The 161,601-nt window shown below is 73.2% G+C and carries 145 protein-coding genes, 1 tRNA gene and 1 pseudogene (1 of these 147 cut by a window edge); 82 read left to right on the forward strand and 65 right to left on the reverse strand.

Annotated features, from left to right (window positions below; all coding sequences use genetic code 11):
* Positions 1 to 2,084: the start of a type I polyketide synthase gene (locus IH80_RS0102355; protein WP_063757237.1), read on the reverse strand. The gene continues 4,882 nt to the left of window position 1, outside the view; the window shows 2,084 of its 6,966 coding nt (coding positions 1–2,084); it begins with the start codon at positions 2,082 to 2,084; its stop codon lies beyond the left edge, outside the window.
* Positions 2,085 to 2,548: 464 nt separating this feature from the next.
* Between IH80_RS0102355 and IH80_RS0102360 the strand changes: the two genes are divergently transcribed.
* Together IH80_RS0102360 and IH80_RS0102365 are read left to right on the forward strand one after the other, a co-directional pair.
* Positions 2,549 to 3,442 (forward strand): LysR family transcriptional regulator, encoded by an 894-nt coding sequence (locus IH80_RS0102360; protein WP_030957229.1) that lies wholly within the window; start codon positions 2,549 to 2,551, stop codon positions 3,440 to 3,442.
* A 131-nt stretch (positions 3,443 to 3,573) separates the two neighbouring features.
* Positions 3,574 to 4,851 carry a cytochrome P450 family protein gene (locus IH80_RS0102365; RefSeq protein ID WP_030957230.1) on the forward strand — a complete coding sequence of 426 codons (1,278 nt, stop codon included), beginning with the start codon at positions 3,574 to 3,576 and terminating at the stop codon, positions 4,849 to 4,851.
* Positions 4,852 to 4,914: 63 nt separating this feature from the next.
* Here IH80_RS0102365 and IH80_RS0102370 read toward each other — a convergent pair whose 3' ends face one another.
* The 7 genes from IH80_RS0102370 to IH80_RS0102400 all read right to left on the reverse strand — a co-directional run bounded on the left by IH80_RS0102370 (position 4,915) and on the right by IH80_RS0102400 (position 14,879).
* The gene (locus IH80_RS0102370) at positions 4,915 to 6,093 is read right to left on the reverse strand and encodes a serine hydrolase domain-containing protein (RefSeq protein WP_051808674.1); all 1,179 of its coding nucleotides are present in this window, start codon (positions 6,091 to 6,093) and stop codon (positions 4,915 to 4,917) included.
* A 190-nt stretch (positions 6,094 to 6,283) separates the two neighbouring features.
* On the reverse strand, positions 6,284 to 7,873 hold the full coding sequence (locus tag IH80_RS0102375) for a molybdopterin-dependent oxidoreductase (RefSeq protein WP_051808676.1): 1,590 nt from the start codon (positions 7,871 to 7,873) through the stop codon (positions 6,284 to 6,286).
* Positions 7,874 to 7,933: 60 nt separating this feature from the next.
* Positions 7,934 to 9,121, reverse strand: coding sequence for an oxygenase MpaB family protein (locus tag IH80_RS0102380; protein WP_051808678.1), 1,188 nt, complete (start codon positions 9,119 to 9,121; stop codon positions 7,934 to 7,936).
* A gap of 139 nt (positions 9,122 to 9,260) precedes the next feature.
* Complete coding sequence (locus IH80_RS0102385; protein ID WP_030957237.1) at positions 9,261 to 10,295, reverse strand: polyprenyl synthetase family protein; 1,035 nt, start codon at positions 10,293 to 10,295, stop codon at positions 9,261 to 9,263.
* Positions 10,288 to 10,632, reverse strand: a complete 345-nt coding sequence (locus IH80_RS0102390; RefSeq protein ID WP_051808680.1) for a hypothetical protein — start codon at positions 10,630 to 10,632, stop codon at positions 10,288 to 10,290. Before IH80_RS0102390 ends, IH80_RS0102385 begins: the two co-directional genes overlap by 8 nt.
* Before the next feature lie 236 nt (positions 10,633 to 10,868).
* Positions 10,869 to 13,157 (reverse strand): alpha-N-acetylglucosaminidase, encoded by a 2,289-nt coding sequence (locus IH80_RS0102395; protein WP_051808682.1) that lies wholly within the window; start codon positions 13,155 to 13,157, stop codon positions 10,869 to 10,871.
* Between the two features lie 33 nt (positions 13,158 to 13,190).
* Entirely contained in the window at positions 13,191 to 14,879 is a 1,689-nt protein-coding gene (locus tag IH80_RS0102400; RefSeq protein ID WP_234432089.1) for a ricin-type beta-trefoil lectin domain protein, read from the reverse strand.
* Between the two features lie 156 nt (positions 14,880 to 15,035).
* Between IH80_RS0102400 and IH80_RS0102405 the strand changes: the two genes are divergently transcribed.
* Entirely contained in the window at positions 15,036 to 15,677 is a 642-nt protein-coding gene (locus IH80_RS0102405; protein WP_030957243.1) for a TetR/AcrR family transcriptional regulator, read from the forward strand.
* Between the two features lie 40 nt (positions 15,678 to 15,717).
* A complete protein-coding gene (locus IH80_RS0102410) occupies positions 15,718 to 16,704 on the forward strand; it encodes a serine/threonine dehydratase (RefSeq protein WP_107056735.1) in 987 nt (328 codons plus the stop codon).
* 107 nt (positions 16,705 to 16,811) lie between these two features.
* On the opposite strand, the gene IH80_RS47075 is transcribed toward IH80_RS0102410, so the two are convergent.
* A complete protein-coding gene (locus IH80_RS47075) occupies positions 16,812 to 16,967 on the reverse strand; it encodes a universal stress protein (RefSeq protein ID WP_324609381.1) in 156 nt (51 codons plus the stop codon).
* A gap of 169 nt (positions 16,968 to 17,136) precedes the next feature.
* On the opposite strand from IH80_RS47075, the gene IH80_RS0102415 reads away from it, so the two are divergent.
* A complete protein-coding gene (locus IH80_RS0102415; protein WP_030957247.1) occupies positions 17,137 to 17,502 on the forward strand; it encodes a hypothetical protein in 366 nt (121 codons plus the stop codon).
* 36 nt (positions 17,503 to 17,538) lie between these two features.
* Here the strand turns inward: IH80_RS0102415 and IH80_RS38750 are convergent, their stop codons facing one another.
* Positions 17,539 to 18,615, reverse strand: a complete 1,077-nt coding sequence (locus IH80_RS38750; RefSeq protein ID WP_051808684.1) for an AraC family transcriptional regulator — start codon at positions 18,613 to 18,615, stop codon at positions 17,539 to 17,541.
* A 272-nt stretch (positions 18,616 to 18,887) separates the two neighbouring features.
* Here IH80_RS38750 and IH80_RS0102425 point away from each other — a divergent pair, with 272 nt between their 5' ends.
* Positions 18,888 to 20,279 carry a serine hydrolase domain-containing protein gene (locus tag IH80_RS0102425; RefSeq protein ID WP_030957251.1) on the forward strand — a complete coding sequence of 464 codons (1,392 nt, stop codon included), beginning with the start codon at positions 18,888 to 18,890 and terminating at the stop codon, positions 20,277 to 20,279.
* Between the two features lie 3 nt (positions 20,280 to 20,282).
* Here IH80_RS0102425 and IH80_RS0102430 read toward each other — a convergent pair whose 3' ends face one another.
* Together IH80_RS0102430 and IH80_RS0102435 are read right to left on the reverse strand one after the other, a co-directional pair.
* The gene (locus IH80_RS0102430; RefSeq protein ID WP_051808685.1) at positions 20,283 to 22,112 is read right to left on the reverse strand and encodes a hypothetical protein; all 1,830 of its coding nucleotides are present in this window, start codon (positions 22,110 to 22,112) and stop codon (positions 20,283 to 20,285) included.
* Positions 22,112 to 22,187: transfer RNA gene (locus tag IH80_RS0102435), tRNA-Cys, on the reverse strand. The genes IH80_RS0102430 and IH80_RS0102435 overlap by 1 nt, the downstream gene beginning before the upstream one ends.
* Before the next feature lie 382 nt (positions 22,188 to 22,569).
* Here IH80_RS0102435 and IH80_RS0102440 point away from each other — a divergent pair.
* From IH80_RS0102440 to IH80_RS0102455, 4 genes are all read left to right on the forward strand, one after another.
* Entirely contained in the window at positions 22,570 to 23,907 is a 1,338-nt protein-coding gene (locus tag IH80_RS0102440; RefSeq protein WP_234432090.1) for an ABC transporter substrate-binding protein, read from the forward strand.
* Positions 23,904 to 24,899 carry a carbohydrate ABC transporter permease gene (locus IH80_RS0102445; RefSeq protein WP_030957255.1) on the forward strand — a complete coding sequence of 332 codons (996 nt, stop codon included), beginning with the start codon at positions 23,904 to 23,906 and terminating at the stop codon, positions 24,897 to 24,899. The genes IH80_RS0102440 and IH80_RS0102445 overlap by 4 nt, the downstream gene beginning before the upstream one ends.
* Complete coding sequence (locus IH80_RS0102450) at positions 24,896 to 25,792, forward strand: carbohydrate ABC transporter permease (protein ID WP_234432091.1); 897 nt, start codon at positions 24,896 to 24,898, stop codon at positions 25,790 to 25,792. The genes IH80_RS0102445 and IH80_RS0102450 overlap by 4 nt, the downstream gene beginning before the upstream one ends.
* A gap of 131 nt (positions 25,793 to 25,923) precedes the next feature.
* The gene (locus IH80_RS0102455; protein WP_030957260.1) at positions 25,924 to 28,947 is read left to right on the forward strand and encodes an alpha-mannosidase; all 3,024 of its coding nucleotides are present in this window, start codon (positions 25,924 to 25,926) and stop codon (positions 28,945 to 28,947) included.
* A 114-nt stretch (positions 28,948 to 29,061) separates the two neighbouring features.
* Here IH80_RS0102455 and IH80_RS0102460 read toward each other — a convergent pair whose 3' ends face one another.
* Positions 29,062 to 29,805 (reverse strand): alpha/beta fold hydrolase, encoded by a 744-nt coding sequence (locus IH80_RS0102460; RefSeq protein ID WP_051808687.1) that lies wholly within the window; start codon positions 29,803 to 29,805, stop codon positions 29,062 to 29,064.
* A gap of 166 nt (positions 29,806 to 29,971) precedes the next feature.
* On the opposite strand from IH80_RS0102460, the gene IH80_RS0102465 reads away from it, so the two are divergent.
* From IH80_RS0102465 to IH80_RS0102475, 3 genes are all read left to right on the forward strand, one after another.
* Complete coding sequence (locus IH80_RS0102465; protein WP_030957262.1) at positions 29,972 to 32,005, forward strand: FAD-dependent oxidoreductase; 2,034 nt, start codon at positions 29,972 to 29,974, stop codon at positions 32,003 to 32,005.
* 46 nt (positions 32,006 to 32,051) lie between these two features.
* Positions 32,052 to 32,465, forward strand: a complete 414-nt coding sequence (locus IH80_RS0102470) for a PaaI family thioesterase (protein ID WP_030957263.1) — start codon at positions 32,052 to 32,054, stop codon at positions 32,463 to 32,465.
* Positions 32,466 to 32,563: 98 nt separating this feature from the next.
* A complete protein-coding gene (locus IH80_RS0102475) occupies positions 32,564 to 33,016 on the forward strand; it encodes an SRPBCC family protein (RefSeq protein WP_030957265.1) in 453 nt (150 codons plus the stop codon).
* Positions 33,017 to 33,030: 14 nt separating this feature from the next.
* Here IH80_RS0102475 and IH80_RS0102480 read toward each other — a convergent pair whose 3' ends face one another.
* From IH80_RS0102480 to IH80_RS0102500, 5 genes are all read right to left on the reverse strand, one after another.
* On the reverse strand, positions 33,031 to 34,602 hold the full coding sequence (locus IH80_RS0102480) for an alpha/beta fold hydrolase (protein ID WP_037878640.1): 1,572 nt from the start codon (positions 34,600 to 34,602) through the stop codon (positions 33,031 to 33,033).
* A gap of 155 nt (positions 34,603 to 34,757) precedes the next feature.
* Positions 34,758 to 35,339 carry a hypothetical protein gene (locus IH80_RS40575; RefSeq protein ID WP_051808688.1) on the reverse strand — a complete coding sequence of 194 codons (582 nt, stop codon included), beginning with the start codon at positions 35,337 to 35,339 and terminating at the stop codon, positions 34,758 to 34,760.
* 145 nt (positions 35,340 to 35,484) lie between these two features.
* Positions 35,485 to 36,495, reverse strand: a complete 1,011-nt coding sequence (locus tag IH80_RS0102490) for an SCO0930 family lipoprotein (RefSeq protein ID WP_030957271.1) — start codon at positions 36,493 to 36,495, stop codon at positions 35,485 to 35,487.
* Between the two features lie 137 nt (positions 36,496 to 36,632).
* On the reverse strand, positions 36,633 to 38,051 hold the full coding sequence (locus IH80_RS0102495) for an NADH-quinone oxidoreductase subunit NuoF family protein (RefSeq protein WP_234432092.1): 1,419 nt from the start codon (positions 38,049 to 38,051) through the stop codon (positions 36,633 to 36,635).
* A gap of 29 nt (positions 38,052 to 38,080) precedes the next feature.
* Positions 38,081 to 38,965 carry a hypothetical protein gene (locus IH80_RS0102500; protein ID WP_063757238.1) on the reverse strand — a complete coding sequence of 295 codons (885 nt, stop codon included), beginning with the start codon at positions 38,963 to 38,965 and terminating at the stop codon, positions 38,081 to 38,083.
* A 765-nt stretch (positions 38,966 to 39,730) separates the two neighbouring features.
* On the opposite strand from IH80_RS0102500, the gene IH80_RS0102505 reads away from it, so the two are divergent.
* On the forward strand, positions 39,731 to 40,846 hold the full coding sequence (locus tag IH80_RS0102505; RefSeq protein ID WP_420708750.1) for a PucR family transcriptional regulator: 1,116 nt from the start codon (positions 39,731 to 39,733) through the stop codon (positions 40,844 to 40,846).
* A 542-nt stretch (positions 40,847 to 41,388) separates the two neighbouring features.
* On the opposite strand, the gene IH80_RS0102510 is transcribed toward IH80_RS0102505, so the two are convergent.
* From IH80_RS0102510 to IH80_RS0102520, 3 genes are all read right to left on the reverse strand, one after another.
* Entirely contained in the window at positions 41,389 to 42,771 is a 1,383-nt protein-coding gene (locus IH80_RS0102510) for a DUF1996 domain-containing protein (RefSeq protein ID WP_030957277.1), read from the reverse strand.
* A gap of 9 nt (positions 42,772 to 42,780) precedes the next feature.
* Positions 42,781 to 43,422, reverse strand: a complete 642-nt coding sequence (locus tag IH80_RS0102515; RefSeq protein WP_051808690.1) for a DUF4142 domain-containing protein — start codon at positions 43,420 to 43,422, stop codon at positions 42,781 to 42,783.
* Between the two features lie 398 nt (positions 43,423 to 43,820).
* A complete protein-coding gene (locus tag IH80_RS0102520) occupies positions 43,821 to 44,816 on the reverse strand; it encodes a helix-turn-helix transcriptional regulator (RefSeq protein WP_030957281.1) in 996 nt (331 codons plus the stop codon).
* A gap of 143 nt (positions 44,817 to 44,959) precedes the next feature.
* Between IH80_RS0102520 and IH80_RS0102525 the strand changes: the two genes are divergently transcribed.
* Complete coding sequence (locus IH80_RS0102525; protein ID WP_030957283.1) at positions 44,960 to 45,361, forward strand: RidA family protein; 402 nt, start codon at positions 44,960 to 44,962, stop codon at positions 45,359 to 45,361.
* A gap of 86 nt (positions 45,362 to 45,447) precedes the next feature.
* On the opposite strand, the gene IH80_RS0102530 is transcribed toward IH80_RS0102525, so the two are convergent.
* The gene (locus IH80_RS0102530; protein ID WP_051808692.1) at positions 45,448 to 46,146 is read right to left on the reverse strand and encodes a sigma-70 family RNA polymerase sigma factor; all 699 of its coding nucleotides are present in this window, start codon (positions 46,144 to 46,146) and stop codon (positions 45,448 to 45,450) included.
* A gap of 237 nt (positions 46,147 to 46,383) precedes the next feature.
* Positions 46,384 to 47,046 carry a hypothetical protein gene (locus IH80_RS0102535; protein ID WP_030957285.1) on the reverse strand — a complete coding sequence of 221 codons (663 nt, stop codon included), beginning with the start codon at positions 47,044 to 47,046 and terminating at the stop codon, positions 46,384 to 46,386.
* A gap of 245 nt (positions 47,047 to 47,291) precedes the next feature.
* Between IH80_RS0102535 and IH80_RS0102540 the strand changes: the two genes are divergently transcribed.
* The 3 genes from IH80_RS0102540 to IH80_RS0102550 all read left to right on the forward strand — a co-directional run bounded on the left by IH80_RS0102540 (position 47,292) and on the right by IH80_RS0102550 (position 50,254).
* A complete protein-coding gene (locus IH80_RS0102540) occupies positions 47,292 to 48,506 on the forward strand; it encodes an MFS transporter (protein ID WP_030957287.1) in 1,215 nt (404 codons plus the stop codon).
* Positions 48,503 to 49,585 (forward strand): sugar ABC transporter permease, encoded by a 1,083-nt coding sequence (locus tag IH80_RS0102545; protein WP_324609382.1) that lies wholly within the window; start codon positions 48,503 to 48,505, stop codon positions 49,583 to 49,585. The genes IH80_RS0102540 and IH80_RS0102545 overlap by 4 nt, the downstream gene beginning before the upstream one ends.
* Positions 49,586 to 49,675: 90 nt before the next feature.
* On the forward strand, positions 49,676 to 50,254 hold the full coding sequence (locus IH80_RS0102550) for a hypothetical protein (protein WP_158943257.1): 579 nt from the start codon (positions 49,676 to 49,678) through the stop codon (positions 50,252 to 50,254).
* A 55-nt stretch (positions 50,255 to 50,309) separates the two neighbouring features.
* Here IH80_RS0102550 and IH80_RS0102555 read toward each other — a convergent pair whose 3' ends face one another.
* Positions 50,310 to 51,452 carry an acyl-CoA dehydrogenase family protein gene (locus IH80_RS0102555; RefSeq protein ID WP_051808722.1) on the reverse strand — a complete coding sequence of 381 codons (1,143 nt, stop codon included), beginning with the start codon at positions 51,450 to 51,452 and terminating at the stop codon, positions 50,310 to 50,312.
* A 289-nt stretch (positions 51,453 to 51,741) separates the two neighbouring features.
* On the opposite strand from IH80_RS0102555, the gene IH80_RS0102560 reads away from it, so the two are divergent.
* Together IH80_RS0102560 and IH80_RS0102565 are read left to right on the forward strand one after the other, a co-directional pair.
* Positions 51,742 to 53,571, forward strand: coding sequence for a CoA transferase (locus IH80_RS0102560; RefSeq protein WP_030957294.1), 1,830 nt, complete (start codon positions 51,742 to 51,744; stop codon positions 53,569 to 53,571).
* Positions 53,568 to 55,226: an AMP-binding protein gene (locus IH80_RS0102565; protein WP_030957295.1), complete on the forward strand. Its 1,659-nt coding sequence runs from the start codon at positions 53,568 to 53,570 to the stop codon at positions 55,224 to 55,226. The genes IH80_RS0102560 and IH80_RS0102565 overlap by 4 nt, the downstream gene beginning before the upstream one ends.
* Positions 55,227 to 55,533: 307 nt before the next feature.
* On the opposite strand, the gene IH80_RS0102570 is transcribed toward IH80_RS0102565, so the two are convergent.
* Genes IH80_RS0102570 through IH80_RS0102580 form a run of 3 tightly spaced genes read right to left on the reverse strand, consistent with a single transcriptional unit; the run spans position 55,534 to position 57,799 of the window.
* Entirely contained in the window at positions 55,534 to 56,340 is an 807-nt protein-coding gene (locus IH80_RS0102570) for a metal ABC transporter solute-binding protein, Zn/Mn family (RefSeq protein ID WP_030957297.1), read from the reverse strand.
* Complete coding sequence (locus IH80_RS0102575) at positions 56,298 to 57,167, reverse strand: metal ABC transporter permease (protein WP_030957299.1); 870 nt, start codon at positions 57,165 to 57,167, stop codon at positions 56,298 to 56,300. Before IH80_RS0102575 ends, IH80_RS0102570 begins: the two co-directional genes overlap by 43 nt.
* Positions 57,164 to 57,799 (reverse strand): metal ABC transporter ATP-binding protein, encoded by a 636-nt coding sequence (locus IH80_RS0102580; RefSeq protein WP_030957300.1) that lies wholly within the window; start codon positions 57,797 to 57,799, stop codon positions 57,164 to 57,166. The genes IH80_RS0102575 and IH80_RS0102580 overlap by 4 nt, the downstream gene beginning before the upstream one ends.
* A gap of 267 nt (positions 57,800 to 58,066) precedes the next feature.
* On the opposite strand from IH80_RS0102580, the gene IH80_RS0102585 reads away from it, so the two are divergent.
* Positions 58,067 to 59,503 (forward strand): tyrosinase family protein, encoded by a 1,437-nt coding sequence (locus IH80_RS0102585; RefSeq protein ID WP_030957301.1) that lies wholly within the window; start codon positions 58,067 to 58,069, stop codon positions 59,501 to 59,503.
* Entirely contained in the window at positions 59,503 to 60,321 is an 819-nt protein-coding gene (locus tag IH80_RS0102590; protein ID WP_051808694.1) for a DUF2182 domain-containing protein, read from the forward strand. The genes IH80_RS0102585 and IH80_RS0102590 overlap by 1 nt, the downstream gene beginning before the upstream one ends.
* 6 nt (positions 60,322 to 60,327) lie before the next feature.
* Here IH80_RS0102590 and IH80_RS0102595 read toward each other — a convergent pair whose 3' ends face one another.
* The 5 genes from IH80_RS0102595 to IH80_RS0102615 all read right to left on the reverse strand — a co-directional run bounded on the left by IH80_RS0102595 (position 60,328) and on the right by IH80_RS0102615 (position 63,310).
* Positions 60,328 to 60,744: a VOC family protein gene (locus tag IH80_RS0102595; protein WP_030957304.1), complete on the reverse strand. Its 417-nt coding sequence runs from the start codon at positions 60,742 to 60,744 to the stop codon at positions 60,328 to 60,330.
* 81 nt (positions 60,745 to 60,825) lie between these two features.
* Complete coding sequence (locus IH80_RS0102600) at positions 60,826 to 61,482, reverse strand: DUF2278 family protein (RefSeq protein WP_030957306.1); 657 nt, start codon at positions 61,480 to 61,482, stop codon at positions 60,826 to 60,828.
* 392 nt (positions 61,483 to 61,874) lie between these two features.
* Positions 61,875 to 62,204 (reverse strand): hypothetical protein, encoded by a 330-nt coding sequence (locus tag IH80_RS0102605; RefSeq protein WP_030957308.1) that lies wholly within the window; start codon positions 62,202 to 62,204, stop codon positions 61,875 to 61,877.
* A gap of 73 nt (positions 62,205 to 62,277) precedes the next feature.
* Complete coding sequence (locus IH80_RS0102610; RefSeq protein ID WP_030957309.1) at positions 62,278 to 62,736, reverse strand: GNAT family N-acetyltransferase; 459 nt, start codon at positions 62,734 to 62,736, stop codon at positions 62,278 to 62,280.
* A 157-nt stretch (positions 62,737 to 62,893) separates the two neighbouring features.
* Positions 62,894 to 63,310 carry a VOC family protein gene (locus tag IH80_RS0102615; RefSeq protein WP_030957310.1) on the reverse strand — a complete coding sequence of 139 codons (417 nt, stop codon included), beginning with the start codon at positions 63,308 to 63,310 and terminating at the stop codon, positions 62,894 to 62,896.
* A gap of 193 nt (positions 63,311 to 63,503) precedes the next feature.
* Between IH80_RS0102615 and IH80_RS0102620 the strand changes: the two genes are divergently transcribed.
* The 3 genes from IH80_RS0102620 (at position 63,504) to IH80_RS41405 (ending at position 65,360) form a co-directional block, all read left to right on the forward strand.
* On the forward strand, positions 63,504 to 64,163 hold the full coding sequence (locus tag IH80_RS0102620; protein ID WP_030957311.1) for a DUF4232 domain-containing protein: 660 nt from the start codon (positions 63,504 to 63,506) through the stop codon (positions 64,161 to 64,163).
* A gap of 112 nt (positions 64,164 to 64,275) precedes the next feature.
* Positions 64,276 to 64,551 carry an isoamylase early set domain-containing protein gene (locus tag IH80_RS0102625; RefSeq protein WP_030957312.1) on the forward strand — a complete coding sequence of 92 codons (276 nt, stop codon included), beginning with the start codon at positions 64,276 to 64,278 and terminating at the stop codon, positions 64,549 to 64,551.
* Positions 64,552 to 64,769: 218 nt separating this feature from the next.
* Positions 64,770 to 65,360: a DUF5133 domain-containing protein gene (locus IH80_RS41405; RefSeq protein WP_037878645.1), complete on the forward strand. Its 591-nt coding sequence runs from the start codon at positions 64,770 to 64,772 to the stop codon at positions 65,358 to 65,360.
* Here IH80_RS41405 and IH80_RS0102635 read toward each other — a convergent pair.
* Positions 65,294 to 66,310, reverse strand: coding sequence for a nucleoside hydrolase (locus tag IH80_RS0102635; RefSeq protein WP_063757239.1), 1,017 nt, complete (start codon positions 66,308 to 66,310; stop codon positions 65,294 to 65,296). The genes IH80_RS41405 and IH80_RS0102635 overlap by 67 nt on opposite strands.
* 209 nt (positions 66,311 to 66,519) lie before the next feature.
* Between IH80_RS0102635 and IH80_RS0102640 the strand changes: the two genes are divergently transcribed.
* The 3 genes from IH80_RS0102640 to IH80_RS0102650 all read left to right on the forward strand — a co-directional run bounded on the left by IH80_RS0102640 (position 66,520) and on the right by IH80_RS0102650 (position 69,292).
* Positions 66,520 to 67,299 (forward strand): VOC family protein, encoded by a 780-nt coding sequence (locus IH80_RS0102640; protein WP_030957315.1) that lies wholly within the window; start codon positions 66,520 to 66,522, stop codon positions 67,297 to 67,299.
* A 182-nt stretch (positions 67,300 to 67,481) separates the two neighbouring features.
* The gene (locus IH80_RS0102645; protein ID WP_037878711.1) at positions 67,482 to 68,480 is read left to right on the forward strand and encodes a daunorubicin resistance protein DrrA family ABC transporter ATP-binding protein; all 999 of its coding nucleotides are present in this window, start codon (positions 67,482 to 67,484) and stop codon (positions 68,478 to 68,480) included.
* Positions 68,477 to 69,292 carry an ABC transporter permease gene (locus IH80_RS0102650; RefSeq protein WP_030957317.1) on the forward strand — a complete coding sequence of 272 codons (816 nt, stop codon included), beginning with the start codon at positions 68,477 to 68,479 and terminating at the stop codon, positions 69,290 to 69,292. Before IH80_RS0102645 ends, IH80_RS0102650 begins: the two co-directional genes overlap by 4 nt.
* 35 nt (positions 69,293 to 69,327) lie before the next feature.
* On the opposite strand, the gene IH80_RS0102655 is transcribed toward IH80_RS0102650, so the two are convergent.
* The 7 genes from IH80_RS0102655 to IH80_RS45245 all read right to left on the reverse strand — a co-directional run bounded on the left by IH80_RS0102655 (position 69,328) and on the right by IH80_RS45245 (position 75,031).
* Entirely contained in the window at positions 69,328 to 70,125 is a 798-nt protein-coding gene (locus IH80_RS0102655) for a VOC family protein (RefSeq protein WP_030957318.1), read from the reverse strand.
* Between the two features lie 22 nt (positions 70,126 to 70,147).
* Entirely contained in the window at positions 70,148 to 70,897 is a 750-nt protein-coding gene (locus tag IH80_RS0102660) for a hypothetical protein (RefSeq protein ID WP_158943259.1), read from the reverse strand.
* A 161-nt stretch (positions 70,898 to 71,058) separates the two neighbouring features.
* Positions 71,059 to 72,021 (reverse strand): Gfo/Idh/MocA family protein, encoded by a 963-nt coding sequence (locus IH80_RS0102665; RefSeq protein WP_030957320.1) that lies wholly within the window; start codon positions 72,019 to 72,021, stop codon positions 71,059 to 71,061.
* A gap of 47 nt (positions 72,022 to 72,068) precedes the next feature.
* Positions 72,069 to 73,178 carry a DegT/DnrJ/EryC1/StrS family aminotransferase gene (locus tag IH80_RS0102670; RefSeq protein ID WP_030957322.1) on the reverse strand — a complete coding sequence of 370 codons (1,110 nt, stop codon included), beginning with the start codon at positions 73,176 to 73,178 and terminating at the stop codon, positions 72,069 to 72,071.
* 48 nt (positions 73,179 to 73,226) lie between these two features.
* Positions 73,227 to 73,937, reverse strand: coding sequence for a class I SAM-dependent methyltransferase (locus IH80_RS0102675; protein WP_030957324.1), 711 nt, complete (start codon positions 73,935 to 73,937; stop codon positions 73,227 to 73,229).
* 56 nt (positions 73,938 to 73,993) lie between these two features.
* Positions 73,994 to 74,773 carry a cyclase family protein gene (locus IH80_RS0102680; protein WP_030957326.1) on the reverse strand — a complete coding sequence of 260 codons (780 nt, stop codon included), beginning with the start codon at positions 74,771 to 74,773 and terminating at the stop codon, positions 73,994 to 73,996.
* 9 nt (positions 74,774 to 74,782) lie between these two features.
* Positions 74,783 to 75,031, reverse strand: a complete 249-nt coding sequence (locus tag IH80_RS45245; RefSeq protein ID WP_199819204.1) for a hypothetical protein — start codon at positions 75,029 to 75,031, stop codon at positions 74,783 to 74,785.
* Between IH80_RS45245 and IH80_RS0102685 the strand changes: the two genes are divergently transcribed.
* The 3 genes from IH80_RS0102685 to IH80_RS0102695 all read left to right on the forward strand — a co-directional run bounded on the left by IH80_RS0102685 (position 75,032) and on the right by IH80_RS0102695 (position 76,736).
* Complete coding sequence (locus tag IH80_RS0102685; RefSeq protein WP_234432093.1) at positions 75,032 to 75,400, forward strand: nuclear transport factor 2 family protein; 369 nt, start codon at positions 75,032 to 75,034, stop codon at positions 75,398 to 75,400.
* A gap of 58 nt (positions 75,401 to 75,458) precedes the next feature.
* Entirely contained in the window at positions 75,459 to 76,397 is a 939-nt protein-coding gene (locus tag IH80_RS0102690) for an NAD-dependent epimerase/dehydratase family protein (RefSeq protein WP_199819199.1), read from the forward strand.
* A gap of 81 nt (positions 76,398 to 76,478) precedes the next feature.
* Positions 76,479 to 76,736: a phosphopantetheine-binding protein gene (locus IH80_RS0102695; RefSeq protein ID WP_030957330.1), complete on the forward strand. Its 258-nt coding sequence runs from the start codon at positions 76,479 to 76,481 to the stop codon at positions 76,734 to 76,736.
* A 37-nt stretch (positions 76,737 to 76,773) separates the two neighbouring features.
* Here the strand turns inward: IH80_RS0102695 and IH80_RS0102700 are convergent, their stop codons facing one another.
* Positions 76,774 to 77,493 (reverse strand): class I SAM-dependent DNA methyltransferase, encoded by a 720-nt coding sequence (locus IH80_RS0102700; RefSeq protein WP_030957332.1) that lies wholly within the window; start codon positions 77,491 to 77,493, stop codon positions 76,774 to 76,776.
* 231 nt (positions 77,494 to 77,724) lie between these two features.
* Between IH80_RS0102700 and IH80_RS0102705 the strand changes: the two genes are divergently transcribed.
* The 4 genes from IH80_RS0102705 (at position 77,725) to IH80_RS0102720 (ending at position 83,311) form a co-directional block, all read left to right on the forward strand.
* The gene (locus IH80_RS0102705) at positions 77,725 to 78,933 is read left to right on the forward strand and encodes an aromatic ring-hydroxylating oxygenase subunit alpha (RefSeq protein WP_078906285.1); all 1,209 of its coding nucleotides are present in this window, start codon (positions 77,725 to 77,727) and stop codon (positions 78,931 to 78,933) included.
* A 113-nt stretch (positions 78,934 to 79,046) separates the two neighbouring features.
* Positions 79,047 to 80,264 carry a class I SAM-dependent methyltransferase gene (locus tag IH80_RS0102710; protein WP_030957336.1) on the forward strand — a complete coding sequence of 406 codons (1,218 nt, stop codon included), beginning with the start codon at positions 79,047 to 79,049 and terminating at the stop codon, positions 80,262 to 80,264.
* Between the two features lie 51 nt (positions 80,265 to 80,315).
* Positions 80,316 to 81,680 carry an activator-dependent family glycosyltransferase gene (locus IH80_RS0102715; protein WP_030957338.1) on the forward strand — a complete coding sequence of 455 codons (1,365 nt, stop codon included), beginning with the start codon at positions 80,316 to 80,318 and terminating at the stop codon, positions 81,678 to 81,680.
* A complete protein-coding gene (locus tag IH80_RS0102720) occupies positions 81,677 to 83,311 on the forward strand; it encodes an FAD-binding oxidoreductase (protein WP_030957340.1) in 1,635 nt (544 codons plus the stop codon). The genes IH80_RS0102715 and IH80_RS0102720 overlap by 4 nt, the downstream gene beginning before the upstream one ends.
* 39 nt (positions 83,312 to 83,350) lie before the next feature.
* Here the strand turns inward: IH80_RS0102720 and IH80_RS0102725 are convergent, their stop codons facing one another.
* Positions 83,351 to 84,469 (reverse strand): nucleotide disphospho-sugar-binding domain-containing protein, encoded by a 1,119-nt coding sequence (locus tag IH80_RS0102725; protein WP_030957341.1) that lies wholly within the window; start codon positions 84,467 to 84,469, stop codon positions 83,351 to 83,353.
* A gap of 161 nt (positions 84,470 to 84,630) precedes the next feature.
* Between IH80_RS0102725 and IH80_RS0102730 the strand changes: the two genes are divergently transcribed.
* The 4 genes from IH80_RS0102730 to IH80_RS0102745 all read left to right on the forward strand — a co-directional run bounded on the left by IH80_RS0102730 (position 84,631) and on the right by IH80_RS0102745 (position 88,640).
* A complete protein-coding gene (locus IH80_RS0102730; protein ID WP_030957343.1) occupies positions 84,631 to 85,410 on the forward strand; it encodes an NAD-dependent epimerase/dehydratase family protein in 780 nt (259 codons plus the stop codon).
* On the forward strand, positions 85,407 to 86,612 hold the full coding sequence (locus IH80_RS0102735) for an acyl-CoA dehydrogenase family protein (protein WP_030957345.1): 1,206 nt from the start codon (positions 85,407 to 85,409) through the stop codon (positions 86,610 to 86,612). The genes IH80_RS0102730 and IH80_RS0102735 overlap by 4 nt, the downstream gene beginning before the upstream one ends.
* Positions 86,609 to 87,670, forward strand: coding sequence for a methyltransferase (locus IH80_RS0102740; RefSeq protein ID WP_030957347.1), 1,062 nt, complete (start codon positions 86,609 to 86,611; stop codon positions 87,668 to 87,670). The genes IH80_RS0102735 and IH80_RS0102740 overlap by 4 nt, the downstream gene beginning before the upstream one ends.
* Positions 87,671 to 87,746: 76 nt before the next feature.
* Entirely contained in the window at positions 87,747 to 88,640 is an 894-nt protein-coding gene (locus tag IH80_RS0102745) for an alpha/beta fold hydrolase (protein WP_030957349.1), read from the forward strand.
* A gap of 54 nt (positions 88,641 to 88,694) precedes the next feature.
* On the opposite strand, the gene IH80_RS0102750 is transcribed toward IH80_RS0102745, so the two are convergent.
* Positions 88,695 to 89,315, reverse strand: a complete 621-nt coding sequence (locus IH80_RS0102750; RefSeq protein WP_030957350.1) for a DSBA oxidoreductase — start codon at positions 89,313 to 89,315, stop codon at positions 88,695 to 88,697.
* A 41-nt stretch (positions 89,316 to 89,356) separates the two neighbouring features.
* Positions 89,357 to 89,791 carry an ester cyclase gene (locus tag IH80_RS0102755; RefSeq protein WP_030957351.1) on the reverse strand — a complete coding sequence of 145 codons (435 nt, stop codon included), beginning with the start codon at positions 89,789 to 89,791 and terminating at the stop codon, positions 89,357 to 89,359.
* Between the two features lie 249 nt (positions 89,792 to 90,040).
* Between IH80_RS0102755 and IH80_RS0102760 the strand changes: the two genes are divergently transcribed.
* The 11 genes from IH80_RS0102760 (at position 90,041) to IH80_RS47305 (ending at position 100,475) form a co-directional block, all read left to right on the forward strand.
* Positions 90,041 to 90,391, forward strand: a complete 351-nt coding sequence (locus IH80_RS0102760; RefSeq protein WP_030957352.1) for an antibiotic biosynthesis monooxygenase family protein — start codon at positions 90,041 to 90,043, stop codon at positions 90,389 to 90,391.
* Positions 90,391 to 91,671, forward strand: a complete 1,281-nt coding sequence (locus IH80_RS0102765) for a beta-ketoacyl-[acyl-carrier-protein] synthase family protein (protein WP_030957354.1) — start codon at positions 90,391 to 90,393, stop codon at positions 91,669 to 91,671. Before IH80_RS0102760 ends, IH80_RS0102765 begins: the two co-directional genes overlap by 1 nt.
* The gene (locus IH80_RS0102770; RefSeq protein WP_030957356.1) at positions 91,668 to 92,888 is read left to right on the forward strand and encodes a ketosynthase chain-length factor; all 1,221 of its coding nucleotides are present in this window, start codon (positions 91,668 to 91,670) and stop codon (positions 92,886 to 92,888) included. The genes IH80_RS0102765 and IH80_RS0102770 overlap by 4 nt, the downstream gene beginning before the upstream one ends.
* A gap of 14 nt (positions 92,889 to 92,902) precedes the next feature.
* Positions 92,903 to 93,688, forward strand: a complete 786-nt coding sequence (locus tag IH80_RS0102775) for an SDR family NAD(P)-dependent oxidoreductase (protein ID WP_030957358.1) — start codon at positions 92,903 to 92,905, stop codon at positions 93,686 to 93,688.
* A gap of 32 nt (positions 93,689 to 93,720) precedes the next feature.
* Positions 93,721 to 94,674, forward strand: a complete 954-nt coding sequence (locus tag IH80_RS0102780; RefSeq protein WP_030957360.1) for an aromatase/cyclase — start codon at positions 93,721 to 93,723, stop codon at positions 94,672 to 94,674.
* Positions 94,674 to 96,011 (forward strand): activator-dependent family glycosyltransferase, encoded by a 1,338-nt coding sequence (locus IH80_RS0102785; protein WP_030957361.1) that lies wholly within the window; start codon positions 94,674 to 94,676, stop codon positions 96,009 to 96,011. Before IH80_RS0102780 ends, IH80_RS0102785 begins: the two co-directional genes overlap by 1 nt.
* On the forward strand, positions 96,004 to 96,795 hold the full coding sequence (locus tag IH80_RS0102790) for an SDR family NAD(P)-dependent oxidoreductase (RefSeq protein WP_051808697.1): 792 nt from the start codon (positions 96,004 to 96,006) through the stop codon (positions 96,793 to 96,795). Before IH80_RS0102785 ends, IH80_RS0102790 begins: the two co-directional genes overlap by 8 nt.
* A 64-nt stretch (positions 96,796 to 96,859) precedes the next feature.
* On the forward strand, positions 96,860 to 98,146 hold the full coding sequence (locus IH80_RS0102795) for a P450-derived glycosyltransferase activator (RefSeq protein WP_030957364.1): 1,287 nt from the start codon (positions 96,860 to 96,862) through the stop codon (positions 98,144 to 98,146).
* Between the two features lie 202 nt (positions 98,147 to 98,348).
* Positions 98,349 to 99,233, forward strand: a complete 885-nt coding sequence (locus IH80_RS0102800) for an ABC transporter ATP-binding protein (protein WP_107056739.1) — start codon at positions 98,349 to 98,351, stop codon at positions 99,231 to 99,233.
* Positions 99,230 to 100,084 (forward strand): ABC transporter permease, encoded by an 855-nt coding sequence (locus IH80_RS0102805; RefSeq protein WP_030957368.1) that lies wholly within the window; start codon positions 99,230 to 99,232, stop codon positions 100,082 to 100,084. The genes IH80_RS0102800 and IH80_RS0102805 overlap by 4 nt, the downstream gene beginning before the upstream one ends.
* On the forward strand, positions 100,077 to 100,475 hold the full coding sequence (locus IH80_RS47305) for a helix-turn-helix transcriptional regulator (RefSeq protein WP_030957370.1): 399 nt from the start codon (positions 100,077 to 100,079) through the stop codon (positions 100,473 to 100,475). Before IH80_RS0102805 ends, IH80_RS47305 begins: the two co-directional genes overlap by 8 nt.
* Before the next feature lie 57 nt (positions 100,476 to 100,532).
* Here the strand turns inward: IH80_RS47305 and IH80_RS0102815 are convergent, their stop codons facing one another.
* On the reverse strand, positions 100,533 to 101,819 hold the full coding sequence (locus IH80_RS0102815; RefSeq protein ID WP_030957371.1) for an activator-dependent family glycosyltransferase: 1,287 nt from the start codon (positions 101,817 to 101,819) through the stop codon (positions 100,533 to 100,535).
* Between the two features lie 167 nt (positions 101,820 to 101,986).
* Here IH80_RS0102815 and rdmE point away from each other — a divergent pair, with 167 nt between their 5' ends.
* The 6 genes from rdmE to IH80_RS0102845 all read left to right on the forward strand — a co-directional run bounded on the left by rdmE (position 101,987) and on the right by IH80_RS0102845 (position 109,120).
* Entirely contained in the window at positions 101,987 to 103,594 is a 1,608-nt protein-coding gene (gene rdmE, locus IH80_RS0102820; protein ID WP_030957372.1) for an aklavinone 12-hydroxylase RdmE, read from the forward strand.
* Between the two features lie 47 nt (positions 103,595 to 103,641).
* The gene (locus IH80_RS0102825) at positions 103,642 to 104,439 is read left to right on the forward strand and encodes a phytanoyl-CoA dioxygenase family protein (protein ID WP_030957374.1); all 798 of its coding nucleotides are present in this window, start codon (positions 103,642 to 103,644) and stop codon (positions 104,437 to 104,439) included.
* Between the two features lie 41 nt (positions 104,440 to 104,480).
* Positions 104,481 to 105,659, forward strand: coding sequence for a P450-derived glycosyltransferase activator (locus IH80_RS0102830; protein ID WP_051808699.1), 1,179 nt, complete (start codon positions 104,481 to 104,483; stop codon positions 105,657 to 105,659).
* 27 nt (positions 105,660 to 105,686) lie between these two features.
* Positions 105,687 to 106,970 (forward strand): activator-dependent family glycosyltransferase, encoded by a 1,284-nt coding sequence (locus IH80_RS0102835; RefSeq protein WP_030957378.1) that lies wholly within the window; start codon positions 105,687 to 105,689, stop codon positions 106,968 to 106,970.
* Positions 106,971 to 107,047: 77 nt separating this feature from the next.
* Entirely contained in the window at positions 107,048 to 107,857 is an 810-nt protein-coding gene (locus IH80_RS0102840; RefSeq protein ID WP_030957379.1) for an FkbM family methyltransferase, read from the forward strand.
* Positions 107,858 to 107,878: 21 nt separating this feature from the next.
* Entirely contained in the window at positions 107,879 to 109,120 is a 1,242-nt protein-coding gene (locus IH80_RS0102845) for a DUF418 domain-containing protein (protein ID WP_051808700.1), read from the forward strand.
* Here IH80_RS0102845 and IH80_RS0102850 read toward each other — a convergent pair.
* Complete coding sequence (locus IH80_RS0102850) at positions 109,098 to 109,958, reverse strand: class I SAM-dependent methyltransferase (protein WP_030957381.1); 861 nt, start codon at positions 109,956 to 109,958, stop codon at positions 109,098 to 109,100. The two genes, IH80_RS0102845 and IH80_RS0102850, sit on opposite strands and share 23 nt — an antisense overlap.
* 276 nt (positions 109,959 to 110,234) lie before the next feature.
* Here IH80_RS0102850 and IH80_RS0102855 point away from each other — a divergent pair, with 276 nt between their 5' ends.
* Positions 110,235 to 110,855 carry a dTDP-4-dehydrorhamnose 3,5-epimerase family protein gene (locus IH80_RS0102855; RefSeq protein ID WP_030957384.1) on the forward strand — a complete coding sequence of 207 codons (621 nt, stop codon included), beginning with the start codon at positions 110,235 to 110,237 and terminating at the stop codon, positions 110,853 to 110,855.
* 88 nt (positions 110,856 to 110,943) lie between these two features.
* Here the strand turns inward: IH80_RS0102855 and IH80_RS0102860 are convergent, their stop codons facing one another.
* On the reverse strand, positions 110,944 to 112,416 hold the full coding sequence (locus IH80_RS0102860; protein ID WP_234432094.1) for an NDP-hexose 2,3-dehydratase family protein: 1,473 nt from the start codon (positions 112,414 to 112,416) through the stop codon (positions 110,944 to 110,946).
* Between the two features lie 744 nt (positions 112,417 to 113,160).
* On the opposite strand from IH80_RS0102860, the gene IH80_RS0102865 reads away from it, so the two are divergent.
* The gene (locus IH80_RS0102865) at positions 113,161 to 115,221 is read left to right on the forward strand and encodes an AfsR/SARP family transcriptional regulator (RefSeq protein ID WP_386395592.1); all 2,061 of its coding nucleotides are present in this window, start codon (positions 113,161 to 113,163) and stop codon (positions 115,219 to 115,221) included.
* A gap of 35 nt (positions 115,222 to 115,256) precedes the next feature.
* Here IH80_RS0102865 and IH80_RS0102870 read toward each other — a convergent pair whose 3' ends face one another.
* From IH80_RS0102870 to IH80_RS0102880, 3 genes are all read right to left on the reverse strand, one after another.
* Positions 115,257 to 116,402 carry an ABC transporter substrate-binding protein gene (locus tag IH80_RS0102870; protein ID WP_030957390.1) on the reverse strand — a complete coding sequence of 382 codons (1,146 nt, stop codon included), beginning with the start codon at positions 116,400 to 116,402 and terminating at the stop codon, positions 115,257 to 115,259.
* Positions 116,403 to 116,524: 122 nt separating this feature from the next.
* Complete coding sequence (locus IH80_RS0102875; RefSeq protein ID WP_078906287.1) at positions 116,525 to 119,371, reverse strand: SpoIIE family protein phosphatase; 2,847 nt, start codon at positions 119,369 to 119,371, stop codon at positions 116,525 to 116,527.
* 221 nt (positions 119,372 to 119,592) lie between these two features.
* Complete coding sequence (locus tag IH80_RS0102880; RefSeq protein WP_078906288.1) at positions 119,593 to 120,657, reverse strand: helix-turn-helix transcriptional regulator; 1,065 nt, start codon at positions 120,655 to 120,657, stop codon at positions 119,593 to 119,595.
* 62 nt (positions 120,658 to 120,719) lie between these two features.
* On the opposite strand from IH80_RS0102880, the gene IH80_RS0102885 reads away from it, so the two are divergent.
* Entirely contained in the window at positions 120,720 to 121,925 is a 1,206-nt protein-coding gene (locus tag IH80_RS0102885) for an epoxide hydrolase family protein (protein WP_078906289.1), read from the forward strand.
* A 48-nt stretch (positions 121,926 to 121,973) separates the two neighbouring features.
* Here IH80_RS0102885 and IH80_RS0102890 read toward each other — a convergent pair whose 3' ends face one another.
* Complete coding sequence (locus IH80_RS0102890) at positions 121,974 to 122,864, reverse strand: PaaX family transcriptional regulator C-terminal domain-containing protein (protein ID WP_030957396.1); 891 nt, start codon at positions 122,862 to 122,864, stop codon at positions 121,974 to 121,976.
* Positions 122,861 to 123,490, reverse strand: a complete 630-nt coding sequence (locus IH80_RS0102895; protein ID WP_030957398.1) for a GNAT family N-acetyltransferase — start codon at positions 123,488 to 123,490, stop codon at positions 122,861 to 122,863. Before IH80_RS0102895 ends, IH80_RS0102890 begins: the two co-directional genes overlap by 4 nt.
* Positions 123,491 to 123,583: 93 nt before the next feature.
* On the opposite strand from IH80_RS0102895, the gene IH80_RS0102900 reads away from it, so the two are divergent.
* A complete protein-coding gene (locus tag IH80_RS0102900; protein WP_030957400.1) occupies positions 123,584 to 124,654 on the forward strand; it encodes an alpha/beta hydrolase family protein in 1,071 nt (356 codons plus the stop codon).
* A gap of 260 nt (positions 124,655 to 124,914) precedes the next feature.
* Here IH80_RS0102900 and IH80_RS0102905 read toward each other — a convergent pair whose 3' ends face one another.
* Complete coding sequence (locus tag IH80_RS0102905; protein WP_030957402.1) at positions 124,915 to 125,310, reverse strand: hypothetical protein; 396 nt, start codon at positions 125,308 to 125,310, stop codon at positions 124,915 to 124,917.
* Between the two features lie 89 nt (positions 125,311 to 125,399).
* On the reverse strand, positions 125,400 to 125,909 hold the full coding sequence (locus IH80_RS0102910) for a VOC family protein (RefSeq protein ID WP_051808702.1): 510 nt from the start codon (positions 125,907 to 125,909) through the stop codon (positions 125,400 to 125,402).
* 97 nt (positions 125,910 to 126,006) lie between these two features.
* Between IH80_RS0102910 and IH80_RS0102915 the strand changes: the two genes are divergently transcribed.
* The 5 genes from IH80_RS0102915 to IH80_RS0102935 all read left to right on the forward strand — a co-directional run bounded on the left by IH80_RS0102915 (position 126,007) and on the right by IH80_RS0102935 (position 128,786).
* On the forward strand, positions 126,007 to 126,588 hold the full coding sequence (locus IH80_RS0102915; RefSeq protein WP_030957404.1) for a TetR/AcrR family transcriptional regulator: 582 nt from the start codon (positions 126,007 to 126,009) through the stop codon (positions 126,586 to 126,588).
* Between the two features lie 49 nt (positions 126,589 to 126,637).
* Complete coding sequence (locus tag IH80_RS0102920) at positions 126,638 to 127,228, forward strand: EcsC family protein (RefSeq protein WP_234432101.1); 591 nt, start codon at positions 126,638 to 126,640, stop codon at positions 127,226 to 127,228.
* 116 nt (positions 127,229 to 127,344) lie between these two features.
* Positions 127,345 to 127,767 carry an aspartate 1-decarboxylase gene (gene panD, locus IH80_RS0102925; RefSeq protein ID WP_030957407.1) on the forward strand — a complete coding sequence of 141 codons (423 nt, stop codon included), beginning with the start codon at positions 127,345 to 127,347 and terminating at the stop codon, positions 127,765 to 127,767.
* A gap of 21 nt (positions 127,768 to 127,788) precedes the next feature.
* On the forward strand, positions 127,789 to 128,148 hold the full coding sequence (locus tag IH80_RS0102930; RefSeq protein WP_030957408.1) for a GNAT family N-acetyltransferase: 360 nt from the start codon (positions 127,789 to 127,791) through the stop codon (positions 128,146 to 128,148).
* Positions 128,142 to 128,786 (forward strand): aspartate/glutamate racemase family protein, encoded by a 645-nt coding sequence (locus IH80_RS0102935; protein WP_030957409.1) that lies wholly within the window; start codon positions 128,142 to 128,144, stop codon positions 128,784 to 128,786. Before IH80_RS0102930 ends, IH80_RS0102935 begins: the two co-directional genes overlap by 7 nt.
* Before the next feature lie 237 nt (positions 128,787 to 129,023).
* Here the strand turns inward: IH80_RS0102935 and gndA are convergent, their stop codons facing one another.
* On the reverse strand, positions 129,024 to 130,469 hold the full coding sequence (gene gndA, locus IH80_RS0102940; RefSeq protein WP_030957411.1) for an NADP-dependent phosphogluconate dehydrogenase: 1,446 nt from the start codon (positions 130,467 to 130,469) through the stop codon (positions 129,024 to 129,026).
* Positions 130,470 to 130,653: 184 nt separating this feature from the next.
* On the opposite strand from gndA, the gene IH80_RS0102945 reads away from it, so the two are divergent.
* Positions 130,654 to 131,967: a transglycosylase family protein gene (locus IH80_RS0102945; protein ID WP_030957413.1), complete on the forward strand. Its 1,314-nt coding sequence runs from the start codon at positions 130,654 to 130,656 to the stop codon at positions 131,965 to 131,967.
* A 174-nt stretch (positions 131,968 to 132,141) separates the two neighbouring features.
* On the opposite strand, the pseudogene IH80_RS45250 reads toward IH80_RS0102945, so the two are convergent.
* Positions 132,142 to 132,876, reverse strand: a pseudogene (locus IH80_RS45250) (DMT family transporter); the annotation flags it as partial.
* A 291-nt stretch (positions 132,877 to 133,167) separates the two neighbouring features.
* Between IH80_RS45250 and IH80_RS0102960 the strand changes: the two are divergent.
* On the forward strand, positions 133,168 to 134,655 hold the full coding sequence (locus IH80_RS0102960) for an SDR family NAD(P)-dependent oxidoreductase (protein WP_030957418.1): 1,488 nt from the start codon (positions 133,168 to 133,170) through the stop codon (positions 134,653 to 134,655).
* A 17-nt stretch (positions 134,656 to 134,672) separates the two neighbouring features.
* On the opposite strand, the gene IH80_RS0102965 is transcribed toward IH80_RS0102960, so the two are convergent.
* Entirely contained in the window at positions 134,673 to 135,116 is a 444-nt protein-coding gene (locus IH80_RS0102965) for a hypothetical protein (protein WP_234432096.1), read from the reverse strand.
* 341 nt (positions 135,117 to 135,457) lie between these two features.
* Between IH80_RS0102965 and IH80_RS44520 the strand changes: the two genes are divergently transcribed.
* A complete protein-coding gene (locus IH80_RS44520) occupies positions 135,458 to 135,631 on the forward strand; it encodes a hypothetical protein (protein ID WP_158943263.1) in 174 nt (57 codons plus the stop codon).
* A gap of 179 nt (positions 135,632 to 135,810) precedes the next feature.
* On the forward strand, positions 135,811 to 136,794 hold the full coding sequence (locus tag IH80_RS0102975; protein WP_030957421.1) for an NAD-dependent epimerase/dehydratase family protein: 984 nt from the start codon (positions 135,811 to 135,813) through the stop codon (positions 136,792 to 136,794).
* Here IH80_RS0102975 and IH80_RS0102980 read toward each other — a convergent pair.
* Positions 136,780 to 138,219 carry a lipase maturation factor family protein gene (locus IH80_RS0102980; protein WP_030957422.1) on the reverse strand — a complete coding sequence of 480 codons (1,440 nt, stop codon included), beginning with the start codon at positions 138,217 to 138,219 and terminating at the stop codon, positions 136,780 to 136,782. The two genes, IH80_RS0102975 and IH80_RS0102980, sit on opposite strands and share 15 nt — an antisense overlap.
* 266 nt (positions 138,220 to 138,485) lie before the next feature.
* Here IH80_RS0102980 and IH80_RS43495 point away from each other — a divergent pair, with 266 nt between their 5' ends.
* The 5 genes from IH80_RS43495 to IH80_RS0103005 all read left to right on the forward strand — a co-directional run bounded on the left by IH80_RS43495 (position 138,486) and on the right by IH80_RS0103005 (position 144,438).
* Complete coding sequence (locus IH80_RS43495) at positions 138,486 to 139,745, forward strand: DUF6777 domain-containing protein (RefSeq protein WP_051808706.1); 1,260 nt, start codon at positions 138,486 to 138,488, stop codon at positions 139,743 to 139,745.
* Positions 139,746 to 139,752: 7 nt separating this feature from the next.
* Positions 139,753 to 141,816, forward strand: coding sequence for a SpoIIE family protein phosphatase (locus tag IH80_RS0102990; RefSeq protein WP_030957425.1), 2,064 nt, complete (start codon positions 139,753 to 139,755; stop codon positions 141,814 to 141,816).
* Between the two features lie 74 nt (positions 141,817 to 141,890).
* Positions 141,891 to 143,144: a hypothetical protein gene (locus IH80_RS0102995; protein ID WP_030957427.1), complete on the forward strand. Its 1,254-nt coding sequence runs from the start codon at positions 141,891 to 141,893 to the stop codon at positions 143,142 to 143,144.
* A 20-nt stretch (positions 143,145 to 143,164) separates the two neighbouring features.
* Positions 143,165 to 144,025, forward strand: coding sequence for an Fpg/Nei family DNA glycosylase (locus tag IH80_RS0103000; protein WP_030957428.1), 861 nt, complete (start codon positions 143,165 to 143,167; stop codon positions 144,023 to 144,025).
* Between the two features lie 26 nt (positions 144,026 to 144,051).
* Entirely contained in the window at positions 144,052 to 144,438 is a 387-nt protein-coding gene (locus IH80_RS0103005) for a hypothetical protein (protein WP_030957429.1), read from the forward strand.
* A 15-nt stretch (positions 144,439 to 144,453) separates the two neighbouring features.
* On the opposite strand, the gene IH80_RS0103010 is transcribed toward IH80_RS0103005, so the two are convergent.
* Positions 144,454 to 144,918 (reverse strand): hypothetical protein, encoded by a 465-nt coding sequence (locus IH80_RS0103010; protein WP_051808726.1) that lies wholly within the window; start codon positions 144,916 to 144,918, stop codon positions 144,454 to 144,456.
* A gap of 228 nt (positions 144,919 to 145,146) precedes the next feature.
* On the reverse strand, positions 145,147 to 145,686 hold the full coding sequence (locus IH80_RS0103015) for a sigma-70 family RNA polymerase sigma factor (RefSeq protein WP_030957433.1): 540 nt from the start codon (positions 145,684 to 145,686) through the stop codon (positions 145,147 to 145,149).
* 305 nt (positions 145,687 to 145,991) lie between these two features.
* Between IH80_RS0103015 and IH80_RS0103020 the strand changes: the two genes are divergently transcribed.
* Positions 145,992 to 147,188: a CapA family protein gene (locus IH80_RS0103020; protein ID WP_030957435.1), complete on the forward strand. Its 1,197-nt coding sequence runs from the start codon at positions 145,992 to 145,994 to the stop codon at positions 147,186 to 147,188.
* 195 nt (positions 147,189 to 147,383) lie between these two features.
* Here the strand turns inward: IH80_RS0103020 and IH80_RS0103025 are convergent, their stop codons facing one another.
* A complete protein-coding gene (locus IH80_RS0103025) occupies positions 147,384 to 147,845 on the reverse strand; it encodes a universal stress protein (RefSeq protein ID WP_030957436.1) in 462 nt (153 codons plus the stop codon).
* 83 nt (positions 147,846 to 147,928) lie between these two features.
* Here IH80_RS0103025 and lysX point away from each other — a divergent pair, with 83 nt between their 5' ends.
* Both lysX and IH80_RS0103035 read left to right on the forward strand, forming a co-directional pair.
* Positions 147,929 to 151,231, forward strand: coding sequence for a bifunctional lysylphosphatidylglycerol synthetase/lysine--tRNA ligase LysX (gene lysX, locus IH80_RS0103030; RefSeq protein ID WP_030957437.1), 3,303 nt, complete (start codon positions 147,929 to 147,931; stop codon positions 151,229 to 151,231).
* Positions 151,232 to 151,342: 111 nt separating this feature from the next.
* Positions 151,343 to 152,239, forward strand: coding sequence for a polysaccharide deacetylase family protein (locus IH80_RS0103035; protein ID WP_030957440.1), 897 nt, complete (start codon positions 151,343 to 151,345; stop codon positions 152,237 to 152,239).
* 40 nt (positions 152,240 to 152,279) lie between these two features.
* Here IH80_RS0103035 and IH80_RS0103040 read toward each other — a convergent pair whose 3' ends face one another.
* Complete coding sequence (locus IH80_RS0103040) at positions 152,280 to 152,942, reverse strand: class F sortase (RefSeq protein ID WP_030957441.1); 663 nt, start codon at positions 152,940 to 152,942, stop codon at positions 152,280 to 152,282.
* A gap of 512 nt (positions 152,943 to 153,454) precedes the next feature.
* Between IH80_RS0103040 and IH80_RS0103045 the strand changes: the two genes are divergently transcribed.
* Positions 153,455 to 153,835 carry a hypothetical protein gene (locus IH80_RS0103045; protein ID WP_386395542.1) on the forward strand — a complete coding sequence of 127 codons (381 nt, stop codon included), beginning with the start codon at positions 153,455 to 153,457 and terminating at the stop codon, positions 153,833 to 153,835.
* A 102-nt stretch (positions 153,836 to 153,937) separates the two neighbouring features.
* On the opposite strand, the gene IH80_RS0103050 is transcribed toward IH80_RS0103045, so the two are convergent.
* Together IH80_RS0103050 and IH80_RS0103055 are read right to left on the reverse strand one after the other, a co-directional pair.
* Positions 153,938 to 154,588: a hypothetical protein gene (locus IH80_RS0103050; RefSeq protein WP_030957446.1), complete on the reverse strand. Its 651-nt coding sequence runs from the start codon at positions 154,586 to 154,588 to the stop codon at positions 153,938 to 153,940.
* A 183-nt stretch (positions 154,589 to 154,771) separates the two neighbouring features.
* Complete coding sequence (locus IH80_RS0103055) at positions 154,772 to 155,542, reverse strand: DUF4239 domain-containing protein (protein ID WP_030957448.1); 771 nt, start codon at positions 155,540 to 155,542, stop codon at positions 154,772 to 154,774.
* Between the two features lie 113 nt (positions 155,543 to 155,655).
* Here IH80_RS0103055 and IH80_RS0103065 point away from each other — a divergent pair, with 113 nt between their 5' ends.
* The 3 genes from IH80_RS0103065 (at position 155,656) to IH80_RS0103075 (ending at position 159,663) form a co-directional block, all read left to right on the forward strand.
* The gene (locus IH80_RS0103065; protein ID WP_158943265.1) at positions 155,656 to 156,015 is read left to right on the forward strand and encodes a hypothetical protein; all 360 of its coding nucleotides are present in this window, start codon (positions 155,656 to 155,658) and stop codon (positions 156,013 to 156,015) included.
* Positions 156,016 to 156,592: 577 nt separating this feature from the next.
* A complete protein-coding gene (locus IH80_RS0103070) occupies positions 156,593 to 157,423 on the forward strand; it encodes an SAM-dependent methyltransferase (RefSeq protein WP_030957450.1) in 831 nt (276 codons plus the stop codon).
* A 98-nt stretch (positions 157,424 to 157,521) separates the two neighbouring features.
* Positions 157,522 to 159,663 carry a putative bifunctional diguanylate cyclase/phosphodiesterase gene (locus tag IH80_RS0103075; RefSeq protein ID WP_037878742.1) on the forward strand — a complete coding sequence of 714 codons (2,142 nt, stop codon included), beginning with the start codon at positions 157,522 to 157,524 and terminating at the stop codon, positions 159,661 to 159,663.
* A 95-nt stretch (positions 159,664 to 159,758) separates the two neighbouring features.
* Here IH80_RS0103075 and IH80_RS0103080 read toward each other — a convergent pair whose 3' ends face one another.
* On the reverse strand, positions 159,759 to 160,838 hold the full coding sequence (locus tag IH80_RS0103080; RefSeq protein WP_030957454.1) for an FAD-dependent monooxygenase: 1,080 nt from the start codon (positions 160,836 to 160,838) through the stop codon (positions 159,759 to 159,761).
* A gap of 105 nt (positions 160,839 to 160,943) precedes the next feature.
* On the opposite strand from IH80_RS0103080, the gene IH80_RS0103085 reads away from it, so the two are divergent.
* Positions 160,944 to 161,597, forward strand: a complete 654-nt coding sequence (locus IH80_RS0103085; RefSeq protein WP_030957457.1) for a TetR/AcrR family transcriptional regulator — start codon at positions 160,944 to 160,946, stop codon at positions 161,595 to 161,597.
* Positions 161,598 to 161,601 lie beyond the last annotated feature (4 nt).

The raw sequence follows: 161,601 nt of genomic DNA on the forward strand, positions 1-161,601 counted from the left end.
AGGTCGGGCGCGCCCGGGTACGCGCATGCCATGCCCACGATGGCGATGTCGAGGGGGTCGGCCGTGACCTCCGGCGTGCCGCCGCCGGCCGTCAGCTCCTCGGCCCGCCGCTCCAGCCACGCGGTGGCGCCGTTGGTGACCTGCTCGTGCAGGGCCGCGACCGTGGTGGTCCGCGTGCGCAGGGTCGCGGCCTGGCCGAGCATGAACAGCCCGTCCGCCGCCTGCCCCTCCTCGGGGACGGGCTCCGGCGGGCCCCCGCCGGGCGGCCGCCGCAGGCCCTTGCTCGCGATCCGCAGCCGTCCCAGGTTCAGCCGCTCAAGCTCCTCCCACATCTCCCGCGGTTCGACGCCGCTGTCGGCGAGCCGCTGCCGGGTCGCCTCGAAGGTCGCGGCGTACGGGGTGGACGCGCAGCGGGTGGCGTGTCCCGGCGCGGTGTGCAGCAGGACGGTGTCCGCGCACTCCAGCGCCGCGCGCTGGAAGCCCGGCAGAACCGCGCCCCCCGTCACGGCCTCCTCCGTGAACAGGTACGCGGTGCCCATCAGCACCCCGACGCGCGCGCCGCGCGCGGCCAGCGGAGCCGTGGCCGCGGCCGCCATCGCGGCGGACCGCTCGTCGTGGATCCCGCCCGCGAACAGCAGGTCCAGGGAGGCCGGGTCGGGGCAGGAGCGCAGCAGCAGCTCGATCTGCTCCTCCCAGAGGGGGAACGAGGCGCGCGGCCCGACGTGCCCCCCGCACTCCAGGCCCTCGAAGACGAACCGGCGTGCCCCTTGCGCGAGATACCGCTCCAGCAGGCCCGGTGAGGGCACGTGCAGGTGGGTGCGGATCCCGGCCGCCTCCAGCGGGGCCGCCTGCGCCGGGGTGCCGCCCGCGATGATCGCGTACGGGGGACGGGCCCCGGTCACGGCCGCCAGCTGTTGCCTGCGCAGCTCGGGCGGGGCGAAGCCGAGCAGACCCACGCCCCACGGGAGGTCCCCGAGCCGCTCGGAGGTCTCGGCGAGGAGCCGGCGTACCTCGGGTCCTTCCATGACGGCCAGCGCGAGGTGGGGCACCCCGCCCGCGGCGGCCACCGCCTCGGCGAAGGCGGCCCGGTCGCTCACCCGGGTCATCGGTCCCTGCGTGACGGACAGCGGCCGCCGGAGCGGCTCGGCCCGTACGGCGTCCGCCAGGTGCCCGGTGACGGCTTCCCGTACGGCCCGCAGGACGCCGCCGGTGGTCCGGTGGCGGGCGGCCAGCCGGGCGGCGCACGCCCCGTCCTGGCCGACGGGCAGGAGCTGGCTGCGCAGGTCCCGGGCGCCGAGCAGGGTGGGCACCGGTCCCTCGGGCAGGGGCAGGCCGGGCCGGGCGAACACCCGGTGTCCGTGGACGACACGGGTCTGCGAGCCGTCCATCGTCCGGAGTGCGGACGCCACTTCGGACGGCAGGTCCTCCTCGACCTCGACGGTCAGGGCCAGTTGTGCGTCGAGCAGCACCCCGGCGGCACCGCCAGCGACGGCCGCGGCCGCCGTGTGCGGCCCGATCCCCCCGCAGACCAGTACCGGCAGGGCGATCGCAGGGTCCCCGAGGAGCTGCTGGAGCAGCACGAAGGTGGTGCTCCCGCCCACCCGGCCGCCGGCCTCGTGTCCCTTGGCGACGAGGGCGTGCACCCCGGCGGCCACCGCGGTGGCCGCCTCCGCGGGGCCGGTGACCTCGGCCCACACCCTGGGCCGCCCCGCCGCCGCGGCCCAGGCGGCAACCGTGCGAGGGGTGAGCGAGCCGGGGTCGGCGAGCAGCACCGTGTCCACCCCGGGCGGAAGGTCCCCCGGCCCGAGCGGACAGCCGGTGGGGACCCGCACGCCGTACCGGCCCGCGCCCGCGCCCGTACCCGCGCCCGTGTCGGGACCGGTGCCGCGGCAGGCCGGGGCGAGCCGGCGGTCCAGCTCGGCGAGCGCGCGGCGGGCGGCGTCCGCGTCCCGTCCGAGATCGAGCAGCCCGAGGGCCCCGGCACGGTCGGCGGCGGTCACGATCCCCGGACGGGGCTCCTCGAAGGGGCTCACCGCGACGACGAGGTCGCGGAGGGCGGGCGACTGTGGGGGATGGGGGATCACGAGCGCTCCTCTTCCAGTGCTGTGTGACATGCCGCAAGGCAGGACGGAAGAACGGGAGGACGGGCGGGCCGGCGGACGGCGGGCGGGCTGCGGGCGGCGCAGCCGGGGGACGCGGCGGGCTTGAACGATGGTCAAACACCCGGACGCCGCGATGCATCGTGCGGGGGCCGCTGTGCACTGTCAACAGCCGTGCGGAACAAGGCGCTACGCATTATCGGCACCCCGGAGCCTCCCCGAGCGCCCCGCCGATGGCGCCACGACCCACCCCCGCCGCGGCGCTGACCTGCGGGGATCGCCGCCCCGCCGGGAAGGGCCGGCCGCACGGGCCGGCGTACGGCACGCCTCCGGGCATGCCGCACCGGTATGCCTGACGACCGACCGGGCATGAACGTCACGTCAATGACGGCCGGTTGTTCACCGGACGCGCCCTTACAGGTACGGCCCCGCGCGGTTACCGTCCGGTCATGACCCCCACCCTCGCGCAGCTCCGGTACCTCGTCGCCGTCGCGGACTGCCGGTCCATCACCGCTGCCGCGGCCTCGGTCTTCGTCGCCCAGTCCGCCCTGTCCCGGGCCGTCCAGGCCATGGAACGGGACCTGGGCGTCGAGCTCCTCGCCCGCCGGGGAAGGGGGGTGGACCTCACACCGGAGGGGGCCCGGGTCGTCCGGCTGGCCCGCACCGTGCTCAACGCGGTGGAGGCCATCGACGACATCGGCATCGCGCACGGCAAGGACACCGGGGCGGTGCTCACCCTCGTCAGCACACCCACCCTCGCCCTGGACCTGGCCGCCGACCTGATCGTCGCCTTCACCGAACGCCACCCCAACGTCGACGTACGGCTCCAGCAGCACAGCAGCCGGGAGGCGCTGGTCGAGGCGCTGACCCGGGGGCGGTCGGAGCTGGCCCTGGTCGACCTGCCCATCGACAAGGAACTCTCCACCCACTTCATCCAGGAACGCGAGGTCGTCCTGATCTCGCCGGCCGGATCCCGGCTGCCCGACCCGGTGCCGTTCCGCGTCCTCGACGGGCTGCCGATGGTGCTTCCCACCCCCGGGACGGGCCGGCGCACCGAGATGGAAGCCATGTTCAGCTGCCTCGGGGTACGGCCCGTGCCCTCCCTCGAAGTCGACGAACGCCTCGCCTGGGTGACGGGTGTGACGGACGGACGGGGATCGCTCATCTGGTACCGGGACGTGGTGTCCAGGGCGTTCGGGAGCCGTGCGGAGATCCGCTCCTTCACCCCGCCCCTGCTGCGCCCGGTGGGCATCGCCCACGCCCGGCGGCCGCTGAGCCGCGCCGCCCGGGCGTTCATCGCACAGGCCGGGCACAAGGCCCCGGTCCGGGAGCCCGTGCGCTGACGCCGCCGTGCGCCCCACGGCGCCGCCATCGCCCCGACCCCGACCCGGGACGTGACGGGCACGGGCTTGTCAACCAGGCCCCCGGGTCCCACTGTTGACCGAGTTTCGTCCATCAGATCAGGAGATCCGGCTTGTCGTCGCACACCGCACCCGTCCCGCACACCCCGGCCGGCCCGGACAACCCGTACGTGATCGACCCCGCCGGCGGCTGCCCCCACGCCCTCAACGCCCGGCTGCGCGCCGAGCAGGGCGCGGTCGCACAGGTCGTGCTCCCCGGCGGGGTGCCCGGAGCGGTCGTCCTCGGCCACGACGCGCTGAAGGAGTTCCTCGCCCACCCCGAAGTGGCCAAGGACGCCCGGCACTTCCCCGGTCTGCACGACGGAAGCATCCCCCGCGACTGGCCGCTGCGGGCCTTCGCCAACGCCCAGGGCATGCACACCGCCGACGAGGAGGACCACCGCCGGCTGAGGGCCCTGGTCGGCAAGGCCTTCACGGCCCGCCAGGTGGAACGCCTGCGCCCGCGCGTCGAGGAACTCACCGCCGAACTCCTCGCCGGCCTCGACCGGGCCGCGGCAGGATCCCCCGACGGGGTCGCCGACCTGCGCGAGCACGTCGCCCTCCCGCTCCCGATGAGCGTCATCTGCGAGCTGCTCGGCGTCGACCCCGAGCACCGGGGACGCCTGCACCACCTGTCCCACAAGGTGATCATCGCGACCGACACCACCCCGGCCGAGGCGATGGCGGCCGTGCGCGAGCTCGTCGAACTGATGGGCACGATCGCCGCGACCCGGCGGGCGGCCCCCGGCGAGGACCTCACCAGTGCCCTGATCGCCGCCCGCGAGGACGACGGCGACCGCCTCAGCGAGGCCGAACTCATCGGCACCATGCGCCTGATGCTCGTCGCGGGCCACGAGACCACCCTCAACCTCATCAGCAACGCCGTCCGCGCCCTGTGCACGCACCGGGACCAGCTGGCCCTCGTCCTGGAGGGGAAGGCGACCTGGTCGGACGTCGTGGACGAGACGCTGCGCTGGGACGGCCCCGTCAGCTGGTTCCCCTTCCGTTACCCCACCCGTGACCTGACCGTCGACGGCACCGTCATCGCGCAGGGCACCCCGGTCCTCGCCGGTTACACCGCGGCCGGCCGGGACGAGGGCTTCCACGGCCCGGACGCCGACCGCTTCGACATCACCCGTCCCACCGCCTCCCGCAGCCTCTCCTTCGGGCACGGGGCCCACTACTGCGTGGGGGCCCCGCTCGCCCGCCTGGAGGCCACCACCGCCCTGGAGCGGCTGTTCACCCGCTTCCCCGACCTCGACCTCGCCACCCCGGAGGCCGAACTCCCGCATCAGCGCAGCTTCATCGGCAACAGCGTCGAGACCCTGCCGGTCCGCCTGCGCCGCCCCTGACCCCCGCTCCGCCCCCACCCCGCGACGCCCGCCGGGACCCGGTCCCGGCGGGCGGTCCCTCCGTCAGCCCAGGGTGAGCGGCCGCTCCGGCGCCAGGTGGGCGGCGATCGCCTGGAGCACGTTCGAGCTGGCGTTCTGGATGGTGCTGCCGAGGCCCTGGGTCGCCACCGTCGCGATGGCGAGCTTCCGGGACGGCAGGTAGGCGACCGTGCCCGCGTAGCCCGCGAACGACGGGTTCTGGACGATCCAGGTGTTCTCCACCGGCAGACCCAGGGCGAACCACGCGTTCCCCTTGATCTTGACGACCGGAGTCACCTGGAGCCTGTGCGACTCGGGCGTCAGCAGCTTCCCCTGGCCGATCGCCGTGAAGGACTTCGCCATGTCCTCCAGCGTCGCGGTCATCACCGCCCCCTCCGCCACCGTCCACGACGGATCCCAGTAGGTGGAGTCCTCGAACACGCCCCGCTCGTTGTCGAAGCCGTGCAGTACCGGCGCGGGGATCTCGGCCCTGGACGAGACGGCGGTGTGGGTCAGGCCCATCGGCTCGAGGACGTTCTCGCGCATCACTTCGCCCAGGGGCCGCTGCTCCACCCGGGAGATGATGTCGCCCAGGAGCACCCAGTTGGCGTGCGAGTAGGCGAATCCCGAACCGGGCGGCCGGGCCATGGGCCGGGAGACAGCGATCCGCACCAGCTCCTCCCCGGTCCAGTGCCGGAAGGGGTCCTTGTAGAGGGCGGCGATGAAGGCCTTGTCCGTGACGTAGTCCGCGTACCCGGAGGAGGCGGACGCCAGCATCTTCAGCGTGATCGCGTCGGCGTGCGGGAGGTCCGGGCGCCAGCGCGAGAGCTTGTCGTCGAGCGTGACCCTGCCCTCCTCGACCAGCTTGAGCAGCTCGGTCGTCATGTAGGGGATCGCCACCGAGCCGATGCGGAACCGCATGTCCGTCGTCGCGGGGAAGCCCGTCATCGTCTCCCCGGCCGCGGCGGCCGTGACGCGTTCGCCGTCGACCCACACCCCGGCCATCGCCGCGGTGAGCTCGTACTTCGCCAGAGCGTCCGCGACCTGCCGCGCGGTGAACTCCTCCGTGTCACCCGGCAGGCACGTGCCGCCCTTCGAGATCTGGCCCGCCGGGCACTGCCGGGCGGCGTTCCCGGCGTCCGCGGACGGATAGCCGCCCGCGAGCGTGGAGCCCAGCAGCAGGGCGCCCAGACAGGTGAGGGCGAAGGTCCTGGAGTGTCGCACGGCGTGCCTCCCTGCGGATCGGAAGGCGAAGTCACCCGCCTCGCGAGTGCAGGCCTCGTCCCGGCAGGCTAACCAGCGCCCCCACCCGTCGCACGCCGGAGGCGTTCCACGGGTGACGCGGACGACGGAACCGCGCGTACGCCGCCCGCCCGCCGCTGCCGCGGCCCCGGGGCCGGAGCGGCGCCGGGGCTCAGCCCAGCGCCCGGACGTTCACCCGCACCGTGTGCCACCCCGTCGCCCCGTCCGGCACGGTGCCGCGGCGGACCCCCGTCTGGACGGTGGCCGAACCGTCCGTGGCGCGGACCTCCAGCGTGTGCGGTCCGGCGGTCGCCTCCCAGTGCCACACCCACTGCCGCCACGTGTCCACGCCGTCCGCGTCACCGAGCCGCGCCTCCTGCCACGGGCCGCCGTCCACCCGTACCTCCACCCGCCGGATCCCCCGGTGCTGCGCCCACGCCACCCCCGCCACGGCCACCCGGCGCGGACGCAGGGCCGCGTACGGGCGCGGTGTGTCGATCCTCGACTGGGTCTTGACGGGAGCCTGCTGCGCCCAGGACCTGCGCACCCAGTAGGCGTCGTACGCGGCGAAGGTCGTCAGCCGCAGCTCGGCGAGCCACTTGCAGGCGGAGACGTAGCCGTACAGCCCCGGTACGACCATCCGGACGGGGAAGCCGTGCGCGAAGGGGAGCGGTTCACCGTTCATGCCGACGGCCAGCAGAGCCGCCCGGCCGTCCATGACCGTCTCGACCGGGGTGCCCAGCGTCATGCCGTCGACGGACCGGGCCACGAGCTGGTCGGCCGGGCCGCCCAGGGACGGCGGCCGCACCCCGGCCTCGCGGAGCAGGTCCGCCAGCGGTACTCCGAGCCAGCGGGCGTTGCCCGCGTACGGGCCCCCGACCTCGTTCGACACGCAGGTCAGGGTGATGTCGTGCTCGACCAGCGGGCGGGCGAGCAGCTCCCGCAGGCCGAGGGTGAGGGGCCGCGGCACGCCCTCGCCGTGGATGCGCAGCCGCCAGGTCCCTGCGTCCACACGGGGCACGACCAGGGCGGTGTCCACCCGGTAGAAGTCGTGGACGGGGGTGAGGAAGGGGGAGAGCCCGGGCACCCGCAGGTCCGCGCCGGACGGTACCGGCGGCGCGGGGACGGCGGGCCGGGGGAGGACGAGACGGGCCCGGGAGGCGGTCGCTCCGGACGAGCCGTGGGCGCCCAGGCGCCGCCCGCCGAGACCGGCGGCGGACGACACCGCCAGGACGCCGACGACCAGCCGGCCGAATCCGCGCCGGTCCATCGCCCAGGCACCCCCGGGCGGCGACCCGGCGGGCCGGGGCCGCGCGGCCGCCGTCACCAGCAGCCCCAGCACCGCGGCCGCGGTCAGGCCGCCGGCCAGGGACGGCAGCGCGTCCTGCCAGGACGCCTCCGGCCGGCTGAGCGCGGCCACCGCCCCCAGCAGCCCGAAACCGCCCGCGACCGCGATCCCCGCGGGAGGGCGGCGTACGGCGAGCAGCCCGGCCCCGGCGGCGACCGCGGCCAGCACCACGACGATGCCGAGCGTCAGCACCGCCTTGTCGGCGGTGCCGAACAGGCCGATGGCCCACTCCCGGACGGCCACCGGTGTCACGTCGACGGCCGCCGCGCCGACGGCGGTCACCGGGGAGGACTCGGGCCGGACCGCAGCCGTGACCAGCTCCGCCACAGCGAGCCCGGCGAACGCGGCGACGACTCCGCAGCCGACGCCCACCGCCCGCCGCGGCCTCCCGGAACCGCTCGGGTCTGCCCTCACACCGCCAGTGTGCCCCGCGCCCCCGGGCGGTGCGCCGTCGCCACGGGGGCGCGGCACGGGTCAGTGCACGGGCGCCGGCGGCACCCAGCGCCCGGTGCGCGGCGGCTTCACCCCGTAGTCGCTCTTCAGCTCCGCGGGGATGGCGTGGTGCATCACCCGGCCCCGGGTGAGGGAGGCCAGCTCGAAGCCGGAGAGCAGCGAGCCCGCCTTGTCGAGCGCCCACTCCGCGTACGGGCTGCTGTCCTCGATCGTCTCCAGCAGCCCCAGGAACACCGGCACCGCCTTGGCCGCCGTGTCCCAGGCGGTGCGCGGGATCTCCAGCCAGTCGCCGATGGTGTCGCCGACGAGGAACCGGACGGTTGCCGGGACCATCGGGTCGAAGAAGGTGCCCGGGACCACGTCCTCGTACATGCGCATCAGCTGGGCGTTGAGGCGGACGCCCTCGGGGGAGGGGCCGAGGTTGCGCAGGAGGTACAGGTCGCAGTAGTCGCGGGCCTCGGTGAGGCTCTCCGGAACGGCCGACATGTCGCAGCCGAGCATGGCGCCCACGACGCGCCAGGCGTAGAAGTAGGCCTCGGCGCCTTCCTCGCTCATGTGGATGCCGAGCCGGTGCATGGCGTCGAGGACCAGCAGCGAGAAACAGATCTGGCCTCCGATCATGTCCTCCTGGCAGATGGGCACTCCGTCCTTCTCGACGTCCCAGTGGCCGCCGTGGCGCAGGTGGTGGCGGACCGCCGCGTGCAGCAGCCGCACCTTCTGCGCGGCGGGGATGAACTTGCTTCCTTCGGCGAAGGAGTTGGTCTGCATGAGGTAGGTGACGAACTGCCCGGTGTTGGCCATCCGCCGGGAGGGGTACGCCATGGAGTGCGTCGAGGCGAGCAGCCGGGAGAGCCGGGGGACGGCGTAGGTCGCGGGCATGGCCGCGAAGGACAGGCCGGTGTTGATGTGGGCCGCGTTGTCCATGAAGAACAGCCTGGCCTGTTCCATCACGTCCCAGTCCACCCAGCTCGGGGGCATGGACGTCGCCTCGAAGTAGGCGCGTGCGGAGGCCGGGAGCTGCTCGGGGAGCTTGTCACCGGTGGTGGTGAAGAACCGCATGAGGGTGTTGAGGTCGCCGACCTCCCCGCGGCGGAACATCTCGGCGACGGTCTCGTCGGCGAGCGGATCACCCTGCGTGCTCAGGGCGTCGAGGGCGGCGTGGTCGTACCGGGCGCGCGGGGGTGCGGTCGTGGTGGCGTTGGTGTTCACGGCGGTCGTCCTTGTCGTGTCTTCGGGTGCGGGGCGGCCGAGCCGGGGCCGGGCGGGCCGGGGCGGCTGCCGCGGCGGCGGGGTGTGCGGAGGGAGGGCGCCCGGAGGGTGCCGGAGGCGGATGGGGCGGCAGGGGCGGTTACAGGGAGCGGTCGGCGGCCGTCGCGGCCAGCCCGCTCAGCGCGGACCGGGCCTCCGTGGGCATCGCGGCGAGGTCCAGGGCGGCCTCGGCCCGGCCGATGCGTTCACGGATCATGTCCTCGACCTGCTGCCTGGCCCCGCACCGCTCCATCAGCCGGCGGACCGAGGAGGCCTCCTCCTCGCCCAGCTCCGGGTTCCCGACCAGCTTCGCCAGCAGCCGGCGGTCGTCGGGCCCGGACGCCGCCACGGTCAGCGCGAGCAGCGCCGTGGGCTTGGCGTCCCGCAGGTCGTCCAGGTTCGACTTGCCGGTCCGTGCGGGGTCGCCGAAGGTCCCCAGCAGGTCGTCGCGCAGCTGGAAGGCCTCGCCGAGCGGGAGGCCGTAGCCGGAGAAGGCGTCCAGCAGGGCGCGGGACCCGCCGCCGAGGGTGGCACCCAGGTGCAGCGGCCGCTCCACCGTGTACTTGGCCGTCTTGAAGCGGGCGACCTCCAGCGACTCCGCCACCAGCGGAGTCCGGTCGGCTGTCGCCTCGGTGCGCAGCACCTCCAGGAACTCGCCCGCCATCGTCTCGCGGAGCAGGGTGGACCACAGGGGGACGGTCCGGGCCAGGTAGGCCCCGGGCAGCCCGCAGGAGGTGAAGACGTGCCCGGCGTACCCCATCAGCAGGTCGCCGAGGATCATGGCGAGGGCGGTGGAGCGCTGCCCGTTCGCGGCGAAGGCGGCGTGCGCCGTGAGCTGCCCGTGCCGCATCCGGCTGTCGTCGATGATGTCGTCGTGGGTGCAGGCCGCCGCGTGGACGAGTTCCATCGCGGCCGCGGCCCGGATCACCCCCTCGCAGTCCGGCTGACCCGCCGCCCGCCACCCCCAGTACAGGAACGCGGCCCGGATCCGCTTGCCGCACGCCAGGGACCGGCGTAACTGCTCCGAGAGCGGGCTGAGTTCCGCGTGCAGACCGAGCAGGGCCCGCTCCTCCTCGTCGGCCAGCCGGACCAGCACCTCGTCGATGCGCTCCTTGAAGCCGGTGTGGTCATGCACAGGGCCGGCCCTCGGACGTGTTCTGTGCCGCGGCGCGCCGGGCCATGGTCTCCAGGTAGTTCTCTTCGCCCATGCCCGCCCGGCGGGTGGCGAGTTCGCCGCGCTTGCGCAGCTCCACCACGCCGTCGGTGAGCAGTTCGCGCAGGTCGGCCCGGCGCAGCGCGTCCTGTGCGCGGTCGGCGGTCTGCCGCAGCTGGTCCAGGGCCAGGTCGGCCACACCTGCGGCGAGCAGCGTCAGCAGTTCCAGGGACGCGGCGGCGGAGCCGGCCCCCGAGGGCCGCTCCTGCCGCTCCTGTTCCCGCTGGTAGGGGGGCTGGTCGTGTTCGGTCTGGGACATGCTCGGTGCACTCCTGGTCGCGTCGCGCCGCGTGGCATCGGAAGGGGCGGCCACCGGATCGCTCCGGTGGCCGCCCCTGGTCTCTTCCGGGCCAGTCAACCCAGTGCCGTGCCCGCGCGGCCAACCGCAGCCGGTGATCTCCCCCGCACGAGCGCCGACTTTCCACCGCGAGGGTGATCGTCGCCGCGAGGGGCGGTCCCCGCCGGCACCGGTGGTGTAGGCCGTCCGTGCCCCGGTCAGCCGGCGGGTGCCGCCGGGAGGGCCGCCGCGACCGCCGTGGCCAGCCGGTACGGGTCCCCGCTCGGCCGGTCCGGGTGCCGGGTGGTCCGCCGGGCCCACTCCTCCTCGAAGGCGTGCCAGTCGATCTCCCGCGGGGCGGCCCCGCGGACCAGCGCCTCGTCCAGCGCGGCGAAGTGGGCGTTCCACCGCCGGGCGTACAACTCCGAGACCAGGCCGCTCCACTCGCGGTTCGCGTAATCGTGCAGGAAGCCACCCTCGCTGGTGCTGCGCCCGCCCCACACGCTCAGCAGCGAGCGCGCGTCGTACTCGTACCGGTCCTGCTCGGCCCGGTCGGCGCCCCAGGACCGGGCCCGCGCCAGCCAAGTGCCGAGGAGGAAGTTCGGGTCGGCTCCGGTCACCTGGTCCAACAGCCGGATCCCGTCCTGCCATTCGGCCGTCAGCGCGCGGAACCGGGTCAGGTCCTTCGCCTCGTAGGCCGCCTTGATCTTCGGCAGGAGTACCCGCGAGTGGTTGGCGAGGGCCTGCCGGGCCGTGTCCACCAGGTCGAAGCGGTAGGCGCTGGAGCCGCGCAGCGCCGGATCCACCTCCAGGAGGTGGTCCAGGGCCCGGCGCACCGAACCGGCTGAATAGCGCATGGACTTGGGGCTCCAGTACGCGGCCCCCACCGCGGACAGGCTGGGCCGGGCACTGAACAGGCTGTCCTGGGACTCCGACCACAGCCCCGAGGAGGTGCTGTACGGCCCCTTGCGGAGTTCCTCCCAGGCCGCGGCCGCCGCGGCGTCGGGCCGGCCGTAGCGGCGGGCCGCGAAACCGGCGAACCACGCGCGCTGGTCGATCGGCCCGGGATCCCAGGCGAGGTCGGTGAAGAGGTCGAACGCCGCCGGGTTGGTCCCGGTGGCCTCCGGCAGGTAGGCGATGCCCGCAAGCGCGCTGTTGCCCTTGGCGCGCCAGGGGCCGAAGCGTTCGAGCCACACCGAGGTGTTCGCGCCGATCGTCGTGTGTCCGCCGAAGTTGTAGATGGTGCCCATCGCGTACGGGGTGCCGCCCCAGCGGGCTTCGCGGTCCAGCCGGTTGTACCGGTCGGACAGTCCGTCCAGGATCAGCAGCTTCGAGGTGTCCACGCCGGCCAGCAGCTCCGCGGTCGGGTCGTCCTGCCAGCCCAGTACGGCCCACAGCGCGCCGGGGTGGGCGGAGTGCAGGGCGTCCTGGATGGCGCCCGCCGCCGCGCCGACGTCGACGGTGCCGGTCTGCCCGCCCTCGTGCAGCGGGCTCATCCGGTACATCGTGCTGTCCCCGAACACCGCGCGCTGCTCCGCGTAGTAGGCGGCGGCCAGCTTCGCGAAGACCGGCGAGGCGGGATCCAGCCAGTCGGGGCGGTCGAAGCCCGCCCAGTCGCCCTGCGCGACCGTGGCCGCCCCCGCGTTGCGGGTGGCGAAGCCGGGCGGCACGGTGCCGAAATAGCCGGGCAGCACCGGCGTCATGCCGAGCCCGCGCAACTGGTCGGCGATCCGTCCGCCCAGCTCGGCGCGTTCGCGCATCAGCCGTTCGGACACCGGGCCGCCGAAGCCGCTGAGGTTCTGCAGCAGCCACCAGCTCTGGTGACCGGGGCCGGGGACCCACTGCCGCAGCTCCTCGGCGGAGTAGCCGAACCGCTGGAGCGCCCGGTAGTACGGGTACTCCGCCCCGACCTGCACGAACACCTCGTTGATGCCGTGCAGGGCGAGCAGGTCGATCTGCCGCTGGTGCTCCTCGAAGGTGCGGTAGGGGCCCGAGTACCCGTCGTCGGTGTCGTTCAGCGCATACCGGTGCGGGACCTGCGCGCTGCGCGTGACCGGTGCCGGTACGGCCGGCAGCCGGGCGGGCAGCATGCCGATGCTGTCACCGGGCCAGCCGATGTCGGCCCCGGCGACGTGCTGGAGGTACCAGCCGACGCCCGTGAGCAGGGTGGCTCCGGTGCTGCCGCGCACGGTGATCGCGCCGGAGGTCCCGGACACCGTGAAGGTGTCGGCCCCCGCGGCCGGGTCGGGCACCAGGGTGAACTGCCCGGCGTGCCGCGGGAGCAGCCGTTGCAGGGCGGCCCGCGCGGGTGCGGTGTCGAAGGTCGCGGCGGCGCGGGGGGCGCGGCTGTCCGCGGACGTCCCTTCCAGGGGCCGTACGGCGGCGGGTGCGGGCGGGCCCGCGCCCGGGGCGGTGGCCCCGGGGGCGGGCCCCGCGCAGATCACGGCCAGCAGCGCGGCGAGGGCGGCCGGGCGGGTGGCGGGCAGGCGGCGCCCGCGGCGTGGCATCGGGGTCGGGTTCCTCATCCGTTCACTCCGGCCTCAGACCGGCAGGGACCAGGCCTGGTCGACCCGGTGGTCGCCGCACGGGCTCAGCCGGAGCCGCTCCGCCGGGGCGTCGGGGGTGGCGGCCGCGGCGGGTGCGGTCAGGCAGAGGCCGCTGACCTCCTCGACGAGGGCGCCGTCCCGGCGGTGGGACCAGCTCTGGCCGGGCTGCTCGCTGCGTCGCGGCGCACAGTCGGCCAGTTCGACGAGGCCGTCCTCGCCCGCCGAGAGGCATTCGCCGGCGAGCCGCAGGCGGGAGTCGTCGCCGAGGAACCACCGCTGGTCGGGGGCTCCGGTGCAGGCGGCCATCACGACGGCGCCGACCCCGCTGGTGTTCGCGCCGTCCGCGCACCGGGCGCCGTCACCGACGATCTGCCCGGTCGGCACGGCCTCGGCGCAGCCGCGCGGGCTCAGCCGCCACACGGCGGTGTCGTGGCCGGCCAGCTTGCCGGTCAGCGCGTCGGAGACCTCGGAGCGCGCACCGCTCCACAGGTCCTGGGCGTCGGCCGTGCACGCGTTCAGGCCGATCTCGTCGAGCGGGACCCTGATGTCGCGGGTGTTCGCCGAGCGGTTGAGGACGGCCACCGCCCGGTCGCCGTTCGCGAGGGGGCGGACCAGGATCTCGAAGGTGGCGTTGGAGGAGACCACGGCGCCCTGACGGCCCATCGGATCCTGGTCCAGCGCGATCATCCGGGTGTTGCCGAGGGCGGCGAGTCCCGCCGGGGTCAGCTTCGAGACGTCGGAGGACAGGATGAAGGGGGCCGCCATCATGGCCCAGAGGGCCACCTGGCTGCGGCTCTCGGCGGCCGTGAGGCCGGGGGCGCCGGCGAGGAGGAAGTCGGGGTCGTTCCAGTTGCCGGGGCCCGCGTACCGCCCGAGCCAGCGGTTGTAGCCGTAGTTGCCCAGCACCGAACTCCACCGCGAAGTGGCGGGCGCGGCCGGGTTGTAGACCTTGATGTCCTTGCCCTCGCGCCACAGCTGGCCGGTCTCGCCGACCCAGCCGAGCACCTTGTGCCAGTCGGAGCCGCCCCACTCGCCCTGCTGGAAGTAGGCGGGTGCGGAGGCCGACAGGACCATGTCCCGGCCGCTCTCGCGCAGGGCCTTCGCGACGGCGTTGTAGGCGTCCCGGTAGGCCTGCTCCTTGGTGCGGCCCTCCGGCACCCACAGGTTGCAGCCGTCCATCTTGACGTAGTCCACCTTCCAGGAGGCGAACTGCCGTGCGTCCCGGGCGTAGTGGTCGGCGCCGCCGCCCTGGGGGGCGCCGCTGCCGGGGTACTTCTCGCAGGTGAGGGAGCCGGCGTCCTGGTAGATGCCGAACTTCAGGCCCTTGGCGTGCAGGTACTCCCCCAGCCAGGCCATGCCGTGCGGGAACTTCGCGGTGTCGACCACCAGATTGCCCTGCGCGTCCCGGCTCCTGGTCATCCAGCAGTCGTCGACGGTCACCGTGTCGTAGCCCTTGGCGGCGAGCCCCGTCGAGACGAGCGCGTCGGCGTTGGCGACCACCTTGGCCTCGTCGATGTCGCACATGTAGTGCGCCCAGTTGTTCCAGCCCATCGGAGGGGTGAGCGCGAGCGGGGTGTCCGAGGTCGCCCGGGGCTCGGCCGCCACCGGGGCGGGGGAGAGCGCGAGGGCGAACAGGGCGGCCGCGGTCAGACAGGGGAGCGTTGCGCGCAGGCGAGGCGGCACGGGGTCTCCTTGACGTGGGGACAGTCGTGCGCCCAGTGCAGCGAGGTGACTACTCAGTGTCAACGCAAGTCGCTGGTTGTCGGCCGATGACCAGCAATATGGCTGCAACTGCTGTCACACGAAAGAGAAGATACGCCGTATGATACGATGTATCTCATGCCGAGGAGATCAGAGGCCCTGGACCGCGCCACCCCGGGGGCCATCGCCGTCGCCGCCCTGCGGATCCTCGATGAGGAGGGGCCGCAGAGCCTGAGCTTCCGCACCCTCGCCGACCGGCTCGACGTCTCGCACGCCACCGTCCAGCGCCGCTGCGTGGACCTCGCCGGACTCCTCGACCTGTGCACCGAGCACCTGGCCGCGCAGCTCCCCGAGATCCCCACCGGCACCGACTGGGCCGCGGCAACCGAGCAGCGGTTCCGTGCGCTGTACCGGCTGCTCACCGCCCACCCGGGGCTGCTCGTGCTGCGCGGCGGCCGGCCCTGGCTCGGCCGGCAGCTGCTGGCCCGGCTGGTCGAGCCGGCCCTCGCCGACAGTGTGGCCGCGGGAATGACCGTCGCCGAGGCGATCGCCGCGTACCGCCGCATGTACCTGCTCACCCTGGGCTGCGCGGCCTTCGTGGACCACCGGGATCCGGCCAGTGCCACTGCCGCCTCGCGCGCCGCCCTGGCCGCGCTGGATCCCGAGGAGTTCCCCGTGCTGTCCGGCGGCATGCCCGACGTACTGCCGGTGCTGACGGACCACGAGGTGTACCACGGCGCCCTGCGCCAGCTGATCGAGGCCGCCCGGCCCGCCACCTGATCGAGGCCGCCCGGCCCGCCACCTGATGGGGAGACCGACCATGCAGCACCCGCCGTACCCGACGCACCCGCAGCGTGCGCAGCGCCCGCACCCGGCGCAGCAGCTCGACTACGCCGCCGTGCGCGCCGCCGCCGCGCGGATCGCCGGGGGCGTACGGCCCGTCACGGTGGCGCCCGCCGCCGACGGCGTCTGGTACGCGCTGGAATACCTCCAGCACACCGGCACCTTCAAGGCGCGCGGCGCCCGCAACTTCCTCGCCGCCCACCACGAGGCCGACGCCCTTCCGGCCGCGGGCGTCACCATCGCCTCCGGCGGCAACGCCGGGCTCGCCTGCGCCTGGGCCGCCCGCGCACTGTCCGTGCCCGCGACGGTCTTCCTGCCCGCCAACGCCCCGCGCGTGAAGGTGGAACGGCTGCGCGGCTACGGGGCCGACGTCCGGCTCGTCGGCGACCGGTACGCCGAAGCGCTCGCCGCCTGCCGTGAGTTCGCCGCCGAGAGCGGGGCGCTGAGCAGCCACGCGTACGACCATCCGCTCATCGCGGCCGGCGCCGGGACCCTGCTCGACGAGATCCGCGACCGCCTGCCCGGGCTGGACACCGTGATCCTCGCGGTGGGTGGCGGCGGCCTGTTCGCGGGAGTGGCCACCGCCGCGCGCGAACACGGCGTACGGGTCGTCGCGGTCGAACCGGAGAACTGCCGGGCCCTGAACGCGGCCCTGGAGGCGGGCCGGCCCGTCGACGTGAGCGTGGACTCGGTGGCCGCCGACTCCCTGGGGGCCACCCGGGTCTCGGCCGACGCGCTGGCGGCCGCGCAGGAGAAGAACGTGACCTCGGTCCTCGTCCCCGACGAGGCGATCACCGCGGCGCGCCGTGCTGTCTGGGAGGAGCACCGGATCGTGGTCGAGGCGGGAGCGGCCACCGCCCTGGCGGCCCTGCGCGAAGCCGCGGAACCGATGGGGGAGCGCGTCGCCGTCGTCCTGTGCGGGGCCAACACGGACCCCCGTGACCTGACGGAGCCGACGGCCTGAGGCCGCCGGACGCCGGACGCCGGACGCCGGCCGCCGGACGCCGGACGCCGGCCGCCGGACGCCGGGCGCCGGGCGCCGGGCGTCAGGCGCCGTTCCCGCTGGCGCCCTCAGCCTCGTCCGCGACGTCGCTCTCGCGGGCGATCACCACCGTGCCGGCGGAGTAACCGCGCGACCGGCCCGCTCACCGACCCCGGCAACGCGCCCTCGAAGCCGCCGTACCCGCGGGTCCCGACCACCGTCAGGTCCGCCTCCTCGGCCGCCACCGCCCCCTGCTCGGCCGACCGGGCGTACGCGGAACACCGGGCCGACCCCGAACGACGATCGTTGCGGCGGGTGACGACTTTCGAGGACAGCCCGCGACCCCCGTGCCCTGCGAGGGTGTGAACGTCCAGGCGAACACCGCCGGACGCGAACCGACTTGGAGGAACGGGCGTGGCTCAGCGCAAGGGTTGTCTGATCGGCTGCGGCGTGGCGCTGGTGCTGGGCATAGGCGTCGTCGCCGCGGTGATCTTCGGCATGGGGAAGATCGTCGACATGGCGGACAAGACCCTGCTCGACCCCGCGGTCTACGAGGGCGTGAAGACCGGCGACGCGGAGAGCGACGTCCGCGCGAAGCTCCCGTCGGGTGAGAGCTTCGTCAAGAGCGCCCTGAAGGAGGGCGGACCGGTCGAGCCCGAAGGCAGCACCTGCGCCTGGTACATCTCCACCGACGACACCGACCTGGGCACGGAGACGGTGCTGCGCTTCTGCTTCAAGGACGGCAAGCTCGCGGAGAAGACCAAGTACCCCATGAAGTAGCCGTTTCGGCAGCCGGGGCGCGGGCCGCGGGTGGCGTCAGCCGCCCGGGGCGGCAGGCGTCCCGAGCCCGGCCGCGGTCCGGATGTCGCCGGCCGCGGTCCGGATGTCGCGGGGTGCCCGCCCGTCCCAGCGCCGCACCGCCCGGCGCAGCGCGCGCATGTCGCTGTAGCCGACCCGGGCGGCGATCACCTGGAGCGGCAGATCGGTGGTGCGCAGCAGTTCCATGGTCCGCTCCTGGCGCACGGACTCGACCTCCTCGCGCCAGGTCGTGCCGAGTTCCCGCAGGCGTCGTTGCAGGGTGCGCGGGCTCATCGCCAGCCGTCCCGCCACGTGCTCCAGGTTCACGGTGTCCTCCCGGAAGGCGCCGGTGAGGACCATCCGGAAGCTGTCCTGCCAGAGCATCACCGGCTGGGCGGCCGCCAGCGTCAGCCGGGCCTGGTGCGCCAGCAGGAGGTCCAGCCCCGGCTGTGCCTTGGGCAATGGCGCCCGGACGTCGTCGTCGTGGAAGGTGATCGAGTTGTACGGCGCCTCGAAGTCGACGCGGGTGGTGCCGAAGAACTCCGCCAGCCGCCGGTACCCGCCGGGCGCGCCGTGCGTCACGGAGATGCGCAGCGGGACGAGGGGACGCGCGGTGGCGGCACGCGCCCGGGTCAGGAACATCGCCAGCGCGAACCAGTCGATCGCCTCCACCACGTCCGGCCCCCAACTCCCGGTCGCGTGCCGGACGGTGAGGCTGCGTCCGTCCTCCTCGACGAGCAGCTTCTCGTTGGCCGGGTCGCCGATGACGGCGCTGTACTCCACCACCTGCTTCAGGGAATCCCGGAGGCTGGGGCCGCTGGTGATCAGGTAGTCCCACAGGCCGAACGTGCCGATCGGCGCCTCGGCGGTGAGCAGCGCGCCGACCGCGGTGCCCGGCTCGGTGAGCGTCAGCTCCTCCCACACGGCCAGCGCCGACGGGGTGGAGACCCGGGCCAGGTCGTTGCCCAGTACCTCGGGGCCGAGGTCGTGGAACCGGGCGAACCGGCCCATGTCCCCGCCCGACCGGCGCAGGGCGTCGACGATGAACCGCGCGAGGTGCACGGAGACGGTGCCGTGGGCGTGGGGAGGCTGCATAGAACGAGTGACGTTACCAGCCGGTCGGGTGAACCTCCCCGCGCCGGGAGCGGCTTGGCGCCCGGACGCCCCTCCGCGGCATGCACCGCGCCCTCCCGGCGCGCCACCGTTCCCCTGGTGGCGCCGACGGTTCCCTCGCTGACGCGTGAAGGCCCTTATGGACGTCCTCGGCACCGGCCTACGGTGGCGGCGATCACGGGTATGCGGATCGGCGACCGCCTGCGCTCACGTGCCGTGATCCGTACGAGACCACCAAAGTCGAAGGATCCGACGTGACGTTCTCCCCTGCCCACTGGCAGAGCCGCCTCGACGCGTTGCGCGCCGCCCACCACGTTCCCGGCGCCGTCCTCGCGGTCTTCGCCGACGGGCGGATCCACGAGCTCGCCAGCGGCCTGCTGCACCGCGGAACAGGGGTGGAGGCCACCACGGACTCGGTGTTCCAACTGGGCTCCATAGCCAAGGTCTACACGGCCACGCTGGTCATGCAGCTCGTCGACAGCGGCCGGCTGGACCTGGACACGCCCGTTGCCGCGCTACTCCCCGAGTTCTCCCCGGCCGGTGGCGCCCGCGGTGCGGACAAGGAGATCACCGTACGCCGGCTCCTCAGCCACACCAGCGGTCTCACCGGTGACTTCACCCACGACAGCGGGCGCGGCGACGACTGCCTGGCCGCCTACGTCCGGGCGGCCCGGAACGTGGCGCTCGACTGCCCGCCCGGCACGGCCGTCTCCTACAGCAACGTCGGCTACGCCATCCTCGGCCGCATCGTCGAGGTCGTCACCGGACGGACCTGGGACCAGGTGCTGAAGGAGCGGATCGTCGCCCCCCTGGGCCTGACCCACACCATGACCCTGCCCGAGGAGGCGCTGGCCTTCCGTACGGCGATGGGCCACGTACCGGGCGACGGGCCCGACCCCGAACCGGCGCCGGCCTGGGACATGCTGCCCCGTTCGGCAGGACCGTACGGGCGCGTCCTGGCCAGCGCCGCCGACGTGCTGCGCCTGGCCAAGATGCACCTGGACGGCGGCGCCACCGCGGACGGCACCCAGGTCCTGGGCGCCCGCGCCGTCGCGGCGATGCAGCGCTGGGAGGTCGACCTCCCCGACAGGTGGACGGTGAGCGCGGACGGCTGGGGGCTGGGCTGGTCCCTCTACGACTGGAACGGCGTCCCCGGGTACGGCCACGACGGCGCCGCCCTCGGCCAGTACGGCTTCCTGCGGGTCGTTCCCGGCGCCGACGTCGTCGTCGTCCTCCTCACCAACGGCGGAGGAGCCCGCCACCTGTACGCCGACCTGTTCCGTGAGCTCCTCGCGGACCTCGCCGAGGTCCGCATGCCCCCGCCCTTCGCGCCGCCCGTACACCCGCCGGCCGTCGACATGACCCCGCTGCTCGGGACCTACCGCCGCGAGGGAGTCGTCATCACGGTCAGCGCCCCCGACGGCACCCCGCACCTGCGCTACGAGTTCGCCGACGGCATGGGGGACTTCTCACCGCCCCTGGAGAGCGACCTCACCCCGCTCAGCGCGACGGTCTTCGCTGCGGCCGGCGCGGCGGGCACGGCCTTCGGCGAGGCCTGGACCCCGGTCGTCTTCGCCGCCCTCGTCGACGGCACCCCCTGCTGCTACATCAACATGCGCTGCGCTCCCCGGACGACCTCGCGCTGACTGCTACGGGACGGCGAGGCGGAGACGGGCGAGCGGCCCGGCGACCCTTTCGGCGGCGCGGGCCGGCAGCCGGGCGGCCCGGTCGTCGATCCAGGCCAGTACCCGGGCCTGCTCGTCCGCGGCGCACAGCGAGAGGTGGAACACCAGCTGCCGCCAGGCGGTCGCGACGCCCCGGTCCGTCGCGCCCCTGCGTGCCGCAGCGCTGAAGGCGCCCCGGGCCAGGTCGTCCCAGCCGGCCCGCGGGGAGATGCCCACGTCCCGGACCAGCGTGGCGAGAGGGGACGCGGTGAGAACGCGGGCCTGCTCCATGACCGCCGGGTCGGTGGCCGGCGACAGCCCCGGCTGCCCGGCGCGCGCGGCGCACAACCGGGAGAAGCCGTGCCGGTCACCGGCCACGACCAGTTCCCGCACGGCCGCGTAGTCGATGCCGTGATAGCGCTCGTACACCGTGCCGTGCAGCAACTCGGCGGCGGCCTGGGCGGCCGAGAGCAGCTCGGGCGTGGCCATCCCGCTGTACGCGTCGGCGAACGGCTCCGCCGCGAGCCGTACGGGCAGCTCGGCCTGCCGGACGAGCTCGGCGAGTACCCGTACGAGCAGGTTGGACGGCCCCGAGCCGGGAAAGGCCCGCACACAGACCTCGGCGAGCATCCGCAGGGTCCAACGGGCCTGCTCCACCGGGTCGTCCCCCCACGGAGCGACCGCGCGGACCCATGGCGACCCGTTGATCCGAGCATGGTGTTCCCGGCTCCACCACAGCGGGTAGCGGTGCGAGGGGGCGCCGAAGAGGGCCGCCATCAGCCGACGGAGGGACTCGTCGGCGTATCCGCGTGCGGTGTGCCCGGGGATCAGCCGGGCCGCGAGCTCGGCCAGTACCTCGGCGGAGGGAACCGTCCCGCGCTCCAGCAGGGTCTCCAGCGGCGCGCTGGACGTCGCCGCCACCGTGGCGCGGATCGAGGCGGGGACGGCCGTGCCGGCGGGCAGGCCGGTGTGCTTCGCCTCCTCGGCGGTCACCGGACCGGTCAGGGCTTCCGCATCCGTCGTCCCCCGGCTCACGTCCAGAGGGGCGAGCCGGTGCAGGGCGAGCGCGGCCAGTTCGTGGTGTGCGGGCAGGGCCGCCTGCCGGGCCTGTTCCCGCCGCAGCCGGGTGTGCCGGGCAGATCCCGGCCGGCCGCGTTTGGCGACCATCGAGGCGACGGCGTGGCGCACCCGGCCGGCGAGGCCGGGCGACAGGTCACGTCCGGCCACGGTCTCCTCGAGCCCCAGGCGCAGCACCGCCGCGTTCGACTTCGGGTTCAGGTGCCCGGTGCAACGGGTGTGCGCCGCCGCCAGCTCCCGGTACCGCACGAGGAGTGCCGCGCCCTCCTCCCGGGTCACGGAGGCCGGATCGGTCTCGACGCGCAGCCAGTGGCCGAGCAGTGCGTCCTCGAAGGGCCGCCAGACGGTGAGCGCCTCGCGCTGCGCCTCGACGGCGGGACGCGGCCCGCGGCGCGCGAGCGCAGCGGCCGCCTCGCCGACGGTCAGCCGGTGCACGGCGTCGGGAGCGGGGACGGGCCGCTCGGCGGGATACGGCGCGAACCGCACCTCGGAGGCGAAGGGCCGCAGTTCCTCGACGAGCGCGGCCGCGGCGTCGCCCGCCCCCGCACGCCGTAGCCACGCGACGCACAGCAGCGCGGCATGCTCCGGCGCACGGATCTCGTACCGCCCGCTGTCCAGCAGCGACTCCAGCCGGGCGAGGCCGTCGTCGGTGAGGAAGTGGGCGAAGAGCTCCGCGCTGGAGAGGCCCGCGGAGGGGAGCCCGACGGCGGGCGGGTGCTGTCCGTTGTTCTCGTTCATGGCCGGCGTGGCAGGTTCTGCCCCTGCGCCCTCCGACTGTGCAGGTCGGTGCTCTGGCTGCTGAGCTACACGCCGTTCGAAGCCGAACGTAGACGGTCGAACGGCGGTCGTACAAGTCGCCCCCCGGACCGGGCCGGAAAGGATGTTCCGTCGGGGTGGAGGTAAAGCGCATTAGTGCCGCTCCGGGGAAAGGGGCGACAAGGAGTCAACATCGACGTGCGTGCCGCGCGGTCGTCGCCTCGGTGGCGACGGGGGAAAGCTTTGTACTAAAGCGCATCAGTCAAGGTCGGCGGCGTGGGGTCGAGGCCCGTTGGTATTTCCCGGGCGTTGCCGTGCGATTCGGCACCCATCCGTCATCGGCCAGCTCCGAATCGGCGTCATTGACGCGGACTTGCTTTCCCGTAACGGTGGGCACCGCCTCCGGCGACGAGGCCGGACTTCTGTGGAGGCGGCGACGATGACCCGTTCGAAGGCGACCCGTAAGGCCCTTGTCGTGCTGGTGTCCGGCGCCCTCCTGGCGGCCGCCGCGTGCGGTCTCGGCGGCGCCGGTGCCGGGGACGCCGAGGAGGCGGAGAGAACGGGCAGGGTGGCCGGCGAGATCACCTTCCGGACCCTGCAGCTGAAGCCCGTCTTCACCGGTTACGTACAGGCCGTCATCGACGCCTTCGAGAAGGAACACCCCGAGGTGAAGGTCCACTGGGAGGACGTGCCGGGCGACGGCTACAACGAGAAGCTGGTCGCCGACGCCCAGGCAGGTGCCCTCCCGGACGTGGTCAACCTCTCCACCGACTCCTTCCAGCTCCTCGGCGACCGGGGCATGCTCGCCGACGTCGCGAAGCTCGACGGGGACTCGGCCGGGGAGTACGTACCCGGCGCCTGGGAGCAGTTCAAGCTGCCCGGCAAGGGTGACAGCGTCTACGCCTACCCCTGGTACGTGACCCCGGAGATCCTCACCTACAACAGGGAGCTCTTCGAAAGGTCCGGCCTGGACCCGGCCGCTCCGCCCACCAGCGTGGAGCAGTTCTTCGACTACGCCGAGCAGATCGCCGCCAGGTCCGGCGGCCAGTACGCGGCCTTCATGGCCGACCCCAAGGGGCGGCTGCCCGGTGACTGGCAGAAGATGGGCGTCCCCGTCCTCAACGCCGGGAAGGACCGGTTCACCTTCGACACGGACAAGGCCGTCGAATGGGTGGAACGCATGAAGGACCTGTACGACAAGGGCGCCATGCCCAAGGAGTCCCTGCTGAAGTCCGACGACATCAACCAGCTCTACGGCGGCGGCAAACTGGTCTTCGGCCCCGGCTCCCCGGGATTCGTCAAGGACATCAAGCAGAACGCCCCGCAGGTCTACGCCAAGACCCGCGTGGCGGGAGCCGTCACCGGCCGGCTCGGGCACATCGGCATCTACGCCCAGTCGCTCGGCATCAGGAAGGACACCAAGCACCTGGACGCGGCCGCCGCGTTCGCGAAATGGGTCACCAACGGCCCCAACCAGGTGGAGTTCTCCAGGAAGGCCACCATCTACCCCTCCAACGCCCGCGGCCTCGCGGACCCCTTCTTCTCCGACAGGGGTGACGGCAGCGACGCCGAGACACTCGCCCGTGCGGTCGGCGCCGACCAGCTGAAGACCGCCGCCCTCGACGCCAACACCCCGGTGCAGTGGACCAACCAGGTCGGGGACACCGTCGTACGCGAGGTCCAGAAGGCCATCAAGGGCGAGCAGGACGCCCGGACGGCGGTGAAGAAGGCCGAGGAAGCGGCGAACAGGCTCCTCGCCGACGCGGCCCGCGGATGACCGCCGTCGGCGCAGGCCGGCCCGCCGCCACCGCCCGCCCGTCCGCGCACCCGCCCGCGCCGCCGGACGGGCGCCGTCGCAGGGCGGCGCTGCGCGCCATGGAGGCCGACAGGGGGCTGCCCCACCGCGCCTGGTGGACCCCGTACCTCTTCCTCGCCCCCGGCCTGGTGATGGTGGTGCTGTTCAGCCTCTGGCCGTTCGTCAACACCGTCATCCTCTCCTTCACCGACGCCCGGATCCTGCGCGGCGGCGGCTTCGTCGGCCTCGACAACTACCGGCGCGCCCTCGCCGACCCCGACTTCTGGGTCGCGACCGGCAACAGCGTGCTCTACCTCCTGGTCGTCGTCCCCTGCCTGGTGCTCCTGCCGCTGGCCCTCGCCGTCCTCGTCCGGGCGAAGGTCCCCGGCATCGGCTTCTTCCGTTCCGCCTTCTACACCCCGGTGATCGCCTCCGCCGTGGTCGTCGGGCTGATCTGGCAGTGGGTCCTGCGCAGTGACGGCCTCGTCAACACCGTGTTCCGGCGGCTCCACCTGGTCTCCGAGCCGGTCCCGTTCCTGACGGACAGCACGATGCTGCTGGTCTCCGCGATGATCGTGACCGTGTGGAAGGGCCTCGGCTACTACATGGTCTTCTACCTCGCGGCCCTCGGAAACGTCCCCGCCTCCCTCCACGAGGCCGCCGCGATCGACGGCGCAGGGCCCGTCCGCCGCTTCTTCAGCATCACCGTCCCCCAGGTGAAGCCGATGATGCTGCTGGTCGGAACCCTCTCCGCCATCTCGGCCCTGCGCGTCTTCACCGAGATCTACATCCTCGGCGGGGAGAGCGGCGGGCCCGGCGGCGGCGCCCGCACGCTGCCCTTCCTCATCCGCCAGGTGGGCCTCGGCTTCGCCGGTGAGACCGGATACGCCTCCGCCATCTCGATCCTGCTGTTCCTCCTCACGCTGGGGTTCAGCCTGCTGGGCCGCCGCCTGACGAAGGGGGACGGGGGATGAGCACGACACCGCCCGGCGGAGCCGACCGGGTCGAGCGCGCCGAGCGTGCCGACCGGCCCGACCGCACCGGTCGCGCGCGCCGCCGGCTCGGCCTGGCCGCCCGGTACGGCACGCTGCTGCTCATGCTCGTGGTCATGCTGGGCCCGATCGTCTGGCAGTTCCTGACGTCGATCCGCGGCCGCACCGAGAACGTGTACGACGGCGTGCTGCCCACGCAGCCCACCCTCGACAACTACGTCCGGGTCGCGGAGTCCTTCCCGCTGCTGCAGTACGTCGGCAACACCCTCGTCGTCGCGGTCCTCGCGATCACCTCGAACATGCTGTTCGCCGCGATGGGCGGGTACGCCCTCTCCCGGGCCGCCTGGAAGGGGCGCGAGGTGGTCTTCACCGTCCTCGTCGCGACCCTGATGTTCCCCTTCGAGTCCGTGATGATCTCGATGTTCCTCACGGTCCGCGGGATGGGCCTGGTCGACACCCTCATCGGCGTGTGGCTGCCCGGAGCGGTCTCCGTGCTCAACATCATGATCATGAGGGCGGCCTTCCTCGCCGTGCCCAAGGAGGTCGAGGAGGCCGCCGTCCTCGACGGGGCGGGCGAGTGGACCCGCTTCACCCGGGTCTTCGTGCCCTCCGCCAAGGGTGCCCTGGCCGTCGTCTGCATCACCAGCTTCATGGGCGCCTGGGACGACTTCCTGTGGCCGCTGCTGGTCCTCACCGACAGCGACCACTACACCCTCCAGCTGGGCCTCAAGACCCTGGCCGGCGCCACCACCGTCAACGACCAGCGGCTCATCGCCGCCGGCGCGATGGCCGCGCTCCTGCCGATGATGCTCCTCTTCTTCGCCCTCCAGCGCTTCTTCTTCAGGGGCGTGGGCGAGGGGGCCGTCAAGATCTGAGCCGGACCGTCCGGCGAACCGACCCGCACGCCCCCGTACCGACCCGCAGGCCCCCGTACCGACCCGCTGGCACTCCGCACCGACCCGCAGGCCCCCGTACCGACCGACCACCACCTCCGGGAGCAGCTGTCATGCATGACGACCGCAGCATCACCGAACACCGCCTCCGCCGGGTGCTCCACGAGCGCATCAAGCCCGCCGTCCACTCCAGCCCGCTCCCGCTGACCGTCGAGCGCTGGGACGCCCCGGGCGAGCCCGTCCCCGTCGCCGAGGGCCTGGCGGCGCCCTACGAGCCCTGCGCGCCCGGCGATCCGTGGGGACCGGCCTGGGGCACCACCTGGTTCAAGGTCACCGGAACCGTCCCCGCCGGGTGGGCCGGACGGACCGTGGAGGCCGTCCTCGACCTCGGCTTCGACCGGATGATGCCCGGCTTCCAGTGCGAGGGCCTGGTCCACCGGGCCGACGGCGGCGAGATCAAGGCCCTCAACCCGTACAACGACTGGGTGCGCGTGGCCGACCGCGCCGAGGGCGGCGAGCGGATCGAATGGTACGTCGAGGCCGCCTCCAACCCCGTCCTGGTCGACCACCGCCCCACCTACGAGGGCGACGCGCGCACCAGCGGCGACCAGCCCCTCTACCGCCTCGCCCGGATGGACCTCACCCTCTTCGAGACCGAGGTCTGGGAACTGGTCCAGGACCTCGAAGTGCTCTACGAGCTGATGACGCAGCTCGCCACCGAGGACGCCCGCCGGTACGAGATCCTGCGCGCCCTCGGCGCCGCCCTGGACTCGGTCGACCTCACCGACGTGCCCGGCACGGCGCCCGCCGCACGCGCCCGCCTCGCCGGGGTCCTCGCCGCCCCCGCCAACGCCTCCGCGCACCGCATCAGCGCGGTCGGCCACGCACACATCGACTCGGCGTGGCTGTGGCCGCTGCGCGAGACGGTGCGCAAGGTCGCCCGCACCACGTCCAACATGGTCAACCTCATGGACGACCACCCCGAGTTCGTCTTCGCCATGTCGCAGGCGCAGCAGCTCGACTGGATCAAGACCCACCGGCCCGAGCTCTTCGAGCGGGTCAAGAAGAAGGTCGCGGACGGACAGTTCGTGCCGGTCGGCGGCATGTGGGTGGAGTCCGACACCAACATGGTCGGCGGGGAGGCGATGGCCCGCCAGTTCCTCTACGGCAAGAAGTTCTTCCTCGACGAGTTCGGCATCGACACGCACAACGTCTGGCTGCCCGACTCCTTCGGCTACACCGCCGCCATGCCGCAGATCGTCAGGCTCTCCGGCTCCCGTTGGTTCCTGACCCAGAAGATCTGCTGGTCGCAGGTGAACACCTTCCCCCACCACACCTTCTGGTGGGAGGGCATCGACGGCACCCGCATCTTCACGCACTTCCCGCCCGTGGACACCTACAACTCCGACCTCGGCGGCGCCCAGATGGCACATGCCGCCCGCAACTACCGTGAGAAGGGCCGTGGTTCACGTTCGCTGGCTCCCTTCGGCTGGGGAGACGGCGGCGGCGGCCCCACCCGTGAGCACCTCGCGCGCGCCCGCCGCCAGCGCGACCTCGAAGGCTCCCCGCGCATCGAGATCGAGCGGCCCGACGCCTTCTTCGAGAAGGCCCGCGCCGAGTACGAGGACGCCCCCGTCTGGGCCGGCGAGCTCTACCTGGAGCTGCACCGCGGCACCTACACCTCCCAGGCCAGGACCAAACAGGGCAACCGGCGCAGCGAATCGCTGCTGCGCGAGGCCGAGCTGTGGGCGGCGACCGCCGCCGTGCGGGTGGCGGGGTACGCGTACCCGTACGAGGACCTGGAGCGGATCTGGAAGACGGTGCTGCTCCACCAGTTCCACGACATCCTGCCGGGGTCCTCCATCGCCTGGGTGCACCGCGAGGCCCGCGAGACGTACGGGCAGGTGGCCGGGGAACTCCGGGGGATCACCCTCGCCGCGCAGCAGGCGCTGGCGGGGGAGGGCGCCGAGGAACTGGTCTTCAACTGTGCCCCGTACGCCCGCCGCGGCGTCCCGGCGGGCGGTGCGGCCCGCCCGGCGCAGCCGCCGGAGCCCGTCACGGTGGAGGAGCGGCACGGGGGCGGGCACGTCCTGGCCAACGGCCGGCTGCTGGTGGAGGTGGACGGCCGCGGCCTGATCGTCTCCGTCTACGACCTGGAGGCGCGCCGCGAGTCCGTCGCCCCGGGGGCCGCCGCGAACCTGCTCCAGATCCACCCCGACTTCCCCAACATGTGGGACGCCTGGGACGTGGACGAGTTCTACCGCAACAACGTCACCGACCTCGTCGGGCTGGACGCTCTGGAGGTCGCCGAGAGCGGGCCCCGGTCGGCGACGGTCCGGGTGACCCGGTCGTTCGGGAGGTCCAGGGCGGTCCAGCAGATCACCCTGCGGGCCGGGGCCAAGACGGTCGACATCGTCACGGACGTCGACTGGCACGAGACGGAGAAATTCCTCAAGGCGGCCTTCCCGCTGGACGTGAAGGCCGAACGGACCGCGTCCGAGACCCAGTTCGGGCACGTGTTCCGGGCCACCCACACCAACACCTCCTGGGAGGCGGCCAAGTTCGAGATCTGCGCCCACCGCTGGATCCATGCGGAGGAGCCCGGCTGGGGGGTCGCCCTGCTCAACGACTCCACGTACGGGCACGACGTGACCCGCGACGTACGGGCCGACGGCGGCCAGACCACCACCGTACGGCTCTCCCTGCTGAGGGCCCCGCGCTACCCGGACCCGGAGACCGACCAGGGCTCCCACACCCTGCGCTTCTCGCTGGCGCCCGGCGCGGGCATCGGGGACGCGGTCCGCGAGGGCCACGCCCTGAACCTGCCCGAGCGCAGCCTCACCGGCGCCGGCCCGGTCGCCCCGCTGCTGGCGGTCGACGAGGACGCGGTGGTGGTCGAGGCGGTCAAACTCGCCGAGGACCGCAGTGGTGACGTGGTCGTCCGGCTCTACGAGTCCCGCGGCGGCCGTGCCCGTGCCACCCTCACGGCGGGTTTCCCGGTCGCGGAGGCCGTCGAGAGCGACCTGCTGGAGCGGCCCCTCGCGGGCACGGCCGTCGCCGCCCCTGCGGCGGACGGCACGGTCGCCCTGACCCTGCGCCCCTTCCAGATCCTCACGGTCCGCCTCCGCCGCGCCTGACGGCCGCCCGCCGGACCGCGCCGCTCCGGACCGGTCGCCGTCGAGGTCCCCGCGGCCCGAGGTGGGCCATGGGGATCTGACCTGCCAGCAGGGGGTGGGCGCCGAGCAGGTCCATCAGCCCCAGTGCCACGCGCAGCCGGCCGGCGAGGCCGAGGTCCTCGTCGTCGAAGACGAGCCAGCCCATCCGGTCGCTGACGTCGACGGCGGTGAGGGGGCCGGCCGGGGGGTCGGCGTCCCACCACGCCGACTCCCCGGTCTGGGTGACTCCGGACCCGGCCAGCCAGCGGCGGCGACTTCGCTGTCGGGCACCTCGTCGAGGAAGGCCTCGACGGCCGCCGCGAAGGCCGCCGGCGCGGCCCGGTGGACCGGCCGCCCGTCCGCCGGGATCGCCAGCATGCGCGCGTCCGGGACCTGGCCGGCCGCATCCACGGCGCCGTTCACCACCAGGGTCGGGGCCGTGATCCGCCCGGGCGCGGCGGGTGGTTCGCGGGGGAGGGCGGGAGGCAGCTCCGCCAGGACGAGCCGGACCACGCGGTGCGGTGCGGCCTGTGCGACCAGGAGGGCCACGAGGCCGCCCGTCGAGTGCCCGATCAGGTCCACCCGGTCGAGCCCCGGGGTGTCCAGGAAGCCGAGCAGGTCGTCGCGCATCAGCGGTGCCGGCCGGTCGCCCCCGGTGGGCCCGCCCAGGTCCGGGGCGTAGACCCGGCGTCCGCGTGCCAGTGCGTCCCGTACCGGTGCCCAGTCGTCTGCCGTGCCCTGCGGCGCGGTCAGCAGGACCAGCGGGTCCCCGCCGTCGGGGCCGGCCGCACGGTACGCCGGCCCGGCGCCGTCCGGAGTCGGGGTGAGGTGGTCCGCCATCCGGCCGAGCCTACGGCGTGAACTCCGCCACAGGCGTGGGGGGCCGGGCCCAAGGGGGCGGGGAAACACGGGCCGGTGACCCCCGCCCCGGTTTTGCACCTAGTTGCAAAACGGGCCCGCCCTCGCTAGAACAGGTTCATCACCCCCGTGCGAGGAGGCACACCCGATGAGTCCGCAGAGTTCCCAGAGCCGGTACCCGCACCTGCTGAGCCCCCTGGACCTCGGCTTCACCACCCTGCCGAACCGCGTGATCATGGGGTCGATGCACACCGGCCTGGAGGAGCATCAGGGCGGCTTCGAGCGCCTCGCCGCTTTCTACGCCGAACGCGCCCGCGGCGGCGCCGGCCTGATCGTCACCGGCGGCATAGCCCCCAACGACGCCGGCCGCCCCTTCGAGGGGGGATCCCGCCTCACCACCGAGGAGGAGGCCGCCGAGCACCGGGTGATCACCGACGCCGTGCACGCCGAGGGCGGGAAGATCGCGATGCAGATCCTCCACTTCGGCCGCTACGCCTACCACAAGGACCTGGTCGCGCCCAGCGCCATCCAGGCCCCCATCAGCCCCTTCGTCCCGAACGAGCTCTCCGGCGCCGAGGTCGAGCAAACGGTGGAGGACTTCGTCCGGGCCGCCCGGCTCGCCAAGCTCGCCGGCTACGACGGCGTCGAGATCATGGGCTCGGAGGGCTACCTGATCAACGAGTTCATCGCCGCCGCGACGAACAAGCGCACCGACCGCTGGGGCGGCGCCTACGAGAACCGGGTCCGCTTCCCGCTGGAGATCGTCCGCCGCACCCGCGAGGCCGTCGGCGAGGACTTCATCCTCGTCTACCGCCTCTCCATGCTCGACCTGATCCCCGGCGGCTCCACCCTCGAGGAGGTGGTCCACCTCGCCAAGGAGATCGAGGCGGCCGGCGCCACCATCATCAACACCGGGATCGGCTGGCACGAGGCCCGCATCCCCACCATCGCCACCTCCGTACCGCGCGGCGCCTACACCTGGGTCACGAAGCGGCTGATGGGCGCGGTCTCCGTCCCGCTCGTCACCAGCAACCGCATCAACACCCCGGAGATCGCCGAGGAACTGCTCGCCGACGGCCGTGCCGACCTCGTCTCCCTGGCCCGCCCCTTCCTGGCCGACGCCGACTTCGTCGCCAAGGCCGCGGCCGGCCGCCCCGAGACCATCAACACCTGCATCGGTTGCAACCAGGCCTGCCTCGACCACACCTTCAGCGGCAAGATCACCAGCTGCCTGGTGAACCCGCGGGCCTGCCACGAGACCGAGCTCGTGCTCTCGCCCACGAAGCTGAAGAAGCGCGTCGCGGTCGTCGGCGCCGGCCCGGCCGGCCTCGCCTGCGCGGTCTCCGCCGCCGAACGCGGCCACGCCGTCACCCTCTTCGAGACCTCCGGCCACATCGGCGGCCAGCTCGACATCGCCCGCCGCATCCCGGGCAAGGAGGAGTTCGAGGAGACCATCCGCTACTTCGGCACCCAGCTCGCCGCCCACGACATCGACGTGCGGCTGGACACCCGCGCCGACGTGGAGACCCTCCAGGGCTACGACGAGGTCGTCGTCGCCACCGGCGTCACCCCCCGCACCCCCGACATCGAGGGCGTGGACCGCGCCAACGTGGTCAGCTACCTCGACGTCCTGCGCGACGGCGCCCCCGTCGGCGAGCGCGTCGCCGTCGTCGGCGCCGGCGGCATCGGCTTCGACGTCGCCGAATACCTCACCGACAGCGGTGAGGGAGCCTCCCAGGACCCGGACGTCTACTTCCGCCACTGGGGCGTCGACACCGCGTACGCCGGCCCCGGCGGGCTCACCGCACCCGAGCGCCCTGCGCCGCCGCGCCAGGTCCACCTGCTCCAGCGCAAGGACACCAAGGTCGGCGCCGGCCTGGGCACCACCACCGGCTGGATCCACCGCGCCGAGCTCAAGCACCGCGGTGTCGTCTCCGTCGCCGGTGCCGCGTACGACCGCATCGACGACGAGGGCCTGCACATCACCGTCGGCGGCGAGCAGCGCCTCGTACCCGCGGACACGGTCGTCCTGTGCACCGGCCAGGAACCGCGCCGGGACCTCTACGAGGCCCTGCGCGCGGCCGGCGTCGAGGCCCACCTGATCGGCGGTGCCGACGTGGCGGCCGAGCTCGACGCCAAGCGGGCCATCCGCCAGGGCACGGAGCTCGCCGCGAAGCTCTGACCGAAAGGGGATTGTGGCGGTCCGGCCGGGCCGCCACAATCTCCCGGTGACGTTCTCTCCCGCAGACGCAGACAAGATCCTCGCCGACAACTTCGCGCCCTGGGTGCTCGCCCTCGGACTCACCGTCCAGGAGACCGGCGAGCGGCACGCCATCCTGCGGCTGCCGTGGTCCGCAGGCCTCGCGCGGGACGGCGGCGGCCTCTCCGGGCAGGCCATGATGGCCGCCGCGGACACCGCCACCGTCATCGCGATCTCCGCCGCGCGCGGCGGGTACGGCCCGATGACCACCGTCCAGCAGTCCACGAGCTTCCAGCGGCCGGTCGTCGACGCCGACGTGCTCGTCCACGTACGGGTCACCAAGCTCGGCAAGCGCATGGCCTTCGCCGACATCACCCTGACCCCCGAGGGCGCCGACGAGCCGGCCGCCACCGCCTCCACGGTCTACGCCCTGCTCGGCTGACCCCCGCCCGTACGCGCCGCCGGTTGCCCCGACGCTCGGCGGGCGCGTCCGCCGGGGCTCTGGGAACATGGCTCGGGTAGTCGCACCGAGGAGCGGACATGTCCGGACAGTTCGAGGCGAGCGTCGAGATCGACCGACCGGTCGAGCAGGTCTTCGCCTACCTCGCCGACGGACGCAACGACCCCGACTTCAGTCCGCGCGTCCAGCAGATCACCAAGACCCCCGACGGCCCCACCGTGCTCGGCACCGTCTTCCGCAGCACGGTCAAGGACGCCGCGATGAAGACGGCCCGCGAGTTCCGCATCACCGGCTTCGACCCGCCCTACCTGATCCGCTGGACCGAGCAGAGCCGCAACCTGGTCACCGCGGAGGGCGGCTACGACCTCGAGCCCCTGCCCGGCGGGCGTACCCGGGTCCGGATCTTCAACACGCTGGAGGGCCACGGCCTCGGAAAGCTCCTCGTCGGCATCGCGGCGAGCGCGGCACGCAAGGACGCCCCCGACTTCGGCCGCCGTATCAAGGCGGCCGCGGAGGCGTCCCTCACGAGCTGAGCCCCGGTGCCGGGTCAGAACCGCCCGGGAACCCCGGGCAGGGGCAGCGGCTTGGCCGGAGCGGCTCCGCGGCCCTCGGCGGTGGCCCCCGCCGGGTTCTGGCAGGTCACGTCCTGGGCGGGCAGCCTGCCCGTGGCCAGGTACTCGTTGACCGGGGCATTGGCGCAGGAGGCGGTGTCGAAGAGGTACACGCCGTGGCCCTCACCGCCGGCCGCCAGCACCATCCGCGAGCCCTTGAGCGCACGGTGCAGGCCCTGGCCGCTGGTGAGCGGGGTCTGCGAGTCCCACTCGTTCTGCACCGTCAGCACGTTCGCCTTCTTGTGCATCGGCGTGGCCGCCTCCACCGGCCGGTCCCAGAAGGCGCACGGCTTGATGTTGGACGCGAAGTCCCCGTACAGCGGGTACTTCACCTTGTCCTTGGCCGCGTCCCGCTCGTACTGCTCGGTGTAGCGGGGCCAGCTGCCGGTGTCCCCGCAGGCCACGGCCCAGAAGACGGCCGTGCTGTTGTCCGTGGGGGGCGGCTCGGCCGTCCGGCCCAGCAACTGCAGCTTCAGCTCCTTCAGGTCCGTGCCCGCCGGCTGCGGCCTGCCCTCGGCGGCGGCCTTCAGGGCCGAGACCAGCGGTGTGGCCTGCGCCGGGTAGAAGAACACGGCGCGCGCGGCCCGGATCATGTCTCCGTCGACCTTCATGCCCTCGAAGTCGATGGGCTCCCGGTCGGCGCGCTCCACGAGCCCCCAGAACGTGTCGGAAACGGCCTTGGGGGTGTCGCCCAGCCCGTACTCGGCCGACCGCTGCGCCGCCCACTGCGTCCACCGCGCGAAGGCGGGCTCGGCCTCGGTGGCCCACACCTGGATCATCCCGCGCCAGATCCGCTGCGGGTCCACGCCGCTGTCGAGCACGAAGCGGTCGGTGCGCTCCGGGTACATCTGCGAGTACACCGCGCCCAGGTAGGTGCCGTACGAGTAGCCCAGGTAGGACATCTTCCGCTCGCCGAGGACCGCGCGGATCGTGTCCATGTCGCGGGCCGTGTTGCGGGTGGTGATGTGCGGCAGCACGTCACCGGCCTTCTCGCGGCACTTGTCGGCGACCGTACGGGCCCACGTGACGTCGGAGGGGAAGGTCTCCGGGCGGTAGGCGCGTTCGAAGGCCTGCTCGGCATCGTTCAGCCCGCAGGTGATGGGGCTGCTGGCACCGACCCCGCGCGGGTCGAAGCCGATCAGGTCGTAGCCGTCCCGGACGTCCTTGGGCATCAGCCCGTGCATCAGCACGGGCAGGTCGAGTCCCGAACCGCCGGGCCCGCCGGGGTTCAGCAGCAGGACGCCGTGCCGCTTGGCGGGGTTCTCGCTCTTCATCCTGGATATCGCGATGTCGATCGTGCGCCCGTCGGGACGCCGGTAGTCGAGCGGGACCTTCAGCGTGGCGCACTCGTAGGAGGCCGGCTGTTCGGGGTCGCACCGCTGCCAGGCGGGCTTCTGGCGCAGATGGTCGGCCGCGGGAGCCGCGGCGGCCTGCGTCGAGGTCAGCAGGGGCACGGTGGTGGCGACGAGTCCGGCGGCGAGCAGCGGTGCGAGGCGTTTCAGGCGCAAGGAGCTGATCCTTTCGGTGAAGTCGCGTACGAGTCCACCTTGTTGCACGCGCCGCCCCGGCCGAATCATCCCGGAGGGCAGTGCCGTGTGCTCCTCACGAATGAGCCGATATCAGGACACTGGCCGACACGCCGTCGCCGGGGAGCCCGCCCGACTCAGCTGCCTGCAGGGGGAGCCGAGTGGCCGGAGTGCTCGGAGGAGCCGGCGGGCGCGGAGGGTGCCGTCTCCCCGGCCGGTGCCGGGCTCCCGGAGGGCGCCGCCCCGCCGGAGGGCGCGGCGTGCCCGGAGGGGGCCGTGTGCCCGGACGAGGGGCCGTCGTGCGCGGTGCCGGTCTCCACGGAGCCGCCCAGCCGTCCGCGGAGCGCGTTCAGGGCGTCCGCGGACTGGGTGGTGACGACCCAGCGGTCGCCGACCAGATAGACCCCGCCGTAGGCTCGGGCCTCGTCCAGCCAGGCGCTCAGCCCCTTCTGGGCGGCGAAGGTGACCATGCGATAGGCGCCCTGGTCCGTCTGGCAGCCGCCCTGCCGCAACTCGTCGGCCTCCATGCTCACTTCGGCCGTACAGCCGATGGCCGTCGCGATCTCCTCGATCGAGGTCGCGGGCTCGGCGGCCTCCCCGGTGGCGGGCGTGGCCGCATGCCCGGCGCATCCTCCGCACAGCAGCACGGTGACGCACGCCGCGGCGACGGCCGCGAGTGACGGGCGGATCCGGAGGGCGGGGCGGGCGGTGGACGGCATCGGGACCTCACGGGCTGATCGGGGAAAAGGGGTCGTGGTGCCCGGGAGGGGAGGGGCCCGGGCACCACGCGTTTCGTGGGTGTTGTGCTGTTCTGCTGTGTGGTGCTGTGCGCTGCGTAGAGCCCTTGGCGTGGGCTCCGCGGCCTCAGCCGGTGGTCGTCACCTTCTTGCCCTTGTCGGAGACCGCGAACCAGACGCCCTTGTTGCCCTGTCCGTTGATGTCACCCGGTTCCTTGTCACCGGTGAAGGTGTACAGCGGCCAGCAGTCGATCGTCAGCTGTTCGGTTCCGTCGGGCCGCTTGAACGTGCCCACCAATTCGGCGGGAATTCCCTTCACCAATTCCTTGTCGACGGCCTTGGCGGGCTTCCACGTGTTCAGGCAGGCATCGAGGCAATTGGTCTTCATCGGCCAGGCGCTGTCCTTGTCGAACCGGTAGAGCGTGCGGCCCTCCGCGTCCGTGAGGATGGCGCCGAGCTTCGTGTCCCGGTTGACGCCGATCGGGTCGGCCTGCGCCTTGCCCTGCCCGCCGCCCTCGCCCGCACCGGCACCCGCGCCGCCGCCCGCACTCGGGTCGGCGCCGGACCCGGAGCCCGCGTTGTTGCCGGCCTTGGCCGGCTTGCCGTCGGGCGCCAGCACGTGCCAGGTCCCGCCGACGCCCTCGCCGAGGGTGTCGCCCGCCTTGGTGTCCTTCGCGTAGCGGTACACCGGCCATCCCGCCAGGGTCAGCTGCTTGGTGCCGTCCGCCCGTTCGACCGATCCGAGCAGGCTCTTGTCGATGCCCTCCCCGGCCGACGCGTCGTCCGCGGAAACCGCCGGCCAGGCCGTGGCGCAGTCGCCCTCACAGTTGGACTTCGGGGGCTTCGGCGTGTCCTTGTCGAAGCGGTAGAGCGTGAATCCCGCGCTGTCGGTGACCGTGTTTCCCAGCTCCGTGGTGGCCTTCACCTTGAGCTCTCCGGCGGGGCCGGACTTCACGGCGTCGGCCGCCGGGACGGCGCCCGCTCCGCCCCCGTACCCGTCGTAGCCGGACCCCGCCTGTTTGCTGTCGCCCACCGGCTGGACCGAATCGCTCTTTCCCGCGGAATTGTCGCCGCTTCCGCACGCGGCGGTCAGCATCAAAACCGCGACGGCCGACCCGGCGAATACTCCACGACGCATTTTCTTCACGATCTCTCCTTCAGGTCAGGATTCGCGTTCTCGTGCCTTGGGTAATTTCTACGGGGCCGGTGGCGGAGAATGCCGATCTCCTTGAGAATTTGTCAGATCGCGCCAACATTGAACCCGGGGGAGTTGGTTCAGTCCTGGATGCGCAGCGCGAGGGCGGGGCAGCGGCGCACCGCGCGCTGCGCCTTCTGCCGCAGTTGCGCGGGCACGGGCATGGACGCCTGGGACGGGTATCCGTCCGCGTCGAGCCGTACGACGTCCGGGAGGATGTCCACGCACAGCCCGTGGCCCCTGCACAACGTCCAGTCCACCAGGAGGCGTTCCTCCGGGGTCTCGTCCTTCGGCAGGGGCAGCGCCCCCACCACCCGTCGGCCGCAGCCGCTGCCGAGGGCGTGGTCGCGGAACTCGTCCGGGAACGCCGCGAGCGCCGACGCCACGAAGGCCGCGGTGCCGTCCGGATGGCTGCACGCGCCGCGGCGCCGCACCACCTTCATCCGGGCTTCGATGGTTTCCAGCGCGCTTCTGCCGCCGCCCCTGACCGCGTCCTCCACCACGTCGGCCAGTGCGGGCAGTCCCCGGAAACAGGGGCCGCACTGACCGGCCGTCTCGTCCGCCATCCACCGGGTCACCTTCGCCACCTCGCCGGCCGGGCAGGTGTCGTGCGGCAGGGGCAGGACCGCTCCCGCCCCCAGCACCGCGTCGAAGGCCGCGAGGGATCCCCGGGACAGGTCGGCGATGCGCGCGGATCCCGGATCCAGCCATTTGCCGTGGTAGCCGCCCACCAGCACACCCTGGCCGGGGTCGAGGCCGCACAGCTCCAGCACGTACGCCAGCGAGGTCCCCAGGGGTGCCTCGACGACCGTGGAGCCGGCGATGGTCAGCATCACGGTGCCGGGCTCGGACGGCAGGCCGACGGACCGGTAGTCCAGTGCGCCGAGGCGTGCCGCCACGGCGAGCTGGGCGTATGTCTCGGTGTTGGAGAACAGGGTGGGCATGCCGCCCAGACCCCGCTCGCTGGTCCGGATCTTCTGCCCCGAAGGCAGCGTCGGCCCCCCGTTCAGGCCGTTGACCATGGAGGTGCTCTCCCCGGTCACGAACCGTTCGGGCAGGGCCTGCACCCGCACTTGGCGGCCCGCCGGGCCGCGTTCCGCGACGGCCGCGCGCAGCGACTGCTCCACGTCGGGCCGGGTGACGCCGATGACGACGTCGTCGGCACCGACCGCGGCGGCGGCCAGCAGGGCTCCGTCGAGCACCAGGTGCGGGACGTGCAGCAGCAGCGCCTTGTCCTTGAGGCAACTGGGCTCGCCCTCACTGGCGTTCACGACGACCGCGGTCCCCGTGTCGCGCCCCTCGCTCGCGCGCATGACGGCGCGCAGCTTCCTGGCGAAGGGGAACCCGGCCCCGCCGCGCCCGCGCAGGTCGATGTTCTCGGCGAGGTCGACGAGCTCGTCCGGCCGGTAGCGCGGCAGTTGGCCGTGCGTGGTCAGATGGGCGACGCGGTCGAGCCGGGGGGACTGGTCGAGTCCGGCCAGCAGTCTGGGAGCGCCCACGCAGCCGAGGCTGGGGCGCGGGAAGCCGCTCACAGCCGCCACTCACGAGTGGCGAACTGGTCGCCGTCCATGCCCGCGGCGGTGCCCATGCCCAGGCCGGCGTCCATGTAGGAGCCGGCCGGGTCGGCCGCGTACACGGCCTTGAGAGCGGGTTGGTCGTCCATGGGTGGCGCGGCCGGTCCGGTGAATTTCTCCCGGCCGGCGGCCGCCCGGCTGCCGGCCGCCCGGGCGCGCGACTCCCGCCGCTGCCGGGGCACGGCCGCCACGACGGGCGGTTGCGGAACGTTCGTCGGACCGGGGGCACCGGACGCCGACTCGTCCATCCTGGCCTTGAGCCGGAACGCGAGCATGCCGGCGACACCGAGCAGGCACAGGGCGTACGACACGGTGACGTAGAGGTCGGCGGCGCGTCCCGCCTTCAGTCCGTGGACCAGTGAGGCGCCCCACGCCGGATAGGCGGCGAAGTGCAGGGCACGCCACCACAGGGACCGGCCGTTGGTGGCGAACACGCTGCGGACCGCGCCGGAGACCGCGACCGCGACGAAGAGGTACCCGGCGAGACTGCCGAGCCCGATCAGCACGGGCTGTCCGACATCCGTGAACGGCACCGCCGCCGCGGAGGCGGTCGTCCGCTGCTCGGCGACCTTGACCCATATGTGGAGGGCCAGGAAGCCGAGCCCGGACACGGCCAGGCCGCGGTGCACGCCCTGGGCCAGCAGCCGGTGACCCGACTTCAGCAACAGCCGGTCGGTGGAGATCAGTCCCCACAGGACGGTTGAGGTGAGCGAGACGAGCGAGAGGACGCCCGCCCCGAAGTCGAGGAAGTCCCAGAGTTGCGAGAAGGCGCCCGCGCGGGCGGCCACGGTGATGGAGAGGATGGCCGCGCCGACGGCGCTGAGCGCACCCGGACTCATCCGTCCGGGCGTCGGCAGCAGGGAGGGCCGCCGGACGGCCCTCCGTCCTGCGGCCGGAGCCGATGCCGCGTGTCGGCTCTTACGGCGCGCCCTGTGCGGGCGAGGCATGTGCGGCTGGGGCAAGGGCATCCAGGTCTCCTGTGCGCCTGGGCTCCGAGCGCTCCACCTCGCGCTCGGCACCCAGGGGGTCGTTGTCGTCTGTGCCCGGCCGCGCTGTGAAACTCCGCGCCGGCCGAGGGAACTTGGGGCCGGAGTGCAGCAGCATCGTGGAGCGTCACATCAGCTCCACAGGATTTATCGAAACGTGATAATTTCTCGCAGCGCGTCTCCGGCGCATCGAACAACACCGGAAGATTCCCCTCCAGCGGAGGTTGCGACAGGCCACCGCACCCGCCCGTCACCTACGCGTCCCGGACGGCAAAAAGAAGGCAAAGTCCCGGGACCGTGGGTGGTCGGACCTCTCCAGGAGGGAGTACGAGGGCCGCAACTCCCATGTCGGACAAAGCTGTTGGCACGGGAGGCAACCTCGGCGGGCTTGCCGCTCTTCCCCGGGCAAGCCTCACCCCAGCACGAACGAGGAAAACGATGTGCGAACTTCTGAACCGCATCTGGTCCCGCCCCCGAGGCGAGTGGACGCGCGTCCTGCGCAGGGAACTTCCCGCGCTGGCCGCCGAGATAGTGGAGGAGCTTCTGCATGGAATTCCGGAATTTTCCGCTCTTATCGATGACAACGATGCCATTGATGCAGAGTTGCTCCGGCAGCGCGTGGAAGAGGCTCTCCTCACCACCCTCGGCTATCAGGAGCGCTCCCGGGAACAAGCACCGGACGAGTGCCAGGACCAGGCAGAGACCCAGGTCGAAATCGTCGGGACCGAGGACGACACCGCGGGCCGCAGGACGGCCGGCAGCAAGGAGGCGACCCACACGGACGAGTGCGACATCACGCACGAGGGCCGGCGCGACTACATCCGCGAAGCGGCCCGCCCAGGGTCCCGCGACGGGACCCGCGAGCCGGCGCGCATGCCCGTCCGGGCGAGCGCCCGGGAAGTGACCGAGGAGGAGAACGGTGACGGCAGCCGCCCGGGCGAACGGGCCCGCCAGGAGCTGTTCAGGACCCTCACCGACGACCGCGTCGCGTCCGACAGCTCCCTCACCGAGCTCGCCGAGGCGGCCGGATGGACCCTCCCGCTGGCCGTACGGGCCATTGTGCCGGCCACGCCCGGCGAGGCGCAGCAGCTGGCGGGCGTCCTGGAGGACGCCCTCGTCGGCGTGTTCGCCGGCCGGCCGTGCCTGCTGGTCCCGAGCCCGGACGCCGATGTCCGCATACCGCTGGAGCACCTGTTGCGCGGCCGGTTCGCGGCCGTGGGCCACGCGGTCCCGCTCCGGGACACCGCCTCTTCCCTGCGCTGGGCCCTGCGCCTGGCCGGGCTGACCCCCAGTCGGCCGGGTATGGAGGCAAGGGCCGTCTTCGTCGACGACCACCTCTCGACCCTGCTCCTGCTCCAGGACGAACCTCTGGCCCACGCTCTGGCCGCCCGGTGGCTGCGGCCCCTCGCGGACCTGACCCCGCGGCAGAGCGAGCGCCTGGAGGTGACGCTCCTCGCCTGGCTGGAGGGCGGCGGCGCCCCCGAGGCCGCGAAGGCCCTCAGCGTGCACCCGCAGACCGTGCGGTACCGCATGCGGCAGCTGGAGAAACTCTTCGGAACCGGCCTGCGTGACCCGCGGACCCGGTTCGAGCTGGAGATGGCCCTGCGCAGCCGCCGTCTGATGGCCCAGGTGCGCCGCCAGCACTCCCGCGTGACCCGCAGGACGGCCCGCGTGATCCAGGCGGACTTCACCCCCGTCGTCGTGGGCCGCATGGCCCGCGTCAACGGCCTCTGAGCCACACCCCTGACCTCACACCCCTGAACCCACACCCCTCGACCCGCACTCCTGTGAATCCACACCCCCGACCCCACACCCCTGACCCCACACCCCTGAACCGACCGCTCTGAACCGCAGCAGCCCGGCCCGGCCCCGTCGTCACGGGGCCGGGCCGGGCTTTCGTGTGCCCCCGTACGCCGCCGGGCGTCCACGGACCGGCGTGCGTGCGGTCGTGCTCACCTTCCGCCGTCACCGGACCGGTGTGGGTGTGGTCATGCGCATCGTCCGCCGTCACCGACCCGGCGTCGCTGCGCCCACGCACACCGTCCGCTGCCGCCGGCCGGACGCCGGTACGGCCCGCGCACACCGCCCGCCGTCACCGGAGAGCGCGTACGTGCCCGCGGTCCCGCCCTCCGTGACGGGGCCGAGAGACGGACACACAAAACGGTGTTGGCCCGAAGCGAGCTTCGGACCAACACCGGTCCCGGGGCGGGCGCGGGGTGAGGATGGGGGGAGCGCCCGCCCCGGGGGCTGGAGGGGGCGGAGCCCCGCAGTGAGCGTCAGCGGCAGCGACGCCCGTCGTTGATGCAGCTCACGGCCTTGTTCATCAGGCCGTTCGACATCACGTTGATGAAGTCGCCGTGGTCGGTCACCGGCTTGTGGAGCTGCTCGGGGAAGCTGTCCACGGCGAAGCGGGCGCCCGGCGACACCCCGTACACGATGCGCTGGACCAGCTGCGGAATGGCCTTGAAGCCGTTCTTGCAGCGGCCGTTGTTGTCCGGGAAGGCCACGTGGGTGCGGTGGTTGGCGCTGTCGGCGTTCCGGCCGTCCCAGCAGCTCTGGAAGGTGAAGGTGCGCACCACGTCACTGCCCTTGGGGCAGATCGGGTACTTGTCCTTCAGCTGGCGGTCCTCGAAGCCGGTGCAGCTCCAGGAGGCGTTGGCGTTGGCCGTGCCGTTGGAGAAGGCCTTGGCGTCACCCGTGATGATGCGCAGGAAGCGGGGCATGGCCGTGACCTTGCCGGTGGGGCTTCCCTTGAAGTCGATGGTCACCTGCTTGGGCTGCAGGATCGTGCCGACGTTGCCGTCCTGGCCGCCGCCGGGGGCCTTCGCGTCCCGCTCGGCCTTGCCGTCGCGAAGCCGCAGCACCGGCCAGTAGTAGGTGGACTGGTCGCCGTTGTTGCACGTGGTGCCGGCCCTGGCGAGGCTGTCGTTGGTGGAGAAGGCGTCGGTGGACACGTTGCCCACGTAGTCGTGCATGTGGTGGGCGCCGTTGGAGACGCCGGGCGCGACGATGACGTTGTCCGGGTTGAAGTGGCCGTTCTCGTTGCGCCCGCACTGGACGCTGAAGGTGCCGTTGGAGGCGCCGCCCTGGACCTTGGGCTTGCGGACGTTCGGACGGACCTTGGTGATGTTCACGAAGTCGTTCTTCGCCGGACCGCTCTTGCTGCCGGCCGCGGCGGACTTGGCGTCGGCCCCGGCCTGCAGTGCCGCGGCGCCGGCCGCGCCGTCCTCCTCGGCCGGAGCCTTCTTCATCTCGCAGGAGGCCAGCGAGGCGATCTCCTTCGGGGGCTCGGCCACCCGGTCGATCGCGTCGGACACGCCCTTGATGGTCTGCTCACGCTTGGCCTTGAGCTCGCCGAGGAGGGCATTGCCCTGGGCCTCGCCGGCGGCGAGCCGCCGGTAGGCGTCCGCCACCTGGTCGTCCAGCTTCGCCAGGTTCGCGTCGACCTCGGCCTTGGCCTGCTCGGGTACCGCGGTGAGCTTGTCTCCCACGTCGGGGCAGTCGATCGTGGTCATCAACTGGCCCTTGCGGTTGTCGTCCTGGCCTGCGGAGGCGTTGCCGGCGATGACGGCGACGCCGCCGCCGCCCAGCACGAGCGCGGAGACCACTCCCACGAGCTTGGTCGACAATCGGGGGCGCTTGTGGCCCTTTTGACTCATGCGATCACTTCACTTCGTCGGTGGGACATTGTCGGAGAGCCCGTCGAAGTCGACCAGCCCGGTGTCCTCGAGGACCGTGATGTGGTCCAGCACCGTGGCGTTGGCGGACGTGGCGAGGGCTCGCACCATGGAGTTGCGGGTCTGTGCCCGGATCCCGGCCAGCAGGGAGAACACCTTTCCGTGCGCTCGTCGCAGCAGCTGGGTGAACAGTCGTTCGTATTCGTCTCCCTTGGCGCGGTTCATCTGGCCCAACCAGTCCTGCTGCTGTGCGGAGGGCTGGTTGGGCAGGTCGATGCCGAGGGCCTGGCCGACCTGGATGACCTGACGGTCCAGTTCGGTGTGGCCGTCCACGAGGTGATCGCCGGCCGTGCGGATCGCGGGGCGCGTCCCGCGCTGCTGGGCCTGCCGCCCGGCGGGCAGCTCCCACAGCCCGGCGAGTCGGACCTTGCGGACGAAGTCCCGGTCCGCGGGCGTCAGCGGACCGTACGCCGTGCTCACCGTGCCCAGGCCGTCGTCGTCGCCCGCAGCCGGAGCCGCGACAGCTGCCGAGGCTCGGCCGCCGAACTTGTCCACGGGGACCAGCAGGGCGATCAGGGTGAGCGCGAGCGCGGTGATGACGACGCCGCTCGCGATCGAGTACCGGGTGGCCATCGACCAGCCTCGGCTGCTTCTCCGCCGCAGTGACAGCAATGTGCCTCCTTGCTCCGTGGGGCCGGGAGGTGGCGGGGCAGGGAGTTTCCGCAAGCGTCGTGCGGTGCAACACCCGCATTCCCGGGGGTGTCACGGGACGGTAGTGCCCGGGGCGACGCGCCTACCGGAGGACATCACCATCGGATAAACACTCCGGCGAGTCCTGGAAAGGCTGATATCTTGCGCGCGCACCCCTGATGCGGGCCGACGCGGCTCGTGCCGGGTGCTGCTCCGCCCTGCGCGCCGTGCTCTGCCTGCTGTGTCCTGCGTGCGGTGGCCTGCGTGCGGTGGCCTGCGTGCGGTGTCCTGGGTCCCGCCCCGCGGGGTCCGCCCCGGGTGTCCCGTCCCGGGTGTCGCGCTTATGCGGGAGGCGGCTGCTCGGGAGACGGCTCTGCGTAGTACGCGGCGGTCGCCACCGCGCGCTCGTGCAGGGACGCGCGCAACCACCGCGGGGCGAGGGCTTCCGCGCTCGGGGCGAGCTGCCACAGCGCCCACTCGGCGTGCCGCGCGTCCTGGAAGGCGACTTCCAGCCGCAGCCCGCCGTCCGGGTCGGTCTCCTCGGCGAGGACGGTCAGCGCGCTGCCCACCAGATCCTCCCGACGCGCAGGGTCCACCCGTACCAGCACGGTGACCTGCTCGCCGCCGGTCCGGAACCGCCTGCTGCGTTCACGCCAGGCCTCGTCCAGATCGACCCGTTCCGGCCGCCGCGCCGGTTCGGTGAGCTCCTCTGCCGCGAGGACCCGGGACAGCCGGTAGGTACGGTCCGCGCCGGCCCGCACGGCCAGCAGGTAGCCCTGGCCGCGCACCGTGACCAGGCCGACCGGATCCACCGTGCGCCACTCGGGGGCCCGGTCCACGGCCGCGTAGCGGATGCGCAGCCGGTGTCCGGCGAACACCGCCCGCCGGATCTCGGTGACCACGGTGTCGGGCAGTTCCTCGGTGGGCGTCCGACGCGCGAGGACGTCCGTCTCCGGGTCGATGAGCAGGCGTCGCGCCGCGCCCGCCGCGGTGGCCCGCTGGCTCTCGGGCAGCGCGTCGACGACTTTGCGCATGGCCGAAGCGAGCGCCGAGCCGAGGCCGAACGCCTGCGCCCCGCGCCGCGATCCGGCGACGAGCAGGGCGAGCGCCTCGTCGTGGTTCAGCCCGGTGAGCTCGGTCCGGAAACCGGGCAGGAGGGTGAAACCGCCGTGCCGTCCGCGTTCGGCGTAGACCGGGACGCCGGCCGCGGACAGTGCGTCGATGTCGCGCAGCACGGTACGGGTGGACACCTCCAGTTCGCGGGCCAGCGTGGCCGCGGACAGCCGGCCGTGCTGCCGCAGCAGCAGTACCAGGGAGACCAGGCGATCGGCGCGCACCCGGAAACGCTAGCCGAATACACGACACAGGGTGTCGTGATGCGTTGCGAGGCTTCAGCACGAGACGGGCCGCCGGGCCGGCAGGCAGACGAGCCGACATGCCGACACGTCCGAGGGCCCCTTGCACACGAGAGGTGATCCGCATGGCACACGACATCGTCAATCCGGACGGTCTGCACGATCCGGTCCCGTTCGGCTACAGCCACACCGCCACCGTGCCCGGCGGTACGGAACTGGTGCTCATCGCCGGTCAGTACGGATCGGGCCCGGACGGCGCGGTGGTCTCGGCCGGGTTCACCGAGCAGGTGGAGCGGACGTTCCACAACATCGGCCTCGCCCTCGCCGCCCACGGGCTCGACCTCGGCCACGTCGTCGGGCTCAGGACGTACGTGGTGGACCACGACGTGACCAGGCTCGGGCCGATCGCCGCGGCCGTGCGGGAGCGCTGGGGCTCGAAGCCGCCCACGCAGACCCTCATCGGCGTCGCGGCCCTGGCCACTCCGGACGTGCTGTTCGAAGTCGAGGCCGTCGCCGCCAGGCCCTGACCCCGGGGGGTGCGGGCCGGCGGGACCGTCCCGGGCCCGGGGGCGCCGGCCCGCGACGGGCCCGCGCCCCCGGGACCGTCCCCGGATCAGGCGGGCGAAGCCGCGAGCACCGCCTCGCGCGTGCGCCGCCGGGCCCGCTCGCCCCGCGCGGCCGGGGCCTCCGGCTCCGGCGCGGCCGTGGGGGTGTCGGTCAGCAGCGCGACGAGGGAGGTCCGCGCCCGGGCCACGCGGGAGCGGACCGTGCCGATCGGGCATCCGACCGCCTCGGCCGCCTCCGCGTAGGGCAGGCCGAGCAACTGCGTGAGGACGAACGCCTCCCGCCGTTCGGCCGGGATCGCGGCCAGCAGTTCCGCCAGCGCGATGCCGTCCTCGAAGCCCGGTACGTCGTACGGCTGGGCCTGCTCGGCGGCCGTCTGCCAGTCGCAGCGGTCCGACACTCTCGGCCGGGCGGCGGCGTGGCGCAGGCTGTCCACGACGGTGCGCCGCGCTATGGACAGCAGCCAGGTACGCGCGGAGGAACGTCCCTCGAACCGGGGGAGGCTCGCGAGCGCCCGCAGGAACACGTCCTGGGTGAGGTCGTCGGCGGCCTGGGTGTCGGCGCTCAGATAGGCGACGTAGCGCCAGACGTCGCGGTGGAGGGCGCGCACGAAGCGGTCCGTCTTCGTGCGGTCGCCGTCGCGGGCGGCGAGCGCCAGCCGGGTCACCGCCGCATCGGAGGCCTCGGTGTGCCGGGCGGGACGCTCGCCGGTGGTACAGGACTGGGTGGTCGTCAGGGCAGGAGTCATCGCCAAAGGTCCTTATGTGCAAGGGGAGTCCGGCGCCGCGCGGAGGGCGGGACCGGTGAGGGGCACGGCCTGCCCGAGGGCACGGCCGAGGGCCCGAGGCGCGGCATCCACGTGACACACGCGGTGCACGGAGTGCGTCGGACGCATCAGGTGCACGTGAGGCATGTGAGGTGTGTGAGGTGCGCGAGGCGTGCGCAAAGCAGTCGCGTGCGCGGATGCGGCTCGGGTGACCAGCTGTCAGAGGACAGCGGTCGCCGTCGGCGGACCCCGGGTGGTGATGGCGTGGACGAGGAACAGCTGCCGCGGTGCGCGCGTCCGGCGCCGTCGGCGCACCCGCGGGCGCCGCCGGTGCGCCGGCGCGACCGGCCGGAGCAACAGGCGCAGCGGCGCCCGCAGTCGTGCGGCCACGGCGCGCACCACCCGGAAGAGGCCGCGCTCGCCGTGGGCGAGCCACAGTCCGCACAGCACGGCCGCCAGCAGGTGAGCGAGCACCATCCCGGCCGGTGACATCAACAGCACGGGCATGGCCGGGGCCTCGTGCCCGGCGCCCGCCATGTGCCCGGCGGCCGGGGCGGCCGCGGTGGCCGACGTCGCGTGCAGGGCGTGATGCGCGTGGACGGCCGCTACCGCTCGCGCCGTTCCGGCCGGCATCGCCGTCACGGCCGGTTCGGCAGACGGCTGCGCCAGGGACTGGGCCAGCGAGAACCCCGAGTGGAGCACCGTCTGTACGGCGACGGCGGTGACCGTGACGGCGAGGATCCCGCGCTCACGGCCGGCGAGGGACCAGGCCGTCCCCGCGGTGGCCACGAAGCCGAAGGACAACGCCCACCAGGGCACCGGAGCACCCGACATGAGCATGTGTCCGGTCGCCGCGAGCAGCACGCAGAGGGCTGCGAACATCGCAGCCCGTAGGGCGCGTAAACAGCGGACCGGCTCCATGGCGGGGCTCATCCTCGCACCGGCCTCCCGAGCCGCACACCGGGGTACGCACTTCCGGACAAGTTTCCGCGGCCCCACCATGTCACAGTCGGGCCGCCTGCCTCGTGTGGTGCAGGGCACAGCGGAACGCGGGAACCGGCCCGCCTTTCCATCCGACTGCTTACCCGGTCGATCGAGCGGTTCAACGTCCCGGGAGGGGGAACTTCGTGGCGTCGGAGGGAACGGCGACGGCATCGCCGGCGGAGAAGGACGGCGGTGCGGGCCGGCGGCTGACGGCGCTCCTCACCAGCGCCATGGCGTTCTCGATGCTGCAACTGTTCCTGCTCGGGGCGCTCGGTCCGCGACTCGTGACCGAACTGGACCTCTCACCGGCCCTGTTGGGGCTGACCACCACGATCGGGTTCGGGACGGCCGCCGCCCTGTCCCCGGCCGGGGGCCGGATCGTCGACCGGCTCGGCCCCCGGCGCTCGCTGGTCGCACTGCTCCTCCTCTCCGCCGCGGCACTCGCCCTGATCGGCGCCGCCCCCGGCGCCGGCCTGCTGCTGGCCGCCGTCGCACTGGGCGGCGTACCGCAGGCGCTCGCCAACCCGGCCACCAACAAGGCCGTGCTGCGGGCCGTTCCGCCCGCCCGGCGCGGCGCCGTCACGGGCCTCAAGCAGTCCGGCGTCCAGCTCGGCGCCTTCGCGGCCGGAGCGCCGCTGGCGGCCCTGGCGGGCGGTATCGGCTGGCGGGGCGCGGTGTGGGCGGGCGCCGCGGCGGCCCTGCTCACGGGCCTGTGGGCGCTGAGGGTCCTCCCGGCGGACCCTCCGGCTCCACCGGCCGGTCCCCGTACGGAACTCGTCTCGCGCGGGATGGTGGCCTGGCTGGCCGCCTTCTCGCTGTTCCTCGGCGCGGGCATCGCCTCCGTCAACACCTACCTCGCCCTCTTCGGCGCGCAGCGCCTCGGCATGGGACCGACGGCGGCGGGCGCCCTGGTCGCCGTACTGGGAGTGGCCGGGATCGCCGGCCGCGTGGGCTGGTCCAAGGCGGCCCGTCCGGGGTGTGCCGAATGGCTCCCCGGATGGCTCGCCTGCGGTGCGCTGGGCGCGGCCGCCCTGCTGGGAGCCGCCCTCGTGGCGGGCCCGCTGGTGTGGGTCGGCGCGGTCGCCGTCGGGGTGTTCGCCGTCTCCGGCAACGCCGTCTCGATGGTGCTGGTCCTCCAGCGGGCCGCCCCCGGCCGGGCCGGTCAGGACTCCGCGCTGGTCGCGGCCGGGTTCTTCGCCGGATTCGCCCTGGGGCCACCGCTGTTCGGCCTGCTCGCGCAGAGCGGGCGGTACGGGCGGGGGTGGCTGCTGGTGGCGGCGGAGTTCGCCGTGGCCGCCGCCTTCGCGTTCCTCTGGGCGGTACGCGACCGGCGGCGGGGCACGGAGCGGGCGGGGTGAGCGGGGCGACGGGCCGGGCGCTGGCCGCGGTGATGGCACGGGTGGCGGTCACCGCGGCCGAGGTCGGCCCCCGCTTCCCGCTGTACGCCGACCCCGCCGACGGGCGGTGGACCACGACCGGCCGCGGCTCGTGGACCGGAGGCTTCTGGGCCGGACTGCTCTGGCTCCGGGCGCGGTACACCGGAGCCGAGCACGACCGGCGGGCCGCCGCCGCGTGCACGGCCCGGCTCGCACCGTGGACCGCGGCCGACACCGCCACGCGCGGTCTCATCCTCTGGTACGGGACCGCTGCGGCCGGTGACGACGCCGCAGCCGCGGCGCTCCGGGCCCGGGCGGCCCGGACCTGCCTGTCGGCCTGGGACCCGGAGCTGGGGATCCTGCCCTGGGGCGACGCCCTGGGCGGCCCCCGCCTGCTCGCCCGCGTGGACGCCGTCCCCGGCACCGTGCCGCTCCTTGCGGGCGCCGGGCCCGGCGGGGCGGCAGCGGCGGCCGCCCATCTCCACCGGCACCTGGACCTCTGTCTCGACGGGTCCGGCGCCCCGTGGTTCCGGCCCGCCCTGATCCACGATGCGGCCACCGGCGGCTGGCGGCCCTGCGAGGACCCGCCGCCGGGCTGGAGCCGGGGCCGGGCCTGGCTGCTCCTGGCGGTCGCCGACGCCATGCTCCAACCGGACTTCGGCGCGGGGGAGTTCGCCCGCCTCTCCGAGGCGGCCACCCTGCTGATCACGCGGGGCCGGGTGCTGACCGGACGGCCGGTCCCGCCCGCCGACACCGCCTGCCCGGACGGTCCCCCCGACACCTCGGCCGCCGCGATCACGGCGGTGGCCCTGCTGAAACTGGCCCGGACGCCGGGCCCCCGCGCGGAGCAGTACGCGCTCCGCGCCGCGGAGGTCCTCAACCACCTGAGCCGCGATCAACTCACCCCCCGGGGAGGCACCCGCCCGCCCGGCATGCTGCTGGACGGCTGCTACGACGCGGCGAAGGGACTGGCGGTCCGCCACGAACTCGTCTGGGGCGACTTCTTCCTGGCCCTCGCCCTGACCGCCCTCCACGGCCACGTGGACATCACCCGTATCTAGGGGGTGGGCGCGGGCCCGGCCGGCTGGGATGAGGCGGTGGGGAGCTGACGGATCGGCAGGATCACGACTCGGCACCGGTTGCTCGGTGAGATGAGCCGGCTGCTCGACGAGCGGCTGCCTGCCGGCGGAGGCGACCGCGGCCTGACGGTCCATGCCCATGGGCGCCCTTCGCCGACCGAGAAGGCGGTCTCCATCGCCGACGCGAACTCCGAGATCATCGAAGTCGGCATCTCGCTGCGCAGCCTGGCGAGTCTGTTCGTCTCACGTCCCGAGCGGGATTTCACCGAACCGGTACGCCGGCTCCTGAGCCGGGGCGTGGACATCACCTACGTCGTGGCGGACCCCGAATCGGTCCTCTTCGGGGAGTACAGCCGGCGCATCGGTGACCCCCGCCTGCCCCAGCGGGCGTCGGACTCCGCCCGCCGGCTGACGGAGATCGCCCGGGCGTTCGAGTCCGAAGGGCACCCCAGAGCACTGACGGTGCGCTTCACCCGGCATCTGCCCACCGCCTACATCAGCACGTGGACCCCGGATCCGAGACGGGCCGCTGTCGCACTTCCCCCTACCTGTCGGGCGTACGGCGGTCCGACTCGCCCGTGCTCGACATTTCACGCAGCGCTCAGCCCGAGCTGTTCGAGCGCTACGCGACCTGTGTGCGGACCGCCCTGAGCGAGAGCGCGCCCGTGGACCTCACCTGGGCGACCCGTCCGGATGGCCCGACGCCCTACCCGTTCGAGCCGTAGGCGCGCAGCACGCGGCGGGCCACCGAGGTGATGTGGAGTTCGTCCGGGCCGTCGAGGATGCGGGCGGCACGGCCGGTGCGGAAGAGGGCCGGGAGCGGGGTGTCCGGGCCGAGACCGGCGGCGCCATGGACCTGGATCGCACAGTCCGCGACCTGCTGGAGCATGCGCGCCGCGGCGACCTTGGCGAGCCCGACCTCCGTACGGGCGTCCCGCCCGGCGGCGATGAGCGCCACCGCCTCCCGGACCAGGGGGCGGGTGGTGCGCAGCGCGAGCAGGGCGTCGAAGACGTGGCCCTGCACCAGTTGCTGGTCGGCGAGCGGTCCGCGCGAGCCGCCGTGGGTCGCCGCCCGCTCGCACATCAGGTCGAAGGCCCGCTGTGCCTGCCCGAGCCACCGCAGGCAGCGCAGCGTACGACCGAGCCCGAGCCGTTCGCCGGCGATGGCCAGGGCCTGGCCGGGCTCGCCGAGGAGGTGGTCGGCGGGCACCCGCACCCCGTCGAGGGAGATCTCGTACTGGCCCGGGGCGCCCAGCACGGGGAGTTCGCGCACCACGCGGAAGCCGGCCGAGCCGGTGGGTACGAGCAGCAGGGACAGCCCCTCGCGGTCACCGTCCGCCCCGGAGGTACGGGCCATGACGGTGACCAGGCCGGCACCCGCCGCGCCCGAGGTGAACCACTTGCGGCCGGTGACCAGCCAGCCGCCGTCGGGGTGCCGTTCGGCGCGGGTCGCGGTCCGGGACGGGTCGGTGCCGGGCACCCCCGGCTCGGTCATGGCGTAGCAGGTACGGATCTCCCCGGCGACCAGCCGCTTCAGGTACGCCTCGCGGACGCCGGGCCGCCCGTACCGCGCCAGCATCGTCACGTCGAGCAGCGGGGCCGACCCCAGCGCGGCGGGTCCGTGGTCACTGGCCCCCTCGGCCTCGGCCAGCTGGGCGTAGGTCTCGAAGGACAGTCCGCCGCCGCCGAGTTCGGCGGGGAGCGGCAGGGCCCAGAGCCCCTCGGCCCGCGCCTCGGCACGCAGTGCGGCCAGCACCTCGGCGGCCTCGGGACCGCCCCCGTCCAGCACGGACTCCCGGGGAAACACCCGCTCCCGGACGAACCGGTCGAGCCGATCCCGCAACGCCACCGCCTCCCGTACCGCGCCCTCGCCCCCGGCGGCCACGTTTCCGGCTTCGGCTTCCCTATCGGCCTTGTCCGTGCGGGGATCTTTCACTGCCGGCCTCCTTTTTCCCGGGAACTTCCGGGACTCGTGCGGACTTCCGGAAGGTTTCGGGAGCCCCCGCGAACTCGCGGGAACTCGCACGAACGGCCGACCGACTGTCTGTTCGTGGAACTGGTCGGGCGCGGACGCTCCCGGGTTCCCGCATTCCGCAAGACCCGGGCTGCGGCCACCGCCGCGCCAGGAGAGGAGAGGCATGGCGTCACCAGCCACCACGCAGACGGTCCGGCCGCTCGACACCCTGCGCTTCGACGCCTCGGGGCCGCCCCGGATCACGAGCGTCGTCACCGATCACCTGCGTCTGCTCGGCGCACGGACGGACGGCGCCGGTCACTGGGACGCGCCCGCCGTCGGCACCACGCTCACCGGCGGGGGCTTCGAACCGGCGCACGCGACCGCCACGTGGGCGGATCCCGCGAGCGGGCTCGTCGACGAGGCCACCGTGCAGGCCGCCACCGGCGTCATGGCCGTGCACGGACGGCGGGACGGCAGCCCCCGCGGACTGGCCGTCGACTACGCCGCCACCGCCACCGCCGTCCTCACGGTGCAGGGGCTCCTCGCGAACCTCGTGGGCCAGGCCCGGGGCGCGGCCGCCGGCCCGGTCACCACCAGCGCCGACCGGGCCGGACTCCTCGCCGTGTCCCAGTACCTCGCGGCCGCCGGCGCCGACGAGGGCGAGGCGGCCGAAATCGCTGCCGGTGGACCGCCGTTCACCTCCGCCGACGGGATCCTCTTCGAACTGGAGACGCTCGACCCGGGAGCCTGGGCCGCCTTCTGGAAGGCGCTGGAGGCACCCGCGGACGCGCTGCGGACCGGCTGGCGGCCCTTCCAGTTCCGCTACGCCACCGCCTGCGCCCCCCTTCCGGCCGCCCTCCACGCCACCGCGCGGTCCCACGGCTGGGACCGGATCCGCCGGGCCGCGGACCTCTCCGGTGCCGAAGTGTGCGCGCTGCGCCCCCTCGCCGAACGGGCCGCGGAACACGACGGCGCCGCCCCCTGGTCCCTGACCCCGTCGGCCTGCGGCGCCGATACCGCCGCCGACGGGCCGGCGCCGCTGCCGGGTCCCCGCCGCGAGCCCGGCGGGCGGGCGGTCTCCGCAGCGCCGGCCGCCGGACCCCTGGCCGGGCTGACCGTGCTGGAGGCCGGCCGCCGCATCCAGGCGCCGCTCGCCGCGCACCTGCTCGGGCTGCTCGGCGCCGACGTGATCCGCATCGAACCGCCGGGCGGCGACCCGCTGCGCGGCATGCCCCCCGCCTGTTCCGGGATCTCCGCCCGCTGGCTCGCCCTCAACCGCGGCAAGCGGGCCGTCGAGATCGACATCAAGGCGGAGGCGGACCGCGGGCGGCTGCGGGACATGGCGGCGCACGCCGACGTCTTCCTGCACAACTGGGCGCCCGGCAAGGCCGCCGCCCTCGGCCTCGACGCCGACGACCTCGCCCGCGTCAATCCCGCGCTCGTCCACGCGTACACCAGCGGCTGGGCCGGTCGCCTCGACGGCGCCCCCATGGGCACCGACTTCATGGTCCAGGCCCGCACCGGGGTCGGCGAGGCCGCCCGCCCCGAGGGCGAGAGCCCCGCGCCCTCGCTGATGACCCTCCTCGACGTCATGGGCGGACTCCTGGGCGCCGAGGCCGTCCTCGCCGGGCTGCTGCTGCGCGAACGCACCGGCCGCGGCGTAACGGTCGACTCCTCGCTGCTGGGCGCGGCCGACACGCTGACCGGCCCCGCCCTGCGCCGGGCGGCCCGCGGGGAGAACCCCCGGCGGCCGGCCGGATTCCGCCGCCCGCTGGCCACCGCCGACGGCTGGATCGCACCCGCCGACGACGACGCCCGCGCCGCCGCCGGCCACGACCTGCGCGGCCTGCCCACGGCAGAGGCCCTGGCCCGGCTGCGCGAGCACGGCCTGACGGCGACCGCCGTCACCACCGACCTTTCCGACCTGCACCACGATCCGCGATTCGCCGGCTCGATCAGCCGCGACGCGCACGGCGCCCCCGCAGTCCCCGACCCCTGGAGCTTCGCATGACCGCCGACAGGCTCGTACTGCGTGACCTGCTGCCCGCCGAACTCCGCCGCGCCTGGGTGGTCGACGGCACCTGCCCCGACCTCGACCTCTACAGCCTCTTCCGCGCACGCCAGATCGCCGACCTGCACCGCACCGCCGTCATCGACGCCAAGGGCACGCTGTGCTACACCGCCCTCGACCGCAAGGTGCGCTGTCTGGCCACCGGCCTGCGAGACCTCGGGATCGGCCCGGGCGACGTCGTCGGCGTCCAACTGCCCGACGGCCGGGCATCCGTCATCGCCGACCTGGCGCTGGCCGCCCTCGGCGCGGTCTCGCTGCCCTTCCCCGTGGGCCGGGGCGTCCTGGAGGCCGAGTCCCTGCTGCGCCGCGCCGAGGCCGTCGCCGTCATCGCCGCGACCGAACACCGGGCGTTCCGGCACGCGGCCGACCTGCACACGCTCTCCCGGTCCCTCCCGCGCCTGCGCCACGTCATCTCCGCGGGGCGGCCGGGCACCCTCCCCGACGGAACGATTCCGCTGGCGGAGCTGCTGCGCAGCGACCCCGGCGGGTTCGTCCCCGCCCGGCCCGATCCCGACAGCGCCGCCCGCATCCTCGTCTCCTCCGGCTCCGAGGCCGAGCCCAAGATGATCGCGTACTCGCACAACGCGCTCGCCGGCGGACGAGGCAACTTCCTGGCCTCGCTCATCCCCGACGGGACCCCGCCGCGCTGTCTCTTCCTCGTCCCGCTGGCCTCCGCCTTCGGGTCCAACGGCACCGCGGTCACCCTCGCCCGGCACGGCGGCACCCTGGTCCTGCTCGACCACTTCACCGCGGACGCCGCGCTGGCCGCGGTGCGCGAGCACCGGCCGACGCACGTCCTCGGCGTGCCCACCATGGTCCGCATGATGCTCGAACGCCTCGACGGCACCGGCGGGGAACTGCCCCCGCCCACCGCCCTCGTCCTCGGCGGGGCGCCGCTCGACGAGACCACGGCGGCCGCCGCGGCACAGGCCTTCGGCTGCGCCGTCGTCAACCTCTACGGCTCCGCCGACGGCGTCAACTGTCATACCGGACTCGGCAGTACGGTGCCGCCCACCGACGGCTCCGGTGTCGTCGCCGGGCACCCCGACCCCCGGGTCGCCGAGATCCGCATCGCCGACCCCGAGACGCACGAGCAGCTCCCCGACGGCGCCGTCGGGGAGATCATCTCGCGCGGCCCGATGACCCCGCTGTGCTACGTCGGCGCGCCCGAGCTGGACGCCCGCTACCGTACGCCCGACGGCTGGGTCCGCACCGGTGACCTCGGCTACCTCGACGCCGAGAGCGTCCTGCACGTCGTCGGCCGCCTCAAGGACATCGTCATCCGGGGCGGCGCCAACATCAGCCCGGCCGAAGTGGAGCGCGAGCTCACCGCGCACCCCCAGGTGCGGGACGTGGCCTGCGTCGGCGTCCCCGACCCGCTGATGGGGGAGCGGCTCGCGGCCTGCGTCGTGGCCCGGGGGGCACAGGCCCCCACCCTCGCCTCCCTCGGTGAACACCTGACGGGGCGCGGCCTGGAGCGGTGCAAGCATCCCGAGCGGCTGCTCGTCGTCGCGGAACTGCCCCTGACCGCCGCCGGCAAGCCCGACCGCGCTGCCCTCCGCAGGCGGCTGACCGAGAGCAGCGCTCTCGTATAGGACGGGCGCTGTCCGACCCGGGCGGCATCATCGGGTCATGGACGACGCAGAACGGGCGCGCGAGCCGGAGCAAGCGCAGGCCCAGACGCAGCGGCCGGCACAGGGACGGGCGTAGCCGGCGCCGTCCTCGGTACGGACCGCGGCCAGCCCGTGGCGGAACCTCCGCACCCGTGAAGCGGGCGGAGTGCCGGGAGGTGTCCGCGTACCCGGACAGGCCCCCCGGCGGAACCGGGAGAGCCCGGCGCCGTCGGTGAGGGGCCGGGCGGAGCGTCCCGCCGGCCCCTCACCACCGCCGTGGCACCGGGGTTCAGGAGGAACCCATGGCCTTCTTCAGTTCCGCCGCCGCGTTGCGGTAGACCGACAGCAGATCGAGGTCGTCCCCCGGGTAGTTGACGATCTTGACCTGCTTGGCGCCCGAGTCCGGCAGGACCGCTCCGGTGGACATGTGGGCGTTGTCCAGCACCAGCGCCGGCTTCTTCGCGGCGAGCTCGGCGAGCTGCGCCGGGGTCACCGCCTCCGGCCCGTACGTCCCCACCGTGGTGGCGCCCGCGAGCTTCGCCGACCAGGCGGTGAAGACCTGGGTCACGACGGACGGACTGCGGCCGCCCGGCCAGCCGGCCTGGAGCTCCTTGTTCAGCTTCGTGTACTCGGCGTCGAAGCCGGTCTTCCACTGCGCGGCGGCGTCCGCCGTGCCGAACAGCCCTGCCAGGCGGCCGACTTCGGCGGACACCTTGTCGGGGTCGTTGTCCAGCTCCACCTCGACGAGCTTCGCCCCGGACCCCGCGGCCTCCTTGATCTTCGCGGCGTACGGCTCGAAGGGCGCGTACAGCACGAAGTCGGCCTTGGCCACGGCGGCGAGGTCCGAGGGCTTGGGGTCGTAGTCGGGGGCGTGGTGGACGGACTGCGGCACGATGACCTCGATGTCCTCCGCGCCGGCAGCCTTCGCGAGGGCGCCCTCCCAGGTGGTCGTGACCACCACGGACGGCTTGCCGGTGCGCGGCTGCCCCTTGTCCTCGCCGGAGGCGGACGAGGGGTCGTTCCCGCAGCCGGCGGTCAGGAAGAGGGCCGCGCTCAGTGCGAGGACGGCAGGGATACGGACGCGGGTGCGCGCCATGAGCTGATTCTCCGTTCGGGTATGAAGTGCACCGCGAGGACCAGCGCCCCCGCGGTCAGGACGAGGACCGGGCCGGGCGGCCAGTCCAGCCACAGGGCCAGGAGGAAGCCCGTCAGGTTCACCGTGACGCCGATGCCGACCGCCCACAGCGTGATCGACTGCAGGGAGCTGCCCAGGCGGCGCGCGGCGAGTGCGGGCAGCAGGGTCAGCGCGTCGACGAGCAGCGCGCCGGTCAGTTTGATGGCCCCGGCGACCGCGACGGCGACCAGGACCAGGAGCGCGGCCGTCAGCGCCCGCACCGGGACGCCGGAGCACAGGGCGAGCTCCCGGTCGTACAGGAGCAGGCCGATCTCGCGGCGCCGCCACCAGAACAGGCCGGGCACGGCGACGGCGAGGACGCCGAGGACGACGAGGTCGGGCGTGCCGACGGACAGGATCGACCCCCACAGCAGGGCGAAGGCGCCGGAGGCGTTGACCCCGGACACGGCCAGCACCAGCAGGGCCGCCGCGATGGCCAGGCTCATCAGCAGCCCCATCGCCCCCGAGAGGCCGTCGGGCGTGCGGGCGAGCGGAGCCACGCCCGCGCCGGCCAGGGCACAGGCGACCAGCGCGCACACCATCGGGTCGAGCCCCGTGAGCAGGCCCACGGCGATGCCCAGCAGGGCCACGTGCATCATCGCGAACCGGACCGGCATGATGTCGAGCCCGACGATGACGACACCGATGACCGGCAGTCCGACGGCGGCCAGCAGCAGTGCCGCTCCGGCCCGTTGCACCGGCAGCAGCTGCAGGAGTTCACCGAGGTCCGCGGTGGCCGGGGTCGTCACCGGACCTCCCGCAGCCTGCCCGCGGCCATCTCCAGTACGCGGTCGCAGCGGTCCGCCAGGGCCCGGTCGTGCGTCACCACGATCAGGGTCACCGGCAGGGAGGTGAGCACGTCGGCCGCCTCCGCCTGTCCGTCGAAGTCGAGGGCGGCCGTCGGTTCGTCCGCCAGGAGCAGTTCGGCCCCCGCGGCCACGCAGCCGATCGCCCGGGCCAGGTACATGCGCTGCAACTGGCCGCCGGAGAGGGTGTGCAGGGGCCTGCCGGTCAGCGCGCCCACCCCGAGCCGGTCCGCGGCCTCGGCCGCTTCCGCCGGGGCGTTGCTGCCGGCCAGGAGTTCGGTGCCGAGCAGAGGGAAGCGTCCGGCGGCCGGCTTCTGCGGGATCCAGGCACACGCCCGGCGCCGCCACGCCCACTCGGCGGGGGAGCGGCCCTCCCGGCCACCGACCAGGATCGAGCCCGCCGTCCGGGGGTGCAGACCGAGGACGGCGCGCAGCAGGGTGGATTTGCCCGAGCCGTTGGTTCCGGTCAGCGCCACGCGCTCGCCGGCGGCGATCTCCAGGTCCACGTCGGCCACGGCCTCCACCCGGCCGTGCCGGCAGACGACCCCCCGCATGCGCACGTCCAGTCCGCCCATCACACGCCCCTCGATCGTCATCGGCCGCGCGGGACGGCTCGGCTGCGCCTCCCACGAGCCAGTAGTCGGACGCGGTGCGTCCGGGGTTCCCGCCGGTCCCCGACCGATCGCGCCGGCCGCGGCGCGCGGGGGAGCCGGGGCGTCCCGGCGCGGGCCGCCGGTGTTTCGGGGGATGACCCCATTGGGTCTGCCGCCCGCGCGCCGGTTCGATCACGGCATGTGCTTTCGGTACGTTTCCTCCCGGTTTTCCGACGGAAGGTGGACACGATGGGCAGCCCTCAGCAGGTGGCGCACGTACGCAGGAACGTGTGGACCCTCCCGCCCGGCGACCTGACACTCACCCACTACGCGGCGGCCGTAGCCGAGATGAAGAAGCGGGAACCCGACGATCCCACCGGCTGGACCTACCAGGCGGCCATCCACGGGACGAGCGCGACGCCGTCCATGCCGCTGTGGAACGGCTGCAAGCACGGCTCCTGGTACTTCCTCGCCTGGCACCGCATGTACCTGTGGTACTTCGAGCGGATCGTCCGCGCCACGGTCGTGCAGCTGGGCGGCCCGGCCGACTGGGCCCTGCCGTTCTGGGACTACGACGCCGACCGGGAACAGGCCCGGATCCCCCCGGCCTTCCGCGACGAGGAGGGCGGATCCAACCCGCTGTTCGCCGACCGGGCGAACCTCGTCAACGAGGGCGAACCCCTGCCCGCCGAGATCACCTCCCCGGCCTACGCGATGGGGCGCACCCTGTTCGTCGGCGAGACCGAGTTCGGCGGGGGCATCACGCCGAACGGCAGCACCTTCTGGAACCGCAAGGGTGCCCTGGAGGACACGCCCCACAACGTCGTGCACAGCTACATCGGCCGCTCGATGGGCAGGACGACCACGGCGGCGCTCGATCCGATCTTCTGGCTCCACCACGCCAACATCGACCGCCTGTGGTTCGTATGGGCGAGCCGGGCGGGGCACGACAACCCGGACGACCCGCGCTGGATCAGCCAGGAGTACACGTTCTTCGACGCGGACGGGAGCCGGCAGAGCCTCGCGGCGTCCGACGTCCTCGACATCTCCGGTGGGCTGGGCTACACGTACGAGGAGCCCCTGCTGATCTCCCCTCCGGTTCCGCTGCCCCCGTCCGCGAGGAGGCCCCGCGTGCCCGAGACGACGAGCGGTCCGAGTACCCCGGGGCCGACCCCGCCCGGGCGGCGTGAGATGGCGGGCTCCTCCGAGCAGCCCGTGCGCCTCGTCGGCCGCGCGGCGAGCGTCGCCGTGCCGATCGACCGGCGGACCACACTGCCCCTGGGGGAGGCGCTCGGCGTCGCCGAACCCGAGAGCGACCGGCACGTCTACCTCAACGTCGAGGACATCGAGGGCGAGACGAACCCCGACACGGTCTACGGCATCTACGTCAACCTCCCCGAGGGGGCTTCCCGGGAGCAGGCGGAGGGCCACCGGGTCGGGAACCTGTCCTTCTTCGGCATCGAGCGGGCCCAGGACCCCCGGGGCGACGAGCACCCCCACGGCCTGCGGGTGAGCGTCGAGATCACCCCGCTCGTGCGCCGGCTCCAGGCGGACGACGCCTGGGACGAAGCCGGGCTGCGCGTGACGTTCCTCCCCCTCGGACCGGCGGCCGCGGAGGGCATGGAGGGGGTGGCGGACGAGGACCCGCCGGTCGAGATCGGGCGCGTCAGCCTCAGCTACGCCTGATGGTCCTGGAGGGCGCGGGGCGGGCGCGGACGGTGCCCGCCCGGCGGTGGCCGCTGCTGCGCGTCACCCTCTGGTACGAGCTGGCGGCCGTCGCCGCCTGGATCGCCGTGATCGCGCTGACCGCGGCCGGGGCGGTGCACGGCCTCCACCCGGCGGCCCCGGCCGCCGCCCCCGCCGACGAGACGGCCCATCACCACGTGACCCCGGCGCACCCGCCCCACGGCGCACCCGCCCCCGGCACCGTCGGCTTCGGGAGCCTCGCGATGTGGATGCTGATGTGCGTCGCGATGATGCTGCCCGCAGCGCTCCCGGCCCTGGCCCACGTGGGCGAGAACAGCCTGCGCCGGTGCCGGCAGCGCGCGATGGCCGGCTTCGCCGCCGTCTACCTCACGGTGTGGACCGGCTACGGCGCACTGCTCCTCGTGACGGCCCCGCTGTGGTCCCGTCCGCCCGGCCACGCCGTGGCGGCCGGCGCTCTCGCGCTCGCCGCCGCCTGGCAGCTGACGGTCCACAAGCGGCGCGCCCTGCGTGACTGCCACCGCTCCTCCCCGCTGCCGCTGAGCGGCCCGCGCGCCGCGGTGGGCACCGTCCGCTTCGGGCTGCGCCACGGCGGCGCCTGCCTGCGGTCGTGCTGGGCGCTGATGGCGGTGATGGCCGCGGCCGGCGGGGGCGGCGCCATGCTCGCCTGGATGGCGCTGCTCACCGGGATCGTCATGGCGGAACGGTTCGCAGCCGGGCCGGGGCGCGCCACGCGGCTCGCCGCCGGCGTCCTCGCGGCGGCGGTGCTGGCGGTCGCCCTCACCCCGGCTGCGGCCTGAGGAGGCTCAGGCCGGCAGGTCCTGGAGGTTCAGCTGCCAGGACACGCCGAAGCGGTCGTTCAGCCAGCCGAAGCGGGCGCTGAAACCGTACGAGCCCACGGGCATCAGCTCTTTGCCCTGCTCGGCCAGGGCCGCGTAGAGGCGGTCGAGCTCTTCCGGGGAGGCGCACTCCACGAAGAGCGAGACCGCCGGGGTGAAGCCGAACTCGTGCGTGACGTAGCTGTCGATGCACATGAACCGCTGTCCGGCGAGCGAGAACGTGGCGCGGAGCACCGTCCCCTCCCTGCCGGGGCCGTCGGCGCCGTAACGGGTGATGTCGATGACCTCGGAGTCCTCGAACAGGGAGGTGTAGAAGGTCAGCGCCTCCTCCGCCCTGCCCTCGAACATCAGGAACGTGGTGATCTTCTGCGGTGCCGAGGCCATCGAACGTCCTCCGGGTGACGGGGCGGGAGCTTCGGGGTCGAGGCTGGGACACGGCACCGACGATGCGGCGAAGGCGGCGGCCTACACCGGGTGCCCGTCGGCGTCCGTGTGGTCCTTCTGGGTGGAGAACTTGTTCAGGAACACGTCGTACTTGCCGTCGGGGCGGCGGGTCAGGGTGGCCCCGTCCTGCCAGATGCCGTTCTCGGGCCACCACTGGCTGCCGAAAGGGTCGCCCTGGTTCTGGTGGATGTTGTGCACGCCGAGGCCCGCGTCGAAGGGTTCGCCGAAGACCAGGACCGGCCGTCCGACGACGAGCATCGGCTCGAAGGCGAGCGCGGCGTCGAGATTGGTCCCCGACTTCCACGGCCGGGAGGTCCTCAGCAGCCGGTCGAGCAGCTCCCGGAGCCGGTCGGGCAGCCACGAGGGCCAGACCGGGCCGCCCTGCAGCGCCGGATGCCGGATGTAGTCGAGCGCGCCGGACCCGGCCGCGCTCTCGAGTTCGTGGAACCCCGGCGCCAGTGCGGCCACCGGACCGAGTGCGGCGGCGTCCACCGTGAACACCTTCCACTGCACGCCGGTCGCCGAGTCGTGACTGTCCACGTCGACGGCGCACTTGTAGCGTCCGTCCGGCGCGTCGACCCGGAGGTTGACGTGGAACCACGCGCCTTCCGTGTCGGGGGTGTCCCGGAAGTGCTGGTGCAGGGTCCCGGACAGGACCCCGTAGCGGGCGAAGGGCATGGTCCCCAGTGAAGCACCGGGCCGGCCGCGGCGGGCCTCGCGACGCGCGACGCGGCAGGGGCCGGCCAGGAGGGTGGTTCCGGTTGGCGGATGAGAGGGGCCCGGAGCGAACCCGGACGAACGGTCCTGCGGTCGATCACTGCTCTCAGACGCCCGGGGCGGCCGGCGCGCCGAACCACACGTGGGTGACCGCGCTGACGTGGAGGAAGCGCGACCGGTCCTTGCGGCGGTCCGCGCCGAAGGCCGGTCCGGCCCCGCGACCACGTCGCGCAGCAGCGCGCCCCGAAGACTGCTGCCGGGAGCCGGAGGGGGCCGCCTCCGAGCAGCCCGCGCCCTCGAAGTGGTAGTGGCGCAGAGCCGGTCGGTCCTGACGATCCCCCTCGTGTCGGCGGTCATCCCACGGGGAACGGGCCGCCGCCCGGCTCCGGGACGGTCAGGACGACCGTACGGCCGTCCGGGTCGGTCAGGGTGTGCCGGCCGGGCGGTCGTCCTCCCGCGCCGTGCGGCGGCACCGTCAGGCCGACGCGCAGGTAGCCGGTCTCGGGACGGCGCGTCGCCGGGTACAGCTCCAGGACCCCGCCGTCGGCGAAGGCCGCGGCGTAGTGGTCGGGTCCGTTGCCGTGCTTCTCCGGTACGAGGTCGAGGCCGAGGCCGGCGTAGAAGTCGCGGCACGCCTCCAGCCGTGCCGTGTGGATCACGAGCAGGTCGATGGACGTGCGCATCGTTCCCTTCCGCCGGTCCGTGTATGACCTGTCGTCACCACAGCCTGTCTCGGGGGCACGTGTCGAACCATTCTCACCCGCGGCCGGGAGCCATGTCGTAGGTGACCCACATCGTGCGGGTGGCCACCTGGTCGTACTTGGCCCGCGCCCGGTGGTTGTCGTCCGCCGTGATCCAGCGGACCACGCTCCAGCCCCGTTCGGCCGCGAGCCCGCGCAGCGCGCCGAGCAGCAGGTCGGCGGCGCCCGAGCCGCGGTGTTCCGGTGCCACGAACAGGTCGTCGAGGAAGCAGCCGACCGTCGCGGAGAGGGGTCGGGCGAAGGGGCGGTAGTGGGCCAGGCCGAGCAGCCGCCCCGCGGTGTCCTCGGCCACCAGGGCGCTCACCTCGTGGGAAGGATCGGTGACCCACGACCACACCGTGGCCGCCGCCTCCTCGGTCTGCTCCACCCGGTAGAAGTCGGCGTAGCCGCCGTACAGGGCGCGCCACTGCGCGAAGTCCCCGGACCGAACGGCGCGCACGGTGATGTCGGACATGGGGCTGGACTCCTGGGATCGAAGGCGGTGCGGAGCATCGATCATGCGGGAATCCGGCCGCCGGCGCAGGTGCCGCGGTGTCGAAACGGGGACGGCCCCGGTGCCACCGTGGACGGTGGCGCCGGTCGGCCCCCGTCCCTGGTCGCCGACGGCCCGGTCAGCGCTCCGAGGTGTTGATGTTGACGAGCCAGGTGATGCCGAAGCGGTCGGTGCACATCCCGAAGACGTCGCCCCACATCTGCTTCTCCAGCGGTACCGAGACCGTGCCGCTGCCGGAGAGCCGGTCCCAGTAGCCGCGCAGCTCGGCGGCGTCCTCCCCGCTGACGCTCACCGAGACGTTGGTGCCGGGGTTGTGCTGCGTCCCCGGAGGGTTGTCGGCCCCCATGAGCGTGAAGCCGCTCGTGGTCTCCAGCATGCCGTGCATGATCCGCTCCGCGGCGTCGCCGGCCTGCTCCCCGCCGAAGTCGCCGTACGTGTTCAGCGACAGGGTGCCGCCGAAGACCTCCTTGTAGAACTCCATGGCCTGCCGGGCGTCGCCGTCGAAGCTGATGTACGGGTTGAGGCGAGAAGGCATGGGGCATTCCCTTTCTGGCGGTCTGTCTGGAATTGCAGGTTAGGTGAGGGGAGGACGGCGCGCGGGGAACCGTGGTGGACTCGGCAACGGACCGTCACCAAGCTGTGAAGCTTCGGCGGGATCCTGGTCCCAGGTCGCCGGCACCGGCCCGGCCCGGCCCCGCGCGTGTCGCGCCTCACTTGGGGGGATCACCATGAGCACCGTCAGCAGAACCGCCGTCGCCCTCGCTGCCCTGTCCGCACTCGCCCTGACCGCCTGCGGACCCACCGGGGACGACGCGGCGGGCGGGACCGGCACGCCGTCCGCGACCGCGAGCGCGACCGCGGGTCCGTCCCCGTCCGGCTCCGCCTCACCGGTGAAGTCCGCGACGCCTACGGCGAAGCCGGCCAAGCCGACGAAGCCCGCTCCCGGTGCGAGCGCGCCGACCGGCCCAGACTTCGACGTCTTCCCCTGCAGCACCTTCGACGTGACCTTCACCGCGAGCCTGGCGGAGCCCACGACCAGCAGCTACCTGCTGAAGATCACCAACAAGGGGACGAAGGCGTGCCGGGTGCTCGGGCACCCCGTCGTGACCTTCGGCGCTCTCGACGGCCAGGCCACCGAGCGGGGTAGCGCCCCCGGCATCGAGGACGCGATCAGGCTCGAACCGGGCACGTCGGCCTACGCCGGACTCATGGGCGGTGCCGTCGACGGCACCGGCAAGACCGTCGACTCGATCGCGATGACCATGAACACCGAGTCCGACCTGGCGCAGACGCCGCTCAAGGCCCCGACCCCCGGTCTGCACGTCTCCTCCACCAAGAACTCCGTGACCCCCTGGATGGACAACGCCGAGGACGCGCTGAGCCTGTAGCCCCGACGGGTGACCGTGGCCGTGCTGCGGCGGGTCGTGGGCGGGCGCCGCGGGGGACCGTCAGGAGACTTCCGGGCAAGTGGGGCCGCCCACGCCGCAGAAGGAGCACCTCATGCTGGAAAGACAGCGTCGCAAGAACACCACCGCCGTCACCTTCGTGCTGCCCGGCGGAGACCCGCCCGGCCCCGTCAGTGTCGTGGGCACCTTCAACGGCTGGCAGCCGGGTGCCCACGTACTCGAACCCCGGCCCGACGGCATGCGGGCCGTCACCGTCGCGCTGCCCGCGAAAGCCACGCACGCCTTCCGCTACCTCGCGGCCGGGGACTACTGGTTCAACGACGCCGGCGCCGACGGGCAGGACGGACCCAACAGCCGTCTGAACACCTGACGTCCGCCCGTCGAGCCGCACGCTCCGCACCGGCCCGCCCGCCGCTGCGGAGCGTTCGCGCGCCACGGCCCCGCGCAGCGCGTACGAGGTCAACGCACGGCGGCGGGAGTCACCACAACGGGGGATCCGCTCCCCGGCGCCCGCGTGTGCGCGCCGGCCGCCCGTCCGGAGGTGCTACACAGCGGCATCCACCTGGACCGGACCCGAGGAGCGGACGGATGATTCAGAGCCCGGCGGCCGGCAGCCGCCCCGAAGGCGGCGCCACCGTGACCGGCGGGGGCACGGACCCGGACGGTGCCGAGGACAGGGCCGTGTTCGCCACCGCGACCGGCATGGTGATGGCACTGGTGCCCTGCACCGCCGAGAGCGCCCGGCGCGTCCTCGCTGACGCGGCCCGGGCGGCGGGCGTCACGCTCCGGCTGATGGCGCGCACGGTCGTCGCCACGCGCGCCCGCACCGCCGAGGTGGACCCGGACTGCGAAGGGGCGCTGCGCACCGCGATCGGGCACGCCCGGGCACCGCACCCCCCTCCGCCGCCCGCAGCGGGAACGGTCCTGCCCGCCCCGGACGTGCTGCGCCGCCACCTGGACCTCCTGCGGGCCGTGCGCCGCCGTACGCTGGCCGCGCCCGACGACCCGGCGCTGCGCGCCGCGCTGGAGGACGCCGCGTACACGCTGTGCGTCCTGATGGGGCAGCGCCACACCCACGGCGCGCTGCTCGCCGCCGAGGAGCGGGTGGCCGCTCACCGGCTTCCCCCGTCCGCGCCCTCGTCCGCGCCCCCGGCGTCGGTGCCCGGCCGCACGGCCTGACCCGTGCCCCCGCCGCCCAGGGCCGCGACGGCCGCCACCAGCCGGTCCCAGAACGGTCCGGCCTGCAGCCCGACGGCGACCCGGGCGTTCACCGGCCGCCCCAGGGTGCCGTGCAGGTCCACCACGGTCGCCCCGCGGGTGTGCCGGCCGTGGAGTTCCACGGCCACGTGCGCGTCCACACAGGTGACCAGCCCGGGGTCGATGACCCGGGCGACCGCGACCGGGTCGTGGACCGGGGGAGCGGGGAACCCCCACAGCTGCCGGTAGGTGCCCGCGAAGAAGCCCAGCAGCTCGGCGCAGATCCGCCCGAGATCGGTGTCCAGAGCCTCGAAGCGGGCGACGACCTCGGGCGTCGCGAGGGCCTGGTGGGTCACGTTCAGGCCGCACATGGTCACCGGTACTCCGCTGCGGAAGACGATGTCGGCGGCCTCCGGATCGGTGTGGATGTTGAACTCGGCGGCCGGGGTCCGGTTGCCCCGGTCCGTGGAGCCGCCCATCAGCACGATCTCCCTGATCCGGCCGGTCAGCTCGGGGTACCGGGTCAGGAGCAGGGCGATGTTCGTCAGGGGCGCCGTCGGCACCAGGGTCACCGGCTCCGGGTGTCCGGCCAGGATCCGCCGCAGCAGCTCCACCGCGTGCTCGGGCTCGGCCGCCAGCGAGGGTTCGGGGAAACGGGGGCCGTCGAGCCCCGACACCCCGTGCACGTCCTCGGCGACCCGCAACGGCTCCACCAGCGGTCCCGCGCAGCCGGCGGCGACCGGTACCCCGGTGATGCCGGCGACCGTGCACACCCGCAGGGCGTTCAGGGTGGTCTTCTCCACGGTCTGGTTGCCCGCCACCGTGGTGACGGCCAGCAGATCGACCGCGGGGTCGCCGGCGGCCAGGAGGATCGCGAGGGCATCGTCGTGCCCCGGATCGCAGTCGATGACGATCGGAACGGGAACGCTCAAGGCCGGACACCTCTCCTCGGTCCGCGGCCGCGGCCGTGGACGCCACCGGTTCCAGTGTGCGCACCGGGGGGCCGGCGCACAGCGCTTGCGGCGGCCGGCGCGGCGCGGACGGTCCGTTTCGTCCGCTTGTGTGAGGAGTGGGGCGGGTGGGCAACCGCCCTGCGACGGGTCCGGCCGGATGCCGGGGCGGCGATCGGAGGAGCGGTGCGATGACCACGAACAGCCGTGACGTGTTCGGTGTGCCCTGCTGGGTCAACCTCACGGCGCCCGGCCTCGCGGAGGCGGAGGAGTTCTACGGCGGGGTGCTGGGCTGGACGTTCCGCGCCACCCGGCTCGGCGAGAACTTCCGCATCGCCCTGCTGGACGGCCGGCCCGTCGCCTCGGTCGGCGCGCTCGCCCCGCACCTCACCGTGCCGACCGCGTGGACGCCGTACTTCGCGGTCGACGACGCGGAGGTGACCGCCGCCCGCGTCCGTGAACGGGGCGCGACGATGGCGGTGGGGCCGCTCGCCTTCGCCACCGGGAGGGCCGCACTGGCCGCCGACCCGTCCGGGGCGGTCTTCGGTTTCTGGGAGGGCGAGGTGGTCCAGGAGTGGCACGCCGGACAGGAGGACGCCGCGGCCTGGGTGGAGCTCCGCACCCGCGACGCGTTCGCCGCCGCGGTGTTCTACGGGGAGGTCCTCGACTGGGCCTGCGAGCGGCCCGGATGCTGCGACGTGGCCTACGAGCACGACCACGTGGTGGTGCGCCGCGGCGGCCAGACCGTGGCGCGGATCGACGCCGGGGCCGTGGAGAACGCCCCGGACCCGCAGGTGCGGCCCCGCTGGCACGTCCACTTCGCCGTGGCCGACCTCGATGGCACGGTCGACCGCGCGGCCCGGCACGGGGGCGGGGCGGTGACCCCCGTACGGTCCTCCCCGCGGGACCGCCGGGTCACCCTGCGCGACCGGAGCGGGGCCCTGTTCACCGTCAGCGAGGACACCGGCTGAACCGGCTTCCCGGGGGCGGTGCAGCGGAACTCCCCGGACCCGCAGGGCGGCACGCGGCGGCGAGTGCCCGCCACGGCGCCGGCGCCACCGCCGGCCCGCGCCGCCCGGGCGGACAGTGTCAGTGGTGTGCGTCACAGTTGAGGGAAGTTGCCGGTACGTACCTCCCGTCCGGGGTGATCTCCATGCAGTACGCGATCCGGGCCGACGGCCTGGCGAAGCGGTTCAAGCAGACCCGTGCACTGGCCGGCGTGGACCTCCAGGTGCCCGTCGGCAGCGTCCTCGGCCTGCTCGGGCCCAACGGCGCGGGCAAGACGACCGCCGTCCGCATCTTCGCCACCCTCCTCCGGCCGGACGAGGGCCGCGCGGAGGTCGCCGGCCACGATGTCGTCCGGCAGGCCGGCCGGGTGCGTTCGGTGATCGGGCTCACGGGCCAGTACGCGGCCGTCGACGAGAACCTGACCGGCACCGAGAACCTGCTGATGATCGGGCGGCTGCTGGGCATGCCGCGCGGCGCGGCCCGCGCCCGGGCCGTCGAGCTGCTCGACCGCTTCCGGCTGGGCGAGGCGGCGGGGCGGGCCGCCAAGACGTACTCGGGCGGCATGCGGCGGCGCCTCGACCTCGCGGCGAGCCTGGTGGGGCGGCCGCAGATCCTCTTCCTGGACGAGCCGACCACCGGACTCGACCCGCACAGCCGCGGTGAGGTGTGGGACATGCTGCGCGTTCTCGTGGCCGAGGGCGTCACGGTGCTGCTGACCACGCAGTATCTGGACGAGGCGGACCGGCTGGCCGACAGCATCGTCGTGATCGACAAGGGCAAGGTCATCGCCGACGGCACGCCCGACGGGCTGAAGGCGCAGGTCGGCGGCCAGGTCCTGCAGCTGCGGCCGGCCCGGGCCACGGACCTCGCCCCGGCGCACGCCCTGCTCGCCGAGACCGCGGGGTCCCTGGCCAAGATCGAGGGGGACGAGATCACCGTGCCCGTCAAGGACCCGGAGCTCATGCCGAGCGTGGTCCGCCGGCTGGACCAGGCCGGCATCGCGGTGGCCGAGCTGACCCTGCGGCGCTCCTCCCTCGACGAGGTGTTCATGGTCCTGACCGGCCACCGGGCGCAGCCGCAGACCGCGGCGGGCGACGGCGACGGCGAGGACGAGCAGTACGCGACCGCCGGGAGGATGTCATGACCACCGCCTCCGCACCCGTGACCGGCGCCCTCGGCGCCGGCGGCCGCGTACGGCCCCTGGCTGCCCTGCGGCAGACCGCGACGCTCGCCTGGCGCAGCCTGGTCTCCGTCAAGCACAATCCGCTGGAGCTCGTCGACTACAGCATCTCGCCGATCATGTTCGTCTTCCTGTTCACCTACGTCTTCGGCGGACAGATGGCCGGTTCCCCGGAGGCGTACCTCCAGTACGCACTCGCCGGGATCATCGTCCAGAACACGCTCTTCATGAGCATGTACACGGCCATGGCGTTGAACACCGACCTCACCAAGGGAGTCTTCGACCGCCTCCGCAGCCTGCCCATCGCCCGCTCGGCTCCGCTCCTCGGGCGCATCACGGCCGACCTGGCCAAGCAGCTCTGGGCGATGCTCCTGATGCTCGCCCTGGGCACCCTGCTGGGCTTCGACATCACCGGCGGCGTCGCGGGCTTCGTCGGCGGGCTGCTCCTGCTCCTGGTCTTCGCCGCGGCCATGTCGTGGACGGCCGTGCTGATCGGGATGCTGGCCGGGGACGCGGAGAAGGTACAGGTCTTCGCCTTCACACTGATCTTCCCGATCACCTTCACGAGCAGCGCGTTCGTGATGGTCGACACGATGCCCGGCTGGCTCCAGGCCTGGGTGAACGTCAACCCCGTCACCCAGCTGTCGGACGCCTTCCGCGGACTGCTGCTCGGTACCCCCGCCGGCGAGCCTGTCATGTGGTCCCTGATCTGGGCGGTGGGCATCGCCCTCGTCTTCGCACCCCTCGCGATGCGGGCCTACCGCCACCGGGTCTGACCGGCTCCCGCGGCGGACCCCGGCGGGCCGCCGGGTCAGTCGGACGACGGGGCCAGCACCACGAAGTCCGCGCCCGCCGGGTCGAGGCAGACGGCCAGCCGCCCGACGCCCTCGGCGTCCTCCGGCCCCATCTGCAGGCTCCCGCCGTTCCCGGTGACCGCGGCGACCGCGTCGTCGCAGTCGGTGACGGCGAAGACCGGGTGCCAGTACGGCCGCCCGCCCGTGAGGGCGAGCTGCTCGGCGGGCAGCTCCATCACGCCGCCGTGCATGCGCTCCGCGGGCTGCCCGGCGGGCGTCACCAGGGAGTACGTGCCCCCGCCGCCCGGCAGTTCCATGTCGCTGTACCACCAGCCGAAGACCCCGCCGTAGAAGTCCTTGGCCGCCGCCGCGTCGCTCGTGTACAGCTCCGTCCACGACAGCGAGCCCGGCTGGTCCACCAGCTCCACGCCCTTGCTCGTGCCCGGCTGCCAGACGGCGAACTGGCCGCCCAGCGGGTCGCTGTACTGGGCCATCCGCCCCCACTCGTCGAGGTCCCGCGGCGCCACCCGCACCGTGCCCCCGGCCCGCTCGACGGCCTCGGTGACGGCGTCCGCGTCGGGGACGCTGTAGTAGATCATCCAGGCCGGGCGGGCGCCCTCCTCGGTGAGCTTGCCGAGCCCGGCGACGATCTTCCCGTCCTTCCGGAACATCCCGCCCTCCATGTCCTCCCCGTCGCCCATGGACTCGTAGTCCCAGCCGAGCACGGCGTCGTAGAACGCCGCCGCGGCGGGCACGTCGGGAGCGCCGAGGTCGATCCAGCAGGGGGCGCCCGCGGCGAAGTCAGTGGTGATCATGGTGTTCCCTTCGCGTGGCGCGCTACCGGAGCTGGGACAGGTCGACCGAGTCGGCGGGCGCGGGGGGCTGGGGGCGGACGGGCTCGTCGAAGGCGGAGAAGGTGGCCTCCACGCGCTCCCCGGAGGCCTTGGCCCCCTGGATGCGCAGGAGGTACGGCTCGTCCTGCGTCGACACCAGGTAGGTGCCCGTGTCGCCGCCGCGCTTGCCGGTCACCGTGATGGCCGGACGGCCGTCGACGGTGGTGCGTGCGCCCTTCTCCAGCTGCTCGTTCGCCGGCTTCGAGGAGAACTCCCTCTTGAAGTAGTCGAGATCGCAGAACTGGGCGAAGTCGCGCAGCATCATGTTGTCCGTGGTGCCGTGCAGGTAACGGCCGTTGATGAGCGCGATCGCGTCCTCGGCCGCAGGGCCCGGCACCTGGGCCCGGAGCAGGGCGTCGTCGAGCTTCATCCACACGTCGTCGCCGCGTTTGATGACGTCGGCCCTGCCGGATCCGCCGGGAGGCGTGACGGTGCCGACGCAGTTGCCCGCCTCGTCGAACCGGATGTCCAGGCCGGTGGTGCCCGGCCCCTCGGTCACCTTGGCCACCATGCGCATGGACGTCACCTCGGACATCGCCTTGCGGGAGGCTTCGGCGATGGCCTGCGCGCTCTTGTCGGCCATGCCGTTGTCGTCGGCCAGGGCGGCGCCGGTGCCGGCGCCCGCGAACACGATCACACATACGGTTCCCACAGCCACGCGGCGGGCCGCGGCTGCTGCCCGGGGTGCGGACATCGGGCGTCACCTCCCTCGGGCCGCCGCCGGACGGCGACAGGTGGCACCCTGCCCTCCGGCGCAGCCGGTCACCGGATCAGCGTAGGTCCGCGCCGCGGCCGCCGCAGCCCGGGCGGCGCCGGCGCCCGCCCCTCCCGGCCTCCCCGAGCCCTTCCACCTGCTCAGCCGCTGACGATCCTTGCGACCTTCCGGACGTCTTCCACCAGCCTGGCCTGCAGGAGGGACTCCGCCTCGCCGACCGGACCGTCCCTGCCGGACAGGACGGCCGCGGTGAAGGCGGCCAGCGCGTTGCGCACCTGGTCGTCGGCGGGCATCGCCAGCTCGGTGAGCCGGTCCTGCTGCTGGAGCCGGACCACGGGCTTGAGCACCTCCGGCGGGGTGTACGCCCGTTCCACCGAGATCCGTCCCGTGCCACCCCACAGCGCGTAGCGCGACCGGTAGGAGTGCCGGAAACCGAACTCCAGCTGCGCCGCAACGCCGTCCGGGGCGCACAGCAGCGCCGTGCCCGCGACGTCCACCCCGGTCGCTTCGTCCACCCGCAGGGTGGCCGCCAGCACCTCCGGCTCGCCCGACAGGTACATCTGCGCCGTGCGCAGCGGATAGACGCCGACGTCCAGCAGCGCGCCGCCGCCGAGCGCGGGCGCGTACCGGAACCCCGCGGGATCCAGCGGCGGCACCCCGAACGAACCGGAGAGCACCTCCAGCCCGCCGATGGCACCCGACGCGACGAGCGAGCGGACCCCGGCGTGCTGGGAGTGGTGCAGGAACATGAAGTTCTCGGCGAGGATCCGGCGGTGCCGCCGGGCGAGCTCCATCAGCTCGGCGGCCTCCGCGTGGGTCGTGCACAGCGGCTTCTCGCACAGCACGTGCTTCCCGGCCCGCAGCGCCTCGGCCACCTGCTCGAAGTGCAGCGCGGGCGGCAGCGGGACGTACACCGCGTCGATGTCCTCCCGCTCCAGCAGCGTCCGGTAGCCCTTGACCCCGGCGCACCCGAACCGGGCCGCCGCCCGCTCCGCCTTCGCGGCGTCCCGGCTGGCCACCGCGACGAGCTCGGCCGAGTCGGCCGCCGCGATGGCCGGGAGCATCCGGCGCAGCGCGATGTCCGCGCAGCCGAGCACGCCCATGCGGACCCGGCGGCCGCCGGCCCCGTCCCGTCCGGTGGGGACAGGACTCACAGCGTGGCCAGCACGTCGTGGAGTGCGCCGATCACCTTGTCCTGCACCGCCGGGTCCAGCGAGGGGTACATGGGCAGCGAGAAGATCTCCTCGGCCGCCGACTCGGTGACGGGCAGGGAGCCCTTGGCGTATCCGAGGTGGGCGAAGCCCGTCATGGTGTGGACCGGCCACGGATAGCTGATGTTCAGCTGGATGTCGTAGCCCTTCAGCGCCTCGATGATCGCGTCGCGCCGCGGGTGTCGGACCACGTAGACGTAGTACACGTGGTCGTTGCCCGGTGCCGTACGCGGCAGGACCAGACCGGTGCCGGCGAGGCCCTCGGCGTACCGCCGGGCCACCGCCCGCCGGCCCTCCACGTAGTCGTCGAGCCTGCGCAGCTTGCGGCGCAGGATCTCCGCGTGCAGCTCGTCCAGGCGGCTGTTGTGCCCCGGCGTCTGAACGACGTAGTAGCGCTCCTCCATGCCGTAGTACCGCAGCCGCCGCAGGGCCGCGTCCACGCCGGGGTCCGAGGTGATGACGGCGCCGCCGTCGCCGTAGGCCCCGAGGACCTTCGTGGGGTAGAACGAGAATCCTGCCGCGGCTCCCCAGGTACCGGCGAGGCGGCCGCCCCGGCGGGCGCCGTGCGCCTGCGCGCAGTCCTCGAAGACCAGCAGGCCGTGCTCGTCCGCCACGGCCCGGAGCGCCGTCATGTCCACGCACTGGCCGTACAGGTGGACCGGGAGCAGGCACTTGGTGCGTTCGGTGACGGCCGCGGACACCTGCTCGACGTCCATCAGGTAGGTGTCGGGGTGGACGTCGACGAAGACGGGCGTGGCGCCCACGGAGTCGATCGCCACCACGGTGGGCGCGGCGGTGTTCGAGACCGTGATCACCTCGTCGCCGGGGCCCACCCCGATCGCCTGGAGACCCAGCTTGATCGCGTTGGTGCCGTTGTCGACGCCCACGGCGTGCCCGACCCCGTGGTAGGCGGCGAACTCCTCCTCGAAGCCGCGCCCGCTGGCGCCGAGCACGAGCTGTCCCGACCGCAGTACGGTCTCGACGGCGTCGTGGATGTCCTCCCGCTCGTTCTCGTACTCGCGCAGGTAGTCCCATACGTAAGTGGTCATGGCTGAGTCACTGTCTCCGCTCGTCTCCGGCACGTGTCTGTCTGGGTCCTACTGCCGTACACCGACGAACAGACCGCGGCCGGTCGGGTCGCCGGGGAGGTACTCGACGGTGCACCCCGCGTCGGCGAACGCCGCGAGGTACTCGTCCTTGGTGAACAGGGTGAGGACGTCGACCTCGGTGAACTCCCGGATGCCGGAGCTGTCGCCGACCAGGAACCGCACCTCCATCCGGGTCGCGCGGCCCTGCAGGGTCGAGTGCGAGATCCGCGCCACGGTACGGCCGTTCTCCCGGCCGAGGTCCCCCGCGACGTACCCCTCGACGTGGTCCTCGGGGAACCACCACGGCTCGATGACGAGTACCCCGCCGGGGCGTACGTGCCGGGCCATCGCGCGCACCGCGTCCCGCATGTCGGCGACGGTGCCCAGATAGCCGATGGCGCAGAACATGCACACGACCGCGTCGAAGGTGCGGCCGAGGCCGAATGCGCGCATGTCACCGGGGTGGACGGTCACCGCGGGCAGCCGCCGGTGGGCCAGCTCCCGCATGGGCGCGGCGATCTCCAGACCTTCGGTGTGCTTGAACAGCGTTCCGAAGGTCTCCAGATGGGCCCCGGTGCCGCAGGCCACGTCGAGCAGGGAGTCCGCGCCCGGGCACCGCGCCCGTATCAGGTCCGTGACGTGGGCGGCCTCCGCGGGCCAGTCCTTTCCCCGGCTGCGGTAGAAGATCTCGTAGACCTCCGCCAGCTCCTGTCCGTACATCTCTCTCCTGTCGGGGTCGGTGGGGGTGTCGGTGTCGGGCCCGTCGCAGGGGCCGGTCAGTCGTCGACCATGGCGACCGCCCTGGTCCAGCCCGCGCCCGCGCCCGCGATCTTCACGGGGAAGCAGACGACGGTGAACCCGTACGGCGCGGGCAGGGCGTCGAGGTTCGCCAGACGCTCGATCTGGCAGTACTCCCGGTCGCGGCCGGCGAAGTGCGCCGGCCACAGCACCGAACGGTCCCCCGTGCTCCGGTAGCGCTCGATGATGTCGGTGAACGGGGCGTCCAGGCTGAACGCGTCCGTCCCGATCACCCGCACCCCCAGGTCCAGCAGCAGGTTCACGGCCGGGCCGTCCAGCCCGGCGAACTCGGTGAAGTACTCCGGGGTGCCCGCCCGTTCCGAGGCCCCGGTGCGCAGCAGGACGATGTCCATCGGCGCCGGGGTGCGGCCGATCCGCCCGAACTCCTTCTCCAGCCGGCCGGCCCCGACGGCACCGGTCGGCGCGTCGGTGAGGTCGAGCACGATCCCCGGCCTGCAGAACCACTCCAGCGGCATCCGGTCGATGTGCCGCGGCACGCCGTCGCCGTAGCCGGCCCGGGAGCCGTAGTGCGACGGGGCGTCGACGTGCGTGCCGGTGTGCGAGGTCAGCGTGATCCGGTCGAGGGAGAGGAACTCCCCGTCGGGCAGCTCGTCCGGGGAGAACTCCAGCCCGAAGTGCGTCCGCATCTCCGCGCTCATGTGCTCCGCCCCCTGACGGGGCGTCAAGACCTCGTGCACCACCGGATCCGGCTCGTAGGCCGCGGCATCCACCGCCGACGACAGGTCGATCAACCGCACACGGACCTCCTACGCACCGAAACCGCTCGTACCGACGAGCAGATCGTGCTCGGCGCCGACGGAGAAGCGCTCAAGCCTCACTCGGCTCCCGCGCGTCACGTTCGAGCCGAAGTCGAAGGGCGTCGGGAATCGTTCGCGGGTGCGCCCGTTCGCCCCGAACGGGACCAGCGTGAGGAGGACGCGGTGGCAATGCGGACGGGAACCTCGTCGTCGTTCGATGCCCTCTATGCCGAAGTGCAGCAGTTCTACGCCGATCACATGCACCTGCTGGACGCCGGTGACGGCGCGGGCTGGGCGCAGACCTTCACCGAGGACGGTTCGTTCGCGCCGCCCTCCCTGCCCGAACCGGTCGTCGGCCGGGCCGCCCTGGCCGCGGGGGTCGACAAGGCCGCCGCGGCGCTGGCCGAGGCCGGCGAGGTGCACCGGCACCTGCTCGGCATGGTGTCGGTCAGGCCGCGGGAGGACGGCACCCTGAGCGTGCGTTCGTACGCGCAGATCATCGCGACGCCGCGGGGCGGCAGCCCCCGGCTGCACCTGATGTGCGTGTGCGAGGACGTGCTCGTCCGGGTGGAGGGCGAACTGAAGGTACGCGAACGCCGCGTCAGCCGTGACGACCGGCACCCGTGACCGCGGCCCCGCCGGGAACCGCCGTGACCACGGGAGACGACGCCGAAAGGAGGGCGCGGTGGCGACCCCGCGTGACGTGACAAGGCCCGGTGCGGTCGCCGTGCTGGGCGCGACCGGCACCATCGGACGACAGGTGACCGCGGCGTTCGCCCGCGCGGGCCACGAGGTCCTCGGCGTGGCCCGGCACCCGGCCCCGCACGCCGCCGCGCACCCCTTCGTCCCGCTGGACGTTGCGGCGGCGGATCCCCGGGACATCGCCGCACTCCTCGCCGAGCACCACGTGGAGGTCGTGGTCAATGCCACGGGCGGATGGGTGGTGACCGAGGAGGCGATGCACCACGCCCACGTGCGGCTGGTGGAGCGGCTGCTCGCCGGCGTCGCCATGCTGCCCGGCCGCCCCCGCGTCGTCCACGTCGGCAGCATCCACGAGTACGGATTCGTGCCGCCGGACCCCGACGGCATCGACGAGTCGGTGACCCCGGAACCGAGCACCCCGTACGCCCGGACGAAACTGGCCGGGTCCCGGGCCGTACTGGCGGCGGCCCGGGCCGGGGACGTCGACGGGGTGGTGCTGCGCCCGGTCAACGTGTGCGGCCCGCACCCGTCGGAGGCGAGCTTCCTGGGCACCGTCCTCAACCGCCTGCGCGCACTGGCGCCGGGGGAGCGGCTGGAACTGGTGATCGCCGACGCGGCCCGCGACTACGTCGACGTGCGCGACGTGGCCTCGGCGGTCCTGCTGGCCGCGGACGGGGCGGCGTCCGGCAACGTGTTCAACATCGGGCGCGGTGAGGCGCCCACGATGCGCGAACTGGTCACGACCCTGGTCGAGGCGGCCGGATTCCCGCCCGGGACGGTCGAGGAGACCGGCGGGTCCGTCGAGAGCAAGGGCGGCGGCTGGACCAAGGCCGACGTCCGGCGCGCGGAGCGGGTGCTGGGCTGGCGCCCTGCCATCGGGCTGCGCGCCTCCCTGCACGACATGTGGAAGGCGGCGGGCTGAGCCCCGGCCGCCGTCCCCGGCGCTCGTCGGCGAGCGCCCCTTCCCCATGAGTCCCCACGAGAGCGGAGAGAGGTACGTGTGATGAGTGAACTGACCCTGCCGGTACTGGTCGAGATCTTCCGGGAGTGCGCGGGCGAGCCGGACGGCGCCGGTCTGGACGGTGACGACGTCGGTGACGTCGAGCTGAGCGTCCTCGGCTACGACTCGCTCGCCCTGCTGGAGGCGATCAGCCAGGTCGAGCGGAGGTACTCCATCGGCATGCCCGACGCGGAGACCCGGATCAAGACGCTGAACCAGTTCCTCGACCAGGCCAACGAGCAGCTGGTCCGGCAGCCCTGACCCCCGCCCCGGACCCCCGCCCGTCCCGTCCGCCGGATCAGCCGGCGGACGGGACGCCGACGAAGAGACCCCGTCCGGCGGGCGCCACGGGGACGTAGTCGACGCGGAAACCGGCGGCCTCGAACGCCGCCTCGTACCGCTCCTGAGCGAACAGGCCGATCAGGTGCGTCTCGCGGAAGTGCCGTACGCCCGAAGCGCCGTCGGCGACGAGATAGTGCACGTCCATCCGGGAAGCGGCCCCCTCCCGCACCGAGTGGGAGACCCGGGACACCGTCCGCTCCCCGACGGTCGCCGTGGCGCCGGCGACGTGCCCGTCCAGGTACGTCTCCGGGAACCACCACGGGTCGACGGCCACCACCCCGCCGGGCGTCAGGTGCCGCGCGAACCGGCGCAGCGCGTCGACCAGGGCCTCCTGCGTCAGCAGGTAGCCGATCGAGCCGAACATGCACGTGATGACGTCGTAGGTGCGGCCGAGCTCGAAGTCCCGCATGTCGCCGATGTGTACGGGCACCTGCGGCAGCGCCGTCCGCGCGAGACGGGCCATCGGCTCGGACAGCTCCAGCCCGGCCACCTCGTCGAACAGCTCGTCGAAGCAGCGCAGGTGGGCCCCGGTGCCGCAGGCCACGTCCAGCAGGGAGGCGGCGTCCGGCCTGCGCGCCCGCACCTGCCGCTCCACCTCGGCGGCCTCCTCCCGGTAGTCCTTGCCGCGGCTGCGGTGGATGAGTTCGTAGATCTCGGCCAGTTCGGCTCCGTACACGGCGACCTCGTTCGACAGGCACCCGGCGGCGAACCCGACAGGCGCGGGGGTGGGGACAGGGGTCCGGCGGACCGATGGTCGGGCGGGCCGCTAGAAGAACGCCGGAGACCGGCTTGACGCACGGGACCCCGGGGGCGCGCGTGGCCCCGGAACCCGCTGTCGAGCAGGGTTCGAACCAGCCCTGTCAGGGTCGGGGCACCACGGACCCGCGGCACAGGTTGGAGTCCCACCGTGAGCACAGGCACGAGCACAGACCGGCCCGCCGGCGAACGCCCCGGCGCCGGGTCCCCGTCGGCACAGGACGAGGTCGCCGGGCTGCTGGAGGTACTGCGCGGCTACCTGGACCAGGCACCCCAGCTCAGTCTCCCGCCGCGCGCCTTCACCTCCCCCGAGCTGTACGAGCTCGAACGCACCCGCGTCTTCGGACGTTCGTGGGTGCTCGTCGCGCACCGCGACGAACTCGCCGAGCCGAACAGCTACGTCTCGGTCGACATCGCGGGCGAGCAGATCGTGGTCACCCGCGACGCGGACGGCGCCCTCCACGGAATGTCACCGATCTGCCGGCACCGGATGATGCCGCTCGTCGAGCCCGGCGCCGCCGGCCGGGCCGACTCCTTCACCTGTCCGTACCACCTCTGGCGGTACGGACTCGACGGCCGGCTCATCGGCGCCACTCACATGCGGGGGAACCCGGACTTCGACCCGAAGAACTGCCGACTGCCCGCCTTCGCCGTCGAGGAGTGGCACGGCTTGGTGTACGTGAACCTCGACGCGTCCGCGGCCCCCCTCGCCCCCGAACTGAAGCGCGTCTCGGGCGACCTGACCAACTACCGGCTCGACGAGATGGCGCAGCTCGGCTCCTGGAGCGAGGAGTGGGCCTGCAACTGGAAGGTCGCCGTCGAGAACGCCCACGAGAACTACCACGTCCTGGGCTTCCACCGGGAGACCCTCCAGCAGTCGACGCCCGGCGGGTCCGACACCGACGTACGGGTCGACTCCCCGTGGGCGCTGCGCCTGCTCGTGCCGTTCACCGAGCCGCAGGAGACCTACGCCCTGCCGCTGACCGACGCGGAGAAGGCCCACCTGTACGGCATCTTCGTCTTCCCCGCGGCGAGCATGGCCGCGGCGGGCGAGATGGTCATCTGGCTCAGCCTCATCCCGCGGACGATCGACCGGACGCTGGTCCGCGGCGGCATCCTCGTACCGCGCGCCGCACTGGAGGGCGCCGACCTCGACGAGATGCGCCGGCAGGCCGAGACGTACGCCGGAATGATCAACAGCGAGGACCGCATCGGCCTGGAGGCCGTCCAGCGCGCGGTGGGGTCCCGCTTCGCCGCCCGCGGCCACCTGAGCCCCAAGGAACCGGGTGTCGTGGCCTTCTACCAGAACCTGGCCCGGGCCCTGCTGCGCTCCGACGACGACTGGCCCGGAGGCCTGTAGCCCCCCGCGGACCGGCACGTCCGCCCGCGCACACCGCGCCGGTCGCCACCGCGACGGCCGCCACGGCGTTCATCCGCACCCAAGCAAGCCACTCAAGGAAGAGGACACCCATCGTGCTCAGTTGTCGGATCTGCGGCGGTCGGCTGCACGAGTTCATCGACTTCGGACAGCAACCGCTCTCCAGCGGGCTCCTGGAGCCCGAATACCTCGGCGACGAGTTCTTCTTCCGGCTGGCCGTCGGCGTCTGCGGGGACTGCACCATGGTCCAGCTCACCGAGGAAGTGCCGCGCCACCTGATGTTCAACAGCCACTACCCGTACCTGTCCTCCGGGTCCTCCGTCATGCGCAGGCACTTCGAGGAGACCGCCCGGCACTTCCTGGAGACCGAACTCACCGGGAAGGACGCCTTCCTCGTCGAACTGGGCTGCAACGACGGGGTCATGCTCCGCGCCCTCGCCGAAGCCGGAGTCCGTCACCTGGGCGTCGAGCCCTCGCAGAGCGTGGCCGACATCGCCCGGCGCCAGGGCATCCGCGTCGCCACCGAGTTCTTCCAGGAGTCGACGGCCGCCGACATCCGCAAGGAGGAGGGACACGCCCAGGTCATCTTCGCGGCCAACACCATCTGCCACATCCCCTACCTGGACTCGATCTTCCGAGGCGTGGACGAACTGCTCGCGCCGGACGGCGTGTTCGTCTTCGAGGACCCCTACCTCGCCGACATCGTCGACCTCGCCTCCTTCGACCAGATCTACGACGAGCACTACTACTTCTTCTCCGTCTCCTCCGTGAGCGCCATGGTCGAGCGGTTCGGTTTCGAGCTGGTCGACGTGGAACGCCTCTCCGTCCACGGCGGCGAGGTCCGCTACACCATCGCCCGGGCCGGACGGCGCACCCCCTCGCCCGCGGTCGCCGAACTGCTGGGGCAGGAGCGCCTGCGCGGGCTGTCCGACCTCGCCACCCTCCAGGGCTTCGTGACCCGCGTGGAGCGGGCCCGGGACGAACTGGTCGCACTGCTGCGCAAGCTGCGCGACGAGGGCCGTACCGTCGTCGGGTACGGGGCCACCGCCAAGAGCGCCACCGTCGCCAACTACTGCGGCATCGGGCCCGACCTCATCTCGTTCATCTCCGACACCACCCCGAACAAGCAGGGACGGCTCACCCCGGGCTCGCACATCCCGGTGCGCTCAAGGGCCGACTTCGAAAACCCCTACCCCGACTACGCCGTGCTGTTCGCCTGGAACCACGCCGAGGAGATCATCGCCAAGGAACAGGGGTTCCGGGACGCGGGCGGCCAGTGGATCCGCTACGTGCCGGACGTCCGCGTTCTCTGAGCGCGCCCGCGCCGGAACACGCGAACCACGCCGGACGAGGAAGGGTGCCCGATGCGGGTCCTGTTCACCACACACACAGCGAAGTCCCATCTGTTCGCACAGGTCTCGCTGGCCTGGGCACTGCGGGCGGCCGGCCACGAGGTCCACATGGCCGGCCAGCCCGACCTCGCCGACGACATCACCCGCACCGGCCTGACCGCCGTGACGGCCGGAGCCGCGCTCGACCTGGCGGCCCAGATGGAGTCGTACGAACAGCCCGACGGGTCCGGCGACGGCACGGCGCAGGACCCCGGGGCCTGGGAGGAGGCCGCCGGCGCGGACGCGTACCGGGCCGTCGCCGAGCGGTACGAGTACTGGACGGACATGACCGAGATCCGTCCGCAGAAGCTGACCTACGAGTACATGCACGGCGTCTTCACCGCCATGACCACCCAGGTGTTCCAGCAGTACTCGGCCCCCGCGATGATCGACGACCTGGTGCGCCACGCCCGCTGGTGGCGGCCCGACCTGGTCGTCTGGGACCCGCTCACCTTCGCCGGTCCCGTCGCCGCCCGGGCCGTCGGCGCGGCCCACGTCCGGCTGCTGTTCGGCCTGGACCTCATCGGCCGGATGCGCCGGCCCTACCTCGACGCGGTGGGCCGGCTGCATCCGCGGCAGCGCGAGGACCCCATGGAGGAGTGGCTCGGCGAGACCGTGCGGCGCTACGGCGGGGAGTTCGGCGAGGACCTCGTCGTGGGGCAGCGCACGATCGACCCGCTCCCGCCCTCCCTGCGCCTCCTGGACGCACCGGACCGGATCCCGATGCGGTGCGCGCCCCACAACGGCAGCTCCGTCCTCCCGGACTGGCTGCGCGAGCCGCAGCCGCGCAGGCGCGTCTGCCTCACCCTCGGGGTCTCCCATCGCGAGCTGCTCGGCGCCGACCGGGTCCCCCTCGGCGACGTCCTCGAGGCCGTGGCCGGGCTCGACGCAGAGGTGGTGGCCACGTTGAACCGGGCCCAGCTCGCGTCCGTCACCGCGGTGCCGGACAACGTCCGCGTCGTGGACTTCGTACCGCTGGAGACGCTGCTCCCCAGCTGCTCCGCGGTGATCCACCACGGCGGTGCGGGCACCTTCAACACGGCGCTGAGCTGCGGAGTGCCGCAGCTGATCCTGCCCGACGGGGTGTGGGACACCGATCACAAGGCACGCCTGCTCCAGGAGCGCGGAGCCGGCCTGCGGGTCGCGCAGCCCGAGAAGGCCGACGCCGCGATGCTGCGCGGCATGATCACGCGGCTGCTGGAGGAACCGTCCTTCGCCCGGGCGGCCGCCCGGCTGCGCGGGGAGTCGAGGGAGATGCCCACGCCCGGCGCCGTCGTCCCCGTACTCGAAGAGCTCGCCGGGCGACGAGCGCACGAACGACAGGGAGAGTGGCAGTGAAGGACCTATCGCGCCGCGGATTCATCGCGGGCGGCGTCGCGGCCGGCGGCGCCGCGGCGCTGGCCGCGGCCGGCACCGGAGCGGCCGCGGCGGCGGACACCGCAGCGGACACCGCGGCCGCCGGCTGCTTCCCGGCGCCGCCGGCCAAGGACATACGGCCGGGCGACCCCCGCTACGAGGAGCTGATCGCCCGCGGCTACAACGGGCGCTTCTCCGGACGGCCGGAGTCCGTACGCCTGGTCCACCGCGCGGACCAGGTGGTCGCCGCGGTGGACGACGCCCTGCGGACCGGCCGGCGGATCGCCGTCCGCAGCGGCGGGCACTGCTTCGAGGGCTTCGTCGACGACCCGGCCGTCCAGGTCGTCGTCGACGTCTCCGAGATGAAGTCCGTCCACTACGACCCCCGGCACAACGCCTTCGCCATCGAGTCCGGCGCGACCCTCGGCGAGGTGTACCGCACCCTCTACCTCGGCTGGGGCGTGACCGTCCCGGCGGGCGCCTGCCCCAGCGTCGGCGCCGGCGGGCACATCGCCGGCGGCGGCTACGGGGGACTGTCGCGCCACCACGGCTTCGTCGCCGACCACCTGTACGGCGTCGAGGTCGTCGTCGCCGACCGCCCCGGCCGGGCCCGCCTGGTCACCGCCACCCGCGACCCGGCCGACCCCCACCACGACCTGTGGTGGGCCCACACCGGCGGCGGAGGCGGGAACTTCGGCGTCGTCACCCGCTATCTGATGCGCTCGCCCGGCACGCACGGCAACGACCCCACGACCCTGCTGCCCCGGCCCCCGGCGAACATCCGCTCCGTCACCATCGGCTGGTCGTGGGAGGACATGACCGAGGCGGCCTTCGTGCGGATCCTGCGCAACCACGGCGCCTGGCACGAGAAGGAGTCCGGCGCCGGCTCCCGCTACGCCCCCCTCAGCGCCTGGCTGATCCTGAACCACCGGGCCGCCGGACGGTTCACCCTCGTGGCCAACGTGGACGGGGCCCTGCCGCACGGTGCGAAGCTCCTCGACGAGTACGTCGCGGCGGTCACCGCCGGCACCGGGGTACGGCACGAGGCCGAACAGGCGACCGCGCTGTGGATGAAGTCCACCCTGACCGCCGACCCCTACGCCGGCGGCAGGTACCCCTTCAAGTCCAAGGCCGCGCTCCTGCGCAAGGCCTGGACGGAGACCCAGATCCGCACCCTCCACCGCTACCTGACCAGCTCGGGCGGTGAGCACCAGGGCTCGGCCGTCTACCTCTCCACCCTCGGCGGCAGGATCAACACGGTACCGGCGGCCGCGACGGCGATCCCGCACCGGGACAGCCTGTTCAGCGCCTCCTACGAGACCTCGTGGTGGCCCGGGATCTCCGGCGACGAGCAGCTTGCCTGGGTGCGCGGGCTGTACCGGGACGTGTACGCCGACACGGGGGGCGTCCCCGTCCCCGACGCAGCCAACGGCGGGGCCTACGTCAACTACCCGGACGTCGACCTCGCCGACCCCCGGTGGAACACCTCCGGGGTGCCCTGGCACACCTTCTACTACCGGGACAACTACCCCAGACTCCAGCAGGTCAAGGCCCGCTGGGACCCGGCGGACGTCTTCCGCCACGCACTGTCCGTCCGGCCGCCGGGCCGCTGACGCGCCGACGGCGCCCGCGGCCCGCGCGCCCGCGGCCCCTCACACCAGGGACTCCAGGCGCCCGACGAGCGCGGCGGGGGACGGCATCGCCCTCACCTCGTCGCGCACCTCGGCCGCGGCAGCCCGCATCCCCTCGTCCTCCAGCAGGGCCCGGAACTCCGCCGCGCCGACGGTTCCCGCCGCCGCGCCGATCGCGATGCCCCGCTCGACGACCGCCCGCTCGTTGTCCTTCTGGTCCGGGCTGAGCGGCATCACGCACTGGGGCACGCCCAGGGCCATCGCCACCGCCGACGTACCCGACCCACCGTGATGGATCAGCCCGTGACAGGTCTTCAGCAGCGGCCCCAGGGCGAGCCAGTCCACCGTCTTCACGTTCGGCGGAAGTTCGCCCAGCAGCGACGGATCGCCGCCGCCGAGGGTGACGACGAACTCCGCGTCCGTGCCGCCCGCCGCTGCGACGAGCGGCGCCAGCACGGCCAGGCCGCCCCACAGCCCGGCGATCGACCCGAGCGTCACCGCGATCCTGGGCCGGCGCGGCGGCTCCAGCAGCCAGCCGGGCAGCTCGCCGTTGCCGTTGAAGGGCACGTAGCGCATCGGCACGTCGTCGTCCGCCCGCACCCGCTCCGGGAGCAGCTCCAGCAGGCTCGACGGCATCGAGTTGAGCCGGAAGCCGGGCGCCGGCACCGGTGCGGCATCGTGCCGCACGTAGTGCTCCTTCATGTGATCGCGCATCAGTCCGGCGATGCCCGGTGCGCTGTCGGCCGGACCGGTGACCACCGACACGGCGGGCACGCCGATCGCGCCGGCCACCAGCGGGCCGGCGCCCTGCAACGGAGAGTGGACGATCACGTCCGGGGACCAACAGCGGGCGACCTCCATCAGCCGGTCGACGGTGACGCCCGAGACCCGGGCGAACAGCGCGGCGACGAACTCGTCCCCGCCGTCGACACTGAAGTCGATCTCCTCGGGCCGGAACACCGTCGCGTAGTCGAGCCCGGGGGTCACATCGACGACGTCGACGCCCGCCGCGGCCACCGCGCCGACGTCACCGCCCTGGGCGAACAGCACCTCGTGACCTGCTGCGGTCAGCGCGTGCGCCAGGGGCACGGACGGGAAGATGTGCCCCAGCCCTGGGGAGTTGACGAACAGTACGCGCATGGGGACTCCTCGCCTCATGAAAGGGGTGGGGGTGGTGGTGCCACCCTCCCCCCGTGTCCTTGAAGGCTCACGGAGCCTCGTTGAACACCCCCTTCGAGCGTCTTTCGACACCCTGCTGCCAGGGTCGGTTCCCCCAGCGAGCCGAAGGACTGCCTTGTCAGATGGAGATCATCGGTAACGGGTTCCTCGCACGACATCTCGCACCGCTCGCGGCCGGACACCCCGCGGTGACGGTGCTGGCCGCGGGAGTGCCCACGCACCCGCTGCCCGACGCGGAACACCTGCGTGAGACCGCGCTCGTCGAAGACACGGTCCGGCACTGCCTGCGGCAGGGCCGCATGCTCGTCTTCTTCTCCACCGTCAGCATGTACGGGGGACCCGGCGAAGGAAGCGGCCCCGGCGACGAGAGCGGCCCGCGGGCCGCCTCCACCCGCTACGGCCGGCACAAGCTCGACCTCGAGCGGCTCGTCAGGGCCTCCGGGGTGCGCCACCTCATCCTGCGGCTCGGCTACGTACTGGGCCCGGACGAACCGGACTTCCGCCTCCTGACGGCACTGGTCACCCAGGTCCTGGCGGGCCGGGTGCGCGTCCAGTACGGAGCGCGCCGGGACATGCTCCACGTCGCCGACTTCACCACCGTCGTCGACGCCCTGCTGCGTACCGGGGTGTGCGACGAGACCGTGAACGTCGCGTCCGGGGACTGCGTGGAGGTCGCCGAGGTCGTGCGCCACCTCGAACACCGGCTCGGCGTCACCGCCCGGTGGCAGGTCTCCGACGACGGCATCGGGCACTGCCCCTCGGTACGGAAACTGCGGCGGCTGGTGCCCGGGCTCGACCGGCTGGGATTCGGGCCGGGATACCACCGGTCCGCCATCGACCGATATCTGGCGGCGACGCGTCCCGCGGACGTCATCCGGAACGAAAGGACACAGACGCCATGACGGCGGGAGACCTCACCGAACCGCGCACACCCGAGGGCCACGCACTGCTGGAGGTACTCGACCGGCACCTGCCGGACCTGGCGGCCGGCGCCGCCGAGCACGACCGCAACGCCACGTTCCCCCTCGACGCGGTCCGCCGCATGGGCGCCGACGGCGTACTCGGCGCGACCGTGCCGAGGGAGTTCGGCGGACTGGGCGTGGCCAGCGTCCACGACGTGTGCCTCGCCGTGAAACGGATCGCCGAGGCCGACGCCTCGGTCGCCCTGTCCCTGCACATGCAGTTCAGCCGCGGCATCACCATGTCGTACGAGCGGGAGCACGGCACCGACACCGGGCGCGCCCTGGCCGAGCGGCTGCTGCGGCTCATGGGCACGGAACGGGCCCTGATCAGCGGCGCCCTCAAGGACGCCGGCGTCACCACCGAGCTGGTGCCCGCCGACGACGGCGGCTGGCGGCTGACCGGCCGCAAGATCCTCGTCAGCATGGCCCCGTTCGCCACGCACGTCGTCGTCGCCGCGCAGACCCGCCCCGCTTCCGGGCCCGCACGGCTCGCCTCGGCCTTCCTGCCCGCCGACACCCCCGGCCTGAAGGCGCCGGACAACTGGAACGGCATGGGCATGCGGGCGTCCGCCAGCACCGAGGTCGTCTTCGAGGACTGCCCCGTACCCGCGTCCGACGTCTTCCTGCGCGGACCGGTCGGCGTCCGCAACGACGCCGCGATGGCCGGACAGACCGTCAGCTCGATCGGACTGCTCGGGGTGTACGCCGGGATCGCGCAGGCTGCCCGCGACTTCGCCGTCGCGGGCATCGCCCGGCGCGGCGGCCGGCCGGCCGCGGCCGTGCGCACCCTCGTGGCCGAGCTCGACGTGAAGCTGTACACGCTCCGCACGGCGCTCGCGGCGGCCCTGGCCAACGCCGACCACCACGCGCACCGCACGGGGGTCGACGCCGACGAGCGCGGCCGCCTGATGATGGCGCCCTTCCAGTACGCGAAGCTCGTCGTCAACCGCACCGCGGCCGCGATCGTCGAGGACAGCATGACCCTGATGGGCGGGGCGTCCTTCACCACCAGCCACCCCCTGTCCCGCCACTACCGCGACGTCCGCGCCGGCTGGTTCATGCAGCCCTTCACCTACGCCGATGCCGTCGACCACCTGAGCGCGCAGGCGCTCGGCACCGACCCGGAGGGGAGCACGTCGTGAGCGGGACGAAGGGCGAACCGGTGGAGGAACGGCCCGTCGACGCCCTGGTGCGGATGTCGAACCTGGTGACCCCGATGGCGCTGCGCGTCGCTGCCACCCTGCGGCTGGTCGACCACCTGCGCCGCGGCGTCACGAGCCCCGAGGCCCTCGCCGGGGCCACCGGGGCGGACGCGGACGCGCTGACCCGGCTGATGAGGCACCTGGCCGCCGCCGGGGTGCTGGAGGAGACCCAACCGGGCCGTTACGCACCCACCCGCCTCGGCGACCTGCTCGCCGAGGACGACCCGTCACGGCAGCGCTCCTGGCTCGACCTGGACCAGGCCGTCGGCCGCGCCGACCTGACCTTCCTCGACCTGCGCGAGGCGGTCCGCACCGGACGGCCGCAGTACGAGGACCGCTACGGCAAGCCCTTCTGGACGGACCTGTCCGAGGACGACGCGCTCGGCGCCTCTTTCGACGCCCTGATGACGACCCGGGAGGACGCCGCCTTCGCCGCGCCCGTCGCCGCGTATGACTGGAGCCGGGCCCGGCACGTGCTCGACGTCGGCGGCGCGCCGGGCGGTCTGCTCAGCGCGATCCTGCGGGCCGCACCCGGAGCCCGCGGCACCCTGCTGGACCTGCCGGGAGCGGCACGCCGGGCGCGCGAGCGCATCGAGGCGGCCGGCCTGGACGACCGCGTCGACGTCGTCGCCGGGGACTTCTTCGAGGAACTGCCGGTGTCCGCCGACCTCGCCGTGCTGTCCTTCGTCCTCCTCAACTGGTCGGACGCGGACGCGCTGCGGATCCTGGGACGCTGCCGCGACGCCCTGCGGCCCGGGGGCCGGATCGTCCTGCTGGAACGGGCCGAGGCCCCGTCCGGCGGCACGCGGACCTCCGACCTGTACTTCAGCGTGCTCGACATGCGCATGCTCGTGTTCCTCGGCGGCCGGGTCCGAACCGACCGGGAATGGGCCGCCCTGGCCGACGCGGCAGGACTCCGGATCGTCTCCAGGACCGGGCCGCTGGCCTCGCCCAGCGTGCCCCTGGACTCCTGCCTGTGGGAACTGGCACCGGTCTGAGCCGCCGGCCGTCCCGTCCACCACGACCGCCGTCCCACGGAACCGGGGGGTTCCCGCAGCCGAGAGGAAGACCGAAGTGGCAGAACGCATCGTCACGTCGCAGGACGTGCAGCTGTGGAGCGAGGACTTCGGCGACCCCGCCGATCCCACCCTGCTCCTGGTGGCGGGCGGGGGCCTGACCGCGATGAGCTGGCCCGCCGAATTCGTCGAGCGGCTCGTCGCCGGCGGACTGCACGTGATCCGCTACGACCACTGGGGAGTGGGCCGTTCCACCGCCTGGGACCCCGCCGAACGCCCGTACAGCTACCTGCGGCTGGCCGCCGACGCCGTCGCGGTGCTCGACGGCTGGGGCGTCGAACGGGCCCACTTCGTCGGCATGTCGATGGGCACGGTCCTGTGCCAGCTGGTCGCCCTCGACCACCCGCAGCGGATGCTGAGCATGTCGATGATGCTCGGCGGAGCACTCGACGTGGACTTCCCCGGCAACATCCGACGCGCCTTCGCCGGCGAGCCCTCGGCCGACGGACTGCCCCTGCCGCAGGAACGGTTCCTGAAGGCGCTCGCCGTGATGAACGAGGAGGTGGACGGTCCGGAGGCGGAACTGGAGCGGCGGGTGCGCCGGTGGAAGCTGTTCTCCGGTGACGGGGCCCCCTTCGACGAGGCCGACTTCCGGCGGTGGGAACAGCAGGCCGTCGACCACTCGGGTTCCCTCACCGAGCCGCAGGTGCACTACGCGGTGCAGCCGCCGCCCCGGGAGCGGGCCGCCGAGCTGCGCGACGTCCGGGTCCCCACCCTGGTGATCCAGGCCGTGCAGGACCCGATCGCGCCTCCGCCCCACGGACGCCACCTCGCCGGCCTGATCCCGGGCGCGGACCTGGTCGAGATCGAGGACATGGGCCATGCCCTGCCGCGCTCGGTGCACCCGCCGCTCGCCGAGGCCCTGCTGGGGCACGTACGCCGGTGCGGGTGACCGTGCTCGGCCGCCCGCACCGGCGCACGCCACCGCCCGCAGCGGCGGGCCGCGTCAGTCGGCGAGCTCGAACCGGGGCTCCTCGGTCCGCGTGCGCTTGACCTCGTAGAAGCCGGGAACCCCGGCCATCAGCAGCAGGCCGTCCCACAGCCGGCCGGCCGTCTCCCCCGTGGGCGCGGGGGAGACGACCGGACCGAAGAAGCCGACCCGTTCGCCGCCCGGCCGCACGACCGACACGACCGGGGTGCCGATGTCACCCCCGGCCAGTGCCACGGCCTGCGCGTGCGAGGCCCGAACGGCCGCGTCGTACGCCGTGGAACCGGCGACCTCCGCGATCTCCTCCGGCAGCCCGGCGTCGGCCAGGGCCCCCGCCAGGTTCCCCCAGTCGCCCTGGAGGTGGAAGCGGGTGCCCATCGCCGTGAAGAGGTCACCCAGCGCCCGCTGCCCGTACCGCTCCTCCACCGCGGCACAGACCCGCACCGGCGCCCACATGTAGTCCTCCCACTCGCCCTCGGGGTTGTCGTCGCGGTGCTCGTTGAGCACCGACAGACTCATCACCCGCCAGTGGACGGTCACCGGCCGCACCTTGGTGACCTCCACCAGCCACCGCGAAGTGATCCAGGTGTAGGGGCAGACGGGGTCGAACCAGAAGTCCACGGTCCGCTGTTCGGTCATCGATCGGTGCTCCTCACACGGCTCTCCCGACAAGGCACCCGCTAGCGCCGCCAGCCGTCCGGCTCCGGCCACGGCTCGCCGAGCTGGCGGTACGTGCTCTGGTACTCCGGCCAGTCCCGGTGATCCCTGATCTTGCCGTCGACGAGGCGCAGCAAGTGGATCTGCTCCCCGGAGAAGCGGCGGCCGGTCGGCGCGATGCCGACCATGGGACCGACCTGGCGGCCGTAGAGGACCAGGTAGGCCCGTACCCAGTCGCCCCGCTCCTCGATCCTGACCTCCTCCAGGTGCGCTTCCTCGGAGAAGGTCTTGCGCACCCAGGCTACCGCCATGGCGAACGCGTCGGGCCCTTCACCGAGCCCGTGCTCGATCGTGGCCGGATTCAGGTACTCCGGGTGAATGAACTCGTGGACGTCGTCCGTCCGGCCCGTGTTGTACGCCGCGATCATCCGCCGCACGGCTTCGAGGTTCCGACTCACAGTGTGCCTCCGGCTCTCGGGGTGCTCGTTGCCGACGAGCATCGCAACACGGGCCCGACCGGAGGATCGACGTTCGCTGGAGCCGCTTCTCCACGGTCGCTCCACGGCTCCTCCACGGACGCTCGACCCCGGACCGCCCGCCGCCGCCGCCGGGTCCAGACGCTGTTGAGCGGGCTGCGAGAACCGACGCCCACGTTGGACGACGCCACATCGTCAGAGCGCGACGCCGGACCTGAAAAGAGGCGTGAGATGCAACCCAACGACCTTGATCCCAGCGGGAGCGGGGTGGTCACCTTCATCAACAGGTTCACCGTGCACGCCTCGCCCGAGGAGTTCGAGAAGGCCTTCGCCGAGACCGGACGGCACCTCGCCGGCCGGGACGGATTCCTGCAGTACACGCTGCACCGGCACGCCGAGGACCCGACCCGCTGGGTCAACATCGCCCACTGGCGTGACGCCCGGTCCTTCCGCGCCGCGGTGGGCGCCCCCTCCTTCCCCCAGCACGTCGCCCGGCTGAGGGAACTGAGCACCAGCGAGCCCGGTCTGTACGTCCCCCGGCAGTACGTGCCGGCGGAGCGGGCGGCGACGGAGGGCCTCTGATGGCCACGTCCACGGGCCGCCGCGTCGTCATCACCGGCATCGGGGTCGTCGCCCCGGGAGCCGTGGGGCGCAAGCCCTTCTGGGACGCCCTGACCGCCGGACGGACGGCCACCAGGAGGATCAGCTTCTTCGACCCCGGCCCCTACCGCTCGCAGATCGCCGCCGAGGTGGACTTCGACCCGCTGGCCGAGGGACTGACCCCGCAGCAGGCCCGGCGGATGGACCGGGCCGCCCAGTTCGCCGTCGTGAGCGCCCGGGAGGGCGTCGCCGACAGCGGGCTGGACCCCGCGGAACTCGACCCCGCGCGCACCGGTGTCGCCATCGGCAGCGCCGTGGGCTGCACCATGAGCCTGGAGGACGAGTACTCCGTCGTCAGCGACGGCGGCCGGCTGTGGAACGTCGACGCCTCCTACGCCGGACGGCACCTCTTCGACTACTTCGTGCCGCACTCGATCGCGGCCGAGGTCGCCCGCGACGTCGGCGCCGAGGGACCCGTCTCGCTCATCTCGACCGGCTGCACCTCCGGACTGGACTCCGTCGGGCACGCGGTCGACCTCATCCGGGAGGGCACCGTGGACGTCATGGTGGCCGGGGCCACCGACGCCCCGATCTCGCCCATCACCGTCGCCTGCTTCGACGCCATCAAGGCCACCACACCGCGCAACGACGACCCGGGGCAGGCCTCACGGCCCTTCGACCGGACCAGGAACGGCTTCGTCCTCGGCGAGGGCGCCGCGGTGTTCGTCCTGGAGGACGCCGAGCACGCGCGCCGGCGTGGTGCGTACGCGTACGCCGAGATCAGCGGCTTCGCCTCGCGCTCCAACGCCTTCCACATGACCGGACTGCGCCCGGACGGCCGTGAGATGGCCGAGGCCATCCGCGTGGCCATGGGGGCGGCCGGGGTCGCCCCCCGGGACATCGACTACGTCAACGCGCACGGCTCGGGCACCCTCCAGAACGACCGGCACGAGACGGCGGCCTTCAAGAGGGCCCTGGGCGAGGACGCCTACCGGGTGCCCGTCAGCGGCATCAAGTCGATGATCGGCCACTCGCTGGGGGCAATCGGCTCGCTGGAGATCGCGGCCTGCGCCCTCACCATCGAGCACGACACCATCCCGCCCACCGCCAACCTGCACGAGCCCGACCCCGAATGCGACCTGGACTACGTGCCGTTGACCGCGCGCCGGCAGCGCGTGGACACCGTACTCACCGTCGGCAGCGGCTTCGGCGGCTTCCAGAGCGCCATGGTGCTGCGCAGCCCGGAGAGGGCGACGTCATGACGACCACCGCCGTGATCACCGGCATGGGCGTGATCGCCCCGACCGGCCTGGGCGCAGCCTCCCACTGGAGCCGTACGCTGGCCGGACGGGCCGCGATCGGCCCCGTCAGCAGCTTCGACGCCGGGCCCTACCCCAGCCGGCTGGCCGGCGAGATCGCCGGCTTCGATCCGCAGGAGCACGGCATCCCGAGCCGGCTGCTCCCGCAGACCGACCACATGACCCGGCTGGCGCTGGTCGCCGCCGAATGGGCGATCGAGGACGCCGGCGTGGATCCCGCGGCGATGCCCGAGTACGGCGTGGGCGTGGTCACCGCCAGCTCGGCCGGCGGATTCGCCTTCGGCCACCGGGAGCTGCACAACCTCTGGAGCAAGGGGCCGGAGCACGTCAGCGCCTACCAGTCCTTCGCCTGGTTCTACGCCGTGAACACGGGCCAGATCTCCATCCGGCACGGCCTGCGCGGCCCGGGCGGCGTGGTCGTCACCGAACAGGCCGGCGGCCTGGACGCCCTGGCCAAGGCCCGCCGCCACCTGCGCGACGGCGTACCGATGGTGATCGCGGGCGGCGTCGACGGTTCCCCGTCGCCCTGGGGCTGGGTGGCGCAGCTGGCCGGCGGCCGGATCAGCACCGTGAACGATCCCGCCCGGGCCTACCTGCCCTTCGACGAGGACGCCGCAGGCCACGTACCGGGAGAGGGCGGCGCACTGTTCGTCCTGGAGACCCCGGAGTCGGCGCGTGCCCGCGGCGTGCGGTCCTGGCCCGCGGAGATCGCCGGGCAGGGGTCCACCTTCGACCCGGCGCCCGGCACCGGCCGCCCGCCGAACCTGCGGCGCGCCGCCGAACTCGCCCTGGACGAAGCGGGGCTGGACCCGGCGGACATCGACGTGGTCTTCGCGGACGCCGCGGGCCTCCCCGAACTCGACCGCGCCGAGGCGGACGCCCTCCGCGGGCTCTTCGGCCCGCAGGGGGTTCCCGTGACCGCGCCCAAGACGATGACCGGACGGCTCGGCGCCGGCGGGGCCGCCCTGGACCTGGCGACGGCCGTGCTGTCCATCCGGGACGGGGTGATCCCGCCGACGGCCAACGTGCGCCGGCCGGTCGCCGACTACGGCATCGACCTCGTCCGCACCCCCCGCCACGTGCCGGTGTCCGCCGCGCTCGTGCTCGCCAGGGGACACGGCGGCTTCAACGCGGCCGCCGTCCTGACCCGCCAACGATGACGACGAGGAGAGACATGTCCGCCCAAGACGACCGCCACGCCCTGGTCACCGGTGCCACCAGTGGCATCGGGCTCGCCATCACCACCCTGCTGTGCGAACTCGGGCAGCGCGTGTTCATCTGCGCCCGCGACCCCGAGAACGTCGCACTCACCGTCGAACGGCTCCGCGACAAGGGGTACGAGGTCGCGGGGCAGGCGTGCGACGTACGCTCCACCGAACAGGTCGGCGCCCTCGTCCGTGCCGCCGTGGACCGGTACGGCCCCGTGGACGTGCTGGTGAACAACGCCGGCCGCAGCGGGGGAGGCCCCACCGCGCAGATCACGGACGAGCTGTGGCTCGACGTCATCGACACCAACCTCAACAGCGTCCTGCGGATGACCCGCGAGACGCTGACCGCGGGCGGCATGCTCGACCGGGGCACGGGCCGGATCATCAACATCGCGTCGACCGGCGGCAAGCAGGGCGTGGTGCTGGGCGCCCCCTACTCCGCCTCCAAGCACGGAGTCGTCGGCTTCACCAAGGCGCTGGGCCTGGAGCTGGCCCCGACCGGCATCACCGTGAACGCGGTCTGCCCGGGCTACGTCGAGACGCCGATGGCCCAGCGGGTCCGGCAGGGGTACGCCGCGGTCTGGGACACCACCGAGGAGGCCGTGCTGGAGCGGTTCGAGGCGAAGATCCCGCTCGGCAGGTACACCACCCCGGAGGAGGTCGCCGGACTCGTCGGCTACCTCGTCACCGACCGGGCCGCACCCGTCACGGCGCAGGCGATCAACGTCTGCGGCGGACTGGGCAACTACTGACGGCCCCGGCCGAGGAGCAGGAGACCCGCACCATGACGAACAACCACCGAGCCGAACACCGGATCACCGTGCGGGCCCCCGCCCGCACCGTCTACGGCCTGATCGCCGACGTCGAGGCATGGCCCCGGGTCTTCCCCCCGACCGTGCACGTGGACGTGCTGGAGCGGACCGCCGGCGAGGAGCGCATCCGTATCTGGGCCACCGCCAACGACGCCGTCAAGACCTGGACCTCGCGCCGTGTCCTCGACCCCGACGGACTGCGGGTGGGCTTCCGCCAGGAGGTCTCCCAGCCGCCGGTCGCCGCGATGGGCGGCGAATGGATCATCGAGCCGCTGTCGGACACCACCTCCCTGGTCCGCCTGACCCACGACTACCGGGCCGTCGGCGACGACCCGGAGGGCGTGGAGTGGATCACGCGGGCCATCGACCGCAACAGCGACGCGGAACTGGACGCGCTCCGGCGGGCCGCCGAACGGACCCCCGGCACCGGGGAGGACGAGCTGTCGCTGGAGTTCGACGACGTGGTGGAGGTGGCCGGCGATCCCGCCGACGTCTACGACTTCCTCTACGACGCCCGCCGTTGGCAGGAGCGGCTGCCGCACGTGAACCGGGTCGAGCTGGGGGAGGACACCCCGAACCTCCAGCTGCTGGAGATGGACACGCTCACCCCGAACGGCGCCGTCCACACCACGAAGTCGGTACGGGTCTGCTTCCCCTCCGACACCATCGTCTACAAACAGCTCAGGACACCCGCCCTGATGAGCGTCCACAACGGCCGCTGGCGGATCGTCAAGAGCACCTCCGGCTGCACCGTCACCTCGACCCACACCGTGGTCCTCGCCCCGGACGCCGTCGTCCCGGTCCTCGGCGAGGGCGCCACGGTCGCGGACGCGCGCACCTTCGTCCGCGACGCACTCGGACGCAACAGCACGGCGACCATGCTGCTCGCCAAGGAGCACGCCGAACGAGCGGCGCGGGAGCGCTGATGCGCGTCCTGTTCACCACCTTCGGCGCGCGCAACCACGTCCACGCCCAGGTCGCGCTGGCCTGGGCGCTGCGGACCGCCGGCCACGAGGTGTGCGTGGCCAGCCACCCCGACCTCGTGGAGGTCATCGCCCGCACCGGTCTGACCGCGGTCCCGGTCGGCCGTGAACTGGGCGAGGACCGGTTGATGGAGGAGCTGCGGGAACGCGAGGACGCCGACCGCGAGGTCTACGACGAGGACGCGCCGGACGCCCAGCTGCTGCTGGCCATGGACGAGCTGCGCCCGGAGAAGCTGACGTACGACCACATGCACGGCGTGTTCACCGCGATGACCTCGGCGGTCTTCCAGAACTACTCGTCGGCCGAGATGATCGACGACCTGGTGGGGTTCGCCCGCGGATGGCGTCCCGACCTGGTGATCTGGGACCCGCTGACCTTCGCCGGAGCCGTCGCCGCCCGGGTCACCGGCGCGGCGCACGCCCGGCTGATGTTCGGCCTGGACCTGGTCGGCCGCATGCGCGAGAGCTACCTGGCGCAGGTGCGCGGGCGCCCCGCCGCGCTGCGCGAGGACCCCATGCGGGAGTGGCTGGGCTGGGTGATGGAACGCTACGGCGGCGAGTTCACCGAGGACCTGGTGACCGGCCAGTGGACCGTCGACCCGGTACCGACCTCCCTGCGGCTGCCGGCGGACCTGCCGTACGTACCCGTCCGCTGCGTCGCCTACAACGGCCGGGGCAGCGTCCCGGACTGGCTGCGCGAGGCGCCCCGGCGGCCGCGGGTGTGCCTGACGCTGGGCGTCTCGCACCGCGAGGTGATGGGCGGGGACCAGGCGTCCATCGGCGAGCTGATCGAGGCGGTCGCAGGACTGGACGTCGAGGTCGTCGCCACCCTGAACGCCCGCCAGCTGAGGGACGTCGGCAGCCTTCCGCCCAACGTCCGCGCCGTCGACTTCGTCCCGATGGACGTGCTGCTGCCGACCTGCTCGGCGCTCGTCAGCCACGGCGGTTCCGGCACGGTGCACACGGCGTTCCTGTACGGCGTCCCGCAGATCCTGGTGCCGGGCACCATGTGGGACAACGCGGTCCGGGCCGACCTCGTGGCCCGGTCGGGCGCCGGACTGAGCCTGGACGCGCAGACCCTGACCGCCGCCGCCCTGCGCGAGGCGCTCACCCGCGTCCTGACGGAGCCGTCGTTCGCGGCCGGCGCCGAGCGGCTGCGCCGGGAGACGCTCGCCACCCCCTCCCCCCGGGACATCGTCCCGCTGCTGGAGCGGCTCACCGCCGAACACCGGAGCCGGGGAGCCGCGCACCACGACGATCTTGTGAGGACCGATGTCTGACGCAGCACCCCCGCCCCCGCCCCCGCCCCTGCCCCCGGCCCCGCGGTCGGTCGTGGTGACCGGCGGCGGCTCCGGGATCGGCAGGGCCGTCGCCCACGCCTACGCCGACCGCGGCGCGGGCGTCCTCGTCGTCGGCCGCACCGCCGCCGACCTCGAGGTCACGGCGAAGGGGTACGACACGATCAGGACGCTCGCGGTCGACCTGACCGGGGCCGACGCGCCCCGGGAGGTCGTGGGGACCGCCGTGCGCGAGCTGGGCGGGATCGACGTCCTGGTGAACAACGCGGCGGCGCTGGGCCACCGTGCCCTCGCGGACGTCGACCCCGAGCAGGTGGCCGCCCAGCTCGGCACGAACCTCGCGGCGCCCGTGCTCCTCACCCGGGCCGCCCTCGAGGCCCTGGCCGCCGACGGCGGCGGCACCGTGGTGAACATCGGCTCGTCCGGTGCGCGCGGGTCCCGGGCCTGGCCGGGCAACAGCGTGTACGGCGCCGCCAAGGCGGCCCTGGACTTCCTCACCCGCAGCTGGGCGGTCGAACTCGCACCGCGCGGCATCCGCGTCGTCGGCGTCGCCCCCGGGCTGGTCGACTCCGGCTTCGCGGAGCGGGCGGGCATGTCGCCCGAACAGTACGACGGCATGCTCCACCACGTGGGCGCGCTGACACCGCAGGGCCGTGTCGGCACCCCCGAGGAGATCGCCTGGTGGGTCACGCACCTCACCCGGCCCGAGGCACGCCACCTGACCGGCGCCGTACTGCCGGTCGACGGCGGGCTCTCCCTGACATGAACCGGTACGACCCCCAGATCGGGACGGGACGCCGGCAGGCCCCCGGAGAGGCGGAGTTCAGCACATGGTGACCATGACCGAGAGCGAACTGGGCCGCGTGCTGCTCACGCACCGCGGCGTCCAGTGGATCATCGGCACGAAGGACGACCCGTACGCCCTGCTCGTGCGGGCCGCCGACGACGACCCGCACCGGCTCGGTGAGCTGATCCGGGAGCGGGGCCCGCTGTACCGGAGCAGTGCCGAGGCCTGGGTGACGGCCCATCACGAGGTCGCCGCGGCGGCGCTCGGCGACCCGCGGCTGAGCGTACGGCACCCCGACGCGGACGTTCCGGCCGTGCCCGACGAGGGGGAGCAGCGCGAGCCCATGCCCTGGGAGGTGCCCGCACTGCGCGAGATCCTCCCCTTCGACGAGGTCTTCCTGACGGCCCGCCGGGCCGACTGCGAGCGGATGCGCGACCTGCTCGAACCCCTGCTCGGCGCGAAGGCCCTGGAGCGGTGGCGGCCCGCGGCGGACGAGGCGGTGCGCCGGGCGCTCGCCGCGGCGGGCGGCGGCTTCGACCTGCGGACGGAGGTGGCGGACCCGTTCGCCGCCCGGATCGTGGCGGAGCTGCTCGGAGTACCGCCGGAGGAGTACGACCGGTTCGCGGAGCTGTGCCGGGGCGCCGCGGGCCTCCTGGACGCCACGGTGTGCTCGCCGCACCTGCGGACGGCACGCGAGCTGATCGCCTCCGTCGAGGGCATGCGGTCCCTGCTGACCGGCCTGATCGCGCGGCGGCGCGGGGAGCCCGGGGACGACCTGGTCAGCGCCCTGCTGGCGGCGACGCACGAGGACGAGGTGCGGTCGGTGTGCATGCTGCTGGCCCTCGTCGGGACCGAGCTGGCCGCGACCCTGTGCTGTGACGCGGTGGCGGAGCTGCTGGACCACCCCGCGGCGTGGCGGTCGCTCCGCGAGGACCCCGGACTCGCGCCGGCGGTGGTCGAGGAGACGCTGCGGCACGCGCCGCCCGTCCGGCTCGTCCCGCTGTACGCGGTCGAGGACCTCGAACTGGCGGGGACGGACGTCGCGGCGGGCAGCCAGGTCGTGGTGGCGGTGGAGGCGGCCGGCCGGGACGCGGCGGTGCACGCGGAGCCGGCCGCCTTCGATCCGGCCCGGGAGCAGACGGGGGAGCGGCTGGCGTTCGCGGCGGGCCTGCCCACGTCACTGCCGGCCCCGCTGGCGCGGTTCCTGACGGAGACGGGACTGCGGGTGCTCGCGGCCGAGGCGCCGGACCTGCGCCGGACCGGGCCGGTCCTGCGGCGGCTGCGGTCCGCTGTCACCGGGGCGGTCATCGAGCTGCCCGTCGCCCGCTGAGCCGACCCTCACGGTGGGTGACGAACCCTTTGGTCATGTGACTTGTACGGGTCGTAGTAGAGATACTATCTTTGATCTAACAGGTCTGATCGGAAGGTAGGGACCTATGGCGGAGTTAAGTGATCTGCGCGAGGCGAGCCGGGCTGCGGGAGCACCGGACGACTCGGCAGGCGAACGAGTGATCGACATCCGCGGACTGCGTATGCGGTACGGGTCCAAAGACGTGCTGAACGGGGTCGACTTCAGCGTCCGCCGGGGGGAGGTGCTCGCTCTGCTCGGGCCCAACGGCGCCGGGAAGACGACCACCATCGAGATCATGGAGGGGTTCCGGACCCGCTCGGCGGGTGAAGTCAGCGTGCTCGGCGTCGATCCGGCCAAGGGCGACGAGGAGTGGCGCGCCAGGCTGGGTGTCGTGCTCCAGTCGTGGCGCGACCACGGCAAGTGGAAGGTCCGGGAACTGCTCGCCCAGCTGGGGGACTTCTACCGGCCCTACTCCACCGCCGAGCGACCGCGTCCGCGTGACGTGGACGAGCTGATCTCCATGGTGAGCCTGGAGGAGCAGGCGGACCAGAAGATCGGGTCCCTGTCGGGCGGCCAGCGGCGCCGGCTCGACGTCGCGATCGGCATCGTGGGGCGGCCGGAGGTGCTGTTCCTGGACGAGCCCACCGTCGGGTTCGACCCCAAGGCGCGCCGTGACTTCCACGACGTGGTGCACCGGCTCTCCGACCTGGAGGACACCACGATCCTGCTCACCACGCACGACCTGGACGAGGCCGAGAAGCTCTCCGACCGCATCCTGATCCTCGCCGGCGGCCAGATCGTCGCGGACGGCAGCGCCGACCAGCTCGCCCGGCAGACGTCGGGCAAGGCCGAGGTCCGCTGGAGCCTGAGCGGGGAGCAGTTCGTCCACGCCACCCCCGACGCCAGCACGTTCGTCCACGAGCTGTTCAAGCAGCACGGCGACCGGGTCCGCGACCTGGAGGTGCGCCGGGCCAGCCTGGAGGACACGTACATGACCATGGTCCGCCAGCACGAGGCCGGCCGGTCCGAAGAGGCGATCGCAGCGTTCCGGGAGGCAGGCCGATGAACCCCACCCTCTACGCCGTACGGCTCGGTCTGCGCCGCGGCTGGACCGAGTTCCGGCAGAGCGTGACCTCGCCGGGCGACATCATCTACTACCTCTTCCTCGGGGGCGTCTTCCTCGGGGTGCTGTTCTTCATGCGGAACTCGACCGTGGAGGGCACCGACCTGTCGCTGGCCACGCTGACGATGCCCAGCATGATCGGCGGACTGCTCGCCTTCCAGGCGCTGGGCGGCGCGGCGTTCGCGCTGGCGGCCGAGCGGGAGGACGGCACGCTGCTGCGGGCCAGGACCGTACCGCAGGGGCTCGTCGGCTACATCGCCGGCCGGGTGCTGGGCATCGCGCTGAGCACCCTGCTCACCCTGGTCATCATCCTGGTGCCCAGCGTGTTCCTCTTCGACGACCTCATGACCGGGGACCTCGCCAAGTGGCTGAACCTGGTGTGGGTGCTGGCCCTCGGACTCCTCGCCACCCTGCCGATCGGCCTGATCATCGGCGCCATGGTGAAGAACCCGCGCGGCGCCAACACGTGGGGCATCTTCCCGACGATGGGTCTGATGGCGATCTCGGGTATTTTCTACCCGATCACCTCGCTCGCGGGCTGGCTCCAGGGCATTGCGCAGCTGTTCCCCGTGTACTGGGTCGGCCTGGGCACCCGCGCCGCGCTGCTGCCCGACGCGGCGGTCGCGGTCGAGCTCGGCGACTCCTGGCGCAGGCCCATGACCGCGGTCGTGCTGCTCGCCTGGGCCGTCGTCGCGCTGGTGATCGCACCGCGGGTCCTGGGCCGTACGGTGCGCGGCGAGACGGGTTCGAAGGTCGAGGCCCGGCAACAGGAGGCATTGAAGCGCGTTGGGTGACAAGGGAACCGGCAGCAAGCGCGCGCCGGCGCGCCGGGGCACGTCGGCGGAGCCGGATGCCGGGGCGGCCGCCCCGGCATCCGGCTCCGGCGCCGGCACGCCCGCGGCGGGCTGGCGCTCCACCGGCGAGCAGGGCCGTCCGCGCGGCGGCGCCGGGAACGAGACGGTGCACAACCGCATCGCCGTGCTGCGGGTCGAGCGCGCCATCACGCGCAGGCAGCTCGCCGACGCCCTCGGGGTGCACTACCAGACGGTGGGCTACCTGGAGCGCGGCGAGTACAGTCCCAGCCTGCACCTCGCCCTGCGGATCGCGGAGTACTTCGAGGTACCGGTCGAGGTGATCTTCTCGACCACCCCGTTCCCCCGGATCGGGAGCACCCCGCCCGCGTAGCCGCGTAGCGACCGCGGCCGTGGAGGCAGCGATGCCCCCACGGCCGCGCGACATCCCCTACCGCGAACGGTGTTCGGCGGTGAGCCGCTCCAGCACCGGGACGATGTCGGCGGGCGAGGGCGTGGCGAGGACCTCCCGGCGCAGCCGCTCGGCGTTCTCGCGGAACGACGGCTCCTCCAGCACCCGGACCAGCGCGGCGCGCAGCCCCTGCGGCGTCAGCTCCTCCGGATCGATGCACAGCCCGGCCCCCGCGTCGCGCACCCGCTCCGCCTTGGGAACGTTGCACCACATCCTGGCCGGCACCATCACCTGGGGCACGCCGTGCGCCAGCGCGGTCTGCAGGGTGCCCGATCCCCCGTGGTGCACGATCGCCGAGCTGGTCGGCAGCAGTGCGTCCAGCGGTGCGAAGTCGACGACCCGGACGTTGTCCGGGACGCGCCGGCCGGTATCGAGCTGGTCCGCGGTGAACGTCGCGACCACGTCCACGTCCAGGTCCGCCACCGCCTCCAGCAGATCGCCCACCGACGCCCGGTCCGCACCGACCACCTCGCGGAACGACCTGCCGAGCGTCAGACAGACGCGGGGCCGGCGGGGCGGCGGCTCCCGCAGCCACCCCGGGATCTGCGCCTCGCCGTTGTACGGCACGTAACGGACCGGCACGGACGGCAGGTCGACGGGCAGGCGCAGGGACGGCGGAACGGGATCGATCGTCCACTGCCCCACGACCAGGTCCTCGCTGAACTCCCGGCCGTGCAGCCGCAGGATCCGCTCCATCCACTCCTCCAGCGGATCCTCCCGCAGCGCCGGCGGCAGCTCGGCCAGCCCGCGCAGGTAGTGCTGCCGCATCAGCCCGACCAGGTCCAGGCCGAACATCAGCCGCGCGTGCGCCGCGCCGCTGATCCGCGCCGCGAGCGCCCCGGGGTAGTACATGGTGTCCCAGACGACCAGGTCGGGCCGCCAGGAACGGGCGAAGTCGATCAGTTCCCCGGTGGTGTCGTCCGGCAGGGTGTTCTGGTAGACGAACGACGTCCACGCGGTCAGCACCCCGTGCACGTAGGGAAGGGTCAGTTTCTCCGGCCGGGTCTCGCTGATGTCGAGGACGTCCAGCCAGGCTTCGTCGCGCATCTCGTCGGGCTCGTCGGTGTACTCCGGATTCATCGTGGCCGCGACGTCGAGGACCCCGCCGACCGCGACCGCGGTCAGGCCGGCGTTGTTGATGTCCTCGACCACGTCCGGCCTGGTGGCGACACGGACCTCGTGTCCCGCGGCCCGCATCGCCCACGCCAGGGGTACCTGGGTGTGGACGTGGGTGCTCGCCGGGAACGGCGTGAACAGCACTCGCATGGGAGGTCACCCTGCCGCCGCCGGTTCGCACGGCACTCGAGGATCCCCGCAGCCCGGCACGAGCCCGCGTCGACGGGCCTCCAGCGAACTTCGAAGCCGACCGGCGAGTCTCGGCCCCGGGCAACGGAGTCCGACAGGACCGCCGCCACCGAAGCGGGAGAAGACGGATGGCCACATCTGACACGGAAGTAGACGTACTGGTAGTGGGCGCGGGGCTGGGAGGCCTGTCCACGACGATGTTCCTCGCCCGCATGGGCGTGCCGGTGCTCATGGCCGAGAAGCATCCGACGACGTCGATCCACCCCAGGGCGATCGGCCAGAACCCGCGCACCATGGAGCTGTTGCGGCTCGGCGGGATCGCCGAAGAGGTGCAGGACGCCACCGACCACCGCGGTGCCAAGGGACACTTCACGACCCGGGTCGCCGAGACCGTACGGGGCGAGGTGCTCGGCACCTTCGAGGAGGGCTTCGACAACCTCGTCGCCACCACCGCGCCCTGTTCCCCCATGCCGTGGGCGCTGGCCTGGCAGGACCAGCTGGAACCGCTGATGCTGGACCGGGCCCGCCGGGACGGCGCGCAGATCCGGTTCGGCACCGAGCTCGTCTCCTACGAACAGGACGAGCACGGGGTGACCGCGGTGCTCCGCGACCGCGACAGTGACGCGCGGACAACCGTACGGGCGCGCTACCTGGTGGCCGCGGACGGCGACCGCAGCCCCATCAGGGAGGGCCTCGGTATCGCCCGCCGGGGCCACGGCTCGCTGTCCCACGTGGTCGGCATGATCTTCGAGGCCGACCTGTCCGAGGTGCTCACCTCCGACGCGTCCGGGCTGTACTACCTGCGCAACCCCGCCTTCAGCGGCATCTTCATCGGGAGCGACCGGCCCGAGCGGCACACCTTCCTGGTCGAGTACGACCCCGAACGCGGAGAGTCCGCCGAGGACTTCACCCCCGACCGCTGCCTCGAACTGATCCGCACCGGGCTGGACGCGCCGGACCTGGAGCCCGAGGTGCTGGACGTCCAGCGCTGGGAGATGGCGGCCCGCATCGCCGAACGGTGGCGCGCCGGACGGGTGTTCCTGGTCGGTGACTCGGCCAAGGTCGTCCCGCCCACCGGCGGCCTCGGCGGCAACACGGCCATCGGCGACGGGTACGACCTGGCCTGGAAGCTGTCCGCCGTGCTCACCGGCCGGGCCGGCCCCGGTCTGCTCGACAGCTACGAGCCCGAGCGCAGCCTCGTGGCCCACCTCGTCATGGACGAGTCCATGTACCTCTACGCCTCCCGGCTCGCCCCGCACCTCCAGGACCGCATGGCGGAACCCGTCGGCTACGCCGAGGTGATCCTCGGCTTCCGGTACCGCTCCGACGCCGTCCTCATCGACGACGACGATCCGGCCAGGGTCGAGTCCCCGGCCCGGCCCACCGGCCGGCCCGGATTCCGCATGCCGCACGTGTGGGTGCGCAGGGCGGGCGAGCGGATCTCCACCGTGGACCTCTTCGGCTCCGGCTGGCTGCTGATGACCGGTACGGACGGTGCCGACTGGACCGGATGGGCCCGTGACGTGAGCCGTGACCTCGGCGTCCCCGTCGCGGTCCACGGCCCGGCCACCGACCTCGACGACCCCGCCGGAGAACTCGCCGAACGGTTCGGCATCGGGGCCGGGGGCGCCAGCCTCATCAGGCCCGACGGCGTCGTCGCCTGGCGCACCGCCACCCGGCCCGACGACCCCGTCGGCGCCCTGCGCGACGCCCTCACCCGGGTGCTGTCCCGCTGACCGGGACACCCCGGATCCCACCACCACGACGAAGGAGCGAACACGCCATGACGGCCCGAAGCGCCCCGGTCACGGCCGACGACGTCCTCACCGACGAGGCCCGCCGCCACTACCAGGAGAACGGTTTCGTCCGGATTCCCCAGGTCCTGTCCGCCTCCGAGGTGGAGCGGTTCAGGGCCGCCTCCGAGGAACTGGTCGCCCGGCTCGGCCCGGAGATCTGGGGCGCCGGCGAGGACGAGGTGCAGGTGCACTTCGTCGCCCAGGCCTGGCTCAAGCACGAGGCGCTGCGCGACCTCGCGCTGCACCCGGTGATCACCGGTGTCGCCAAGCGGCTCGCCGCCGCCCCGCTGCGCCTCTACAGCACCGACGTCCTCCTCAAGTCCGGGCAGAAGACCCTGAACACGCTGCCCACGATCGTCCACGACGACGAGACGGGCCTCCCCCTGCACGGCATCGACCGGACGCTGACGGCGTGGGTCGCCCTGGTCGACGTACCGGTCGAGAGCGGCTGCCTCACGTACCTGCCCGGCTCGCACCTGCGCGACGACACCCAGCGGCAGATCCACATGACCAGCTTCGCCGAGTACCGGCCCCTCCCCGAGGTCTGGCCGGACTACGACTGGCAGCCCCGGGTCACCGTGCCGCTGCGGGCCGGCGACGTCGCCTTCCACCACTGCCGCACCGTGCACATGGCCGGGGCGAACCTGACCGACAACCCCCGGATGGGCCACGGCATCGTCTACATGGACGACGGAGCCACCTACTGGCCCGGGACCGAGGACGCCCACATCTCCCACATGGCTCCCGGGGACCCGCTGGACAACGAGAAGTTCCCCCTCATCTAGTGCTGTGACCGTCGCAGAGGAGAACGTCGAAGGTGAGCGTCATGCACGGCACATGGAACGGCACGGACATCGGCGAACTCGGCAGACGCCTCCAGCGGGCCCACGGAGAGGTGTGGCTGCAGCAGGTCAAGGGCGATCCGTACGCCGACCTCCTGCGCGGCCACGCCGAGGATCCCCGGCCGGCCCAGGAGCGCATCCGCGCGCTCGGCCCGCTGTGGCGCAGCGCCACGGGCGCCTGGGTGACGGCGGACCACGCAGTGGCCGGGGAACTCCTGGGCGGGACGTGGCCGCACCGGCCCCTGACGGACGACGAGGCCCACGTACCGGTGCACGATGCCGGACTCGGCGGGGACGCCGCCCACTACGAGCGCCTGCACGGGCAGGTGCCGGAGGCCGTCACCCCCGCGGCCGTCGAAGCGGTGTGCGAGCGGGTGGTCGGCGGCCTGGCCGCTGACTTCGACCTCGTCACCGACCTCGCGGAGGTCGTGCCCGTGCACCTGCTCGCCGCCGCCCTCGGGCCGGCCGGGGCGGACCGCCGGGAACTGTCCCGGGCCTGCGCCGCCGCCGGGGTCGTGCTCGACGGCCTGCTGTGCCCGCAGCCCCTGGACACCACCCGGCGGGCGGTGGCAGCCGTCGCCCGGCTGCGCGAACTCCTCGCCACCCCCGGGACCGCCACCGGAACCGGCCCGGGGGACGCGGCGGACGCTTCTGCGCGGCAGGAGGCGGCGCTCCTGCTCGCCACCGCCGGGGTGCGCACCGCAGCCCGCCTGATCACCGGAGCCGTGCTGGCGGTGACGGACCATCCCGGGGAATGGGCGCGCCTGGCCGACGACCCCGGACACGCGGCCCTCGTGGTCGACGAGGTCCTGCGCCACGACTCCCCGGTGCAGATCCATCCGGCCGTCGCCCTCGCCGACGCCGCGCTCGCCGGACAGCGCGTCGCGGAAGGGGAGCGAGTGGTGGTCCTCGTCGCCGCGGCGAACCGCGATCCCGAGGTCTTCGACCAATCCGACCGGTTCGTCACCGGCCGCCCGGCCGAAGCCCTGGTCCCCGGTCTCCACCACCGGGTGACAGTGCCGTTCGCCCGCGCCCAGGCCGAGGCGGTCCTGCGCGCCCTGGTGGCCGCCGGCCCGCGCCCGCGCCGGTCCGGCGGCCACCTGCGCAGCCGCCGCTCACCGGTGACCCGGCACCTGCTCGGCTGCCCGCTCACCACCGGCTGACCGGTGCCCACAGAAAGGAACCCGGCGATGAGAGTCCTGTTCACGTCGATCGAGGGCAACCACTTCCACCAGATGGTCCCGCTGGCCTGGGCCCTGCGCACCGCGGGCCACGAGGTGCGGGCCGCCTGCAACGAACGGCTCGTCGACACCGTCACCCAGACCGGCCTGACCGCCGTGCCGATCCAGTCGCCCACCCTCTGGGAGCAGCTCGACGGCTTCCAGAAGGAGGCGATCTCCCTCTTCAACGAGATCGGCACCAGCAAGCAGGACCCCTCCAAGGCGACCTGGGAGGACCACCTCTCCTACGAGAACATGGTCGTCCCCGCCCTCTACCAGCCCCTCAACAACGACGCCCAGATCGACCAGCTCGTGGAGGCGGCCCGCAGCTGGCAGCCCGACCTGGTCATCTGGGAGAGCTTCTCGATCGCCGGGGCCGTCGTCGCCGTCGCGACCGGCGCCGCGCACGCGCGCCTGGTGTCCGGCCCCGAGCTCGCCCTCCAGATGGTCACCCGCGGACACTTCGTGCACCACCGCGACCGGCAGCCCGAGCCGCTGCGCGAGGACCCGACGGCCGAGTGGCTGAACTGGACCCTCGAACGCCTCGGCAGCGACCGGCGGTTCGACGAGACGATGCTGACGGGCCAGTGGGTCGTCGACACCAGGCCCGCCTCACTGCGCCAGGAACTCGACCTGCCGACCGTCCCGATGCGCTACGTCCCGTACAACGGGCGCTGCGTCGTGCCCAGCTGGCTCAACGAACCGGTGGAACGCCGCCGGGTGTGCATCACCCTCGGCACCTCCATCACCAGCGAGGAATCCGAGCGGTTCCGCCTCGACGAGACCCTCGCGGCCCTCTTCCAGAGCCTGGCCGGCCTCGACGTCGAGATCATCGCCGCCCTCGACCCGGCGCAGCGCGACGCCCTGCCCGACCTGCCGGACAACATCCGCACCACCGACTTCGTCCCCCTGAACGAACTGGCGCCGTCGTGTTCGGTGATCGTGCACCACGCCGGCTACCAGACGAAGGCCACCGCGGACCTGCACGGCGTGCCCCAGGTCGTCATCGTCGGCTACGAGTGGGTGAGCGAGGACATGGGCGAGGAGTACGAGAAGTCCGGCACCACCCTGGCCGTCTCCGCCCGCGACCTGACCGCCGAGGTGCTGCGCGAGAAGATCCTCCGGCTGCTCGACGAGCCCTCGTACACCGAACGGGCCGGCGCGCTGCGCGAGGAGATCCGCGCCATGCCGACGCCCAACGAGGTCGTGCCGGTCCTCGAGGCGATGACCAGGGAGCACCGGAACCGTGCGTGACCGGTCCACCGGCCCGGCGGCCGGTGGACCAGTGCTCCTCGTGCGGGCCTCGAGACCCGTACCGCAGATTCGACGCCATGCCGAATCCGTGGGATCTCCCCGACGAACTGCCCACCGACGTCCCCGTCTCCCGCTGTGCACTGCCCGACGGCCGCGTGCTGTCGGCGGTCCAGGAAGCGGAGGCGCACACCCTCTGGGAGGAGATCAGCAGCGCCGCCCCCTACCGCAAGGCGGCCGAGGGCCTCCGGCCCGACGAGGCCGTCATCGACGTCGGCGCCCACATCGGGCTGGCGTCGCTGCTCTTCGGCGAGCTGGCCCCCGAGAGCCGCCTGCTCGCCTTCGAACCCGCCCCCAAGGCCTATACCTGCCTGGAGGACAACCTCGCCCGCCACCTCCCGGGCGCGACCGCCTTCCGGCAGGCGCTGGGCGCCGTGCCCGGCACGTCCGAACTGACCTACCGGCCCTACGTGGCCTCCGCCTCGACCCTGTACGACGACGCCGAGGACGACGCCCGCAACCTCGAGGCGCACCTGGACAACATCGGCGCCGACGAACAGACCCGGGAGGTCGTCCGGCGTACCTTCAACGTGACCCAGCGGGTCACGGTCGAGGTGACCACGCTGGCCGCCGTCATGGCGGAGCACGCCGTCGACCGGGTGGGCCTGCTCAAGATCGACGTCGAACGCGGTGAACTCGACGTCCTCGACGGCATCGATCCGGCCTGCTGGCCCCGTATCCGCCGGGTCCTCCTGGAGGTCCACGACATCGACGGCAGGCTCGGCCGGGTCGTCTCGCGGCTGGCCGGCCTCGGCTTCCACGCCACGGTCTCCCAGTGGGGGGTCTACGTCGGCGGCAGCGTCCACCTGGTGCTGGCGGAGCGGGACTGACATGCCGGAGAGGAAGGGACGATGAGCGACGGCGCTCCGCGTCCGGCCGGATCCGGGGCGAAGGCGGACCGCGCCCTCGCCCCCGATCTCGCCCGGGGCCTGATGCTGCTGATCGTCGCCCTGGTGCACGCCCACATGTTCGTCAGCGGGAGCGCCGCCGTGATCCGGGGGTACCCGCCCGTCGCCGGCTCGCCGGCGGACGCCCTGACGGCGGGAGTGCTCACCGTACTGGCCGACAGCCGCAGCTTCCCCATGTTCGCCCTGCTGTTCGGCTACGGCACGGGCCGGATCCTGGCACGCGAGCGGGAGCGGGGACGGGACGGCCCGGGTGCGCGCGGAGTGCTGCGGCGCCGCGCCCGCTGGCTGCTGCTGTTCGGGTCCGTCCACGCCCTGCTGCTGTTCGCCGGTGACGTCCTGGGCGCCTACGGGCTGCTCGGGCTGGTCGCGGTCGGCCTGACCGGCGCCCGTGACCGGACCCTGTTCACGGTGGCGGGCGCCGGCGTGGTCGTGGGGACGGCGCTGTACGCGAGCATGCTGGCCGCGGGCGTCTCCGACGAGCCGGGCGACACCGCGTCGGCGCTGTACCTGGCCGCGGACCCGGTGTCCGACGCGGCCTACCGCCTCGGCACCTGGGTGTTCACCACACCACTGTTCGCCGTGATGTCGCTCGGCCCGTTCCTGGTCGGCGCGCACGCGGCCCGGCGTCGGATCCTGGAGGAGCCGGGCCGCCACCGGGCCCTGCTGAGCCGGGTGGCGGTGGCGGGCACCGCGCTGAGCGTCGCCGGAGGCCTCCCGCTGGCGCTGATCACCTCAGGGGTGTGGACCACCGCCCCCTCCGGCGTGACGTGGGGGCTCAGCGCGCTGCACGTACTGACGGGGTACGCGGGCGGCTGCGGTCTGGCCGCGGCCGTGGCCCTGCTCGCGCTGCGCCTGGAGCACCGGCGGAGCAGGGCCGTGGTCGCTGTCGCGGCGTGCGGCCGGCGGTCGATGAGCGCCTACGTCTGGCAGTCGGTCGTCTGGCTCGCGCTGTTCGCCCCGTACACCCTCGGCCTCGGCGACCGCGTGGGGGTCCTCGGCTCCGCGCTCGTCGCCCTCGGCACCTGGGGCGGTGGCGTACTGCTCGCCGAACTGCTGCGCCGCAGGGGCCGGCGGGGGCCGGCCGAGACCCTGCTGGCCAGGGCCACCCGCCGGTCCCCTGCGGCGGCCGCCGCTCCGGCCCGCGGGGCCGTGGTGGGCGAGGTCAACGGGCCACGGTCGCCGTGACGTAGCGCACCGGCGTCTCGATCGACAGGGGCCCGCCGTCGTGGCGCATGGCGTCCAGGGCCTCGGTGAGCCGGACCCGCAGCCGCTCCCGGTCGTCGTCGGGCAGGTGCTCCCACAGCAGCCGCATGCCCTGGGTGTGGGACCACGCCACCCACGCCTCCCCGGACGGGGCCACGAGGTCGACCGGTTCGTCGGTGATCTCCACCTCGCGGAACCCCGCCGACTCCAGGACCCCGCGCAGGTCCGACTCCTTCGCCAGCCAGCTGTTGAACCGCTTCTGGAGTTCCTCCGGCCGCCACTGCGGCGGCAGGTTCTCCAGGAGCGAGCGCGGGATGAGCTCGGTGAAGACGGGCGGCAGGAACGGGAAGGTGTCGTCGTCGAACACCGGGCTGGTGAAGGCGATGCGCCCGCCGTCGGCGAGCAGTTCGGCGTAGCGCGGCAGCGCGGCCCGGGCGTCGGGGAAGAAGATGAGGCTGTAGCTGCCGGTGACCACGTCGAAGGACCGGGCCGGAAGCTCGGGGAACTCCCCGTCCATCACCCGCAGCTCGACGTTCGGGGCACCGAGGCCGGCCGCCTCCTTACGGGCCTCCTCGATCATGGCCGGCGCGATGTCGATGCCGAGGACGTGGCCCCGTTCGCCGACGAGCGTGGCGGCGTGGAACAGGCACGCCCCCCGCCCGCAGCCCACGTCCAGCACGCGCTGCCCGGCCCTCGGCGCGGCCCGCTCCACCAGGCGCCGTCCCATGGGGGTGAAGAAGGTGACCCCCATCCGGTCGTAGGACCCGGCGGCGCGGTCGAAGGCGGCCGTGACATGGGCCTTGTAGGTTGTCTTGTCCACGTGCGTCGCTCCCAGGAATGGTCGGCGTGTCCGGCCCACCATCGTCCGGCCGGCACCTGCGCAAGCGCTCGAGGGCAGATGGACCCCGCAGCAGCGCGGGCCGGGCCGAGGGCCGGGCCGTCCAGCCGTCGTTGAGGCGCACACGAGATCCCGCGGCAATCATCGTCAGCAGCACGCGGGCCCAGTGGAGAATCCCCGATCCTGGCACGCCGGACACGGGACCCAGGCGCTCACGGACCACAGACCGCACATCACTGCACTGAATGGGAGTCCGTCATGGTTTCCTCCATGGAGTCGCGGAAACTCTCCGTCGAGGGCGCAATCGAATTCACCCCACGCGTGTTCGACGACGAGCGTGGCATATTCCTCTCGCCCTACCAGGAGTCGGCGTTCTCGGACGCCACCGGCGGCCACACGCTGTTCCGCGTGGCCCAGACCAATCACAGCAGGTCACGGCGGGGGGTGGTGCGCGGCCTGCACTACACGCTGACGCCCCCGGGCTGTGCCAAGTACGTGTACTGCGCGCGCGGCAGGACGCTCGACATAGCGGTGGACGTCCGGGTCGGCTCGCCCACCTTCGGCAAGTGGGACGCCGTCCTGCTGGACACCGAGGTGTTCCGCTCCGTGTACTTCCCGGTCGGCGTCGCCCACGGCTTCGTCGCGCTGGAGGACGACACCGTGGTGTCCTACCTGCTCTCGGGGGAGTACGTGCCGGAGCACGAGCTGGCGCTGTCGATCCTCGACCCGGAGCTGGCCCTGCCCATCCCCGGTGACATCGAGCCCGTCCTGTCCGAGCGCGACCTCGCGGCACCGACCCTGGAGAAGGCCGCGGCGGAGGGGCTGCTGCCCGACTACGCCGAGTGCCTGGCGATCGACCGCGCCCTGCGCTCCGCCTGATCGGCGGTACGGCGACGAGTGGTGGCGGCCCACCGGAAATCCGGTGGGCCGCCACCACTCGTCCGCGTGCGCCGGTCCGCTCAGCCGCTCACAGGACCAGCGCCTCGGCACCGGGCCGCCGCGGCGCCAGCAGGCTGTGCAGACAGGCCACGAGGGTACGGGCCTGGACGTTGAGGTAGTGGCTGTGCCGCAGGAGGGTGCTCAGCTGCTCCAGGGTCAGCCAGCGGAAGTCCCGGTCCTCCATCGCCTCGGCGTCGCCGTCGGCCTCGACGATCAGGTAGCGGTTCAGGGCGTGGTGGAAACGGCCGCCCTCCTCCGACAGCAGGCAGGCGAACCGGGTCCGTTCCGGCGGGGCGGACAGCACGTCGTCGACGAAGCGGGGCAGGGCCGCGCCCGGCGGCACGCTCTCGGGGGTGAACTGGACGGTGGGGGAGAGCTCGACGCCGTCCACGTACCCGGGCTCCACGCTGGCCCGCAGGAGGACGTGGAGCACCCCGTCGATCTCCTTGACCAGCACGGCGATCACGCCGGTGCCGTGGGGTTCCAGCATGGGCTGGGACCAGCCGCGGACCTCGCGCGTACCGGCCGTGACGTTCACCCCGATCACGGAGAAGAAGCGCCCGCTGGTGTGGGAGACCCGCTCCGGTGAGCTGTGCCAGTCGCGCAGGTCGACCAGCGGCACCGGGCGGGTGGTGAGGTCGTTCTGCGCCCGGTGCTCGGTGATCCAGCTCTGGAGTTCGTCCACGGTGTGAACTCCGCCCGGCTCTCCGGCGCACGAGCGGGCCAGGGCGTCCCGGAAGCCGTCACCGCTGTCCATCAGGACGTCGAGACCGCCGCCGGCCAGGGGCAGGCAGGACAGCGTGGTGCGGGTGTCCATGTTGACGATGTCCTCGACGGCCAGCAGCCGGTGGATCTCGCCCAGCGTCATCCAGCGGAAGTCCTCCTCGACGGCGATGTCCTCGGTCACCTCGATGACGATGTTCCGGTTCCGCTTGCGGTAGAACCAGGCGCCCTGTTCGGACTGGAGGACATCGGCGACGACCCGGTGCCGCGTCCTTTCCTGGAAGTACTCCAGATAGGGAACGGCGCGCCCTTTGTGCAGGCGCAGGTAATTGCTGCGGGTGGCCTGCACGGTGGGGGAGAGCTGGAGGTGGTTCCTGTTCCCCGGCTCGACCTTGGCCTGCATGAGGAAATGCAGAACCCCGCCGAACTCCTTGGCCAGCAGGCCGAGGACACCGACCTCCGGCTGGTGGATGATCGGCTGCTGCCACCGGGGTACGGGACCGGACGGGAAGCGCACGTCCAGCCCGTCGATGGCGAAGAAGCCGCCGCTGGCGTGCCGCAGGGCTCCGGTGCGCGGGTCCCGTTCCCAGTTCTCCAGGCCGTCGAGACCCACGCGTTCGACCCGGAGGCCGGAGCGTTCGCGGGCGCCCGCGAACCACGTGGCGAACGGGACCGGTTGGCGGATGCGGCTCTCCTCGGCGAGGGCCGACCTCGCGAGCCGGTCCTGGAGGGTGCGCAGGGCGGTCGGGGAAGGGAGCGGGAGGGCGATTCTGTTCACCAGGGATTCCTTTGCGCCGGAAGGACAGGGTCGTGCTGCGTACTCGGCGTGCTCGGCGGTCTTCCGCGTCCGCGGCGTCGAGAGGGGTGGCCGTACCGGTGTCCTCGGATGCTCCCGTGGAGGTGGGGGCCTTCGACGGCGCGCAGGGCCCAGTACAGTGCGGGCTGCCAGCAACGACCTCGAATCTCCCTGAACCTCCGTGGCGGGGCCGGCTGGGGCCCCGCGCAGCGGAGTTGATGCGCCCGGATGGAATCCGGCGGGGGCTTCGATCGTTCTTCGAGCGTGACGTTCGATGGTTGTGGTCATGACGCCCCCCACGCGCCCGTGTCCGTCCGGAGAGTGCTCCCCTCCCCCAGGGATCGAGCGAGGATCGTGGCGGCCTCCAGTGGCCCCGACGGTCGTGCGCGGCGAAAGGAACCGGCGCATTTCCGTGGGTGATTGGCGTGAATTCGAAGCGGAATCCCGTGGCCCCCGGCGCGGTCCAGGGCGGATGCACCTCGGAAGATCAAATTCCGTTTAATCTTGAGCTGTTTCGGGCCAACAGAACCGCCGGTGGCCGATGTTGCCCCGGCGGACCGGGAGCAGGACGCTGGCATATGGCCTTGCCCCGCCTTAAAGGAAGAGTTAACTTAGTGCAAAGTCAGGGGAGAAGTCGCTCCGCACCCCTTACGTCGACCAGGCGGCGCTCGACCCTCTCGTGAACACGCAGCATCACCGAACGGGGGACATGAGATGGACTTCCGGATGCTCGGCCCATTGGAGATTCTCGATGGTCCGCGCAATGTCGTGCCCACAGCACCCAAGCCACGCCAGGTGATAGCCCTCCTCCTCATGCGGAGGAACACCCTGGTACAGACCTCCGAGCTTATCGACGAGCTGTGGGAAAGCGACCCGCCCGCGAGCGCGATGACCACTTTGCAAACATATATCTACAAGCTCCGGAAGATTCTCACCGCGCGGAATTCCGAGGAAATCCTGTTCACTCGGCCCGGGGGATACACGCTGTCCATTCCCGACCGGTGCGTCGACCTCCACCGATTCGAAACGGAAGCCGGCGAGGGAAAGTCGCTCTTGAAGAGCGGGGATGCGGCAGGGGCGGCCGAGGCGCTCCGGCGCTCGCTCGCGCTCTGGCGCGGCTCCGCACTCGTCGACGTCGTGCCTGGCGGCCTGCTGTCCTCCTACGTGACCCGGCTCGAGGAGTTCCGGGAGCGCACGCTCGACCTGCGGATCGAGGCCGACCTCCAGCTGGGGCGCCATCAGGAGCTGATCAGCGAGCTGAAGTCGCTCGTGCTCAGCCGCCCCCTCCATGAGAACGTGCACGCCTCCTTGATGATCGCCCTGCACCGCTCCGGCCGGCGCCACGAGGCGCTGGAGGTCTATCAGGTGCTGCGGCGCAGCATGATCGACAACCTCGGACTCGAACCGGGCAAGGAGCTCCGGGCGCTCCACCAGGCGCTGTTGTCGGAGGCCACGGGCGGTGTGCTGTACGAACGCCACCAGCAGCCCGTCCTGATCGAGCCCGACCGCGGACCGGTCCTGCCTCCCGAACCGGAGGAGGTGCCGGTGGCCGCCGGGCCGCGGGCGGTCCCGGCCCCGCCGGCCGCGCCGGGCATCCCCGCGCCCGCCCAACTCCCGCCGGACATAGCCGACTTCACCGGAAGGGAGTCCATCGTCGAGCAGGCACCCGCCCTCCTGGCCGGGGTCGGCGAGCGCGACCGGCCCCGTACGGCCCCTGCCGTCGCGGTCATCAGCGGCATGCCGGGCGTGGGCAAGAGCGCGCTCGCCGTGCACATGTCCCACACCGTCCGGCCGTTCTTCGAGGGCGGACAGCTCTACGCGGACCTGCGCGGCTCCACCGGCATGGGCACGGGCCCCTCGGAGGTGCTCCACGGATTCCTGCGCGCCCTGGCCGTCGCGGAGTCCGAGATACCCGCCGACCTGGAGGAACGGTCCAAGCTGTTCCGCTCCACCACCGTCGGCCGGCGCCTGCTGATCCTGCTGGACGACGTGTCCTCGCTGGCCGACGTGCGCTCCCTGCTCCCCGGCGACCCGGAATGCTCCGTGGTCATCACGAGCCGCAGGCGCCTGCACGGCCTGGGCGGCGCCTGGAACGTGAACCTCGACGCCATGGACACCGCGGAGGGCCGGGAACTGCTCGCCCGGATCATCGGATCCGCCCGGGTCAGGCGGGAGCGCAACGCCGCCAACCAGCTGATGGAGACCGTCGGCGGACATCCCCTGGCCGTGCGGTGCATCGGAGGGCGCCTCAGCGGCAGTCCGGGGCTCACCCTGTCCGGCTTAGCGAGCCAACTGACGTGTTCCGAGAAACTGCTGGACGAACTCCGCCTCGGGGAGCTCGACGTACGGTCCCGGTACGACTTCAGCTACGAAGGGCTGGGGCGCGTCGAGCAGAGCGTCTTCCGGCTGCTGAGCATCCTGCCGCCCAGGCGGTTCACCGCGGACTCCGTCGTCGAGCTCCTCGGCAGCGACAGCCGCAGCGTGGAGCACCTCCTCCAGCGCTTCGTGGACAGCCACCTGATCAACATCGTCCGCTGGGAGGACGGCGGCACCCACTACGAGTTCCCCGAACTGACCCGGGTGTACGCCCGTGAGCGGCTGCTCGACACCCTCTCGGGCGATGGACCGGAACACGAGGGGGACTCGACCCCGTTGGGAGGGGCCGCAGCCGCCGGTGAGGAGGAGACGGTGGCCGATCTCCCGGGCCGGCGGACCCGGCGGACCAGGACCGGATCGGGCCGGGCGGCCCCCACGGCGGGCATCTGGCCGGACCACCACCGGTGTTGACCGGGCCCCCCCTCGCTCCCGCCCCCGCCCCCGCCTCAGGGCGAGACGGCCTTCTCCCAGCTGCGGTCGACGGTCCTCGCCGCCTTCTCCTGCTGTGCCTCCGTCGGGAACGTGGGGGTGCCCTCGACCGTCGGCAGTTTCTCCGCCGCGGTCTCGTCGAGGGTGCCGTTCTCCTCCATCGACTCCATGAGGACGGGGCGCGCATAGGCCGCGAGCCGGAGGTTCTGGCCCTCCGGGCTGAAGAGGTACTCCTGCCACAGCCGCGCCGCGGCGGGGTGCGGGGCGTTCTTGTTGATCCCCTGCGCGTAGTACTGGGCGAAACTCCCGTCGAAGGGGATCGCGGTCCGCCAGTCCACGTCCGCGCCCTTCCTGCGGAACTCCTCGGCGTACCCGAGGTTGAGGAAGTCCCAGTCGATGCTGATCGGGGTCCGCCCCTGCTCGATCGTGGCCGGGGTCGATTCGACGGGGATGAAGTTGCCGCTCTCGCTGAGGTCGGCGAAGAAGTCGACACCGGGCCGGATGTCGTCGAAGGAGCCCCCGTTCGCCAGGGCCGCCGCGTACACCCCGGCGAAGGCGGAGCCCGACTTCGTCGGGTCGCCGTTGAGGGAGACCTGGCCCTTGTACTCGGGCTTGCGCAGATCGGCGAAGGTCGACGGGCAGGTTCTGACGCGGCGGGCGTCGCAGCCGATCGAGACGTAGCCGCCGTAGTTGTTGTACCAGCGGGCCCGCGGGTCCTTCTGGTCCCCGGGGATGTCGTCGTAGGGGACGACCTCGTACGGAGCGAGCAGGTTCTGCCGGGCGGCGGCCGGCGCGAAGGTGCCGCCCACGTCGATCACGTCGGGGGCGCTCCCGTCGCGCCGGTGCTCCTTGAGGGCGTCGACCTCGTCCTGGCTGGTGCCGTCCGGGTCCTCCACCGTGACCTCGATCCCGTACTTCTTCTCGAAGCCGTCGATCAGCGCGCCGTAGCCCGCCCAGTCCCTCGGAAGCGCGATGGTATTGAGCGCCCCCTCCTTCCTGGCCGCCGCGGTCAGCGCCGCCATACCGCCCGCGTCCGCGGCGGACGTGGCCACCGCGGGCGGCGAGGGTGCGGCGGGGGGCCTGTCTCCGCAGGCGCCGAGGGGCCCCGCGGCGAGGGCGAGGCAGGCGGCGACGGCGGCTGTCCGGAGACGAGGTGCGGGCACAAAGGCTCCATAACGGGCGGCACGTACTGATCCGATGCCAGCGTACGTGCGGCAGCCGCGACAACGCAGTCCCAGCGGTGCGCGCCCACCACCTGTCCTCCGGCCGACCTACCCGTGCGGACTCAGAACGCCTCGTCGTCCCAGGCGGCGAGGAGCGCCGCCCCCAGGTCCTCCCCGGCCGCCGAGGGCTCGGCGTGAAGGGCCTGCTCACTCCAGATGATCTTGCCGCGGGCCGTGTAGCGGGTGCCCCACCGCTCCGCGAACTGGGCGACGAGGAACAGACCGCGTCCTCCCTCGTCGGTGGCCTCGGCCCGGCGCAGGTGCGGGGAGGTGCTGGACCCGTCGGACACCTCGCAGACCAGACTGCGGTCGTACAGCAGCCTCACCCGGATGGGCTGCGTCCCGTACCGGACGGCGTTGGTGATCAGCTCGCTCAGGATGAGTTCCGTGGTGAAGGCGATGTCCTCCAGACCCCACTCCGCCAGCCGGCGGGCACAGGCGTTGCGCACCGGGGACACCGCCGCCGGATCGGACGCCACCTCCCACTCGGCGATCCGATCGGGATCCAGCCGGCGCGTGCGGGCCACCAGCAGGGCGATGTCGTCGCTCTGCCCGCTGGGCAGCATCGCGTCGATCACCGCGGCGCAGGTCTCCTCCGGCGACCCGGCCGGCCCGGCCAGGGCGGCGCCCAGCACCGCCAGACCCGCGTCGAGGTCGCGGTCGCGGCTCTCCAGCAGCCCGTCGGTGAACAGCACCAGCTGCGCGCCCTCGGGAACGGTCAGCGACGCGGTCTCCATGGGCAGGCCGGCGCCCAGGCCCAGCGGCGGCGAGACCGGCAGCTCCGGGAACGACACCGTTCCGTCGGGGTGGACGACGGCCGGGCCCGGGTGGCCCGCGGTCGCGGCGGTCACCTGCCCCGAGACGGAGTCGTAGACGGCGCACAGGCAGGTGGCGCCGGTGAGACCCTGCCACTCCTGCTCACCGGCGCCCTCGTCGGTGTCGATGTGGGCGACCAGCTCGTCCAGATGGCTCAGGAGCTCGTCGGCGGGCAGGTCGAGCGTGGAGAAGTTGTGCATCGCGGTGCGCAGCCGGCCCATGGTGGCGGCGGCGTGCAGACCGTGCCCGACCACATCCCCGACCACCAGCGCGACCCGGGCGCCGGGCAGCGGAATCACGTCGAACCAGTCCCCGCCCACCCCCGCCTGCGCGGGCAGGTAGCGGTGCGCGACCTCGACCGCGGACTGGTCCGGTACGCCCCGGGGCAGCAGGCTGCGCTGCAACGTGACGGCCATGGCGTGCTCGCGCGTGAAGCGGCGGGCGTTGTCGATGGACAGCGCCGCCCGGGCGGTCAGCTCCTCGGCGAAGGACACGTCCTCCTCCTCGAAGGCCGGCGAGGGCCCCACCCGCCAGAAGCCCGCCATCCCCAGCAGCACGCCGCGGGCCCGCAGCGGGACGGCGATCACCGAGTGGACGCCCTGGTCCAGCATGCGCCGGGACCGGGCCGGGTCCTGGGCCATCCACTCCCGGGTGACCCGCAGGTCCGCCACCCGCACCGCGTGCTCGCCGGCCACCCCGATCGCCATGGGGCTGGTCGGGACGAACCGGATCAGCTCGCCGACCTGGTACAGGGGATGCGGGTCTTGCGCGGCGACGACGGCGGTACGGCGCATCTCGGTGCCCGGCTCGGGCGGCTCGTCGCCGTGCAGCACCGGGTCCAGCAGGTCGACGGAGGCGATGTCGGCGAACCTCGGGACCGCCACCTCCGCCAGTTCCCCGGCGGTGCGGCCCACGTCCAGCGTCGTACCGATGCGCACCCCCGCGTCGTAGAGCAGCTTCAGCCGCTCGTGGGCCACCTCGGCCCGCCCGGAGAGCGCCCGCAGCTCGGTGGTGTCGCGCAGGGTCACCACGGTCCCCGCCTGCCCGAAGGGGGCGGTGGGCCGGATGTTGAGCGCCAGCAGCCGATCGGCCGCCACGTGCAGCTCGTCGGTCGCGGAACGGCCCGAGGCGATCGACGCGGCGATCCCCTCCTCCAGGCCCAGCTCCGTGACCGGGCGCCCCTCCGCGTCCGCCGGCAGGTCCAGCAGCCGCCGTGCCTCGTCGTTGGCCAGCAGCAGGCGCCCGCCGCCACCGATGATCAGCACGCCCTCCCGGACCGCGTGCAGCACGGCGTCGTGGTGCTCGTACATCCTCGTCATCTCCGCCGGCCCCAGGCCGTGGGTCCGGCGCAGCAGCCGGCGGCTCACCAGGGCCGTGCCGCCCGCCGACAGGGCCAGCACCAGGGCTGCCGTGCCGATGACGACCGGCAGCTGCCGGTTCACCATGCTCTGCACGTTCTGGACCGTGACCGGGGAGGCGACGACGGCGATGACCCGGTCCTCGGAGTCCTTGACCGGGACGGCCGAGACCACGGACTGACCGAGGGACCCCTCGAACGTCTCGGTGAAGGACTTGCCGGCCGCCGCCTTGGAGAAGGGGCCGACCACGTGCTTGCCGATCTGACGCGGGTCGCTGTGGGTGATCGTGAGACCGTCGAGCGTGTAGACGTTGATGCCGTCCACCCCGGCGATCTTGCGGGCCGCCTGGGCACTCGGCTGGAGCAGCGCGCTCGGACGGGGACTGCGCAGGGCGGCGACGATCCCGGGGGATTCGGCGAACGTGCCGGCGGCGGCGAGCGTACGGTGCCGGGCGTCCAGCATGGCGTCACTGCGGGCCTGGACCACGAGCGCCACCACCGCGGCGGCCACGAGGAGCACCACGACGACGAGCTGGAGGAGGAACACCTCGCCGGCCACGCTGCGCGCGCTCAGCAGCGACGTCAGCCGCTGCGGCCGCCGGACCCTGCCCGCCCAGGGCTGGGCGGGCTCCTGGTGCTTCTGATGGTCTTCCGAGCGGGGACCTCCGGAGCGAGCGGAGGAGCGCTTGGCCGAGCCGGGCAGCACACGCCGCAGATGTCCCAGGAAGACGCTCATAATCCATCTTCTAACCTCCCCGGGCCGTCGGCAGCGGGGAGCGGCACGCACCGACCCCCCACCGCCGCGTTCCCGGCAGCCGTCTGTGCAGGTCAGACCCATGACCGCAGGGGCACCGGCCCCGCGCTCAGTTTCGTGGGCACCAGTCGACGAAACCCGTGACGCCGGCCGCCCACCCCGGCGGGAGGCGCCCAGGGACAACGTCTGCCGGATCATGGTCATCAGCTACGCGGCGCCCGGCCGCCAGTTCCTGAACACGGACCACGCCCCGGCCCGGCACCCCCCTGGACCGCGCCCGGCCCGGTGCCCGGGGCCGGCCGGGTCCGGGTCCCGTCCACGGCGTCGAGGCAGCGGGCGGCCTGGAGGCGGAGGGCCTCGGCGAGGCCGGGCGGGGCGTCCGTGAGGGTGAAGTCGGTGTCGACCGAGGTGATCATCCAGGCCAGGTCGCGGCAGCTGTCGGCCCCCAGGTGCAGCACACACCTGTGATCGTCCACGGGCTCGACCACCCCCATGCCGGGCCAGACGCGGTCGGCGACCGCCGCGGCGGATTCGTGCAGCGTGACGGTCGCCTGGAACGGCCAGGTCTGCGCCGAGAGACGGCGGGCCAGGTAGGCGGCCGCGTCATCGCCCGGAAGTGGCCGGGGCGTGAACCGCGGACCGGCCGGAGTGCGCGGCACGAGCCGGTCGACGCGGAAGGTGCGCCAGCCGTCGCGGTCGGTGTCCCAGGCGACCAGGTACCAGTGACGGTCGAAGCTGACCAGGCTGTGCGGCTCGACCGTGCGGACGCTGGGGCCGAGACGGGGGCTGGTGTAGTCGAAGCGCAGCCGTTCGTGCCGGCGGCACGCCTCGGCGATGACCAGGAGCGTGTCCGCCGAGACCTTGGGGGCCGGAGCCGTTCCGGCCCGGACGGTGGCGGTGTGCAGGGTGGTGACCCGGTGCCGCAACCGTGACGGCAGGACCTGCTCCAGCTTGGTCAGGGCACGCAGGCCGGACTCCTCGATGCCGAGGACCGACCCGGCGGCTCCGGTGCGCAGGCTGATGGCGACGGCAACGGCCTCCTCGTCGTCGAGCAGCAGTGGGGGCAGCTTGCCCCCCGGGCCGAGCCGGTAGCCGGCGGTGCCCTGGGTCGCCCGGACCGGGTAGCCGAGGTCGCGCAGCCGCCGTACGTCGCGGCGCAGCGTACGGCGGCTGACGTCGAGGCGTTCGGCGAGCTCGGCCCCGGACCACTCGCGAGGGCTCTGCAGCAGGGAGAGCAGTTTCAGCAGCCGTCCGGCGGTGTCCAGCATGGCACCAGAGTGCCGCACGCTTAGGAAGGGAACCGGCCTAAGCGGTCCGTAGCGTCACGGCCATGACGAACACGATCCCCGAGATCCCCGGCCTCCCCGATACCCCCGGCACCCCCGATGTCCTCGGCATCCCCTCGTTCCGTATCGACGTCCCCCGGAGCCGGCTCGACGACCTCCACTCCCGCCTCGCCGCCACCCGCTGGCCGGAGGAACTGCCCGGTGTCGGCTGGAGCCGTGGCGTACCGGTGGCCTATCTGAAGGAGCTGGCCGATCACTGGCGCACCGCTTACGACTGGCGGGTGCACGAGGCGGCGCTGAACGCCCACCCCCAGTACCTGGCCGACATCGACGGGCAGAACATCCACTTCCTGCACGTACGCTCCCCCGAGCCCGGTGCCACGCCGCTGATGCTGCTGCACGGCTGGCCGGGCTCGGTGGCCGACTTCCTCGACGTCATCGGTCCGTTGTCCGATCCCCGGGCGCACGGCGGCGATCCGGCCGACGCCTTCCACCTGGTCGTTCCCTCTCTCCCGGGATTCGGCTTCTCCACCCCGCTGGCCGGGCCCGGAATGGGCGCGGCCCGCATGGCGTCGGTACTGACCGGGCTGATGTCCCGCCTCGGCTACACCCGGTACGGCGTCCACGGCTACGACACCGGCTCCTGGGTCGCACCCCGGATGGGCACGCAGGCCCCGGAGCAGGTCATCGGCGTCCACGTCAACGCCCTGCTCGCCTTCCCGGTGGGGGCGGAGGGCGAGACGGACGGCCTCGCCGAGGCCGACCAGGAACGCTGGCAGGCCATGCAGAACGTCAACGACGGCTATCTGCAGTGCAATTCCAAGCGCCCCCAGACGGTCGCCTACGCCCTCACGGACTCCCCGGTCGGCCAGCTCGCCTGGATCGTGGAGAAGTTCAAGGAGCTCACCGCCCCGGCGGACGGGCTGCCCGAGGACAGCATCGACCGGGACCGCATCCTGACCGGCGTCTCGCTGTACTGGCTGACCGGTACCGCCGCCTCGGCCGCGCAGATCTATTACGAGGAGGTCTCCGCCGCCGAGTGGGGTGAGACGGAGCGCGGGACCGTCCCGACCGCGGTCCTGCTCTCCGCCCACGACGTGACCGTCCGCCGGTGGGCCGAACGCGACCACAACGTCGTGCGCTGGACCGAACTCGGCCGCGGGGGCCATTTCCTCGCGATGGAGGAGCCTGAAGCGCTCGTGGACGACGTACGCCGGTTCTTCGGCGAACTGGTCCGGCCCGTCCTCTGACCGGAGGACCCGGAGGACCCGGAAGACCCGCAAGACCCGGCGCGCAGGCTAGGGCACCGGTGGTTGCGGAGTGAGGGCCTCGTCGTAGAGGCGGAAGAGGCGCAGGCTGCCGGTGTCCCGGCCGCCTGCGCCCAGGGCTTCCCAGCACCGGGCGGCCAGGGCGCGGGCGCGGCTGCCGGGCCAGGGCCGGGGCAGCAGCTCGGGAGGCAGCAGGGGGTCGGGCTCCATGGCGGTGGTGAAGGCCGCCGCGAGCTCGATGGCGTACGTCAGCCTTTCGATGTCGGTGGGACGTCCGGGGGCGGACAGACGGGCCATGCGGTCCTCGGCGAGGGCGGCGAGTGCCTCGTGCCGCTCGGCGATCGAGTCGAGCGGCCACAGCAGGGCGGCCAGCCGCGCCGGGTCCTGCTCCTCCCCGACCCTCAGGTCACGGCTGGTGTGGCGGGTGAGGGAGGGCAGGACGCCGAGGTGGCGGGCGTGGGTCTCCACGATGTCCCCGATCGCGTTCGCGGCGACGTACAGGCCGCCCTGGAGCGGGGCGGCGCCGAGATGGAGGAGGGTGTCGCGCAGGGCGTCGCGGGACTGCCGGGCGGTCTCGGGGATGGCGAAGGCGAACAGGTGCCAGGTGCCGTCCCAGGGGGCGAGTCCCCGGTCCTGCCGGTAGGCGTGGCGCACGTACTCGGCGTCCGGCGCGACCGCGCCCGTCGCGTCGGAGGTGGCGAGCAGGCGGGCCTTGCGGCCGCGGCCCTCCTGGGTGAACCGGCCCTCGGTGACGAGCCGTTTGAGGCAGAGCCGGACCTGCTGGTCGGTCATGCCGAGGGCGTCGGCGACGGCGTACAGCTCGCCGGCGTCGACGGTGCCGTCCTCGCGGACGAGGGCGAACACCAGAGTCCGGGTCCCGATGCCGGGGGTGGCGGTTTCTGCCGCGGGTCGGCTGGTCATCGCTGCTGCTCCGAGGTGTTTCCGGGGTGTGCCGTGACGGCTCGGTGCATCGTAGTCACCGCGCCGAAGCCCATGAGGCGCTCGAGGTACGGGGTCTGCTCGGTCCGGACGGCGCGGAAGCCGTGCCGCTCGTACAGGGCCCGGGCCCGGGGGTTGACGTCGATGACGTCCAGGCGGACCCGGGAGCAGCCGTGTTCGGCCGCGACGGCCGCGATCTCCGTCAGCAGGAGGCTCCCGATGCCCGCGCCGCGGTGTGCGGGGTCGACGGCGATGCCGTCCATGACCAGCTCGCCCGGTGCCGGGGTGCGTTCGAGCAGCGCAAGGGCGGCGAGCCGGGGCAGGCCGCGGAAGAACCCGTAGGCGGACAGCACGTCGCGCACGCCGCCACCGGTCAGGGCGCGTCCCCCTAGCCGGTAGCCGGCCACGCCCACGACGCGGTCGCCGGCGGGGCCGAGGGCGACGGCGGCGCGGTCGTGGTGGAGGTGGCCGGCGATGAAGGCGCGGCCCTGCTCGGGCGGCCCGAGCGCGGCGCCGAGCTTGCGGCCGAAGGCCTCCCAGTACAGCTCGGCGACCCGCTCCTCTGCGCCCCGCGGCACGCCGCGCCCGATCAACACTGCTGTTCCCATGACACTCCTTCTTCTCTTCGCACTTTCCTTATGAACATAGTACGGTCGAATCAAGAACGAGCGTTATTGGAGCGATAGTTTTCGGGAGGTCGGATGGAACGCACGCGCACGGCACGCGCGCCCCGTCGTCGCATGTGGGTGCGCGCCGCGCTCGCGGTGCTGTCCGCGCTGGCGGTCGTGGCGGCGGGGCTGGGCGGGCTGGTGGTGTGGCAGAACACCTACGAGCTGCGCGAGGAACCGGTGGTGATACATCAGGCAGGGCGCACCCTGCACGGCGTGCTGGCCCTGCCCGCGCGGGGGAAGGGGCCGTTCCCGCTGGTGGTGTTCGTGCACGGGGACGGCCCCGTGGACGCCACCCACGACACCTTCTATCGTCCGATGTGGGAGGCCTTCGCCCGCTCCGGGTACGCCTCGCTGTCCTGGAACAAGCCCGGCGTCGGCGGCGCGCCGGGCGACTGGCTCGACCAGAGCATGGACGACCGGGCCGCCGAGGCCGCCGACGCGATCGCCTGGGCCCGCGGGCGCGCGGAGGTCGACGGCGGCAGGATCGGCCTGTGGGGCGCCAGTCAGGCCGGCTGGGTCCTGCCCGGGATCGCCGCCAAGGACCGCGGCATCCGGTTCGTCATCGCCGTCTCGCCCGCCGTCAACTGGCACCGGCAGGGCCGCTACCACCTCCTCGCCGGGCTGCGCCGGGACGGCGCCTCCGACGCGGAGGTCGCGACCGCACTGAGCCGCCGCGAGGCCGGCCTGGAACTGCTCGGACGCGGCGCCTCCTACGAGGAGTACGTCCACGCCGTCGGCGACCCGGACGGCATGACCGCCGCCCGCTGGCGGTTCGTCACCAAGAACCACACCGCCGACGCGAGCGCGGACCTGCCCGCGCTGCGCGGCATCCCCGTCCTCCTGGTGCTCGCCGGACACGACCTCAACGTGGACACCGCCGAGACCGAGGCCGCGTACCGTCGCCTGCTGCCGGGGCCGGCGCTGCGCGTCGCTCACTACCCCGACGCCACCCACGGCCTGGTCAGGCGCGCCGTCGAGGACTCCCCGCTGCGTCTGACCCTGACCGCGCTGTGCGCGCCCAGGGCCCTGTTCGCCGAAGGATTCCTGGCCGACCAGGAACAGTTCCTGAGCGCTGTGGACACCGAAGGAGCCCGGCCGTGATTACCGGACCCGCTACGGCACCGCCGACGGACCCGCCCGTCGGGCCGCTGCGGAACCGGCCGACGGACCCCTGCGGAACCACCCATCGGGCCCGCTACGCAACCGGCCGGCCGCACTCACCCCGCCCGCCCGCGTCGACGCCGCGCGCCGTACCAGGGCCGCGGGCGTCGCCGACCCCGCGCACGGCTCGGCACACGCCGCCGCGGCGCTGCGGACGCTCGCCCGCCCCCGGAGTCGCCACGGCCCCGGCCTGACGCGCCTCAGGGCGCCAGGCGGTGGTGGGCGGACCGGGCATGGGCGAGCCGGGCGAGAGCGGTGCCCGTGCCCGCGGCCGCGAGGAGGCAGACGATCCGGCCCAGGTCGTACGGGGCCTCCCAGGTGAGCGCGCCGATGGGGGCGGTGGCGAAGGCGTTGAGGACGAGCCAGCACAGCAGGGCGGTACCCGGCGCCGCGGTGAGGCGCGCTCCCGTACTGACCACGGCCACGGTGCCGGAGATCGCGATCAGGTCGAGCGTGGGGTCACCCTGCCCGTCGAGGAAGTTGAACACGGCGACGAGGGCGAAGGCGGTGGTGGCCGCGATGGCCCAGATCCTCGAGGTCGCGGCCGGAGCGGGCACGGGGCGGATGCCGGAGCGGATCTGCTTCCATTCGAGCATGCAAAGCCTCCTTCGCGCGGTTCCCGCCCCCTTGCGGTCGAACCGACTGACGCCGTCGCTACTGTAACGGCGTCCACGGGCTGCTAAGTTCAGCAGGATTTGGTGCCATTTGTCCTCGCGTGCTCCTGTGTCCGGTCCGGCCGCGGCACGGGCGGTTCGCTGTACTGGGCGGCGTACTCCTCGCTGGGCGGGACGACGGTGATGACGTCGACCAGCACGCCGTCGGGCGCGGCCACGATGAAGTGGCGCTGTCCGAACGCCTCGGTGCGCAGCGGCAGCACGACGGGCAGGCCGGCCTCCGCCACGAGCCGCCGGTACTCGCGGTCCACGTCGTCCACCTCGAAGTTCAGCAGCAGGCCGCCCTCGATCGCCGACCGGTGGCCCTCGGGGACGCTCGGGTGGGTGTGGTCGAGAAGGGCCAGCTCGTACAGCGGTGCGTCGGGGCGGCGCAGGCTGACGTACCAGTCCGCCTCGAAGGTCACCTCGAACCCGAGGTGGCGGGTGTAGAAGGCGCGGGAGGCCGCAACATCGCGTGTGGCGAGCACCGGATAGAAGCCGCTGAGCCCGGTCGTGGGTGCGGCGGTCGCTTCGTTCGTCATGGCGGGTCCCTCCGGATCCGTTTCGCATACCCAGGGTATGTGAGCTGGGGGCGTTAGCATACCTCGGGTATGCGAAACGGGAAGGGCGGTACGCACCATGGCGGTCAACCGGGCGGAACAGCGGGCGGCCACGCGGCAGGCGCTGCTGGCCGAAGGGCGGCGGCGGTTCGCCGCCGACGGCTACCACCACGTGGTGCTGGCCGAGGTGGCCCGGGCGGCCGGGGTCACCAAGGGGGCCGCCTACCACCACTTCGACAGCAAGGCCGGGCTCTTCCGGGCCGTCGTCGCCCAGGTCCAGCAGGAGCTCGGCGACCGGGTCGCGACCACCGCCGAGCGGCACGAGGACCTCTGGGAACAACTCCGGGCCGGCTGCCGGGCCTTCCTCGCCGCGGGGACCGACCCGGCCGTCCGGCAGATCCTGCTGGTCGACGCGCCGACGGTGCTGGGCTGGGACGAGTGGCGGACCCTGGACGAGGAGGCCTCCGCCCGGCACCTCGCCGAGGCCCTGTCGGCGCTCGCCGCAGCCGGGATCATCGCCGACCAGCCGGTGGAGCCGCTGGCCCGGCTGCTCTCCGGGGCGATGAACGAGGCCGCACTCTGGATCGCGCGGGGCGGAGACCCGCAGGGCGCGGAACAGGCACTCGACCGGCTCCTGACGGGGCTGCGCACCTCCGCCTGACCCGGCCGCGACGGGCTGCCACCACGATCCTCCGGCGGTCTGCGACCGGCTGCTCTCCCGCAACACCCTCACGTGGCGCACCGCGGGCGCCGTCGAAGGCGGCACCATGGGCCTGCTGGCCATGGTGCCCGTCGCCGGCATCCCGGTCGCGATGACGGCGGACATCCTCGTCATCCAGGTCCTGAGCGCGTCGATCGCGGCGCGCATCGCGTACTCCTACGGCTACGACGCCAAGGACCCCGACGAGCAGCTCTTCATCCAACGCCTGGTCCGCCGCTCCTTCGTGGCGCAGGCGGCCAAGGCCGAGCCGCTGCGCGAGACCGCACGCGCGGCGAGCGCGGTCAAGGGGCGCGTGCGGTGGTCGGAGAAGCTGCGCCACGACCACCGCCTCCTGGCCGCCCTGGAGAAACTGATGCAGCAACTGGGCCCGGCCGGCTCCAGGGTGCCGGTCCAGAACGTCGCCAAGGTCGTGCCCTTCGTGGGCGTCCTCATAGGCGCCGGCCTGAACTCGGCGGTCCTCGGCCGAGTGGCCGCCGACGCCCAGCGGTACTGCCAGACCCGCTTCCTGTGCGACAAGTACGGCCTGCCGCTCCCAGCCGCCCTGACCACCGACCGGGCCGACGCCGGCGGCGACGCGTGATGCCGACCGAAAGACCCGGGAGGCCCGCCGGAGCGGGAGGCGGGGTTGTAAGGTGCCCGGGACAGCCCTTGACCCGCGGAACGTGGGCAGGGAGCGGATATTTCGGGAGTATCGCCATGATGCGCACCATGTTCAAGTCCAAGATCCACCGGGCCACCGTCACCCAGGCCGACCTGCACTATGTCGGCTCCGTGACCGTCGACGCCGATCTGCTGGACGCCGCCGACCTGCTCCCCGGGGAGCTCGTCCACATCGTGGACATCAGCAACGGCGCGCGGCTGGAGACCTACGTCATCGAGGGCGAGCGCGGAACCGGCGTGATCGGGATCAACGGGGCCGCCGCGCACCTGGTGCACCCCGGGGACCTCGTCATCCTCATCAGCTACGCGCAGGTCGAGGACGCGGAGGCCCGGGCGCTGAAGCCCCGCGTCGTGCACGTCGACGCCGACAACCGGATCATCGAACTGGGCGCCGATCCCTCCGCACCGGTACCGGGGACGGATCAGGAGCGCAGCCCCCACGCCGTGGCCGTCCGCTGAGTCGACAAGGAGCCGGGGTCCATGCCCGAGAGCACGAAGACGCCGATCGAGTACCGCGACGAGCGCAGGGCCGGGCGGCTGCTCGCCGTCGAGGACGGGACGGCCGTCGGGTACATCGCCTACTTCGTGCTCGCCGGGCCGCCCCACGCCCTCGTGGCGGTGCACACCATCGTCGAGCCGGGCCACGAGGGCCGGGGCATCGCCGGAGGGCTGGTCAGGACGTTCTACGGGCTCGCCGAGGCCGAAGGCGTGCCCGTGGTCCCGCTCTGCCCGTACGCGGCGAGCTGGGCAGCCAAACACGCCGACGAGGCGCCCGTGCCGCCCGCCGAGGTGGTCGCGGCGGCGAAGGCGCAGCTGGCCGCCGACTCCGACCTGTGGTGACGACCCGCGGCCTGACCCTGCTGCACACCTCGCCCGCGCACGTCCCCGTCTTCGACGCGCTGCGCGACCGGCACCACCCCGGGGCCGCCCTGCGGCACCTGGTGGTACCGGAGCTGCTGGACCGGGCCCGTGCGCACGGGCCTCAGTCCGTCGCCCCGGCCCTGCTGGAGCTGCTGGCCGGAGCCGGGCCGGCCCCGGTGCTGGTCACCTGCTCCACCATCGGGGCGACCGCGGAAGCCCTGGCTCCGGCCCTCGGCACCCCGGTGCTGCGCGTGGACCGGCCGATGGCGGCCGCCGCCGTGCGCACCGGCCCGCGCATCGCCGTCCTGGCCTCCCTCCGATCGACGCTCGCCCCGACCACGGAGCTGATCGCCGAGGAGGCCGACGGGCACGGGCTCCCGGCGTCGGTCACCACACACCTCGTCGCCGGAGCCTGGGCGAGCTTCGAGGCGGGCGACACCGCCCGCTACCTCTCCCGGGTCGCCGAGGCCGCCGACGCCGTGACCGGCGCCGACGTCATCGTCCTGGCCCAGGCCTCCATGGCGGGCGCGGCCGCACTGACCACGACCGCGATCCCGGTGCTGGCCGGCCCCGCGCCGGGCCTGGCCGCCGCGCTCGCCCTGACGGCCGCGCCGTAGGGGCGTACGCGCCGCGTTCGCGGGAAAGTGCCGTATATGGTGCGAAACCTCGAAGACACGCAGCCGCCGGCCCCCGAGCCCGATCCGACGCCGGCGCCCACCCCGTTCCCGGACCCCGAGCCGATCCCGCGCCCCGTGCCGCCCGTCCCCGGCCCCGTCCCGGAGCCGGACCCGGTACCCCCGCCGCCGGGACCCGCGCCGATTCCCCAGCCCGGGCCCTGGAGCCGGGCGTAGGAGTCAGTCCGTGCGGACCTCGGAGCGGTCGCCGCTCCAGAGCGTGTGGAAGGAGCCCTCACGGTCGGTCCGCCGGTAGGTGTGCGCCCCGAAGAAGTCCCGCTGGCCCTGGGTGAGGGCCGCCGGGAGCCGCTCCGCGCGCAGCGCGTCGTAATAGGCCAGTGACGCCGCGAAGGCCGGCACCGGAATGCCGGCGCCCACCGCCGCCGCGATCACGGACCGCCAGCCCTCCTGCGCCGCCCCGATCTCCTCGGCGAAACGCTCGTCCGCCAGCAGGCTCGGCAGGTCGGGCCGCGCGTCATAGGCTGCGCGGATCCGGTCGAGGAACGCCGCCCGGATGATGCAGCCGCCGCGCCACAGGGAAGCCACGGCGCCCAGGTCCACGTTCCAGCCGTACTCCTCGCTGCCGGCCCGGATCTGGTGGAACCCCTGCGTGTACGAGACGATCTTCGACGCGTACAGCGCCTCCTCCACCTGCGCGGCGAACGCGTCCGCCGCCTCCGGCGACAGCGCCGCCGGCGCCGGGCCCGCGAGTCCGCGAGCGGCCGTACGCAGGTCCGCGTGGCCCGAGACGGCGCGGGCGAACACCGCCTCGGCGATCCCCGACACCGGGACCCCGAGGTCCAGGGCGATCTGCACGGTCCAGCGTCCGGTGCCCTTCTGCTCGGCCGCGTCGGTCACGACGTCGACGAAGGGGAGCCCGGTCGCGGCGTCCGTGTGGGCCAGCACCTCCGCCGTGATCTCGATCAGGTAGGAGTCCAGGCGTCCCCGGTTCCAGGCCCGGAAGGTGTCCGCGATCTTCACGGGGGAGTAGCCGGCGACCTCGCGCAGCAGGTGGTAGGCCTCGGCGATGAGCTGCATGTCGGCGTACTCGATGCCGTTGTGGACCATCTTGACGAAGTGTCCGGCGCCGTCGGGACCCACGTGGGAGGTGCACGGCGTGCCGTCGGCGGCCTTCGCCGCGATCTTCTCCAGCAGCGGGCCGAGCGAGGCGTACGACTCCTGCGAACCGCCCGGCATGATGCTCGGGCCGAGCAGTGCCCCCTCCTCGCCGCCGGAGATGCCCACGCCCACGAAGTGGATGCCCTGCTCGCGCAGTTCGCGCTCGCGGCGGCGGGTGTCCTCGAAGTGGGCGTTCCCGCCGTCGATGATGACGTCGCCCTCCTCCAGGAGCGGGGCGAACTCGCGGATCACGGCGTCGGTGGGCTCCCCGGCCTTCACCATGATGACGATGCGCCGGGGGCGCTCCAGCGCGTCGACGAACTCCTTGGCCGACTCGGCGGCCACGAACGCGCCCTCGTGGCCGAACTCCTCCACCAGCGCCGTCGTCCTGGCGGCGGTGCGGTTGTGGACGGCCACGGTGAATCCGTTGCGGGCGAAGTTGCGGGCCAGGTTGCTGCCCATGACTGCGAGGCCGGTGACGCCGATCTGGGCCGTGCTGGTGCTCATCTGTGCGCTCCTGCGTGCTTCGGTGTGCGGGCTGTGCCGACGCTACCCCGCCGTCGGTCCCGCGGCGCCGCGGCCCGTCGAGGGATTGTCAAGTTCCGCTGAAGAGCGCCCCGTTGCTCCCTTGCCGTGCAATGATCCCGACGTTACGTTGTGCGATTCCTGATGTCTCGAATGGGGGGCTCCCATGGGCGTACGGGGCCGGCACCGCCGGTATCAGCCGAGCAGCATCAACCGGGCCTCGCTGGCCGTCACCGCGGGAGGAGCCGGCATCGCGCTCCCCTTCATGGGCGCCGGAGTGGCCGACGCCGCCTCCGTGGACACGTGGAACAAGGTCGCCGCGTGCGAGTCGACCAACAACTGGCGCATCAACACCGGCAACGGCTATTACGGCGGACTCCAGTTCAGTCAGAGCACCTGGCGGGCCTTCGGCGGCACCACCTACGCCCCGCGCGCCGACCTGGCCACCAAGGAGCAGCAGATCGCGGTCGCCGAGAAGGTCCTCAAGGGGCAGGGGCCCGGTGCCTGGCCCCACTGCGGCAAGGGGGCCGGACTCACCCGCGGCGGCCCGGCGCCGGCCCTCGCCGCGCAGGTGCCCGCACAGCCCGAGGCGGCTTCGCAGCTGCGGGCGCCGGAGGTGCGGACGGTCTCGGCGCAGGGCACCACGCCCCGCCCGACCGGAACCTCAGTCCTGCCCAGCCCGTACGTCGTCGCGCCCGGCGACTCGCTCTCCGCGATCGCCACCGAGCAGCATGTCGAGGGCGGCTGGCAGGCGCTCTACGAGACCAACCGGGCCGTCGTGGGCGACAACCCGAACCTGATCTTCCCAGGGCAGCGGCTCACGATGCGGGTCACCACCGCCCCGTCGGCCCCGCCCGTCCAGAACCCGGAGAAGCCGCCGCGGACGGCCGACCCGGTCAAGCCCGGGGAGCCCGCCGCGCAGAAGCCGGCGGAGCAGCCCGCGCCGAAGCCCGTGGAGAAGGAGGCGCCGAAGGAGGCGCCGAAGCAGGCCCCGAAACCGGCCGAGAAGCCCGCCGAGAAGCCTGCGGCGAAGCCCGACACCCAGCCCGCCTCAGCGCAGCAGAAGCCCGCCGCGGGCGGCTTCTCCGCTCCCGTCGACGGCGCCCTGGGCACCGCCTACCGCGTCTCGGGATCCTCCTGGTCCAGCGGCTACCACACGGGCGTCGACTTCCCCGTGGCCACCGGCACCACCGTCAAGTCCGTCGGGCCCGGCCAGGTCGTCTCCGCCGGCTGGGCCGGCGCCTACGGCTACCAGGTCGTCATCCGGCACACCGACGGCCGGTACTCCCAGTACGCCCACCTCTCGGCCCTCGGCGTGAAGTCCGGCCAGCAGGTCTCCGGCGGCCAGCGGATCGGCCGGTCCGGCTCGACCGGCAACAGCACCGGCCCGCACCTGCACTTCGAGATCCGCACGGGCCCCGGCTACGGGTCCGACATCGACCCCCTGAAGTACCTGCGGGGCCACGGGGTCCGCATCTGACCCGGGGACGCGGGCCGACCCGGGGGCGCGGGCCGACCCGGGGACGTGCTCTGCCCCGGCAAGGTGCTCTGACCCCCGCACGTGCGGCGGCACGGCCGTGAGCAGGACCAGGCCGGCCGCCGCCAGCACGGCGCTGGCCAGCGCCGCCGCCGTGCCCGCCGCCCCGTGGCGGAAGCCCTCGTCGAACAGCATGATGCCGACCGTCGCCGCGACCACCGGATTGACCACGGTCACCGTGGCCAGCGGCGCGGTCAGCCCGGCGCCCCGGTAGGCCGCCTGGGACAGCAGCAGCCCGCCCGACGCCAGCACCGCGACCGCCGCCAGGTCCGGCCACATGCCGGCCGGCGCACCCGACCCGACGGTCTCGGCCACCGACTTGGTGAACACCGAGGCCATGCCGAAGGCCGTACCGGCCGCGGCGGCCAGCAGGACGCTGTGCAGCACCACCCGGTGCATCCGGTGCGCCGCAAGGAACAGCGCCGCCACCGCGGCCGCGGTCACCACGAGCAGCAGGCTCCGTTCGTCGCCCGCCAGCGTCTGCTCCCTCCGCCCGTTCCCGCCGGTCAGCGCCAGCAGGCCGGCGAGTCCGACCGTGGCGAGCACGGCCCCGCGCCAGGCCGCCGCGCCCGCCCGGCGCCGCACCAGGACGGCCGCCATCGGCAGCGCGAAGACGATGGTGAGCGCGCCGAGCGGCTGGACCAGGCTCAGCGGTCCGTAGGCGAGCGCCACCACGTGCAGCAGCGCACCGAGGCCGTTCAGCCCGACCGCCACCCACCAGCCGGCCCGGCGCAGCGGTGCGTACCGCCGGTCCGGCGTGCTCGCCGCGACCCTCTCCTGGACGATCGCGCCACCCGCGTACGCCACGGCGGACACGAGGCAGAGCAGGACCGACAGCGCCAGTGCACTCATAAGGTCCACAATGCCGGACCCACCTGCGCTATTCCTCCGCCCACGGGTGGTCACGAGTCGTACTCCCGACGTAGTACGGGAGTACGCAGCGTGGCCCTTCCGCCAGCGCAGCGCCACCCCTGCCGGGCCCCCGCCGGTCCGGCCCGGACCCGTACGGTGACGGCCCGTTCGCGGTGTGTGAGCTTCCGGAACACGGGTTTGGCTCGGGGCGCGTGCGATCCGTACAGTTTCCCTTTTGAGGACCTCCGCAGCAGGCGGATGCGGACGAGTGATCAAGGAACGGCAGCGGCCATGACGGTGACCGAAGACAGCCACGACCAGGTGCAGGCCTACGGACCGGGCATCGACCCCGAACGGCTGGCGCTCTGCCTGGACGTGCTCGCCGAGCTCGACAAGATCGACGTGGACCACCCGGACGCCATCGCCGTGCGCCGCGCCACCGCGGGCGTCTACCGCACGGTCAAGCAGCGCCGCCGCCAGGAGCGCCGCGCCGCCAAGACGGCCAACGACAAGGCCGTCACCGAGGCGACCGCGACCGGCTCGGCAGAACGCATCGACGACGAGACCGAGGGCATCCTGCCCTCCTCGGTCACCGAGGCCGGCCGGATCGCCGGGATACTCCAGCGCCCGCGCTCCTGCTACGTCTGCAAGACGCGGTACGTCGAGGTCGACTACTTCTACCACCAGCTCTGCCCTCCGTGCGCGGTCGAGAACCGGGCCAGGCGCGAGGCCCGCGCCGACCTCGCCGGCAAGCGCGCGCTGCTCACCGGCGGCCGCGCCAAGATCGGCATGTACATCGCGCTGCGGCTGCTGCGCGACGGCGCCCACACCACGATCACCACCCGCTTTCCCAAGGACGCCATCCGCCGCTTCAAGGCGATGGAGGACTCGGCGGACTGGATGCACCGCCTGGAGGTCGTCGGCATCGACCTGCGCGACCCGGCCCAGGCCGTGGCGCTCGCCGACCAGGTGGCCGAGGCCGGTCCGCTCGACATCCTGATCAACAACGCGACGCAGACCGTGCGCCGCCTGCCCACCGCCTACGCGGCGCTGGTCGAGGGGGAGTCCGCCCCGCTGCCCGCCGGTGAGCTCCCCGCCCACCACGTCATCGGCGCCTTCAACTCCGGCGCGGTCGACGGCCTGTCCGCGCTGCCCGTCGGGGTGAGCGGCCTCGAGGCGCAGAAGGTCGCGGACCTCGCCCTGGTCGCGGGCAACGCCAGCCTGGAGCGGCACCTCGCCGGCACCGCGATCGACGCGGGCGGTCTGCTGCCCGACGTCGTCGAGAGCAACACCTGGGTGCAGACCATCGACCAGATCTCCCCGGTGGAGCTGCTGGAAACCCAGCTGTGCAACTACACGTCGCCGTTCATCCTGATCAGCGCGCTCCGGCCGGCCATGGCGGCAGCGGCCCGGAAGGCGTCCAGCGGGCGGGCGTACGTCGTCAACGTCTCGGCGATGGAGGGCGTCTTCAGCCGTGGCTACAAGGGCGCGGGGCACCCGAACACCAACGCCGCCAAGGCCGCGATGAACATGGTGACGCGGACCAGCGGGCAGGAGATGTTCCAGACCGACCGCATCCTGATGACGTCCGTCGACACCGGCTGGATCACCGACGAGCGTCCGCACTTCGACAAGCTGCGCCTCGCGGAGGAGGGCTTCCACGCCCCGCTCGACCTGGTCGACGGCGCGGCCCGGGTCTACGACCCGATCGTGCGCGGCGAGGCCGGCGAGGACCTGTTCGGTGTCTTCCTGAAGGACTACGCCCCGGCGAACTGGTAGCCCCGGCGGCCCCCGGCCTACCCCGTACGCGCGATCGACCCCCTCGGCGGACCGAGGGGGTCGATCGCGTTCGCGGCCCGGCAGGACCCGGCCGCGACCAGCTCCAGCAGCGGCCGCCAGTCCTCCAGCACGCCCGCGTCCGGGCCGCAGGCCCCCGCCGCCTCGCGGGCCCCGCGCAGGGTGGCCACCGCCTCGGCGTCGTCCGGGCCGCCTCCCGGCCCGAACGAACCGCCGGCCGCCCCGGCCGCCCGGACGAGCCGGGCCACCCGGTCGCCCAGCAGGGGGCGCAGTGCGTGCGCTCCGAGTACGGCGTGTCGCGCTCCGTCACCCGGACGGAGCATCCTGCCGACGTCCTGGAGCAGGCCCGCGAGCTGCAGTTCCTTGTCGGCCGGACGGGAGCGCCGGAGCAGCGCCGCGGTCCGCAGGGCGCGGTCGTCGAGGCTGGCACGCAACAGGTCCATCAGCTCAACCACACTGGTGAAGCACGGAACTTCGGCCTCCGGCACCCCGGACCTCGACATCGCCGACCCCCTGCCTCGCGCCTCCCGCATTCCGGGTCCGAGCACACCACCCCCGACCTACCCGTCGGCCGACGACTTGCTGAACTCGTGGCGAAACTGAGAGGGCGCAGCGGATTTTGCCTTCCTATCGAGCGGAGGTCCGCTCATATGTGTACCCTGGGGCATCAAGACGGCCCTCATCCGGGCCGCGCTCCACCAAGGCGCCACCGCGTCCGGAACCCTTGATCCCTTGCCCGGCCTGCGGTCAGCCTGCCGGGTTACGCGACACAGAGGAGTGCGCGGTGACTGAAAAGACGAAGCCCGAACCGAAGTTGATGGAGCGGACGGGATCGCGTGTCAAGACGCGGTCCGACGAACTCGGAAGCCTCGAGGTCTGGGCGCGCTCCGCCCCGATCCGGCTGGCCGGGTACGAGGACGACCTGGCGGAGGCCCACATCCTGCCCGGCATCGACTAGGCCGCTGGTCCGCGGACCGTCGCGCCGACCCGCGACGCGGTGACAAGCGCCCCCATGTGTCCACCCGCACCGGGGGCGCTGCCCCGCCCGGCCGCGCACCGCCCCGCTACGCCCTGAGCGTCATCGCCCAGAGCGATCACCGCTTCCGCGGCCCGGCCCGCCGGTCCAGGGTGGTCCCCATGAAGCTGCTGATGCTGGGTGGAACCGAATTCGTCGGACGCGCGATCACCGAGGACGCCCTCGCCCGGGGCTGGGAGGTGACCGTCTTCCACCGCGGCCGCCACGCGCCTCCGCCGGGCACGCGCGCCCTGCACGGGGACCGCACCGCTCCCGGGGGCCTGGCCGCCCTCGCCGAGGATCGGTGGGACCTCGTCGTCGACACCTGGGGCGGCGCCCCCAGGGCCGTGCGCGACAGCGCCCGCCTGCTGAGCGGCCGGGCCGGGAGGTACGCGTACGTCTCCAGCCGCTCGGTGTACGCCTACCCGGCCCCCGCCGGGCAGGCGGAGGACGGCCTCCTCGTCGACGGCTCCGCGGACGCCGCCTCGACCGCCTACGCCGAGGACAAGAGGGGCGGCGAACTCGCCGCGCTGGATGCCTTCGCCGACCGGGCCCTGCTGGTCCGCGCCGGACTGATCCTCGGCCCCTACGAGAACGTCGGCCGGCTGCCGTGGTGGCTGAACCGCATCGCGCGCGGCGGTCCGGTGCTCGCCCCCGGCCCGCGGGACCTCCCGATCCAGTACATCGACGTACGCGATCTCGCGCGCTGGACCCTGGACGCCGCCGAGGCCGGTCTCGGCGGCCCGTACAACCTGGTCGCCCCGGTCGGGCACGCCACCATGGGCACGCTCCTCGACGCCTGCGCCGCGGTCACCGGCGGTGGCGCCGAACTGCGCTGGACCGACCCGGCGGCCATCCTGGCGGCCGGCGTCCAGCCCTGGACCGAGCTGCCGGTCTGGCTCCCCGAGGACGAATCGTACGACCACATGTTCGGCGGGGACGTGACCAGGGCCCTGGAGGCCGGCCTGCGGTGCCGCCCCGTGGCGGAGACCGTCGCCGACACCTGGGGCTGGCTGCGCACCCTCGGCGGCCTGGCTCCGCAGCGGTCGGACCGGCCCGCCCCCGGACTGGACGCCGAGCGGGAGGCCGCGCTACTCGGGCTCTGACAGCCGGGCGTCCGCGAGCCGGGTCGGCGGGAGGTACTCGCGCACCAGCGTGCGGTGCCACCAGTCGCCGGTCGCGCGCAGCTCCTGCCAGGTGGTGAACCGGTAGCGGTAGAGCAGGGCGCGGACGTGGACGGGCGGGGCGTCCGGGAACGGGTTGTGGCGCAGCAGCCGCAGCGTGTCCCGGTCGCCCGCCAGCAGCCGCTCCACGAACGGCCCGAACCAGTCGCGCGCGTAGCCGGGGGAGATCGCCGCGAACCACATCAGCCAGTCCAGCCGCAGGTGGTACGGGGCGAACTGCCGCGGCAGCCTGTGTGGATCGCCCGGTTTGCCCTTGAAGCCGTACTCCTTCCAGTCGCCGTTCTCGCGCGGCACGCGGTCCGCGGTGCCCTCCACCGCCACCTCCATGCGGACCCGGCCGACCGAGCCGAAGGCCCCGTAGGTGTTGACCAGGTGCAGGGCGTCGAAGGAGCGGTTCATCACCTGGCGGCGCGAGATCATGTTGAGCACCGGGTGGCGGCTGAGGAACAGGACCAGGGCGGTCACCGCGCACACCAGGACCACGAACCCCAGGGGCGCCTCCTGCGAGGCGGCGGCCGGGGGCGGGCCGGTGAGTCCGGTGAAGTCCACCGCCGACACGGCAAGGGTGATCGTCAGCCAGTTCAGCCAGGCGAAGTTGCCCGACAGCACGAGCCACAGCTGGGTCGCGACGACGGCCCCGGCGGCGTACGAGGCCACCGGCTGCGGGGTGAACAGGAGCACCGGGACGACCAGTTGCGTCACGTGGTTGGCGGCACACTCCACCCGGTGCAGCGGCTTCGGCAGGTGGTGGAAGAACCAGCTGAGCGGCCCCGCCATCGGCTGCGTCTCGTGGTGGAAGTAGAGACAGGTGAGCTTGCGCCAGCAGGGGTCCCCGCGCATCTTGATCAGCCCGGCCCCGAACTCGACGCGGAACAGCAGCCAGCGCAGCAGCCACAGCACGAGTACGGGCGGCCCGGTCCGGGCGTTGCCGAGGAAGACCGCCAGGAAACCGGCCTCCAGCAGCAGTGACTCCCAGCCGAAGGAGTACCAGGTCTGGCCGACGTTCACGATGGAGAGGTAGAGCAGCCAGAGGGCGGCCCACATCGCCATGGCCGCGGCCAGTGGCACCTCGTCCCCGGCTCCGGCGGCCAGGGCCGCCGCCAGCGCGGCCCCGGTCCAGGCGCAGCCCGCGAAGAGGCGGTCCGAGTAGCGCAGTTGGAACAGGCTCGGGGCGCGCCGGAAGGGCACGTACCGTACGTAGCGCGGCACGGGCAGCATGCCGTGCGCCCCGATCAGGGCCCGGAACTGCAGGGCTGCCCCGATGAAGGCCACGAGGTAGACGCCGGCCAGGGCCCGCTGGAAGACCAGCCGGGCGAGCCAGTACCCGGGCGCCGTGAACCAGTCCATCACCTCCAGTATCCGGCCGCCCGGCCGACACCGACACCGGCCGGTGTGCGCGGGCGGCGGACCGGTCGGGTGACCCGGTCCCGGCGGACCGTACCGGCGAACCGGTGTGACGGACCGGTCCCGGCGGACCGATGTCTTGAACGCGTTCGATCCGCTGGTCGGGTCCGTGCGGCCCCTCGGGTGCGTTCGAGGGGGCCCTCCGGTTGCGGCTTCCGCGCGGATGCGGCAGACAAGAGGGAGCAATCGGGGCGAAAAGGGAGAAATTCGTGAACGGACCGTCACTTCCGACACCTCGTCAGGCGTCGCGTCGTCAGGCACCGGCCGGGGCCGCCCTCTTCGCCCTGCTCGGCCTGTTCGCCGCGGCCTGCGGCGGGCACGAGGAGCCGACCAGCGCGGCCGGGCCCGAGAGCCAGGAGGTCTACCTCCAGCCGGTGGCCAGCGCCGGCCCCGACCCCTTCACCGTCTCCTCGGCCACCGGCGAGTCGGCACCCGTCCAGCCCCCGCTGCCCAACCCCACCGGGCAGGGCATCCGCACGGTCAACGCGGCCACCCCCGGCCTCTACGGCGGCACCCAGCGGCTCGGCAGCTGCGACGTGGAACAGCAGGTGCAGTACCTGACGGACGACAGCGCCAAGGCCCGCGCCTTCGCCGAGGCGTCCGGGATCGAAGAGGCCAGGATCCCCGACTTCCTGCGCGGTCTCACCCCCGTGGTGCTGCGCGCCGACACCCGCGTCACCAACCACGGTTTCCGCGGCGGCCGTGCCGACGGCTACCAGTCGGTCCTCCAGGCGGGCACCGCCGTCCTCGTCGACGACCACGGCATGCCACGGGTCAGGTGCGGCTGCGGCAACCCGCTCGGCTCCCCGCGCTCGGCCAAGGGGAGCCCGGTGCACAAGGGCGACCCGTGGAACGGCTACCAGCCCAACCAGGTCGTCGTCATCGAACCCACCACCCACGTGATGAACAATCTGGTGATCGTCAACATCGCGGACAACACCTGGATCGAGCGCAAGCGCGGTGACGACGGGGCCCAGGACCGGTCCCCGCAGGCCCCGCCCCCCTACGACCCGGCCGACGGCATCCCGAGCGGCCCGGCCACGCCCTCCGGCGCCGCCTCCGCAGCGCCCTGCCCGAGCACCCCCGGAGCCGGGCAGGCGGGCTGCACCCCGGACCCGTCGGACCAGGCGGCCCCGCAGAGCTCACCGGGGGCGAACCAGCCGCAGAGCCCCGCAGCGCCGCTGAACCCCTCCACCCGGCCCCGGCAGCCGCAGCAGCCCCAGAAACGGCCGCCGTCGGACGTCCCGTCCGACCCGCTGACCCAGGACCCCGTGGACCCGGCGCTCCCCCCGTACCCCGACGGATCGACGACGCAGCCCGGCGATCCCCAGGACCCGTACGCCGATCCCTACGCGGACCCCTCCACGGATCCGTACGCCGACCCGTACACGGATCCCTCCGCCGACCCCTACGTCGACCCGGACCTCCAGCCGACCGCCGACCAGGACTACCCGCTGGAGAGCGCCTGACCGGCCCGTGTGTCATGGTGGACCGGTGCCGACCACCGTATCGCTGCCGGACGACTGGCCCGCACACCCGGACCGGTCGCTCTCGCTCAACCGCATGGGAAGTTTCGACTGGGACCTGGTCACCGGTCTCATGCACATGGACGAAGCCGCTCTCGACGTCTTCGACATGACCCCCGAGGAATACCGCGGCCGGCCCGAGTCCCTCTCCCCGCGCGTCCCGCCGGCCGAGTCGGCCCGGCTCGACGCCATGGTCTCCTCCGCACTCAAGAGCGAGGTCGACAGCTACGGCGCCTACTTCCGCATCCGCTGCCGGGACGGGCGGCTGCGCTGGACGCACACCCAGGGCCGCGTCATGCGCGGCGGGGACGGGCGCCCCCATCGGATCATCGGCATCGTCCGGGACGCCACCGAGGAACTCAGCCACTCGGCGGAACGGCTCGGGCTCGACGAGGAACGGCGCCGGCAGACCTCGGTGGTCGAGTCCACCACCGCCGCCCTCGCGCACGCCCGGACCGTCCAGGACGTCATCGACGCGCTCGGCGACGCCCACGGGCTGGAGCGGCTGGGCTCCATGGGGATGGTGATGGGCCTGGTCGAAGCCGGGCGGATCCACCTGGTGGCCGAGGGCCCGGACGGCAGCTTCGTCCCCGGGACCCGCTACACCCGCATCGACGAGCAGTACCCGATGAGCGAGGTGGTCCGCTCCCTCCAGCCGCGCTTCCTCGACTCGGCGGAGGAGTTCGCCCAGGGCTACCCGGCGCTCTGGGCGAAGATCTCGTACATGCGGATCTCGGCGGCCGCCTACCTGCCGCTCATCGCCCAGGCCCGCCCCATCGGCGCCATCGGGCTGCTCTACCAGGACAAGGACGGCTTCACCCAGGAGGAGCGCAACCTGCTCGTCGCCCTCGGCAGCAGCATCGCCCAGAGCCTCCAGCGGGCCATGCTGCTGGAGCAGGAACACGACCTGGCCGAAGGCCTCCAGCAGGCCATGCTGCCCCGGCGGATTCCCGCCGTCCCCGGCGGGGAGATCGCCGTACGGTACCGCTCCGCCCGCATGGGCCAGGACATCGGCGGAGACTGGTACGACGTCATCCCGCTGCCCGGCGGCCGGGTCGGCGCGGTCATCGGCGACGTCCAGGGCCACGACACCCACGCGGCCGCTGTCATGGGCCAGCTGCGCATCGTCCTGCGCGCGTACGCCGCCGAAGGACACTCGCCCGGCACCGTCATGGCCCGGGCCTCCGTCTTCCTGCACGAGCTGGACACCGACCGCTTCGCGACCTGCACGTACGTGGAGGCCGACCTGTCCACCGGAGTGCTCCAGGTGGTCCGCGCCGGCCACATCGACCCCCTGCTGCGCACCCGCGACGGGGACTGCCACCGGCTCCCGGTGGGCGGCGGCATGCCGCTCGGCCTCTCGGCGGAGTTCGGCCGGCTCGAGTACCCGGTGACCACCGTGGAACTGGATCCGGGAGAAACGCTCCTGCTGTGCACGGACGGCCTGGTCGAACACCCCGGGTCCGACCTCGACGACGGAATGCACCTGCTGACCTCCCACATCCGCAGCGGCCCCGCAGACCTGCAGCTCCTCGCCGACCGGCTGTGCGAGATCGCCACCGAGCGCGGCGGCAACGACGACATGGCCCTCCTGCTGCTGCGCCGCCGCCCCGCCCCCGCCCCGCCCGGCGGTGGCCGGCTGCAGCAGCACGTGGCACCGGGCGACCCGGAGGCCCTGGTGGCCGCCCGCCACATGATCGGCGCGGCGGTGCGCGCCTGGGGCGCGCGGGAACGGGCCGACGAGATCGAGCTGGTCGCGGACGAGCTGATCGTGAACGCGCTCATGCACACGGACGGCCCGGCCATCGTGACCCTGCGCATCCTGGCGGGCCACGAACGCCGGCTGCGCGTGGAGGTCGCCGACCGCTCCAGCGCGCTCCCGCGCCGGCGCGAGGCGGGCGATTCGGGGGTGTCGGGCCGCGGCCTGATGCTCGTGGACCGGCTGGCGGACGTTTGGGGCGTGGAACCGCGCGGCAGCGGCAAATGCGTCTGGTGCGAGTTCGTCATGGGCTGAGGGCCGCGCCGGGCCGCCGGGCCCGGGAAAACTCCGTTGCGGCGGGCGCCGGCGGTCCGTGAGGATCGGTGGCGATGACCGACACCATGGACGAAGTGCGCCGTCTGCTGCAGCAGGACGATCTGCCCGGAGCGGTCCGGTCCCTGCGACCGCACGCCGAGACGGCACCGATCACCGAACTCGCCCGGGCCACCGGGGCTCTGGCCGACAAGGCCGGGTTCACCGACCTGTCCGACGCCGCCCGCACGGCCGCCGAGCAGCCCCGCGAACCACAGGCCCTCTACGACTTCGGGTACGCCTGCGTCGAGCGCGGCATCCCCTTCCTCGCCGTCGCACCGCTGCGCGAGGCGCTCGGGCTGCTCCCCGACTCGCGCACGCTCCTCACCGAACTGGTCGCCGCCCTGGAGGACGAGCGCCGGCACGCCGAGGCCGCCGCGCTGCTGGCCGGCCGCGGTGACCGGCTGCCCGCCTGGCCCGAGACCTACCTCCTCGTGCACAACACCCTCTTCGCCGGGGACCTGGACACCGCCGAGTCGCTGCTGTCCGGTCTCCCCGCGCCCGAGGACCCGCAGTGGGCGCCCGCCCGGGACCGCCAGGCACACCAGGTCCGGCGCAGCGGCCGGGCCCGCCACGCCCAGCGCGGCGCCGGCCACCCCGACCCGCTCGGCCCGGCCGACCTGCGCGGCTGGCACCACGGCCTCACCGGTGGGCTGCTCGGCACCCTGTCCCCGTACGGCTGGGACGCCGGGATGACCGGCCGGTACGCCTACCTGGGGGACACCCTCGCGCAGTGCCGCCACGGCCTGGCCCGCCTCGGGATCGCCCTGGAGGCCGCCGGGCGCCGCCCGGCGAGCGTCTCGCTGCTGCCGGGCCGGTCCGACCGGATCCTCGGCCTCGCCGCCGCCGCGGTGCTGGAGCTGCCCGCCGTACCGTACGAGCCCGGCCGCACCGACACCCTCGTCGTCGCCTACGACCTGAATCGGAGCGACCCGGACCTCGTCCGCACGCTGCACGTCCGCACCGACGGCCAGATCCTGTCCGAGCACGCCACCTGCTGGACCGACCCGCCGGCGGTGAGCGCCGACTTCAGCACGCTGCTGTGCCAGTTCGTCGCCCCGCCCTGGCAGGACGACGACCGGTCCGAGGAGGAGATCGCCCGGGACATCGCCACGGCGGACCCCGCCCCGGACGGCGGCGACGGAGCGGCCCCGCCCGATCCGGACGAGGCGTTCCGCGCCTTCGTGGCCGGCGTCGCGCCCGGCTGGCTCGCGGGCCCCCGGGACCGCGTCGCCTCGCCCGGCCCCGTGCCCAGCTCGCGCTTCGCCTGAGGCGGCGGCAGGCTGGGACCATGCCGGAGCTGCCCGAGGTCGAGGCCCTGCGCGAGTACCTCGACGAGCACCTCACCGGGCGGGTGGTCGACCGCGTCCTCCCGCTCGCGGTGAGTGTGCTCAAGACGTACGATCCGCCGCTGACCGCCCTCGAAGGCCGGCCGGCCGGGGCCGTCGCCCGCCACGGGAAGTTCCTCGACCTGGGGATCGGCGAACTCCACCTCGTCACCCACCTGGCCCGGGCCGGCTGGCTGCGCTGGCAGGACTCCCTGCCCGCGCAGCCGCCGCGGCCCGGCAAGGGGCCGCTGGCCCTGCGGGTCTCCCTCGACGGCGGCGGCGGTTTCGACCTCACCGAGGCCGGGACCCAGAAGCGGCTCGCCGTGTACGTGGTCCGCGACCCGCAGGAGGTACCCGGCATCGCCCGGCTGGGCCCCGATCCGCTCGCCGACGGCTTCGACCGGGACGCCTTCGCCGCGCTGCTCGCGGGGGAGCGGCGTCAGATCAAGGGGGTCCTGCGGGACCAGAGCGTGATCGCGGGGATCGGCAACGCCTACAGCGACGAGATCCTCCACGCCGCCCGCGTGTCGCCGTTCAAGCTCGCCTCCTCCTTCGGCGAGGAGCAGATCACTCAGCTGCACGCCGCGGTCCGGGACACCTTGCGCGAAGCGGTCGGCCGGGCGCACGGCGTCACAGCCGGGAAGCTCAAGGCCGAGAAGAAGAGCGGCCTGCGCGTGCACGGCCGGGCCGGCGAGCCGTGCCCGGTGTGCGGGGACACGATCCGCTCGGTGTCCTTCGCCGACTCCTCGCTGGAGTACTGCCCCACCTGCCAGACCGGCGGGAAGCCGCTCGCCGACCGGCGGCTCTCGCGCCTCCTCAAATAGCGGAGCGCTGCGTAGACTCCGGCACCATGCCCGAGGAGCAGCAGTCGCCGCCCCGGCGCGAGGTCGTCACCGGGGTGCCCCGGGGCGCCCGCCGCCGGGCGCCCGCCCACACCCCGGCCCGTTCGGAGATCTCCGAGCAGACCAGCCTCGGGGCCACCTACGTACGGGCCCTCATGCGCAGCCAGCTGCGCGCGGGCCTCGGGGCGCTGGCCGCGCTGGCCTGTCTGGTCGGGACACTGCCCCTGGTGTTCGCGCTGCCCCGGGCCCGATCGGGGCCGCTCGTCTGGCTGGTGCTGGGGCTGCTGGTGTATCCGGTGATGTGGCTGATCGCCCGGTGGTACGTCCGCCGGGCGGAGCGCAACGAGGCCGATTTCACGGGCCTGGTGATGGATCCGGCCGACCGGTCCGGGTAGCGGCTGCGCCGCCGGTCAGAACAGGTGCATCGCCAGGTGGCCCAGAGGCAGCCCGAGCTGCCAGGCCGGGGTCCACACGCGCGCGTTCTCGTCCAGTTCCGGAGGGGTGTCGGTGTGGCCGTGCCGCCCCGGGTCGAGATTGGTCGCGAACAGTTCGGTCCCGTCCAGCCAGCGCCATGCCGCCCGGGCCAGTTCCAGGTCGGGGTCCTCGCCGCTGCCGCTCTCCCGGGCCGCCTCGCCCAGGTCGAGGAAGCGGGTGTGCACCCAGTCGCGCCAGGGGTGGCCGTACGCCGTCAGCGACAGCCACTCGTCGAGCTGTGAGACCACGCGGATCCCGGAGAGCTCGCCGGCCGCGTCGGAGAGGTAGATGGTCAGGGCGAGCGTGTCCCGTCCCGCCCGGAACTCCAGCGTGCTGACCGGGATCAGCCGGCCCGTGCGCAGCAGTTCGTCGGCGATGTACTCGGCGTAGAGCCAGGCCATGGGCACCGCGAGCCCACCGTCACTGGTGCCGTTCGTACCCTCGGGCTGCACCGTTCCACCTTCTCCCGCGCGTCGAGCGTCCCGTCGTCAGCCCCGAGCCTTCACCGAGCGACTGACGGCGCGGGGGATGTTTACTCAACTTGGACGGTCTTATGTCGAATTCGATGCGCTTTTTGTCCGGTCCGCATCCCTTCACGCCGTTCCGGGACCCCTTCCCGGGTGGGGGTTTCAGGCGCCGAGGCCGTAGCCGTAGCCCTGGAGGCCCTTCCTCAGGGCGCGAAGGGCGTAGTACGTGCGGGACTTGACGGTTCCCGCCGGGATGCCGAGCTCGGCGGCGGCCTCCGCCACCGACCGGTCGCGGAAGTAGACCTGGAGCAGCACCTCGCGGTGCTCCTGCCCCAGGGATCCCACGGCCCGCCGTACGTCGATCGCCGTGACCGACCCGGCCACCGCGTCCTCGGGCGCGGGTGCCTGCTCCAGCCCCTCGGGGTCCACCTCCAGCGGCCGTGACAGCCGGGCCCGCCGGGCGTCGATCGCGAGCCGCCGGGCCACGGTGAACAGCCAGGGCCGCATGGAGTCGTGCCCGCTGGCCAGGGCCTCCGGGTGCTGCCAGACCCGTACGAGGGTCTCCTGCACGAGGTCCTCCGCGCGCTGGGCGTCACCGGCGGTGAGGCCGACCAGGAATCCGAACAGGGCCCGCCCGTGGTCGCGCTGGAGTTCGGCCAGCGCCTCGGGATCCGTACGCGGGAGGGTGGGGGAGAGCGGCACGTGTGGCTCCTTCCGGGGTGCGCGGGGGGTCCATGAGGGCGGTGCCCCGTCCACCCTGACCTGGGCGGAGCCGCCCCGGAACCGTCCTGCCCCGGCGTTGCGCCCAAGCAACCGGGTGGTCCGACGGGCGGCCGTGCCGGACGGTGAACGGTCGAACGGCGCGGCGAACGGCAGGGGGCGTGCGGTGCCCGCCGTCGGAGTGGGCTCGTCGGCCGGACACGGGGCCGGTCCTTGACTTGCTGCGTGTTGTTCTGTGGATTGCAGATGATGACATGTCAGATAGTCGTATAAATGGGAGCCGATTGATGACCACGCGCACCCGGCCCGGGGCCCTCGCCCTGCTCTCCGCCCTCCTGCTGTCCGCGGCGGCGGGATGCTCGGCCGCCGGGGACACCGCCCCGGCCCGCCTCGGGGAATCGGGCCCGCCCGCTCCCTCCAGCGCCGCCGGTGCGCCCGCCGCCCAGGGCTTCACCCTGGTCGCGAGCGGCGACGTACTGCCGCACACCTCGGTCATCCAGCGCGCGGCGAACGACGCGCAGGACGACGGCTACGACTTCAGGCCGATGTTCTCCGGCGTCAAGGCCGTGGTCTCGGGAGCCGACCTGGCCCTCTGCCACATGGAGACGATCTACGGGGAGGAGGGCGGGCCCTTCTCCGGCTACCCGGCCTTCACGTCCCCGCCGGAGGTCGCCGACGGTCTGAAGGACGCCGGCTACGACGGCTGCTCCACCGCCTCGAACCACACCCTCGACGACGGCGCCGCCGGGCTGCGCCGCACACTGGACCGCTTCGACAAGGTCGGCCTGCGGCACGCCGGGTCGGCCCGTACGGCGGCCGAGGCGGCCGCGGTCACCACGTACACGGCGGGCTCGGCCAAGGTGGCGCACCTCGCGTACACCTACGACACCAACGGCTACCCGATGCCCGTCGGCCAGCCGTGGGCGGTCAACCTGATGAAGCAGGACAGGATCATCGCGGACGCCCGGGCCGCCCGGAAGGCGGGCGCGGACGTGGTGCTGGTGAGCGTCCACTGGGGCACGGAGTGGCAGACCGAACCGGACGGGACCCAGCTCTCGCTGGGCAGGGCGCTGACCGCCTCCCGGACCGGCGGCCGGCCCGACATCGATCTGATCCTGGGTACGCACGCACACATTCCCCAGCCCTACGAGAAGGTCAACGGGACCTGGATCGTCTACGGCATGGGCGACCAGGTGGCGGGCGAGATGTTCAACCACAGCGGCGCCCGCGACATGCGCGGCAACTACGGCTCGATCGGCCGCTTCACCTTCACCCCGCCGGCCGGGGCCGGGCAGCGCTGGCAGGTCACCAAGGCCGAGTTCGTGCCGCAGATGATGGACCTTTCCGCCGGCCGGGTCGTCCACCTCCCCGACGCCCTCGCGAAGGACCCGGGCCGCCAGGACTACGAGGCCGCCCGGGACGAGATCACCGAGGCCGTCCTCAGCCGCGGCGCCGCCAAGGACGGCCTGGTGGCCGCACGCTAGGGGCTCGGTTCGCTCGGTTCGCCTCCGGCGCGCCCTGTGCCGGACCCACAGGGCCGTACGTGCTCGAAAACCGCTCGTGCCTCACGGTTTCCTCCGCGCGCCCGGACCCGTTCCAGCGCCGCGCCGCTCCGTCTCACTCGCCCGTGGCCGTGGTCGTGGCCGTGCCCGTGACCCGGCCCGGGCGGAGGGTGTGGCTCAGGGGACCACGGTCACCGGCCAGCGGCCCGCCTTGACCAGGCGGATCGCCACCGAGCCGACGATGCGGTGCCCCGCCTGCTCCGAGGCGCCGACCACCACCGCGTCCGCCATCAGCTCCTGCGCCGCGCTGACCAGGCCGGAGTAGGGGTCGCCGCGGAAGGTGTGGAACTCCCAGCGCACCTCGTAGATGCCCTTGAGCCGCTCCGCCGATGCCCGGATCTCGGCCACCAGTCCCTCCGCGATCTCCCCGGTGGTGTCGGCCACGGGCGCGCCGAGCGCCGCTCCGGCCGGCACCACCGGCTGGACGTACACCAGTGCCAGCAGGGCGTTCTGCCGCCGGGCCAGGCCGGCCGCGTAGGCCGCCGCCCGCAGCGAGGACTCCGAACCGTCCACCCCGGCCAGGACCACCTTCGGGCCGTCGGTACCGCGTTCGAATCCCGTGTTCACGTGCTCCGTCACCCTGCGAGGATAGGACGTGGCGTGCGCGGAGCCCCCCGCCGCTCGGCGCGCGCACCGGCGCACCCCTCCCTACAGTGCGAAACATGAGTGCCACCGCGCAGGAGACGCACGGATCCCGCAGCCGCTTCCTGAACCGGGTGCCCGACGGGTTCGGCGCGTTCTTCGGGACGATCGGCCTGCTGTGCGCGCTGCTGTCGCTCTCCCCGACGCTGCGGCGCCTCCTGCGGCACGTCGTGCGCTTCCTCGACCTGATCGTCGTACCGGTCAGCGCGAACCTCGCCTACGCCGTCTTCCTCTTCCTCTTCGCGGCGGCCCTCGGGACCCGCAAGAAGGTCGCCTGGTGGATGGTCATCACCTATTTGGCCCTGCTGATCGTCGACGACCTGCTGGACATCGCGGTCGGCGACTACTGGATCGGCATCTCGTCCATGGCCCTGGCCGTCGCCGCCATGGCCGTACTGATCGCCGCCCGCAAGGAGTTCTACGCCGCGTCCCGCCCCGGGGCGTTGTGGCACGCCCTGATCGTGCTCGGACTCGGCATGCTGGCCGCGGTCCTCCTCGGCTGGGCCCTCGTCGCCCTCTTCCCCGGTTCCCTGCCCCGCGGCCAGTGGCTGGACTGGGCCGCCAAGCAGGTCTTCGGCGGCCTCTTCTCGGCCCGGCAGTTCGACGGCCGCCCGCCCCGGCCGTTGTACTTCCTCCTCGGCCTCTTCGGCGCCGTCGCCCTGCTCAACGCGGCCGCCACCCTCTTCCGTTCCCAGCGCCTGACCGCGGCCCTGCACGGCGACGAGGAGCCCCGGATCAGGGCCCTCCTCGGTGCGTACGGACGGGCCGACTCGCTCGGCTACTTCGCCACCCGGCGCGACAAGGCCGTCGTCTTCGCCCCCAACGGCCGGGCCGGCGTCACCTACCGCGTCGAAGCCGGCGTCTGCCTCGCCAGCGGCGACCCGGTGGGCGACCCCGCCGCCTGGTCCGCCGCCATCGACGCCTGGCTGGCCGTGGCCCGCCGCTACGGCTGGCAGCCCGCCGTGATGGGCGCGTCCGAGGACGGCGCCACCGCCTTCGCCCGGTCCGGGCTGAGCGCCCTCCAACTGGGCGACGAGGCCATCCTGCACGTCGCCCACTTCGACCTCGACGGCCGGGACATGCGCGTCACCCGCCAGGCCGTCAACCGCGTGAAGCGCGCCGGTGCGACCACCGTCATCCGCCGCCACTCGGCCCTGTCCGAGGACGAGATGCGGACCATCGTCGACCGGGCGGACCGATGGCGGGACACCGAGACCGAACGGGGCTTCTCCATGGCCCTGGACCGGCTCGGCGACCCCGCCGACGGGGACTGCCTGCTGGTCGAGGCCTTCAACGCCGAGGGCGAGCTGATCGCCCTGCTCTCCTTCGTCCCCTGGGGCGGCGACGGCATCTCCCTCGACCTGATGCGCCGCGACCGCACCGCACCCAACGGGGTCATGGAGTTCATGGTCGCCGAACTGTGCGCCGCCGCCCCCGGCCTCGGCGTGCGCCGCATCTCCCTCAACTTCGCCGTCTTCCGGTCCGCCTTCGAAGAGGGCGGCCGCATCGGCGCCGGCCCCGTCCTGAAGGTGTGGCGCAGACTGCTGCTCTTCTTCTCCCGCTGGTGGCAGTTGGAGGCGCTGTACCGCTCGAACGTCAAGTACGGCCCCGAGTGGTACCCGCGGTTCCTCTGCTACCAGGACGCCGGCTCGCTCGCCCGGGTCAGCCTCGCCTCAGGCATCGCCGAGGGCTTCGTCTCCGTACCCAGCCTGCGCACCCTGTGGGGCAACGCCCACCCCAAGGGCGTCACCGCCCCCGCCACCACCGAGGGGCTGCCCCCCATCGACTCCCTGGGCCTGGAAGCGGTGGGGGAGGAGCTCCCCGGCGTGCCCGTGGAGCGGCTGCCCGAACAGGTACGCGTACGCCACGCCAAACTCGAGCGCATCCGGGCGTCCGGCACCGACCCCTACCCGGTGGGGATCCGCCCGCGCACCCACACCGTCGCCCAGCTCAAGGCGGCCCACCCGAGCCACCCGCCGGGCGCCCGGACCACCGAGCCCGCCACCCTCGCCGGGCGCGTGATGGTCGTACGCGACCTCGGCGGCGTGGTCTTCGCCGTCCTGCGCGACTGGTCCGGCGACATACAACTGATGCTGACCCGCGACGAGGCCGGCCCCGAGGTGCTCGACTCCTTCACCTCGCAGGTCGACTTCGGCGACCACGTCCTCGTGACCGGCGTGCCCGGCGCCAGCCGGACCGGCGAGCTCTCCCTCGTCGTCCGTTCCTGGCAGCTCACCGGCAAGTGCCTGCGGCCCCTCCCCGACAAACGCAAGGGGCTCGCCGACCCGGAGGCCCGGGTCCGCCGCCGCTACCTCGACCTCGTCGCCAGCCCCGAGGCGCGCGACGTCGTACGGGCCCGCTCCAGCGCCGTCCAGGCGCTGCGCCAGGGGCTGCTCGACCGCGGCTACCTGGAGGTCGAGACCCCGATGCTCCAGCAGATCCACGGCGGCGCCAACGCCCGGCCCTTCCGCACCCACATCAACGCCTACGACCTCGACCTGTACCTGCGCATCGCGCCCGAGCTGTACCTCAAACGGCTCTGCGTCGGCGGCATGGAGAAGGTCTTCGAGATGGGCCGCACCTTCCGCAACGAGGGCGTCTCCTACAAGCACAACCCCGAGTTCACGATGCTGGAGGCCTACCAGGCCTTTGCCGACTACGACGTCATGCTCGACCTCACCCGGGAACTGATCCAGGGAGCCGCCACGGCGGCCTTCGGCTCACCGGTCGCGCACAAGGCGGGCGCCGACGGGAAGCTCGCCGTCCACGACATCTCCGGAACCTGGCCGGTCAAGACCATGTACGGGGCCATCAGCGAGGCCCTCGGCGAGGAGGTCGACGCCGACACCGAGGAGAGCGTGCTGCGCAGGCTGTGCGACCGGGCCAAGGTCCCCCACGGGCCCGAGGACACCCGCGGCGACGTGGTCCTGGAGATGTACGAACGGCTGGTGGAGGAGCGGACCGAACTCCCCACCTTCTACAAGGACTTCCCGACCGACGTCTCCCCGCTCACCCGCCAGCACCGCCGGGACCCCCGGCTCGCCGAGCGCTGGGACCTCGTCGCCTTCGGCACCGAACTGGGCACCGCCTACTCGGAACTGACCGATCCCGTCGAACAGCGGCGCAGGCTCACCGCCCAGTCCCTGCTCGCGGCAGGCGGCGACCCCGAGGCCATGGAACTCGACAACGACTTCCTGGACGCCCTCGAATACGCGATGCCGCCGACCGGCGGCCTCGGCATCGGCGTGGACCGCCTCGTCATGTTCCTCACGGGCCTGACGATCCGCGAGACCCTTCCGTTCCCCCTGGTGCGGCGCGGCTGACCGGCCGCCGCGGGGATCGGCCGGCCGCACGGCTGGTCCGCACGGGTGAGCGCAACGGGGCGCGTCCGCGCCTCTCGGCATCGGCGGGGATGTCGTTGATACGTAGTAATAATGAAAAAAGACGAGCCGACAGTAGGGCGGCGCGTGCTCCTGCGCACCGCCGTCCTCCTCGGAGTCGCAGCCGCCGGACTGATCACCACGCGCAACGGCATCGAGGGCGGTACGCCCGCGACACCGGGCGCACCGGGGCCCGCGTCCGGGCCCGGCCCGAACCCCGCGGCGGGCGCGCCCGGCGCGCTCCCCGGGGCCCTGCCCGAGAAGGCCTACCGGCTGCGCCCCATGACGGCGGACGCCCCCGCCCGGCCGGCCGCGGTGAAACCGGCCGTACGCAGCCGGCCCATCCTGGAACTCCCGGCCGACGCGCACACCGACAGCTCCATGGTGCTCACCTTCGACGACGGGCCGGACCCCCGCTACACCCCGGCCATCCTCGACACCCTCGGCCGCTACGGCGTGCGCTCCATGTTCTTCGTCTGCGGGGAGATGGCCGCGGAGAACAAGGGCCTGCTGCGCCGCATGGTCGACGAGGGGCACGTCATCGGCAACCACACCTGGACCCACCCGCACATCCCCAAGCTGAGCCGGCCGGCCCTCGCCGCCGAGATCGGCCGCACGAGCGAGGTCGTCCAGCGGGCCGTGGGCGAGGCGCCGCAGTGGTTCCGGGCGCCCTACGGGGAGTGGAACCGGGCCGCCTTCGAGATCGGGGCCGAACTGGGGATGGAGCCGCTCGCCTGGACCGTGGACAGCCTGGACTGGGAGGAGCCCGGCGTCACCACCATCGTCTCCCGGGTCCTGCGCGGTGCCGGGCCCCGCGCGATCGTGCTGTCGCACGACGCGGGCGGCAACCGGGCGCAGAGCGTCCAGGCCATCGCCTCCTACCTGCCCCAACTGCTCGCACGCGGCTACCGGATGACCCTGCCGACCCTGTCCGCCGTGGCGGCGCACTGACAGCGGGGCGGGGCCGGGACTTCCCCCGGCCCCGCCCCGTTCAGCGGGCGTCCACCATCCGGGCGAAGACGACCACGTTGCCGTCGTACCCGCGCGCCTTGGAGTATCCGCCGCCGCAGGTGATCACCCGGAGTTCCGCGTGGCCGGTGTCCCCGTACACACGGGCCCCGGGGAAGGCCTCCTTGGAGAACACCTCCACGCCGTACACCTCGAACACCGCCGTGCGCCCGTCGTACCGCTCCACCTCGATCCGGTTGCCCGGTTTGACCGAGCCCAGGCCGTAGAAGACCGCTGGGCCCTGCGCGTTGTCCACGTGGCCCACGATCACCGCCGAGCCCCGCTGCCCCGGCGAGATGCCGTTGAGGTACCAGCCCGCGAGGTTGCGCTCCTGCGGCGGCGGCGCGTCGATCCAGCCCTCCGCGTCCAGCCCGACCGTCATCACCGGTGCGTCCACGTTGATCGTGGGAATCCGGATGCGCTGCACGGACGAGTGCTCCAGCAGCTCCATGTCCGCGGGCGGCGTCGGCGGATTCGCCGGCAACTGGTCGGCCGTCACCGCGACGGCCGAGGCCGCGGTGGGCTGGGGCGGTCCGTCGTCGATGTTCACGCCGTTCCGCACCATGGCGAGGCCGGTGAGCATGACCAGGGCGATTACGCCCCACGGCGAGCGTTTGCGCGAGTGCCCTGTCTCGTCCTCGCCCATCGTTCTCCCTTCCCGACGCGGGGGTCCCGACCCGCGTTCCCGTCCCACCCCTGTACGCCCTGCTTCACGCACGCTAAGGCCGGGGCGGCAGGTCGGCGAGAGGGGAGGGGCGAACGGGTGGCCGCGGCCGTGGAGGGGCCCGAAGGGGCCGGAAGGGATGCGCCCATCCAGGTAATCGTCACATAAATGCCTGACGGGTCGTGACCTGCGGATCCGTCGGCGCGGACGTCCGCGCTTCGGCGTGTCGCTCAACCGGGCGGCCCAAAGCCGGACATGCGCGGATTGCGGGACGACCCGAGGGTTCGACGTGGGAGGCGTTCTCGTCGATCATCCGGGGCCGACGCTCCGGGGCGCTTCCCGCTGGAGGTTCCACCATGCGTGTCTTGCGCGCTCTTACCGTGACGGCGGCAGCATGTGCCGCGCTCGGCCTCAGTGCCCCGCTCGCCTCCGCGAACCAGGACCCGGGGGGCCGGGGTGGGAATGGGGGTGGGAACGGCCCCAGCAACATCTCGGTGAACCCGTACGCCGTGCACCAGGGGTCCACGATGCAGGTGAGCGCGGCGGGCTGCGGTCACGGCGGTACCGTCACCTCGCACGGAAACTTTCCGCCGGCGAACCTGTCCGCCGGATCGATCGGGTTCGCAACCGTGCGGATCTTCAACCACGCCTCTCCTGGCACCCACACGCTGTCGGTCAAGTGCAACGACAGCAACCTGGTCGCCACGGCCCGGTTCCGGATCCTCGAGGGCAACCCCTCGCAGGGCGGCATCGGCGGGTCCTTCGGCCCGTCCACCGCCGAGACGGCCATCGGCGCGGGCCTGGTCGGCGCCTCCGCCCTGGGTGCGGGTGCCCACGTGCTGCGCCGTCGCCGTCCGCTCCGCGGCCGGAGCTGACCGGAAGGCCCTCCCGGTCAGGCGCCGCCCGTTCCGCCGGTCGCCCCGCGTCCTCCCCGAGGACCCGGGGCGACCGGCGGTGGAGGGGGACACGCGGGGGATTCAATGACCGCGGCCGGAGGCCCTGCGGCGCAGGGCGTACGCCGAGCCGCCCGCTGCGGCGAGGAAGAGGCCGGCGCCGACGCCGAGTTCCACCGGGTCCATCCCGGCCACGCTGCCGCCGAGGCCGCCGCGGACACCGCGGGCGGAGGTGGTGGTGACGGGGGCCACGGCGGGGTTCGTCACCGGGCCCGTGGCGGTGGCCGTCCTCGTGGAACTCGTCGTGGGCCTGCTGGTGCCGCCGGCGATCGTCAGATCGGCCGAGCCGGTCTCCCCGTTGCACGTGAAGGAGACGGAGTACACGGCACCGGGCCGGGCGTCCCGGTCCACGGTGGCCCGTACGCTCTGGCCGCGCGCGATGCTCACGGTGTCGAACACACCGGAGGAGGCCGTGGAGTAGGCGGCGTTGCAGCCGCTGACCGCGAGCACCACCTGGCCGCCGGGGGCGACGGTCGAGGGGGTGAGGGTGAAACCGAACGACGTGACCCGCCGGGCCTGTCCGTCCGCGTGCTTCTCGGCCCGGGGCACGGCCCGGGTGTCGGTCCGGGCCTCGGCCGCGGACGCGGCCGGCGCGCCGAGGGCTCCGAGCGTGAATACGGCGGACGTGGCGCCGGCACTCAGCAGGGCGGTGACGCAGGGACGTATCGCACCCATGGTTGATTCTCCGGATCCCCGAGGAGCAGCCGCGGAACGGTTTCCGCACGTGGGGGGTCGTGCGCCTCGATGTCCGCCACGCTAGGCGCGGGTGCCGGGGCCCGCGATCAGGAACGGGCGAATGGGGCATGGCCGTAGGCCGAACCGGGGACGGGAGGCCCGTCCCCGGTTTGCCGGGCGGCATCAGCCGCCGAGGTCCAGATGGGAGAACTGCGTCAGGAACGGTTCGGCGGTGGCCGAGATGCCCCGCCCGAACGGCGCGTCGAAGTCCCAGATCAGGAACAGCAGGAAGGCGATCAACGCGCTGAACAGCCCGGCCAGCAGCAACTCCCGGAACGAGCGCCGGATCTGCAGGGTGAAGATCAGCCCCACCGTGATCAGCGCTCCGGTGATCAGCCCGAACCAGACCACGCCCGGCATGGTGGCCCCCGCGCTCGCGCCGCGTGCGCTGCGGGCGTCGTCGGCCACCGCCACCTGGTCGACGAGCGGCTGGTAGGCCTGGCCCTCGTGGTCGGTCTGCGGCTCGTAGTCGGTGACGTCCCGGCGGATGCGTTCCAGCAGCTCCCCGCCGCGGTCCGTGAGTTCGCCGTCGTCCGCCATCGCCTTCCACTCCGTGTCCACCACGAAGGTCACGTACGCGTCGACGTCTGCCCGGATCCTCGTCCGGACCTCGGCCGGGTAGACCTGCGAGCGGACGCTGACCTCGTGCAGGGCCTGTGCTTCCTGGCGTACGTATTCCTGGGCGGCTCCGCGCCCCTCCCAGACGCCCGCGATCGCCAGGCCCAGCACGATCGCGAAGATCACCCCGATCATCATCGTCATGTACTCGATGACGTCCGGGGTCTCGTTCGGATCGTCGTCCTCGCCGATCCTGCGGTGATTGAAGAAGGCGATGGACAGCACCACGGCACAGGCCGCGGCCATCGCGAGGGACAGGACGAGCCATTCCGACAAGATGACTCCAGATCGGTTGACGTCGGGCGGTTCACCGCGGGCGCAGCGCGACGATCGCGAGCACTGCGGGAGCCGCGGTCAGCAGGGTGAAGGTGACCGGCGAGATGTGGTGCTTGGCCGGTTTACGGGTCGCCGCGGTGTACGCCGGGCGGGCCACCGGTTTCGGTGGGGGCGCGGCCACCGCGGGGGGCGGCGGCGGAGGCGGTGCCGGGGCCTTCGCCGCCCGGGGCGGGGCGGGCTTCGGCTTCGGCGGGACCGGTGCGGGCAGGACGGGCTTCGGTACGGGTCGGGGTGCGGCCCTGGGCGGCGCGGGCGCGGGCTTCGGTGGCGGGGGCGGTGGGGTCGGCACCGGGCTCGGCGTGGGCTTCGGCGGCGGCGGAGTGGGCTTCGGCTCGGGCGGCGGGGTGGGCTTCGGGGACGGCTTCGGCGGACACGGCGGGGGTGGCGGCGGTGGGCAGTGGGGGCGGCCGTGATGCCCCCCGCCGCGGCCGTCACCACGGTGTCTTCCGTGGTCGGAGCGGTGGTCGTCACCGTGATGTCCACCACCCCGGCCGCGTCCGCGGCCGTCGCCGGAGGCCGCCGCGACCACGGCGGTGGCGCTCGCGCCGTCGCCGGAGTCGGTCGTCGCGTAGGCGCTGCTATCAGCCACGGCCGGCGTGACGGACAGCGCCGCCCACAGCAGGACCGGGACCGCCAGCAGGCGCCTGGCACAGGCTCTGTTCACCCGGGGAGCATGGAGCCGCGCGCCCCCGCGCACGCGAGGCTCGGCCCCGGTTCGCCTGAACGGGTGGAGTGCCGACCGGATAGGTTTGAGCCAGCCGCGGAACGGTTGCGGTGGAGTCCGATCACCCTCCGGTCAATTCCCAAAAGGGATTTGTCGGTACCGGTCTTTTGCTCCGCGGAGGCCGCCGGGTGCCTTTGGTGTGTGACGAAGAACGGATCGCCAATTTCCGCTTTTGCTCGCCCTGTTGGTCAATGATCAGTACATTCGGCTCGGACAGGAGTCCGACCCCGCGCGGACCGCCGCAGGAACAACGCTTGGAGATCCCGATGGAGCGCCCCGCCTGGGCCCCGCCAGGCATCGACATCTCGGTGCCGAGCGTGTCCCGCATCTACGATTACTACCTCGGCGGGTCCCACAATTTCGAGGTCGACCGCCAGGCGGCCCGACGCGCCATGGAATTCATGCCGGGCCTGCCCAAGATCATGCAGGCCAACCGGGCGTTCATGCGCCGTGCCGTCCGGCACGCCGTCGCCGAGGGCGTCACGCAGTTCCTCGACATCGGCTCGGGCATCCCCACCTTCGGCAACGTCCACGAGATCGCCCAGGCCGCCACCCCGGCTGCCCGCGTCGTCTACGTCGACCACGACCCGGTGGCAGTGGCGCACAGCCATGCCGTCCTGATGGACGACGAGCACACCGACGTCGTCGCCGCGGACCTCCGCAAGCCCAAGGAGATCCTGGCCGCCCCCGAGGTCGGACAGCTCCTCGACCTCGACCGCCCGGTCGCCCTGCTGCTCGTCGCCGTCCTGCACTTCCTCGAGGACTCGGACCGCCCGTACGACGCCGTGGCCGAACTGCGCGACGCGCTGGCCCCCGGCAGCCTGCTGATCCTCACGCACGCCTCGTACGAGGGCATCCCGCTCACGGAGGAGGTCGCGGGCGGCGCCGTCGGCGTCTACCGGGACATCCGCAACCCCCTGGTCATGCGGACCAGGGAGCAGATCGGAGGCTTCTTCGAAGGGTTCGAGATGGTGGAGCCCGGGCTGGTCTCCATGCCCGACTGGCGCCCGGACCGCGCAAAGGACGGGGAGGACGGCGAGGCACCGGAGGATCCCTACGCGTTCTCGGGCTACGCAGGTGTGGGACGCAAGGCGTGAGACTTCCGGCACAGACGGCGGGCGCGCCGAACACCGTCGCGGCGCCCGCAGCCGCGCCCGCACCGCACGCGCAACCCGCGGCGGGGCCCGACGGCGGCATCGAGGACCGGATCTCCCGTTTCGCGACGATCTGGGGCCGGGCGATCTTCCCGGTCACCGCGACCTCGCTGACCCGGCCCGAGTTCGAGCGGCACCTGGTGCCGCTCACCCGGACGCTCACCGAGGCCCTGCACGCCCGGCCCTTCGACGCCGCCGTCGCCCAGCGGGTGGGGGCGGAACTGGTCGCCGTGCACTGCACCGACCCCGAGGCCCTCGCCGGCACCCTCGGCGTGATCGAGTCCTACCTGGTCCTCTACTGCGGGCCGGCCGGACTCGAAGGATCCGGAGTGGAGGCCACCGCCGAATACCACGCGCGCTGCGCCCGGCTCCAGCACGCGATCGCCGCCGGATACGCCCGGGCACTGCGCGAGCGCACCCTCAGCGAGCAGGAGGCCATCGCGCGTTCCGCGCTGACCGCCCGCACCGACGCCCAGCAGGCCCTGCACGCCAGCGAGGAACGCTTCCGGGCGGTCTTTGAGGGCGCGGCCGTCGGCATCGGCATCGCCGACCTCGACGGGAACGTCCTGGAGGTCAACGACACGCTGCTGCAGATGTTCGGCGGCCTGGAAGGGCACGTCCGCAGCCGCAACGTCAGCGAGTGGGGGCACCCCGACGACACTCCGCACGTGTGGCGGATGTACGGCGAGCTGGTGCGCGGCGAGCGCGAGAGCTACCGCGTGGAGAAGCCCTACTACCGCCACGACGGGACCGTGCTCTGGACCAACCTCACGGTGTCGCTGCTGCGCGACGCCGAGGGCAAGCCCCAGTACCAGCTGGCGCTGATGGAGGACACCACCGAACGCCGGCTGCTGAACCTGCGCCTGCGCTACGAGGCCACCCACGACGCCCTCACCGGACTGCCCAACCGGACGCTGTTCTTCGAGCGCCTGGAGAAGGCCCTCAGCGGGTCCGGGGGCGACCGCTACGGCCTGTGCTACCTGGACCTCGACGGCTTCAAGGCGGTCAACGACAGCCTCGGGCACTCTGCGGGGGACCGGCTCCTGGTGGAGGTCGCCGACCGGCTGCAGAGCTGCGCGACCGGCCCCGGCGAGGTCGTCGCCCGGCTCGGCGGCGACGAGTTCGTCGCGCTGACCACCGGCCCCGACACCGAGCAGAAGGTCACCGACCTCGCGGTCCGCATCCTGACGGCCCTGTCGACGCCGATCCGGCTGGAGGGCCGGGAGCTGTCGGTCCGGGGCAGCATCGGCATCGTCGAGGGCCGGGCCAAGGAGCGCACCCCGGCCGAGGTACTGCGCAGCGCCGACATCACGATGTACCGGGCCAAGGCGGCGGGCGGCAACCGCTTCGAGTTCGCCGACGCCGAGGCCGACGCCCGGGCGATCACCCGGCACGGCCTGACCAACGCCCTGCCGGCGGCGCTGGAGCGCGGCGAGTTCTTCATCGAGTACCAGCCGCTGGTCCACATGCGCGACGGCACCGTGCACGGTGCCGAGGCACTGGTGCGCTGGTCCCACCCGCAGTACGGGGTGCTCGGCCCGGACCGCTTCATCCCGCTCGCCGAACGGACCGGACTGATCGTGCCCCTCGGCCGGTGGGTCCTCGAGGAGGCCGTCCGCCAGGCCCGCGTCTGGCAGCGCGAGCACGGAGGCGCGGCCCTGCGGATCAACGTCAACCTGTCGCCGACCCAACTGCACCACCCGGGCCTGGTCGCCGACACCGTGGCGGTGCTGGAGAAGTCCGGCCTCGCCCCGGGCGCGCTGTGCCTGGAAGTCACCGAATCGGCCCTGATAGGGGCGGACGACGAACTGCTGGAGCCGTTGCGCCGCCTGGCCGAACTCGGCGTGGACATCGCCCTCGACGATTTCGGCACCGGCTACTCCAACCTGGCCAACCTGCGGCGCCTGCCGGTCAGTGTGCTCAAGCTCGACCGCTCCTTCACCCGGGGGATGCAGCAGCAGCCCGCGGACCCGGTCGACGTGAAGATCGTGGAGGGGATCGTCGCGCTGGCCCACAGCCTCGAACTCGCCGTCACCGTCGAGGGCGTGGAGACCGGAGCACAGGCCGCCCAGCTGCGCGCCCTCGGCTGCGACACCGCCCAGGGCTGGTACTACGCCCGCCCCGGGGCCCCCGACCGCATCCACGCCCTTTCCCTCTCGGACGCGGTGCCCACACCTTCCTGACGCTGCCCGGGCCCATGGCGGCCCGGGCCGGGCGGTCCCGGTGGCGCCCGCCTCCGGTGCGGCGCCGGAGCGCGGCGCCGGAGGGCGGCGCCATGTCAGTCCAGTCCGACCTCCGTCCCGCGGCCGGGGGTCCGGACGGCCTCCACGACCCTCTCGTACCGCTCGGCGGTGTCGGCCAGGACCCCCGCGGCCACCGACAGCCGCTCCGCCTCGTAGGCGGCCAGGGCCGCGTCCGCGTCCGGCCCGGCGAGGGCGGCGGACAGCGCCCGGCCGAGCGCCGCCGCGTCCGCGATGCCGGTGTTCATGCCCAGCCCGCCGGCTATGGGGTGCACATGCGCGGCATCCCCGGCGAGCAGGACCCGGCCCTCGCGGATCCGGGTGGCCATGCGGACATTGACCCGCCAGGAGGAGAGCCAGGTGGGGTCCTCCAGCCGGACGTCCGGCATCCCGGCGCACCGGTCGAAGATCCGCTGGAAGCTCTCCAGGGAGGGCGGCAGCGGTTCGCCGTGCTCGTCGTTCTCGGGTGAGGCCTGGAGCTGGAAGGTGTCCGTGCCCGGCATGGGGCAGAGGAGCATCCCGCCGCCCTCCGAGGTGAACCACTGGTGCCAGACGTCCCGGCCGAGCCCCGGCGCCCTGACATCACCGATGACCATGGCGGGCTCCGTCTCCCCGTTCCCCTCGAAGGGGATGCCCAGCAGCTTGCGGGTGGTGCTGCGCCCGCCGTCGCAACCGGCGAGGTAGCGGGCCGCGATCAGGCTGCCGTCCGCCAGTTCGGCGCGCACCCCGGCCCCGTCCTGCGTGAGGCCGACGAGCTCCGCCCCGTACTCGACGCGCACGCCCCGGCCGGCGAGCCGGTCGCGCAGCGCCTCCTCGATCTGCCACTGCCCGATCAGCAGACCGGCGTCCGCCGGGGTGGGGGTGTCGTTGATGTGCTGGCCGTCGAAGTACTTGCGCAGGACCACTCCCGCGGTGCCGGCGGCGATCAGCGGTCCGGCCACGCCGAGCTCCTGGAAGATCGCGAGGCTGCCGGCCCGGAGCCCTTTGGCCCGGGATTCGCGGTGCGGTTCGGTGCGCCGCTCGATGACGCGGACGGCGAAGCCGCGCAGGGCGAGGTCACAGGCGAGCGTCAGACCGGTGGGGCCGGAGCCGGCGATCAGTACATCGGTGTGGTTCATCGGAAGGCCTCTCCTCGTCGGTGTCTCAAGGAAAGCGGCTCCAGGCACAAAAAGCAACCCGGTTAAAAAAGTAACCCAGTCTCTCATTCGTGCTACGCTGTGCGCATGGAGAACACGACGGGTCTGCGCGAGAGCAAGAAGCTCCGTACGCGCCGCCAGCTGGCGGCCACGGCACTGGAACTCTTCCTGGAGCGGGGCTTCGACGCCGTGTCGGTGGCGGATGTCGCCGCGGCTGCCGAGGTGTCCAAGCCCACCCTCTTCCGGTACTTCCCGACCAAGGAGGACCTGCTCCTCGACCGGTTCGCCGACCATCAGGACGAGGTGGCGCGCGTCGTCCGCGACCGGCCCGGGGGCCGGACGCCGGTGGGGGCCGTGCACGCGCACTTCCTGACGGCCCTCGCCGAGCGGGACCCGATCACCGGGCTCTGCGACCACCCGGAGGTCCTCGCCTTCCAGCGGCTGCTCTACACCACCGCCAGCCTGGAGTCGCGCCTCTCCCACTACACCGACCGCGAGGTCGAGCTGCTCGCCGCCGGCCTGGAGGCGGAGTCGGTGGCGCCGCTCGTCGCCCGGCTGGCGGCCGTCCACCTGGTGGCGGTCCGCCACGAGCTGGGGCGGGAGAACTGGCTGCGGCTCGATGCCGGGCAGAGTGCCGACGAGGCCCACCCGGCCGCCGTGGCCGACGCCGACCTGGCCTTCGGCATGCTCGCCGACGGCCTCGACCGGACCCTGCCCGCGGCCCCGCCCGCCCCCGCCTGAGGCC

Origin of the sequence: Streptomyces sp. NRRL S-378, from assembly GCF_000720645.1 — a bacterium.
Taxonomy (GTDB): Bacteria; Actinomycetota; Actinomycetes; order Streptomycetales; family Streptomycetaceae; genus Streptomyces.

Coding starts and splice junctions, on each gene's coding strand:
- IH80_RS0102395 (WP_051808682.1), bottom strand. CDS start 13,157: ATGCCACGCCGCGGGCGCCGCCTGCCCGCCACCCGCCCGGCCGCCCTC.
- IH80_RS0102570 (WP_030957297.1), bottom strand. CDS start 56,340: ATGGCGCGCACCCGCGTCCGTATCCCTGCCGTCCTCGCACTGAGCGCG.
- IH80_RS40575 (WP_051808688.1), bottom strand. CDS start 35,339: ATGCCGTCCACCGCCCGCCCCGCCCTCCGGATCCGCCCGTCACTCGCG.
- IH80_RS0102975 (WP_030957421.1), top strand. CDS start 135,811: ATGAAGCTGCTGATGCTGGGTGGAACCGAATTCGTCGGACGCGCGATC.
- gndA (WP_030957411.1), bottom strand. CDS start 130,469: ATGAGCACCAGCACGGCCCAGATCGGCGTCACCGGCCTCGCAGTCATG.
- IH80_RS0102450 (WP_234432091.1), top strand. CDS start 24,896: ATGAGCACGACACCGCCCGGCGGAGCCGACCGGGTCGAGCGCGCCGAG.
- IH80_RS0102865 (WP_386395592.1), top strand. CDS start 113,161: ATGCTCGGCCCATTGGAGATTCTCGATGGTCCGCGCAATGTCGTGCCC.
- IH80_RS0102595 (WP_030957304.1), bottom strand. CDS start 60,744: ATGGCCTCGGCACCGCAGAAGATCACCACGTTCCTGATGTTCGAGGGC.
- IH80_RS0102510 (WP_030957277.1), bottom strand. CDS start 42,771: ATGAGTCAAAAGGGCCACAAGCGCCCCCGATTGTCGACCAAGCTCGTG.
- rdmE (WP_030957372.1), top strand. CDS start 101,987: ATGGCCACATCTGACACGGAAGTAGACGTACTGGTAGTGGGCGCGGGG.
- IH80_RS0102525 (WP_030957283.1), top strand. CDS start 44,960: ATGGCACACGACATCGTCAATCCGGACGGTCTGCACGATCCGGTCCCG.
- IH80_RS0102805 (WP_030957368.1), top strand. CDS start 99,230: ATGAACCCCACCCTCTACGCCGTACGGCTCGGTCTGCGCCGCGGCTGG.
- IH80_RS0102685 (WP_234432093.1), top strand. CDS start 75,032: ATGCACCTGCTGGACGCCGGTGACGGCGCGGGCTGGGCGCAGACCTTC.
- IH80_RS0102500 (WP_063757238.1), bottom strand. CDS start 38,965: ATGAGTCCGGGTGCGCTCAGCGCCGTCGGCGCGGCCATCCTCTCCATC.
- IH80_RS0102945 (WP_030957413.1), top strand. CDS start 130,654: ATGGGCGTACGGGGCCGGCACCGCCGGTATCAGCCGAGCAGCATCAAC.
- IH80_RS0102770 (WP_030957356.1), top strand. CDS start 91,668: ATGACGACCACCGCCGTGATCACCGGCATGGGCGTGATCGCCCCGACC.
- IH80_RS0102585 (WP_030957301.1), top strand. CDS start 58,067: ATGGGCAGCCCTCAGCAGGTGGCGCACGTACGCAGGAACGTGTGGACC.
- IH80_RS0103070 (WP_030957450.1), top strand. CDS start 156,593: ATGGAGCGCCCCGCCTGGGCCCCGCCAGGCATCGACATCTCGGTGCCG.
- IH80_RS0102930 (WP_030957408.1), top strand. CDS start 127,789: ATGCCCGAGAGCACGAAGACGCCGATCGAGTACCGCGACGAGCGCAGG.
- IH80_RS0102905 (WP_030957402.1), bottom strand. CDS start 125,310: ATGCTCGAATGGAAGCAGATCCGCTCCGGCATCCGCCCCGTGCCCGCT.
- IH80_RS0102530 (WP_051808692.1), bottom strand. CDS start 46,146: ATGACTCCTGCCCTGACGACCACCCAGTCCTGTACCACCGGCGAGCGT.
- IH80_RS0102885 (WP_078906289.1), top strand. CDS start 120,720: ATGACGAACACGATCCCCGAGATCCCCGGCCTCCCCGATACCCCCGGC.
- IH80_RS0102855 (WP_030957384.1), top strand. CDS start 110,235: ATGGTTTCCTCCATGGAGTCGCGGAAACTCTCCGTCGAGGGCGCAATC.
- IH80_RS0102550 (WP_158943257.1), top strand. CDS start 49,676: ATGAGCCGGCTGCTCGACGAGCGGCTGCCTGCCGGCGGAGGCGACCGC.
- lysX (WP_030957437.1), top strand. CDS start 147,929: ATGAGTGCCACCGCGCAGGAGACGCACGGATCCCGCAGCCGCTTCCTG.
- IH80_RS0102465 (WP_030957262.1), top strand. CDS start 29,972: ATGAGTCCGCAGAGTTCCCAGAGCCGGTACCCGCACCTGCTGAGCCCC.
- IH80_RS0102785 (WP_030957361.1), top strand. CDS start 94,674: ATGCGCGTCCTGTTCACCACCTTCGGCGCGCGCAACCACGTCCACGCC.
- IH80_RS0102800 (WP_107056739.1), top strand. CDS start 98,349: ATGCGGTACGGGTCCAAAGACGTGCTGAACGGGGTCGACTTCAGCGTC.
- IH80_RS0102880 (WP_078906288.1), bottom strand. CDS start 120,657: ATGCTGGACACCGCCGGACGGCTGCTGAAACTGCTCTCCCTGCTGCAG.
- IH80_RS0102475 (WP_030957265.1), top strand. CDS start 32,564: ATGTCCGGACAGTTCGAGGCGAGCGTCGAGATCGACCGACCGGTCGAG.
- IH80_RS0102565 (WP_030957295.1), top strand. CDS start 53,568: ATGACCGCCGACAGGCTCGTACTGCGTGACCTGCTGCCCGCCGAACTC.
- IH80_RS0102670 (WP_030957322.1), bottom strand. CDS start 73,178: ATGACCACTTACGTATGGGACTACCTGCGCGAGTACGAGAACGAGCGG.
- IH80_RS0102620 (WP_030957311.1), top strand. CDS start 63,504: ATGAGCACCGTCAGCAGAACCGCCGTCGCCCTCGCTGCCCTGTCCGCA.
- IH80_RS0103005 (WP_030957429.1), top strand. CDS start 144,052: ATGCCCGAGGAGCAGCAGTCGCCGCCCCGGCGCGAGGTCGTCACCGGG.
- IH80_RS0102775 (WP_030957358.1), top strand. CDS start 92,903: ATGTCCGCCCAAGACGACCGCCACGCCCTGGTCACCGGTGCCACCAGT.
- IH80_RS0103050 (WP_030957446.1), bottom strand. CDS start 154,588: ATGGGTGCGATACGTCCCTGCGTCACCGCCCTGCTGAGTGCCGGCGCC.
- IH80_RS0102460 (WP_051808687.1), bottom strand. CDS start 29,805: ATGGCGGACCACCTCACCCCGACTCCGGACGGCGCCGGGCCGGCGTAC.
- IH80_RS0102675 (WP_030957324.1), bottom strand. CDS start 73,937: ATGTACGGACAGGAGCTGGCGGAGGTCTACGAGATCTTCTACCGCAGC.
- IH80_RS0102750 (WP_030957350.1), bottom strand. CDS start 89,315: ATGACCGAACAGCGGACCGTGGACTTCTGGTTCGACCCCGTCTGCCCC.
- IH80_RS0102915 (WP_030957404.1), top strand. CDS start 126,007: ATGGCGGTCAACCGGGCGGAACAGCGGGCGGCCACGCGGCAGGCGCTG.
- IH80_RS0102490 (WP_030957271.1), bottom strand. CDS start 36,495: ATGCGTCGTGGAGTATTCGCCGGGTCGGCCGTCGCGGTTTTGATGCTG.
- IH80_RS0102560 (WP_030957294.1), top strand. CDS start 51,742: ATGGCGTCACCAGCCACCACGCAGACGGTCCGGCCGCTCGACACCCTG.
- IH80_RS0102515 (WP_051808690.1), bottom strand. CDS start 43,422: ATGGCCACCCGGTACTCGATCGCGAGCGGCGTCGTCATCACCGCGCTC.
- IH80_RS0102605 (WP_030957308.1), bottom strand. CDS start 62,204: ATGCGCACGTCCATCGACCTGCTCGTGATCCACACGGCACGGCTGGAG.
- IH80_RS0102390 (WP_051808680.1), bottom strand. CDS start 10,632: ATGTCCCAGACCGAACACGACCAGCCCCCCTACCAGCGGGAACAGGAG.
- IH80_RS0103085 (WP_030957457.1), top strand. CDS start 160,944: ATGGAGAACACGACGGGTCTGCGCGAGAGCAAGAAGCTCCGTACGCGC.
- IH80_RS38750 (WP_051808684.1), bottom strand. CDS start 18,615: ATGCAGCCTCCCCACGCCCACGGCACCGTCTCCGTGCACCTCGCGCGG.
- IH80_RS0102780 (WP_030957360.1), top strand. CDS start 93,721: ATGACGAACAACCACCGAGCCGAACACCGGATCACCGTGCGGGCCCCC.
- IH80_RS0102835 (WP_030957378.1), top strand. CDS start 105,687: ATGAGAGTCCTGTTCACGTCGATCGAGGGCAACCACTTCCACCAGATG.
- IH80_RS0102580 (WP_030957300.1), bottom strand. CDS start 57,799: ATGGGCGGACTGGACGTGCGCATGCGGGGGGTCGTCTGCCGGCACGGC.
- IH80_RS0102715 (WP_030957338.1), top strand. CDS start 80,316: ATGCGGGTCCTGTTCACCACACACACAGCGAAGTCCCATCTGTTCGCA.
- IH80_RS0102895 (WP_030957398.1), bottom strand. CDS start 123,490: ATGGGAACAGCAGTGTTGATCGGGCGCGGCGTGCCGCGGGGCGCAGAG.
- IH80_RS0102725 (WP_030957341.1), bottom strand. CDS start 84,469: ATGCGCGTACTGTTCGTCAACTCCCCAGGGCTGGGGCACATCTTCCCG.
- IH80_RS0102735 (WP_030957345.1), top strand. CDS start 85,407: ATGACGGCGGGAGACCTCACCGAACCGCGCACACCCGAGGGCCACGCA.
- IH80_RS0102900 (WP_030957400.1), top strand. CDS start 123,584: ATGGAACGCACGCGCACGGCACGCGCGCCCCGTCGTCGCATGTGGGTG.
- IH80_RS0103035 (WP_030957440.1), top strand. CDS start 151,343: ATGAAAAAAGACGAGCCGACAGTAGGGCGGCGCGTGCTCCTGCGCACC.
- IH80_RS0102430 (WP_051808685.1), bottom strand. CDS start 22,112: ATGAACGAGAACAACGGACAGCACCCGCCCGCCGTCGGGCTCCCCTCC.
- IH80_RS0102535 (WP_030957285.1), bottom strand. CDS start 47,046: ATGTTCGCAGCCCTCTGCGTGCTGCTCGCGGCGACCGGACACATGCTC.
- IH80_RS0103010 (WP_051808726.1), bottom strand. CDS start 144,918: ATGGCCTGGCTCTACGCCGAGTACATCGCCGACGAACTGCTGCGCACG.
- IH80_RS0102840 (WP_030957379.1), top strand. CDS start 107,048: ATGCCGAATCCGTGGGATCTCCCCGACGAACTGCCCACCGACGTCCCC.
- IH80_RS0102655 (WP_030957318.1), bottom strand. CDS start 70,125: ATGATCACCACTGACTTCGCCGCGGGCGCCCCCTGCTGGATCGACCTC.
- IH80_RS0102640 (WP_030957315.1), top strand. CDS start 66,520: ATGACCACGAACAGCCGTGACGTGTTCGGTGTGCCCTGCTGGGTCAAC.
- IH80_RS0102980 (WP_030957422.1), bottom strand. CDS start 138,219: ATGGACTGGTTCACGGCGCCCGGGTACTGGCTCGCCCGGCTGGTCTTC.
- IH80_RS0102665 (WP_030957320.1), bottom strand. CDS start 72,021: ATGGGCGTGCTCGGCTGCGCGGACATCGCGCTGCGCCGGATGCTCCCG.
- IH80_RS41405 (WP_037878645.1), top strand. CDS start 64,770: ATGATTCAGAGCCCGGCGGCCGGCAGCCGCCCCGAAGGCGGCGCCACC.
- IH80_RS0102825 (WP_030957374.1), top strand. CDS start 103,642: ATGACGGCCCGAAGCGCCCCGGTCACGGCCGACGACGTCCTCACCGAC.
- IH80_RS0102445 (WP_030957255.1), top strand. CDS start 23,904: ATGACCGCCGTCGGCGCAGGCCGGCCCGCCGCCACCGCCCGCCCGTCC.
- IH80_RS0102960 (WP_030957418.1), top strand. CDS start 133,168: ATGACGGTGACCGAAGACAGCCACGACCAGGTGCAGGCCTACGGACCG.
- IH80_RS0102910 (WP_051808702.1), bottom strand. CDS start 125,909: ATGACGAACGAAGCGACCGCCGCACCCACGACCGGGCTCAGCGGCTTC.
- IH80_RS0102600 (WP_030957306.1), bottom strand. CDS start 61,482: ATGCCCTTCGCCCGCTACGGGGTCCTGTCCGGGACCCTGCACCAGCAC.
- IH80_RS0102890 (WP_030957396.1), bottom strand. CDS start 122,864: ATGACCAGCCGACCCGCGGCAGAAACCGCCACCCCCGGCATCGGGACC.
- IH80_RS0102360 (WP_030957229.1), top strand. CDS start 2,549: ATGACCCCCACCCTCGCGCAGCTCCGGTACCTCGTCGCCGTCGCGGAC.
- IH80_RS0102695 (WP_030957330.1), top strand. CDS start 76,479: ATGAGTGAACTGACCCTGCCGGTACTGGTCGAGATCTTCCGGGAGTGC.
- IH80_RS0102845 (WP_051808700.1), top strand. CDS start 107,879: ATGAGCGACGGCGCTCCGCGTCCGGCCGGATCCGGGGCGAAGGCGGAC.
- IH80_RS0102610 (WP_030957309.1), bottom strand. CDS start 62,736: ATGTCCGACATCACCGTGCGCGCCGTTCGGTCCGGGGACTTCGCGCAG.
- IH80_RS0102790 (WP_051808697.1), top strand. CDS start 96,004: ATGTCTGACGCAGCACCCCCGCCCCCGCCCCCGCCCCTGCCCCCGGCC.
- IH80_RS0103040 (WP_030957441.1), bottom strand. CDS start 152,942: ATGGGCGAGGACGAGACAGGGCACTCGCGCAAACGCTCGCCGTGGGGC.
- IH80_RS0103020 (WP_030957435.1), top strand. CDS start 145,992: ATGACCACGCGCACCCGGCCCGGGGCCCTCGCCCTGCTCTCCGCCCTC.
- IH80_RS0102730 (WP_030957343.1), top strand. CDS start 84,631: ATGGAGATCATCGGTAACGGGTTCCTCGCACGACATCTCGCACCGCTC.
- IH80_RS0103000 (WP_030957428.1), top strand. CDS start 143,165: ATGCCGGAGCTGCCCGAGGTCGAGGCCCTGCGCGAGTACCTCGACGAG.
- IH80_RS0102405 (WP_030957243.1), top strand. CDS start 15,036: ATGCCGAGGAGATCAGAGGCCCTGGACCGCGCCACCCCGGGGGCCATC.
- panD (WP_030957407.1), top strand. CDS start 127,345: ATGATGCGCACCATGTTCAAGTCCAAGATCCACCGGGCCACCGTCACC.
- IH80_RS0102590 (WP_051808694.1), top strand. CDS start 59,503: ATGGTCCTGGAGGGCGCGGGGCGGGCGCGGACGGTGCCCGCCCGGCGG.
- IH80_RS0102965 (WP_234432096.1), bottom strand. CDS start 135,116: ATGGACCTGTTGCGTGCCAGCCTCGACGACCGCGCCCTGCGGACCGCG.
- IH80_RS0102765 (WP_030957354.1), top strand. CDS start 90,391: ATGGCCACGTCCACGGGCCGCCGCGTCGTCATCACCGGCATCGGGGTC.
- IH80_RS0102410 (WP_107056735.1), top strand. CDS start 15,718: ATGCAGCACCCGCCGTACCCGACGCACCCGCAGCGTGCGCAGCGCCCG.
- IH80_RS0102995 (WP_030957427.1), top strand. CDS start 141,891: ATGACCGACACCATGGACGAAGTGCGCCGTCTGCTGCAGCAGGACGAT.
- IH80_RS0102760 (WP_030957352.1), top strand. CDS start 90,041: ATGCAACCCAACGACCTTGATCCCAGCGGGAGCGGGGTGGTCACCTTC.
- IH80_RS0102815 (WP_030957371.1), bottom strand. CDS start 101,819: ATGCGAGTGCTGTTCACGCCGTTCCCGGCGAGCACCCACGTCCACACC.
- IH80_RS0102625 (WP_030957312.1), top strand. CDS start 64,276: ATGCTGGAAAGACAGCGTCGCAAGAACACCACCGCCGTCACCTTCGTG.
- IH80_RS0102795 (WP_030957364.1), top strand. CDS start 96,860: ATGGTGACCATGACCGAGAGCGAACTGGGCCGCGTGCTGCTCACGCAC.
- IH80_RS0102830 (WP_051808699.1), top strand. CDS start 104,481: ATGCACGGCACATGGAACGGCACGGACATCGGCGAACTCGGCAGACGC.
- IH80_RS0102455 (WP_030957260.1), top strand. CDS start 25,924: ATGCATGACGACCGCAGCATCACCGAACACCGCCTCCGCCGGGTGCTC.
- IH80_RS0102615 (WP_030957310.1), bottom strand. CDS start 63,310: ATGCCTTCTCGCCTCAACCCGTACATCAGCTTCGACGGCGACGCCCGG.
- IH80_RS0103080 (WP_030957454.1), bottom strand. CDS start 160,838: ATGAACCACACCGATGTACTGATCGCCGGCTCCGGCCCCACCGGTCTG.
- IH80_RS0102645 (WP_037878711.1), top strand. CDS start 67,482: ATGCAGTACGCGATCCGGGCCGACGGCCTGGCGAAGCGGTTCAAGCAG.
- IH80_RS0102440 (WP_234432090.1), top strand. CDS start 22,570: ATGACCCGTTCGAAGGCGACCCGTAAGGCCCTTGTCGTGCTGGTGTCC.
- IH80_RS0102875 (WP_078906287.1), bottom strand. CDS start 119,371: ATGAGCGTCTTCCTGGGACATCTGCGGCGTGTGCTGCCCGGCTCGGCC.
- IH80_RS0102650 (WP_030957317.1), top strand. CDS start 68,477: ATGACCACCGCCTCCGCACCCGTGACCGGCGCCCTCGGCGCCGGCGGC.
- IH80_RS0102660 (WP_158943259.1), bottom strand. CDS start 70,897: ATGTCCGCACCCCGGGCAGCAGCCGCGGCCCGCCGCGTGGCTGTGGGA.